We start from the raw sequence: 225,855 nt of genomic DNA on the forward strand, positions 1-225,855 counted from the left end.
ATGAGCGTGATTGACGAACCGCAGCAAGAACAGACCGCCGCCGTCCCGCAGGGCCATCCGCGCATCCTGGCGCTGGCGAATCAGAAGGGCGGCGTGGGAAAAACAACCACGGCGATCAATCTCGGCACGGCGCTCGCTGCGATCGGCGAGCGCGTCCTGATCGTCGATCTCGATCCGCAGGGCAATGCCTCGACCGGACTCGGCATCGATCGCCGCAACCGCTCCTGCTCGACCTATGACGTTCTGATCGGCGAGGCGAGCCTGCGGGAAGCGGTGGTGTCGACGGCAGTGCCGCGGCTGCATATCGCGCCCTCGACCATGGATCTCTCCGGCCTTGAGCTCGAGCTCGGCACCACGCCGGGTCGTGCGTACAAGCTGCGCGATGCGATCAGCGCGCTCAACAACAACGTCTCGCCCGACGCCGATTACACTTACGTGCTGATCGACTGTCCGCCCTCGCTCAACTTGATCACCGTGAACGCGATGGCGGCTTCCGACGCAATCCTGGTGCCGCTCCAGTGCGAGTTCTTCGCGCTCGAAGGTCTGTCGCAATTGCTGCAGACGGTGGAGCAGGTGCGCTCGACGCTCAATCCGAGCCTGTCGATCCACGGCATCGTGCTGACCATGTTCGACTCGCGCAACAATCTCTCGAACCAGGTCGTTGCCGACGTCCGGCAGTTCATGGGCGAGAAGGTCTACAAGACCATGATCCCGCGCAACGTGCGCATCTCGGAGGCGCCGTCCTACGGCAAGCCGGTGCTCGTCTACGATCTCAAATGCGTCGGCAGCGAAGCTTATCTGCGGCTCGCCACCGAAGTGATCCAGCGCGAGCGCGAGCTGCGGACGACGCATTGAAGCGGCGTTGATGCTACGAGTTACGAGTTTCGACAATTCAGTTCTGGAGTGCAGCGTGAATCCAAGGGAGCTGGCGATGGCCGACGAAGCGCGTTCGCGACTGGGCCGGGGTCTTGCGAGTCTGATCGGTGACGTCGGCGGCGAGGCTCAGCATGTCGATCGGCCGCGCGCGCAACGCAAGGTGCCGATCGAGTTCATCAAGCCCAATCCGCGCAACCCGCGCCGCACCTTTTCGGAGAGCGAGCTCAGGGAGCTCAGCGATTCGATCAGGCAGCATGGCGTGATCCAGCCGATCGTGGTGCGCCCGGTGAAGGGTGCGCAGGACCGCTTCGAGATCATCGCCGGCGAACGGCGCTGGCGCGCCTCGCAAATGGCCGGCCTGCACGAAGTGCCGATCGTCCCCGTCGACATCAGCGACAGCGATGCGCTGGAGTTCGCGATCGTCGAGAACGTGCAACGCGAAGACCTCAACCCGATGGAAGAGGCGCTTGGGTATCACGCGCTCGCCAACGAGTTCAAACGCAGCCAGGACGACATCGCCAAAGTCGTCGGCAAGAGCCGCAGCCACATCGCCAACATGATGCGGCTGACGAAGCTTCCCGCCGAGGTGCAAACCCTGATCACGACCGGCGAGCTGACCGCGGGTCATGCCCGCGCGCTGATCGGCGTGCCTGATCCGCTCGCTGCCGCCAAGCGCATCGTCGAGGAGGGCCTCAACGTCCGCCAGGCCGAGGCGTTGGCGCATGAAGAGGGCGTGCCGGAGCGCAAGCCGCAGAAGGCGCGCACGGGGGCGAAGGAAAAGGACCCTGACACGGTCGACCTCGAAAAGCGCGTCAGCGACGCGCTCGGGCTCAAGGTCACGGTGAGCCACCGCGACCCCGGCGGCTCGGTCCAGATCAACTACCGCAACCTCGATCAGCTCGACGAGGTGATGCGGCGGCTGGCGAAGGGCGCCCTGTAGCCGCTTGGTGTCGTCCTGGCGAAAGCCAGGACCTCATGCCGATCCACACGTCATTGCGAGCGCAGCGAAGCCATCCAGAATCTTTCCGCGGAGAGATTCTGGATTGCTTCGTCGCAAGGGCTCCTCGCAATGACGAGGGGACAGTGCGGGAAGCTCAGCTCCGCCGCTTCGCGTTTGCGGCGATCGCCATCAGCGTGCGCTGGGCGATGGCGGCGGCGAGGGTGGATTGCTTGCGGGTATCGAGCGCGGCGGTCGCGAGCTGCTCGATGATGACGGCGAGCCGCGCCACGCTGAAATTGCGCAATGCGGTTTCGACCGCGGGCTTCCGCGAAAAATGCAGGCGCGGATAGCCGCTGTCGAGCACCGCGGATGCGGGCGTGCCGTCGGCGATTGCGAGCGCCGATTTGTGCAGCCACGCCGCCTGACGCTGCGCCGCGGAGATGATCACGCCGGGGTAGGTGCCGGCGATCATGGCTTTGGCAAACTCGTTCTCGACGATCTCGGGCCGGCCGGCGAAGGCGCCATCGACGATCGGATCGAGTTTCAGTTCCGACGCATCGGCGACGACAGCCATCACGTCATCCAGCGTGATCTCGCCCTTGCCATGGGCATAGAGCGTGAGCTTGCGCAGCTCGTTGCGGGAGGCCTGGCGATCGCCGCCGAGGAACGACATCAGCGCCGCGCGGGCATCTTGCGCGATGCGCAAATTGGCGATGCGGAGCTCGTCTTCCATGAGCTTGGCGAGATCGCGCTCGGTATCGGGATAGCAGGCGATCGCGACGGCCGTCTTGGCGCGTTCGCAGGCCTTGCGGAGTGGCGATTCCGGACGCAGCTCGCCGGCCTCGATCACGATGCGGCAATCCCTGACGCCCATTTCCGCCAGCGTGTCGATAGCACTGGCAAAGCTGCGCGAGCCGGCGCGCACGCGGATGGCGCGGCGGCCGCCGAACAGCGGCACCGTCATGGCCTCGTCGACGAGGCGCGACGGCTCGGCGGAGAGCTCGTCGCCATCGACCTTGACCAGCGAGAAGGGATCATTGGGATCGTCGACGGACGAGGCGATCAGCGCATCCGCGCGTTCGCGGACCAGGCCGGCGTCGGGACCATAGAGCAGGATGATCGGACGGCCCGCATCGGGGCGGGCGAGAAAGGCGTCGATCTCTTTTCCGCGCAGCGCGACCATGTTGCCTGGGACTCGTCATTCCGGGCGAACCGGGGTGACGGGATGAATTAAGTGCCCGCGGTGAAGAACGAGGCGAGTCGAGTCGTGATGTTCTCGGCGATCTCGTTGGCAGCACGATCCTCGGCATCACGTACCGCGCGGTTGCGGCTGAAACGCTGATAGGAGCCGGGCATGTCGTAGGACACGCGGGAGAACGTGGTGCCTGTCATCACCGACTTGCCGCTGACGACCTCGATCAGATTGTACTGGGCGTCGAGGCCGTAGTTTTCGCTGCTGGGCAGGCCGGTGTTGGGATCGACGATCAGCGACGTCTTGCTGCTTGCGAAGCGGATCTCGAGGCGGTGGGTTGGCGGCATGCCAGTGGCGCTGCCATAGAGCTTGAAGGCCAGCGCGTTGCGGACCTCGACGCCGACCCGGGCCTCGCGTGAGGCATTGGCTTTGGCGATCGGGGGTAGATCGACCCCCATCAGCTTCTCGCGCAGACCGGGGGTGCCGTCGGTGTGCTCGGCATACATCGGGTGGAAGCAGCCGGCCGTCATGGCCGCCAGTGCGGCGACCGCCAGCAAGCGGGCTGCGATGCGGATCCTAGCCGACAACATTCACGATCCTCTTGGAGACGATAATCACCTTGCGGACGGGTTTGCCATCCAAGGCCAGTTTTACCGCATCGAGGGCCAAAACGGCAGCCTCGATTTCCGGATTCTCGGCCGCTGTTGCAACTGTGACCTCGCCCCGCTTCTTACCGTTGACCTGGACCACCAGGGTCACACTGTCTTCAACCAGCAAATCGCGTTCGATTTGGGGCCAATTGGCCTCGGAAACCAGCCCGCTATGGCCCAGAACCTGCCAACACTCCTCGGCCAAATGCGGCATCATCGGGGAGAACAGCTGGACCAGGATCTGGCTGGCCTCCCGGATCGCCCAGGCCAAATCTGGAGCCGGCTGGCCGGGACGTTGCAAGATCTCCGCAAACGCATTGGTGAATTCGCGGATATGGGCGAGGCAGACGTTGAAGTGCAGTCGCTCGATTCCGGTGGTGACCTTGTCCAGCGCGCCATGGGCAGCCTTGCGCAAGGCGGTGGCGTCCGGGCCGAAGCTGGCCGGCCGGGCCGTCGGCGCGCCCTTGCCGGGTTCCACAGAATCGTTCACCAGCCGCCACAGCCGCTGCACGAAGCGCGAGGCGCCCTGGACGCGCTCGTCGCTCCAGATCACGTCGCGCTCGGGCGGGGAGTCCGACAGCATGAACCAGCGGGCGACGTCGGCGCCATAGGTCTCGATGATGTCGTCGGGATCGACCGTGTTCTTCTTCGACTTCGACATCTTCTCGATCGGGCCGATCTGGATGTCTTCGCCTGACGTTAGCAGCGTGGCGCGGCGGCCGTTGGCGCCGGTCTCGACCTTCACCTCGACCGGCTGGACGTAGGTGCCGTCGGCCTTCTGGTAGGTCTCGTGCACTACCATGCCCTGCGTGAACATGCCCGCGAACGGCTCGTCCAGGGCGATGTGCCCGGTCGCCTTCATCGCGCGGGTGAAGAAGCGGCTGTAGAGCAGATGCAGGATCGCGTGCTCGACGCCGCCGATATACTGGTCGACCGGCAGCATCCGGTTGGCGACCTCTGGCGTCGTCGGAGCGTTCTCGTTCCAGGGATCGGTGAAACGCGCAAAGTACCAGGACGAATCGACGAAGGTGTCCATGGTGTCAGTTTCGCGGCTAGCCTTGCCGCCGCATTGCGGACAGGTGACGTGCTTCCAGGTCGGATGATGATCGAGCGCGTTGCCCGGCTTGTCGAAGGTCGCATCGTCCGGCAGTTCGACGGGCAGATCGGCATCCGGCACCGGCACGACGTCGCATTTCGGGCAATGGATGACCGGGATCGGGCAGCCCCAATAGCGCTGGCGCGAAATGCCCCAGTCGCGCAGGCGGAAATTGACCTGGCGCTCGCCGACCGGCGCGTTGCCGCGCAGCTCGCTCTCGAGACGCTTCGCCACCTCGTCCTTGGCCTGATCGATGGTCATGCCGTCAAGGAAACGCGAATTGATCATGCGGCCGTCACCGTCATAGGCGGTATCGGTGATGACGAATGATTTCGGATCCTGGCCCTCGGGGCACACCACCGGCGTGTTGCCGAGAGCGTACTTGTTGACGAAGTCGAGGTCGCGCTGGTCGTGTGCGGGACAGCCGAAAATGGCGCCGGTGCCGTATTCCATCAGCACGAAGTTGGCGACATAGACCGGCAGCTTCCAGCTCGGATCGAACGGGTGGACCGCGCGGATGCCGGTATCGAATCCCTGCTTCTCGGCGGTGTCGATGATCTCCTGCGCCGTGCCCATCCGCTTGATCTCGCCGATGAACTCGGCAAGCTTCGGATTCTTAGCCGCGGCTGCCTGCGCCAACGGATGATCGGCCGAGATCGCCATGAACTTCGCGCCGAACAGCGTGTCGGGGCGTGTCGTAAAAATCTTCAGCTCGCTCTCGCCGGCCGGCGTCGTCGTCGCGTCGAGCGCGAAGCGGATCAGCAGGCCCTCGGACCGGCCGATCCAGTTGCGCTGCATCAGCCGCACCTTGTCGGGCCAGCGGTCCAGCGTATCCAGTGCAGACAGCAGCTCCTGCGAGTACTTCGTGATCTTGAAGACCCACTGGTTCATTTCCCGTTGCTCGACAACGGCACCCGAACGCCAGCCCTTCCCGTCGATCACCTGCTCGTTGGCGAGCACGGTCATGTCGACGGGGTCCCAGTTCACCTTGCGCTTCTCGCGCTCGGCGAGGCCTTCGCGCAGGAAGTCCAGAAACATCTTCTGCTGGTGCTTGTAATAGGAGGGATCGCAGGTCGCGATCTCGCGGCTCCAGTCCAGCGACAGTCCGATCGAACGGAGCTGCTTCTTCATCGCGGCGATGTTGGCGTAGGTCCAGGCCTTCGGTGCGACCTTGCGCTCGATCGCGGCGTTCTCGGCCGGCAGGCCGAAAGCGTCCCAGCCCATCGGGTGCAGCACGTTGAAACCCTTGGCTCGCATGAAGCGGGCCAGTACGTCGCCAAGCGTGTAATTGCGGACATGGCCGATATGGATGCGCCCCGACGGGTAGGGGAACATCTCAAGCACATAGTATTTCGGCCGCGGATCGTCGTTTTTGGAGACGAAGATCGCCTGTTGGTCCCAGGCGGCTTGCCAGCGCGGTTCGGCGTCGCGGGCGTTGTAGCGTTCGGAGGTCATGGAATCGTTGGGTTTTCGTGGATCTGGCCGTCTAAAGACGGCGGACTAGGCCATAGAAGTCCTCGGGGGGTCAATGGGTTGCCGCTGGCGGCGCGGCGCCGCAAGGCTGCTCCGCAAAAATACGGAGAGTCCTGTTCGGCTCGCCGGGCCTGGTCACCGAGAGCGAGGTCGATCGCGTCCGGGCTGCGGGTTAGCCCTCAGCCCGCCATCATCATTTCCGCCGCGCCGTTGTCGATCACCGTGATGCCATGCTCGACGACGTTGTTGCGACCGCGGTGCTTGGCGGCGTAGAGCGCGGCGTCGGCGGCTTCGATCAAATCGCCCGGACGCAAGCTCTCGTTGGGCTTGGTCGCGGCAACGCCGATCGAGACGGTGACGATCATGTGGTCGGAGGTGATGTGCGGCAGGCCCAGCTTCAGCACGGCCGCACGCGCCTGTTCGCCAATTTCGACGGCGCGCGCCACGTCGGTGTTCGGCAGCAACAGGCAGAATTCCTCGCCGCCGTAGCGGGCCGCGAAGCCCATCGTGTCGGCGGCGATGCCGGACAGCGATTCGCCGAGCCTGGTCAGGCAAGAATCGCCTTCGAGATGGCCGTAGGTGTCGTTGAACAGCTTGAAATGGTCGACGTCGATCATCAACAGCGCGAGGTCGCTGCCATATTGCTGCGCGCGCATCCATTCGAAATCGAGGCGGCTCTGGAAGCCGCGGCGGTTGGCAAGCCCCGACAACATGTCGATCGAGGCCATCACCGTGAGTCGGTCATTGCTCGCCATCAGCTCGCGTTCGCGCTGGCTGAGCTGTGCGGCCATCGCGTTGAACGCGCGGGCGAGCGGCACGAACTCGGCCGGCAGGCGATTGCGCGCGGCACGCGCCGACAGATCGCCCTCGCCCAGACGCTTGGCCATGTCGGCGAGCATCCTGATCGGCTTGATCACCAGTTTCTCGGCTGCGATCAGCGCGCCGAGCAGCACGAATACGACGACGAAACCGAGCTGGAGATAGGCGGTGCGGATGTCGCGGCTCACGGCCGCGGACACCTTGTCCTCGTCGATGCTGGCGATCAGGCGGGCATTGGTTCCGGCGATGCGGATATAGCTGACCGCGCGGCGGGAGCCGTCGGCAGCGAGGAAAGAGAGTGAACCTTCGTCCTGGTCAGACCTCAGCGCCTTGTCGGCGATCGCGGACATCAGCGGCATGTTGTCGAGCGGACGGCCGATCGCACTATGCTGGTCGGCCGGTGCCGCCAGCACGGTGCCGGTGCTGTCGACCAGCACGGCCGTGATGCCGGCGCGCCCCCCCAGATTGCTCATGACCTTCGACATCCAGTCGAGGTTGACGGTGGCGAGCACGACGGCATCCGCTACGCCGCTGAAGGCGGACACCGGGTAAACCGCCATGACGGTCGGTGTCAGCACCGGGCGCGACAGGATGAAGTCGCTCAGGACGAAGCGGCCGGTTTCCTGCGCCTGCTGGAAATACGGCCGGTCACTGAGGTCCAGGCCGACATACATGTTGTTGGTGGCGCACTGGATGCGCCCGTCCTGGCCGGCGATCAGAAGCGTGCGGATCCAGGGAAGGTTCGACGGCAGGCTCGCGCGCAGCACGTCACAGCTCTTGCTGATGCCGCCGGCGGAGGCGCGGATGAAAGCTTCCGATTTCAGGATGGTCTCGACCGACGAGATCACCTCGCGCTGCGCATCGGCGCTGTGTCTTGCAACGGTGGTGAATTCGGCTGTGGCCTGTGCGATCTGCCGTGTGCGCGTGTCTTCCAGCGATCGGATGCGTTCGAACATCAAAGGCGTCACCAGAATCACCGCGAGCAACGCAAGCCGCGCCCGGATTCCGAGAACCTGCTTGAGTTTCGCTCGTTTGCGGTTGAAACTGACGTTTGACATCTTCGCTGCCCACCCCGCGGCTAAGGTAAAGCGAGGGGTTCAAAAACTCTTTCTTGAACTCGGTAAAATTAGAACTAGCTCCGCAACAACCAGCTCCGATGCGACATCATGACTGAAGCCAACGCCGCGCCGCTAACCGGCCATTCACCAAACGCGCTCGCCGCGGTCGAAGCCGAAATCGCGCGCGCCTGCAAGGATGCGCGGCGCGAGCGTGCCTCCGTGACGCTGATCGCGGTGTCGAAAACTTTCGCCGCGGATGCAATTACCCCGGTCATCGGCGCCGGGCAGCGCGTATTCGGGGAGAATCGCGTGCAGGAGGCCAAAGGCAAGTGGCCCGCGTTAACTTCTGTTTACCCCGATATCGCGCTGCATCTGATCGGCCCGCTGCAATCCAACAAGGCGAAAGAGGCAGTCGCGCTGTTCGATGCCATCCATTCGGTCGATCGCCCGAGCATTTGCCAGGCGTTAGCCAAGGAAATCGAATCCCAGAACAAGCACCCGGAATTGTTCGTGCAGATCAATATCGGTGAGGAGCCGCAGAAGGCGGGCATCGCGCCCGGCGAGGCCGATGCTTTCATCGCGAGCTGCCGCGACACCTACGGGCTGACGATCTCGGGGTTGATGTGCATCCCGCCGGTAGACGAGCCGCCGGCGGCGCATTTCGCGCTGACCGCCAAGGTCGCCGCGCGCAATGGATTGAAGAAGCTCTCGATGGGCATGAGCGCGGATTATGCGACCGCGATCATGCTCGGCGCCACCCATGTGCGCGTGGGCAGTGCGATCTTCGGGCGCCGGTGAGAGCCGTTAGCGACGGCAGAGCGCCATACGAACTCTCGATTTCGTCATTGCGAGCACAGCGAAGCAATCCAGAGTCCCTCCGCGGAAAGATTCTGGATTGCTTCGCTGCGCTCGCAATGACGGTGGTGTATGTGGGGCCTATTCAAACCCCACTGCCACCTTCCCCAGCGCGCCAAAGTCCGCGACAAACCGATCACCCGCCTGGATCGGAAGCGGCGGATGGCACGTGCCCGTGGTCACTACCTCCCCTGCCCGCAAGATGATGCCGAGGCCACGCAGCTCGTTGGCCAGCCAGGCCAGGGCAATGCGGGGATCGCCGAGCACGTTCTTGCCGTGGCCGAGATAGCGCTGGCCGCGTAGCGTGATCTGCGGCCGCTCTTCGACGAGATCCATGGCACGCCAGTTCGCATTCGTCGCTGCGCCCAGCACGAACAGATGCGCACAGGCGTTGTCGGCGATGAGCTGCGCCTCGCCGGCGCTGGCGAAATCGGCAAAGCGCGAATCGGGAATCTCGATCGCGGCATGCAAGCTGTCCACGGCGGCGAGCACCTCGTCGACAGTATATGGCGCCGCGCGCGGCGGCAGATCGCGCCCCATGCCGAAAGCGAACTCCGGTTCGCCGACGCGCATCGCGTTGCCCTTCATCGAGGCGGTGCCGCCATCGGCGATCACGGTGTCGCTCATGATCCGACCGGCCAACGGTCCCGCGACATTGATGTGCTTCTGTCCGGACTCGCTCGTTGCCGCGATCTTCCAGCCGAACAAAGTCCCGCTGAGCGCAGCCTGCACGGCGTAAGCCTCGGTGCGGTTCTGAGGCCGCAACTCTGGCTCCAGCGCGTCAAGCTTGGTGCCGTCGCGCCAATGTTTAACCAGGACCTGCGAAGCGGCGGCGATCTGATCCTTGTCGAGCATGTGTCCTCATCCGATGATGATTTTTGTTTTTGGTCCAAGCCGCCGCAGCAATTGTCGCATCGCCGCTTCGGTCATCGAGACGCAGCCTGCGGTGGGGCCGAAATTGTCGCGGGCCAGATGCAAGAACACCGCGCTGCCCCGGCCGGCGATCCGCGGCCTCGTATTGTGGTCGATTTCGATGATGAAGTCATAGAGATGGTCGGCCCGCTTGAGCCGGTCGCCGCCCTGCCCCTGGCGGAGGCGGATTCCCTGATTGTAATGACGGTCCTTGGGATCCTCGCACCAGGCGTCCTCGCCGGTGATGATCCGGGCCGGCAGGAAGGTCTGCGGGCGGCTGTGCCGGTCGCCCCGCCACCACAATCGCCTCGGACGGAAGCTGCCCCGCGGGGTGCCGCCATCGCCCTCGCGCTTGTTCGCCAGAATGCCGCCGCGTCCGAGCGCCACCGGAATCGTCAGCGCTCCGGCGGTCAGCCAGCCCCGGCGCGGCTTCCCGGCGGCAGGCTTAACGCGGATCACCGAGAGCGGCCCGGCGCTCCGGTTCATGGTGTAACTAGCTGAAGCAGCTTTATTTTTCATGTGAACGTGCGATGTCGAATTCATTACAGGACATTCATCAAAACGGCCTGCTATTCTAGGTTAGAGTGGTTCTGGCTTGTGAATCGGTAACAGCCCACTACTTCAAGACGAACAACAATAATAACGGCGACCCCTAAACTTCCCTCTCGGCTGGGTGCAGCATGGATGCGCGCCGCGCCGGACCCCAAAAGGATGACCCCCTATGGCCAATGCCCGCAAGATCCTGATCGTGGATGACGATACCGATCTGCGCGATACGTTGGTGGAGCAATTGTCGCTGCACGAAGAATTTGAAGCCTCCGCGGTCGATACCGGCGCCAAGGGCGCGAGCGCCGCGAAGGCCAATGCCCCCGATCTCGTCCTGATGGATGTTGGCCTGCCCGACACCGATGGCCGCGAAGTGGTCCGTTCCTTACGCAAGGGCGGGTTCAAGGCTCCGATCATCATGCTCACCGGGCATGACACCGATTCCGACACGATTTTGGGGCTGGAATCCGGCGCCAACGACTATGTCGCAAAACCCTTCCGCTTCGCCGTACTGCTGGCGCGCATCCGCGCCCAGCTCCGGCAGCACGAAGCCAGCGAGGACGCAGTGTTCTCGGTCGGCCCCTACTCTTTCCGGCCCGGCTCCAAGATGCTGACCGCCGCCAATGCGCGCAAGGTCCGGCTGACGGAGAAGGAAACCGCCATCCTCCGCTTCCTCTACCGGGCCGGCCAGATGCCGGTCTCGCGCGAGACCCTGCTCCAGGAGGTCTGGGGCTACAATTCCGGCGTCACCACCCACACGCTGGAAACCCACATTTACCGGCTTCGCCAGAAGATCGAGAAGGACGCCGCGAACCCGGAAATCCTGGTCACGGAAGCCGGTGGCTACAAGCTGGTGCCGTGATACGCTTCAGGGGCGTGCGAATCGTTTTAGATTGCGTGCCCTTGAGCCCCGGACCTGAATGTCAATCGACGATGATGTAGCGCTTCTCGAGCGTGTCCCGACACTGCGCCTGTTGGGAGACGCTTCGTTGCGCATGCTGGCGATCGGCTCCGAGCAGCGTGACTTCGTCCGCGGCGACGTCTTGTTCAATCTCGGCGACGATGCCGATGCCGGCTTCGTGGTCCAGCGCGGCGCCTTCCGGGTCGACGACGGCGCCGGTGCGGAGATGATCGCAAGTCCCGGTGCGTTGATCGGCGAGCTCGCGCTGATCGTGCCGATGAAGCGGCCGTCGAGCGCGATCGCGATCGAGCACGCCTCCGTCATCCGCGTCGCGCGCAGCCTGTTTCAGCGTGTGCTCGAAAGCGACCCCGCCGCCGCCGTCCGCCTGCGCGACGAATTCGCGGTGCGCTCCAGCCAGATCGCCAGCGATATATTGATGGCGGGTGCGAAGCTGACGTCGTGATGTCGTCCTGGCGAAGGCCAGGACCCGTCATCCCAAATGTTTCTGGCTTGGTGCGATTGCCGATGTCCTCGCGCAACAACGAAGATTGGTGTAATGGGCCTGGCTTTCGCCAGAGCGACATTAAACCTCGAGCGTCACCGTCACCGGCACATGATCCGACGGACGCTCCCAGCTCCGCGCATCGCGCAAAATCTTGAAATCACTCACCGCATCTTTCAGCGCGCGCGAGACCCAGATGTGGTCGAGCCTGCGGCCGCGGTCGCCGACAGTCCAATCGGCGGAGCGGTAGCTCCACCACGTGTAGACCTTTTCCGACATCGGAATGCGATCGCGCGCGACATCGACCCATTCGCCGGCGGCGAGCGCGGCTTGCAGCTTCTCGGTTTCGATGGGCGTGTGCGACACCACTTTCAGAAGCTGCTTGTGCGACCAGACGTCATTCTCATGCGGGGCAACGTTGAGATCGCCGACCAGGATGTGGCGATCCTCGCCGCGCGGATGCAACGGCTCGCACGCCTTCATCTCGTCGAGGAAGCGGAGCTTGTGATCGAATTTCTCGTTCAGCGCGGGATCGGGAATGTCGCCGCCGGCGGGCACGTAGAAATTATGCACCACCAGGGGTTTCGCGATCCCGGCCCTCTCACCGAACGACACCGAGATGTGGCGTGAATCCACCTTGTCGCAGAAGGTGCGGATGTCCTTCGACTCGAACGGAATCTTCGAGACGATGGCGACGCCGTGATAACCCTTCTGGCCGTTCAACGCGACATGCTCGTAGCCGAGCCGCTTGAAGCGCTTCAGCGGAAAAGCGTCGTCGATGCACTTGGTCTCCTGGAGACACAGCACGTCCGGCCGCGCGCTCTTGAGAAATTTTGCGACCAGATCGATGCGCAGCCGCACCGAATTGATGTTCCAGGTTGTCAGGGAAAAACGCATGAGATTGATCTAACAAACTCCATCCGTCATGGCCGGGCTTGACCCGGCCATCCACGCCTTTTTGTAGGTCCAGATTGTAGGTCCAGAACGTGGATGCCCGGGACAAGCCCGGGCATGTCGATCATCGCAGCAGCGAGTAAGTCTCAGCCCGGCGACGGGCCGTAATTGGTAAAATCGATCTTGAACATGCCGGGATCGAGCTTCTTGCTCGTATCCAGATTATAGACCGCGATCGTGGTGTCGTAGCCCTGCGGGTCGGTGACGGTCCACTGCTTCAACTGGCCGTCCTTGGCGCCGAACATCAGCAAGAGGCGACTGGTGCCGACCAGCGCCTGCTTCTCCTCGATGGTGACGCTGACGAAGACGTCGTCGGCCGAGACGTTGACGACGTTGGTGTCCTTCATCAGGTCGATGCGGTCGGACAGCAGGAAACGCAGCGGTGTCTGTGACAGCGGATAGACGTCCTGCGTCGCGAGCTTGCGGTCGCGCACCACCAGCGACGATCCGTCGGCGACGATGTCGATCGGGCTCGGCGCGTCATATTCGAAGCGCACCTTGCCCGGCTTCTGGATGTAGAAGTCGCCTTGCGTCTTGCTGCCGTCGGGGCCGACCTGGACGAAATTCCCGACCAGCGTCGACAATGACGACAAATAGGCGCTGACCTTGGCGGCCTGGGCCTTCTGGTTCGCATCGAAGGTCTGGAAGATGCTGCTCGGCACGTTGCGGCGTGGATCCGGAATCACCGGATTGGGCGGCGTCTGGGTCGCGCCGGTGACCGCGGGCCCTCCAACGGCCGGACCGCCGTCGCGGCCCTTCGGTGCAGGCTTCGGCACGGGAACGGTCTGCGCGAACGACGCCGTGATCACCATCGCGGCGGTGACGAGAATTACGCCGGCCATGCGCGCGCTCCGCGCGGCGACAATGGCAGCGAATCGAATGTCCGGATGTCTGATCAACGCGTCGTCCTGTGTGGCTGGGCGCCCTTTTAGCGTGATTTCGGCCAAAAGCAGATAACGTTTTTGCGTGAATGATGGTTTGAGGCGGCTCGCCTCACATATGGCTGTCTTCTTCCTCGACCAGGATCTCGCGCTTGCCGGCGTGGTTGGCGGGTCCGACGATGCCCTCCAGTTCCATGCGCTCCATCAGCGATGCGGCGCGGTTATAGCCGATCTGCAGGCGGCGCTGGATATAGCTGGTAGAGGCCTTACGGTCGCGTTTGACGATCGCAACAGCCTGCGAGAACAAATCGCCGCCGCCATCCGCGCCCATGGCGGACGCGTCGAACACCGCGCCGTCCTCGTCTTCGCTGGGTTCTTCGGCCGTGACGGCTTCGAGATATTCCGGCTGTCCCTGCGTCTTGAGGTGGCGCACCACCTTCTCGACTTCCTCGTCCGACGCGAAAGGTCCGTGCACGCGGCTGATGCGACCGCCCCCGGCCATGTAGAGCATGTCGCCCTGGCCGAGCAGCTGCTCGGCACCCATCTCGCCGAGAATCGTGCGGCTGTCGATCTTGGACGTCACCTGGAAGGCGATGCGGGTTGGGAAGTTCGCCTTGATGGTACCGGTGATGACGTCGACCGATGGACGCTGCGTTGCGAGGATCACGTGCAGGCCGGCGGCGCGCGCCATCTGCGCGAGGCGCTGCACCGCGCCTTCGATGTCCTTGCCGGCAACCATCATCAGGTCGGCCATTTCGTCGACGATGATGACGATGTAGGGCAGCGGGTCGAGCGAGAGCTTCTCTTCCTCGTAGATCGCCTTGCCGGTTTCCTTGTCGAAGCCGGTGTGCACCGTGCGCGTCGGCTCTTCGCCCTTGGCCTTCAATTCGAGCAAGCGCGTGTTGTAACCGTCGATGTTGCGCACACCGAGCTTGGCCATGTTCTTGTAGCGCTCTTCCATCTCGCGCACGGCCCATTTCAGCGCGACCACCGCCTTCTTCGGGTCGGTCACGACGGGCGTGAGCAGATGGGGAATGCCGTCATAGACGGAGAGTTCGAGCATCTTCGGATCGACCATGATCAGGCGGCACTGGTCCGGGCGCAGCCGATAGACCAAGCTGAGGATCATGGTGTTGATGGCGACCGACTTGCCGGAGCCGGTGGTACCGGCGATCAGCATGTGCGGCGTGCGTGCGAGGTCGATGATGACGGGATCACCGCCGATGGTCTTGCCGAGGCAGAGCGGCAGTTTCGCAACCGAATCGACAGTCTCCTTGGCGACCAGCAGCTCGCGCAGATAGACCTTTTCGCGATGCGCGTTCGGCAGCTCGATGCCGATGGCGTTGCGGCCCGGCACGACGGCGACGCGCGCCGAGAGCGCGCTCATCGAACGGGCGATGTCGTCGGAAAGTCCGATCACGCGCGACGATTTGATCCCCGGCGCCGGCTCCAGCTCGTACAGCGTGACCACGGGACCCGGATGGGCCTTCACGATCTCGCCGCGAACGCCGAAATCCTGCAGCACGCCTTCGAGCGCGCGCGAATTGGTTTCCAGCTCGGCCTTGCTGAGCGGCTGGCGATCGCCGGCCTTGGGCGCGGCCAGCACCGACACGGACGGAAGCTCGAACTTGTCGGAAGATTTCTTGGAAGCAGCCTTTGGAGCAGCCTTCTTGCGCGGCGCGCGCGCGGCGGGCTCCTCCTCCTCTTCCTCCTCGTGGTCTTCTTCGTGCTCGTCCTCGTCGTGCTCGTCTTCGGACTGCGGCGAGATCGGCGGCGCGGCGCGGCCGCCACCGAGCTTCGGCTCCTGACGGCTGAAGGCAACGGCCTTGGTCTTCGGTCCGCTCGAGACCAGCGAGCGGTAGGCCGCGCCAAGCAACCAGATCAGTCGTGCCTTCGTGCTCATCAAGGCGTGGAACAGCCAGCCCAGCGATACCGAACCGCGATCGCTCTCCTCGTCCAGGTCGAGCGGCTTGTCATCGTCCTCGATCTCAGCGAGTTCGTCGTCATGCTCGCGTGCGCCGAGGCCGCAGGCGATCAGGAAGGTCGCCGCCATCGCGGCGAACAGGATCGTGCCGAGCACGATGCGATAGATCATGCCCGGCGGTCCGAAGATCACCGCGGGCGCGCGAACCAGGGCATCGCCGACCACGCCGCCGAGGCCTGTCGGCAGCGGCCAGGCGCCGCCATGTGGCCAGCAGCTGACGAAGCCCGCCGCGATCACCGTGCAGAGAATCCAGCAGCCGAGCCGCAGCGCCTCGCGGTCGAACGGGCGATGGGTCAGCATGCGCCAGCCCCAGACCGCGACGGTCAGGACCAGCATGATCGCGCCGAGCCCGAGGATCTGCATCGCAAGGTCGGCGCCGATCGCGCCGGCATAGCCGAGAATATTGCGGATCGGCCGCGACGTTGCGTGGCTGAGGCTGGGATCCTGCACTGACCAGGTCATCAGCGCCGCCGAGGCGGCGCCCGACAATGCGATCAGGCCGAGACCGCTGAGCTCGCGCACGCGCCGCGCCAGCCCCTCGCGGATCGAGGGCGGCAGATGGCTGACCAAGGGAATGACACGTTCGATTGTCGACATGCTCATGGGCCCCGCCTAACCCAGAGTCTCGACCAGGCGGTGCAGCGCCTGCGCCGTGGTCTCGCCATCCTGCACAAGCGCAAGGCGAATGTAGCCTGCGCCGGGATTGAAGCCGTCGGGCTGGAGCCGCGCCAGATAGCTGCCGGGCACCACGCGCACGCCTGTTTCCTTGAAGAGTTTCAGGCACACAGACACATCGTCGCCGATTTCGGACGTGTTGAGCCAGACGCAGAAGCCGGCATCGGGCCGGCGATAGCCGTAACGATTGCCGATGATCTGGTCGGCGAGATCGAACTTGATGCGGTAGAGCCTGCGGTTCTCCTCGACATGCGCCTCGTCGCCGTAAGCAACGGTCGCGACATGCTGCAACGGGACCGGCACCTGCGGCGCCGCGATGTTGCGCAATTCGAGGAACATGCCGATGAGTTTTTTGTCGCCGGCGGCGAAGCCGACGCGCAGGCCCGGCAGGTTCGAGCGCTTGGACAGCGACTGGAACGCGACCACGCGGGTGAAATCAGGGCCAGCGCATTCGAGCGCGCTGCCGGGCGCTTCGCGGGTGTAGATCTCCGAATAGCACTCGTCGCTGAGGATCACGAAGCCGTAGCGGTCGGCGAGCTGCTTCAGGCGAATGAAATAATCGCGCGAGGCCACCGATCCCTGCGGGTTGGCGGGCGAGGCCAGATAGAACGCCACCGTGCGCGCCAGCGTCGCCTCGTCGATGGCGTCGAGATCGGGCAGGAAGCCGTTCTCGGCGGTGGTCGGCAGGTAGACCGGCTCGCAAGCAGCGGCGCGGGCGCCGGCGCCATAGACCGGATAGAACGGGTTCGGCATCAGGATCGCGGGCTTGCCGGGACGCGGGCCGACATAGCGCGCAGCCGCGATGGCGGCGAGGAACAGCCCCTCTCGGCTGCCATTGAGGACGAGAATCTCGCTCTCGGGATTGAGCGGTCGCGGCAGCTTGAAACGCGACGACAGCCAGGCGCCCGCGGCCAAGCGGAACGGGTCGGTGCCCTTGTTCGCGGGGTAACGGCCGAAATCGGCGATGTGCTTGGCCAGTACCGGGCCGACGAAATCAGGCACCGGATGCTGCGGCTCGCCGACGGCAAGCGAAATCAAAGGCTTGCCGGGCTGATGCGGTGCCAGCAGCTCGTTCAGCCGGACGAAGGGAGAGCGTTCGCTATCGGAGCTTCCACTGTCCTGCGGCGCACGGGATGAAGCGGTCATAGCCATTCTGGACGCCAGCACTCTTGGAACAGCCGGTCGCAGCACGGCGCCGACGGGAAGCGGTTCAGTTCACCATAGATAGGGCGAGGTTAAGACGCGATTAACCATCGGTCGCCGCCTCGGTCCAGAGCAGGAATAATGAGGCCACGGGCGGCTCTCGGAGCTGGTCATGCCATTGCGAGGGGGTGGACGTCTTGGCGATGTCATGGCCGGGCCTGTCCCGGCCACCCACGGCCTTTCCGACGGCGTCCAAGAACGTGGATGCCGGGACAAGCCCGGGCATGACGGCTTATGACGGCTTTGGCGGATAGGCGCCCTAATGCCCCGGCAGCTTCTCGAATGTCGCCATGCCCGCGGGGATCGCGTGGAAGTCCTGCTTGTCGCAGGTGTAGATCGCCATCTGCGGATGGAACTGCGCAGGTTCGTCCAGCGTGCCGACCTTCAGGATCGCCGCCGGCAGGCCGGGAACCTTGGTCACCAGATGGGTCCCGCATTGAGCGCAGAATTCGCGCGTGACGGCGCGTTCGAGGTCCTTGCGCGCGAATTGCTTGGGTTGCCCGGTGATGTAGCTGAAGCCAGCCGCCGGCATCGCGATGAAGGTGTTGGGCGCGCCGCCCGAGATGTACTGGCACTCGCGGCAATGACACTGCGCCTGCATCATCGGGTCGCCCTCGGCGACATAGCGCACTTCGCCGCAATAGCATCCGCCTTCCAAACGCATGACGACCTCCCGATTGTTGTTTCTTGTGGTCGATATTTCTGCGCGGGCGGTGTGGAATGGCAATCTTTTTCTTTCGCCTGGACGGACCAAGACAGACCTCCTGCAGCCGGTTCGTGCATCTATCTCTTGGCAAGTCCGCAGCCGTTGAATCCCCGGCCGCGCCAGCACCCGCTGCTCATGCACTCGGCTTCCAGCCGTGGACAAGCGGTTGAAGCGCAATCCGCGCGGCCACCCATACCGACGCATGCCGTGGCGCACCTGCTTCGCATGAACGAACAGCTCATGCCGCTTCCGGTCTGCCGCGGTTGCCCTGCTCCGGCCTGATCTGGCGGCAGCACGGCCGTCTTGTCCTCGCGCTTGGGCGCCCGCTTCGAATCAGGTTGGCCCGGACTTGCAGCGGGGCTCTGTGTCGTCAGCTTGGAGAGTTCCATCCGACACGGTCGGCTGGTATCGGTGCGGACGCCGGCGCCGGTGGTTCCTTTCAGCTCGAGTGCGAGCTTGTACTGATAGGGCGCGCCGGCTGTGCGGCGCAGCGGATCCTTCTCGCCAATCAGCCCGTTGACGGTGACAGTCGCGCTGCCATCCGCTTCGATCTTCCCGTCATAGATTGTGGCCCCGGGCTTGCCCTCTTCCCCGGAGAGAGTGTGCAGCACGCCATCCTTGACGCGCAGGGCATACTGGAAATAGGCCTCGGGAAATGGGGGCTTGTTCTCGCAAGTCTCCTTCGCGATCCAGGTTCCATCGAATGCGGTTACGCGCTTGGCGGTGTCTGATGGTTTCGCCAAGGTCTCGACGCGCGATTTCGCCAGATCTGCGAACGCGCAGGCCGGGAAGCGTGCGAGGTGATCCTTGAATGCCGCGAGCGTTCCCAGCGCTTCCGCGCTACGCCAATGGTCTCCGGCCTCCGCGCAGGGATCGACCTGAGGCGTCGCAGGCGACAACGCCGCCGTCTCGGGCTTGCCGTTCAGGTAGAACTCGCCGAAGAACGACAGCGACAGCTCCGGTACTTGCGAGCCTTTGGAGCGCTGGTAGACGCCGGCGCTGATCGTCTGAAATACCGTGTTGACGTTGCCCTTGTCGCCGATGTGCTCCAGGAACGCGCTGGTGTAGGGGCTGTTGCGGCCGCTGCCGTCGTCGGCGGTCCGGCCGGCCTGTGTCGCGTAGGAAATGATGGTGCCCTCGGGACTTTCCATCTTGGCAAGGCCGCGTGAGACGGTGACGCCACGGCCCTGTCCGACGTTTCGCCGCAACTCGTCGGCAAATGGATTGTCGCGGCAGGCGTCGAGCACGAGGATGCGCAGGTTCTTGGCCTGCTGCAGATCCGCCAGGATCTCGTCGGCGCGCACCAGACGGCGCAGATCGACCTCGTCGCGAACGACGGCATCGACAGGCACCAGATAGTTGACGCCGGCGAACTGGAGCGCGTGCCCACTGTAATAGAACAGGGCGACATCGGCGCCGCGGGCCTCACGCGCGAAGCGAAGAATGGTGTCCTGCATGGCGGACTGGTCGAGGTCGGTCGTGACAACAGGATCGAACCCCGATCGCTTGAGGGCCGCGCCGACATCGGCCGCATCGTTGGTCGGATTGGCGAGCGGGGGAACGTTTCGGTAAGCGCCGTTGCCAATCACCAGCGCGACGCGCTTGTCCGCGCGGGCATCGAGGCTCGACAAAGCGAGCAACAGGAAACACCAGACTAGGCAATAGGGCAGACGCATGAAATCCTGCTCCAAACGGGGAGCATGATATTCAGCAAGCTCGCAGCAATGCAATTTAACTTATGACGGCCCAGCGGCACGGGACCAAAAAGAAAGGGGCTCCAACTTGCGCTGGAGCCCCTCAACGGTCGGGACATTGCCGGGTATGTGCCCCAAACCGTAGTTGTGAGCGCGACCTCCGAGGAGGCCGCGCCCGGGAGGAGACTTACATGTTGTAGGCGCGCTCTGTGTGCTCGGTGATGTCGAGGCCTTCACGCTCGCTCTCGACATTGGCGCGGAGGCCAACGATCACATCGACGACCTTGTAGAGAATCGCCGAACCGATGCCCGACCACACCAGCGTGGTGCCGACGCCCCAGACCTGGGAGATCATCTGCGCCGCGAAGTCGTAATCGGCAACCTTCGGCGGGATCGCGGTGTAGTCGATGATGCCCGCACCACCCAGCGCCGGATTGACGAGGATGCCGGTGCCGAGGGCGCCGATGATGCCGCCGACGCAGTGCACGCCGAACACATCGAGGGAGTCGTCGTAGCCGAGCGCGTTCTTCACGACGGTGCAGAAGAACAGGCAGACCACGCCGACCACGAGGCCGAGGACGATCGCACCCATCACGCCGGAGAAGCCGGCGGCAGGCGTGACGGCCACGAGGCCCGCGACAGCGCCGGAGATGACGCCGAGCACCGACGGGTGACCCTTGATGATCCACTCCGCGAACATCCACGACAGCGCGGCGGCTGCGGTGGCGACGAAGGAGTTGGTCATGGCGAGGGCTGCGCCGCCGTTGGCTTCGAGGTTGGAGCCGGCGTTGAAGCCGAACCAGCCGACCCAGAGCAGCGAGGCGCCGATCATCGACATCGTCAGCGAGTGCGGAGCCATCAGCTCCTTGCCGTAGCCGACGCGCTTGCCGATCAGCAGGGCGCCGACGAGGCCTGCGATGCCGGCGTTGATGTGCACCACGGTGCCGCCCGCAAAGTCGATCGCGCCCTTCTTGAAGATCCAGCCTGCGTCGGCGTTGATCTCATCGAGCTTGGCCTGCGCTGCGGTCTTCGCCGCGCCATCAGCCGCAGCAGCCAGAGCCTTGGCTGCGTCCTGGATCATGTCCGGGCCGGGCCAGTACCAGACCATGTGCGCGATCGGGAAGTAGATCAGCGTGACCCAGAGCGGGACGAAGAGCGCGAGCGCCGCGAACTTCATGCGTTCGGCGAAGGCGCCGACGATGAGGGCGGGCGTGATCGCCGCGAAGGTCATCTGGAAGCACATATAGATGAGCTCCGAGATGTTGGCGTCGACCGAGAAGGTCGCGGCCTTCGAGTCGGTGGTGACGCCCATCATGAAGGCCTTGGAGAAGCCGCCGATGAAGTCGGAACCGCCGGTGAAGGTGAGGCTGTAGCCGTACACGGCCCAGATCACGGTGACGACGCAGACGGTGTAGAACACCTGCATCAGGACGGAGAGCATGTTCTTGGAACGGACGAGGCCGCCGTAGAACAGCGCGAGGCCGGGGATCGTCATCAACAGCACGAGCACTGTCGATGTCAGCATCCAGGCGTTGTCTCCCTTGTTGACCGTTGGCTCGGCGTAGGCTGCGGTCGCAGCGAACAGGCCGACTGCGAGAGCCGCCAATCCCGCGCCATAGGGACGCTTAAACGTCATTTCATTTACTCCTGATTGAATTTTGATTGAGCGCGAAATCAAAGGGCCGCAGCATCGGCCTCGCCGGTGCGGATGCGAACCGCATGGTCGAGATTGATGACGAAGATCTTGCCGTCGCCGATCTGTCCGGTTTTCGCGGCGGTCGTGATGGCGTCGATGGTCTTGTCGACCTGGTCGGAGGCGACAGCGACCTCGATCTTGATCTTGGGCAGGAAGCTCACGGCATATTCGGCGCCGCGATAGATTTCCGTATGGCCCTTCTGGCGGCCATATCCCTTGACTTCCGTCACCGTGAGACCGTGAACGCCGATGGCGGTCAGGGCGTCACGGACTTCTTCCAGCTTGAATGGCTTAATAATCGCCATAACAATTTTCATGGGTCCTATCCCCGCTTGGGCCCGGTCCGGACGTGGCCGGGCGCTTCTCGACTGGTTCGCCACGAGGGAGAAAGTTCACTACGCGGGCACAGCCAGGACCCTTAGAATCAAATGCCGTGCCAGATCGGGCGTGTTGCCTAACGGACTATGAAAACGGGTGTTTTCGCGTTTGACGCGTAGTGCCGTGCAGTGCGCCATTACGCCGCGCTCAATACCTGACCATGCCTGATTAAAATACAGGCACGACAGGCTGTCGACACATTGGTGCTCACACGTAGGGCAGCAGAAAGGTATTTCCGTAAGGCGCGCGCCTATTGCAGGGCTTGTCGTGCCGCGAAATATCGGGCCCGTCGCACTTGTGCTCACGGAATGCGCGCAACCGGCCAACCTGCTTGAGCGGGCGAGGCTTGCCGGACGGGTCCCCGGCAGGGACCGTCAGGCGGCGCTGCGTTCCGCGAAGACCCGGTCGATCAGGCCCCAGTCGACCGCCTGCTGCGCGGTCATGAAATGGTCGCGGTCCAAGGTCCGTTCCACGTCCGGTTCGGGGCGCCCGCAATGCTGGGCATAGAGCCGGATGATGCGCCGCTTGGTTTCCTGCATTTCGGTGGCGTGGATCAGGATGTCGGACGCCTGGCCCTGAAAGCCGCCGAGCGGCTGATGCACGTGAAGGCTCGCATTGGGCAGGGCGGCGCGGTGACCGGGCTCGCCGGCCATCAGCAGAAACGAGCCCATCGAGCGCGCGGTGCCCATGCACAGCGTATGCACCGGCGCCTTGATGAATTGCATGGTGTCGTACATCGCAAGGCCGCTGGTGACCACGCCGCCATAGGAATTGATGTAGAGATTGATCGGCTTGTTCGGATTCTCCGCCTCCAGAAACAGGAGCTGCGCGCAGACCAGTCCGGACATCGCATCATTGACCTCGCCATTGAGGAAGATGATGCGCTCGCGCAACAGGCGCGAATAGATGTCGAAGGATCGCTCGCCGCGGGCGGATTGTTCGACGACCATAGGGACGAGCTGAAGCATGTCGCGCATCGGCGACCTCCATTTTCTGCGGGTGATGAAGTGGTGTTGGTGTCAGGCGGCCGCGCGCATCAGGCAGCCATTGCTGTTGGCCGGCTGCGGCAGCTTCATACGGATCTCGCAGGCTTGCTGGATGATGCGAAAGCGGGTGCCGCCATCCTCGTTCGGCTCGATCCGGAAGATGACATGGCTTTCGCGAAACGGCGGTTCGGAATCGCGCAGCCGGTAGCGCACCTCCTGGCCCGGGATCGCTGATTCCGGCTCGGCGCCCGCAAGATCGCAATCCGGCAACCAGCGCTCGCGCAAAGCCGGAATGGTCACCGCGCGCCAGACCTTGGCCGGCGGCGCATCGAATTCATATTCGAGCACCAGGTCTGTTTTGAGCGCCAAGTCTGCGTCGGAGGGATCAGGCTTCACGGCGTCGCTCATTGATCCATCTCCTTCAAGAGATCGGCGAGGGCATCCATGCGTTTCGGCCAATAGGCGCGGTAGCGCGCAAGCCAGGCCCCGATCGCGGAGATTCCTTCGGGATCGACTTCGTAATTCACAAAGCGGCCCTGCCGCTGTTCGCGCACCAGGCCCGCGCCGCGCAGCACCGCGAGATGCTGCGACATCGCCGGTTGGCTGATCTCCAATCCGTCGCGCAAGGCGCTGGCATTCAGGCTTCCGCCGGCAAGCTTCTCAAAGACCTTGCGGCGGGTCGGGTCGGCCAGCGCTTTGAAGATGTCGGCTTCGATCATGGCGACACATAAGCATACGCTTATGTGTTGCGCAAGCCCAATTACTGCAGCGCCTCGCCGTGCTGCGAAATATCCAGCCCCTCGAGTTCGTGCTCGCGGGAGACCCGCAACGGCACGAACAGACCGACCAGCTTGAGCAGGACGAAGCTCATGCCTGCCGACCAGACGAAGGTGACGGCGACCCCGTAGAGCTGGATAAGAAGCTGCTGCGGATGGCCTTCGAGCAGGCCGGCGGTGCCGCCGATCGCGCTCGTTGCGAACACGCCGGCCAGCAGGGTCCCGGTCATCCCGCCGATGCCGTGGACGCCGAACACGTCGAGCGAATCGTCATAGTCGAAGCGGTGCTTCAGCCAGGTGCAGGCCCAGTAGCAGACGAGGCCTGCGATCACGCCGATGACGATGCCGTGCCAGGGCGCCACGAATCCCGAGGCCGGCGTGATGGTGCCGAGGCCGGCCACCGCGCCGGAGATCATGCCGAGCACGGACGGCTTGCGCCGCGTCGACCATTCGATCGCGCCCCAGGTCAGCGCGCCGGAGCAGGCTGCGAGATGGGTCGCGATGATCGCCATCACCGCGCGAGAATTGGCTGCGCCCGCCGAGCCGCCGTTGAAGCCGAACCAGCCGACCCACAACAGGCCGGTGCCCATCACCGCGAGCGACAGATCGAATGGCGAGAGATTTTCCGTGCCGTAGCCATGACGGCGTCCCATCACCTTCGCCGCGACGAGGCCGGCGGTGCCGGCCGACAGATGCACCACGAGGCCGCCGGCGAAATCCAGCACGCCCATTCCGGCGAGGAAGCCGCCGCCCCACACCCAATGCGCGAGTGGAATGTAGACGAAGATGAACCAGGCCACGGAAAAGAGGAGATAAGCGGAGAACCGCATCCGGTCGGCCACCGCGCCCGCGACCAGCGCCACCGTGATGATCGCAAACGTCATCTGGTACAGCATGAACAGCGCTTCCGGGATCGTCTTCGCCGCCGGGTTGACGCTGTCCATGGTCATACCGGAGAGAAACCAGCGGTCGAGCGTGCCGATCCACGGGCCGTCGCCGACGAAGCACAACGAATAGCCGAACGCGACCCAGAGAATGGAGATGATCGTCACTGCGGCGAGGCTCTGCGCCATGGTGGCGAGGACGTTCTTCTTGCGCACCATGCCGGAATAGAACAGCGCGAGCCCCGGGATCGTCATCATCAGCACCAGCGCGGTGGCGACGATCATCCAGGCGGTGTCGGCAGTGTTGATCTCGGAGCCCGCGGCACGCGCCGGCGAAGCCATGATCGACCCAAGCCCGATCGGCGCGGCGATAGCAGCCGCGCGGCGCAACAATCCCGCCATGTCGTTTCCCCCAGCTATTGATTGTGTCGCACGCCGTGGCGCCGTTGCCCGGTGCGATCCAAGAAGAGCGTTGTCGAGCGAAGCGGTTACCGGTTCGCGAAAAGAAAACGCGTCAAAGCAAAAATCTAGAGCGCGTCGCTGTCGGTCTCGCCGGTGCGAATGCGGGTCGCGTGATCGATCGGCGTGACGAAGATCTTGCCGTCGCCGATCTGGCCGGTGCGCGCGGTCGCGGTGATGACCGCGACGGCCTTCTCGGCGATATCGGAGGCAACCGCGATCTCGATCCGCAGCTTCGGCAGGAAATTCACGACATATTCGGCGCCGCGATAGATCTCGGTGTGGCCCTTTTGGCGGCCATAGCCCTTCACTTCGGTCACGGTCATGCCGTGGACGCCGATCGCCGTCAGGGCCTGACGGACCTCATCGAGCTTGAAGGGTTTGATGATCGCGACGACGAGTTTCATGGTCAGGCCTATTCCCCGGGATGCGCCGCGCCGTATGTCCCCGGCGCAGCGTCAATCTGGCATCTTTCCGGGCAAATGGCATAAAAAACTTGCAGATTGAAGCGGAAAATCGTTGGGCCATGTGAACGGCCGCCTCTGTACAGGGCAGCCGTTCATCCTCCACAATGCGTTTTTGGCATGGATGCGATGAACCCAAGCGTCGCGGCCGGTACAAAACTATGTTCGAGGGGGACGCTTCATGGCGAGTTGGTTCTACGCATCCGAGGGCAAGCAGCAGGGGCCCTATCCGGAAGGGCAATTCCGTGACCTCGTCGCCCAGGGAGACGTGCGTCCGGATACGCTGGTGTGGTCGGACGGCATGGCCGGCTGGCAGAAGGCGGCCGAAATCCCCGGCCTGATCGGCGGGGGCGGTGCGCCCCCGATGATGCCGGCTGGCGGCCCGCCGATGATGGGCTCCGGGGGCTACGGCGGCGGTGGCGCCGGAGGATCGCTGGCGGTCGATTTCGGCATCCTCGAGTTCACCTGGCGCAGCATCGTGATGCTGATCGGCATGTGCTTCATCATCCCGGTGCCGTGGGTGTTCGTCTGGTACACGAAATGGATCGTGTCCTGCGTGAAGGTCCCCGGGCGGCCCAATCTCAGCTTCACCGGCCATGCGATGGCGCTGGTGCCCTGGTATTTCGGCTTCATCGTTCTGGCGGTCGTGATCGGCTACATCGGCGTTCCCTTGCTGAGCAATTTGCTGTTCATCGCCCAGCTCGTTCTGTACTGGCTCCTGATCACATGGATGGTCGCGAATCTCGCCTCCAATGGGCAGCCGCTCGGCCTGAGCTTCACCGGCACGGTTTGGGCCTATGTCGGCTGGAGCCTGCTGTTCGCGATTTCCATCATCACCATCATCGGCTGGGCCTGGGTCGCCGCGGCTCAGATGCGCTGGTTCTGCCGCAGCATCGAAGGCACGCGGCGCGAGATCGTGTTCAACGGCAGCGGTCTCGGGATTCTCTGGCGGGGCATCGTGGCCGCATTCCTGTGCGGCTTCATCATCCCGATCCCGTGGGTCTATCGCTGGATCATGAACTGGTTCGCGTCGGAGACGGTTCTGGCTCCGCGGGGATCGCTCCGGGCCTGACCTCGAAAGGCACAAGCGCGATCGATCGTGCTTGTGCCTCTTAGGCTCTCCGTTCGCGCACCGAGCCTTCCTGCGCGACGGAGGCCACCAGCGTGCCGTCAGGCTTGAAGATCGAGCCGCGGGTCAAGCCGCGGCCGCTTCGCGCGCTCGGCGAATCCTGTGCGTAGAGCAGCCATTCGTCGGCGCGGAACGGGCGGTGAAACCACATCGCGTGGTCGAGGCTCGCGGGCATCATGCGCTTGTCGAACAGGGTGCGGCCGTAGCGCGCCATAATCGCATCGAGCAGCGAGAAGTCCGACGCATAGGCCAGCGCGCACATGTGCAGCGCCGGATCGTCCGGCAGCGTTGCCGCGGTCTTGATCCAGACATGGATGCGGCCGTCCTCGATCCTCTCACCGAAATAACGGCCGAGCTCGACCGGGCGCAGCTCGATCGGACGGTCGGATTCATAATAGCGGCGGATGAACTCCGGCATCTCCTTGAACATCGGCTGCTTCGCGACTTCCTCCGCCGTCAGCTTTTCCGGCGGCGGCACGTCGGGCATCTTGTCCTGATGATCGAACGCGCTCTCTTCCTCCGCGTGGAACGACACCATGATCGAGAAGATCGCGTTGCCATGCTGGATCGCGGTGACGCGTCGCGTCGAGTAGCTCTTGCCGTCGCGCAGGCGCTCGACCTGATAGATGATCGGGATCTGCGGATCGCCCGGCAGGATGAAATAGCAATGCAGCGAATGCGGCAGCCTGCCCTCGACGGTGCGGCACGCTGCAACCATCGCCTGTCCGATCACCTGGCCGCCGAACACCCGCTGCCAGCTGGTCTTCGGACTGTTGCCGCGGAACAGATTCACCTCGAGTTGTTCGAGGTCGAGGATCGAGATGAGGTCGATCAGGCTCTTGGACATGGATTTCAGCTTTCGCCTTGCCGCCCCGGGGTTCGCTGCTCCGGATCGACACAATGGGGGCTATCCGCCCTTGTTTCACCGCACTGTTTCGCCCACCTCAAGTCTGCTAGCAAGGCCAGGATTTAGCCGGGAATTGGGTATGTCGGTACAGGGTAGCATTGTCATCGGTGGCGGCGCGTTTGCGGGCCTGGCGCTGGCCCTGGCGCTGCGCCAGGGGCTCGGCCCCGAGATCCCCGTCATCGTCGCCGACCCCGCGCTCTCCACACGTCCGAGCCGGGACCCGCGCGCGACCGCGATCGTGGCCGCCTGCCGCCGCCTGTTCGAGGCGATCGGCGCCTGGGACGACGTCAGGGGCGAGGCGCAGCCGATCCTCGACATGATTGTCACCGATTCCAAGCTGGAAGACGCCACCCGTCCGGCGTTCCTCAACTTTGCCGGCGACGTCGCGCCGGGTGAGCCCTTCGCGCATATGGTCGAGAACCGCCGCCTCATTGATGCGCTGGTGGTGCGCGCCGAGGCCGAGGGCATCGATCTCCGCGCGACCACAGTGTCGTCTTACGACGCGCGGGCCGAAGGTATCGACGTGACGCTCGGTGATGGCAGCGTGATTGCAGCGAGCCTCCTGGTTGCGGCCGACGGTGCGAAGTCGAAACTGCGCGAGCGCGCCGGCATCGCCACCCACGGCTGGGAATATGATCAATCCGGCATCGTCGTCACTGTCGGCCATGAGCGCGATCACGAAGGCCGCGCCGAAGAGCATTTTCTGCCGGCGGGTCCGTTTGCTATCCTGCCGCTTTCGGGCAAGCGCTCCTCGCTGGTATGGACCGAGCGCCGCAGCGAAGCCGCGCGTATCGTTGCGTTGAGCGATGGGGAATTTCACGGCGAGCTCGAGCAGCGCTTCGGCCTGCATCTCGGCGAGGTGAAGGCGCTCGACAAGCCGCGCGCGTTTCCGCTGTCCTATTTCGTCGCACGCTCCTTCATTGCCCAGCGCCTCGCGCTGGTCGGCGATTCCGCCCACGTCATCCACCCAATCGCGGGCCAGGGTCTCAACATGGGGCTGAAGGACGTCGCCGCGCTGGCCGAGGTCGTGGTCGATGCCGCGCGGCTCGGCATGGATATCGGCGGCGTCGACGTGCTCGAACGTTATCAGCGCTGGCGCCGCTTCGACACCATGGCCATGGGCGTTGCCACCAACTCGCTGAACTTCCTGTTCTCCAACCAGTCCACCTTGCTGCGCACCGTCCGCGACATCGGCCTCGGCCTCGTCGATCGCGCCCCGCCGCTGAAGAATCTTTTTATCCGCCAAGCCGCGGGTTTGACCGGTGAGATACCGCGGCTGTTGAAGGGCGAGGCGCTGTAGGATTTTCGGTAGCCCGGATGGAGCGCAGCGTATTCCGGGGCCGCTGCGTCATACGAGGAACCCCGGATTTCGCTGCGCTCCATCCGGGCTACAAGTCTCTCATCGGGCCACAAGTCCCTCAATCGATCTTGCGGGCCTCTTCCGGCAGCATGATCGGGATGCCATCGCGGATCGGATAGGCGAGCTTGGCGCTGCGCGAAATCAGCTCCTGCTTTGCAGCATCGAACTCCAGCGGACCCTTGGTCAGCGGGCAGACCAGAATCTCCAGCAATTTGGGATCGACGCTGGCTTCGGGGCGTTCGGTGGGCGCGTTCATGGGGGTCTCCGACGGTCGGTTGCCTCTAGCATAAAAAATCGTAGCAGCCCATCGCGTCGCCTCAAGCGGCAACCATCCGCAGAATCTCGTCGAGCAGGCCCTCAAGCCGCGCGGCCGGCGCTGGCGGGCCCGACAGGGCGAAGCCGAGAAACGTCCAGTACAGGATTTGCGCGCGGGCTCGCGCTGTCGCCGCCTCGAACCCGCGCTTCCTCAGCAGCTCCTCGATATAGTCGAGCCTGCGCCGGTCGATGGCACGCACCGCCGTTTGTGCCGCCGCATCGAAGGCCGTCCAGTTCCGCACCGCGCGCTCGAGGTCGAGCCGCGCGCCAAAAGTCCTGCGCAGCAGCGCTTTCAGCGGCTCGTCGCTGTCCGCCTCGACATCGGCGATGATCTGCTCGGCCGCGATCTCGCGCCAGCGCTTCAAGAGAGCAGCATGGAATGCGCCGAGATCGGCGAAATGCCAATAGAAGCTGCCGCGCGAGACCCCCATGGCTTTTGCCAGCGGATCGGCCTTCAGCGCGGTGAAGCCGTCTCGCGCGAGCGCCTTCAGTCCCTGTTTGATCCAGTCGTCGGCGGTCAGCTGTTCGGCCATGTCGGGTTCCGGATGCAAACATACACTAGTGTATTGACAGCCGGCAGGCCAGCGCCTATCCCACCATACATAACTGTATGGACCATATTTGCAGGGAGCTTTGACGATGCGTGATCTCTTGCTCCAGTGCGCCGGGGTCTTGACCATTGCCGTGGCCCTCATTCATGGCATTCTCGGCGAGACCAAGGTCTTTGCCCGCGCCCGCATCGAGCCGGAGCGGCTCCGCACCCTGATCCGCCTGGTCTGGCAGGCCTCGACCGTCGCCTGGATCGGCGGCGGTGTGCTCCTGATCGCGGCGCCCTGGATGCAATCGGAGCCAGCGCGTCACTGGATCGTCGTCACCATGGCCGGTGTGTTCGGCTTCTCCGCTCTCGCCAACGCATGGGCCACAAGCGGCCGGCATTTTGGATGGATGGCGCTCACCGCCGTCGTCGTCATGGCGGTTGCTGGCTACTGAGCTTGCGCGTCGGGATCAGCCTGCTGTCAAACCGTGAGACGTAAGGCCGCAGTGTCGTCTCAAATGCGCGCTGCATACGGAGAGCGCTGAACTTTTTCGGATCGTTAGAATAACTCTAAAGCGAACTGGCCGCGAACCGCATTGACTTCATCATGTGCTTTGCTTCCTTCGGTCCCGCTTCGCCTGCCGGCGCAGCGCCCACGACAGAAGAGGAGACGTTCGTGAAGGTTATTCGTGTTGTTGCCGTTGCATTGACGATCGGGATTGGCATGGGATCGGCAGCCTTGGCCGATGGTTTCAAGGACTGCACCAAGCTCGACAAGGCGTCGTGGAAGCCGGCGAGCGACGCCGAAGCCAAGGCCAAGGCGCTCGGCTACGAGGTGCGGCGCTCCAAGATCGAAGGCTCGTGCTACGAGGTCTACGGCGTCAAGGAAGGCAAGCTTTACGAGCTGTTCTACAGCCCAGAAGATCTCAGCCTGAAGCACACGATTGCGAAGTAGACCGCGCGAAGTGTCTGCGCAATGCTACGCCTGAGGGTGGTCCTCGCTTGATCGAAGAAACGGTGCCGCACGCTCGCGGGGGGTCCGACCGGACCCCCGCGGATCGAACCGCCGCGCGGACAGTCGCGGTCTGGGACCTCCCGCTGCGGCTCTGGCACTGGGCGCTCGCGGCTTGCGTTCTGGCCGCGTGGTTCACGCCGACCGTCTATGACCGACTTCACCGCATCGTCGGTTATGCCGTACTCGGCCTTCTTGCGTTCCGTCTGGTCTGGGGTTTTTGGGGAAGCCGCTATTCGCGCTTTCGCATGGTCGGCGTCAGGCTTCGGGCCGCGCCGGGTTATCTCTGGAATCTGCGCCGCGGCATCACCGGCCGCTATATCGGTCTCAATCCAGCCGGCACGTTGATGCTGGTGGCGCTGCTGGTCTCGCTGGCGGTCTCGACGATCACGGGCGCGATGTCGGTGACCGTGACCTTTTTCGGTGTCTGGTGGGTCGAGGACACTCACCATTATTCATCCGACGCGGTCATCGTCCTGATCGTGCTGCACGTCTTGGGCGTGCTGATGATGGGGCGTCTTCAGCGCGAGAATCTGATCAGCGCGATGATCACTGGACGTAAGCGCATCCGTCATCACCTCTAGAGCACTATTGGTTCTGATTGTGTCAGAACCGAAGCTTCGGTTCGGCGCGTCTCCTCCCCCGCCAATCGGTGTCGCCTTCCTCCGCTCCAGGCCTCGCTGCCGGTTCCAGAGTGCTCTCGGTTGGCTCTACGACCGGTGGCGCGCATTGTCCTGCGCGGGCGCCCGCCAGATTTCAAATTGCACTGACCACGTTAAGCAACCAATAAGCATGCAATCAGGCGTTGCACAAAATTAACGCGAAGGCGGATTAGCACGGACACTATCGGCAATATCCACGATGGAGCGGCTGGGATGTTTCGGGTTTTCGCTTGCCTTGCCGTCGAGCACGATTGGCGGCTTGTCCTGCTCGCCGGTCTGGTCTGCTTGCTCGCGAGTAGCGTCGCGGTCAGTATCTTTCATCGTGCGATCGTGGCGCCCGCAAGAACGCGGTTGATCTGGATCGGGATTGCCGGCGCTGCCATCGGATATGGGATCTGGGCAACGCATTTCGTCGCGATGCTCGCCTACGAACCCGGCGTTACGACCGGTTACGGCATCGTACTGACGGCGCTTTCGCTTGCTACGGCAATGCTGTTGACGTCGGGCGGCTTCGGCATTGCGGCCGGCTATTCCGGCCGGTGGCGCGCCGCGGCAGGCGGTGTCGTCATTGGCGGCGGCATCGCCAGCATGCACTATCTCGGAATGTGGGCACTTGAAGTGCCGGGCCGCGTCACCTGGTCGCTGGATCTGGTGTTTGCCTCGGTCATTCTGGGCATGTGCCTCGGCTGTGCCGCCCTCGTTGTTGCAGTCAGGTACAAGAACTCCTGGGGCGCACTGTTGGCGGCAGTCCTGCTGACCCTTGCTATCGTCTCGCATCACTTCACGGCGATGGGTGCCGTGCAGATCGTTCCAGATCCGACGCGTTCAACCGACAGTCTGTCGCTTTCGCCGACTTTCCTCGCTCTCGCCATCGCCGGCGTGGCACTATCTGTACTTGGGATGAGCCTGATCGGCGTACTCGCCGACCGCCGCCTGGCAAGTAGAACCAGCAAATTCGAGGAGATCATCAGCCAGCTTTCGATCGCCCGGCAGCAGCTCGAAGGCTCGCAGAGAGAGTTGCAGGATCAGACGCTCAGGCTGGACACCGCGATCAACCACATGGTTGAGGGCCTTTGCATGTTTGACGCCAAGAAGCGGCTTGTCGTCTGCAACGAGCGCTACGCCCGACTCTATCGGCTGCCGCCGGAACTGCTGCGGACGGGGACGTCGCACACCGACATCATCAGGCATCGCATCGTGAACGGAATCCTCAAGGGCGATCTCAGCGAGGGGGCTGCCGAGCAATTCATCTCGAAGCTGGCCGCGCTGCCGTTCGATGCGGTCTCAAGCAGGATCGACGAGTTTGCCGACGGTCGGTTGATCTGCGTGACGCGGCAGCCAATGGCCGGTGGCGGATGGGTTGCCACACATCTCGATGTGACCGAGCAGCGCCGGTCTGAGGCCAAAATCACTCATATGGCGCAACATGACGCGTTGACCGATCTGCCCAACCGCGTGCTGCTCAGGGAGCGGATGGAGCATGCCATCGCAGTTACTCGCAACGGTGGCGTCGACTTGGCCGTGCTCATGCTCGACCTCGACCGCTTCAAGGAAGTCAACGACACGCTTGGACATCCGGCGGGGGATTCCCTGCTCCGCGCCGTCGCCGCGCGCCTGCGCGAATGCACCACCGAAACCGCGTTGATCGCTCGACTGGGCGGCGACGAGTTCGCAGTGATCGATTACGTCACCAATCCAGCCGTGGAGGCTGCCGGCCTGGCCGAGAGCATCGGAAGGGCGCTTTGCGAGCCCTTCGATCTCGGCGATCACCGGGTCACGGTCGGCACCAGCATCGGAATCGCCATCGCGCCGCGCGATGGCAGCGATTCCGACGTGATCATGAAGAGCGCGGATCTCGCCCTCTACTCCGCCAAAAGTGGCGGACGTGGCGCATACCGCTTCTTCGAGCCGGAACTCGACGAGCTCATGCACGCGCGACGCAACCTGGAGCACGATATGCGGGATGCCCTTGCCGATCGTCAGTTCGAGCTCCACTATCAGCCGTTCGTCAGCGCCGCTACCGGCGAGACCCGCGGCTTCGAGGCCCTGCTCCGCTGGCATCACCCACAGCGAGGACTGGTCACGCCGAGCGAATTCATCCCGCTTGCGGAGGAGACAGGCCTTATCGTGCCGCTGGGAGAATGGGTCTTGCGGACCGCCTGTGCGGAAGCCGCCAATTGGCCTGCGCATGTCAGGATCGCTATCAACCTATCTCCCGCTCAATTCAGGAGCAAGGAACTCGTTGCTGTCATTGTCGGCGCGCTGGCGAGTTCGGGAGTGGCGCCACACAGGCTCGAGCTCGAGGTCACCGAGACGGTGATCATGCACGATAGCGAGGCTGCTTTCGCGGTGCTCGGACAATTGCGCGAGCTTGGCGTGCGAGTTGCCCTGGACGATTTCGGCACCGGCTATTCGTCTCTGAGCTTTCTGCAGAGATTCCCGTTCGACAAAATCAAGATCGACCGCAGTTTCGTCAGCGAACTATCCAGCCCGAGCGCAGAGGCGCACCATCTTGCGCGGGCAGTGGTTCGTTTTGCTGTCAGCCTCGGCAAGATAACGACCGCCGAAGGCGTCGAAACGAAAGAGCAGCTGGACATCCTCCGTGAGGAAGGCTGCGTCGAAACACAAGGCTACTATTTCAGCCGGCCGATGCCTGCATCCAGCATCACCAGCATGCTGCGGCGAGGTGCCGAAGCGGCCTACCACGCTGCATGAGCATTCCTACCCTCACTGCAGCGGCGGATCGCCGCTGGTGCGCTTCTTCGCGAGGTCCATCTCGGTCACCGCGATCAAAATTTCGGCGCGGGTCTTCAGGTCGGGCGCTTCCAGCATCGCCTGCTTCTCGGCCACGCCATAGGGCGACATCATCGCCAGCGCGTTGACGAGTGCTTCGTTGGGAGCGGTCTCGACGCCCTCCCAGTCAACCTTGAGGTTGTTGGCCTTCAGAAAGTCCGCCAGCACCGTCAGCAGTGCTTCGCGATCGACCTCCTCCTCGCCCATGCGCGGCGTGAAGTCGTCGACGAAGGCAAAGAAATCCACCTTGCACTGCCGGTAGGCGGTGAGAACCTCAAGCTCCTCGACGACCTTGAAGCGCGAGACACCGGTGAGCTCGAGGATGTAGCGGCCGTCGCCGGATTCCGCGAGCTGGGTGATGCGGCCGACACAGCCGACACGGAACAGCGCCGGCTTGTCGGAATTCTTGGGCGAATGCGCGATGTCGGGCTGGATCATGCCGATCAAGCGATGGCCGTCGCGAAAGGCATCGTCGATCATCGCGAGGTAGCGCGGCTCGAAGATGTTGAGCGGCATCTGCCCGCGCGGCAGCAGCAGCGCGCCCGGCAGCGGAAACACCGGAAGGATCTCCGGAAGGTCGGCCGGCCCGCGATATTCGATGTTGATCGGCATCTGCCGGGTCCCCTGGCCTTGCCAGCGCGCGTCAGGAAAACAGGATGATCGACAAGCGCTTGCGTCCCTCGACGGTTGCATCGTCCGTGCCGCCCCAGGCCTCGAAGAACTGTACCAGCTGCTTGCGGGCGCCGTCGTCGTTCCATTTGCGGTCGCGCTTGACGATCGCGAGCAGCTGCTCGGTGGCCGCTGCCCGGTTGCCTTGCGCGTTGAGCGCGATCGCGAGGTCGAATCGGGCCTGATGATCGAGCGGGTTTGCGGCGACTTTCTGTTCCAGCTCGGCGACGGGCCCGAGCTGTTCCGCCTGCTCGGCCAGATCGATCGCGGTCTGCACGGCTTTCACAGCCGGGTCGTTGCGCTTGGATTCCGGGACCATGGCGAGCGTCTGCTTGGCCTGCTCCATCGCGCCGGAGACGGCGTAGCATTTCGCGAGCCCGGCGAGGGCCGCAATGTTGGTCGATTCGAGCTGCAACACCTCCGCGTAGATCTGGGCGGCCGCGGCGGCATCGCCCTCTGCGAGCACGGCCTCGGCTTCCTGGAGGATCTCCGCGATATTCGGCTCACCCGGCGCGGTCACGCCCTTGGTCAGCTTCTCGATGAAGGCGTTGAGCTGGCTCTCCGGGACCGCACCCATGAAGCCGTCGGCCGGCTGGCCGTTGACGAAGGCGATCACCGCCGGAATCGACTGGATGCCCATCTGGCCCGGGATCGCCGGGTGCTGGTCGATGTTCATCTTGACCAGCTTGACCTTGCCCTTGGCGGCCTTGACCGCTTTTTCCAGCAAGGGCGTGAGCTGCTTGCAGGGGCCACACCACTCCGCCCAGAAGTCGATCAGCACCGGCTGGCGCTTCGATTCCTCGATGACGTCCTTCACGAAGGTCTGGGTAGTCGTGTCCTTGATCAGATCGGCGGCAGCCGGGCCCGCTGCTCCGTTACCCTGGTCGATGATCGTCACGGGATCCCCTCGTCTGATGTCTGGAATTGGCGGGTCTTTAGCACGTCGCCAATTCATATGCTTCGCTGTTGGCCCTAAATTGGGCCGGGACGGCCGAATTTCAATCCGTGTGGGCCGATTCGCCGGTTCCGGAGCCTTTTTTGGGGCATTTGGCCGCGTTCGGGTCCATATCGGGCCTCCGATTGCGCATCTATGCCGCCGGTAGCTGTTGCATTCCCCTCCCGCTTTTGGCATACGACAGCCGTTGCCGGCGCAGTCATGCGACCGACACAGGATGCGGGTGTAGCTCAGTGGTAGAGCACGACCTTGCCAAGGTCGGGGTCGAGGGTTCGAGCCCCTTCGCCCGCTCCAATTTTCTCCCAAAGCATCCAGTGAGCCGGATGGGCACGTGGTTTTCCACGCCTCTGGCGGCCGTTTGGGTCTCGAATGACAATTCTGGTCACAGGCAGCGCGGGCCATCTCGGCGAGGGTCTTCTCCGCACGCTCCGCGGGCGCGATTCGTCTGTGCGTGGGATCGACCTGAAGCCATCGCCCTTCACCGATGCCGTGGGCTCGATCGTCGATTCCGACTTCGTCCGGGCCCAGATGGACGGCGTCACCGCGGTGATCCACACCGCGACCCTGCACAAGCCGCATGTGGCGACCCACAGCAAGCAAGACTTTGTCGACACCAACGTCACCGGCACGCTCAACCTGCTTGAAGCGGCCGTGGCCGCCGGCGTGCGCAGTTTTGTCTTCACCAGTACCACCAGCGCGTTTGGCTCGCAGCTTCGCCCCGAGGCGGGCCAAGCCGCGGTGTGGGTCACCGAGGACCTGCCGCCGATTCCGAAGAACATCTACGGCACGACCAAGCTGATGGCCGAAAATCTCTGCGAGCTGTTCTGTCGCGAGCGCGGCCTGCCTGTCGTGGTCTTGAGGACCTCGCGCTTCTTCCTGGAAGACGATGACGATCCGGCGATGCGGTCGGCTTACGCGCCGGAGAATGCGCAGGCCAACGAGCTGCTCTATCGCCGGCTGGATATCGCGGACGCGGTGAGCGCCCATCTGCTCGCCGCCGAGCGCGCGCCGGACATCGGGTTTGCCCGCTACATCCTGTCGGCCACGAGCCCGTTCGAGCAGCGCCATCTCGCCGCACTGGCGCGCGACGCGGCCGGTGTGGTGCACGAGCTCTGTCCGGATTGTGCGGAGCTCTATGCGGCGCGAGACTGGCGGCTGTTCCCCGCGATTGACCGCGTCTATGTCAACGAGCGCGCGCGGCACGAACTCGGCTGGCGGCCCGAATTCGACTTTGCGCATGTCCTGAAATGCCTTCGCGATGACCGCGATTTTCGCAGCACGCTGGCGCGCGATGTCGGGTCGAAAGGCTATCATGAGACGATTTTCGACGATGGTCCTTACCCCGTCGCCCCGTAGCCGCCACCTTTGCTAATTCGCTCGATTCGTCAGATGTCTACCCGGAGTCACCGGCAGCAAGATGGCCGGAGCCGTTCTACTTTGCATGGGGTTGTTTTCGCGTTTTTTTGTTCCAGACCTCCTGCTGCCTGCAAATTAGCCGCGCATGATCTCGATTCTGCGCTGCAGCGAGAGCGTTGTCGTCGCGGCATTCGCGATCATTGCCTTTCCGTCTCAATTTTTACTGAGCGCTATCGCAGCGCACGCGGCGCGCTTCTCACCGCTCGCAGATGTGCTAACCTTCTGCGTCTGTCCTCTCGACAGAGTCCGAACTTCGCCTCTCGATAGCAAATTAAAATAAATGTGCAGCCCTGATGGCTGCCTTAGGGGAGTGACGCGATGAAATTCCATCGATCCGTCTTTCAATCCGTCCTGGCGCTTGCAGCGGTTGCCCTTCTCGCGGGGACAAGCGTCGGTCACGCGCAGCAGCAGGACAAGAACAAGCCGCTGAAGAAATACGAATCCGGCACCAAGGAGTTCTGGACCCATCCGCCGGACGACTGGTTTCTCGGCGACGAGACCGAGGCGCAGAAGGGCCTGGCGCCGCCGTCGGGTCCGCCCACCGGCGCGTCCGACGCCGAGCTCGCCAATATCGTCAAGAAGGTCAAGCTGCCGCCGGGCTTCAAGATGGAGGTCTACGCCTCCGGCGTGCTGGCCGCGCGGCAGATGGCCTGGGGTGACAAGGGCACGCTGTTCGTCGGCTCATTCGGCCTCGGCAACGTCTATGCGATTAAGGACAACAACGGAAAGAAAGAGGTCAAGACGATCCTCAAGGGCCTGAACATGCCCACGGGTCTGGCCGTCAAGGACGGTGCCCTCTACGTCATCGCGGTCGACAAGCTGATCCGCTACGACGACATCGAAAACAAGCTCGACAATCCCGGCGAGGGCAAGGTCGTCTATGACGACATGCCGTCCTATGCCGCGCATGGCTGGAAATACATCGCGGTCGACAAGGAAGGCTGGTTCTACATTCCGTTCGGACCGCCCTTCAACATCGGCATTCCCCCGACCAGCGTGTCGCAGATCCGCCGGGTCGATCCCAAGACCGGCAATGCGGAAATCTATGCGCTCGGCGTTCGCAACTCGGTCGGGGGCGACGTCGATCCGCGCACCGGCAAGTTCTGGTTCACCGAGAATGCCCGCGACTGGATCAGCGACGATCTGCCCTCAGACAAGCTGAACATGATCAGCAAGATCGGCGAGCACTTCGGTTATCCCTACTGTCACCAGGGTGATCTGCCGGATACCAAGTTCGCGATGGGCCACAAATGCTCCGAGTTCACGCCGCCCGTGCTGAACCTCGGCGCTCACGTCGCTCCGCTGGGCATGAAGTTCTATACCGGCGACCAATTCCCGGCCGAGTACAAGAACAACATCTTGATCGCCGAGCACGGCTCCTGGAATCGTCACAAGTACCAGGGCGGCCGCATCATGCGCGTGATCGTCGGTCCCGACGGCAAGAACGCCAAGCAGGAGGTGTTCGCCTCCGGCTGGATCGAGGGCGACCAAGGCTATCTCGGCCGTCCCGACGACATCATTCTCGCCAAGGACGGCTCGATCCTGGTCGCCGACGACTGGGCCGGCGCGATCTACCGCATCAGCTACAGCAAGAAGTAGCGTAAGACGACGCGAGGCTGCGGTGCCGAGAGGGCGCCGCAGCCTTTCTCATTTCAATTTCGCACGCTGTCGTTTCCGATCGCGCACCGCTTGCGCGCAAGTCCGGAACCCTTGGCCACGAACGCGGGTTATCGAATTCTCAGATGCGTCATTGCGCATCATAGCTCGCGCTTCTTCGCCCCGGAATGACGCGTTCGATAGATCGGAATTCCAATCATGCGCCGGCAGTTCATCTCGCACGCAATCAGCGCGGTCGCGCTCCTCGCGCTCGGTTCTCTCCCCACGAGCGCCGCCGACAATGCCGCGATCAAGGAGAAGGCCGCCGTCTGCGCCGGCTGTCACGGCGAGAACGGCATCTCGCAGACCGAGAACATTCCTTCGCTCGCGGGCCAGCCCGATCAATTTCTGCAATGGCAGCTCGTGTTTTTCCGCGCCGGCTCGCGCAAGAACGACCAGATGCAACCCATCGCCGAGGAAATCACCAACGAGGACGTCCGCAATCTCGGCGCCTATTTCGCCGCGCTGACGCCGCCCACAGCGGCGGAGGACAAGGATCCGGACCTGTCGAAAAAGGGCGCCCAAGTTGCCGCCGGCCGCCGCTGCGCCTCATGTCATACGGATAGCTTTGCCGGCACCAAGGCCGTCGCGCGGCTGGCGGGCCAGCGCGAGGAATACCTGGTCAAGGCGCTGCACGACTACAAGAGCAGCCAGCGCGTCGGCGGCGGTGGCGCTGCGATGGCCGATGTCGCCTATCACATGAGCGATGAGGAAATCACCGCCGTCTCGCACTATCTCGCGTATTTCAAATAGCGGAAGCTGCGGCTACCCCACCCGCTGCTTCTCATACGCTTTCAAATGCGTGTAGGCGATGCGCAGCTTCGGCACCGGCACCTTGGCGGCATCGGCGCGAGCGATGAGGTCGCCGATGACGTGATCGGCCTCGACCGGCAGGCCCGCCTTGACGTCGCGGAACATCGAGGCCGTCATCGGTGAACCCTCGGTGGTGAGGTTGCCCTTCACGCGCTCGAAGAACGGCCCGCCCGGCGTGTAGCCCGACGCGGTGGCGATCGCGCTGGTCTCGTCCAGCATGCCGAGCAGGAAATCCCTGCCGCCGGGAGCGGCGAGAATATTGCCGACGGAGGTGCGCATCAGGCTGGTGGACGCGGCCAGCGAGGACAGGAACACCCACTTTTCCCACATGTCTTGCATGATGTTCTGGCTGGCGGTGGCCCCAGCGATGCCGCTCTTGAAGGCCTCGTCGATCGCCTTGACGCGATCCGACAGCTCGCCGTCGCGCTCGCCGTAATTGATCGACTGCATCGGCTGGAGCTGCACCACCTCGCGCTTCTCGTTGAGCGTCGCGGCGATGGCGCAGAGGCCACCGAGCACGCGCTCCTTGCCGAACTTGTCGTCGAGGATATCGAGATGCTTCATGCCGTTGAGCATCGGGATGATCGCCGTATTGGGCCCGACTGCTGCCGCGAACGACTTGATGGCGTCGTCGAGGTCGAAGGCCTTGCAGCTCAGCAGCACGACGTCGAACTTGTCCTTGAGCGCGTCGGCCTGAATGGTCGGCGGATTTTTCAAGGTCACGTCGCCGTTCGGGCTTTTGATGACGAGGCCGGCGCTCGCGAGCTCGCTGGCGCGCCGCGGCCGGACCAGGAAGGTGACGTCGCGGCCGGCCTGCAACAGCCTGCCACCAAAATAGCCGCCGATGGCGCCAGCGCCGACCACGAGGATACGCATGGGATTGTCCTTGTTGTTGGTTCTTTTTCGTCGTCTTGGCGAAAGCCAGGACCCATTACCCCGACTGCCTCTTGTCGGACAAGTCGGAGCCCCCGCCTATCGCCAAACGCGATCCGGTGGTTATGGGTCCTGGCTTTCGCCAAGATGACGTCGAGGACATTGTTCGGTTTCCCTGCTTCGAGAAAATCACTTCCCCGACACCATCTCCTCGACCTCGCGCAACTGCTCCTTGCCGAAGAACATCTCGTTGCCGACGAAGAAGGTCGGCGAGCCGAACGCGCCCCGCGCGACAGCTTCCTCGGTGTTCTTGATCAGTCTGCCCTTCACCTCCGGTTCCCCGGCGCGAGCGAACAGCTTTTGCGCGTCGAGGCCGGAGGACGCCAGCGCCTTCGCGGCGATTTCCGGATCGTCCATCTTCTTCGGCTCGCCCCACATGTGATGGAAGGCGGCTTCGACATATGCTTCGAACACGCCCTCGAGCTGCGCCGCGATCGCTGCGCGCATCAGGTTCAGCGTGTTGACGGGGAAGAACGGATTCATGACATAGGGCTGCACCTGGAAGCGCTTGACGAAGCGCTCGGTCTCGACCGCGTGGAATTCGCGCTTGTTCTTGATGCCGGCAAGCGTCTCGGCGGGGGACTTGTTGTTGGTCGATTTGAAGATGCCGCCGAGCAGGATCGGCACATATTCGAATTTGACGCCGATGCGCTGCTCGATGGCGGGGATCGCGAGATGGCTGAGATAGGCGTTCGGACTGCCGAAATCGAACAGGAATTGCGGGGCTGTGCGGGTCAAAATCATGCTCCCTGACGTCGCTTTTTTCGCATTGTGGCGCAGCGCGCGCCGCGGGTCTACCGTTTAATGACGGTCATAATCTCTTGATGATTTGGTCAGGTCAGGCGCCGGATCGTCCGCTTGCGCCACACCAGAAGGTAATAGCCCATCTGCAAAAGGAACATGGCGCAGAACACGATCGGATAGGCGGCCCACACACCCTGAAGGCCAATCGTGCGGCTCAGGATCACTGCGGATGGCAGCTCGATCGCCATAATGGCGAAGACCGCGAGCAGCATTGGCGTCAGTGCCACGCCGGCAGCGCGCATCGCGCCGGAAAATACCGTCGCCAGGCCGAACGGCACCGAGCTCCACAGTGCGATGTTGAGCAAGCTCTTCGCCAGCTCGAGCACGGTGTCATCAGTGATGAAGATGCCGAGCACGGCGCGCGGCGCGAGATAGATCAGCGCCACCAGTCCGCCCGTCAGGACGATGTTGAACGCAAGTCCGGTGCGCACGATGCCGTCGAGCCCCGCTCTGTCGCCGCGGCCGACCGCTTGGGCGCCGAGGATGGAGACTGCTATCGAAATCGACATCGCCGTGAACTGCGTGTAGCCCATCACCTGGTTGACCGCGCCATAGGCTGCGGTGGCGTTCGAGCCGAAGCCGTTGACGAGGCCGAGCAGCACCAGCTCGGCGATCGCCATCACCACCATGCCGATCGCGCTCGGCAGTCCAATGCCGAGGATCTGTCCCAGCACCACACGATTGAGCCGCAGATGGCGCAGCAGTGCAGCGTCCGGTGCCAAGGCATGTTTTCTCCGCAGCAGATAGGCCGCCAGCGCGACCAGCGTCAGCGCGTTGGCGATCGCTGCCGCCCAGGCCGGGCTGGTGATGCCGGCCGCCGGCAATCCGAACGACCCGCGGATCAGCATCGGCGTCAGGATCAAGCCGATCGCGGTCGACAAGGCCAGCGCCAGCAAAGGCGTCAGCGCGTCACCGACGCCGCGGATCATCGCCGTCATCAGCAGGAAGACGAAGCCGAGCGGCATGGTGAGCAGCATGATGCGGGCATAGGCGCTAGCCTGGTCGAGAATGTCTGCGGGCGTTGCGAGCATCATCATCAATTGCCGGCTGAAGATGCCGCCGATCAGTGCAATTGCAATCGAGAGCAGCAGGCCGATTGCGAGCGTCGTGCCGACGATGAGCTTGATCCGGCCCTGCTCGCCCGCACCATAGGCCTGGCCGATCAGCACCGTGGCGCCGGTGCTCAGCCCCATGACGAAGGCGAAAAGGAAGAACATCACCGGAAAGAACACCGAGACCGATGCAAGCGCGTCGATCCCGATCATCTGGCCGAGATAGACGTTGCTGACGGTGCCGAACAGTGATTGCAGCGCGTTGCTCAGCATCAACGGCGCGAGGAAGCGCAGAAAACTTTTCCAGAGCGGCTTGGCTGCGGACATGGATTGGCCTTTCAGGGCCTGCGAAACCGTCGCCACGCGCAATGCGCGTGGCCTGGCCGTCGATGGGGTTGTGAGAAGGCGCGCACCTAAGCGCGGTCGCTGTAGGCGAGCTTGACAATGTGGTCGCGGATGTCGGCGGGCCAATCTGCGATCAGTCCGGTGAAACGCCGCCGATCATCCGCAAACAGCGCGCGCGATGCTTCCTCGAACTGCGGCAGATTGCCGGCCATGGTCGACATGAAGTGATAGGCCGCATCGCGCGCCTGCCGCTCGCGGTCCTTGTCGCCGCTGGCACGCCGCGCCTCTTCGACAAGTTTCCGTAGTGCGACCGAGGCGCCGCCTGCTTGCGCGCTGAGCCACTCCCAGTGCCGCGGCAGCAGCGTCACCTCGCGCGCGACCACGCCGAGCTTCGGCCGGCCGCGACCGCGCGGCTCGCTCGGCGATGCGGTGTCCTCAACCGGGGGCGGCACAAGCTTCGCCAGCCGCGCCAGCACCTCCCGGTCTCCGCCGCGCAGATCGAAGTCGATCGATCTGCCCGTGGCGTCCTCGAAGATGATGATGGGCTCGTCCGGCCGCTCCGTCATCCTCTTGATGACCAGCGCGACCTCTCCTGCTGGCCCGGAGACCAGACGGCGATGCCCTTGGAAAGCGGTGAAAGTCTTCTGCATTGGAATCATTGCCATATTGGTCGCGATGGCAGCTTTAATACCCGGGTAAATTGCTAAGGTCAATATACCCGGGTTAAAATACTCGACCGGATGGCTCGACATTGCGTTCCCGGGCTGGCACGAACGCGCGGCCGATCGAACCATGCCTAGCCCCGGGGACCACGCGATGCTGACCGTTCATCACCTCAACAATTCCCGCTCGCAGCGCGTGCTGTGGCTGCTCGAAGAGTTGGGCGTGCCTTACGAGATCGTGCGCTATCAGCGCCAGCCGGACATGCGCGCGCCGAAGGAGCTCCGCGCCATCCATCCACTCGGCAAGTCGCCCGTTATCACGGACAACGGCAACACCATCGCCGAATCCGGCGCGATCATCGAATATCTCATCGCCACCTATGGCAACGGCCGGCTGGTCCCGCCGCCGAACACGCCGGAGCGGCTGCGCTTCACCTACTGGCTGCACTATGCGGAAGGCTCGGCGATGCAGCCGCTGCTGCTCAAGCTGCTGTTCACGCTGATGCCGAAGCGCGCGCCGGCGTTGCTCCGCCCGCTGGTGCGCAAGGTCTCGAACCAGGCGCTTACTGCGCTGGTCAATCCGCAGCTGAAGCAGCACATGGACTATTGGGAAGGCGAGCTCGGCAAGAGCGAGTGGTTCGCCGGCAACGAGTTCACCGCCGCCGACATTCAGATGAGCTTTCCGCTTGAGGCAGCCCAGGCGCGCGGCGGGCTGGAGCTCGGCCATCCCAACGCGATGGCGTTCCTGGAGCGCATTCATGCACGGCCGGCGTACAGCCGCGCCCTCGAAAAGGGCGGGCCGTATCAGGTCGGTCGATAGTTAGCTTTTATCAGTCCGCGTGCAGCACGCGCCCGCGCGTCTCCGGGAGCGCGAAGGCGGCGATGAAGAACAGCGCGTAAGCCACCACCGCGAAGATGGCGATCGCATTCGCAAGCGACGTCGTCGCCGATAGCGCTCCGACCAGGAACGGAAACAGCGCGCCGATGCCGCGGCCGAAATTGTAGCAAAAGCCCTGGCCCGAGCCGCGCAGTCGCGTTGGATAAAGCTCGGTCAGGAACGCGCCGACGCCGGAGAAATAGCCCGAGGCGAAAAAGCCGAGCGGGAAGCCGAGCACCCACAGGACCTCGTTGGTGAGCGGCAGCTGCGTGTAGAGCAGCACAACCGCTATCGCGCCGATCGAGAAGGTCAGAAAGAGATTGCGCCGTCCGATCCGGTCGGCGAGCCACGCGCCGGTGAGATAGCCGATGAAGGAGCCGATGATCAGCGTCGAGAGATAGCCGGTCGAGCCGACGATCGACAGATGCCGCTCCTTGGTCAAGAACTGCGGCACCCAGAAGGTGACGGCGTAATAACCGCCCTGGCAGCCCGTGGCCATCAGCGACGCCAGGATCGTGGTCTTCAGGATCGGGCCCGAGAAAATCTCCCAGAGCGCCGGGCGATTGCCGCTCGCGGCCTGCTTGGCGCGGGCCTCAGCCGCGATCTCCGGCTCGGTCACCGAGCGGCGGATGTAGAACACCAGCAGCGCGGGCAACGCGCCGATCACGAACATCCAGCGCCACGCTGTCTCCGCCGGCAAAGCCGAGAACAGGATCGCCTGCGACAGCACCGCGAGGCCCCAGCCGACGGCCCAGCCCGACTGCACCGAGCCGACTGCACGCCCGCGATATTGCGGCCGGATCGCTTCACCCATCAGCACGGCGCCCGCCGCCCACTCCCCGCCGAAGCCGAGGCCCAGCACCGCGCGTGCGATCAGGAGCTGTTCGAAATTCTGCACGACCGCGCAGACCAGCGAGAAGAACGAGAACCAGATGATGGTGATCTGGAGCGTTCTGACCCGGCCGATATGGTCGGAGAGATAGCCGCCGAGCCAGCCGCCGATCGCGGAGGCCAGCAGCGTCACGGTGCCGGCGAGCCCGGCCGACCCCGCATCGACCTTCCACAGCGCGATGATGGTGCCGATCACCAGCGGATAGATCATGAAGTCCATGCCGTCGAGCGCCCAGCCTGCGGCGCACGCCCAGAACGTCCGCCGCTCCGGCGCGTTCATGTCGCGATAGAAGGCAAGAAGGCTGGTGTCCTCGATCTCGGCGCGTTCGATGCGCTGGTTCGGATCAACGGTGGTCATGCGCGATTCCCGACAGTGTTTTCTTTGGCAGTTTCTCTGGCCTGGCGGTGGTAGCACGCGCGGGGGCGCGCGCAAGCCGGCCGCCGGCCTTCGCGCCATGCAAGTACAGAGTTACTGCCCCGCTGCTTCCGCGCCCCGGGTGCGTGGATCGGGCGCGCCGAGCGGCCCGTTGGCGGTCACCGCGATCGAATTCGCCGATGTCTGCCCCATCGGCGTGACGATGAGATGATTCATCGCCTTCAGCTCGAGCAGCACATCATCGGGAAAGCCGCTCTCGACCCGGACCTCGTCGGGCAACCATTGGTGATGCAGCCGCGGCGCGGCCACGGCAGCCGCGACGTCCATCTTGTAATCGAGGACGTTGACGATCACCTGGAGCACGGCCGAGATGATGCGGCTGCCGCCCGGCGAGCCCGTCACCAGCACCGGCTTGCCGCCCTTCAGGACGATGGTCGGCGACATCGAGGACAGCGGCCGCTTGCCCGGCCCGGGCAAATTGGCCTCGAAGCCGACGAGGCCGTAGGCATTGGAAGCGCCGACCGCTGCGGTGAAATCGTCGAGCTCGTTGTTGAGCAGCACGCCGGTGCCGTCGGCGACGAGGCCGACGCCGTAGCTGAAGTTCAGCGTATAGGTGTTGCTGACCGCGTTGCCGCTGCCGTCGACGACGGAAAAATGCGTGGTGTTGCTGCCCTCATGCGGTGAGGTCGCAGTGGAAACGAGCTGTTCCGACGGCGTGGCGCGATCCGCGGAGATGGTTGCCCGCAGCTTGGCCGCATAGTCCTTGCCGGTGAGCGTCCCGATCGGCGCGTTGACGAAGGCGGGATCGCCGAGATAGCGCGCCCGGTCCGCATAGGCGCGCTTCATGGCCTCGATCAACAGATGCAGCGAGGCCGGCGATCCCTGCTTCAGATCGGCGAGCTGAAAACCTTCGAGAATATTGAGCGTCTCCACCAGCACCACGCCGCCCGACGACGGCAGCGGCATCGACACGATGTCATAGCCGCGATAGGTGCCGCGCACCGGCGCGCGGATCACCGCTTGATAGGATTTCAAATCCGCTGGCGTCATGATGCCGCCCGCATCAGTCACGGCCTTGGCGAGTTTTTCCGCGACCGGCCCTTCATAAAAACCGCGCGGGCCCTGTACGGCGACAGTCGACAGCGTTTCGGCGAGATCGCTCTGCACCAGCCTGTCGCCTTGGCTGAGCGGCGTGCCATCAGGCCGCGAGAATATCCGGGCCGAGGAGGGCCAGCGCACCAGCCGCTTGTGCCAGCCCGGCAGCGTGTCGGCAATGTCGTCGCCGACGAGGAAGCCGTCGCGGGCGAGCACGATCGCGGGCTCGAGCAGTTGCGCCAGCGTGAACCGGCCCGAGCCACATTTTTCCAGGGCGAGCGCAAGACCCGCGACGGTGCCGGGCACGCCGACGCCGAGCGCAGAATCCCGCGACTTCGCCGCATCGGGCTTGCCGTCGGCGCCGAGGAAAATCTGCGGCGTGGTCGCAGCCGGCGCGGTCTCGCGATAATCGATCGTGATGTCTTCGTTGCGCTCGGTGGAATGAATCACCATGAAGCCGCCGCCGCCGATATTGCCGGCCCGCGGATAGGTCACGGCCATCGCAAAGCCGGTCGCGACCGCGGCATCGACGGCATTGCCGCCGCGCCGCAGGATATCGGCGCCGACCTGCGCGGAGATTTTCTCCTGCGCTACTACCATGCCGTGTTCGGCGGGAACGGCGTGCACGGTGTCGAGCGCGGGCGGCACATAGGCCCGCCGCGCATCCTGCGCGGTCGCGGTCGGAAGTCCGAACGCCAGAGTGGCAAGGAAGGCGAAAAATGTCCGCCGTGTCGAAAAAGACGACATCATCAAACTTCCGCAATGGCCATGGGCAGTTCACATGCAGCGCTGCAATGCTATACGGTTTGCCCCGACAGAGGCAAAACTGTTCGTGATGAGGATTATGGAGTGACGACGATCGCCCGGGATGCGCGGATCGCCGGCGCGCAGCGGACCTATCCGCCGCGCAGCGCCGTCGTCAGCTGGATCTTCTTCGACTGGGCCGCGCAGCCTTATTTTACGCTGATCACGACCTTCGTGTTCGCGCCCTATTTCGCCACCGGCATTGCGCCGAATCCCGCCACCGGGCAATCGTTGTGGGGCTTTGCGATGGCTGCCGCGGGCCTCGCGATTGCCTTGATGTCGCCGGTGCTGGGGGCTATCGCCGATGCGTCGGGCCGCAGGAAGCCGTGGATCGCCGGATTCGGCGCAGTGCTGGTGCTGGCATCCTGCACGCTGTGGATCGGCAAGCCCGGCGATCCCTCGATCATTCCGCCGCTGCTCACCGCGGTCGCGCTCGCCAGCGTTGGCGCGGAATTCGCCACTCTCTTCAACAATGCGATGATGCCGACGCTGGTGCCGCCGGAGCGCATCGGGCGGCTCTCCGGCACCGGCTGGGCGACGGGGTATGTCGGCGGCATCGTCAGCCTGATCATCGTGCTCGGCCTGCTCGCCGCGAACCCCGAGACCGGTCGCACGCTGCTCGGTCTCACGCCTCTGTTCGGGCTCGATCCCGTCAGTCATCAGGGCGACCGCGCCGCCGGACCGTTGACCGGGCTTTGGTTCATCGTTTTCGTGACGCCGATGTTCCTGTTCACGCCGGACTATCCGGCGAAGCGTCCGGTGCGCGAGGCGCTGCACGAGGGGCTGTCGGAGCTGAAGCAATCGATCAAGGGGCTGCCGCAGCAGAAATCGCTTGCGGCGTTTCTACTCGCCAACATGATCTACACCGACGGTCTGGTGTCGCTGTTTGCCTTCGGCGGCATCTATGCCGCGGGTACGTTCGGCTGGCACACGATCCAGATCGGCACGTTTGGCATCATGCTCGCGATCGCCGGCGCGTTTGGCGCGTGGTTTGGTGGCAAGCTGGACGATCGCTTCGGGCCGAAGCGCGTGATCGCCGGCAGCATGCTGGTCCTGCTGCTGGCGCTGGCGGCGATCCTGCTGGTCGACAAGGATTCGATCCTCTTCATCAAGGTCGCGCCGCCCGCGCCCGGCGGCGGATTGTTCGCCGCCGCGTCAGAGCGCGCTTATCTGGTGCTGGGCTGCCTGATCGGTGCGGCCGGTGGTCCGCTGCAAGCGGCCTCACGTACGCTTCTGATCCGTCTCGCACCGAAGGACCGCATCGCGCAGTATTTCGGTCTGTTCGCACTGACGGGGAAAGTGACGTCCTTCATCGGCCCGCTGCTGATCGGCGTGATCACCGCGGTGACGGCGAGCCAGAAGGCCGGCATGGCCGTGCTGGTGGTGTTCTTCGTCGCGGGTCTGGCGCTGTTGATGCGGGTGCGGGAAAATTAGCGTCGTCCCGGCCTAGTGCGCAATTGCGCACGGGGACCGGGACCCATACCGCGTGATTGCTCGTTGCCGCGACACGGCCAGTACCGCACACCAAACTACTTCCTGGGCTATGGGTCCCGACCTTCGCCGGGACGACCCGTCGAGAGTTTAGTACACGACAGATCTAGTGCCTGAAGTGCCGCGTGCCGGTGAACACCATGGCGATGCCATGCTCGTCGGCGGCCTTGATCACTTCGTCGTCGCGCATGGAGCCGCCGGGCTGCACCACGGCGGTGGCGCCGGCCTCGATGCAGGCGAGCATGCCGTCGGCGAACGGGAAGAACGCATCCGACGCCACCACCGAGCCCTTGGTGAGCGGTTCGGCGAGCTTCAGCTCGGCGGCCGCATCCTGAGCCTTGCGTGCCGCGATCCGCGCTGAATCGACCCGGCTCATCTGGCCGGCGCCGATGCCGACGGTCGCGAGATCCTTGGCGTAGATGATGGTGTTGGACTTGACGTGTTTTGCGACACGGAAAGCAAACTTCAGGTCGCGCATCTCGGCATCAGTGGGCGCGCGCTTCGTGACAACCTTGAAGGTCATGTCGTCGACGACGGCGTTGTCGCGGCTCTGCACGAGGAGACCGCCCGCCACCGTCTTGGCGGTGAGGCCCGGCGCGCGCGGGTCGGGCAGGCTGCCGGCGAGCAGAAGCCGAAGGTTCTTGCGCGCGCCGATGATGGCGATCGCTTCCTCGCTAGCGTCAGGCGCGATGATCACCTCGGTGAAGATTTTCGTGATCTCGCGCGCGGTGTCAGCATCGAGTGCGCGGTTCATCGCGATGATGCCGCCGAACGCCGAGGTGGAATCGCAGGCCAGCGCCTTGCTGTAGGCGCCGACGAGGTCGGAGCCCTCCGCGACGCCGCAGGGATTGGCATGCTTGACGATGACGCAGGCTGCGGTGCGCTTGGCGTCGAACTCGCCGATGCATTCATAGGCCGCATCCGTGTCGTTGATGTTGTTGTAGGAGAGCTCCTTGCCCTGGAGCTGCCGCGCGGTCGAGACGCCCGGCCGCTTGTCGGGCGTCGCATAGAACGCCGCGGTCTGGTGCGGATTCTCGCCATAGCGCAGTGACTGGATCAGCCGGCCGCCGAAGGCACGGAAATCGGGCGCGTCGATCTCGAGCTGGCGATTGAACCAGTTCGAGATCGCGGCGTCATAGGCGGCAGTGCGCGCGTAAGCCTTGGCGGCAAGGCGCCGGCGCAACTTCAGCGTGGTTGCACCGCTGTTGGCGGCGAGCTCATCGAGCACGGCCTGATAGTCCTGCGCCTCGACCACGACGGCGACGTCGTCATGATTCTTCGCGGCGGCGCGGATCATCGCGGGGCCGCCGATGTCGATGTTCTCGATGCAATCCTCGAAGCCCGCGCCTTTGTCGACGGTCGCCTCGAACGGATAGAGATTGACGACGAGGAGATCGATCGGCGCGATCCCATGCGCCGTCATCGCATCCGCATGGTCCTTGTTGTCGCGGATCGCGAGCAGACCGCCGTGCACCTTCGGATGCAGCGTCTTCACGCGGCCATCCATCATCTCGGGGAAGCCGGTCAGCTCGGACACGTCCTTCACCTCGAGGCCGGCCGCGGCGATCGCCTTCGCGGTGCCGCCGGTCGAGATCAGCTCGACATCGTGCGCGGCAAGCGCCTTTGCGAAGTCGATCAGGCCGGTCTTGTCGGAAACGGAGAGAAGTGCGCGGGTGACGCGGCGGGGATGGTCAGTCATGAGCAAGATCCTCTGTCTGAAGGAGTAATGCCCAGGCGCGCGGCAGCTGTGTCCCGCGCTTCCCGATGGTGCTCCATCCAAGGTCGCCAGTCGCGCGAGCGAGGGCTCGATAGCAGTTTTCGGTCGCTATCACAACGACCAGATGGTGCCGAATCGCATGCGTCTACAGCGGAAGTTCCGGCTCCCGCCGTGCATTTCTGCGGGCATTCGTGACCGCCGGCGAGGCGGTGGAGCGCACAAAACTCCAGCGGATCGAGGGCGCCTGCCGCGCGTCCTGGCGGATCACGATCTGCGCGGTGCGGCGCGGGCCGTCATTGCCGGCCAGGGATACGCTGTCCTCCAGCTCCACCTTGTCGTCGAGCGCCTCGAAGGTCCAGACGTCGCGATTCGGGAGCACCAGCATGACGCCGCGGGCGTCGGACAGCCGGCTCGCCTTCACCGCCGGGTGCAGATGGAATCGCAGCGCGAAATCGGCATCCGGACCCTTGAAGCGCCCGCCTTGCGGCGGCGACAACGTGTCCTCGCCGTCGATGCGCGCGCCGTCATTGGCGATCATCAGTACGCGGCGGTGGATCGCGCCGAATTTTGTCAGGTAACCGTCATGCGACGTCGTGAGCAGGGTGCCGTTCTGCACGATTTCGCGATAGCTCTCAACCTCGACGGGGCCGCTGGTGACCGGAGCGCCGTGCAAGAGCCGCTTCATAGCCGACATCTCCACGAACTGGCATGACGAGGTGTCGTGATAGGTCAGCGTCGAATGCGCCGCCGTGCCGCGTGCGAACGGCCGCCAATTGTCGCGGCCCGTGGCCGGCATGCCGCAATTGGTGACGATGCGGCTGATGCCGGAGGAGAGTTCGAACGACAGGCAGCCGGCATGGGCGTCGTGGCTGACGCTGGCCGCCGGCGGCGGGCCCGTGTCGATGATCAAAGTGGTCTGGCCGGCATCGAGGCGCTGGAAACCGGTATGCGGCATGTTCGACATCGGCGCGCCGTGGGTGTCGTCATAGGCAAGCAGCGTCGCGAGCAGGTCCGACGGGGTCGCGCTCATGCCGTTGAACAGCGCGAAATTGCCGTCGCCGTGGCGGAAGAAGCGCAGCATCGGCATCATGCGGTCGATCGCGTTGAGCAGCGCGGGCGGCGGCGCGATGTTGCGCGCGGCAAAGGTCTGCCGCAGCGGCAACAGGTCGATCAAGAGCTCGATCAGCGCGCCCGGGTTGCGCGAGACATGGCCGCCGTCGGGCAGGATCTGCCGCTGCAATTCATCCGAGAGCTTTTTCGAGGTGCTGCGGATGTGACTTGCCTGGTTGGCAAGGCACAACGCCGCATAGCACAGCGCGATCAGCACCTGGAGCTTCGGCACTCCGTCGGGGATGTTGACCATGGTGTAGCGCAGCAAGCGGATTTCGCGCGCCAGCGCGCGCAGATACCGACGATAGAATTTGTTGTCGGTATCGTTCAGCACCAGCGGCGCCTGCGACAGCAGGGAGATCACGCGGCGCGCCAGCACGTCGGCGCGTCGCGCGACGGGACGGCGCTTGCTGGCGGGGTTGCCGATCCAGTCCTCGATCAGCGAGCGCGCATTTGCGCGCGTCAGCGCGGTGTCGGCGGCGCGCAAATGGCGCAGCCAGCCGAAGCCGAGCAGCGCAACTTCCCAATCTTCCGACGGCGGCTCGAGATCGAAGATCGAGCGGCCGTGGCAATTGACGATCTTGCCGGCGAAGACGAAGCGGCCGGCATAGATCTCGGCGGCGCGGGTCGCATCCGCGGTGCGTAGATCATGCGGCGCGATGATCAGCCGGTCGGCGCGGCCGGGCCAAACCCGCGACAGGGCGACGGAACCGCCGCTCGCGCGCGCGAGCATGTTCCGCGCGAAGCGGTTCATCACCAGCGTCGAGATACGTCTGCGTTGAGCGACCGACACGCCTTGCCTTGATGGGGGAGAGGATTCCGACGAATCCTTATTAATCCCAAAATCGGACGGCCGACACCACCTTGAACGACGCGAATCAGTGCCGTGTTTGCAAAATCCAGTGCAAAATCAGGATTTAACGAGCCGGGCCGCGAAAAATCCGTCGAGCCCGCCGAGCTTGGGATCGGCGTTCGGCAGATGGCTGGGCAGGGTGCGCAGATCGCCCTCGGCGGTAATGATCTCGCTGAGCCCCGACACCTCGGACGCATCGATCGGAACCCGGCGAAGACCGGGCTCCGCGGTCAGCAGCGCGGCGACCGCATGCTCGCCCTCTTCAGGTTCCAGCGAACAGGTGCAATAAACTAGCGTCCCACCGGGCTTGAGTAGCGAGACCGATTTTTGCAGCAGCCGCCGCTGGAGCGCGGTCATTGCGGCGATGTCGGATTCCTGCCGGAGCCAGGATACATCGGGGTGGCGGCGGATCGTCCCGGTCGATGTGCAAGGCGCATCAATGAGGATGCCGTCGAAGCCATCGGCAGGGCCGGCCCATTCCGCGGCGTCGGCGACGACGGTCTCGGCCTGCAGCGACAACCGCGTCAGATTCTCGCGCAGCCGTGCCACCCGGGCAGGCGAGCGGTCGATGGCGGTGACGTGCGCGCCGGCCTGCGCCAGTTGCGCGGTCTTGCCGCCGGGAGCGGCGCAGAGATCGGCGATGGATTTGCCCTTGATGTCGCCGAACAGCCGGGCTGGCAACGCAGCGGCGGCGTCCTGCACCCACCATTGTCCTTCGGCGAAGCCGGGAAGCATGGTCACCGCGCCGTGCAGCACCGTGCGCACCGATCCGGTCGGTAGCACTTCGCCATGGAGCCGGCTCGCCCATTGCGCGGCGTCCGACTTCACGGTCAGATCCAGCGACGGATCATGGCTGAGCGCGAGCGCCATGTCCCTTGCGACCGTCTCGCCATAATGCGCGCTCCAGCGCGCGACCATCCAGGGCGGCAGGTCCAGCGACTGCGCGGCAACCTCGTCCACCAGCGCCTTGCCCTCGCGGGCGCAGCGGCGCAGCACGGCGTTGACGAGGCCGGCATAGCGCGCGGCGCGCCGGTCGGATTGCACGAGGCGAACGGAGAGATCGACGGCCGCGTGATCGGGCACGTCCATCCAGAGGATCTGGGCGGCGCCGATCAACAGCGCGCTCTGCGCGCGCGGCGCGTCGGAGGGAATGCCCTTGTCGAGCAGGCGGGACAGCACATGGCCGAGCGTGCCGAGCCGGCGCAGCACGGTGGCGACCAGGCGGCGCATCAGCGCGCGGTCGCGGTCGGGGAGCGTCTTCAGTCCGGGATGGGCGCCGCTGCCGTCGAGCTGCTCGTCAAGTGTGCGGTGCTTGTGCAGCACGCCGTCGACGATGTCGGCGGCAATCCGCCGCGCCGCGAGACCGGGCACTTCGGATGGAGGAGCGAAACGTTGAGAAGGCATGCGGAAACAAGGTTCTGAGCAGCGGCAGTTCGCCGTAATGGGCGCATGCCTTGAGAAGGCGATCTCTGGCACGCGAATATGCCAAATGTAAGAATCGCTTCCGGGTTTTTCAGCCCTTTCGGAGCAATTTCAGGAATGCGTTATTGGGCGTCGCGCCGCGGGCCGTCCCGCGCTAGAAAGCCGCCTATGAGTGACCAGCCTCCCGTTCCCGACCGCAAGCAGCTTACGCCGGCCGCCCAGCGCGCGCTGGCCGAGGCCGAAGCGCGCCGTCAGGCTGCGGCAGCCCGAGCCAAGAACGACGGCGAGGCGGCGCCAAAGGAGTTGCAGGGCCCAAAAGGACCCGAACCGACCCGCTATGGCGATTGGGAGCGCAAGGGCATCGCTTCCGACTTCTGAAGCTTGTCTTTTGAGGCTCGCTTGCCGGACTGCCCGACTCAGCCCTAGCGTGCGCGGATGTCGCGTTTCGATCCAAGCCATCCATATCGGCCTTCATACAGCGGCTCGCCATTTGGTCGCCGGTTCTCAGGGCTGTTGCCGTGGATGTTCGTGGTTGGAATCGTGGTGGCCGTGGTGTTCACGTCCCGGCATGGGATGAACTGGCAGTTCCCTCACGTGACCGACGGTCAATCACGAGACGCCGAGATTGTGCTCCAGCAAGGCGGCCATCCCGATCGTCGCGAGCCGGTCGATGTCGTTCGCACCATTGACGGCGACACCTTTCTCGCACGCGTTCGTCAGCGCGACGGCCGCGATCTCATCGTGCGCGTTCGCCTGCGCGGCATCGACGCACCCGAGATGAAAGCATCCTGCCAGGAGGAACTGGACAAGGCCGAAGCCGCGGCCCGCGCATTGCGCGATCTGCTCGCACAGGGTGGCGTGACGATCACCAACCTCGGTGCCGACAAATATGGTCGCGTTCTCGCCGACGTCGCGACCAAACGCACGACCAATGTCTCGGCGGCGTTGCTCGCGGGCGGTTACGCGCGGAGCTACAATGGCGGCCATCGCGACGGCTGGTGCGCGCGGAGCTGGCGCTTCTGGTGACAAAAAGCCGCGTCGAACGACGCGGCTATTGCCGTGTCGTCCTGATGCCGGCGATCAGCGCGTCACGACCACCGTCGTGCCGACCGAGACGCGGCTGTAGAGATCGGTGATGTCGTCGTTGAGCATGCGGATGCAGCCATAGGAGACGAAGCCGCCGATCGAGCCCGGCACGTTGGTGCCGTGGATCGCGTATTCACCGCCGGACAGCGTCATCGCCGCGACGCCCATCGGATTGCGGGGCGAGCCGCCCGGGATGACGTCCGGGATGCTGGGCTTGTCGCGCTTCACCTCGGCGGGCGGCGCCCAGGCCGGATTGCGGTACTTGCCGTCGATGCGGGTGGTGCCGGCCCACTGCTTGCCGGACTTGCCGACGCCGACCGGGTAGCGCACGGCGTGGCCGCTATCGAGGACGAGATAGAGCCGACGCTCGTTGGTTTTGACCACGATGGTGCCCGGCGAATAGTCAGCCAGGTTCGTCCCCACCATTTCCGGCCGCGCCTGCGCCGCCGTCAACGTTAAGACCCCAGTCACGACGGTGGCGGCCAGCGCCACAGCAATCCTCATCGACATCGATTTTCCCCTTGCCCCGAACGGACCGTCCAAGATTACGCAAAACCGGCAATCGCCGGCTCGCCAAGTCCTTGTTAGGGGACATTCTTAACCGCGCCTGTTAACCGGATGGTTTCCACGCACGGCCGCCAAGGGCCAGCCAGCAGGGGGAACAAAGGAAATGTTCGAAACAAAGTAAATGACCTGAAAACAACACTTGGCGGGAAAGATGCCCGGGCGCCGGGGCGCGGCCTGACAAGTGCGTGAGGATGTGAACGGCCGTTGTTCGGGGGAGCGCTAACGCGGGGATGCGATCTCGTGTCCCGGACGCGGCGCAGCGCGAAGCGGTGCGACGCAGAGCCGGGATCTAGAAGGCCACAGAGTCTGCCGTTGCATCGGCCCCGACTCTGCAGCGCACCGCGAAGTGCGCGCTACGCTGCGTCCGGGGCACAGGACGATGTGGCTCAGACCGCCTTTTTGTTCTGACGGTTCTTGACGAGGTCGTCGACCACGCCGGGATCGGCCAGGGTCGAGGTGTCGCCCAGGCTGCCCGGTTCGTCCTCGGCGATCTTGCGTAGGATGCGGCGCATGATCTTGCCGGATCGGGTCTTGGGCAGGCCGGGCGAGAACTGGATCTGGTCGGGCGCAGCGATCGGGCCGATCTCCTTGCGCACCCAGGTGACGAGCTCCTTGCGTAGATCCTCGGTTGGCTCGATGCCGGCCATCAGGGTCACATATGCGTAAATGCCCTGACCCTTGATGTCGTGCGGGTAACCGACCACGGCGGCTTCCGAGACCTTCTCATGCGCCACCAGCGCGCTTTCGACTTCGGCGGTACCCATGCGGTGGCCGGAGACGTTGATGACGTCGTCGACGCGGCCGGTGATCCAGTAATAACCGTCCGCATCGCGCCGGCAGCCGTCGCCGGTGAAGTACTTGCCCTTGTAGGTCGAGAAATAAGTCTGCTCGAAGCGGGCGTGGTCGCCATAGACCGTGCGCATCTGGCCCGGCCATGACCGCGTCAGGCACAGATTGCCTGATGTCTCGCCGTCCAGCACGTTGCCGTCGGCGTCGACGATCTCAGGCACCACGCCGAAGAACGGCTGCGTCGCCGAGCCCGGCTTGAGCTTCGTGGCGCCGGGCAGCGGCGTGATCAAAATGCCGCCGGTCTCGGTCTGCCACCACGTATCGACGATCGGGCAGCGGTCGTCGCCGACGACGCGGTGATACCACTCCCAGGCTTCCGGATTGATCGGCTCGCCTACCGAGCCGAGCAGGCGCAGGCTGGCGCGCGAGGTCTTCTTCACGGGCGCGTCGCCGCTCCGCATCAGCGCGCGGATCGCGGTCGGCGCGGTGTAGAAGATGTTGACCTTGTGCTTGTCGATGACGTTCCAGAATCGCGAATTATCCGGGTAATTCGGCACGCCTTCGAACATCAGCGTGGTCGCGCCGTTGGCGAGCGGTCCGTAGAGAATGTAGCTGTGGCCGGTGACCCAGCCGACGTCGGCGGTGCACCAGTAGATGTCGCCGTCGTGATAGTCGAAGACGTATTGATGCGTCATCGCGGCGAACACGAGATAGCCGGCGGAGGTGTGCAGCACGCCCTTGGGTTGGCCGGTCGAGCCCGAGGTGTAGAGGATGAACAGCGGATCCTCGGCGTGCATGTGCTCGACCGGGCACTCGGTCGTCACCATCTTGGCGGCGTCGTGGTACCAGAGGTCGCGCGAGGGATTCATTTCGACCGCGCCGCCGGTGCGCTTGACCACGACGACCCAGTCGACGCCGTCTGCCTTGGCGAGCGCCGCGTCGACATTGGCCTTCAGCGGCACCTTCTTGCCGCCGCGCAGGCCCTCATCGGCGGTGATGATCACCTTGGACTGGCAGTCGTTGATGCGCTGGGCGAGGCTGTCGGGCGAGAAGCCGGCGAACACCACGGAGTGAATCGCGCCGATCCGCGCGCAGGCCAGCATCGCGTAGGCCGCCTCCGGAATCATCGGCAGGTAGATGGTGACGCGGTCGCCCTTCTTGACGTTCCGGGTGCGCAGGATGTTGGCCATCCGGCAGACCTCGTCGTGCAGCTCCTTGTAGGTGATGTGCCGGGATTGGGAGGGATCGTCGCCTTCCCAGATGATCGCGGTCTGGTTGGCGCGATTGTGGAGATGCCGGTCGATGCAATTATGGGCGACGTTGAGAACGCCGTCCTCGAACCATTTGATGGAGATGTTGCCGGGCGCGAAGGAGACGTTCTCGATCCTGGTCGGCGCGTGCATCCAGTCGATGCGCTTGGCCTGCTCCGCCCAGAAACCGTTCGGGTCCGAGATCGAGCGGGCGTACATGTCCTTGTACTTGGCCTGGTCGACCCAGGCGCGCTTCGCCCATTCTGCGGGGACGTCGTAGATCTTCTCGGACATGTTTCCCTCCACATACGGCGAGCCGAGCACGGACCACTGGCGAGCCGACTTGATCGTTGAACCGATTATGCGTCGGGCTAACCGGACCCGACAAGGTGCACAAGCTGGACCTTCGGCGAGCAGCCTGCCATGCGGAGGATCAAGCCGTTTCGTGCGACTGTCGCAGTTTTGAAACAGGGCGACGGGCGGCTTTGGGGTCTTCACCCAGATGCTCGGAATGGGCCCGCGCAGAGCGCCATGCATTCAGCAGAGGTATTTAGAAACCGCCTCTCACTGATTCGGGACTCGCAACGCGGTTCGGAACACCCTAAATGGCCAACCCGGGTCCAACGAGACCCCTTGGAACAAAAATCAGAACAGCGGCATTGACCGACAACAGACAGGGCTAAGGCATAAGACTATGATGGATCAGCAGAATCTCGGGACGATACGGCCCGCTTCAGCCGATCCTGCAGCCATCGCGCTGGCCAAAGCCCTCGGACAATGGCCGAAACCGGCCGGTTCCGGCCGTCCCAGCCCGAAGAAAGTGTTCGACGCGGCGCCGTCGACGACGGTCGAGGCCCTCGCCAAGGAACTGGGCCTGCGGCTCGGCGACCAGAACGAGCTGACCATCCGCCGCGTCAGGCGCGGCAAGGGCTATTCGTTCGTGCGGCCTAACGGCGTCCACATCCGCGATGCCCGCACCATTCGGCGGCTGCATTCGATGGCGGTGCCGCCGGCCTATCGCGAGGTGCGCTACTCGGCCGATCCGAGCACGCATCTCCAGGCAGTGGGACGCGATGCCGCGGGCCGGCTGCAATATCGCTATCACGCCGATTGGGAGAAGGTCCGCGAGCAACGCAAGGCGCATCGCCTGGAAAAGCTCGTCGGCGCGCTGCCCAAGATCCGGCGCAAGGTCTCGGCGTTCCTGTCGGGCGACGAGCCGACCCGCGAGTTCGCGCTCTCCGCCGTCATCGAATTGATCGCGCGCACCGCGATCCGCCCCGGCAACGAATCCTATGCCCGTCTCAACGGCACCCGCGGCGCCACCACGCTGCTGAAGTCCAACGTCTCGCTGGAAGACGACAGCTTCGTGCTGACCTTCAAGGCGAAGGGCGGCAAGGCGGTGCGCAAGGAGTGCGACGCGGCCAAGCTCGTGCGCGCCATCGGGATCTTGCAGGGCGTTCCCGGCAAGCGCATGTTCCAGTATCGCGATCCCTATGGCATCGTGCGCGCGGTCAGCACCACGCAGGTGAACGCGTTTCTGCGCGAGATCGCCGGCATCAAGATCTCGCTGAAGGATTTCCGCACGCTGATGGCCTCTGCCGTCGTCGTGGAATCGCTGTCGCGGATCACGCCGGCGACCAGCCAGCGCGGCCGCAAGAAGCAGGTGCTGGAGGCGATCCGCGGCGCTGCCGACCAGCTCTCCAACACGCCGGCGATCTGCCGCAAGAGCTATGTTCACGATACCATCGTCACCGCGTTCGAGGACGGCATCCTGGAACGCTTCGCCGCGACCATGAAGGGCCAGCGCTCGCAGGCCAGGCGCGAGCAGCTTTTGCAGCAGGTGGTGGCGACCGCGGCGGTCTGACCTCGGCGTCGTTACGCCTTGTTGGAAACGCCGTTGTCGGGACCGGGATCGCCGCCCGCGGCTGCCGCCGTGAGCCGTCCCAGATAGTGCGCCCATCCCGTCGCGTGGGCGGCCGCCTGTTCCTCGGTCGGCAGCCCGCTATGGGTCATGCGCAGCAATGTGCCGCCGTCGCGTTCGATCAGGTCGATCTCGATCAGGCTTGAGCCGGGCGGCACTTCCTGGCCGCCCTCCCATCCAAACGTGTAGGCGAGCCGATGCACCGGCACGACTTCGCGGAATGCGCCGCGGGCAACGCCGCCGCGGGGGCCGATGCCTTTGAGCAGATACAGCCCGCCGGGATGTGGCTCCGTGGTCGCGTCGGAACCCATCCAGCTCAAAATCTTCTCGGGGTCGGTCAGGTAGGCGAAAACGGTGGCGCGTGGGGCCGCGATCTGGGTCTCGCGTCGCACTATGAACGGTTCGGTCATCGACGATCACCCCTGGGCTGACACTGGGACATGGCGGCGCTCGAGCGGCCCGTCAAGGATTGCCCGTGACAAAGACCGCCTGCCTTCGTCATGATCGGGCCATGCACCTCTCGCCGACACTCGCCTGGCTTGTCGATGCCGCCGCCGATAGCGCCGGCGCCGACCGCCTGCTCGCGGACCTTGGCGCACATCTGGTCGCCGATGGCGTGCCGCTTGCGGCGGGCAGCCTGACGCTGGAGGTGCCACATCCGCTGATCGCGAAACGGACCTGGTTGTGGCGCGCGGAGAACGGCCGGGTGATCGAAGCGCTCGGCTTCGCACCAGGCGGCCTCGCGCCCGACCCGCCCAACGATGCCGGCCGCCGCTGGCTGCGCGACATCGCGGAGGGTGAAGTGCACGAAGATTTGGTCGGACGGCCCGACGGGCCGTTGCTCGGCTGGATCGGGCCGCGTCCGTTCACCGCGGACGAGACCGAGCAATTGCGCCAGGCCGCGCGCTTTGCCGCCACACCCCTTGCCGTACTTGCCGCGCGTGCAACGTTGCGCGCGACGCTGGATGCCTATCTCGGCAAGCGCAGTGCGGAGCGGGTGCTGGCGGCACCCCTGCGGCGCGACCTCGGCGAGACCATACAGGCCGCGCTGCTCTATGCCGATTTGCGCAACTTCACGCTCCTGTCGGAAACCAATCCGCCTGCCGAGGTCATCGCGGCGCTCGATGCCTGGTTCGATCGCATCGCCGGCGCGGTCCACGCCTTCGGCGGCGAGGTGCTGAAATTCATCGGCGACGGTGTGCTCGCGATCTTTCCGGTGGTCAGGCCGTCACCGCGCCAAGCGTCCGATGCAGCTCTGCGTGCCGCGCGCGCAGCCGAAGCCGGGATGGTGTATCTCAACGCGGAGCGCCGTGCTCAAGGTCTGCCGCCGCTCGCGTTCGGCGCGGCGCTGCATCTCGGCGAGATGCTATGGGGCAATATCGGTGCCGCCAATCGGCTGGATTTCACCGCAATCGGTCCCGCCGTCAATCTCGCCAGCCGGCTCGAAGGATTGTGCAAGCCGCTCGGCAGAACCGTGCTGGTGTCGGGCGCGCTCGCCGCGGAAACCGACATGCCTCTGATCGCGCTCGGATCGCATTCGCTGCGGGGCATCGCCGCGCCATGCGAGATATTTGCGCTGCCGGAGAAACAAGCTCCGATGTCGTAGCCCGGATGAGCGTAGCGACATGCGGGATCGCAGCAGTAGTCCCGGATATCGCTTCGCTCATCCGGGCTACAGCACCCAAGCCTACATCCCGCCCATCTTGCAGACGAGCTTCCATTCCTCGGCCGTCACCGGCTGCACCGAAAGGCGCGAATATTTCACCAGCGCCATGTCGGCGAGTTTCTTCTCGGCCTTGATCGCGGCCATCGTCACCGGAATCTTCAACGGCTTGTCGGCCTTGATGTCGACGCAGACGAATTTCTCGGTCTTGTCGGTCGGATCGGGGTAGGCTTCCTTGATAATCTCCGCGATGCCGACGATCTCCTTGCCCTCGTTGGAATGATAGAAGAACGCCTTGTCGCCCTTCTTCATGGCGACGAGGTTCTGGCGCGCGGTGTAATTGCGCACGCCGGTCCAGGCTTCGCCCTTGGCGCCTTTCGCCACCTGCTGGTCCCAGGACCACACCGATGGTTCGGATTTCACCAGCCAGTACGCCATGTTCATTCCTCCGCCTTGAAAGGTCGCGTCATGAGCCCCGAGATCGCGGCGTCGATCGTGCTTCTGCCGGTCAGGATCGATGCGACGGCTTCCGATACTGGCATTTCGATGTTTTGCGAAGCCGCGAGCTCGATCAGTACCGGCGCGGTGAATTCGCCTTCGGCAAGCTTGCCGGCGGGCGGCTGCTCGCTGCGGCCAAGCGACAGGCCGAGCGCAAAATTGCGCGATTGTGGGCTCGAGCAGGTCAGGATCAGATCGCCGAGGCCAGACAAGCCCGTGAGTGTTTCGCTGCGTGCGCCGAGCGCGCGGCCGAGGCGTGTCAGCTCGGCAAAGGCGCGGGTGGTAAGTGCGGCCTGGGCGGAAGCGCCGAGCTTGCGCCCGACCGCGATGCCGACCGCGATCGCCAGCACGTTCTTGGCGGCGCCGCCGATCTCGACGCCGCGGACATCGGTGGAGTGATAGGGCCGGAACGTCGGCGAGCCCAGCGCCTGCACCAGGTGGCTCGCCAAGGCGTCGTCCTTTGCGGCCAGCGTCACCGCCGTCGGCAGGCCACGCGCGACATCGTCGGCAAAGCTCGGGCCCGACAGGATCGCCGGCTGCGCGTGAGGCGCGGCCTCGGCGATCACGTCGGTCATGAATTTATGGGTGCCGTGCTCGATGCCCTTGGCGCAGGCAATGATCGGCACCGGCTTTTCCAGGTGCGAGGCGAGCATGTTGACAGCACCGCGCAGATGCTGCGCGGGCACTGCGATCAGCAGCATGTCCGCGCGTGCGGCGAGGGCCAGGTCGCTCGTGACGATGATCTCCGGCGCAAGCCGCACGCCCGGCAGCCGCGGATTGTCGCGGCTCGATGCGATTCGCGTCGCGTGCTCGGAATTGCGCGCACACAGCGTCACGTTCCGTCCGGCCCGCGCCGCCACCATCGCCAGCGCCGTGCCCCAGGCGCCCGCGCCGATCACCGCGACAGATCGGAACGCTGTCATTGCTAGAATCCCGCGCGTGTCTTGCCGTATCCGGCCGGTGCCGTCGCGTTCGCATCGAGCAGCCAGCGCGCGCGAGGCTGTGCTTCCATCGTGTCGGTCATGCCGAGCGCGAGACGTTCCGCGCCGGCCCAGGCGATCATTGCACCATTGTCGGTGCAGAGCGCCGGCGGCGGCATGATCAATTGTGTTCCGGCTTTCCTCGCAACGTCATGCAGCGCGCCGCGGATCGCCTGATTGGCGGCGACACCGCCGGCCGCCACCAGCGCACGCGGTGCACCGAACTGCTCGCGGAAGAGTTTCAGGCCGACGCTCAGCCGGTCGGCGGTGGAGTCGAGCACGGCGGCCTGGAAGCTCGCGCAGAGATCGTTGACGTCCTGCGGTGTGATCTCGGCCAACCGGCTTGCTTCGTTGCGCACCGCTGTCTTCAATCCCGAGAGTGAGAAGTTGGCGTCGGGGCGTCCCTGCAGCGGCCGCGGAAACGCAAATCGCGCGGCATCGCCGTTGGCTGCCGCGCGCTCGACCTGCGGGCCGCCCGGATAGGGCAGCCCCAGCATCTTCGCCACCTTGTCGAAGGCTTCGCCGATCGCATCGTCGACGGTGGTGCCGAGCCGCACATACTGTCCGACGCCGGTGACGGCAACGATCTGGGTATGGCCGCCCGAGGCGAGAAACAGGCAATAGGGAAATTCGAGTGCGTCGGTCAGGCGCGGTGTCAGCGCATGCGCTTCCAGATGGTTCACCGCGACCAGCGGCGTGTCGTGCACCATCGCGATCGCCTTCGCGGTGGTGAGCCCGACGATGACGCCGCCGATCAGTCCCGGGCCCGCGGCGGCCGCGACACCGTCGAGCTGGGCGAAGTCGATGCCGGCCTCAGTCATGGCGCGGTCGATGATGCCGTCGAGCAGGTCGACATGGGCGCGGGCCGCGATCTCCGGTACCACGCCGCCGAAACGGGCATGCTCCTCGACCTGCGACCACACGATATTGGACAGGATCTTGCCGCTGCCGTCAGGCGCACGCTCGATCACCGCCGCGGCGGTCTCGTCGCAGGTGGTTTCGATGCCCAGTACCAGCATTGGCGAATTGTTATCCAATTTGCGCCCTTCCCGCCCCCTTGCGCTCATCCGCAAAGCAGAGTTCTGGTACGTCCGGTAGCATTCCGGGGTCGGCCAACGCAATCGTCACGCGCTGCCGTTCCTCGTGAAAGCGCCACCGCCACGTGGTTCGGGAACACAAGCGATGTCCATTCTTGTCACACGGCCGCATCCCGACAATGAGGCGACGTCGGAAAATCTGCGTGCACGGGGTCATGTGGTGCTGCTCGCGCCGGTGCTCAAGTTCGAGCCGGTCGCCTTCCATGACGAGAGTGAAACGAGCTACAGCGCCGTCATTGTCACATCGGCCAATGCGATCCGTGGCGTCGCATCGCAATTACCGGACCTTGGTCTCCTGCAGCTGCCGCTGTTCGCGGTCGGCGAGCACACGGCTGCCGCCGGGCGCGATGCCGGTTTTGCCGAGGTGATCGTCGCCGGTGGCGATGCCGCTGCCCTGCGCGACAAGGTGATGCAGAGCGCGCGCGACAAGCGGCTGAAGAAAAAGAGCACGTTGCTCTATCTCGCGGGCGCGGATCTGTCGCGCGACCTCGGCGGGGAGCTGGGCGCCGAAGGCTTCATCGTCATCACGCAGACGACCTATCGCATGGCGCCAGTCAAGCTGTTGCCGCGCGATGTCTGTGAAGGCTTTGCCGCCCATGGGATCGAGGCGGTGCTGCACTACTCCCGGCGCAGCGCGCGGGCTTTCCTGGAGGCCGCGCGGGCGGAAGGTGTCGAAATCTCGGCTCTGGCGATCCCGCAGTGCTGCCTGTCCGAGCCGGTCGCCGGCGTACTGCGCGAGGCCGGTGCCTCGCAGGTTCTGGTTGCGGCGACGCCGGACGAAAATGCCTTATTTGACACCTTGGAGCGTGCTTTGCGCACCCGTTTGGCGTAAGAGGTCGGGCCGAATCCGACGCAATCGGGTCCGTTCGTTCAGGGCAGGTAAGTGTGAGGAACCGTCACGATGGCCGACGACAAGCCTGAAGACGCAGGATTGGCTCCCGAGTCCGGCCGCGCCAAGCGCATCCCGCCCACCATCGACCTCGAGGCGACGGAAGTCTCGACTCAGCCGCAGCAGGTGACGGGCGAGCCTGAGGCTGGGGCAGCGACCGAACAGGCCGCGCATGAGCAAGCCAAATCTGAAGAGGGCAAGTCTCAAGAGGAAAAGTCTCAAGAGGTAAGGTCCGAAGAAGCTATTGCCGCGCCGCAGCCCGAACCTGCCGAAGAAGAGTCTTCCGTTGCGTCCGCGTCGGTATCGCCGTCGATTTCACCCTGGGTTATCGCTGCGTTCTCCGGCGCCGTCGCAGCCGCAATCGTGATCGCGGTCGGCTGGATGCTGGGCTGGCCTGCCGTGCAGGCGCCGCCGGCTGCTCCGCAAGTGACGGGCGCAACCGTCGAGGCGCTGAGCGGGCGCGTGGCCGCGGTCGAAGCCAAGACGGGCAAGCCGGCCGCCGATCCGGCCATGGTGGCGCGGATCGATGCGCTGGAGAAATCCGCAACGAGCCTGCGCAGCGAGATCGCCAATCTGCGCGCACAATCCGACAAGACTGCCAGCGCCCTAAACGACGCGACATCGGCGCCGCGCGCTGCCGCGCCCGATCTTGCCGCTCTCAACGACCGCCTCGCTCAGCTCGAACGTGCCAGCAAGACCGAACGTGCGGAACTCGCACAGCAAAGCGAGAAGATCGCCGACGCGAAAACGATGGACGACAAGCCGCTGCGCCATGTGGTGGCGGCGGCCCTGCTCGACGTCGCCGTTCGCCATGGCGATGCCTACGAGTCGCAGCTCGCCGCCGCGCGGTCGCTGGCAGCAAAGCCGGAGATGCTGAAGCCGCTCGACACCTTTGCGTCGTCAGGCATTCCGACGCCGGTCGCCTTGAGTCGCGAGCTCCTCAACATCGTGCCAAAATTGTCGCCGCCGGCGGAAGCTCCGGCCAGCGGCACCGGAATCGTCGAGCGCCTTCAGGCGGGGGCGTCGAAACTCGTCCGCATCGAGCGTACCGACGGGGTCGGCAACGATCGCGGCGCGATCGTCGCGCGGGTGACGGCGGCTGCGTTGCGCAACGATTTCGTCGAGGCGCGGCGCGAGTTGAAAACGCTGCCCGAGGCCGATCGTGCACCGGCGCAAGCTTGGCTCGACAAGACCGATGCCCGTGACGCCGCGCTCGCCGCGTCACGCAAATTCGCCGACGCCGCCATGGCGGATCTCGTCAAGCCTGGTCAATAAAGGTTCGCGCAACAATCAGCGCGTATAGGGATCGTCATGCTTCGCATCGTCCTCTTCCTCGTTCTGATCGCACTGGCGGCGGCCGGCGCGGCCTGGGTTGCCGATCAGCCCGGCGACCTCGTCCTGACTGCGGGCGCTTTCCGCGCCACAACGACGCTTCCCCGCTTCGTGTTCTTGCTTGGTCTCTTTGCCGCGGCAGTCGTGCTGGTCTGGAGCCTGCTGACGATGGCCTGGCGCGCTCCGGGGCGTCTGCGCCGCCGTCGTCACGAAAAGCGCCATGCTCGCGGCCGCCACGCCATCACCCACGGCCTGCTTGCGATCGGCCATGGCGACACCGCGCTTGCCCGTCGCCACGCCGATACCGCGCGGCGGCTGGCTGCAAACGATCCGCTCGCGCTTCTCTTGCATGCGCAATCGGCGCAGCTCGAGGGCAATCGCGACGAGGCCCAGCGCGTCTTCCGTGCCATGGCCGAGCGCGAGGACACGCGCCTGCTCGGCCTGCGCGGCCTGTTCATCGAGGCGCAGCGCGCCGACGATGCGGTCGGCGCCGTGATGATCGCCGAGGAAGCGATCAAGCTGTCGCCGTCCTCGACCTGGGCCTCGCATGCGGTGCTCGGCTTCCGCTGCGCGCGCGGCGACTGGAGCGGCGCGCTCGCGATCCTCGATTCGAATCTGTCCGCGGGCCTGATCGACAAGCAGGCCTATCGCCGCCAGCGCGGCGTGCTGCTCGCCGCCCGCGCGCTGGAATTGGAAACAATGGACCGCGACGTCGCGCGCGAGAGCGTGATGCAGGCGGTCAAGCTCGCGCCGACCCTGGTTCCGGCCGCAGTGCTCGCTGCAAAATTCGAGAGCGAGGCGCATCAGGTGCGCCGCGCCATGAAGCTGGTGGAAACCGCCTGGCTCGCCAATCCGCATCCTGATCTTGCGGATGCCTATGCGCATGTGAAGCTCGGCGATTCCGCGCGGCAGCGCCTGCAGCGGGTCGAGACGCTTGCGGCCAAGATTTCTGCCGACAATGCTGGCTATATCGAGGGCCAGCTGGCGATCGCGCGCGCCGCGATCGATGCGTCCGAGTTTGCCCGTGCGCGCGCGGTGCTGGCGCCTTACGTCAACGATCCCACCCAGCGCGTGGCGATGCTGATGGCCGAGATCGAGCGGACCGAGCATGGTGACGGCGGCCGGGCCCGCGCCTGGACCTTGCGCGCGGTGCGCGCCCGCCATGATCCGGCCTGGACTGCGGACGGTTATGTCAGCGACCGCTGGCGTCCGGTTTCCCCGGTCACCGGCCGTCTTGACGCCTTCCAGTGGCAAACGCCAGTCGCGAGTCTTCCTTCCGACAAAGGCGCCATGATCGAATCCTCGGCCTTCGAGGAAGCGATGCTGGCGGCTCCGCCGCCGAAGCGGGTGACGGCGGCCCCGAGCGAGAGCCCGGTGGAACCGGCTGTCATGGCGCCGGATCCGGTGCCCGCTCCGCAGGACAATTCGCCGCCCCTTGAAGCCCAGGAAATCTTAAAGGAAGCCGTCGAGGAGACCGCCAAAGAAACCGTCAAGGAAGAGCCGGTCGTCACGCCTGCCGAGCCGCTCAAACCGGCCCCTGAGATCGCCGAATCATCGTCCGCGGCGGCAACGCCGGTGTTCCGGACCCGCGCCGACCTTGGCAAGCCGGCACCAGCGCCTATTCCCGCCGTCATCCCGATCGTCCGCGCGCCTGATGATCCCGGGATCGATGACGAGGGTCCGAGCGATGAATTTACGGAACAAATCGGCACGCCCAGGGACCACGCAAAGGCCCAGGCCGGCGGCTGGCGCGGATTCTGGTCTCGCTGGGGCGGGTGAGCGGCATTTGGGAGCCGGCGCCACCTTGCCAATTCGGGCCATGCCCGATATCAGGAGCGCGCGTAACGGGACCGGCCTCGCGCGGGCCCCGGCAAGGTTCGCCGCAATAGCTCAGTTGGTAGAGCACGTCATTCGTAATGACGGGGTCGGGGGTTCGAATCCCTCTTGCGGCACCAGCGCCCCAGTGTCCGGCCCGAAGACATGGGTAACGGAACGTACCTAAGACATGGGTGACAGCCTCGCGCCGAACGGGTGTCGAGAGGTTGCAGGCGTCTGCTTCAGGTGCAGCGCGTCTCGCGCGGCGGTTATTAGCTTGCGGTCATCATCCGTCGCCATTGCATCGATCCTCGCTATCACCGCCGGGCATGCACTATCGCTGCGGATGAATTTCAAAGAACGCGTGCAGGCGCTCGGCAGGATCGGCTTTCATTGAGTACGGCCGACGGCCTGCCTTTGATACAGCTTCGTCCAATTGGGCAAACCGTGTTGCCCGCGCTTCAAGGTGATGCTTTTGACTATCTTGGTCGAGATTTGCGGGCAGAGAGATCATGGATCGAACGTTTGCAGCAAACGCTTTTCCGGCTGTCCTTTCACCGGCTCGGGCAATAACTTCTAGATCGACATGTATGTCGGCCAAGTTATAGGCGCTGATCTTTCCCCCGACGTTATCAGCAATTCTTTCGATTGTTTCTGCGCAGGTCTGCGCGATGTCGGGCCAGCCTTTGTCGAGCGCATCGAGTCCAAAGACCGCAAGATTGGCCGTCGCGTCGGACAAGTGGTGTCCCTTTGCAGGACGATCAGCAGGAAAAAATCCTCCCACCCAAGTTATGAGTGGCTTTAGGTCATCCACAACCGTCGAGATAAATTCCTCTGCACCTGAAGGTGGATGCGCGATCTGGCGCATGAGCACTTTCAGAATCGCATCGAGGGAGTCCAGCACCCATTTGGCCAATAGGGTGCCTTGAAAATCGATACTCGACAGGCGTCGGTAATGCCCGCGGACTTCTTCCGCGGCCTCAGATAGATCGGCGAAGGGATCGTTCCATGGCCGCTCTGGATCAACCTTGATCTTTGCCGCGATGCTTTCGACCAGCGCCGGGATGCTAGCTTCAAAGCCGAGTGCGTAAGCCGGGAAAACGTGTAAACGGCGTTTACCTGCGGCGTCAGCCAATATCTCGGACGGAATTAGTTCGGAAATTTGGTCTAACGTCGATTTTAGCGACCCTACTTCGAACAAGTCGTTCTCGATTTCAAAACGGACCGCGAAAAGAATGGCTTCAAACGAGCGGAACACCGAAATCTGATCCGACTTACCGTATCCATCCACAGCAATGTCAAAGAGCGCCTCGTTCGCCTCCATTGTTGTTTCCGTAGAGCCCACATCAGTCGAGCGGTTTTGAAGCACGGCTCCGAAACTGGAAATAGCACGCAATTTTGCGTCGGGCATGTTGGCCGCAAGCACCAAACGCGCCGCGCGGTGAAGGTAAAAGCAAGCACTATAGGCCAGCGGCGCTACTCTCTGCTCTGCCGCGCCGGGCGCGACAACAGACATAGCCTGCAATGTCATCCGGCCCATTGACGAGATTGAATGTTGCACAACTCGCTCGTTCTTGGCGGCAATCGCGTCCTCTATGATGTGCAGTATGCTCTCGTAGATGGGATTCAATACGTCCGATACGTCGCTCAGGTATCCAGCAAATGGAAATTTGGGATCTACATGAAGCGTTATGCTCTTCTTTCGTAGGTCTGAGTATTCGGTAGCGATAGTTTCAAGCGCGCCGAGGGTTTCGATGGTCGCATTCGAGTCGCGGCGAGCAATGAAACGGTGCGCAAATTCCTCAAGTTGCGCAATCGAGTGTTGGAGTCCTTGAGGTAAGCGCGTGCGCACAATTGTTTGTGCGTGGAGTGTCTGATCCATCTTACTCGGCGCGCCGTTAGCAACGACTTGAATTGCGACCACCTTCTCAGCAGCTCGTCCTATCCTGCGAATCTGCGCGCTGCTGACCCGTACGATTTGTCGGATGGCCGACTCTGGTGCAAGCAGGTTAAGTGTTGAAACGTAGAAGCGGCGCAGAGCATCGAATGATATTCCAAGAAGAAGGAATTGCAGCACCAGGGACATCTTCGGATCGAGCCGGACGGACCACCGCGTCCCCAGCAAGAGCGAGAGCATCGTAGTCGCCACCAAAATCAAAAAAACGCCGAGAAGAGCACGATCCTTAGCGAACTGCTGCAAAACAGAGATAGAAAATAATTCGGCGGCGCGTTGCGCAGGAATAATTGAAAGAGACAAAACTAGCGCAAGCGCAGCGCCAATTATTTGGGCGGCGGCTAAGTGCATCTCACTTGCTTTGATATCCGTGCTGTCAGCGATGGTGTAGAAGAGCACCGAGATTATCACGGACACAATTGTCGCGAGGAGCGTTGATCCTTTGGAGGCGACTTGCTGGATCGTTCGTTGCAGGCGCAGGTCTGTAGACAGTAGCGCTTTGATGTACGTCGCATGGGCGCGACGGCGGTACCCAAGGGCGACGCGGCCGAATTTGTGCCATCGCGACTCGCTAATTGGGTCGCTCAGCTTTGTGGGTGGTTCAGAGGTTCGCCCTAGCGGACTAGAGCGGGGTGCTTCCGCACGATGACCATCCCGAGCGGCAGTTGACTGCGGGCGAGACGGTGTAGACTCGCCTTCCTTCATATGTGGAAAGACCTTATACATTAGACAATTCGAAGATCAGCGAGGACGGCCAACTATAGTTGTCGTTCGCAGCGTCCACAACTATCGCACAGAGAGCTGCCGTTCCATCGCAACGGACGCGTTCGGGATCGAGCGCCACCCTGAGTGATCGTGATCACATAAACTCGCAATCGGCTCCCCTAGTGTCCAGCTCACGCCAAACACGGGGAGATTTCATATGCGCAAGATCATTTTGGTGACCGCCATGGTGCTGGTCTCTGCCTCTGCCCAGGCCGGAGGCCCGCGCAGCCTGTCGCTGTCCGCGGTGAGCGAGCCGGCTTCGGTTCAGCAAACGACGCCGGCGCTTGCCGCCGCGCCGACGCAGGTGAGCGAAGCAGCGCCTGCCGCCGAAGCTCCGAAATATCTCGATCGCCCGCCGGCGGTGTCGCTCAATGCGCCCGCGGCGGTTGCCACACCCACGACCACGACGGCCTCAGCGCCCGCGACGACGACGCAACCCGCCGCGAAGACAACGGCCAAGGCAGACAAGCCGAAGCACAAGCGCAGCTGGACCGAAGGCCGCATCATCAGCGAGCTGCATCGCCATGGCATCTACTGGTAAGATGCCCGCTCTCAAAAGGATATGGCCGGGACAAGCCCGGCCATCACGCGAGAGTTTTGAATCTGATCGGGCGCGTTACTGCGAAACCGTCTGCACCACGCTCCCGATCGGACGCGCGCTCGAGGTCGGCACCTTTAGGTCCTTCAGCAGCGCCTCGTCATATTCCGGCAGCGACTGGAGGGTCGTCTTGGCCTTCATCTGCACGATCTTGTAGCCGCCGGCCTTCAGCCGCGCGAGCAGCGCGGGCATGGCTTCGCCGGTGTGCTTCTGGAAGTCGTGCATCAGGATGATGCCCTTGCCGAGCTTGTCGAGCCTGGTCATCACGGTCTCGATGATCTTCTCCGGCGTGGCGCCCTTCCTGAAATCGAAGGAGTCGATGTCGGTCGAGAACATCGCGACGTTTCGGGTGCCGAAATAGCTCACGATCGCCGGATTGTGCTGGAGCTGCGGGAAGCGGAAGAACGGCGCCGGGTTGGTGCCGAGCGCGTATTTCACCGCGCTAATGCCCTTTTCGACCTCGTCCTTGGCCATCTGCTCGGTCATCTTCTTGCCGTTCAGATTGACGTGCGACCAGGTGTGCGTGCCGACCGTATGGCCCTGGGCCAGCACCTGGCGCAGGATCTCCGGGTGGTAGGTCGCATGCTTGCCGACCGAGAAGAACAGGCCCTTGGCGCATTCGTCCGCGAGCGCCTTCAGTACGGCGGGCGTGTTGACCGGCCAGGGGCCGTCGTCGAACGTCAGCACGACCTCCTTGTCGGTGAGGAAGTCGAACTGCTTGAAATGATCGAAGCCGAAGCCCGGACCGCCGGTGGTGTCGATCTCGACCACGCGGGAGACGCCGAGCGCGTTGGGATTGGCGCAGGTCGATTTCTGCTGAACCGGCATCGGCGCGGGTGCGGGCGCCGAGGCGGCTGCCGCCGGCTTGGCCGCAATCGCGGCCGTGATCGCGACGTCGTCCTTGGCGGCGAGCTTCGCCTGTGCCGGCAATGGATCGGCGGCACGGGCGGCAATCGTCTTGGGAGCGGCCTGGTCGGCGCGCGAGGAATAATAAAACCAACCGCCGGCGGCAATCACGACCGCCGCAACTACACTGGCCAGCATCAGGCCCAACGCATTACGCATCGCCATTCTTTCCAATTACGCAACCAAACCGGCGGAATTTCCCGCTCGACGAGCCATTAATGCGAAGGAACAGTTAACGTGACACCAACACGACAGCGGATATGGAGGAATTTCAGCGAGGTGCGCCAGCGTGACCGAGGTCACAGAGGGTGAGCCTCCCGTGACCGTCATCACAGTCGGAACTGTTTTGCTGGAGCATGGTCAATCCCATCAACAACGGCGGGCCCGCTTCCGCGGTGCCAATGGGAGCTTCAAATGACCAACTCGCTGAACATCAAGTCCTTAAGTAGCAAGATCCGCGACGTCAGCCTGGCTCTGGGCTTTGCCGCCATCCTCTCGATCGCCTCGACCGGCTCGAGCTTCGCCTTCTCGTCCGAAGCGCAGCAGCAGTGCACCGGCGACGCTTTCCGCCTGTGCTCGTCGGAAATCCCGAACATCCCGAAGATCACGGCGTGCATGATGAAGCATCGTTCGGATCTGAGCGCCGGTTGCCGTGCGGTGATGGACAAGGATCTCGCCAAGGGCGGCGCGTCACGCAAGGTCGCTGACGCCCAGGACAGTCAATAAGAGTCGATCAGTAACAGCAACGATAGCGTCGTTGCGTCGGTTAGCTCCCCTCGCGATGTGCCCCGGCGTGATGCCGGAGCGCCGCGGCGGCGCAAGCCCGTCTGCCAATAAAGCCGTTGCGGCTTCGGGATCGTCGCTCTAGCTTCGCCCGCACATCTTCCGGGTAAGAGGCATTACGCGATGACCAGATTTCTTTGCATCATTCCATTGATCCTGTTTGCATCGACTGCGTCAGCGCAGCAGCCCGGTCACGACGCCTGCGCGCGCGACGTCACGCGCTTCTGCCGTCCGGTGATGAACAATGGCGATGGCGCCGTGCTCGCCTGCCTCAAGCAGAACCGTACGCGGCTCACCAAGGGCTGCGACAAGGTGCTGACGGATCACGGGCAGTAAGACGTCGCTACGGACTCGCAAAACCTAAGTGCTGCTTCCCGCCGCAGTGGCGACCACGGGCAGCACCTCACTTGCTGCCTGGTCCGGCGTCTCCTCTTTCCAGCGCACCGAGCCGAACGGACGCTCGAGCATGCGGCGGATCCGCACCGGATCCGGGCCGATGTGGAAATCGATCGCCTCCTGATGCAGCGCGCGTTCGGACTGGGTCGAGCGGTTGCGCTGGCGCAGATAGTCGAGCCAGGTCGGGCAATGATAGCGCTCGGTCCACAATTCGGGATCGGCGATGTCGCGCGCGATCGACCAGCCATAGGCGCCGTTGCGCTGGCGAGAGAGCTGCACGTCCTGCATCACGTTGTGAAAGGCGCGGGCGTTCTCTTGGGCGACGCGGTATTCGATCTCGACCACCAGCGGCCCGCTGCGCGCCGTGAGCGACAATTTGACTTCCGGATCGGCCAGCAGATCGGCGTCTTCGTTGCGGGCGCCGACGCGCGGCATCGTGAGCCAGATTCCGAGCACCGGCGAGATCAGCATCAGGCCGGCGGCGGTCAGCAGCGCTACCTCGACGCCGGCATAGTCGGTGAGATGGCCCCAGCCCCAGGCGCCGATCGCGATGCCGCCGGAAATCGAAGCCTGAAACGCCGCGAGCGAGCGGCCGGCGACCCAGCGCGGCGCCGAGAGCTGCACGCCGATATTGAACAGCGCGATGGCGGCCATCCAGACCGCGCCGGCGAGCACCAGCGCAGCCGCGGTCAGCACCGGCTCGGTGCTCACGGCGAGAGCGGCCATCGCAAACGCCATCGAGATGGTGCAGGCGCGGATCGCGGCTTCGCCGCTCATGCGCTTGCGCAATTCGTGGATGTTGAGCGCGCCGATCACAGCGCCCATTCCGAAGGCGCCGAGCATGATGCCGTAGGTTTGCGCGCCGCCATGCAGCAGATCACGTGCGACCAGCGGCATCAACGCCATGATGGCACCGCCAATCAGGCCCATCACCAGCGTGCGCAACAGCACGATCTTGATCGGCGGCGAATTGGTGATGTAGCGGAAGCCCGATACCATGGCGCGGTTGAGCTTCTCCCGCGGCAGGCGCGAGGGTTCGGTGTTGCGCCGCCAGAGCAGCAGCACCACCAACAGCGGCAAATAGAGGATCGCGTTACACGCGAACGCCGCGACAGCACCGAGTGCGGCGACGATGACACCGCCGACCGCAGGGCCGAAGCTGCGGGCGATGTTGTAGCTGATGCCGTTCAGCGCGACGGCTGACGGCAGTGCATCGGGCGGCACCTGCTCGCTGACCGAGGACTGCCAGGCCGGACCGAACAGTGCGTTGCCGCTGCCAACCACGAAGCAGAAGGCGAGCAGCGTTTCCGGGGAAATGAAGTTGAGCCAGGCCAGGACCGTGAGTGCGGTCGCGCCAGTCAGCGCGATCATGAGCGCGATCAGGGTGACGATACGGCGGTCATACATGTCGGCGATGGCGCCCGCCGGCATCGAGATCAGCATGATCGGCAGCATCAGGGCGGTCTGTACCAGCGCCACCTTGTCCGCCGAGGCCGCCATCTGCGTCATCGCCCAGGCGGCGCCCACGCCCTGGATCAGCAGGCCGAGATTGGAGAGCAGGCTGGCGAGCCAGATGCGCCGGAACACGGTGTACCGTAGCGGCGCCATGATGCCGTCGGCGTCAATTTTCTGACGGTTCGTCTGCTCGGTCATATCCCCTTCCAAATGGGCTGGCAGAAGTGGCGTCGGCGTGGTCTTTGGGCGATTTCGGCAAGTTCAGTGATGCCCGCGAAAGTCCTTCGCTGTCCAGTGGTTAGGCCGGTATAAGCGGTGCACAGAGATGCTTTTGCCGGGGAGGAACAGATGAAGCTGTCACGACGGATGATCTTGCAAGGTGCCGGCAGCTTGCCCTTCGCAATTGCGAGCTTGCGCACGGGCGCATTGGCTCAATCCGCACCCACTGCGCCGAGCGAGGTGCCGCCAATCCTGTTCGTCCACGGCAATGGCGACTACGACGCGCTCTGGATGACGACCTTGTGGCGGATGGAATCCAACGGCATTGCGCGCGATCGCATGCATGCGATCAATTTCAACGATCCCAATGCGCGAAGTGACGACAAGGTCGAGCAGGCGGGCCGCTCCTCGACCGAGGACCAGCGCCGCGAGCTCGCCGCCGCCATAGCCGAATTGAAGCGCAGCACCGGCGCCGCCCGCGTGGCGCTGGTCGGCAGCTCGCGCGGCGGCTATGCCATCCGCAACGTCATCAAGAACGGCGGCGCCGGCGATGTCAGCCACGCCGTGCTGTGCGGCACGCCCAATCACGGCGTGTTCGCGACTGACGACCAGCCCAACAGCGAGTTCAACGGCCGCGGCGCGTTCCTGCTCGGCCTGAACGAGGGCGAGAGTGAGGTGACGCCGGGTGTTGCCTTCCTGACCTTGCGCAGCGACGGCATGGACAAATACGCGCAGGCCGATGGCCGCTTCATCGGCAAGCCCGGCACGCCGACCGGCGTCAGCGTCGAAGGTCCGGAGTTGAAGGGGGCCACCAACCTCGTGCTGGGCGCACTCGATCATCGCGAGGTGGCGTTTCACCCCCGAGCCTTCCGCGAGATCTATAAGTTCATTGCCGGCCGCGAGCCCGCGCGAATCTCGATTGTGCCGGAGCAGAGCGTCAGGCTGAGCGGCCTCGTGACGGGCACACCGGGCGGTGCGCCGACCAATCGGCCGGTGGCCGGTGCAACCGTCGATATCTTTCGGGTTGATCCTGAAACCGGTGAGCGCAAGGGCAGCGCCGTGCACAGCGCGAAGACCGGTGCCGACGGCCGCTGGGGACCGGCGCAGGTCGAACCTTCCTGGTCGCTCGAATTCGCCCTCGCAGCGCCGGATGCGCCGACGACGCACATCTACCGCTCGCCCTTCCCGCGCTCGTCCGACGTCGTTCACCTGCGCGCCGCGCGCCCGCTCGGTCCCGCGGACAAGGACGCCGGGGCCGTCGTGATCATGTCGCGTCCGCGCGGCTATTTCGGCCTGCCGCGGGACGTGGTGCTGCTCGACGGCAAGGAGCCGGCGGACGTCAAATCGGGTGTGCCCACGGATTCGACAGCAACACTGCGCCTTCCGGCCGGCGAGGTCGGGCGTAACATCGTGGCCGAATTCAACGAAGAACGAATTGTGGCACGCGCCTGGCCTGCCTCCGAGAACAGGATTGCGATTGCCGAGCTGACTTACTAGCTAACTGCCTGCGCCACCCCTCCGGGAGAGAGCCATGAACATCGCCAGCGTGCGTCGGCCCATCGTCCCTCCGACGCCGCCGCGAGCGCCCGACGACATGTCGTTCCTCGGCCGGCTTGCCGTGATCAAGCGGAATATGATCGCGACCTGGGGGCAGCGCGCCTATGAGGAAGACGTCATTGAAGGCCGCTTCTTCTTCCGCAACAGCTTCATCCTGAACCGGCCGGATGCGATCCGGCATGTCCTGCTCAGCAATTACGAGAATTATTCGCGTACTCCGGCGGGCATCCGCATGCTTCGTCCCGTGCTCGGCGACGGTCTTCTGATTGCGGAGGGCCATTCGTGGACGTTTCAGCGCCGCACCCTCGCGCCGGCGTTCACGCCGCGTGCGACAGCAAATCTCGTTCCGCACATGACGGCGGTGCTCGACGAGACCATCGCAAAGCTCGACGGGCGAACGAGCGAGCCGGTCGATCTGCGCGAGATCATGCAGCGCATGACGCTGGAGATCGCCGGCCGCACCATGTTCTCGTTCGGCATGGACCGGCATGGTCTGACCTTGCGCAACTTCGTCATGGAGTATGGAGCCCGACTCGGACGGCCGTACTTGCTCGACATGGTGCTGCCGCTGTCCTGGCCGAGTCCGATGGATTTTGCCCGCGCCCGTTTCCGCAAGCGCTGGACCGAATTCGTCGCGATGCTGATCGCCGAGCGGCGTGAGATGGGCAAGAAAGACGGCGCGCCGCCGCGCGATCTTTTCGATCTCATGGACGAGGCGCGTGACCCTGAAACCGGCAAGGGCTTTTCGGACGAACAACTGGTCGACGAAGTCGCGACTATGATCCTCGCGGGTCACGAGACCACGGCGACCGCGCTGTTCTGGGCGCTCTATCTGCTCGCGCTCGATCCCGATACGCAGGAGGAGATCGCCTCCGAGACCCGCGGCGAGCACCTCGACAGCATGGCCGACATCGATCGGCAGAAGTTCACCCGCGCCGTGATCGAGGAGACCATGCGGCTTTATCCGCCGGCCTTCCTGATCGCCCGGGCCGCGCGCGAGAAGGACAACGCGGCCGGCGTCGCCATCGGCAAGGGCGACATCATCATGATCGCACCGTGGCTGCTGCACCGGCACGAGAAGCTGTGGGATCAGCCGAACGCGTTCATTCCAAAACGCTTCATGTCCACGGAAGCGCCCGATCGATTCGCGTATCTGCCCTTTGGCGCGGGTCCGCGCGTCTGCGTCGGCGCCCCCTTCGCGCAAGCCGAATCCGTGCTGGCGCTGGCCCGGCTGATCGGTGCGTTCCGTGTCGAGCTTGCCGATACCAGCCCTGTCATTCCGCTCGGCGTCGTCACGACCCAGCCGGACCGGTCGCCGCTGTTCCGCATCACGCGTCGGTGACAGGCGTTCGCCTGGCCGACGGCGTGATCCACTCCAGATAGAGTTGCGCCATGAGCGATATCCAGGCCCAGTTTTCCGTTCTGAAGCAGACCGCCGATGCGAAAGTGGTCGACGCGATCGCGCGCCTCATCGAGGACGGCGAAGATCACGAGCTCAACCGCGTCAATGTACTCGATTTCGCGAAGCAGCACGGTCTCGATGAAGAGCACGCGATCTCGGCATTCCTGCATTCGGCGCGGCTCGGCCTGTTCGATCTGGGCTGGAATGTGCTGTGCCCGGGCTGCGGCGGCGTGTTGGGTGCGCACTCGACCCTGAAGGCGCTCAAGCCAGACAATTATCATTGTGCGCTGTGCGCCTGCGGCTACAAGGCCTCCGTCGATGATCAGGTCGAAGTCTCCTTCACCGTCAATTCACGTATCCGGCGCATTGCGGCGCATGATCCCGATACGCTTCCGGTGTGGGAGTACTTCAAGCAGGTGTTCTGGAGTTCCGGCGTCGACTTCAACAAGGAATCGTTTGCGACGCTCGCCAACGAGGTGACGCTGGACACGATGGAGCTCCCGGCCGGCGAGAAGGCGACCATGTCGCTGCAACTGCCGGACGATTTCATCATCATCTTCGAACCGGTGACGCACGCGGCGCATTTCATCGACGTGCAGGGCGAGCCCACCAAGGACCGTCAGCAGCTCGCCATCATGTACAACAGGGTGCAGGCGCCGACGGGAACCACGACCATGCGGCCGGGCCCGCTGCGGCTGTCGCTGGAGAACCAGGCCGGCGTACGCGTGCTGCCGTCGGTGTTCATCGCGGCCGAGGCGCTCCATCACCTCATCGGCAAGCGCAAGCCGTTCCTGACCGCCAAGCGGATGCTGTCGAACCAGACGTTTCGTGATGTGTTCAAGGCGGACAATCTCAGTCTCGACCAGCGGCTCCAGATCACCTCGCTGACCTTCCTGTTCACCGATCTGAAGGGATCGACCGCGCTCTATGAGCGCGTCGGCGATCTTGCCGCCTTCGACCTCGTGCGCGCGCATTTCCATGCGCTGCTCGAGATCATCTCCTCCGAGAAAGGCGCGGTGGTGAAGACCATCGGCGACGCCGTGATGGCGACCTTCGTCCGTCCCGAGCATGCGATCGCAGCGGGTTTGCGGATGCGCGCGGCGATGGACGAGCTCAACAAAAAGCGCGGTACTGCCGATCTCATCGTCAAGATCGGCATCCACGAAGGTCCGTGCCTCGCGGTGATGCTGAACGAGCGGCAGGATTATTTCGGCCAGACCGTCAACATCGCCGCCCGCGTGCAGAGCCTCTCGACCGCGCAGGAGATTCACATCACCGGCCCGGTGCTGGATGCGCCGGCGGTTGCCGAAGTCCTCAAGCAGCGCGAAATCAGGCCGATCCAGAAGCAGGCCGCACTGCGCGGCATCGCCGACAAGATGGTGGTGTACGAGATACCGTGACTGGTGTCGTCCCGGCGATGGCCGGGACCATACCGCGTGATTTCCGAAACAGGCTGGATGGTCGTTACCAAAGCCTTCGCCAAACCGCAGCCTGTGGTTATGGGTCCCGGCCTTCGCCGGGACCACATGTGCGCACTTGCCTTGCCCTACTCCAAAATCACAGACTCAGATTGCCGAAACGTAATGCGACGCGCGGAACTGACGCACGTTGCGCCGGTTGAATTTCCTACTCATATAATGCTGGTAGCGGTCGCGCTCCGCGGCTTCATCGATTTCGGTAGGACCTTATGCTCGACGGCCTGCGCCAATTCATCGCCGACATTGTTGCTCCCCATGCCCAGGACCGCGCTTTCGGTGACGGTGATTACCGGCTGGCGGCGACCGCGCTGCTGGTTCACGTGATCTCGCTGGACGGCCAGCCGACGGCTGCCGAGCAGCGCAAATTGCACAGCCTGATCGAAAGCCACTTTGGGCTCGATCGCGGCACCGCGGATCGTCTGATCGCGGATGCGACGGAGGTCGAGGGCGAGGCGGTCGACCTCTATCACTTCACCAGCATCATGATGCGCTCGCTCGACGAAGAGGGCCGCAAGCGGGTCGTCCAGATGATGTGGGAGCTGGTCTATGCCGATGGCCAGGTTACCGAGTTCGAGGATAATGTGGTCTGGCGTGCCTCCGACCTGCTCGGGATTTCGCAACGCGACCGGATCGACCTGAAGCACGCGGTCGCAGATCGTGCCGGTGGTCAGGTCAAGGACAGCGCGGTCGGCGGGTGATCACTGCCAATACCGCCAATTGGCGGTTGTGCGGACCACATGACGAAACTTTAATGTAGCCTCGGGGCTGCCCTGGTTCCGGTTTTCCCCTGTAAAAACGGGGTTTTCCTGCTTCCCCCGTTTCCCGCTCAGGTGGCTATGCGGTGGACGCCGCTTGCCTGTCGCGCACGGCCTATGCTCTCGTTCCAGCATTGCGGCGCCAAAAAAACTTCAATTCAAGAGATCTCGATCGTGACTGAGCGGGTAACGTTGATCACCGGTGCCTCGGCGGGCATCGGCACGGAGCTAGCGCGTGTGTTCGCCGCGAACGGACACCGTCTTGCGCTGACGGCGCGACGCGCGGACCGGCTCGAGGCGCTCGCAAACGAGCTCGCTGCCAAGGGTGGCAAAAAGCCGATCGTGATCGCCTGCGATCTTGAGGATGCGGATGCCGGCGAGAAGATCGCCGCCGCACTCGCTGCCGAAGGCGTCGAGCTCGATCATCTCGTCAACAATGCCGGCTTCGGCGTGTTCGGCGACGCAATTGAGCGCGACCGCGTCGAGCAGGTCGGCATAGTGGATGTCAATGTCCGGGCTCTGACGGATCTGTCGCTGCGCTTTGCCGATCAGCTGATCAGGAACAAGGGTGGCCTTCTCAACGTCGGATCGGTCGCCGGCTATCTGCCCGGCCCCGGCATGGCGGTCTATTACGCGTCCAAGGCCTATGTCATTTCCTTCACCGAGGCCTTGCGGGCGGAGCTTGCACCGCACGGCGTTCGCGTCACCGTACTTTGCCCGGGCCCGGTGCCCACCGAATTCCAGGCGCGCGCCGGCGTTGGGTCCGGACATGATACGGCCCTTCTCAATGTTCCTGCCGCTGAGGTCGCACGACAGGCCTATCGCGGCCTGATGGCCAACAAGCGGGCCGTGCTCCCCGGTCTGGGCATCAAGATTGTGCCATTCGCGCTGCGCTTCTTCCCGCGCGGCTTCATCCTGTCCGCCACCAGCCGGTTTCAGAGACAAAGACGCTAGAGGGAGCTCTCGGTCGGTCGTGGCCCGGAGCTTGCTTTCTATCGGGAGTGTGTGTGCGCAAACTCACACGAAATTAACGATCGCTTAGTTATGCTGGCGGTCAGAACCGATAGCAGTCGCAAAGACCATGTCGTTCCGGACGGACAGATTTGGTGGCGCAGATGTGGTGCCCTTCCCCAGAAGGACGCCTGATGTCGCCGCCTTCGAAACCCGGTTGCCGGTTCTGATCATCCTGCATCAGGAATCCTCGACGCCCGGCCGCGTCGGCAATGCGCTGCGCGCCCTTGGCCACCGCCTCGACATCCGCCGTCCCCGCCTCGGCGATCCGCTGCCTGAGACCCTCGACCAGCATGCCGGCGCTGTGGTCTTCGGCGGTCCGATGAGCGCCAATGATCCCGACGACTACATCCGCCGCGAGATCGACTGGATCGAAATTCCGCTCCGCGAACAGCGGCCGTTCCTCGGCATCTGCCTCGGCGCGCAGATGCTCGCGAAGCAGTTAGGAGCCCGCGTCGCGCCGCATGCCGATGCGCTGACCCAGATCGGCTACTACCCGATCCGCCCGACACCCGCGGGACACGGGCTCTGCCCGAATTGGCCGGCACGGGTCTATCACTGGCATCGCGAAGGCTTCGAGCTGCCGGTTGGCGCTGAACTGCTTGCCGAAGGCGATGATTTTCCGGTGCAGGCGTTCCGCACCGGCAACGCTTTCGGCGTGCAGTTTCATCCTGACGTGACCTACGCCATGATGCATTGCTGGACCACGCGCGGCTATGACGGTCTCAGCGCGCCCGGCGCGCGGCAGCGGCATCATCACTTCGCGGACCGTGCCGTCTACGATGCCGCGGAACGGGCCTGGCTTGATCAATTCATCGACGGCTGGCTGGCGCGTCGGCCGTTGCTGGCGCAAGCCGCCGAGTGATCGCGCCCTCCCAGGCCGTTGGCACAAGCCCTTGTCTCATCCCTTGATATGCTAGGCTCATGTCAACGAGCGCGCGCGAAACTGCGCCGGCAAACAAAGGGAGAGCACCATGGCTTACGAACACATTCTCTATGAGGTCAGCGACAAGGTCGCGACCATCACGCTCAACCGTCCCGATCGCATGAATGCGTGGACGCCGATCATGGAGCGCGACGTGCGCCATGCGATGGAAGCATCGAGCGCCGATGACAATGTCCGCGTCATCGTGATCACCGGCGCGGGCCGCGCCTTCTGCGCCGGTGCCGACATGGACGCATTGAAGGGGCTCGACCCCGATGATGTCAGGCGCGCGTCGAACCTGCCGCCCTTCGACATGAACCGGCGGCCGGACTGGCAGACGCGCCATGGCTTCTACCCGTCGATCGGAAAGCCTGTCATCGCCATGCTCAATGGCGCGACCGCCGGCATCGGCCTCGTCCACGCGCTCTATTGCGACCTGCGCTTTGCCGCCGACAACACCGTGTTCACCACCGCCTTCGCCCGGCGTGGTCTGATCGCCGAGCACGGCATCAGCTGGATGCTGCCGCGAATCGTCGGCCACGCCAACGCGATGGATCTGTTGCTCTCGGCGCGCCGCGTTTCGAGTGACGAGGCGCTGCGGATCGGGCTGGTGAACCGGCTCTGCTCGCCCGAGAAGCTGCGCGAGGAGACCTATGCCTATGCGCGCGACCTCGCCGATTTCGTCTCGCCGAGCGCGATGGCCGTGATCAAGCGGCAGCTCTACGAGGTGCCGTTCCAGACGCTGGCGGAGGCGACGATCGAAGCCAACCGGGACATGATGGTGGCGCTGAACGGCAGCGATTTCCGGGAGGGGGTCGCGAGCTTCATGGAGAAGCGGCCGCCGAGGTTTACGGGGAAGTAGGGAAGCTTAAGGGGCAGTCCGTCTTCGCCCTGCGGGCTACGCCGGACACCACGCTTCGCCCCTCGAGCTCCGCGCGGCTGCGCCACGCGTAGCCCGAAGGGCGAAGCGTGGTGGAGCCAGGCGGGATCGAACCGCCGACCTCGTCATTGCGAACGACGCGCTCTCCCAGCTGAGCTATGGCCCCTTTTGTAGGCCGCTCTGGTCAATGCGGCCGACAACCGGGCGCCATTTAAGTCCCCGCCAAGGTCAAGTCAAGGACGGGTGTAACCCGGTTTTAGCCATCCCGGCACCGACTTCCCTTGTTTGGACCGGGGGGAACCGATATCTAGCAGCAGGCGTCAATCCCGACCGCAGCCAGAATTTTCAAAAGTCAGAGTCTTCAAAAGCCATGCGTGCCGTTCTCGACATCGTCATCATCGTGCTCGACCTCTACGTCTGGCTGCTGATCGCGTCCGCGATCCTGTCCTGGCTGATCGCCTTCAACGTCGTGAACACCCGCAACCAGTTCGTTTCGGCGGTGGCGGAGTTCCTGTACCGAATCACCGAGCCGGTCCTGGCTCCGATTCGCAATTTCCTGCCCAGCCTCGGCGGCCTCGACATCTCGCCGATCATCCTGATCCTGCTCATCATGTTCATCGAGCGGGTGATCCTGTATTACATCTACCCGAACGTGATCTAAGCAAGCTGGAGCGCCCTGGGTTGCCAAAGAACCTTGTCATCAAGGAACCTTGGCGTTACGGGGCCGCAGGTATCAGCATCGCGCTGCGGGTGACGCCGCGCGGCGTCCGCGACGACATCGACGGGATCGAGCAGCTCTCCGATGGCCGCAGCGTGCTCAAGGTGCGGGTGCGCGCTATCGCAGATGGCGGCGAGGCCAACAAGGCCGTTCTGGTGCTGCTGGCGAAATCGTTGGGCGTGCCCAAGGCCAGCGTCAAACTCCTGTCGGGAGCGACCTCGCGGCTGAAGCAGATCGCGGTCGACGGCGATCCGGCGCGGCTCGGCGAAGCCCTGCGCCAGCTCGCATCAGCCAAATCGACAGACTGAGGGAACTGACATGACCGCCAAGATCATCGACGGAAAAGTCATCGCCGCAGAACTTCGCGCCCGCGTCGCCGACGAGGTCGCACGCGTCAAGCGCGAGCACAATCTGGTTCCGGGCCTTGCGGTGGTCCTGGTCGGAAGCGACCCGGCGAGCGAGGTCTATGTCCGGTCGAAACACACCCAGACCCAGGCCGCCGGCATGGCCTCGTTCGAGCACAAGCTGCCGGCCGACGTCTCGCAAGCAGATCTCCTGGCGCTGGTCGCAAAACTCAACCGCGATCCCGCCGTGCACGGTATTCTGGTGCAACTACCGCTGCCCAAGGGCCTCAATACCGAGGCGGTCGTCAATGCCATCGACCCCGCCAAGGATGTCGACGGGCTGCATCCGAACAATGCCGGCCGCCTCGCCGGCGGTTTCGAGGCGCTGTCGCCCTGCACGCCGCTCGGCTGCATCATTTTGACCAAGAGCGTGCATGCTTCGCTTGAAGGCATGAACGCCATCGTCATCGGCCGCTCCAACCTCGTCGGCCGACCGCTGGTGCAGCTGTTGCTGAACGAGAACGCCACGGTGACCATCGCGCATTCGCGCTCGCGTGACCTGCCCGGGCTCGTGAGGCGCGCAGACCTCGTCTATGCCGCCGTCGGAAAGTGCGAGATGGTGCGCGGCGACTGGCTGAAGCCGGGGGCGACCGTGATCGACGTCGGCATCAACCGGATTCCGAGGGACGACGGCAAGACGCGTCTCGTCGGCGATGTTGCCTATCAGGAAGCGCTCGCCGTGGCTGGCGCCATCACGCCGGTACCGGGCGGCGTCGGTCAGATGACAGTCGCCTGCCTGCTCGTGAACACGTTGCGCGCGGCCTGCGCGATTGCAGGGCTGCCGAAGCCGGCGGTGTAGTTCACCTCGCCCCGCAAGCGGGGCGAGGGAGCAGAGCTCAGGCCTTCTTCTTTTTCTCGCGATCGATGCCTTCGAGGATCAGCTTGTGCGCATCTTCGGGGCCGCCCCAGCGCAGGATCTTCACCCACTTGCCGGGTTCGAGATCCTTGTAGTGCTCGAAGAAGTGCTGGATCTGCTGGAGCGTGATGTCCGGCAGGTCGGAATACGACTTCACCTTGTCATAGCGCTGCGTCAGCTTCGACGACGGCACCGCAAGAATCTTCTCGTCGCCGCCGGCTTCGTCTTCCATGAACAGCACGCCGACCGGGCGCACGCTCATGACCGCGCCGGGAATGATGGCGCGGGTGTTGATGATGAGGACGTCGCAGGGATCGCCGTCGTCGGACAGCGTGTGCGGAATGAAGCCGTAGTTCCCGGGGTAACGCATCGGCGTGTAGAGGAAGCGGTCAACCACCAGCGTGCCGGCTTCCTTGTCCATCTCGTACTTGATCGGTTCGCCGCCCACGGGGACTTCGATGATGACGTTGACGTCGTGAGGGACGTTTTTCCCGATCGAGACCGCATCGATACGCATTCAAGGCTCCGTTGTTGCCGAGGTTAAATCGCACCCGGCAGCGATTTTGGCGCTGTCATACGCGGGCTTGGCCCGCTGATCCATCGCGTTTTTGTGAAATAATGAATCCGGCGATCACCGGCTCAAGGCAGCGGTATCGACGGAAGGAAAACGCTGCCGGCGGGACTTCAGCAGCTCAATTGGTCCAAGCGAAGGCAACCTTGTCGAGCGACTTCGGCCCGAAACGCTCCGAGGACCGCGCCACCATGCGGCCGCCCAAGGCGCGGTAGAACTCGGTGGCCGGATCGTTGTCCGAGAGCGCCCACACCACCATGCTCTTCAGGCCGCTCTGCATCAGGTCGCGGCGGGCCGCGGTGAACAGGCGGCGACCAAAGCCCAGGCCCTGGAATTCGGGACGCAGATAGAGCTCGTAGACCTCACCGTCGAAATGCAGGCTGCGGGCGCGGTTGCGGCCGTAATTGGCGTAGCCTGCGATCTTGTCGCCGAACACCAGCACGCTGACGCGGCTGCCCTTGCGGATCGCGCTGTCCCACCATTGCGGACCGCGGCGGTTGATCAACTTCTCCAGTTCGGCGCCGGGAATGATGCCCTGATAGGCGGAGCGCCAGGCTTCGTCATGGGTGGACGCCACCGCAGTTGCATCTGCGGCTTTGGCCGGCCGGACCTCGATCAGGGTTGTGCTCATGGACGTGATCAAACCAAGTCGCCGCGCCGGCGGCAAGACCTATCGTTAATTATCGGTTAACGTGTGGACTTTCTGCATCAGTATTTGAACCATGTTGTACCGAAAAAAGACAAGACGCCGATTCGAATGGCACCGGGGTGCTCTGCGCCGGTGCAAAACTGCTTTGCGGCAACGAATGAACGGCAATGGCAACGCAGAAAGTCTGCCGATATTGATTCGTTCCTACTAGTCTAACTGTCGCTGTTCTCGCCTCCGGCAATTCATGCGGATCCCCAACATCCTCGTGCCTTTGGCTCTGCTGGCCTTGCTGGCTGCGCCGCCGGTGTGCGCTCAGGTTTTTGGTTCGTCCGGAGCGGAGGGCGATCCGTTTCGCCGTCAGCAATGGCGCGTGCCGTCGCCGGATACCGACATCGCCGCTCATGCCCGGCTGTTTCGCCCGCCGGGTGCCGGCCCGTTCCGGCTTGCGGTGATCGCGCATGCTTCGACGCAAAATGGCTTGCGGCGCGCGCAAATGTCTCAGCCGGAATACCGCGCACTCACGGCATTCCTCATCGCGCGCGGCTTCGCCGTGCTGGTGCCCGAACGGCTCGGCCATGGTGCGACCGGTGGCCGCTATGTCGAGGACCAGGGTGGCTGCGACGAGGCGGACTACGTGCGCTCGGGCCGCGCAACGGCCGACGAAATCGCGCTCGCGCTGGACTATGTGCGAAAGCAGGATTTTATCCGCAAGGACGCCGCGATCGTGATCGGCCATTCCGCCGGCGGTTGGGGCGCGCTGGCGCTCGCGAATGCCGATCCGAAGGCGATCTCCGCCATCATCGCCATTGCGCCGGGCCGCGGCGGCCATGCCAATGACGAGCCGAACCGGATCTGCGCGCCGCATACGCTTCTCGCCGCGGCGGCTGAATTCGGCAAGGCCGCGCGCATCCCCATCACATGGCTCGTTGCCGCCAATGACAGCTACTTTGCACCGGCATTTTCGCTTGCGTTGGTCGATGCGTTTCGCGGCGGCGGTGGCAAGGTCGACTTCCGAACGACGCCGGCCGTCGGTAGCGAGAGCCACTGGATGATCGAAACCGAGGCAGGCGTCAAAGCCGCGAGTGCCGAGCTTGCGCGTGGGTTGAAGCCGGCGGCTGCCAAAAAGCCATGACGCCGTATTCCTGGTCACGCACCTGATATTGGACAATCGCTAATGCCCAAATGGCCCGACGATGACGTCATCCTGTTCGACGGCGTCTGCATCTTCTGCTCGCGCTGGGTCCGCTTCGTCGCCAAAAGGGACCCGGCGAAGCGGTTTCGCTTCACGCCGATTCAATCTGACTATGGCGCCCGGCTCGCGCGCACGTTCGGCATCGATCCCGCTGATCCCGACACCAATGCCGTGGTTCACGGCGGCGCGGTGTTCATGAAGTCGGACGCTGCGCTGACGGTGCTGTCGCAGCTCCCCGGCTGGGGCTGGGTGCGCGCGTTGTTCGCTGTGCCCAAGCCGCTACGGGACCCGCTCTACAATCTCGTCGCGCGCAACCGATACCGCATCTTCGGCAAGTATGATTCGTGCTTCGTACCGGATGCCGACTTGCGGGCGCGGGTGATCGAGTAGGACGTGGTCAGCGTTGGATTTTCTCTACAAGAGCCACAAATTCTTGCAGGTCCAAAAGGGCTCTTTGTTGAGTCGACTTGTACGTTTCGTGAAGCTTTTTTGGCAAGACAAGTTGCAACGATTTGGTGCGCATTTCGGATGTTTGATTTTCTGAAATTCCGGGCTCTAACGTCAAGAGATGCTTCGTCTTGATCCGGTTCGCTTCAGCTAACACTTGACGCCACCGATCCTTGCAGGTCGATTTTGCGCCGAGCATTACAAGGCGATTTTCTGAAAACGCTGACGAATTGTATTCCTTCGCCCCCGGGAACAGGAAATCCGGTCTATTGTTATTTTCGGTTCGCGCCCCTCTCTCGAACCTTAGCTTGCGGGCAGAAAAAATTGCAGCGAGATGATGCTCAAGAGCCGATCCGGCGCGCGACTTGCGGCGATTCTGGACGCTCAGCGAAAATTTGATGAAGCCTTCAACGTCAGCCTTCTTGCTGAGCATGAAACCGTCGGCCAGCCTTTTCGAGACAATGTGCCGCTCTAGGGTACGGAACAACCTTTCCTCAAATTCGATCCATGTCATGAGCGCGTGATCAGGATCGTCTCTAACACTCGTCTCGGGAGCATGCTTCCTAGCAAACTCAGAGAAGATGCCCGTTGCGGGGAATTCTGCACCAAATTTCTTTAGGAGCGCGTCGAGCCACTCATCCTCAGTAACGATAGCTTCGATTTCGATGAGCTCAAGAATATAGCGAGCCGTGAAAGAAAGTTCCTGACCGCGCTCTCGGCGAAAGTCTCGCTTATTGTCGTCGAAACGGTCTCCGGTTGCACGCAGACCGAATAGCCAAAAGAGTTGCTGCTCAATTGCGCTGCCCGCGGTGCAACTCATCGCAAGCAGTGGACCAGATTTTGGCTTGCAGAAAAACAGCGTGTCGCCAGCGCGCGCCTTCCGAACGACTTCTTCGGCAGCCGCCCGCAAAGAACAGCCGCCCATCGGTCGGTGCCGCCAGCACGGCGCGGTCACCGGCGTGGCCGGGCAGGGCGTGCGAGTAGGAGCCTCTCGCGAAGGGGTCGTGGGCCCAGCGCGACTCGTAGAGCGGCTTCAGCTTTCGCCTGATGTCGTTGCCGAGGAAGCCTGCGATCTCCTCGATGCTTTGGGCGGCAATGGCGCCGTCGCCCGCGTCTTCCAGTTCGCGTGCAAAGCTGCCGCCGAAAAAGCCTTCGATGCAGGGCTGGCCGAACGGGCGGATATGATAGGTGCCCATGTCAGTGCGCATCGTGGCGCCGCGCAAATTACCTTCCTTCGGGAAGGCTTCGGCATCGTCGAGCGCCAGCGTCACCTTGTCATCGACACCGAGCGGCAGGCCGGCCGCGGCGTCGACCTTGGCGGGGAGAGGTGGCGAGAAGCGGATCGCCTCATTGGCGATCAGATTGGTCGGCACGGTGACGATCACCTTGTCCGCGGTCAGCGTGCCCTGCGATGTCTCGATGCGGATGCGCTGGTCGGAATGATCGATCAGCGTGACGTTGCAGTTCAGCGCCACCGGGCATGGCGCGCCATAGGCCGCGATCAGCGCGCCGTAGCCGCGGCGGACGCGCCAGTTGAGGTCGCTGTCCTCATACGCGTCCCAGTCCAGCGTCGACATGTCCTTCAGTTCGCAGCCGTTGATGTAGGTCGAGATCGCGTCGATCATGGGATTCCAGCGATTGCCGGGCTCCACGCTGAAGCTCGCGGGGACATCCTGGCCCTTCTGGGCGGTCTCCCACAGCCGCTGATAGAAGGCGTCCATGGCGTGCATGAAATCATCGCGCTCGGCTTTCGGAAACGCGTCGCCATAGGCGCGCTCGCGCCAGGGCGGGAGGTCCTTGTTGACCTCGAAATCGAGCTGCTTTGCAATCGCGACGAAGGAGTTGTTGTCCGCCGAATGCAGCCAACCGCAGCCGACGTCGAAGGTGACTTCGGGCGAGGCCTGCACCGTCCAGGCCCGGCCACCGAGCCGGTTACGCGCCTCGAGCACGATCACGGAGAGGCCGGAGCCTGCCAGCGCATGCGCCGCGCCGAGACCGGCGGCGCCCGCACCGATGATCGCGACGTCGACGGAGGAGGGGAGGGACATAGCGGTCAATTTCATCGTCATGCCCGGGCTTGTCCCGGGCATCCACGTCATTGACACCAGTATCGAAGACGTGGATGGCCGGGACAAGCCCGGCCATGACGCATTCGTCGTGTGTCCGAGTGGCCTTAAGCCACCGCTTCCTTGGATTTTTCCGCGCGCTTGCGCTCGTTCGGGTCGAGGTGCCGCTTGCGCAGGCGGATCGACTTCGGCGTGATCTCCACCAGCTCGTCGTCCTCGATATAGGCCAGCGCCTTTTCCAGCGTCATGCGGATCGGCGGGGTCAGGCGCACCGCTTCGTCCTTCGACGTGGTTCGGATGTTGGTGAGCTGCTTGCCCTTGAGCACGTTGATCTCGAGGTCGTTGTCGCGGGTATGCTCGCCGACGATCATGCCCTTGTAGACCTTCCAGCCCGGCTCGATCATCATCGGGCCGCGATCTTCCAGCTTGAACATGGCGTAAGCCACCGCTTCGCCCTGGTCGTTGGAGATCAGCACGCCGTTGCGGCGGCCCTGGATCTCGCCCTTGTACGGCGCGTAGCCGTGGAACAGACGGTTCATGATCGCGGTGCCGCGGGTATCGGTGAGCAGCTCGCCCTGGTAGCCGATCAGGCCGCGGGTCGGCGCGTAGAACACCAGCCGCAGACGGTTGCCGCCGGACGGCTTCATCTCGATCAGCTCGGACTTGCGCTCGCTCATCTTCTGCACGACGACACCGGAATGCTCCTCGTCGACGTCGATGACGACTTCCTCGATCGGCTCGAGGGTGGCGCCGGTGGCCTCGTCCTTCTGAAATACGACACGCGGACGCGACACCGAAAGCTCGAAGCCCTCGCGGCGCATGGTCTCGATCAGGATCGCGAGCTGCAATTCGCCACGGCCTGAAACTTCCATCGCGTCCTTGTCGGAGGCTTCGACGACCCGCAGCGCAACGTTGCCCTCGGACTCGCGCAGCAGGCGGTCGCGGATCATGCGGCTGGTGACCTTGTCGCCTTCGGTGCCGGCGAGCGGCGAGTTGTTGACGATGAAGGACATCGACACGGTCGGGGGGTCGATCGGCTGCGCCACCAGCGGGGTGTCGACCGACGGATCGCAGAAGGTGTCGGCGACGGTGCCCTTGGTCAGGCCGGCGATGGCGACGATGTCGCCTGCCTCGGCTTCGTCGAGAGGAGTGCGCTCGATGCCGCGGAAGGCGAGGATCTTGGTGATGCGGCCCTGCTCGATCGTCTTGCCGTCGGCGCCCAGCACCTTCACGGCCTGGTTCGGCTTGATCGAGCCTGAGGAAATACGGCCGGTGATGATGCGGCCGAGATAGGGGTTGGCTTCCAGAATGGTGCCGATCATGCGGAACGGGCCTTCCTCGACGGTCGGCGGCGCGACATGGCGCACGATCAGGTCGAACAGCGGCTGCATGCCGGCTTCCTGCGACCCGTCCGGGCTCTCGGCCATCCAGCCTTGCTTGGCCGACCCGTAGAGGATCGGGAAGTCGAGCTGCTCCTCGCTGGCGTCGAGCGCCGCGAACAGGTCGAACACCTCGTTGATGACTTCGGTTGCCCGCGCGTCGGGACGGTCAACCTTGTTGATCACGACGATCGGCTTCAAACCGACCTTGAGCGCCTTGGAGACCACGAATTTGGTCTGCGGCAGCGGCCCCTCGGCGGCGTCGACCAGCACCAGCGCGCCGTCCACCATGTTGAGGATGCGCTCGACCTCGCCGCCGAAATCGGCGTGGCCTGGGGTATCGACGATGTTGATGCGGGTGTCCTTCCACTGCACCGAGGCCGCCTTGGCCAGAATGGTGATGCCGCGCTCGCGCTCCAGATCGTTGGAGTCCATGGCGCGCTCAGTCACCTTCTGGTTCTCGCGATAGGTGCCGGATTGCTGGAGGAGGCGGTCGACCAGGGTCGTCTTGCCGTGGTCGACGTGGGCGATGATGGCGATGTTGCGAAGATTCATGAGTGGGCTTCTTTGCGGTCGGACAATGGGTTAAGCGCGATCTCGCCGGTCAGACCGGGACCTCTTCTCGAAACAACGCTTGAAGACTGGAAACGGGGCGCTTTCCGCCCAAAAGGGAAAGCCCGGCATATCGACCGGGCACCCTACGCGTTGCGGCGCAATATAGGCAAAAACCGCCAAAAAACAATGTGTTCTTTGGCCGTTGGTTGATTGAATTTTGTCCGGGAATTCCCGGGGGTTAGGCGAAAAGCCGGGCTCAGCCGCGCCGGCCCTTGATCGCGGCCCAGATCAGGGCGACCCCGCCCAGCCCCACGACCAGGCCTACGAACACCAGCGGTGCCACGTCGGAACCCATCCGGCCGCCCTCGATCACCGACATTCCGCCGAACAGCAATGCGCAGGCACCGGGTAGCAGCATGAGGATCCCGAAGATCGCCATGATCGCGGTCAGGCAGCCGCCGCGCTTGTTCGGCGGGGCAGGAGGCGGTCCCGGAGGGGCTGGCGGCGGCGTGTCGCTGATGCTCATGCCTGCAGGACTCCTGCGGTTGACTGCGCCGCCAGTTCGGCGCGGATGCCGTCGATCTTTCCGTTTCGGTAGAACAGATTGTAGGTGTCGAACGGGATGATCGCGCCGTTCTCGGTGACGAAATGGATGCAGCTGCGCTTGACGTTGCCGACGCAGAAATTGAAGCGATCGAGAAACTGCACGATGGTGACGCGGAATACGTTCTCGTACGTGATTCCCTGCGGCACCTCGAAGCTCGGCAGGCAGCACAGCAATTCGCAGACGCGCTCGCTCGTGTTCAGCGGTCCCGAGGACAGCGAGAACAGATCGATGAATTTCTCCCTCAGCGCCGGATGCTTCTCCGGGCTTATCGTATTGGGCAACAATGCGACGAGTTGCTCCTGCGGGATCAGCGAGGTCAGCGGCAGCACTTTCTTGCCGTTGCGCAGGCCGTAACCGATCGAGATGCTTTCGGGATTGCAGGGCAGCGGGATCATGTCCTTGTCGCCGAACACGCCGGTTTCGACCACGCGCTTGCGGATCTCCGACAGCATGATGCGATCGGTGTTCTTGTCGAAATTTTCGTTGCGGCCGGCGTCCTGCACCGGCTGCAGCGTGACGCCGCGAACGCACTTCCAGGTCAGCGCGTGGCGGACGATGTCGCCGATCTCGGCATCGTTGACACCGCGCTTGATGGTCGCCACCAGCGTGGTCGATACGCCGTAATGCTCGAGATTCTCCAGCGCCTGCTGACGGATCTTGCGCAAATCCGCGCCGCGCAGATTGATCAAAGCGTCGCGTTCGAGCGAGTCGAACTGGAGATAGACCTCGAGCCCGCGCTTGTTCTCGGCGAGCCGCGCCACGAAATCCTTTTCGCGGGCGATACGCAGGCCGTTGGTGTTGATCATGACATGGCGGATCGGGCGGGCGCGCACCGCATCGAGGATCGCGAAGAAGTCGGGATGCAGCGTCGGCTCGCCGCCGGAGATCTGCACCAAATCAGGCTCGCCCTCGCTCGCGACCAGCGCGTCCAGCATTCGCTCGACCTTGGCCAGCGGCGTGAAGCTGGTCCGCGCCGGCGAGGAATCGGCAAAGCACACCGGGCAGGTCAGATTGCAATGCTCGGTGATCTCGATCAGCGCGAGGCAGGAATGCTGCTCGTGGTCGGGGCACAGGCCGCAATCATAGGGGCAGCCGAATTCGGTATGCCGTTGAAAGGCCAGCGGCCGGTCGCCCGGCTTGATGAAATCCTTGCACAGGCGCCAATACGCGGCGTCCGTCGACACGAGCGTGGACTGGACGCCATGCTCCTTGCAGCGCTTCTCGTACCAAACCTCGTTGTCGAGGATCTGGATCTTGGCCGGCACCAGCTTCAGGCAGGTCTCGCAGAGAGATTGGGTCTGGCCCCAGAAGATATAGGGACGCGACTTACGCAACGGCGCGTTCATGCATGGGTCTCGCATTGGGCGCCCTCGCCAGCATGACGACGGCGTAGAGCAGGATGGACAGCGACAGCAGGTGAAACAGCGTGAAGGGGCCGATCAGCGTGCCGTAGGGCTTGAGGAATTCCCACAGGAAGCGCTGTGCTCCATAGTAGACGAGGACGAGGTAGAAACCATGGTGATCACAAACGCGCTCCGGTTCAAGACCGCCACCACGTAGAGCAGCGCGAACACCCCCATCGCGGCGCTTTCGTAGAGCTGCACGGGATGGCGCGGGATGCCGTCGGCGAAATCATGGCCCCAGGGCCATGCCGTCGGCGTGCCGTAGGTGAAATCGTCGAGGCCCGCGAAAAAGCAGCCGAGCCGGCCGATCGCGATGCCGAGCGCCAGCGGCAGCGCAAAACGGGCGCCGGTTCGGACCGTGATCCCTGCGGACCATTTGTAGAGCTCGATCGCCAAGATGCCGCCGACCAGCGCTCCTTCCACGGAGCGCGCGATGCCGCTCTGGCCCGACAGCCACAGATTGGCGGAGCCGAACAGATAGGCGCCGAGCCCCGCGCCGAACACCAAAGCGGCGAGGTAGGACCGCTCAAAGGATTGCGCCGGAAACCGCAAGCCCTGTCGCGACAGCCCGTAGAGCGCCACGGCCGCAGTCAGCCACGCCGCGATGTCGAAGAGAGTGTGAAGGAAAGCCCCGCTCATGCGGGGACATTAGCCCAGGTTCCCCCGCGGCGGGATAGTGCGGCCGCTTCTTATCCCCGAAGAGGAGCGAGTCAGGCGGCTAGCCGGCCTGCCTCTCCTCGGTCGGATAGACGCCGCGCAGCACCTCCTCGAAGTGCATCTTCACGGCCTCGTTGCACAGGCAGGAGCGCAGGCGCAGGCCCTCGCGGTTGCGGACCAGGATCGATCCGCGTCGCGTGTCGAGCACGCCCTCCGCCTTGAACGACTGGAGCACGCGGCTGGCATAGCTGCGGCCGACGCCGAGCAGTGTCGCGAGTTGCTCGTGCGTCAGAGGCACGCTGCTCTCGTCGCCGGTCCGCTCCATAGCGGCCAGCATCCATTTGGCGGTGCGCTGCTCGATCGAGTGAATGGCGTTGCAGGCGGTGGACTGGAAGATCTGAGCCAGCATGCAGTCGGCGTAACGAGCGAAGACATGGCGCAACGAGGGCGAGCGCTGCTTGGCGGCCTCCAGCTTGCTGACGTGAATTCGCGCAAACGGCCCGCCGAATTTCACGCAGATCCGGGTATAGGCCGGCAGATAACCCTCGCTGACGATGCCGCCCACCGCGCCTTCGCGGCCGACCAGGATGGTCTCGACATCGCGGCCGTCCTCATTGGGAACGAGGAAGGTTGCAAGCGACGGTCCGCAGGGGAAGTGGACGACCTGGACGTCGTCGCCGGGGTTGTAGAGCAGCTCATTCGCTGCGGCGCTTTCGAGCATGACATGCGGCGCAAGCAGGGCGAAGTCGGCCGGGCTCAAGCGCCGCAGCAGATTGTTGGTCGGCCGGCTATCGATCTCGGTGGCGTTGCTGGTCCGCGCGTCCATCTTAAACTCCCATCCGCCTCCACATTTAGCGAGTTCCGACGAGGTCCTGTGTGCACAAGTAGACAGACCTAACAACTGTGATGTGGTGGTTTCGTTCCGGGAACCTCCGCGCCGGGTACAGGCGTCGTGACGCGGTATCCCAGTCAGAGAAACCTCATGCTCCAAGTTACGATGATGGCACCCGCTGTTTCCGATGGTTCAAACTGTCCCGCCGATGTGCTCATTGTCGAGGACGATCCGATCATCGCGATCGACTTCGAAGATCGCCTGCTCGGATTTGGCGTGAAGAGCGTCCGCACGGTAGGTTCAGTGGCGCAGGCGCTGACCGCAATCGCGGCGCACGCCCCCGAATTCGCCTTGCTCGACGTCGGTTTGAGTCGCGAGAACAGCTTTGCGGTCGCCGAACGGCTCGCGGCGCTGAAAATTCCCTTTGTGTTCGTCACCGGCTACGGCGCTGACGCGCGCATCCCGCCCGAATTCGCCGGCCAGCCGCGATTGCAGAAGCCGTGTTCGAGCGACGCGCTGGAGGGGGCGCTCCAGGTCCGCGCGGCGAACTAGCGATACGGCGTCAGGCCGGCTTCGGATCGAGCGTGGTTGACCACAGCGCGACGTCGGCGCGGTCGCGCAAGGTCACCGTCATCTGGCCGGAAGCGCCGTCGATCTTGACGTGACCGAAGAACTGCATGCCGGCGGATGGCGGCAGGTTCTGGTTGTCTTTCCCGGGCGCCTTGACGAAACGCACCTCCGGCCCAAACGTATTGTCGAGCGCGTTCGGACCGAATGTGCCCGCGTGAAGCGGGCCCGACACGAACTCCCAGAACGGCTCGAAATCCTGGAATTGCGCCTTGTTCGGATCGTAATAATGCGCGGCCGCGTAATGCACGTCCGCCGTGAGCCACACGGTGTTGCTGACCGGCGCCATCTTGATGAAACGCAGGATGTCGGCGATCTCGAACTCGCGGCCGCGCACCGGGCCGTCGCCCTGCGCAATGGCTTCCGATCCCCCCTTCGGCGTGTCTGACACGACGAGGCTGAGCGGCATGTCGGAGGCGATCACTTTCCAGGTCGCGCGAGAATTCAACAGGCCGCGCTTGAGCCAGGCGATCTGGTCCGGGCCGAGGAAATAGCTGGCCGGGTCGTAAACGGTTTCGAGGTTGGGGCCGTTCGGGCCGCGATAGCTGCGCTCGTCGAGCACGAACACGTCGAGATGGGGACCATAGGAGATCTGGCGATAGACGCGGCCGGGCTCGACGATGCTCTCGCGCATCGGATACATCTCGTGGAAGGCACGGCTTGCGCGGGCCGCAAGCAGTGCGATGTCGCGCTCCTTGTAGGTCGCCGGCAGCTCCTTCGACAGCGACCAGTTGTTGGTCACCTCATGGTCGTCCCACTGCACGAAGATCGGCACTTCGGCATTGAAGGCGCGAAGATTGTCGTCGGTGAAATTGTATTTGTGCGCGGCGCGGTACTCGTCCAGCGTCTCGGCGACCTTGGCCTTCTCGGGAATCGTGACGTTCTTCCAGATCTTGCCGTCCGCGAGCTTCACCTCGGACTGGATAGGGCCGTCGGCATAGATGGTGTCACCGGAGTGCAGGAAGAAATCCGGACGGTGCTTGCGCATCGCCGAGAAGGTGAACATGCCGCCGTCATCAGGGTTGATGCCCCAGCCTTGTCCTGCGACGTCGCCGCCCCAGACGAAGCTGACGTCGCGACGGTCGGCGGGTGCGGTGCGGAAGCGGCCGGTCACCGGCTCGCCCTCCACCGCGGTGTGCGAAAGATCGCGGAAGCGGACGCGATAAAAAATGTCCTGTCCGCCCGGCAGGTTTTCGATCAGCATCTTCGCGGTGAAGTCGCTGTCGGGCAGCGCCGCGATCGGCGGCAGCGCGCGGGCATCCCTGAACGACTCCGTCGTCGCCACCTCGACCAGCATCTGTGCGGGCCGGTCGGTGCGCGCCCAGACCACGCCGCTGTCGACGGTGACGTCGCCCGACTGCACGCCATGGGTCACCGCCGGCCGGTCGGCCGCGCGGGAGAGATGGGGCATTGCGACCGCGCCGAGCGCGCCGGCGCTGGTCGTCAGGAAACGGCGGCGGGAGAATTTGATGTTCATGAAGACGGTCTCGATATCGCGTGAGGCGATCGCCCAGGGCGGTCGCCATGGTGAAGCAGACGCTATATTGAGACAATGTGACGCGGCGATAACGCGCGAGCGCTTACGCGTTGCCAGCGGCCCGGAATTGGGCACCGGCGCGCTGCAGGTTCTGCGGCAGGCTGAACAGCACCGCCTTGCGGTCGGCAACCGCCGCATGGAACTGGTCGAGCGCGATGTTGAAGGCGGTGAGCGCACCTTCCTCGATCGCGCCGTGGTCGTAGCAGCGCAGCGTATCGCGCAGGATCTCGTCGGCCTCGGTCTGCATCTGATCGAGATCTTCGGTCGTTTCGCTCTTTCGAGCGGCGGTGATCATGTCGAGCAGCCGCTCGCGCAGATGGCTGTTGTTGTCGCGCTCGTCCTTCTTCAGATAGCCCGCAAACCAGGCGCCGATCGAGCCCATGGCCGAGAGCGCCATCAGGGTCCACCAGATGTAATCGCTGTATCTGTCGAGGAAGGTCTTTTCTTCGCCGTCGACGAAAGCGGCGGCGCCGGGATGCACGGGAATCACCGCATCCTTGTCGGTGTCGGGCGTTTCGATCTTCGCCGCCAGCGGGAATTCCGTCACCAATTGCTGGCGTACGGAGAAAAGCTGGCGCGTGAACGCCGCGATGGTGGTTTCGGACACTGCTTTGCGCGCCACGATGTGGTGCGAGAAGCTGATGGTCTTGACCTCGTCATCGGGACGATCGGGCGAGCCGCCGTAAGTGCCCGCGGGAATCTCGGCCGCTTCATAGACCGGATGGTTCTGGGCGATCGCATCCGCGGAATCGATCGCGAGAAAGGTCGGCGTGCCGAAATCCTTGGTGGAAGCGGCGATCGCCTCCGCCGTGATCTTGCTGTTGACGGGACCGGCCGCGAGATAGGCATCAGCCCTCTGCGCCTTGATCGCTTCGACGGCTTCGGTTGCCGGGTATTGCACGATCTCGACCTTGGCGGGATCGACACCGTATTGCTGCAGGATCACCTTGAGCAAATTGACGTTGGCCTGGGTGCGGCCGACCACGCCGACCCGATGTCCGGCGAGCTGCGCGATCTTGGTGATCTTCGCGCCCTTCTTCTTGCCCTTGCCGGACACGGACCATAGCGCCACGACGTTCTTGCGCAGGGTCGCAACCGCTTGCGCGTTCTTCGGTACGTCGACGTCGCCGCGCACAATGGCAAGATCGGCCTTGCCTTCCGCGAGCAGATTGGCGCTGGCGGTGGCGCCGTCGGTCTGGATCGGGCGCAACCGCACAGAACTCTTATGCTGCGCGAAGGCCTGGGTCAGTGCCTGCACGACCTTGACGTCATCGCTGTTGGCGGGGCCGACCGCGATCTTCAGCGTCACCGGCCGCATGGCAAAGTAATAGCCGCCGGCGAGCGCGCCAACGATCGCGAGCACCAGCGCGAGAGTCACGAGCGCCGTCTTCCGCGCCGATGATCGCGGCGAGGGCGGGGTGGGCGCTTCGGCCAGGTCCAATCCCCCGGTCATCGATCTCCCGAACATTCGCTTGAGGCTCAGTTTCATCTTGGCCGGCGGTTTACGCCTGCAAGTGTAGCAAATTTCTTGTCCGGCAGGGTTACATCTCCGTCATGGTTAGCGGATGGGGTCCAATCCCGTATGAACCCGGGGCGTCAGTGCGGTGTTAGGGTAAAGTTCCCCTGAAAGGACGGAGGCGAGGATGACAGAACGGCTCTCGGCGGAGGCACGCAGGCAGGCGCTGGGCGAACTACCTGGCTGGACCGAGGCTCAAGGACGCGAGGCGATCGGGAAAACCTTTGTCTTCAAGGATTTCAACGAGGCGTTCGGCTTCATGACCCGCGCGGCACTGGTCGCCGAGAAGATGGACCACCACCCCGAATGGCGCAATGTCTACAAAACGGTGGAGGTGGTGCTGTCGACCCATGACGCCGGCGGCGTCACCGCGCTCGACATCGAGCTCGCCAAGGCGATGAACGCCATCGCCAAGCTGACACCAGGCTGACGTCTTGCAGGGGAAGGCCGCGTCCCCATCTTGTGATCAGCACGGGATGCGGCGATCTGCCACCCAGGCTGGAACGGGGAGTTTGTCGAACATGGCTGCCGAACACAGCGTCGGTTTCGAGCCCGCCGACCGGCTCGCGGAAGATCGTGAGAGCGTGCGCCGCCGCTTCTGGCGCAAGCTGAAGCGTGTCGCCGCGCATCTGCCGTTCGCGGAGGATCTGCTCGCGGCCTATTACTGCGCGTTCGACCGCCAGACGCCACGCCATGTCCAGGCCTCGCTGCTCGGGGCGATCGCCTATTTCATCCTGCCGTTTGATTTCGTTCCCGACGTGATGCCGATCCTCGGCTTCACCGATGACGCCGCCGTACTCGCCACCGCGATCCGCATGGTTGCCAGCCACATCACGAACGAGCATCGCGAAGCCGCCCGCGCCGCGCTGAAGCGCGGGGTGGATGAGGTGGAGCCGGAAGCCGCGCAATAGCTGTCGCCGCATACTCCGCTGTCATTCCTCGCGATGGTGCGGAATCCAGCACGCCGCGGCCTTCCGATTGAACCATAACCGTCTCGGAATGCTGGATCGCCGCCTTCGCGGGCGATGACAGCTGTATGTGTGGATGACTGCTCGCTACTTCTTCTCCGCCTGCGCCTGGGCCTGGGCCTTTTCGGCGTCCCACGCCTGGAATTGCTTGAACAGCGTTTCCTTGTCCGCGTCGGACACTTTTGCGGCCGAGGGGCTCTGTCGCAGGAACGCCTCGAAGCGTTGCCGCGTCACCGGTTCGACGCCGTGGCGGTCGAGCCATTGCTGCGCCACCGGCAATCTGTTCCAGCCCGCCAGGGGCGCCGCGAGCGAGACCTCCTTCCACTTTGGATGGAAGGGCGGGTTCTGCAGCGTCGGGAATTTCGTGAAGAACGCGTCCACGTACAGTGCAAGCTTGCGGTAGCGCTCGGTGTTGGGCGCCCAGTTGTAGGCCGCGAGCACGGCCGGCACCGCGATGGTGTCCACGCTCTCGCCCTCCTTGACCAGGTTCGGATAGTCCTTGGCGGTCAGCGTCGCCGGCAGATAGTCGCTCTGGAGGGGCTTTGCATAATCCACGGTCGCAAGGTGGAAGCGGCCGTCATTGCCGAAGGTCGAAACGGACTTGTACGGTTTGCCGCCGACCACGATGACGGCGTCGATCTCGCCGGCCTTCAGTTTCTCCATCGCGATGCGCTGCTCGACATAAACGAATTTCGCCTTGATCCCGAGCCGCTCGAACACGGTGAGCGCGGTGACGAAGGTGCCGCCGTTGGGCAGATCGACGCTTACAGTTTTGCCTTCCAGATCCTTGAGTGTCGCGACCGATTTTGGCGCGATCACCTGCATCTCTTCGTTGTAGAGCTTCGTCACATAGGTGAATTGCTTCTTGATGTCCTTGGCAAAACCTTTGCGCTCGAGATAGTCGAGCGTATCCGCGCGGACGATTCCGAGATCGACGCCTTGCAGGAACAGGATGTCGGCAACGCTCTGCACCGAACCTCGGCCGACGATTGGCAACACACGAATCCTGTTGCCGTCGTCGAGCACGGAGGCGAGGTCGGCGCCGAATTGCACATAGGTGCCGCCGATCGTGCCGGTGATCAACGTCACGGTGTTGGCGTTCAGCGACTGCTTGGTCGAGGTCGAACCGAACTGGAAGATGGCTTTCAGGCTGTCAGAGACCTTGGCCGGATCATATTCGGTCTGCTCCGCGCGTGCCGCGAAGGCATAGATCATCATGATGGCGGCAAGCGCCATTCTCAAAGCATTACGCATGATATCCCCTAAAGAGTTCTAGTTCTGAAGCTGGGCGAGGCGTTGCCGCGCCTCCGCCGATCCAAGGCCTGCGGCCTTTTGGTACCAGTCGCGCGCGGCGGTCGCGTCGGCAGCAACGCGCCGCGCGTCGCTCGTGCCCAGCACCGCCGGGTCATAGGTTTGCGCGAGCAGAAATGCAGCCGTTGCATCCTGTGCATTGGCGGCCCGTTCGAGCAGCAGGCGCGCCGCGGCAATGTCGCCGACCGCCAACAGACCGTTCGCGCGCGCCATCAGCCCAGCCAGTGTGTCGGCATCGAGCGTCTTAGCGGGCGGTGGGGGCGCAGGCGGCGCCGCGACTGGCCCGGGCGCCTGGGCTTGCAGCGCGGTTTGATAGGCAGTCGCAATCGCTTCGCGGCTCGGAGCTGAGGCTGCGGGGAGATCCTGCGCGTCAGCGCTCGCCAGCCTTGTGTTGCTCAAGCGCGCCGGGTCCTTGTACGCGGTCTGAGGCCTGTCCGGCACGTTGGCCGACGCCATGGCCTGGTCCAGCTCGGCACCCGTCGGGCCGGCAGCGTCGGCGGCGAAGAGATTGCGGAGACTGGGCTGATACAGCGCGGCCGCAACGGCCAGCGTGGATGCGATGAGAACCGCCGCGAGAACACGCGGGACAATTCTGAGCCGGGGACCCAACGCCCGCGCCGTATATTCGCCTGACTCCGGCACACCGAGCGGATCGGACAGGAACAGTGGAATTGGATCTTCCGGTGACAGATCGAGCCGCGCGGCGCGCGCACGGATATAGGACGCGACGGCCGGATGTGATGCAGCTTGATCGGAATCGAACGATCTCGATTCCCTGGACGGGCGGTACGCCGTCGTCTCCATGGTGATGCTCCCCACTACTAACGCAACGCTGGGGCATCCCGGCTTCAGTCTTTTTGTTGTTGTCCAGAAATGCCCCGCAAACTGGAGCCGGTAAATCGCCGTCTGAATCAGCCCAAAAAACGTCGGCGGCTTGCGCGAATCGGGAGATATTTGGGTTTGATTGAGGCGAGGCGGAGGAATGCCCCGCAATTTTGTCGACAATGGTTGACGGGGATTGACCCGGCGGCGGCGCGGACACTGCCTGTCCCGCGCTCGCGGTCATTCCCCGCGAAGGCGGGAAACCAGTACGCCGCGGCTTCTCGATTCAATGACTGACGTCTCGGAGTACTGGTCGCCCGGTCAAGCCGGGCGATGACAGTTGAGCTCGTGGCGAGCGGCCGTACCGACACACGTCGTGCCGCATAGCCTCACGGATGCAGGATCACTTTGCCCATCGCCTGGCGTCCGGCGAGCACCTTGAGCGCATCCGCCGTCTGCGCCAGCGGGAAGACGCGATCGACATGCGAGGAGATCTTTCCTTCCGCTGTCCACTTCACGAGCTTCTCGAGATTGGCGCGGTTCTTTTCCGGGTTGAGCCGGGTCCAGGCGCCCCAGAACACGCCGCGGATATCGCAGCCCTTCAGCAGCGCGAGGTTCAGCGGCATCTTCGGAATGTCGCCGGCGGCGAAGCCGATCACGAGGAAGCGGCCTTCCCAGGCAATCGAGCGCAGGGCCTGCTCGGCATAGGTGCCACCAACCGGATCGAAGATGATGTCGACGCCCTTGCCGCCCGTAAGCTTTCGCAGGCCTTCCTTCAAATCTTCCTTGCCGTAATTGAGCGCGAGTTCTGCGCCGTGCGCCTTCGCGAATTCGAGCTTCTCGTCCGACGAGGCGCAGGCGATCACCTTCAGGCCCATCAGCTTGCCGAGCTCGCACGCGGCAAGTCCGGTGCCGCCGGCGGCGCCGAGCACCGCGAGCGTCTCGCCCGGCTTCGGGCTCGCGCGATCTTCCAGCGCATGCAGCGCGGTGCCGTAGATGATGATGATGCCGGCCGCGCGGTCATAATCGAGATTGTCGGGGATCTTCACGATCGATGCCGCCGGCAGCGCGATCTTTTCGCGCGCGCCGTTGTGGCCGCAGGAGGCGACGACGCGATCGCCGATCTTCAGATCAGTCACGCCGGGACCGATGCTCTCGATCACCCCAGCCACTTCGGCGGCCGGCGAGAACGGGAATGGCGGCTTGATCTGGTACTTGCCTTGAATCATCAGGATGTCGAAGAAGTTCAGCGCCGCAGCCTTGATCGCGATCACGGCTTCGCCGGGACCGGCCACCGGATCCGGCACGTCGGCCAGAACGAGATCGTCGGGCTGGCAATATTGCGAGCAGAGGATGGCTTTCATGGCGGCACCTTCTTGAGAAGTGAAGTACTGGGCGTTTCGAGTGGATTTATAGTTTGCCCGTTTCTGCCGGATTTAGGTGCGGGCGACAATCCGGTTTCTTTGTCAGTTGGAACGCAGGAGCCTATCCTCCCGTCATTGGGAGCGTAGCGAAGCCTATTTCCGCGGTACGGTTTCCCGCTGCGCGCGCAACGACGAAACAAGAAGGATTCAAACCATGTTTGAAACAGGCCTGCTCAAGGACAAGCGCATCCTCGTCACCGGCGGCGGTTCGGGCCTCGGTGCTGCAATGGCGCACCGTTTCCTCGCGCTCGGCGCCGAGCTCGTGATCTGCGGCCGCAAGCTCGATCGGCTCGAGGCGGCGGCGAGCAAGATGCGCGAAGAGAACGGCGGCAAGGTCACCACGATCGCCTGCGATATCCGAGACGGCACCGCCGTCGAGAGCATGATGGACGCGATCTGGCGCGGGGCGCCGCTCGATATTCTCGTCAACAATGCGGCTGCGACTTTCATCGCGCAGAGTGAGCATCTCTCATTCCGCGCCGCGGATGCGATTCTCGCGCCGACCCTGCATGGTGCGATGTATTGCACGCTTGCCGCCGGCAAGCGCTGGATCGACGGCAAGCATGGCGGCGTCGTGCTCTCGATCCTCTCGACCTCGACCATCACCGGTCGCGCCTTCACCGTGCCGTCGGCGATGGCGAAGTCGGCCGTGTTGGCGATGACCAAAAGTCTCGCCGTGGAATGGGGCCCGAAGGGAATCCGCACCGTCGCGATCGCGCCGGGACCGTTCCCGACCGCCGGCGCCTCGGGCCAGCTCCGCCCCGAGGGTCGCGACGAAGGGTGGGCCGCGCGCAACCCGATGGGACGAGCCGGCGAGCACCCCGAGCTTGCCGACCTCGCCAGCTTCCTAGTCTCCGACCGTGCCGGCTACATCAACGGCGAGATGGTGGTGATCGACGGTGGCGCGCATTTGCGCAGCTCCGGCGTCGAGGATTTGTTGCGCTGGACCGATGCGCAATGGGCGGAGCAACGCGCGGCGCGATCCAGGGCCTAGTCGCCGCGACCTTCGCTAACTGCCTTCCCAAATTGGACTTTCCCGGCTATCCCTGCCCCGGGGACAATGCGCGACCGGGCCATCTTCCAGTCACAATATTGAGGGAACCACTCCAGCATGTGGCGGGTGCTGATTTTAGCTTTGATGACGGGCGTGGCGGCCTGTGGAATCATCGATTCCGCGCGGGCGCAGACGGCGCAGCCTGCGCCCAAGACTGCACCGAAAGAGGCCGCGCCGAAACCGGCCGCGCCGGCGGCCAATACGACCGGAAAGACGGCTGCAAAGCCCGAGAGCAAGCCGGCGGCCCCGCACGCGGCGGTTGCCGGCGGCGCGGAGCCAACCCTGATCGGTCAGTTCGGCACCTGGGGCGCCTATTCGGCCGCGCCCAACGGCAAAAAGGTCTGCTTCGCGCTGGCCAAGCCGTCGTCGTCGAAGACCAACCCGCCGAATCGGCCGCGCGATCCTGCCTATGCCTTCGTCTCCACCCGCCCGGCGGAGAAGGTCAACAACGAAGTCTCGGTCATGATCGGCTATGCGCTGAAGCCGGGCTCTGAATCCTCGGTCGAGGTGGGCGGCGCCGCTTTCGCCATGTACTCGCAGGGCGACGGTCTCTGGATCAAGAACGCGGCCGAGGAAGAGCGGATGGTCGAGGCCATGCGCAAATCCGCCGATCTCGTGGTCAAGGGCATGTCGTCCAAGGGGACCGAGACCACCGACACCTTTTCGCTGAAGGGCCTTGCCCAGGCGCTCGACAAGATCGCGCAGGATTGCAGGCGTTAAGCCTGCGGTCGATAAGGTCGCAATCGGCCGTTCCGGTTGCTATATAGGGCGCGTTCCAGATTTTCTCCCGTCATTCCGGGGCGATGCGTAGCATCGAACTCGGAATCTCGAGGTTCCGGGTTTAGTCCTTTGGACCATCCCAGAACGACCACCTAAATCAGGCCATTCCATGCAACCGACGACCGAGCCGCACAACGCAACACTGGTGGAGAAGACTCCGCTCGAGACCTATGTGCCGCCGGCGAGGCCCTCGCTGATCGGCCTGTCGCGCACCGAGCTTGCCGATCGCCTCGGCGAGATCGGCGTTGCACCGGCGCAGCGCAAGATGCGCGTGCAGCAGCTGTGGCACTGGATGTATTTCCGTGGCGCCCAGAATTTCGAAGAGATGACGTCGGTCTCGAAGGGCATTCGTGCCGAGCTCGCGCAACATTTCACCGTCGACCGGCCCGAAGTCGTGGCCGAGCAGATCTCCAACGACGGCACCCGCAAATGGCTGCTGCGGCTGCCGAGCGGCGACAATGTCGAGCGGGCGCATGAAGTCGAGTGCGTCTACATCCCCGAAACCGATCGCGGCACGTTGTGTGTGTCCTCCCAGGTCGGCTGCACGCTGAACTGCTCGTTCTGCCACACCGGCACGCAGCGCCTGGTGCGCAATCTCACCGCCGGGGAGATCGTCGGACAGGTGATGGTGGCGCGCGATCGTCTGAATGATTGGGCCGATCGCGAAGACGGTACGCGCCGCGTCACCAACATCGTGATGATGGGCATGGGCGAGCCGCTCTACAATTTCGACGCGGTGCGCGACGCGCTGCTGATCGTCGGCGACAACGAAGGCATCGGCATCTCCCGCCGCCGCATCACGCTGTCGACCTCGGGTGTGGTCCCGAATATCGTGCGCGCGGGCGAGGAGATTGGAGTGATGCTCGCGATCTCGCTGCATGCGGTGCGCGACGAGCTGCGTAACGAGCTGGTGCCGCTCAACCGCAAATATCCGATCAAGGAATTGCTGCAGGCCTGCCGCGACTATCCCGGCGCCTCGAACGCGCGCCGCATCACCTTCGAATATGTGATGCTCAAGGGCGTCAACGATTCGCTCGACGATGCCAAGCTGCTGGTGAAGATGCTCAAGGGCATTCACGCCAAGATCAATCTGATCCCGTTCAACCCCTGGCCCGGCACCGCCTATGAGTGCTCGGACTGGGACCAGATCGAAAAATTCTCCGAATACGTCTTCAACGCCGGCTATTCCTCGCCGGTGCGCACTCCGCGCGGCCGCGACATCCTCGCCGCCTGCGGCCAGCTCAAGTCGGAGACGGAAAAGCTCTCGGCCCGTGAACGCCAGACGCTGCGGGCCATGGCGATGACGGATTGATATTGATGATGGCGACGCTCTCAACGCCCGTCATGGCCGGGCTTGACCCGGCCATCCACGTCGAGCCACGAGAGAGCAAGTCGTGGATGCCCGGGTCAAGCCCGGGCATGACGATTGTGGATGTGGCGACGCCGTCAGTCACCAATTCGTTCCCATCATGTCCCTGATCGGCCGCCTCGTCGTCATCTTCATCGGCTTCCTCGCCGCCTGTTTCGTCGGCGGCATGATCGTTGTCGTCGCGCTGTTGTTTCCGGAGTTCGCCGATCTCGGCGCCGGTCCCGTCGATCAGGGCACGATCGATATCCTGCTCGGGTTCGGCTTCATCTTCGTCTCGGGCTTTGCGCTGGTGCCGGCGGCGGTGATCGTGGCGATCACCGAGGCGCTCTACATCCGCAGCGCGCTCGCCTATGCCGTGGGCGGAGGCGTCGTGGGGCTCGCCTGCTATCTCGGCCTGGTCCCGTTTCATTCCGACACGCTGCAATTCGAAGGCATTGTGCGGCGGCATCTGGAGATCATGACCGGCGCGGGCATCGTCGCCGGCGTCGTCTACTGGCTGATCGCCGGCCGCAATGCCGGCGCTTGGCGCAATCCGCCGCCTGCGCGCCAACCGCCTCCGCCGCTGCCGTCGAATTCGCGGCCGGATGCGCGGTGACTTTCTGACTTGTCACGGGGTTTTCATCCCTTTCCCACTGGGCTAAACCGCGCGCCATGAACCGGACTGGACTCTTCATCGCCCTGGCGCTGTGGCTCGTGATCGGCGTCGTTTTCGGCCTCTATCCCGAGCTTGATCTCAAGCTCGCCGCGCTGTTCTTCGACCCTGAGACGAAAACGTTTCCGCTCAAGCTGAACGGTTGGGCCGGCTTCGCGCGCGACGCCGCGATGTGGGTCGCCTGGGCGTTCGTGCTGCCTGCGCTGATCGCGCTCGTGGTCAAGATGGTCCGGCCCGACCGCCCGCTGATGGTATCCGGTCGCGCGATCGTCTTCCTGCTGGTCACGATCATCATGTCGGCCGGCATCCTCACCAATCTCGCCTTCAAGTCCTATTGGGGCCGGCCGCGCCCGGTGGTGGTGACGCAGTTCGCCGGCGACCAGCAATTCGTGCCGTGGTGGGATCCGCGCGGGGGCTGCGCGCGCAACTGCTCGTTCTTCTCGGGCGAGGGCGCGACCGCGTTCTGGACGCTGGCGCCGGCCGCACTGGCACCGCCGGCGTGGCGACCGCTCGCTTATGCCGGAGCCGTGGTGTTCGGCCTCGTGACCAGCGGGCTGCGGATGGCCTTTGGCGGCCATTTCTTCACCGACGTGTCGATCGCCGGCCTCGTCACCTTCGTCGTGATCTGGTTTGCCTACGCGCTGATTTACCGCTGGCCGCGGACCCGGTTTTCCGACGAGGCGGTCGATGCCGCCCTGACTCGGCTGAACATGCCCGCTTACCGGCTCCGCCAGCGCCTGTTCGGACGCAAGACGGGTGCCGAGCCGTCAGTTTGAGCCATTAAAGGGGTGCCGAGCCCCGCGAAATTTGATATTCGCGCGGTCAACCCGTGAAACGACATCAGCCCTTCGAGACCGATTGGAAGCCCCATGACCACGATCCTGAAAAGCCTGCCCAAGGGGGAGAAAGTCGGCATCGCTTTTTCGGGCGGCCTCGATACCAGCGCGGCGCTGCTCTGGATGAAGCAGAAGGGCGCGCGCTGCTACGCCTATACCGCCAATCTCGGCCAGCCGGATGAGGCCGATTACAACGAGATCCCGCGCAAGGCGATGGAGTTCGGCGCGGAGAAAGCGCTGCTGGTCGATTGCCGCACGCAGCTCGTCCACGAAGGCATCGCCGCTATCCAGTCCGGCGCCTTTCATATCTCGACCGGCGGCATCACCTATTTCAACACCACGCCGCTCGGGCGCGCCGTCACCGGCACGATGCTGGTCGCGGCGATGAAGGAGGACGGCGTCAACATCTGGGGCGACGGCTCGACCTTCAAGGGCAACGACATCGAGCGCTTCTATCGCTACGGCCTCCTGACCAATCCGGGCCTGCGCATCTACAAGCCCTGGCTCGACCAGCAGTTCATTGACGAGCTCGGCGGCCGCGCCGAGATGTCGGCGTTCATGACGGCGCAGGGCTTTGCCTACAAGATGAGCGCCGAGAAGGCGTATTCGACCGACAGCAATCTGCTCGGCGCGACGCACGAGGCCAAGGATCTTGAAAGTCTCGACAGCGGCATCAAGATCGTCAACCCGATCATGGGCGTGCCGTTCTGGCGTGACGACTGCAACGTCAAGGCCGAGAAGGTTGTGGTGCGTTTCGAGGAAGGCCAGCCGGTCGCGCTGAACGGCCAGACCTTCTCTGATCCCGTCGCGCTGTTCCTCGAAGCTAACGCCATCGGCGGCCGCCACGGCCTCGGCATGAGCGACCAGATCGAGAACCGCATCATCGAGGCCAAGAGCCGCGGCATCTATGAAGCGCCCGGTATGGCGCTGCTGCACATCGCCTATGAGCGCCTCGTCACCGGCATCCACAACGAAGACACCATCGAGCAGTACCGCATCAGCGGCATGCGCCTCGGACGCCTGCTCTACCAGGGCCGCTGGTTCGATTCGCAGGCCCTGATGTTGCGCGAGACCGCGCAGCGCTGGGTCGCGCGCGCCGTCACCGGCGAGGTCTCGCTCGAGCTGCGCCGTGGCAACGACTACTCGATCCTCAACACCGAAAGCCCGAACCTCACCTATGCGCCGGAGCGGCTCAGCATGGAGAAGGTCGAGGACGCGGCGTTCACGCCGGCCGATCGCATCGGTCAGCTCACCATGCGCAACCTCGACATCAACGATACCCGCGCCAAGCTGAAGCTCTACAGCGACACGGGCCTGCTCTCGGGCAGCGAAGGCTCGCAGATCTTCCGGCTGGAGAGCGACAAGAGCTGACACGCTCCATCCGGGCTACGAAACAAAACAAAAAATGGCCGGGATTGCTCCCGGCCATTTTGCATTTGTGTGTCGCCTCAGCGCGGCGGCGCGGTGCCGGGCGGGGGCGGCGGCAGCGAGGCCTGGCCGCCGTTGAGCAACGGCGTGATGTTGCGGACGGTGACGCGCCGGTTGATCGCGCTCGGTCCTTGCGTCTGCTCCTTCAGGTACTGCTCGCCATAGCCTTGCGACGTCAGGTTTTCAGACGGCACACCGAATTGCTGGGTCAGCAATTCGGCCGCGGACTGCGCACGACGGTCCGACAATGACAAATTGTCGACGTCGTTGCCGACCGCGTCGGTGTGACCTTCGATCAGGAACACCACGCGCGGGTTGGCCTGGATCGCACGGTTGAGACCGTCCGCGATCGACTGCAGCTTCGCCGCCTGGTCCGGTGGGATGGTCCACGATCCGGTCTCGAAGTTGATCGTGTTGAGGTCGATGCTCGGCATTTGCATGCGAACATTCGGGCTGTAGCGGATCTCGTCGAGCGTGTAGCGACGGTTGATCCGCTGCACCGGCGGCGCCACCATCGTCTCGTAGATCACGTCCGGCGAGGCCTCCTGGGCGTCGACGATATAGCGATCGTAGGGCATGTTGACGACGGGCGGCGGCGCGTCGACATAGAAACCGCCGACCGACTGCGGATCGCGGTAGCTGTTGTCGATGATGACGAGCTCGCGCCCGGCCGGGTCCCTGCGGATTCGCCGCAGCAGCCGACCGTCCTGACCTACAACGGTAATGATCTCGCTGCCGTCGGGACGGATCACCACGGTGCGGGTATCGGCGCCGACAGTTTCGGTGCGGATGTCGCGGGCGCCATAGCGGAAGCGATAGAGATCGTTGCCGCGGACGTAGGTCTGCCCACCCGGATCGCGGATGATGATGCGGTCCGGCTCGGTGTAGACGGTGCGGCCGCCTTCGACCGACTCGCGGCGCTGGTTGCGGTAGTCGGCGATGGTGGCGCCGATCACGGCACCGGCGACGACACCTGCACCGATCGCGAGCGGCGTCAGGTCACGCTGCGGCGGACGCGGCGGTGGCGGCAGGGGCGTGGTCGTCGTGGGCGCGGCGCGGAACGCCGGCGCAACCGTGGGCGCCGCGTATTGCGCCCTGTTGGGCGGCGGGGTCGCAGCCGCCGAGCCCGGCACGGTGCTCGGTGCAGCGGCGCCGGCGGGGGGAGCCGGCGGCCGGGGCGGGGCGCCTGCCTGCGGCTGGGTCGGCGGAGCTCCGGCAGCGGGTGCACCAGCAGGAGGCGCACCACCCTGGCGTCCAGGGGGCGGTGTCACGGCGCCACCGGGGGCCGGCGTCGTTGTCGGAGCCGGAGTTGCACTAGGCGCAGGAGGCGAACCTGGACGGCCGGGCGGCGGCGTCGGAGTGCCACCGGGAGTCGGCGTGGCCGTCGGCGCGGGCGTGGCGCCTGGAGCAGGTGACCCTGCAGCCGGGGGCGCACCAGGACGTCCGCCGGGAGGCGGCGTACCGGGGCGGCCAGTCGGCGGCGTGCCCGGCGTGCTGCCTGGAGCCGGCGTCGCGGTCGGCGCAGGAGTCGTCGGTGACGGTGTGGCTGCAGGTGCAGCCGGAGCACCCGGTCGCGCGGTCGGAGCGGCCGGCGCAGGCGACGGTGTTGCCGTGGGCGCCGGCGCTGGGCGTCCCTGCGGAGTTGCTGCCGCAGGCGGCGTCGGTGCGTGCTGCGGAGCCGCGGCGGACGGCGGTGCTGGCGGCGGGGGAGCCGGGCGCGCGGAAGGCGGTGCCGGAGGCGGCGGTGTCGGCGCGTGCTGTTGCGGAGCCGCAGCCGGGGGCGGCGCAGGTTGCTTCGGGGCGGCGGGCGGCGGTGGGGGCGGCGGCGGTGCCGGACGGGCCACAGGTGGCGGCGGCGGCGGCGGCGGTGCCGGACGGGCCGCAGGTGGTGGCGGGGGCGGTGGCGGCGCTGCTGGGCGCGGCGGTGCCGCAGCCGGCGGAGGCGCTGCCGGCGGATGGGGAGGTGCAGCTGCGGGCGGCGGTGCGGCCGGGCGCGCGGGCGCCGCAGGCGGCGCGGCCGCTGGTGGTCCCTTCGGCGGCTGCTTCGGTTTTCCGTCAGGGCCGGTCTCTTGTGGCTGCGCCTGCGCGACGACAAGCGGCGGCGCGCCTTGTGCATGCGATGCGGAGCTTGCGAATTGCATCGCGGTCAGAGCCGTGGTGGCAAGCAGCACGAAACGAAGGTTGGTCATGTGGTGAACTTCCCCGGAAGGTTCTTTGACGAAGTGTTCGGATGAACAGCTACGCGTTAGGCCGGATTGTGGCGGACGAAGCGGACGCGGCCCGATTTATTTCTGCACGCAAATCACCTCACTATGGTGACGTTCATTGCGCATTCAGACGCAGGTTGCAATTGCCTCGGATCTGATGCGTCGCCTCATGCGCGATCCCGCGGCGGACTTGCATCCGTCGCGGGATTCGGCGTGAGCGGTCCGTTCGGTCCGCGTGATGGAATCTCTTCAGGCATGCGGCCCGGCAATTCGTCGGGCGGCGCTGGCGAGCCGGGCTCGCGCACCGGCGGTGCGATTTCAGGCTGCGGATTGCTCGGCGGAATCCCCGGCGGCGGTTCGGTGGGCGTACCGGGCGTCGACGGCGGTATCTCGGGCGGCTCGATCGGCATTACATAGAGACCTTGCGGTTGTCGCCGAGATCGGGGCGCGTGTTCGTCACCGCCGCGGCCGCCATCTTCACATAGGAAATCACGGTGCCGGGCGAGTCCCAGAACTCGGCATCGTCAGGCGTGACCTTGAGCACGCGGATGTTCGGATCTTCCGCAGAGTCCCACCACGCCTTGGCCGGCGTCGAGAACAGCTCCTTGATCTTGGCACGGTCATTGGAGATCATTGCGGTGCCCGTCAGCGACACGTATTTCTGGCTGCCGGCATCTGCGAACGACAGGTTGATGGACGGATTGCGCGCGATCTCCTCGTCCTTGTGACGCCGCGCGTCGGTGAGGAAATAAATCGTGTTCGCGTTGCGGTCGAGATAGGCGCTCATCGGCCGCGCGCGGAGCTTGTCGCCATCGCGCGTCACCAGCATCGCGAATCCGATCGTCTTCATCAGATCCCATACGCGGTCGACGTCGCGGGCATTGTCGTTGGCCATGTCGTGCTCCTTCTTGCAAGGGACGACAACGGCGCGCGCGGAACGAGGTTCCGGCCGAAGGATGGAACTTATCTATTCCGGCGCGTGGCAAACCGCCTCGATGTTGTGTCCATCAGGGTCGAGCACGAAGGCGCCGTAATAGGTCGGATGGTAATGCGCCCGGATGCCCGGCGGCCCGTTGTCGCGCCCGCCCGCTGCAATCGCCGCCTTGTAGAACGCGTCCACCGTGGCGCGGTCCTTCGCCAGAATCGCGACATGCACCGGCTTGTTCAGCGCGCCCTCGCCGCCGATCCAGAAATCCGGCTTGCCGTCGGCGCCGAAGCCGGCGGCTGGATCGTGTCCGGTCTGCTCCTGCGTGACCTCCATGATCAGGCTGTAGCCGAGCGGCGCCAATGCCTTGGCGTAGAACGCCTTGGCGCGCTCATAGTCGGAGACCGGGAAGCCCATATGGTCGATCATTCGTAACATCCGTTGTTCGTCGTCAGCGCGACAGGAACGTATTGCTCCGCGTCTTGCGCGCAACCACGAAACCGCGCGCGACCATGTCGGCGATACAATCGTCCCGCCATTCCTTTTGCGACAAATGCTCGATTACCACCGCGCGCGGCCATAGCAATTGCGGCGCGTCGCGGAAGAAGCCGATCAAAACGCGATCCTCGAAGCCCTCGACGTCGATCTTCAGCGCGTCCACCTTGGTGACGCCGGCCTCGCCGAGAATGCGCGTCAACCGCAGCGAGGGCACCTTGATCGCCTCGGCGCTGGCCGTGCCGGTGACGACATGCGTGGCACCGAGATTGTCGCCGCCGCTCTCGATCATCAGCTCGCCGTCGCTGTCGCCGGCGGCCGCCTGCACCAGGCGCACCTGCGTCGCTTTCGACGCGGCCTGGTTGAACGACAGCCGTCCAAACGTCATCGGATGCGGCTCGATGGCGATCACTTTGCCTGATGGCCCGACCTGTCGCGCCATCACCAGCGCGAAGGTGCCGACATTGGCGCCGACGTCGACGAACACGCCGCCCTCCGGGGTGTGCTGGCGCAGGAAGTCGAGCTCGTCGAGATTGTAATCGGGATTGAACAGCGCGCCGCGCTCGGTGGCGCTGCCCTGGTGATAGAAGCGGAACGATGCGCCCTGGTATTGCACGTCGATGGGACCACCGCGCAGCAGGTTCACCAATCGCGACAGCCAGGGCCGGAACGCGCCGCGCTTCAGCCCCGATTGTGTCGCGAGGCGAATGATCGCGGCCTGCGCCGCGTTCGGCGCAAACGCGCCGAACGGCGCGGACGAAGGGGCATTATCGGTCGCCAAGTCAAAGTCCTCGTTGCAAGCGGCGCATGCATAGCCGGTTTTGCCGGGGACTCCAACGCTCGATCCGGGCAACAATCTCTGGGTCGTCCCGGCCTTCGCCGGGACGACGAAGAAAAGAGACCGCCCCTCACGCCGCCTTTTTCGGCGCCTTGCGCTGGCGCAGGAAGCGGCCGAGCAGCTTGCGCTTGCCCTTGCGCGGGATCAGGTCGATATCGCTGACGAGTTTTGCGCCGCCCTTGCGGCGCTCCAGCACGATCTTGCGGCTGTGGAAGGCTTCCAGCTCGACACGATGCGCGACGCTGACGATGGTGGCCTTCGGCAGTTCGTCGGTGATCATCTTCATCATCTTGTCCTGGCTCTTCTCGTCGAGCGCCGAGGTCGCCTCGTCGAGCACGACGATATCCGGGTTGTGCAGCAACAACCGCGCGAAGGCGAGGCGCTGCTTCTCGCCGCCGGACAGCGTCTGGTCCCAGGGTGCTTCTTCCTCGATCTTCTCCTTGAGATGGTCGAGGCCGACCTTGTGCAGGGCCTCGCCGATCTCCTCGACCGTCCAGTCGTCTTCCGCGCCGGGATAGGCGACGGCACGACGCAAGGAGCCCGACGGCACGTAGGGTCGCTGTGGCAGCATGAACAGCCGCCGGTCGGGATGGAAATTGACGCTGCCGCCACCCCATGGCCAGAGCCCGGCGATGGCGCGCACCAGCGTGCTCTTGCCGGTGCCGGATTCGCCGGCCACCAGCAGCCGCTCGCCACGCTCGATCACCACCTCGGTCTCGCCGACCACGGCGGTGCCGTCATCGAGCGTGACGGAGAGATCCTTCAGCTCCAGCATGGCGTCATTGCTGGTCTCGCCGCGCTTGATGCGGCCGAAGCCGTCGCCCAGCTCGGCGCGCTCGAGGCCGTCGAGCGACATCATCAGCGAGGCGATGCGGCGAGCGCAGGCATTCCAGTCGGCGAGCCGCGGATAATTGTCGACCAACCAGCCGAACGCGCTCTGCACGATGGTGAAGGCGGAAGCCGCCTGCATCACCTGACCCAGCGTCATGCTGCCGTCGAGGAATTTCGGCGCGCACAGCAGAAGCGGCACGACCGGCGCAACGAGGCTCGATCCCTGCGACACCAGCGTGGTGCGCATGTGCTGACCCGCGAGCCGCGCCCATTGCCGCAGCACGTTGGTGAAATTGCGGTCGATGCCGTCGCGCTCCTCCTCCTCGCCGCCGAGCAGCGCGATGCTCTCGCCGTTCTCGCGCACGCGCGTCAGCGTGTAGCGGAAATCGGCCTCAGCCTGGTTCTTGTCCTCGGAGACCTGCACGAATTGGCGGCCGATCACCAGGATCGAGCCCGATGCGATTCCCGCATAGAGCATCGCGGCGATCACCAGGAAGCCGGGAATGGTCACCGACGATCCCGCAAGGGTGACGGTGAGCGCGCCGCCGATCGTCCAGAGCACGACGATGAAGGTCACGGCCGACAGCAGCGCGGACGTCACGCCGGCGAGAAAATCCACCGGAGAATCGGTCGCGACGCGCAGATCCTCCGCGATCCGGTATTCCGGATTCTTGTGGTCGCCGCTGACGAGATTGAGCTGGTAATAGCGGCCGTTGCCAAGCCAGCGCGTCAGCACGCTTGCCGTCAGCCACGCCCGCCAGCGCCGCTGGATGCCCATGCGCGCGAACACTTGTGCCACGCCGAGCACGATGCTGCCGATCGCGAGCGGGAAGAATACCGCGGTGAGATGGAAGACGGTGGACGCCTCGCGCTTCTCGATCGCGTCGAAGATCGCCCGATTCCAGACATTGATGCCGTATTGGAAGCCGACGGTGAGGACGATCAGCAGGCCGAGGCCGACGGAGTAGAGCCACGCAAGCCGGTCGCCGTTGCCGCCCCAGAAGCCGCGCGCGCTGATCCAGAAGCGGGTGAGGAGATAGTCCTTGCGGGCCTGCTCGGCCTCTTCAGGCGACAGCTCCGGGTCGGGCTCGACCAGCTCGGGCGGCGGCGGAGCCACTTCCCCGCCGGTCTCGCCGATGATTTCGACGATGGGCGGCTTCTTGCCCGATTCGCGTTTTCTGACCGGCTTTTGCATGGCCGGATAACGCAAGCTAAATCAAAAGGTTCCCGTAGGTTCCGGGCGTCAGCTCACTCGGCGGCGCCGTCGCGCACCCGGCGCCGCGCGACCCGGTGCAGCACGCGCGATAGCTGATCGATCGCGTAGGGCTTCTGCACGAGCTCGAAATCGACCTTGCCGTCCTGGGACAGCGCCTCGCTGTAGCCGGTGGTCAGCACGACCGGCACGCCGATGCCGCGGTCGCGGACCGCCTGCGCGAGATCGAGCCCGGTCATGCCGGGCATCACGATGTCCGAGAAAACGACATCGAAGCGATCGGCATCCATGACCAGCTCGGCGAGTGCATCGGTTGCGTTGTCGATCAGCGTGACGCTGTAGCCGAGCTCGGTGAGGCCGTCGGCCGCGAAATTGGCGAGTTCGATATTGTCCTCGACCAGCAGCACCGACATGCCGCTGCCGGCCACGGCCGGGGCCGTATTCGGTGCCTGCCGCTGCGGCAGCAAATCCGGCGCCACGCGCGGCAGGTAGAGCGAGAAGGTGCTGCCGTGGCCGACCTCGCTGGTGACTGTCACCTCGCCGCCGGACTGCCGGGCGAAGCCGAACACCTGCGATAGGCCGAGACCGGTGCCGTGGCCGATCTGCTTGGTGGTGAAGAACGGTTCGAAGATGCGCTCGAGCCGCGTAGCCGGAATGCCGATGCCGGTGTCGCTGACGGCAATGCCGACGAAACCGTGTTTGCCAGCAAGGTCACGGCCGCCTGAAAGATCAGGGTTGCCCGAGACGGGAGCCCGCGTGTCCGCAATGGTCGCCGCGGCCTCGACGTTGAAGACGATCCTGCCCTTGCCGTGCATGGCATCGCGCGCATTGGTCGCCATGTTGATCAACGCCGTCTCGAACTGGCTTGCATCGGCATTGACGAGGCAGGGCTCGGCCGGCAGCCGCATCGCGATTTCGATCGCGGGTCCGAGCAGCGTCGCGAGCATGTCGTGCAGCGACTGCAACCGCGCGCCGACGTCGAACACCTCCGGCTTCAAGGTCTGGCGGCGCGCGAAGGCGAGCAGCTGCGATGTCAGCTTGGCTGCGCGCCCGACCGCGTCTGCGATGGCCGTGATGTAGCGCTGGCGCCGCTCCTCGCTCAGCTGCGGCCGGTTCAGCAGGTCAACGGAGGCGCGAATCACGGTCAGGAGGTTGTTGAAGTCGTGCGCGACGCCGCCGGTGAGCTGGCCGAGCGCCTCAAGGCGCTGGCTGTGCTTGAGCGCCTCCTCGGCTTCGCGCCGCGCGGCGGCCTCGGCCTGGAGATGCTGGGTGCGCCGGAACGCGAACGCCAGCAGCAGAAACAGCAGCGCGGTGGCGGGAATGCCGAACACCAGATGCTGGCCCATGGTGGCGAACCAGCGCGCGCGGATCGCCGAGGTCTCCAACCCCGCGCTGACATAGATCGGGTATTCGGCGATGCGTCGGTAGCCGATGCGGCGCTCGACCTCGTCCCATGGCCAGGCAATGGTGATGAGGCCATGCTCGGGGTGAGCTGCGATGCTGCGGCCGACCGGCCCGTTAGGATCGAGCCTGAGGTCGCGATCCAGCCGCGGAAGATGCGCCAGCACCACGCCGTCGGTGCGTCCCATGGCGAGGAAGCTGCCAGGGTCGGAGCCGATCCGGGCATAAAAGCTCTCGAAATATTCCGGGAGGACAGAGGCCTGGATCACGCCGATGAAGCTGCCGTCGTCGGAGCCGCGGCGGCGGCTGACCCCGAAGAAGCGCGCGCCCTGATAGGGCTGGCGCGGCGTCAGGGGAACACCGATGTAGCTGCCGATGGTCTGGTCGACATGGGCGGCAAAGTAGTCGCGGTCCGCAAAGCTCTGCGCCGGCGGCGGCGAGGCCAGGCTGTTGACCAGCGACTTTCCGTCCGCATCGAAGATCCATGCCGATTTGAGCTGCGGCAGCGAATCGGAGAGTTGCTTCAGGCGGCGGTGCAGGGCCGGCTCGCGCGAGCGGATGATGTCGTCGGGCATGCCGCGCACCACCTCGTTGATCTCGGCGAGGCTGCGGTCGATGGTCTCGAACACCTTGAGCGCATGCTCATGCGCGACATCGAGGGTGCGCTCGATCTCGCGGTCGGCGATATCTTTCGTCGAGGTGTAGGAGATCGAGGCGGCGATCGCGAACAGCGCAATCGGCAGCGCCAGGGACGCAGCCATCATCCACTGCAGCAATCTCAGCGAATTGCGTTGTGCGCCCTGCACGGTCGCTCCGGTCCCACGCCGGAGAGCTTACTTGAATTTCGCGCCGGGAAGGAAGCGGCTTGTGGCGGGAACCAGAGGTTGCAACCCGCCTGCTTGCGCGCGCAGGGGTGCAGGCAAAATCTACTCGAACACCTGCCCGTCGTAGAATGCCCCGGCCGTTCCGGCCGGGGATCGCAGCATGAATGACGCCTAGATCTGGCGCTCGACCATCTTGAGCTTGAGCTCGGCGATGGCTTCCGCCGGGTTGAGGCCCTTCGGGCAGGCCTTGGCGCAGTTCATGATGGTGTGGCAGCGATAGAGGCGGAACGGGTCCTCGAGATTGTCGAGCCGCTCGCCGGTCGCCTCATCCCGCGAATCCGATACCCAGCGGTTGGCCTGGAGCAGCGCGGCGGGACCGAGGTAGCGCTCGCTGTTCCACCAATAGCTCGGGCAAGAGGTCGAGCAGCAGGCGCAGAGGATGCATTCATAGAGGCCGTCGAGCTTCTCGCGGTCTTCGTGGCTCTGCTTCCATTCCTTCTGCGGCGTCGGCGAGGTCGTCTTTAGCCACGGCTCGACCGAAGCGTATTGTGCATAGAAATTGGTGAGGTCGGGGATGAGGTCCTTCACGACAGGCTGGTGCGGCAGCGGATTGATCTTCACCGCGCCGTCCTTCACGTCGTGCATCGAGCGGGTACAGGCCAGGGTGTTCTGGCCGTCGATGTTCATCGCGCAGGAGCCGCAGACGCCTTCGCGGCAGGAGCGGCGGAAGGTCAGCGACGGGTCGATGTTGTTCTTGATCCAGATCAGGCCGTCCAGCACCATCGGCCCGCAATCATGGGTGTCGACGTAATAGGTGTCGACGCTGGGAGTCTTGCCGTCGTCCGGATTCCAGCGATAGACGCGGAATTCACGGACCTCAGTCGCGCCCGCGGGCTTCGGCCAGGTCTTGCCGCCTGATATCTTGGAGTTCTTCGGAAGTGCGAATTCAACCATTTCGATAAAGCTTTCGCTGTTCGCTCAGTACACGCGCGCCGTTTAGTAAACGCGAGCTTTGGGCGGGATGTACTGGACGTCGTTGGTCATGGTGTAGTCGTGAACGGGGCGGTACTCGATCTTGACCTTGCCGGAATCTTCCAGCCAGGCCAGCGTGTGCTTCATCCAGTTCTTGTCGTCGCGCTCGGAGAAGTCCTCGCGGGCATGCGCGCCACGGCTCTCGGTGCGGTTGGCGGCCGAGTTCATCGTCACCACCGCCTGCGAGATCAGATTGTCGAATTCGAGCGTCTCGATCAGGTCGGAATTCCACACCAGCGAGCGGTCGGATACGGCGATGTCGATGATGCCGCTATGGACCTTCTCGATCAGGTTCTGGCCTTCGCTCAGGATGTCGCCGGTGCGGAACACCGCGCAATTGTTCTGCATCACGTGCTGCATGCCTTCGCGCAGCTTCGCGGTCGGCGTGCCGCCGGAGGCGTAGCGGTAGTGGTCGAGCCGGCCGAGCGCCAGGTCGGACGAATTCGCCGGCAATTCCGGCTGGCTGGCGTTCGGCGTGAGCTTCTCGGCGAGGCGCAGCGCCGCGGCGCGTCCGAACACGACGAGGTCGATCAGCGAGTTGGAGCCGAGGCGGTTGGCGCCGTGCACGGAGACGCAGGCGGCCTCGCCGATCGCCATCAGGCCGGGGATGATGGCGTTGTCGTCGCCGTCCTTCTTGGTCAGGACTTCGCCGTGATAGTTCGTCGGGATGCCGCCCATGTTGTAATGCACGGTCGGCACAATTGGGATCGGCTCGCGCGTCACGTCGACATTGGCGAAGATCTTTGCGGATTCCGAGATGCCCGGCAGGCGTTCGGCCAGCACCGCGGGATCGAGATGGTCGAGATGAAGGAAGATGTGGTCCTTCTTCTTGCCGACACCGCGACCTTCGCGAATCTCGATGGTCATCGCGCGCGAGACGACGTCACGCGAGGCCAGATCCTTGGCGGAGGGCGCATAGCGCTCCATGAAGCGCTCGCCCTCGGAGTTGACGAGATAGCCGCCTTCGCCGCGCGCGCCTTCGGTGACGAGACAGCCCGAACCGTAGATGCCGGTCGGGTGGAACTGCACGAACTCCATGTCCTGCATCGGCAGACCGGCGCGCAGCACCATGCCGCCGCCGTCGCCGGTGCAGGTGTGCGCCGAGGTGCAGGATGCATAGGCGCGGCCATAGCCGCCGGTGGCGAGGATCACGGTCTGGGCGCGGAAGCGGTGCAGCGTGCCGTCATCGAGCTTGAGCGCGATAACGCCGCGGCAGGTGCCCTGGTCGTCCATGATCAGGTCGATGGCAAAGAACTCGATGAAGAACTCGGCCGCGTGACGCAGCGACTGGCCGTACATCGTGTGCAGCATGGCGTGGCCGGTGCGGTCGGCGGCGGCGCAGGTGCGCTGCGCCTGGCCCTTGCCGTAGTCCATGGTCATGCCGCCGAACGGGCGCTGGTAGATCTTGCCGTCTTCGGTGCGCGAGAACGGCACGCCCCAATGCTCGAGCTCGTAGACCGCCTCGGGCGCGTTGCGCACCATGTATTCGATCGCGTCCTGGTCGCCCAGCCAGTCCGACCCCTTCACGGTGTCGTACATGTGCCAGCGCCAGTCGTCCTTGTGCATGTTGCCGAGGGACGCCGAGATGCCGCCCTGCGCCGCGACGGTGTGCGAGCGGGTCGGAAACACTTTGGTGATGCAGGCGGTACGAAGACCGGCTTCGCTGCAGCCGACCACGGCGCGCAGGCCTGCGCCGCCGGCGCCGACCACGACGACATCATAGGTGTGATCTTCGATCGGATAGGCTTTGCCGTTGGTGGCGGGAGCGCCGTTGCCCTTGCCATTGGTCTCTGTGGCCATGGGTTTAGACTCCGGAGGAAAGTTTCAGGATCGCGTAGGTCGAGGCGAGCGCCACGGCGAACGAGAAGAAGTTGTTGAGCATGATCGAGATGAGCTTCAGCTTCTCGTTATGGATGTAGTCCTCGATCACGACCTGCATGCCGATCTTCATGTGCCAGGCGCTGGCGAAGATGAAGAGCAGCAGGATCACCGCGATCGGCAGCGAGCCGAGAATCTGTGCGGCGCCGGCCTGGTTGCGGCCGAGCAGCATCATCACGATCACGATCACGGGGATCATCAGCAGCGTCATGGCGACGCCGGTGATGCGCTGGCGCCAGAAATCGGAGGTGCCCGAATGCGCCGCGCCGAGATTGCGCACGCGGCCGAGCGGGGTGCGCATGGAGGAGCCCTTCGGGGCGCCGTGGGATTCGTCGAAACTCATCGTCCGCCTCCGATCGCGTAGGCGATGATCCAAATGAGGACCGTGAGCACGATGCCGCCGATCAGGGCGCCCCAGGTCAACGCTTCGCGCTCATTGGCCTTGAAGCCGTAGCCGAGGTCCCAGACGAAATGCCGGATGCCGCTGAGCATGTGGTGCATCAGCGCCCAGGTGTAGCCGAACACGATCAGGCGGCCGATGATGCTGCCGGTGAAGGCTTGGACGTGGCTATAGGCGGCGGGGCCGGAGGCCGCCGCAATCAGCCACCAGGCCAGCAGCAGCGTTCCGGCGTAGAGGGCAATTCCGGTGGCGCGATGGACGATGGAAAGCGCCATCGTCAGGGTCCAGCGGTAGGTCTGAATGTGCGGCGAAAGCGGTCGTTCGATCCGTGCGGTCATGGGCTTCAATTGCTTTATTGCGGCCCAGCATGGGGCGCGCGGGGATCGCGAAAGGTCGGCTCTATTTACGGAGTCGATTTCACCTGCGCAATCACCAAATCGCCATAAACCGAACTTGAGTTCAGCTCTAGGCCCTTGATGTAACAAGGCCAATCGGAGACTTGGTATACCAGAGGGGTGGCGCACCGGCTAAAGATAGAATATAAATTCACCTCTTGTAATGAGACCCGAGACGCATTGAAATTACTATTGGAACGGCTCCAAGCCGCTGCGGGCCGGCCAGGGTTCGAGCCAGTCAGTTCATGACGTTCGAACCGGTAGGGATGGTCGGCAAGCAATCTCCAAGTTCCGCGAAGCGCGCCGATTTTTCGCGAGACGGGCGGATATGCGCAGTCCGCATCCCACCCCGGACCGGAGATGCGGCGGTCGACCCGACAAATCAGATCGCCTAGAGCATTGCGGGCAGCCGTTTCCGAGCGATGCATCGGAGAAGTTGCGACCCATCGCCGGGGCAGGTCAGGGGTGATTGCAGGACTTGATATCAAGGAGATCGCCGAACTCGCGCTGCTGCTGATCGCAACCGGCGCGCTCTCCGGATTTTTGGCCGGCGTGTTCGGCATCGGCGGCGGCGCGATTCTGGTGCCGGTGTTCTACGAGTGCTTCCGCATCGCCGGTGTGCCGCTCGAGGTGCGCATGCCGCTCTGCATCGGCACTTCGCTCGCTGTCATCATTCCGACCTCGATCCGTTCGTTCCAGGCGCACTACAGGCGCGGCGCCGTCGATCTTGCGATCCTCCGGGTCTGGTGGCTGCCGATCCTGATCGGCGTCGTCGCCGGCAGCGTGGTCGCGCGTTACGCGCCGGAGCGACTGTTCAAGATCGTGTTCGTCGCCGTCGCTTGGTCGGCCGCGGTACGGCTGATCTTCGCGCGCGAGAGCTGGAAGCTCGGCGATGATCTGCCGAAGGGCCCCTTGATGCGGATCTACGGCTTCTGCGTCGGCATTTTGTCGACGTTGATGGGCATCGGCGGTGGCCTGTTCTCGAACCTGCTGATGACGTTCTACGGCCGCCCGATCCACCAGGCAGTGGCGACATCGTCGGCGCTCGCGGTCTTGATCTCGATCCCCGGCGCGCTCGGCTACATCTATGCCGGTTGGCCTGCGGCGGTGAGCTACCCGGCCGTTGCAGCCCTGCAGGTCCCGTTCGCGCTCGGTTACGTCTCGCTGATCGGCGCGGTCCTGGTGATGCCAATGAGCCTTGTGACGGCACCGCTCGGTGTGAAGGCTGCGCATGCAATGTCGAAGCGGACGCTGGAAGTCGCGTTCGGGTGCTATCTGTTCATCGTCGGCAGCAGGTTTGTGATGAGCCTGGTGGGTGGGCACTAATTGACGGACCGGTCCTTCAATCTCACTTCGCTGTGGCCCCACATTTGAAGATTGCCTTGCGCCTCCAGGAGGTCGGCCTCAACCAACGCCTGAATGCGGGCCGCAAAGACCTCAAAATCGACGGGAGCCGCTAGCGCTTCTTCCTTTTCGACCCTCTCAACCGCGCAGTACAGGACCATTGCGAACTTCTGCCATCGCGACTTCATGACAGAGAAAATGACGCGATCCAAATCGGTCTCCAGCACAGAGGACGGAAGTGAAACGTCTTCCCACCGGAGTGTGCTGTCGATGGTGGCAGGCCGTCCCGGCGGTTCAAGATCCGGAAATCGCTTGTAGATCAATCGCAGAAGCTTGAATTGCAAATGGAAAACCGCCGTTACGAGCGGATCTGCAAACAGCTTTCGGCCGTCATCGCCAACATCGACGATCGCGGCCTCCGCTCGCCGGAATGCTGCGGCGGCATCGAGCAGGTGCTTGTGTATCTTCTTAGCTTGCTCTCGGTTCATGTCCCCCCAGCCCGGAGCAGTTGCGCCCCTATTTCTTCGCGTAAAGATCCTTGTACGTATCCCGCAGCACGTTCTTCTGCACCTTGCCCATGGTGTTGCGCGGCAGCTCGTCGACCACGAAGACCCGCTTGGGCATCTTGAACTTGGCCAGCCGGCCGTCGAGCGCCTTCAGCACCGCGGCCTCGGTCACATCGGCGCCCTTGTTGCAGACCAGCACCGCCGTGACGCCCTCGCCGAAATCAGCGTGGGGCACGCCGATCACGGCGGATTCGATCACGCCGGGCATGGCGTCGATCTCGCTCTCGATTTCCTTCGGGTAGACATTGAAGCCGCCGGAGATCACGAGATCCTTGCCGCGGCCGAGAATATGGACGTAACCCTTGGCGTCGATCTTGCCGAGGTCGCCGGTGATGAAGAAGCCGTCGTCGCGGAATTCCGCCTTGGTCTTCTCCGGCATGCGCCAATAGCCCTTGAACACGTTCGGGCCCTTGACCTCGATCATGCCGATTTCGTCACGGGGCAGCTCCTTGCCGGTCTCGGGATCGGTGACGCGTACGGACACGCCGGGGAGCGGAAAGCCGACCGCGCCGGGCACGCGCTCGCCGTCATAGGGATTCGACGTGTTCATGTTGGTCTCGGTCATGCCGTAGCGCTCGAGCACCGCGTGCCCCGTGCGCGCCGACCATTCGCGATGGGTTTCGGCGAGCAGCGGCGCCGAGCCCGAGACGAACAGCCGCATGTGCTTTGTGGTTTCGCGCGACAGCGCAGCGTTCTGGAGCAGACGGGTATAGAACGTCGGCACGCCCATCAGCACCGTGGCACGCGCCATCAGCTTGATGATCAGATCCGGGTCGAGCTTCGGCAGGAAGATCATCGATGCCCGCGCAAACAGCGTCACGTTGGTCGCCACGAACAGGCCGTGGGTGTGGTAGATCGGCAGTGCGTGGATCAGCACGTCCTTGTCGGTGAAGCGCCAGAAGCCGACGAGCGAGAGCGAGTTCGACGCCAGATTGTCGTGGGTCAACATCGCGCCCTTGGAGCGGCCGGTGGTGCCGGACGTGTAGAGGATCGCGGCGAGATCGTCGTTTGCGCGCGCCACCGTGGTGAATTCGCTGCTCGTCTTGTCGGCGGCGTCCGTCAGCGAGCCCTTGCCGTCAGGCCCGAGCGTCTCGACTTTGGCCTTCACCTTGGCGGCGATGGGGGCGAGGCCCTCCGCCTTGGCGGGATCGCAGACCACCAGCGAGGGCTCGGCATCGCCGATGAAGTAGTCGAGCTCGTTGAGCGTATAGGCGGTGTTGAGCGGCAGATAGACTGCGCCGGCCCGCACCGTGGCCAAATACAGCACGATGTTGGTCACGGACTTCTCGACCTGCACCGCAACGCGGTCGCCGGGCTTCACGCCGCGCGCGACCAGCACATTGGCCATCTGTCCGGCCCGGGCGATCAGATCACCATAGCTGATGCGGACCCCGTCATGCGTCTCGATCGCGAGGCGCTTCGGATCGTCGAGGCCGTCGAACAGGCGGGAAAACAGATTGGCGTTGGCAGCTTGGTTCATGCAAGATTTCCTCGACCGCAAGGCTTGACCGCAACGATCGTCAGAGGCCGGTCAAAACCGAGGGCTGGATTAGCAAAAACCGCCCCGATGAAGCAACGGAGACAGTTTGCATGACCAAAAACGGGAAACGCGTGGCCTGGGTGACAGGCGGGGGCAGCGGGATCGGGGAGGCCGGCGCCGAGGCGCTGGCGGCCGACGGCTGGACGGTGGTGGTTTCGGGCCGGCGCAAGGACGCCCTGGATACCGTGGTCGCGAAGATCGCCCAGACGGGCGGGGCCGCCGAGGCCATCGCGCTGGACGTGTCGGTCGCCGCCGCGGCCCAGAAGGCGGCTGATTAAATCGTTGCGAAGCACGGCCGGATCGACCTGCTGGTGAACAATGCCGGCATCAATGTCCCTAAGCGGAGCTGGAAGGACATGGAACTGGAGGGCTGGGACCAGCTGGTCCAGGTCAATCTCAACGGCGTGCTCTATTGCATGCGCGCGGTGCTGCCGACGATGCGCAAGCAGCAGGACGGCTCCATCATCAACGTCTCGTCCTGGGCCGGCCGCCACGTCTCGAAAATGCCGGGCCCGGCCTACACCACGACCAAGCATGCGGTGCTGGCGCTGACGCATTCCTTCAACATGGACGAATGCGTCAACGGCTTGCGCGCCTGCTGCCTGATGCCGGGCGAGGTGGCGACCCCGATCCTGAAGCTGCGCCCGGTGGTACCGAGCGAGGAGGAGCAGGCCAGGATGCTGCAATCCGAAGATCTCGGCCGCACCATCGCGTTCATCGCGAGCATGCCGGCGCGGGTGTGCATCAATGAACTGCTGATCAGCCCGACGCATAATCGCGGGTTTATCCAGACGCCGCACAACAGGGATTGAGCGGCAGGTAGATCGTCGAGGCGCGTCATTGCGAGCGAAGCGAAGCAATCCAGCGGTGCATCCGCGGTGGCAGCCTGGATCGCTTCGTCGCTTCGCTCCTCGCAATGACGCCCCCCACGGAGAACCACGCACTTAGTTTCACCCATCACAAAGAAGTTTTGTTCGAAACCGCTTCGCAAACGCTCCCGTAGTTCGAGCCAACGACGGCGCTGCTGCTTCACACTCGCAGGTCGCAGCCACTGTTGTTGCCCAACTCGAACGCCGGCAATCGCCGGTCACAATCCAATCGGGAGACCCTCCATGTCGAAGCGTATTGCCTATCTCACCGCTGCGGCCTTCAGCGCGCTGGCCATCACCGCGACCGTCGTCGCGCCCGCCCGCGCCGAGGAAAAGACCGTCATGGTCGGCGGCGCCGCGATGTTCCCGTCCAAGAACATCGTCCAGAACGCCGTCAACTCGAAGGACCACACCACGCTGGTGGCGGCGGTGAAGGCGGCCGGCCTGGTGCCGACGCTGGAAGGCAAGGGTCCGTTCACGGTGTTCGCGCCGACCAACGCCGCCTTCGGCAAGCTGCCGGCCGGCACCGTCGACACTCTGGTGAAGCCCGAGAACAAGGCGACGCTGACCAAGATCCTCACCTACCATGTCGTGCCCGGCAAGCTCGAGGCGTCCGACCTCACCGACGGCAAGAAGATGAAGACCGCCGAAGGCGAGGAGCTGACGGTGAAGAAGCAGGACGGCAAGGTCTGGATCCTCGACGCCAAGGGCGGTACCTCGATGGTGACGATCTCCAATGTCAACCAGTCGAACGGTGTAATCCATGTGGTCGACACCGTGCTGATGCCGGCGACGTAAACACCGCGCCGTCCGGCTTCATCCCCGAACCGGATGCGACGAAATGGCGAGCCGGGGGTACCCGGCTCGCTTTATTGTGACCACGATAGCCAGCCGACATGGATTCGATGCCGAACAGGGCGTAACGAAAGCGGAAGCATCGGCGTATAATTGCTGTCAGACGATGTTCAGGACGGAACCGCCATGTCGAGCCTCACAGTCACCGACGAGCAGGTCAGCGCCACCCCGGCCAAAGTGATCCAGCCGGCCTGGGTCCGGGTCATGCACTGGATCAACGCTTTCGCCATGATCCTGATGATCCTGTCGGGTTGGCAGATCTACAACGCCTCGCCGCTGTTCGGTTTCAGCTTTCCGCGCGAGTACACGCTCGGCGGCTGGCTCGGTGGCGGCCTGCTCTGGCACTTTGCGGCGATGTGGCTGTTGATGATCAACGGCCTTGCCTATCTCGTCACCGGCCTTGCCACCGGCCGCTTCCGGAAAAAACTGCTGCCGATCACCCCATCCGGCGTGCTCCACGACGTCAGGGCTGCGCTGACCTTCAAGCTCGGCCATGCCGATCTCTCCGTCTACAATTACGTCCAGCGCGTGCTCTATGCCGGCATCATATTGATCGGCGTGATCATCGTGCTGTCGGGGCTGGGAATGTGGAAACCGGTGCAACTGCACTGGCTCGTGTCCCTGTTCGGCGACTATCCGACCGCGCGCTACATCCATTTCTTCTGCATGGCCGCGATCTGCGCCTTCCTGGTCATTCATGTTTTACTCGCGCTGCTGGTGCCGAAGAGCCTGCGCGCGATGATCATCGGCCGTTGAGTGGAGAGAGAGTCATGGCGAAGCGCTCATTCCTGATCCCGGGCGTCGACAAGCGGCTGCTGATCAAGGATTCCATCAAGACGATGCCAGAGGTCAGCCGCCGCCGCTTCATCGCGGGCGGCGCAAGCCTCGGGGCGCTGACGCTGCTCACCGGCTGCGACGTGATCGACTCGTCCTCCGCGGAGGAGATGCTGAAGTCGGTTTCGAAATTCAACGATGCCGTGCAGGATTTCATCTTCAATCCCGACGCGCTGGCGCCGACGTTTCCCGAGAGCGCGATCACAAAGCCGTTTCCGTTCAACGCCTATTACGATCTCGACGACGCGCCCGATGTCGACGGTGCCGACTGGAAGCTCGAAGTCCGCGGTCTCGTCGAGAACAAGAAGTCGTGGACGCTTCCCGAGCTGTACAAGCTGCCGCAGGCTACGCAGATCACCCGTCACATCTGCGTCGAGGGCTGGAGCGCGATCGGCAGCTGGACCGGTACACCCATGCGCGACTTCCTTAAGCTGATCGGCGCCGACATCCGCGCAAAGTATGTCTGGTTCCAGTGCGCCGACAAGGACGGCTACAATTCTCCGCTCGACATGCGCACCGCGCTGCATCCGCAGACCCAGATGACGTTCAAATATGCGGGCGAAATCCTGCCGCGCGCCTACGGCTTCCCGATGAAGATCCGCGTGCCGACCAAGCTCGGCTTCAAGAACCCGAAATACGTGGTGTCGATGGAAGTCACCAACGACTACAAGGGCGGCTATTGGGAAGACCAGGGGTACAATTCGTTCAGCGGAAGCTAGCTGTTGTCGTCCCGGCGAAGGCCGGGGCCCATACCGCGAGGTCTATCGATTTTCGCTAGATGCCAATCCCGAACGACCAGTCTTCCCCAAAATGCTCCCTGTGGTTATGGGTCCCGGCCTTCGCCGGGACGACACTTGTTATGAGGCCGGCTCCACTTTCCGCTGGCACAGCGCGGCAACCGCGCCCAGCGCCAGCAGCGCCGCCGACACATTCAGCGCGTAACTCAAGCTCCCCAGCGCGTCCGTGATCGCGCCGACCACGATCGGGCCCAGCGTCTGGCCGACGCCGAACGAGATCGTCATCGCCGCGATCGCGGTCGGCCACACCTCGGGCGGATAGTTGAAGCGCACGAAGGCGGTGGTCGAGCCGACTACGGCGAAGAAGGCGACGCCGAACACGATCGCCGAGACCGCGAGCCATGCCGGCGAATGCCCGAGCATCGGCAGGGCGGCGCCGAGCGCGTTGGTGCCGAGGATGATGGCGGTGGCAAGACCACCGCGATCGAGCGCGAGCACGCGGCGCCAGGCCCACGGCGTGACGAAGGCGCTCAAGCCAATCAGGCTCCAGAACGCGGCCTGCGCTGCGGCCCCGCCGCCGCCGTCGCGCACATAGGCGATCATGAAGGTCATGTAGGCGATGTAACCCGCGCCAAACAGGAAGTAGCCGGCGAGGTAGATCAGCACCGGAAAAATGGCGAAGGCGCCGTGGCCGCCTTGCGAGAAACGCACGCCGCTCTCGATGCGGACCAGGAACAGCGGCACGGTCATGACGACAGACAGCAGCGTCATCGCCCACCACACGATCCACCACGAGCCCGGCCCGAAATATTGCAGCGTGAACGGGGCGATCAGGCCCGAGGCGAGAATGCCGATGCCGGGTCCGGCATAGAACAGGCTCAGCAGGAAATTGGCCCGCTCCGGGCGCGACTGCGCAATGGAAGCGGCCAGCGCGCCGCCGGCGACGAAACCGGCCGCGGCGCCAACGCCCAGCACGAGACGGGCCAGGCTCAGCGCAACGAAGTTCCCGGTCAGCGCGCAAGTCGCAAGCGCGGCGACGCAGGCCAGGGTTCCGCCACGGATCGCGGCCGACCAGCCGACCCGTTCGATCAACCGGGATGCCACAAGCGCGCCCGCGAGGTAGCCGACGGCGTTGATGGTGTTCATGAAACCGGCCGCCGAGTAGGACCAGCCGAGGTCCTCCCGCATGTCGGGCAGCACCAGCGAATAGGCGAAGCGGCCGATACCCAGCCCAACCGTCGCAGCCAGCGACAGGGTCAGGATCAGCCGCGCGGGATGGGCGTCGGGCGGGGGACGTTCAGGGGCGTGCAAATGGGTACTCCGGCATGCGCAGTGTGGCAGGCCCTGCCCGCGTTGCACAGAACCGAAGCGGCAATGGTGTCTTGCCAAGCACGCAACGCCGCTCTAGCACTCCGGCCGAAATCGACCTCAGAGGAAACGACCATGGCGACCCACAAACTGCTGCTGCTTCCCGGCGACGGTATCGGCCCCGAGGTGATGGGCGAGGTGAAGCGGCTGATCGACTGGCTCAGTTCGGCGGGGATCGCCAAGTTCGAGACCGACACCGGCCTCGTTGGCGGTTCGGCCTATGACGCACACAAGGTGTCGATCTCGGAAGGCGACATGGCCAAGGCCAAGGAGGCCGACGCCATCATCTTCGGTGCGGTCGGCGGTCCCAAATGGGACGCGGTGCCCTACGAGGTGCGCCCCGAAGCCGGCCTACTGCGCCTGCGCAAGGATCTCGGTCTGTTCGCCAACCTCCGTCCCGCGGTCTGCTACCCGGCGCTGGCGGAGGCCTCCAGCCTGAAGCGCGAGGCGGTCGAGGGCCTCGACATCATGATCGTGCGCGAACTCACCGGCGGCGTCTATTTCGGCGAGCCCAAGACCATCACCGATCTCGGCAACGGCCAGAAGCGCGCCATCGATACCCAGGTCTACGACACCTATGAGATCGAGCGCATCGGCCGCGTCGCCTTCGAGCTTGCGAAGAAGCGCAAGAACAAGGTGACGTCGATGGAGAAGCGCAACGTCATGAAGTCGGGCGTGCTCTGGAATGAGGTCATGACCCAGGTCCACAAGCGCGAATATCCCGACGTCACGCTCGAGCATCAGCTCGCCGATTCCGGCGGCATGATGCTGGTGAAATGGCCGAAGCAGTTCGACGTCATCGTCACCGACAATCTGTTCGGCGACATGCTGTCCGACATTGCTGCGATGTTGACGGGATCGCTCGGCATGCTGCCCTCGGCCTCGCTCGGCGAGGTCGACGTCAAGAGCAAGAAGCGCAAGGCGCTGTACGAGCCCGTGCACGGCTCGGCGCCTGATATCGCAGGCCAGGGCCTCGCCAATCCGATCGCGATGATCTCGTCCTTCGGCATGGCGCTGCGCTACTCCTTCGACATGGGCGCGCTCGCCGACAAGGTCGACGCCGCGATCGCCGCGGTGCTGGCCAGCGGCCTGCGCACCGCCGACATCAAGTCGGAAGGCACCACTGCCGCCTCGACCACGCAGATGGGCGAAGCGATCTTGAAGGAATTGCAGAAGCTGCACGCTTAGAGCCGTAGCCCGGATGGAGCGAAGCGAAATCCGGCGTTCTTCCCGCGTGTCGAAAATCCCGGATTGCGCTTCGCTCCATCCGGGCTACACGACAAACAAAAATGGCCGGGCGCGAGCCCGGCCATTTGATTCGGTCGATATGTCCGCCTCAGTACAGCGGGAAATTCTGCGGATAGCCGCCAACATCCTGCGGCGTGCTCAGCGGCTGGCGATCGATCGGGCGGTTGAGATTTTCGCGCGCGAAGGTCGGATAGCCTACCGCCGGCGGGAAGGCGTAGTCGGAGAACTTGCGGTCGCCCGGATTGACCTCGGTGCCGCCGTCGAGCCAGGAGCGCTTGCTCACATAGATGCGGGTGCGGCCCTGCTGATAGCTCGAATTGGGGCCGCTCGGGCCGTAATAGTGACGGCCGCTGTCATAGCGCTGCTTCTTGGTGTCGGCCGAGGCGGGTGTCGCGAAGGCTGAGGACATGGCAATCACGGCGCCGGCCGTAAGCCACATCGCCAGTTTGTTCGCGGCAGAGAAATTCGAGCTCATCACGTCCCCTTCAGGCGGCAAGCCGCCAATCAATTTCACGCTCATACTAACCCGGCCGGGGCGGCTGCAACTAGGTCTATTGGGTCACACCAGCGCTGAATAATCGTGCGCGCCGGCAAAAGTTGCATGGATACAGCCACTTGAGCTTGATGCCGATCAGAGCGCGCCGCGCAACTGCGCATTGGCGGCGCCGAGCAGCCAGTCCGACGCGCCCGGGGGCGCGCAGGGGCGGCGCTTCAGCTCCGCATGGGCGAACAATTCGGCCAGCTTCGGCTCGTTGCCCGAGGTCAGCAGCGTTAGCCGGTTCAGCGTGCAGGCGATCGCGGCGCGCCGCGCAGGCAGGCTGTCGCCCTGGCAGGAGAATCCGGAGATCTGGAGCGCCGGCTCCTCGCTGCGCTTGAGGTAGCCGAGGCAGGCCCGCGCGCCCTCCGCCGGACCGGTCGGCTGGAATAGGGCGACGGGGCCGAATTTCGTGTCGATCAGGCCGGCTTGCTCCAGCGGGGTCGCGGTGCCCAGTCCCATCCGGACGGCCAGATCCATTGTTGCTGGACGCGTCACGTCGAATTCGCCGCCTTCCCGGTAAATCTCGAGCTCGGCCACGGTCCTGTCTGCCTCGCTGGCCCAGCGCATCACGTCCCTGCGGCCGCCTTCGGGATGCCTGAAGATCGCGTAAGAAGCTGTTTTTTCTGACGAATCGAGCCGGCTAAGGGCGAAGGCCGGAGGCGACCGGTCGGCCACGCTCCAATCGGGCTTCAGCGCCGGATCATCGTCGCGCAAGTTGGGCAGCTGGCCGAGTGCGGCAAGGCCGAGGATGGCAAACAGTACCAAAATCCCCACATAGGCGAACAGGCGCGCCAGCGTGCCGACGACCTCGTCGGCGAAGGCTGCAAGCGCCAGATGGATCTGGGTGGGGTTTGCGGCCGTGCTGGCCTCGGGCGAGTGCATCCACGTCCCTAAGGCATGGTCCAACGTTGTCTTGAGGCCGGTTCTCGCATAGAAGCGCTGCTCTTCCTGTTTAAGCCTCAGCTTCAGGAAAGAGCTTTTTCGTCGGAGAGTGAACGATGGGTTACAAAGTCGCAGTCGTCGGCGCGACCGGCAATGTCGGACGGGAAATGCTCAACATCCTCGACGAGCGCAAATTCCCTGCGGACGAGGTGGTGGCCCTGGCGTCACGCCGCAGCATGGGCGTCGAGGTCTCCTACGGCGACCGCACGCTGAAGGTCAAAGCGCTGGAGCATTACGACTTCTCCGACGTCGACATCTGCCTGATGTCGGCCGGCGGAGAGGTGTCGAAGGAATGGTCGCCGAAGATCGGCGCCGCCGGCACGGTCGTGATCGACAATTCCTCGGCCTGGCGCATGGACCCGGACGTGCCGTTGATCGTGCCGGAAGTGAATGCGGACGCGACTGCGGGCTTCAAGAAGAAGAACATCATCGCCAACCCGAACTGCTCGACCGCGCAGCTCGTGGTCGCGCTCAAGCCCCTGCACGACAAGGCGACGATCAAGCGCGTCGTGGTCTCGACCTATCAATCGGTGTCGGGCGCCGGCAAGGACGCGATGGACGAACTGTTCTCGCAGACCAAGGCCGTCTACACCAACCAGGAGCTGATCAATAACAAGTTTCCGGCGCGCATCGCCTTCAACGTCATCCCCCAGATCGACGTCTTCATGGAGGACGGCTACACCAAGGAAGAGTGGAAGATGATGGCGGAGACCAAGAAGATTCTTGATCCCAAGATCAAGCTCTCCGCGACCTGCGTGCGCGTGCCAGTTTTCGTCGGCCATTCCGAGGCCGTCAACATCGAGTTCGAGAACCCGATCAGCGCGGACGAAGCACGCGACATCCTGCGCAAGGCGCCGGGTTGTCTCGTCATCGACAAGCATGAGCCCGGCGGCTACGCCACGCCGTATGAAGCCGCCGGCGAGGACGCCACCTATATCAGCCGTATCCGCGAGGACGCGACGGTGGAGAACGGTCTCGTGCTGTGGTGCGTCTCGGATAATCTACGCAAGGGCGCCGCGCTCAACGCGATCCAGATCGCGGAAGTCCTGATCAACCGCAAGCTGATCAGCGCGAAGAAGAAGGCGGCGTAAGCCGTGCTGCCGTAGGGTGGGCAAAGACGCGAAGCGCCGTGCCCACCATCTTTCCACAATTGCTAGAAAAGTGGTGAGCACGCTTCGCTTTGCCCACCCCACAAGAGCTGCGGACCTACGCCATCTCGCGCGCGTTCCTGAATTCCTTCGCCGCCTTGTCCAGCACGAACAGTGATCCCTCCGCGACGCCGAAATAGGCGCCGTGGGTCTGCATCTGGCCGCTCTCGACCGCCTTCTGCACGAACGGGAAGGTCATCAGGTTTTCCAGGCTGCGGAACACCGCGGCCTTCTCGATGCGCTCGACGAATTGCGCCATGGTCTCGTGGTCGCGCTGCTCCACCACTTCGCCCGGCTTGATGAACATCTGCATCCATTTGCCGATGAAGTCGCCCGGCGTGAGCGGCTCGATCTTGTCGACGAAGGCGCGGATGCCGCCGCACTGGGCGTGCCCGAGCACCACGATGTGCTTCACCTTCAGCACCGTCACGGCATATTCCAGCGCCGCCGAGACGCCATGCGCGTTGCCGTCGGGCTGATACACCGGCACCAGATTGGCGATGTTGCGGACGACGAAGAGTTCGCCCGGCCCGACGTCGAAGATCACTTCGGGCGAGACGCGGCTGTCGCAGCAGCCGATCACCATCACTTCAGGGAACTGCCCCTTCACCGACAGCTCGCGGTAGCGGGTCTGCTCGGTCGGCAGCCGCTGGGTGGCGAAGGCCTTGTAGCCTTCCAGCAAATGCTCTGGGAATGTGGTCATGGCCTATGCCTAATCATATACCGCTGGGACGAACAAGCCTTTCGAATAGGCAGGCCAGATGCTATCGGCTTCGGTCGGAATGAGATGAGGAAACCGGAAGGAACGCTTGCATGACCCGCCCGCGCCGCAGCCATCTGTTCATGCCCGGCTCCAACCCCCGCGCGCTGGAAAAGGCGCGCAATCTCGCCGCCGACGGCCTGATCCTCGACCTGGAAGACTCCGTCGCGCCCGATGCCAAGGCAGTGGCACGCGATGGCATCGCGGCCGCGATCGCGGCCAAAGGGTTCGGCAAGCGCGAGATCCTGATCCGGACCAACGGCCTCGACACGCCCTGGTGGGCCGACGATGTCGCGATGGCGGCGAATGCCTCGCCCGACGGCATCCTGGTTCCAAAGGTTTCACGCGTGGAGGAGCTCGACACGATCGGCCGCCGTCTCGCCGAACTCGGCGCGGCGCCGACCGTAAAGGTCTGGGCCATGATCGAGACCGCGCGCGCGGTACTGCATGCCGAAGAACTCGCTGCCGCCGGGCGCGATCCAGCGCGGCGCCTGTCAGGCTTCGTGTTCGGGCCCAACGACATCTCGCGCGAGACGCGCATCAAGATGCTGCCGGGCCGCGCGGCGATGATCCCGATGATCTCCCATTGCATCCTGGCGACGCGCGCCCATGGCCTCGAAATCCTCGACGGCCCCTATAGCGACATCGCCAACTCCGATGGTTTCGCCACCGAATGCGCGCAAGGCCGCGATCTCGGTTTCGACGGCAAGACGCTGATTCACCCCTCGCAGATCGAAGCCTGCAACGCGATCTTCACCCCGCCGGAGGAGGAAGTCGCGCGCGCGCGAAAGATCATCGCCGCGTTCGAGCTGCCGGAGAACGTCTCGCGCGGCGCGATCCGTCTCGACGGCGCCATGGTGGAGCGGCTGCACGCCGACATGGCGCGGCGCACGATCGAGATCGCGGACGCGATTGCGGCGATGGGGAAGGGCTGAGGGCAGGCGGTTGCGCTCAAGCCGAACGAACATTGACGCGGTTACCGGTATGCTCGGGGAGCCGCGGTTCTCTGAACGACCACGATCCCGGCTTTTCCCGTTGCGGTGGTGAAAGACAATGCTACCCTCACGCTCGATATTGATCCGGGCAAGCATTTGATGCGCATTTTTTTCCTAGCAGTCCTTCTCGTTACGTCATTTCCATTCGCCACGCCGGCGCTTGCGCAGCAGGTTCGGGTTGCGCTCGTCATCGGTAACGGCGCCTATGAGAAGGTAGCCGAGTTGCCGAACCCGACGCGCGATGCGGCCGACATCGGCCGCGCGCTGGAGCGGCTCGACTTCAAAGTCACCCAGGTCAAGAACGCGACTGCGCAAGAGATGAGGAAGTCTGTCGTCGAGTTCGGCCGCTCTGCGGAGGGAGCAGACCTTGCGGTCGTTTTCTATGCCGGACACGGCATGGAGGTCAGCGGCGAGAACTGGCTGATTCCGGTCGGCGCAGAGCTGCGCAGCGATACCGACATCGAAAGCGAGGCCATCAGCCTGCGCTCGGTGAGCCTTCAGGTTTCGAAGGCACGAAAGTTGGGCCTTGTGATACTGGACGCATGCCGCAACAATCCTTTTGCCGCAAAGATGAGACGCTCGCTGAGCACCCGGGCCGTGGCTCGCGGACTCGCTCCGACGGAGCCATCCGATAACGTTCTGATTGCGTACGCCGCCCGGGACGGTACTACGGCAAGCGACGGGGATGGCCGGAACAGCCCATTCACGGCATCGCTCCTTCGCCACATTGAAACGCCGGGGCTGGAGATATCGTTTCTGTTTCGTCGTGTTCGTGACGACGTGATGGCGGCCACCAGACGCGAGCAGCAGCCTTTCGTATACGGCTCTTTGTCGAAGGAAGAGATTTACCTGAGAGCTCCGGTGGCGAGCGCTCAAGCGCCAGTCGCGTCGGCTCCCGCGCCTGCAGATGCCGCGGAGGACGAGAAGTTTTGGCTGGCTATCCAGACGTCCACGGTGGCAGGCCTCTACGAGGAGTTTCTGACCAGGTACCCCCGCAGCAGCCACGCCGCAGAAGCGCGCCAGCGGGTGAAGAATTTCAAGGCCAACGAAGTTGCGGTGCTCTCATCCCCAGCTGCCCCTCCGAAACCGGACGCAAAAACCGTCGTCCGAAATCTATTTGCGCCCGAAGATAACCAGAAAGTTGCAGCCATCGCGGCAGCTCAGCAACTCAAACTGCCAAGCTACGCTATATCGCCTGATCAGAATGATCCGCTCAATGCTAACTCCAGATTTGTCGGCGTGTGGTCCAACAAACGTGGATGGACGAATGGCAAAGGACGGTATGCCATGCTGATCGTTACGGAAGTCTCTGCCACCGGGTTAGCCAAGGGACACTACCTCTGGGGACCGCCGACAAAGGCATCGTGGGTGAAGGATGAGGCGGGGTACCGGTCGTTTGCCGAATACATTGTGAACGACAAATTTTCCATCAGCGGAACACCCGTCACCGTCAGGATGGACAAGAACGTCCTTACGCTGTCGTCCGTCAACAAGGAAAATCCAACTGAGAAGGCGAACATAGAGCTCCGCCCTGTCTGGAAGCTCGTGCCAGCGCCGGAGGATGCTTCAAGCAAGCGCGAGAAAACCTCGCAGCCTCGTGCCGCCAAAAAGGAAAGCGCGGCCGAACCGAGCCCGTCAGGCAATGTCAGTGGGACGAGCATGGAAGAGCGCTATCGTGCTTGCAGAAAACTCGTCAAAGGATTTGCCCGGCGCGAGGCTTGTGCCCGTACGGGCGTGATCTAGCACCGGCGGGACATCCTGCCGCTAAACTAATCCTTTGATAAGGGCAACGCCTTAGCGATGCGCGTGATCCGCACGGTCGAGCGACTCCAGTGTCGAGGCATTGGCGCAGAAGCCGTGATAGTTCTCCGCGGCGGTGCCGTCGGCCAGCTCGCGATCGCACTGGCCCTTGTGGCTGCAAAGCGCGCACACCCGCTCCATGTCGCGCAGCAGCAGCGGATGCGCGCGGCCGAGCCCTTCGGCACTGATGCCGAGCTGCTCCAGCATCTTCGGCAGCTCGTCGGCGGCGTGCTTGCCGTGACGGACCAGATCTTCCAGATCGTCAGGCGCGATCCGCAGGTCTTGCGCGATCCGGTCGAAATCGGCGCGGTCGAGCTGCCGGATCTCGTTCAGCTCGCGGCGATGCTTCAGCCAGCTTGCAAAGGACTCGATGAGGTCCTGGACAATGGGATAAGGCCTGGTTGCGGTGCTCATGCGAAGCTCCATTCGAACGACGGAATTGGAGCGAGATTAGGCACAATGGTGCAGGTGCGCGTTGCGCTGGATCAAATACAGCTCTCGTGTCCCGGACGCGCTGCAGCGTGAAGCGCTGCTCGCAGAGCCGGAGCCATCTCGCCGCATCGCTGGGCCCCGGCTCAGCAACGCACCGCTTCGCGCTGCGCTGCGTCCGGGCGCGAGAGCGCCGCACAGCGGAGAAAATTATGCGAACCGCTCCGCCGCCCACGCATACAGGCTGCCCGGGATCGGCTTCTCACCGCCGCGGCCCTTGGGCGAGATATGCAGGCCGATGATGTCGCGGTCGGTGACGAGGCCGAGATAGCTCGAGGGATCGAAGAACAGTTTTGGCTCGGCATGCACGGCGTAGAACGATTGCTTCGGCAAGGCGCAGTGCAGCTCGCCGGTGCGGCGCGCGAGCGCGGTGAGTGCCGCCGGCCCGAAGATCGCGACGCGGATGTCGGAGAGGCGGTTCGAGCCGCCGCGCAGGCGGCGCATCGCAAACGTGACGCGATGGCGCAGCGACAGCCAGTTCGGCGTCAGCTCCTCCTGCTCCATCAGCTCTTCGAAAGCGGCAACGATGCCGTGTTCAGGTGGAAGGTAAATCACGGAGTTGCCGAGCTGGCGCGGCCGCTCCCACGCGAAATAGGGCTTTGCCGGATCGATCTCGACGGGCCTGAGCAGCAGCACGTCGGCGTCGAGCCAGAGGCCGAGGTCCTTCGCCATCAGCTTCATGCGGAAGAAGTCGCTGAACTGAAGCGTGGTCCAGTCGCGCCAGCTGCCGTCCGGCTGCGGCGGTCGCAATCGTTCGGAGAACGCATGTGGCAGGATAGCTTCGGCATCGGCATTCTCGACGCCTGCGGGCAGGCCGGGAATGGTGTCAAAACTGTAGACCGTGACCTTGTGGCCGGCAGCCAGCTGCGAGCGCAGACAGGTCTGGCGCAAGGCGTCCATCGGGCCGTGCCAGAAGGTGACGATGTCGGGCAGCATGCGCGGAGCTTAGAGCATGATCCGGAAAAGTGTGCAGCGGTTTTCCGACAAGATCATGCTCGAAAGATACGGGATAATCAGAACAAAGAAAAAGCTCCGGCGCTTGTAGCACCGGGGCTTGAACAAAAACTTGAGATCAGGCCCAGGCGCGTTCGCGCTTTAGCTTGTCCTCATAGGTGTCGATCGAGGCCTTCTTCTCCATCGTCAGGCCGATGTCGTCGAGGCCGTTGATCAGGCAGTGCTTGCGGAACGGGTCGATCTCGAACTTGACCTTGCCGCCGTCGGGACCGCGGATCTCCTGGTTCGGCAGGTCGATCGTCAGCGTCGCGTTGGCGCCGCGCTCGGCGTCGTCGAACAGCTTGTCGAGGTCTTCCTGGGCCACGCGGATCGGCAGAATGCCGTTCTTGAAGCAGTTGTTGTAGAAGATGTCGCCGAACGAGGTCGAGATCACGCAGCGGATGCCGAAGTCGAGCAGCGCCCAGGGCGCGTGCTCGCGGCTCGAGCCGCAGCCGAAATTGTCGCCGGCGACCAGCACCTTCGCGTTGCGATAGGCGGGCTGGTTGAGGACGAAATCGGGGTTCTCGCTGCCGTCGTCCTTGTAGCGCTGCTCGGAGAAGAGCCCCTTGCCAAGGCCGGTGCGCTTGATGGTCTTGAGGTACTGCTTCGGAATGATCATGTCGGTGTCGACATTGATGATCTTCAGCGGCGCCGCGACGCCTTCCAGCGTGGTGAACTTGTCCATGGTTGCGCTTTCCCGGGATGGTCTAGGGAACCGGTATTTATCGCGATCGGGGCGGAAATCCTAGGCCGAATTCGGCAGATCTCGTCTGCCTAACCGGGCTCTCTGCTCAACCCGGCTCTTGAGCCTCGATCGCGGACATATCGTCGTCCGACAGGCCGAAATGATGGCCAATCTCGTGGATCAGGACGTGGCGAACGATATGGCCGAGGCTTTCGTCGTGCTCGGCCCAGTAATCCAGGATCGGCCGGCGGTAGAGCCAGACCATGTTGGGCAGCCGCGCCACGTCGGCAAAACTCTGCTGCGGCAGGCCGACGCCCTGGAACAGGCCGAGCAGGTCGAACTCGCTCTCGCATGCCATCTCGTCCAGGACTTCCTCGGTGGGGAAGTCGTCGACGCGGATGATCACGCCCTCGCACAGCCTACGAAACTCCGCCGGCAGGCGTTCGAACACTTCATGCGCCATCGCTTCCATCTCGGCCAGCGAGGGCGCTTTCAATTCCGTCCACATGGGCTTCTCATAGCGTGGGTTTCGCGGCGATGCATCCGGCTTTATAAGCGCGGCGAGGTTGACGAGCGCCGTCAAAACGGGGAGCTTAGGCCTCGAAGTGGACGTTCAGGTGGGCAGAAAAATGCGAGCGAAAACAGCGCTGACGCTACTGTGCATGGGGTTGTTTTCGCAGTTTTGCGTTGGCGCGGAGGCCCAGACCGCGGCTCCCGGGATCAGGCTGGCCCAAGCGGCCTCGCGAGACGATCTGCCGCCGCCGCGCAAGCGGACCCCGGCGCGCCTGCGCGTCACGCCCTATTACAGTCCGGATGGCGTCTATCCCCGCTACAATCCCGGTCCCGATGCGGTCCGCGAGTGCAACGCCACCTATGTGCAGGAATATCGCCCGAGCGGCACGGTGATCGTGCCGCATATGAGCTGCTACTGGCGCCGGGGCTGATACGAGCGCGATGCCGTCGCGCGCCGATGAAGCGCCATGTTGCAGGCAGAGGCCGTCATGATGAGATGGATCGCGTTGGCCGTCGCTGCCGGACTTGCCGCAGGCCTGCCTCACGCTTTTGCAGCGCATAGGGTGACGAAGCTGCCGGATGCCTCGGCAGGGCGCGCGGCGTTCGACGGAGGGCGACATGTGCGGCCCGACATCATGCATTACGCTCCGCGTCCTGATCCGCATTATTACGCGCGGCCGGTCTTCTACCGCCCCTATCCCTATGCCGTGCCGGCGCCATTCGTGTTCGGCTATGGACCGTGGCGGTGATGCACTAGCCTGCAGGCGCTTCCGCGGAATGCCGTTCATTCATGATGGGTTCACGTCGCTGTCCGTAATTTAATCTCGGGAGCGACCGCCAATGAACACGGATGACGCGAGCCGGGAGCGAGCGTCGCAACTCCGCTGTCCAGATTCAGGGAGAAGTCGATGCTGAGGATATTGGGTCTCAAGGCAAGCCGGATGCGCTTGCTCGGAATTGCGGCCGCCGCGACGCTGATGTTGTCGGCCGGCACGACGCGCCGCGCTGAAGCGATGACACCAGTCAATCCGACCGCGTTGCCTGCGGCGAAGGCCGCAAGTGACGACATGATCCAGGTTCGCCACGGCGGCGGCGGTGGTGGTGGACATGGCGGCGGCTTTCATGGCGGCGGCGGTTTCCACGGTGGAGGCGGCTTCCACGGTGGCGGAGGACATATCGGTGGCTTCCGCGGCGGTGGTTTCCACGCTGGTGGCTTCCGGGCCGCACCCGCCTTTCATGGCGGCGGCTATCGTTACGGCGGAGTTCGCCACTATGGCGGAGGCGGATTCCATCGCTACGGCATCTATCGTCCCGCCTATTACGGCCATCGCCATTTCCACCGGCGCTACTATGGCGGCTACTATCCCTATTACAGCCATCCGCGCCGCTGCCGGGTCATCTGGACCTATTACGGCCCGCGCCGCGTCTGCCGCTGGCATCGCTGGCACCATCCGTATCGCTATTGGTAAGCACGACCGAAATGAAAAGGGCGCCTCGACGGCGCCCTTGTTCATCCGGTGGCCTAAAGCCAATCCTTCAGTTTCCACGTCGCCGACGTCCAGCGCGTGAGGTTCTCCAGCTTCCATTGCTTGAACATCGCCGGCGGCCAGCGGCTGAGCTTCGAGGCCTCCTCGACCTCGGGCTTGGCGACCATGCGCAGCGGTGCCGCGCGCCGCCGGTGCTGGGGCGTCGCCGCGCTGATCAGATCGACATATTCAGGCTTGCTGGCCATGAGCTGGTGTCCTCGCGAAACGCTCGCGAGGACACAGTGTCGGCGCTGCCGATTAACGGCGGTTTGCCGCAATCACTCAAATTGCAGGGAGCAGCTTACCGCCACTCCCTGATGTCGACGAAGTGACCCGCGATCGCAGCGGCTGCGGCCATCGCCGGCGACACCAGATGGGTGCGGCCCTTGAAGCCCTGGCGGCCCTCGAAGTTGCGGTTCGAGGTCGAGGCGCAGCGCTCTTCCGGAGCCAGCTTGTCGGGGTTCATCGCGAGGCACATCGAGCAACCGGGCTCGCGCCATTCGAAGCCGGCCTTGATGAAGATCTTGTCCAGACCTTCAGCCTCGGCCTGCTCCTTCACGAGGCCGGAGCCCGGCACGACCATGGCGTTGACGCCGCCTGCGACCTGCTTGCCTTCCGCGATCTTGGCGGCGGCGCGCAGATCCTCGATCCGGCCGTTGGTGCAGGAGCCGATGAAGATGCGGTCGAGCTTGATGTCGGTGATCTTCGTCCCCGCGGTCAGGCCCATGTATTTCAGCGCGCGGTGCTTCGACAGGCGCTTGGCCTCGTCCGCGATCTTGTCGGGATCGGGCACGCTGCCGGTGACCGAGATCACGTCTTCAGGGCTCGTGCCCCAGGTCACGATCGGCGGCAGCTTCGCGGCATCGAGCCGCAGCTCGTGGTCGAAATGCGCGCCCTCGTCCGAGCGCAGCTTCTCCCAGTAACGCATCGCCGCGTCCCAGTCGGCGCCCTTCGGTGCCTTCGGGCGGCCGCGCAGGAAGTCGAACGCCTTCTGGTCCGGCGCGACCAGTCCGGCGCGTGCACCGCCTTCGATCGACATGTTGCAGACCGTCATGCGGCCTTCCATGCTGAGCGCACGGATCGCGTCGCCGGCGTATTCGAGCACGTAGCCGGTACCGCCCGCGGTGCCGATCTCGCCGATGATGGCGAGGATGATGTCCTTGCCCGTCACGCCATCCGGCAATTTGCCGTCGACAGTGACGCGCATGTTCTTCGCCTTCTTCTGGATCAGCGTCTGCGTCGCCAGCACATGTTCGACTTCCGACGTGCCGATGCCGTGCGCGAGCGCGCCGAACGCACCATGCGTCGAGGTGTGGCTGTCACCGCAGACGATGGTGGTGCCGGGCAGCGTAAAGCCCTGCTCGGGGCCGATGACATGGACGACGCCCTGACGCTTGTCGAACTCGTCGTAATATTCGATGCCGAATTCCCGGGCGTTGTCGGCCAGTGCCTTGATCTGCTCGATGCTTTCAGGGTCGGGGTTCGGCTTGGTGCGGTCGGTGGTCGGCACGTTGTGGTCGACGACGGCCAGCGTCTTCTCCGGCGCGCGCACCTTGCGTCCGGTGGCGCGCAAGCCTTCGAACGCCTGCGGTGAAGTGACCTCGTGCACCAGATGGCGATCGATATAGAGCAGGCAGGTGCCGTCCTCGGCTTCGTGCACCAGATGGTCGTTCCAGATCTTGTCGTACAATGTGGTCGGCTTGGACATGAGCGTCAGCTCCAGGAATGTTGTGTAGAGCGGGTTGCGCGGATAGCGCGCGGGCAACAAAATCGTCAGCGCAGCTTTTAGGCTGCGCGCGTAAGCTCTGACGTTGCCGAGGTCGCGAAGCGTCCGAAGAACCGGCCAGGCAGCCGCGAGCGATCGTCGATGACGACGCGCTTGACGGGCGAGAGGCTGGTCAAATCTGGAAACATTCCAAGAATATATAGCAGGCCGAACCGGAATCGCGAGGGCTTTGACGCGCACGGCTGACGCAACAAAAAAGCGCGGGGTTGGCCCCGCGCTTTTGGAAACTCGCCTGTAAGCGGAGCTTACTCGTTGACGGCAGCCGGACGGTCCTGCTTCTTCTCGACGATGCGGGCCGACTTGCCGCGAAGGTTGCGGAGATAATAGAGCTTGGCGCGACGCACCTTGCCGCGGCGCACCACCTTGATCGAGTCGATCATCGGCGACATCACCGGGAACACGCGCTCCACGCCTTCGCCGTACGAAATCTTGCGCACCGTGAAGCTCTCGTTGAGACCGCCGCCGGAACGGCCGATGCAAACGCCTTCATAGGCCTGCACGCGGGTGCGGTCGCCTTCGACGACCTTCACGTTGACGATCACGGTATCGCCGGGGCCGAATTCCGGAATCTCCTTGTTGGCGGAGAGCTTGTCGAATTGCTCTTTTTCGAGCTGTTGGATCAGGTTCATGGGTAAATCTCCATCGGCGCGCCCAGCCTTGGAAAACGGGGGCTGCGCGAAATTCGTTTATCCAGCCATTGCGGATGTGGCCGCTGCTATAAGGCAAGCCGGAGCGTTTGTCACCCGTCTGTCTTGTTTTTTGGCGTTTTTTGGCGTCCGCCCCGATTCGGGACTTTGCTCGGGATCCGGGCCCACAAATCCGGTCGCCGGGCCGCGGTCAGGGCCTCGGATTCCTCCCGCCGCCAGCTGGCGACCTTGGCATGGTCACCGGAGGTCAGGATCTCCGGAATCGGGGTTCCCTCGAACCGCTGCGGCCGGGTGTATTGGGGGTATTCGAGCAGGCCGTCCGAGAAGCTTTCCTCGGTTCCCGAGGCCTCCTTGCCCATCACGCCCGGAAGCAGCCGAACACAGGCGTCGATCAGGGCCAAGGCCGCGATTTCGCCGCCGGAGAGGACGTAATCCCCAATCGAGACCTCCTCCAGGCCCCGCCCGTCGATCACGCGCTGGTCCACCCCCTCGAACCGCCCGCAGACGATCAGAGGACCCGGGCCCTTGGCGAGTTCGAGAACCCGGGCCTGGGTCAATGGCCGACCCCTCGGGCTCATCAGCAGTTTCGGCCGGTCCGGCCCGATCCCGGCGGCATCGATCGCGGCCGCCAGAACATCGGCCCGAAGCACCATGCCCGGTCCGCCGCCGGCCGGGGTGTCATCGACACTGCGGTGGCGGTCGGTGGCCGAGGCCCGGATGTCCCGCGCCTCCAGCTCCCAGAGCCCGCCAGCCAGCGCCCGGCCGGCCAGGCTCACGCCCAGCGGCCCCGGAAACATCTCCGGAAACAGCGTCAGCACCGTCGCGCGCCAGGGTGAGGGGTTGGTCATCGGATCTCAGTTATTGTCGTCCCGGACAAGCGGAGCGCAGATCCGGGACCCAGAACCACCGCACTTCGTTTGGCGACGGCTGGCGCGATCAGCTTAGCTAAAAATTCTGGCACTGTGGTTATGGGTCTCGGCCTTCGCCGGGACGACCCGGGGAGGGATCCTCGCCCGCGATCTCCTGCGGCAGCGCGATCACGACGCGGCCGCCGGCGATGTCGACCTCCGGCACCACCGCATCGGTGAACGGCAGCAGCATCGTGGTGCCTGTGGGCGGCGCAATCTCGATGATGTCACCGGCGCCGAAATTGTGGATCGCGAGCACGCGGCCGAGCGCATCGCCGGCCATGGTGACGGCGGCGAGCCCGATCAGATCGGTGTGGTAATATTCGCCCTCGTCCGTCGCGGGCAGCTTTTCGCGCGCGACGTAGAGCTCGATGCCGTTGAGGCGCTCGGCCTCATCGCGAGTCGTGACGCCCTTGAACGTTGCAACCAGATGATCCTTGGCCGCGCGCGCCGTTGCGACCTCGAACTGGCGCTTGCCGTCCTTGGACGAAAGCAGACCGTAGCTCCGCACGGCAAACGGATCTTCCGTGAAGGTCCACAGTTTGACCGCGCCGCGCACACCATGCGCGGCGCCGATCCGCGCGACGCAGACCAGCGCCGGCATGATCTGGCCTTAACCCTTCGCGGCGGCTTCGGCCTGCGCCTTGCGCTCCTTGCGCGGCACGGCCTTCTCGGGGTTGTTGCGCACTTCGCGCTTCTTGACGCCGGCGGCGTCGAGGAAGCGCGATACACGGTCCGACGGCTGCGCGCCCTTGGCGAGCCAGGCCTTCACCTTGTCCATGTCGAGCTTCAGCCGGGTCTCGTTGTCCTTCGGCAGCAGCGGGTTGAAATAGCCGAGACGCTCGATGAAGCGGCCATCGCGCGGAAAGCGCGAATCGGCGACGACGACGTGATAGACGGGACGCTTCTTGGTGCCAGCGCGGGCGAGACGGATAACGACGGACATCTAAGTTCTCCTTCAAAGTACGTTTTGTTCGGTTGATTGGTATTCCGCGTTGCGCGAGACCGCTGCGATCTCCCGCGACGAATTCCTCATTTCTTCTTGCCAGGGAAACCGCCGAGACCCGGCAGCATCGGCTTGCCGCTCAGCCCGGTCAGGCCCGGAACGTTCGGCAGACCCTGGCGCAGCCCGGCAGGTAGATCCTTCGGCAGGCTGGGCAGACCCTGTCCGCCGCCACCCTGCATCTTCTCCTGCAGCGCCTTCATCTCTTCCGGCGAAGGCGGCTTCATGCCGCCGCCAAAGCCCATCGCCTGCGCTATGCCCGCGAGCGGACCGCGCTTGCCGGAGCCCATGGCCTTCATCATATCGGCCATGTTCCGGTGCATCTTGAGCAGCTTGTTGACCTGCTCGACGCTCTGGCCGGAACCTGCGGCGATGCGCTTCTTGCGGCTGGCCTTGAGCAAATCGGGATGACGGCGCTCGTCGCGCGTCATCGAATCAATCACCGCGACCTGGCGCTTCAAAATCTTGTCGTCGATGCCGGCGGCCGCGATCTGGTTCTTCATCTTGGCGATGCCGGGCATCATGCCCATCAGGCCGCTGATGCCGCCCATATTGGCCATCTGCAACAGCTGCTCGCGCATGTCGTTGAGGTCGAACTGACCCTTGCGCATGCGCTCGGCGGTGCGCGCGGCCTTTTCGGCATCGATGTTGGCGGCAGCGCGTTCGACCAGCGAGACCACGTCGCCCATGCCGAGGATGCGGCCGGCGATACGATCAGGATGGAAATCCTCCAGCGCATCGGTCTTTTCGCCGGTGCCGAGCAGCTTGATCGGCTTGCCGGTGACCGCGCGCATCGACAGCGCGGCGCCGCCGCGGCCGTCGCCGTCCACGCGCGTCAGCACGATACCGGTGAGGCCGACGCGCTCGTCGAAGGCGCGAGCGAGATTGACGGCGTCCTGGCCGGTGAGGCTGTCCGCCACCAGCAGCACTTCATGCGGATTGGCGGCGGCTTTGATCGCTGCCGCTTCCGCCATCATCTCTTCGTCGAGCGTGGTACGGCCGGCAGTGTCGAGCAGCACGACGTCGTAGCCGCCGAGCTTGCCGGCCTCGAGCGCGCGCTTCGCGATCTGCGCCGGCTGCTGGCCGGCGACGATCGGCAGCGTCGGAATGTCGAGATCGCGGCCCAGGACGGCCAGCTGCTCCATCGCCGCGGGACGGTAGATGTCGAGCGACGCCATCAGCACCTTGCGCTTGTCGCGCTGGACCATGCGACGGGCGAGCTTTGCGGTGGTGGTGGTCTTGCCGGAGCCTTGCAGACCGACCATCATGATCGGCACCGGCGGCACGGAATTGATGTCGATGGTCTGGCTTTCGGCGCCGAGCGTGTTGATCAGCTCGTCATGGACGATCTTGACCACCATCTGGCCTGGCGTCACCGACTTGACGACGGTGGCGCCGATCGCCTGCTCGCGGACCCGCTCGGTGAAGCTGCGCACCACCTCTAACGCGACGTCGGCTTCCAGCAGTGCGCGGCGCACTTCGCGCATCGCGGCGTCGACGTCCTTTTCGGTCAGCGCACCGCGCCCCGTCAGACGATCGAGAATGCCGCCAAGCCGTTCCGACAGATTGTCGAACAATGCCGTTGTCCTTTTTTCACCTCTCCCCGCAAGCGCGGGGCGAGGGAGCAGAAATCCAAACACCTTCACGCCCGAGGGCGCATCGCGCTGTCGGGCGTTGGCCTCTGGCCTCTGGGACCAGTCGGCGGGTCGAAAAGAAAGCCTTTCCGAGAAGTGCCGGGGTTAAACGCCGCTGACGCCCGAAAGTCAAGGAAAGTTAGGGTGGCCGGGGCTGCTTTGGAAGGCAAAGCCTTGAAAAGATGAACTTTCCGGCGGCGGGTTCCTTTTCCGCAGACCCCGCCCATATAGCGGTGATGTCCTCCCCCTCCGACCATCTTTGAAGCCAGTTCCGTGCCGATCACCCGCCGCCGCCTTTTCGGACTGCTCGCCGGTGCCGGCGCATTGGTCGGCGTGCCCTCCCTTTGGATGTCCCGCATGAAAACCTATGACGGCCCGGTCTCCGACCATTTCGACGGCCTGAACTTCTTCGATCCGGACGGCGTGCCGCCGAAATCGCTTCGTGAGGTCCTGCGCTGGCAATTCGGCGGCAAGCGGCAGCGCGCGACTTGGCCGGATTGGGCGCCGAGCCCCCCTGCCGACGCCCCGCCCGACCGCGTCCACGGCGACAAGGTGCGGCTCTCTTTCGTCGGCCACGCCAGCTGGCTGATCCAGACCGGCGGCCTCAATATTCTCGTCGATCCCGTCTGGTCGACGCGGGTCTCGCCCGTCAGCTTCGCCGGGCCGAAACGGCACAACGATCCCGGCATTGCGTTCGACAAGCTGCCGAAGATCGATGTCGTGCTGGTCTCGCACGGCCATTACGATCATCTCGACATGGCGACGCTGTCGCGGCTCGCCAAGAATTTTGCGCCGCGTGTGGTGACCCCGCTCGGCAATGACGTCACGATGCGCAGCACCGATGCGACGATCAAGGTGGAAGCGTTCGACTGGCATGATCGCGTCGAGCTCGGCGGCGGTATCGCCGTGACCCTGGTGCCGACCCGGCACTGGTCGGCGCGCGGCATGTTCGATCGCAACAAGGCGCTGTGGGCGAGTTTCGTGCTGGAGACGCCTGCGGGGAAAATCTACGTCGTCTGCGATTCCGGCTACGGCGATGGCGGGCATTTCCGCCGCGTCGCCGAGAGGCACGGGCCGCTCCGCCTGGCGATCCTCCCGATCGGCGCCTATGAGCCGCGCTGGTTCATGCACGACCAGCACATGAACCCGGAAGACGCGGTGAAGGCGCTCGCGGATTGCGGCGCGCAAGCCGCACTCGGGCATCACCACGGCACGTTTCAGCTGACCGATGAAGCAATCGATGCGCCGGCGAAAGCGCTGGTCGAGGCGCTCGATGCCGCGAAGGTTCCGCAGGAAAGATTTGTGGCGATGAAGCCGGGGCAGGTGGTGGAGATCTAGCTTCGCCGTCGCTTCGAACCCGCTGTCGTCCCGGCCTAGTGCGCAATTGCGGCCGGGACGACAATGGAGTCTGTAGCGGCAGCTGCCCCTACTGCTCTTTCGCCTTGATCGCCCAGCTCACATTCACCGTCACCGCTAGCGTTTCCTCGCCCGGCGCGACCGCGGCCTGCGGTACGGCCATGGGAGCTGCGGCCATGCGTCCCTTGAACAGCGGCATCGGGGCGCCGCCTTCGGAGACGCTGAGCGGTGCACCCAGCGTGACGCCGGTCGCCTTGGCGTAGATCTCCGCTTTGCGGCGGGCGTCTGCGACAGCTTTCTCGCGGGCATCGTCGAGCAGTTTCGAGGCCTGCGTAACCTCGAAGGAGATGTTGCCGATATCATTGGCGCCGGCGCCGACCAGCGTGTCGATGATGGCGGCGACCTTGGTCACGTCGCGGATCTTCACGGTGACGCGGTTTGAGGCGCGGAAGCCGACCACGGGCGAGGCGCCGGTGGATTTGTTCTGGCCGTATTGCGGCTGCAGCGACAGCCGCGAGGTCTGGTAGTCCTTCTCGTCAATGCCTGCGCCCTTCAGCGCCAGCAGCACCTTGCCCATCGCGGCGTTGTTGGCGTCGGAGGCTTCCTTCGCAGACTTGGCGTCGTTGGCGACGCCGGCGTCGATCTGCGCCAGATCAGGCGCGGCGGAGATCGTGGCTTCGCCGCTCACCGAAATCGCGGACGGAAAATCGTCGGCGAGCGCAGGCGTTGCCAGCATCGTGGCGGCAAAGGACGCAACAAGGGAGGTCAAAAGGATGGCAGGCTTTTTCATCGGTTTCACTTCAGCGGCACGAAAACATTGATCACGAGCTTGTCCTCCGCCGTCTTCAGGGGATCGGTGAGGTATTCCTCGATGAAGGTGTCCTTGGCTTCCAGCTTCTTGTCGTCGAGATGATTGGTGATCGCCTCATAGGTGTTGTCCATGTTGTCGTAGGAGCCGCGATGAACGAATTTCAGCGCCTTGCCCTCCGGCGATTTGCCGACGCTCATGTCCTTGGGCAGGTTCTTCGGGTCCTGCTCGACCGGGATCTCGGCTAGGAAGGTGAAGCCGGTGTCGTCGGTCGAGGTGTAGACGATCATCGAATTGCCGGCGTGCTTGATGCCCTGCTTGTCCAGCAGCGTGTTCAGCGCCTTGAAGGCGTCAATCAGCGTGTCGAAGGCCGAGTCCCAATTGGCAGTGCCCTTGACCATCAAAACCTTCTTGGACTCGAGCGTGGTCTCCTGGCCGAAAGGATCGGCCGTCTGCACGGGAGCCGGCGTCGCGGCGGCAGCCGGGGGCGGAGTGGCCGGGCTGGGTGACGCACTGGCGGCTGGCGAGGGCGAGGTTGCAGGGGACGTTGCAGGGCTTGGCGTGGCGCTGGCCGCCGGCGAGGGCGTGGCGACGGGGGCAGCGCTCGCGGCCGGGGCGGGCGAAGCCGACGGGGCCGGCGAGGGGCTCGCTGATGCGGCCGGTGCCGGGCTCGGCGTTTGGGCCAGCGTGGCGGACAGACTAAACGACAAGGCCGCTGCCGGGATCAGCGCGGCCAAAACGAGACGACGAAACCTGAACATTTTTATTCTCCCCAATAGCTTATCCGCCAAGGCCTTACGTCCCCGAAGCCTTAGCCCGGCCGCATGTCCCGGATCGCGCGAATTGCGCCGTTCTAACACGCGAGCGCCGAATTCGTCCCATGACAGATGCGTCATGGCAGCGTCCTGGCTCTTGTCGGCAAATCACTGGCCAAGAGGGCCAAGGATCGCCATATAAGGCAGGCGAAATTCGGGAATTTTCATGAGCGCGCTGGCCAACCACGCATTTGCCAAGATGAACGGCATCGGCAACGAGATCGTCGTTGTCGACATGCGCGATTCCACCTCAAAGGTCACCCCGGACGATGCCCGCGCGGTGGCATCGCCGCGAGGCGGCGTGCCCTACGACCAACTCATGGTGCTGCAGAAGCCGCGCTTCGACGGCACCGAAGCGTTCATCAGCATCTACAACAGAGACGGCTCCGAGGCCGGCGCCTGCGGCAACGGCATGCGCTGCGTCGTGCGGCGCATCTTCGAAAAGACCGGCCAGAGCACGGCAACGTTCGAGACGGCCGCGGGCCTGCTCAATGCCTGGCAGGGTCCGGCGCCGGATCTTTATACGGTGGACATGGGCGCGCCGAAGTTCGGCTGGCAGGACATTCCGCTCGACCAGGAATTTCGTGACACCCGCTACATCGAATTGCAGATCGGCCCGATCGACAATCCGATCCTGCATTCGCCCTCGGTGGTCAGCATGGGCAATCCGCATGCGATCTTCTGGGTCGATGACGTCAACGCCTACGACCTCGAGCGTTTCGGTCCGCTGCTGGAGAACCATCCGATCTTCCCGGAGCGCGCCAACATCACGCTAGCCCATATCGTCGATCCCCAGCACATCACGATCCGCACCTGGGAGCGCGGCGCCGGCCTAACCAGGGCCTGCGGCTCGGCCGCATGTGCCACGGCGGTCGCGGCGGCGCGGCTGAAGCGCGCCGAGCGCAATGTCGAGATCACGCTGCCCGGCGGCAAGCTCGGGATCGAATGGCGCGAGCGCGACGATCACGTGCTGATGACGGGCACGGCGAGCTTCGAATATGAAGGCCGTTTCGATCCGGCGCTGTTCGCGCCGGTCGGGTGATGAGCGTCGACATCGTCACCTTCGGATGCCGCCTCAATGCTTTCGAGGCCGAGGTGATCCGCCGCGAGGCCGAGGGCGCGGGCCTTTCAGATGCCATCGTCATCAACAGCTGCGCCGTCACCAACGAAGCGGTGGCGCAGGCGAGGCAGTCGATCCGCAAATTGAAGCGCGAGCGGCCGGGAGCGCGCATCGTCGTCACCGGTTGCGCGGCGCAGACGCAAAGCGGCATGTTCGCCGAGATGGCCGAGGTCGATCGCGTCGTCGGCAATGACGACAAGATGCGGTCGTCTGCGTGGCGCGAGGCGCGTACGGCGTTCGATCTCGGTACGAGCGAAAAAATCGCCGTCAGCGACATCATGGCGGTGAAGGAGATGGCGCCGCATCTCATCGACGGCTTTGCGAGCGGGCTGCCCCGCGTGTTCGTGCAGGTGCAGAACGGCTGCGACCATCGCTGCACCTTTTGCATCATTCCGTTCGGGCGCGGCAATTCGCGCTCGGTGCCGATGGGCGCCGTGGTCGATCAGGTCCGGGCATTGGCCGAGCGCGGCCATGCCGAGATCGTGCTGACGGGCGTCGACCTCACCAGCTACGGCACTGACCTGCCGGGCACGCCCAAGCTCGGCATGCTGACGAAGCAGATTTTGCGGCATGTGCCGGAGCTGAGGCGCCTGCGCATCTCCTCTATCGATTCGATCGAGGCGGACAGCGATCTGTTGGATGCAATTGCTGAGGATTCGCGGCTGATGCCGCATCTGCACCTGTCGCTGCAGTCCGGCGACGACATGATCTTGAAGCGCATGAAGCGGCGGCATACGCGCGGCGACGCCATCGCGTTCTGCGACCAGGTCCGCCGGCTGCGCCCGGATATCGCGCTGGGGGCCGACATCATCGCGGGCTTTCCGACCGAGACCGAGGAGATGTTCTCGCGCTCGCTCGATCTGGTCGAGCAATGCGGCCTGACGTTCCTCCACGTCTTCCCCTATTCGCCGCGTCCCGGCACGCCGGCCGCGCGGATGCCACAGGTGGCGGGCGGTGCAATCAAGGAGCGTGCGAAGCGGCTGCGCTCGGCCGGTGAGACCGCGCTCCTGCAGCGGCTGCAAGCCGAGATAGGCGCCACGCGTGAGGTGCTGATCGAGAGCGACGGTCAGGGACGGACGGAGCATTATCTGCCGGTGGCGATTGCGGGCGAGCGTGTGGGGAGTGTGGTGTCGCTGCGGATTGCCGGTCGCGATGGCGCGCGGCTGACGGTGTGATGCTTCCTTCCCTTCTCCCCTTGTGGGAGAAGGTGGCGCGAAGCGCCGGATGAGGGGTTGCTTCCGCGTACTCAACTCAATGTGGACTCGCGGAGAGAGACCCCTCACCCGTCTCGCCGCTGCGCGGCGAGCCACCCTCTCCCACAAGGGGAGAGGGAAAAACTACAACGCCCGCACCTGCCAGAAGCGCAGCGTCCGCCGCGCATTCTCCGGGGTCATGCGCGCGTAATGGCTTTGAGCCCTTGCGATATCGGCCGGCTTCATCGCGCCGCTCGCAAAGCGGCTTTCGAGCACGGCGGCGGTGGTTTCCCAGCTGAGCTGCGCTGCCTTGCACGGCACCAGCAGGCCGTCCTCGCGCAGGCTTTGCATCAGCGGGCGGATGACTTCGACAGTCGATCCCGACAATGCCGCCAATGCGGCCACCGCTTCTTCATAATGGCGCTGTGTTGCGAAGCCGAGCAGCGTCGCTTCGCTGAGCTGGCCGGTCGCCCTGAGACCTGCGACGGCGCGCTTGGCGCCTTCGAAATCGCGGACACCCGACATCTCGCGCTCGACACCGACGGTGACTGCGGCGATCGCGCTCTGGATCTCCTCGAACAGATGCGGCGGCGCGCGCGACAACAGGCGGGTCCGCACGGCCTCGCTCGCCGAGCGCAGCAATTGACGGCGCAGGTCTGACGGCAAATCGACGCGGACGCCGACGCTGACAGCGAGCTCGGGATCGGCCTCCGCCTGTCCGACGATGACGGCAAATCCGCTTCCGGAGACGCGCGCGCCGGGATTGGCGGCGAGCCGCCGGCTGACGCTGGGATAACGTCGCGCCAGCAATGCATCGGTGACGATCTCCTTCAGCCACCAGCGTCCGGCGACCGCGAGCAGATGCGGCTCGCCCTTGGATGATGCGATCTGCACCAGCGCGCCGTCGTCGAGGCGCGCGGATTCCTGCAGCACGGGACCAGCGATGCGGATTTCGTCATTGTTGGCGAGGCGGCGAATGACCGATGGCGGCGCCTGCGCGATCGGCGCGAGCTGCGCGCTGATCTCGGCGAGCGCTACGCGCGCGCCCATGTCGGCGATGGCGCGGAGCTCGATGGTGCCGATCAGGCGATCGAGCACGTCGTCAAACAGTGCGATCTGCTCGTCGTCGAAACTGCCGGCGGAGGACAGGAACAGGTCGGTGACGCGGCGGGCTGTTGCCAGGCCCTTTTCCGCCGAGCCAGTCCGAAGCGCGGACTCGACCTCGTCGATGATCGATAACTCGGCCGTGGACATGACGCGCAGCTCGTCCTGAGCAGATTGACGGAAGCTTGTTCTAAGCAACCGCTATCATTAGAGACGAGCACTGAACGTTTCGTAAACTATAGGGGGCGCTGCGCGGCCTCCTCACCATGAGGGGCGAGCAGTCGGGCTACTCCCCGTTCCACCCGCAGGCGCGGAGCCGCTCGTGCATGTGGGGCGGGGCAGGCGCCACCACGCGGACCGGCTCCTTGTTGCGGGAGATCGGTACCACGATCTCGCGGGAATGCAGGTGCAGCTTCGGCTCGCCGAAGCGCGGGCCGTTGCCGTAAATGTTGTCGCCGAAGATCGGCCAGCCGGTCGCCGACGAATGCACCCGCAATTGATGGGTCCGCCCGGTCACCGGTTCCATGGCGAGCCAGGTCAGGCCATCGCCCCGGCCCATCACCTTCCAGTTGGTGATGGCCTTCTGGCCCTCGGGATCGGGCTTCTGCCACCAGCCTCGCTCGGCGTTCAGCCGTCCGAGCGGCATGTCGATGGTGCCTTCGTCCTCGGTGGGGCCGCTCTCGACGATGGTCCAGTAGGTCTTGCCGATCTTGCCATGCTTGAACAGCAGGCCGAGCGACGCCGTCGCCTTGCGATGGCGGCCGAGCACGAGGCAACCCGAGGTGTCCTTGTCCAGCCGGTGGGCCAGCACCGGCGGCCGCGGCAGGCCGAAACGAAGCGCCTCGAAGGAGGTTTCCAGATTGGCACCGCCCTTGGGTCCGCGATGCACCGGCAGGCCGGCCGGCTTGTCGATGACCAGCATCAATCCGTCGCGATGGAGCACGCGCGCCAGGATTTCGTCGGCCGTCAATTCGGGAACATCGAGCAATTGCAGGACTTTCGGTCAAGACTTTCGTTTGCGAGCCGGAACGGCTAACACACCGCCACCATGAACGATACCACCCCCGAGACCCCCAAGCTGAGCTGGTGGCGCCGCCTGTCCGACGGGCTGAAGCGCACCTCGTCCTCGCTCGGGACCGCGGTCGCCGACCTCGTCACCAAGCGCAAGCTCGACCGCGCCATGCTCGACGATATCGAGGACGTGCTGCTGCGCGCCGACCTCGGCACCTCGGTCGCGGTGCGGATCGCGGATGCGGTTGGCACGGGACGCTACGACAAGGCGATCTCGGCGGACGAGGTCAAGGACGTCGTCGCGACCGAGGTCGAGAAGGTGCTGGCGGCGGTGGCGAAGCCGCTCGAGATCGACGCCGGCAAGAAGCCGTTCGTCATCCTCGTGGTCGGCGTCAACGGCTCCGGCAAGACCACCACCATCGGAAAACTCTCGCAAAAATTCGCGTCCGAAGGCCGCAAGGTGATGCTGGCCGCCGGCGACACCTTTCGCGCGGCGGCGATCGAACAGCTCAAGGTCTGGGGCGAGCGCACCAGGACGCCCGTCATATCAGGCGCGCAAGGCTCGGATTCGGCGAGCCTCGCCTTCAACGCGCTGACGGCGGCGAAGGAGCAGGCCGTCGACCTGCTCCTGATCGACACCGCCGGGCGGCTTCAGAACAAGGCCGAGCTGATGAACGAGCTCGAAAAGGTCGTGCGCGTCATCCGCAAGGTGGACGCGACTGCACCGCATGCGGTGCTGCTTGTGCTGGACGCCACTGTCGGCCAGAACGCGCTGTCGCAGGTCGAGGCCTTCCATCGCACCGCAGGGGTCACCGGTCTCGTGATGACGAAGCTCGACGGCACCGCCCGCGGCGGCATTCTGGTGGCGCTCGCGGAGAAATTCAAACTGCCGGTGCATTTCATCGGCGTCGGCGAAGGCGTCGACGATCTCGCGCCGTTCACCGCGCGTGATTTCGCCCGCGCCATTGCCGGAATCGAAAGCTGAAGAATGGACAAGACCCAGCCGCATCCGCTGTTCAAGCTTGCGACCGAGCTCGGCCCGCTGCTCGTGTTCTTCTTCGTCAATGCGAAGTTCAATCTGTTCGCAGCGACCGGCGCCTTCATGGTCGCGATCGTCGCGGCGATGATCGCCTCCTATGTGGTGACGCGCCACATTCCGATCATGGCGATCGTGACGGGCGTCATCGTGCTGGTGTTCGGCACGCTGACCTTGGTGCTCCACGACGAGACCTTCATCAAGCTCAAGCCGACCATCATCTACGCTTTGTTCGCCGCGATCCTCGGCGGCGGCCTGTTGTTCGGCCGCTCCTTCATCGCCGTCATGTTCGACCAGATGTTCAATTTGACGCCGCAGGGCTGGCGCATCCTGACGCTGCGCTGGGCGCTGTTCTTCGCCGGCATGGCGGTGTTGAACGAGATCGTCTGGCGCACCCAGAGCACCGACTTCTGGGTCAACTTCAAGGTGTTCGGCGTCACGCCGATCACCATGATCTTCGCCATCGCCCAGATGCCGCTGACCAAGCGCTATCACCTCGAGCCGGCGTCGCTGGAAGCGAGCGAGGCCGAGGCGGGCGATGTGAGGAAGGGTTGAGCTCTCAACTCATCATTGCCGGTTGCGGCCACACACTCAACTGTCATCGCCGGGGCGATCCAGTATTCCAGAGACGGTTGTGAGATACGGAGAGGCCGCGGCGTACTGGATGCCCCGGTCAAGCCGGGGCATGACAGCGGTGTTTGGGGTTGGGTCCTTCGCTCACACTGACGACAGAGCTAGCTCCCCGCCGCCTTCAACGCGTTCTCCATCTGCGGCAACAGCACCGTCCGCAAATTCTCCGGCGTGATCGGTCCCACCAGCTTGTAGACGATGGTGCCTTCGCGACCGACGACAAAGGTCTCCGGCACGCCATAGACACCCCATTCGATCGAGGCGCGGCCGTTGGCATCGACGCCGACGTGGCCGAACGGGTTGCCGTAGCGCCCCAGGAAGCGCCGCGCATTGTCGGCGGCATCCTTGTAGTTGATACCGACGAGCTGGAAGCGCTTGTCTTTTGCCAATTCGGTCAGCAGCGGCGCCTCGTCGTGGCACGGCACGCACCAGGACGCCCAGACATTGACGAGGCTGACCTTGCCCTTGAACGCGGCGGGATCGAGGCCGGGGATCTGCACATTGTCAGCCTGCAATCCCTCGAGCGGCGGCAGCGTGGTTTGCGGCGCGGGGCGTCCGATCAGCGCAGACGGAATTCGCGAGGGATCGCCGCTGCCGAGCCGGAACCAGAACAGCAGCGCCAAGCCGATGAAGGCGATCAGCGGCAGCGCCATCAGGAAGGTGCGGCGCTGCGGCGGAGCGGACGTCGATTGCTCGCTCATGATTGATCTCTCATGCTCGATCTCTCATGGCCGATCCGTCGCGCTACGGCCGGAGCGGCGGGTCACGCCGCTGCGCTCGAGCTCGCGCAGGCGCTGTGTCTGGCTACGATGATCGAGCACGATCCAGCCGATCAGGATCACGACCACAAGGGCGGCCGCGGCATAGGATGTCACGATGAAAGACGCATAGGGACCGAGCGACATGATCATGCAGCCCCAGCTTCTTTTGACGTGCTGCCTTCACGCGAGCCGGTGCCGACTTCTGCAAACGCCACACGGCTCGCCTGCATCATCTGCAGGGACCGCACGCGCCGTCGCAAAATCTCGTTGCGCATCGCAGCCAGATGCAGCGTGACGAACAGCAGGGTAAACGCGACCGCCATCACCAGCAACGGAATCAGGAATGATCTGTCGAGCGACGAGCCGCCCATCCGCATCACCGAGGCCGGCTGGTGCAGCGTGTTCCACCAGTCGACCGAGAACTTGATGATGGGCAGGTTGATGGCGCCGACTAGGGTCAGCACGGCGGCGGCGCGCGCCGCGCGGGAGGGCTCGTCGACCGCGCGCCACAGCGCCATCAGGCCGAGATACATCAGGAACAGGATCAGCACCGAGGTCAGCCGCGCGTCCCATTCCCAATAGGTGCCCCACATCGGCCGGCCCCACAGCGAGCCCGTGAGCAGCGCAAGGAAGGTGAAGCTGGCGCCGATCGGGGCGGCCGCTTTGGCGGCGACGTCGGCAAGCGGATGCCGCCACACCAGCGTGCCGAGCGAGGCAATGCTCATCACGCCCCATACGAACATCGACAGCCAGGCATTAGGCACGTGGATGAACATGATCTTTACCGTCGCGCCCTGCTGATAGTCGTCGGGTGCGGTGGCAGACTGATAGAGCCCGATCGCGAGCAGGATGATGGTCGCGGCCGCAAGCCATGGCAGCAGCCGCGCCGTCAGCGCGAGGAACCGTGTGGGGTTGGCGAGGTCGATCAGCGTCATGGTATCCTGATAATCACCGGTAAGCGCTCACGCAATCAGCACGAAAGTCCGCAGCGAAAGTTGATCGGGGTCAAGGTCAGTCCAGCCCATCTCAATCCAGCCCATGCTTCAGGCTCGCCGCAGCCGCGAAGGGGCCGATCACGAGACTGACCAGCGACAGCGCGCACAGGATCGAGAACGGCGCGCCGAACGTCATGGGTCCGACGATCGCCGCCTGCGAGGCTGCGACGCCGAAGATCAGCACCGGTATCGACAGCGGCAGCACCAGGACAGCTATCAGCAAGCCGCCACGATGCAGCGTCACCGCCAGCGCCGCACCGACCATCCCGGTAAATGTCAGCGCCGGGGTGCCGGCGAGCAGTGTCAGCGCCACAGCACCGGTTGCGACCATGTCGAGGTTGAGCAGCAGGCCGAGCACGGGGGTTGCGACGATCAGCGGCAGGCCGGCGGCCAGCCAATGCGCCAGCGCTTTCGACGCGCAGGCGAGTTCCAGCGGGGTCCGGCTCATCGTGATCAGGTCGAGCGAGCCGTCCTCGTGGTCGGCCATGAACAGCCGGTCCAGGGTCAGCAGGCTCGCCAGCAGCGCCCCCAGCCACAGGATGGCGGGTCCGAGCCGCGACAGCAGTGCCAGGTCCGGCCCCACAGCAAACGGCATCAGCACCACCACCGTCAGAAAGAACAGCACGCCAATCAACGCCCCGCCCCCGACGCGGAGCGCGATCCGGATATCCCGGCGGATGAGGGCAGACAGGGCGGTCATGCCACTGCTCCCAGAGGTGAGGAGGCAGCGTCGGCCGGTTGCGCCGGGCGAGCTGCGCTCCCTCCCCCCTTGTGGGGGAGGGCGGGGGAGGGGGGTAGCCCCGAGGAAGATGGTTCTTGGGTGCGGGCTGCTAGCAACGGAGCGCCCGCCTGCCGAACGCGAGAACCGAGAGAGTGCGCCGTGTGGCACCCCCCTCCCTGACCCTCCCCCACAAGGGGGGAGGGAACGGAGAGGGCGGAGTTCGGCCGCTTGGAAACCTGAGGGTCGACCCGAATCACGCCGCACCCCCGATCCGCAGCTCCCGCGAATCGATCCCGAGCGGGGCATGGGTGGCGGCGACGATCAGGCCGCCGCGCGCCAAGTGCCCGCGCATCAATCCGGAAAACATGTCCTGTCCCGCGACATCGAGCGCCGTGGTCGGCTCGTCCAACAGCCAGACGGGGCGGCGGACGGTGAGCAGGCGGGCCAGCGACAGCCGGCGGCGCTGGCCGGCGGACAGGAAGGCGGCGGGCAGATCGGCGGCATGGTCGAGCCCGACGGTGGCGAGTCCCTTGCCGGTGTCGAAACGCTCGCCGCCGAGAAAATCGGCCCAGAACGTCAGATTCTCCGCCACGCTCAGGGCTGGCTTCAGGGCGTCGCGATGACCCAGATAGTGGCATTGCTCCGGCAACGTCAGCTCGGCGTCACCCCCGTCCAGCGCGATCGTGCCGCTCGCCGGAATGAGCAGGCCCGCGATCAGCCTCAGCAGCGAGGTCTTGCCCGATCCGTTGCGGCCGACGACCGCCACGGCTTCGCCGGAGCCGGCCTCGAAATCGAGCGCGGAAAACACCTCGCGCCCGCCCCGCACGCAACTGACCCCGCGTCCGGAAAGCTGCATCTTGCCTCGTATCGATCCGCTCAAAGCCAGGCCTCAGGAAAACTTGGGGTAGCGTATGGGAATTTTTGGCTCGCGGATTGCCGCGGCACGATTGTGGCTGTGGCGGCGCGGTTAGAAAGCTTCTATAAGCCCGGAACTACTTGATGCGGCAACTCAACCTGCCCCTGCAAGTGACTCAGCCTGCCTACGCTGACGGTGTTAAAATACCCTGCCGGGTATAACTGACAATTGGGATTTCCTACATGACCTCGCTCGACAGCTTCAAATGCAAAAAGACCCTCAAGGTCGGCGCCAAGACCTATGTCTATTACAGCCTGCCCACGGCCGGGAAGAATGGTCTGAAGGGAATTTCGAAACTCCCCTACTCGATGAAGGTTTTGCTCGAGAACCTGCTCCGCAACGAGGACGGCCGCTCGGTCAAGAAGGAAGACATCGTCGCGGTGTCGAAGTGGCTGCGCAAGAAGTCGCTGGAGCATGAGATCGCCTTCCGCCCGGCGCGCGTGCTGATGCAGGACTTCACCGGCGTGCCCGCCGTGGTCGATCTCGCCGCGATGCGCAACGCGATGCAGAAGCTCGGGGGCGACGCCGAGAAGATCAATCCGCTGGTGCCGGTCGATCTCGTCATCGACCACTCCGTGATCGTGAACTTCTTCGGGGACAACAAGGCCTTCGGCAAGAACGTCACCGAGGAATACAAGCAGAACCAGGAGCGCTACGAGTTCCTGAAATGGGGCCAGAAGGCGTTCTCGAACTTCTCCGTCGTGCCGCCCGGCACCGGCATCTGCCACCAGGTCAATCTCGAATATCTCTCCCAGACGGTGTGGACCAAGAAGGAGAAGATGACGGTCGGCAAGAAGACCGGCACCTTCGAGGTCGCGTATCCCGACTCGCTGGTTGGCACCGATTCCCACACCACCATGGTCAACGGCCTTGCCGTGCTCGGCTGGGGTGTCGGCGGCATCGAGGCGGAAGCCTGCATGCTCGGCCAGCCGCTGTCGATGCTGCTGCCCAACGTCGTCGGCTTCAAGCTGAAGGGCGCGATGAAGGAAGGCGTCACCGCGACCGACCTGGTGCTGACGGTGACGCAGATGCTGCGCAAGCTCGGCGTCGTCGGCAAGTTCGTGGAGTTCTTCGGCCCCGGCCTCGACCATCTCTCGGTCGCAGACAAGGCAACCATCGCCAACATGGCGCCCGAATATGGCGCGACCTGCGGCTTCTTCCCGGTCGATGCCGCCGCACTGGATTATCTCAAGACCTCCGGCCGCGCCTCGGCGCGCGTCGCGCTGGTGCAGGCCTATGCGAAGGCGCAAGGGCTGTTCCGTACCGCCAAGTCGCCCGATCCGGTGTTCACGGAAACGCTGACGCTCGACCTCGGTGATGTCGTGCCCTCGATGGCCGGCCCGAAGCGCCCCGAAGGCCGCATTGCGCTGCCGTCCGTGGCCGAGGGCTTTTCGCTCGCGCTCGCCAGCGAATACAAGAAGGCCGAGGAGCCGGGGAAGCGCTTCGCCGTCGACGGCAAGAACTTCGACATCGGCCATGGCGACGTCGTGATCGCCGCGATCACCTCCTGCACCAACACCTCGAACCCGAGCGTGCTGATCGGCGCCGGTCTTCTGGCGCGCAACGCCGCCGCGAAGGGCCTCAAGGCAAAGCCGTGGGTGAAGACCTCGCTCGCCCCGGGCAGCCAGGTGGTGGCGGCCTATCTTGCCGATTCCGGTCTCCAGGCCGATCTCGACAAGGTCGGCTTCAACCTGGTCGGTTTCGGCTGCACCACCTGCATCGGTAATTCAGGTCCGCTGCCCGAGGAGATCTCGAAGTCGATCAACGACAACGGCATCGTCGCGGCTGCGGTGCTCTCCGGCAATCGCAACTTCGAAGGCCGCGTCTCACCGGACGTGCAGGCGAACTATCTGGCTTCGCCGCCGCTCGTGGTCGCCCACGCGCTCGCGGGCACCGTCACCAAGAACCTCGCCGTCGAGCCGCTCGGTGAAGGCAAGGACGGCAAGCCGGTCTACCTCAAGGACATCTGGCCGACGACCAAGGAGATCAACGCCTTCATGAAGAAGTTCGTGACCGCGTCGATCTTCAAGAAGAAGTATGCCGACGTGTTCAAGGGCGACACCAACTGGCGCAAGATCAAGACGGTCGAGAGCGAAACCTATCGCTGGAACATGAGTTCGACCTATGTGCAGAACCCGCCCTATTTCGAAGGCATGAAGAAGGAGCCGGAGCCGGTCACCGACATCGTCGAGGCCCGCATCCTCGCCATGTTCGGCGACAAGATCACCACCGACCACATCTCGCCGGCCGGTTCGATCAAGCTCACCTCGCCCGCCGGCAAATATCTCAGCGAGCACCAGGTGCGTCCGGCCGACTTCAACCAGTACGGCACGCGGCGCGGCAACCACGAAGTCATGATGCGCGGCACCTTCGCCAATATCCGCATCAAGAACTTCATGCTGAAGGGCGCCGACGGCAATATTCCGGAAGGCGGTCTCACCAAGCACTGGCCCGACGGCGAGCAGATGTCGATCTACGACGCCGCGATGAAGTACCAGCAGGAGCAGGTGCCGCTGGTGGTGTTCGCCGGCGCCGAATACGGCAACGGCTCCTCGCGCGACTGGGCCGCGAAGGGCACCCGTCTGCTCGGCGTGCGCGCCGTGATCTGCCAGAGCTTCGAGCGCATCCACCGCTCCAATTTGGTCGGTATGGGCGTGCTGCCGCTGACCTTCGAGGACGGCACCTCCTGGTCGTCGCTCGGTCTGAAGGGCGACGAGAAGGTCACGCTGCGCGGCCTCGTTGGCGACCTCAAGCCGCGCCAGAAGCTGACCGCGGAGATCGTCTCCGGCGACGGTTCGCTGCAGCGCGTTTCGCTGCTCTGCCGCATCGATACGCTGGACGAACTCGAATACTACCGCAACGGCGGCATCCTGCACTACGTGCTACGCAAGCTCGCGGCGTAAGCGCGGATTTGTGAACGGTGGCTCACTGCGAAGTGAGTAGTAGGTTACACGAAGGCGGCCTATCACAAGGCCGCCTTCACGCGTTTGCGGCAGGCTTCAGATGGGCCCGCCCGGCACAGAACCTCCCCTTGTACGGTTCTTGGACGGACAACAAATGTGTGAGGCCCGTAAGATTACGGTGACCATCCGGCGGTAAGATTTCCCTCTCACGAGCAATGGTGTGCGGCGTTCGACATGACAACAATGACGGCTTCTCATCTGGTTTCACGCTGGTCCGGTGCCCTCTGGTCGGGAGCTCTTGGTCTCTGTGCAATCGTCGCCGTCATCCGCCCTGCCGAGGCTGATCCCCGCGCCGTTGTCGAGTTGTTTACCTCGCAGGGCTGCTCCTCCTGCCCGCCGGCCGACAAGATCATCGGCGACCTCGCCCGCGATCCCTCGATCATCGCGCTGAGCATGCCGATCGACTATTGGGACTATCTCGGCTGGAAGGACACATTGGCCGATTCGCGCTTCTCTGCACGGCAGCGTGCGTATTCGCGCATGCGCGGCGACCGCGAAGTCTACACGCCGCAGGTCGTGGTCAACGGCTCCACGCATGTCGTCGGCAGCGACCGCACCGGCATCGAAAGCGCCATCGGCAAAACCGAGACGGGCACTGGTGTGATGAGCGTGCCGGTGACGATGTCGCTCGCGGGCAAGCAGATCAACGTCTCGGTGGCCGCGAGCAAGGAGCCGACGGCGTCCCACGGCGAGGTCTGGATCTGCTCGATTGCGAGGTCGGTGCCGATCGCGATCAGTCGCGGCGAAAATCGCGGACAGCAAGTGATCTATCACAACGTGGTGCGCAACCTGCTGAAGGTCGGCGACTGGACCGGCCGCCCGGAAAGCTGGACGGTGCCGATCGAGAACCTCACGCGTGACGGCGTCGACGGTGCCGTGGTCTATGTCCAGGACGGCAGCCGGGAGAGACCGGGCCCGATGCTGGGCGCGGCGTACACGTCGCTGCACTGACGCGCACTTCGAATCGTCCGACTCAAGCACACTCTCAATCCTCATGGTGAGGAGGCGCGTCAGCGCCGTCTCGAACCATGCAGGCCCTGCTGAGGCAGCTCGGCCTCGATCCTTCGAGACGCCGCTTCGCGGCTCCTCAGGATGAGGGGAAAGGGTTTTTGCTGAGATGCTGAGATATCCGTCGAGGCAGAAACATCCCGACCCAAACAATTCGACTCAAACAAAAAAGGACCAACTCGCGTTGGCCCTCCTTGTCGTGCGAACAGACCCGATCCTGACGGCCCCGGGGGGCTGGGGGCTGAGGAATCCGGAACCGAAAGGACCGGGTCAACGCACATAGGTCTTTTCGCAACGCAGGGCGGCAGTCGCTTGGCGGAAAAGCGGCGACACTATGATTCCTGCTAACGATCCCGTGACGGTTTGCCGCGACAGAGTTCCACCGCTGCGTGTGGGCGGATTGGCTCCGATTCCAAGGTCCTTCCAAGGGCCCTTGCGGTGGGGAACAGTTGGCGCAATCATGCAACCGTCATGATCCGCGGTCGAGGGACGGTCTTCGCGGACGCGGTCATGCTGATGCGACAGGAGGCGGCCTATGAGTCTGTCGGAGGATACCGATCCGAGCGAACAGCGTGCGGCGGCGCGCCCCGCCGCTTCGAATGCGCAACTGAGCCGCGTGACGTTCAACCGGCTCGAGCTGCACCGTATTCTCAATCTCTACGGCCGGATGGTTGCCGAAGGCGAGTGGCGCGACTATGCCATCGACTTCCTCAGGGATCGCGCTGTGTTCTCGGTCTTTCGCCGCGCCTCGGAAGTGCCGATCTATCGTATCGAGAAGGATCCGCGCCTCGCGCGCAAGCAGGGCATGTACAGCGTGATCTCGGCGACGGGCTTGATCCTGCGCCGCGGCCACGAACTGGAGCGCGTGCTCCTGGTGATCGATCGCAAATTGGCGGTGGTGTAGCAGGGATCCAGTAGCCCGGATGAGCGTAGCGACATCCGGGTCTTTGCTTGCAGCGTTCCCGGGTATCGCTTCGCTCACCCGGGCTACGGGCCTTACTTCCCCGGCACGCTCTTGGCGCCCTCGCCGAGGCTCCGCTGCATCATTACCGTGTCCAGCCAGCGGCCGAATTTCAGCCCGACGCTGGGATGCGTGCCGATCATTTTGAAGCCGGCCCTGGTGTGCACGCCGATCGAGCCGGCATTGGTGGAATCCCCAATTACCGCGATCATCTGACGGAAGCCGCGTGCCTCGCATTCGACGATCAGCCGCTCCAGCAGGAGCGCCCCGATGCCGCGGCGGTGGAAGGATGGATCGAGATAGATCGAGTTCTCGACCGTGAAGCGGTAGGCCGGGCGGGGCCGGTAGGCACCGGCATAGGCGTAGCCGGCGACGCGCCCGTCGAGGATGGCGACGAAATAGGGGTAGCCGCCGTCGATCAGCGTGCGGTAGCGGCGCGTCATCTCGGCAAGGTCGGGCGGCTCCAGCTCGAACGTCGCGGTGCCCTCGCGGACAGCCTGCCGATAGATGGCCGTGATGGCGGGGAGGTCGGCCTCGGTGGTGGGCCTGATATCGGGTGCGGACATGCCGCAAGATTAGAGCCTTCCCGGGGCGGCTGGAAGAGGCAACCGTGCTTCCTCATACTCCGTCCTTGCGAGGAGCCCTTGCGACGAAGCAATCCAGAAATGCACCAGCGGAGGGACTCTGGATTGCTTCGCTGCGCTCGCAATGACGGTGGGTGTTGAGAGGCTCGCCCCAAACAAAAACCCCGGCCTCTCGGCCGGGGGTTGCTGGCGTCCACTCTGGGCTGGCGCTTAGTCGCGCTGGCCGAGGAGCTGCAGGAGCAGCGTGAACAAGTTGATGAAGTTCAGGTACAGCGACAGCGCGCCGGTGATGGCCGCACGCTCTGCGATGTCACCGCCGGCCGAAGCGTAACCGTAGATGTAGTCGTTCTTCAGCCGCTGGGTATCCCAGGCGGTGAGGCCCGCGAACACCAGCACGCCGACCACCGACACGACGAACTGCAGCACCGAGCTCGCCAGGAACAGGTTCACCAGGCTCGCGATGACGATGCCGATCAGGCCCATGAACAGGAACGAACCCATTCCGCTCATGTCACGCTTGGTGGTGTAACCGTAGAGGCTGAGCGCGCCGAAAGTCGCCGCGGTGATGAAGAACACCCGGACGATCGAGGTGTGCGTGAACACCAGGAAGATCGAGGACAGCGAGACGCCCATCAGTGCCGCGAACACCCAGAACAGGATCTGGGCGGTCGAAGGAGCGAGCCGGTTGATGCCTGCCGAGATCACGAACACCATGGCGAGCGGCGCGAGCATGAACAGCCACTTCAGGGGGCTGACGAACATCGCGTAGCCGAACGGCGTCAGGAACAGCTTGCCGACCCGCACGGCTTCCGGGGTCGGAACGTCCGTCACGGCGGCCATGTAGACGCCGAGGGCGGCAAGGCCGGTGATGGCCAGGCCGATGCTCATGTAGTTGTAGATGCGCAGCATGTAGGCGCGCAGGCCGGCATCGACCGTCGCGGCGTCAACACGCCCGGCGGCCCTGCCGAAAGGAGAAGCGTAATTGCGGTCTAGGTCCGACATGGTCGAATTCCCGTTGGTTGGTCCGGTCCGGCATGAGGGTCGCCATGCCGCCGGTTCGTCAAATTCTATCTCGGATACCGATGTCTGCCGACTAAATTTTGGCTAACAATCGGGGCTCCGAACCCATTCGATATGTGGGAAACTAACACATTCGCTGCAACCGTCCACGCGCGGCTGAATGTCGCCCTTACCTGCAATCCAGACGAGCGGACGTGGTTAATCGCTGGAATCGTGCGATTTCGCTCCCGTGCCGCCGCCCGCTACCATTTGTCACAAATTCCGCAACACCGTGGCGGGCTTTTTGTTCAACGCCAGCAGGGTGCCGGCGAGCCCGAGGCCGACCGTGACGACGAAGGCAGCCGCGACCACGCCGGCTGCGCTGCCGCCCTGCCAGACGAAAGTGAGGGTCATCAGCCGGGTCACGATCATCCAGGCCGCGACGCTGCCGGCGAAAACGCCGAAGACCGCGGTGGCAAGCCCGATCAGGAGGTATTCGAGCGCATAGGCGCCGAGCAGCCGCAGCCGGGTCGCGCCCAGGGTCTTGAGGATCACCGCATCGTAGACCCGGTGGCGATGGCCGGCGGCGAGCGCGCCGCCGAGCACCAGGATCGCCGAGATCAGGGTCACCGCGCTGGCGCCGCGGATCGCCAGCGCCAGGTTGGTCACGACCGAGCCGACCGTCTCCATCACCTCGCGCACGCGCACGCTCGTCACCATCGGATAGGCGTCAGCGACCTCCTTGATGATCTTGCCGTCGCCGGCCGCATCGCCGCCGGCTTCCGTCAGCGTCGCGATGTGGGTGTGCGGCGCGCCCTTGAATGCGTTCGGCGAGAACACGAGGACGAAATTGATGCCGAGGCCCTGCCAGTCGATGCTGCGCAGATTGCTGATCTTCGCGGGGATGTCGCGGCCGAGGATATTGACCACGACCTCGTCGCCGACCTTGAGGCCGAGTCCGTCCGCGATCTTCTTCTCCATCGAAACCAGCGGCGGGCCGGAATAATCGGCGCTCCACCACTCGCCCTCGACCACCTTGGAGCCCTTCGGCAGCTCGGCGGTATAGGTCAGGCCGCGGTCGCTCTGCAGCACCCACTCGGAATCGGTGCTGGGCTTGAGCTCCTCGGCGCGGACACCACGGGCTCCGACGATCCGTCCGCGCAGCATCGGCACGTCGTCGACTTTCGCGCCAGGGGCGATCTGGCGCAGGTATGTGTCGAACTGCTCGGCCTGCGTGCTCGGAATGTCGATGAAGAAGAACGATGGCGCGTGCTCGGGCAGCGCCGCCAGGAACTGCCGGCGCAGATTGCCGTCGATCTGGGTGATGGTGACGAGCACGGCGAGCCCGAGCCCGAGCGACAGCACGACCGAGGGCGTCAGCGCGCCCGGCCGGTGGATGTTGGCAATCGCAAGTCGCAGCATCGGCCATCGCGTGCGCGGCAGCCGCCGTGCGATCGTCATCAGCAGGGCGGCAATGCCGCGGAGCAGCGCGAACACGACCACGGAGGAGGCCACGAACACCGCGGCGATGCGCTTGTCGAAGGACAGCCCGATCACGACCGCGATGAGCAGCGCGATCACGACGGCCATGAAGACGAGATAGCTCCAGCGTGGCCGATGCCATTCGGAGCTGATGGTGTCGCGGAACAGCGCCGCCACCGGCACGTCGTGCACTCGCCCGAGCGGCCACAGGCCGAAGGCAAGCGCCGTGAGCAGCCCGTAGACGAACGACAGCGCGAGCTCGTCGGCATGCACCGCCGGCACCACCGGCAGGGGCAGCAGCTTGCCGAATAGGCCGACGATCGCGAACGGCATGGCGGCGCCTAGTGCGAGGCCGATCACTGAGCCGATCGCGGCGAGCAGGAGAACCTGGGCGAGATAGATGCCGAACACGTCGCGCCCGGTGGCGCCGACGGCCTTGAAGGCCGCGATCACCTCGAGCTTGTGGTCGATATGGGCCTTGACGGCATTGGCAACGCCGACGCCGCCGACCAGCAGCGCGGCGAGGCCGACCAGCGTCAGGAACTGCGTGAAGCGGTTGATGTTGCGCTCGAGCTGCGGCGAGGCATTGGAGCGGCTGCGGACCTCCCAGCCGGCCTGCGGCGCGGCGTTGCGGGCGTCCGCGATGAAGGCGTCGGTGGCGCGCTCGTTGTTGGCGATCTCCGGCAGCTTCACACGATAGACCCAGCGCACCAGGCTGCCGGGTTGGACGAGCCCTGTCGCGCGCAGGCCCGCTTCGCTGATCAGGAAGCGCGGGCCGAAGCCGATGCCGCCTGCGAGCTTGTCGGGCTCGGCTTCGACGGCGCTGCGGATCTGGAACGTCGCAGCCCCGACGGTGACGCGATCGCCGGTCTTGAGCGACAGCCGCGCCAGCAGTGTCGGATCGGCGGCCGCGCCGAACGCGCCGTCGCGCTCCGCGAGCAACTCGGACATCGGCAGCGGCGGCGCCAGCGTCAGCTGGCCCAGCATCGGATAGGTGTCGTCGACCGCCTTCATCTCGACCAGGGCCAGCTTGCCCTCGGCCGAGCGCGCCATGCCGCGCAGTGTGGCGGCGCTCGAGACGGTGCCGCGCGAACGCAGGAAGGCGACTTCCTCCGGCTTCGCCTCGCGCTGAAACAGGACGAACGACACGTCGCCGCCGAGCAGCGTACGGCCTTCGCGGGCGAGGCCGTCGCTCAGGCTCGCCGAGACCGAGCCGACGCCAGCGATGGCCATCACGCCGAGCGCGATGCAGGCAATGAAGACGTAGAAGCCGCGCAGGCCGCCGCGCAATTCGCGCAGCGCGTAACGCAGCGACAGCGCGACGCCGTTGGGCTTCGCAAACGGTGCGGCAGCAGCACTCATGCCGGCGCCGACTGCGTGTCGATGCGCCCCGAACGGAGGCGGATCACGCGATCGCAGCGCTGCGCGAGCGAAGAATCGTGCGTGACCAGCACCAGCGTCATGCCGCGCTCGGCATGCTTGCTGAACAGGAGGTCGACGATCTGTTGTCCCGTGGCTTCGTCGAGATTGCCGGTCGGCTCGTCGGCGACGAGGATCGCTGGATCGGGTGCCAGTGCGCGGGCCAGCGCCACGCGCTGCTGCTCGCCGCCGGAGAGTTGGGTCGGATAATGATGCAGACGGTCGCCGAGCCCGACCGATTGCAGCTCCTGCGCCGCGCGCTTTGCGGCGTCGGGATTGCCCGCAAGCTCGAGCGGCACCGCGACATTCTCCAGCGCGGTCATGGTCGGGATCAAATGGAAGGACTGGAAGACGATGCCGACCTGGCGGCCGCGGAAGCGGGCCAGTGCGTCCTCGTCGAGGGCATTGAAAGGCGTGCCGTTGACCACCACCTCTCCGCTATCAGGACGCTCCAGCCCCGCCATCACCATCAGCAGCGTGGATTTGCCCGAACCTGACGGGCCGATCAGGCCGATCGTCTCGCTCCGGCCCACGCGCAAGCTGATATCCTTGAGGATGTGAACGCGTGCCGCGCCCGTACCCAATGACAGATTGACGTTGGAGATGGCGATGGTGTCGGCCGAACTGTCGGCGAGCGAAGAGGAAGAGATGCGAGTGTCCATGGTCCGGTCATATGGCAACTCCGCCCGCGCGGTCGAGAGGCGTTACGGATTGTTCATGCACATAGCCGTGTTGATGTTCGCTTTGATGACCGTCGCAAATCCGGCATGGGCTGAGGCGGCGAAACCGATCAAGCTGGTGGTTCTCGGCGATTCCCTGAGCGCGGGTCTTGGCCTCCCGGCCCAGGAAGCGTTCCCCACAAAGCTTCAAAAAGCTTTACAAGACAAAGGCATAGAGGTCGGCATGACCAATGCCGGGGTATCCGGCGACACCTCCTCGGGGGGCCGTGACCGGCTCGACTGGTCGGTCCCTGACGGAACCGACGGTGTGATCATCGAGCTCGGCGCCAATGATGCGTTGCGCGGCATCGATCCCGATTTGACCCGCACCGCGCTGACCGAGATCGTCCAGCGCCTCAAGGCGCGCAAGATCGCGGTGATGCTGTGCGGCATGCTGGCGCCGCCGAATTACGGCGCGGATTATGCTGCGCGCTTCAATTCGATTTATCCGGATCTGGCGAAAAAATTCGGCGTGCCGCTCTATCCGTTTTTTCTCGATGGTGTCGCGGCCGATGCCAAGCTCAACCAGGCCGACGGCATTCATCCGACCGCGGCCGGCGTCGATATCATCGTCAAGAATATCTTGCCTACGGTTGAGGCATTCCTTGGCACCATCGCTGAGCAACGGCGTTGAAAACCAGGCAGCGCTAACCGTAATTCCCAGGGTTTTACCGGAGTAAGGCGCGCGATGCTTCGCAGGGTCACACAACTGCGATAGGAATTAGGGTACCGGTGATTCGTCGCCGGCTCTAAAATTTGGATATGATCTTGCCCTGGGATCATGCCCAAGCATCGGGAGTGCGAAACGATGCCGCGTTTGTTCACTGGTCTGGAAATTCCGGCCGAGATTGGCCAGTCGCTTTCCAATTTGCGGGGCGGCCTTCCCGGCGCCCGCTGGATCGATCCCGAAAATTACCATGTCACCCTGCGCTTCATCGGCAATATCGATGGCATGTCCGCCAACGAAATCGCCTCGATGCTGTTTCGCGTCGACCGTAAGCCGTTCGAGGTGAAGGTGCAGGGTTTGCAGAGTTTCGGCGGACGCAAGCCGCGCGCGGTGGTCGCCACCATCGTGCCGAGCAAGCCGCTGATGGAATTGCAGGCCGAGCTCGAGCGCCTGATGCAGCGGATCGGCCTCGACCCGGAAGGCCGCAAGTTCATCCCGCATGTCACGCTGGCCCGGCTGCACGACGCCACCGACCGTGACGTCGCCGATTATCTCTCGCTGCGTGGCTATTTTCCCAGCAAGGCATTCACGGCCGAACGTTTTGTTTTGTTCTCGTCCCGCGCCTCAACCGGCGGCGGCCCGTATGTGGTCGAGGACGCCTACGAGCTGTGTGAGTAGCGAAGCTCTCGTGCCCCGGACGCTGCGCAGCGCGAAGCGGTGCGCTGCAGAGCCGGGGCCCATTACGCGGCGATAGACGAACGGTCCTGTACGAAACAGTCGGTCCCGGCTCTGCGCAGCGTCACTGCGTGCCGCAGCGCGTCCGGGACACGGAATGCATGGCGCCCCGCCCCAATTCACGGCTTGCAATTTCCGCTCATCTCTGGCGGTAAAGAGCATGCTCTCGACCCCCAGTTCCTCATTCCGCGAGGCCTATCAGGCCCAGATCGCGTCCGGCGCGATCGAGCCCGACGCTGCGCAGGCTGAAATCGCCGACGCCTATGCCGCGCTCGACCAGCGGCTCGCCGATTACAAGCCGCCGCGCAAGCAGGGCCTGCTCAGCCGCCTGTTCAGCAGCGACAAGGACGAGGCGCCGCACGGGCTCTACGTCCATGGCGAGGTCGGCCGCGGCAAGACCATGCTGATGGATCTGTTCTTCCAGCACTCGACAGTCGAGCACAAGAGGCGCGCCCATTTCCACGAATTCATGGCCGAGGTGCACGAGCGCATCTACGATTATCGCCAGGGCATCGCGCGCGGCGAGATTGGCGACGGCGACGTCATCGCGCTGACCGCGCATGCGATTTTCGAGGAGAGCTGGCTGCTCTGTTTCGACGAATTCCACGTCACCGACATCGCGGACGCGATGATCTTGGGCCGCCTGTTCGCAAAGCTGCTGGAGCTCGGCACCGTGGTGGTCGCGACCTCCAACGTCGCGCCTGACGACCTCTACAAGGGCGGCCTGAACCGTTCGCTGTTTCTGCCCTTCATCAGGCAGATCACCGACCACATGGACGTGCTGCGGCTCGACGCGCGCACCGACTTCCGGCTGGAAAAACTTCAGGGCGTACCGATGTGGCTGACGCCGGCAGACACCGAGGCGGACGCCGCGCTCGACCGCGCCTGGTCGAAGATGTCAGGCGGCGCCAAATGCAAGTCGCGCGATATTTCGATCAAGGGCCGCATCCTGCACGTGCCGTGCTCGGCCCACGGCGTGGCGCGCTTCACGTTCGCCGATCTCTGCGACAAGCCGCTCGGGGCATCCGACTATCTCAGGCTGGCGCACGACTATCACACCATCCTGGTCGACCATATTCCAGTGATGGATTTCTCCCAGCGCAACGCCGCCAAGCGTTTCATTACGTTGATCGACACGCTGTATGACAATGCCGTGAAGCTGATGGCCTCCGCCGATGCCAACCCGATCTCGCTCTATCTTGCCAATGAGGGCAACGAGGCCAACGAGTTCAAGCGCACCGCGTCGCGCCTGATCGAAATGAGCTCGGAATCCTATCTGGCGCTGCCTCACGGCCGCAAGGATTCCACCGCCAGCGGCTCGACCAAGGGCTTGGTCGAGACTTAAGTCCTATTTGCCAGCGCTGTCATTCCGGACTCGGCGCTTCCCCAAGCCCCGGAATGACAAGGTTGCGCTTGAATACGCGGCAAGCCCGACAATTGGGCAACCCGTGACTTGAACGGGGGAGGCGAAAGGGATAACCACCCGTCTCAGTTTTCCCCTCCTTACGTGTCTAAAGGACAGGCTCACATGGCGCGCGACAAGATTGCTTTGATTGGCTCCGGTCAGATCGGCGGAACGCTGGCTCATCTCATCGGCCTGAAAGAGCTGGGCGACGTGGTGATGTTCGACATCGCCGAGGGCGTGCCGCAGGGCAAGGCGCTCGACATCGCGCAGTCCTCGCCGGTCGACGGCTTTGACGCGCACTACACCGGCGCGAACTCCTACGAGGCGCTCGACAACGCAAAGGTCTGCATCGTCACCGCCGGCGTGCCGCGCAAGCCCGGCATGAGCCGCGACGACCTCCTCTCCATCAACCTCAAGGTCATGGAACAGGTCGGCGCCGGCATCAAGAAGTACGCTCCCGACGCCTTCGTCATCTGCATCACCAACCCGCTCGACGCGATGGTCTGGGCCCTGCAGAAGGCCAGCGGCCTGCCGCACAAGAAGGTCGTCGGCATGGCCGGCGTGCTGGATTCGTCGCGCTTCCGCTACTTCCTGGCCGACGAGTTCAACGTTTCGGTCGAAGACGTCACCGCCTTCGTGCTGGGCGGCCATGGCGACACCATGGTGCCGCTGGTAAAATACTCCACCGTCGCCGGCATCCCGTTGCCCGATCTCGTCAAGATGGGCTGGACCTCGCAGGCGCGCCTCGACGAGATCGTCGACCGCACCCGCAACGGCGGCGCCGAGATCGTCAATCTGCTCAAGACCGGCTCGGCCTTCTATGCTCCGGCGGCTTCCGCGATCGCGATGGCCGAGAGCTATCTGCGTGACAAGAAGCGCGTGCTGGCCTCGGCCGCCTACCTGAACGGCGAATACGGCGTGAAGGACATGTATGTCGGCGTGCCCGTCGTGATCGGCTCCAAGGGCGTCGAGCGCGTCGTCGAGATCGAGCTCGTCGGCAAGGACCGCGAAGCCTTCGACAAGTCGGTCGGCGCAGTGCAGGGTCTGGTTGACGCCTGCAAGAAGATCGCGCCCGATCTTCTGGGCCGCTAAACCCAACATTCCCCGCCGAAGATCGAAAAACCGGTCTTCGGCGGTTTCACTTCCGGGCCCCCGCTGCAACTCTTGTAGAGGACGGGGCGGGCTCCGGATCGGCAGTCCAGAGATCGATGTCAGAGAATCCGGGTTGCAGTTCCTGTGGTATATGGTATGCCAGCCACAAGACTGAGGTGGGCCTACGAGGTCACCGCCCGCGGGTTCAGGGAGCGACTAAATGAATATCCATGAATATCAGGCCAAAGCGCTGCTGAACGAGTTCGGTGTCGCGATCTCGAAGGGCGTTCCGGTCCTGAAGGCAACCGATGCGGACGCGGCGGCAAAGGCACTCCCGGGCCCGGTCTGGGTCGTGAAGAGCCAGATCCACGCCGGCGGCCGCGGCAAGGGCAAGTTCAAGGAAGCGTCGGCCGGCGACAAGGGCGGCGTCCGCATCGCCAAGTCGGCCGCGGAAGTTTCCGAATTCGCCAAGCAGATGCTCGGCGCAACGCTCGTCACCATCCAGACCGGACCCGCCGGCAAGCAGGTCAACCGCCTCTACATCGAGGACGGCTCAGACATCGACAAGGAATTCTACCTCTCGATCCTGGTCGACCGCGAGACCTCCCGCGTCTCCTTCGTGGTGTCGACTGAGGGCGGCGTCAACATCGAGGACGTCGCGCACAACACGCCTGAGAAGATCGTGACCTTCTCGATCGATCCCGCGACCGGCATCATGGGCCATCACGGCCGCACCGTCGCGAACGCGCTGAAACTCTCCGGCGATCTCGCCAAGCAGGCCGAGAAGCTCACCGCGCAGCTCTACGCGGCCTTCGTCGCGAAGGACATGTCGATGCTGGAGATCAACCCGCTCGTCGTGACCAAGCAGGGCCAGCTCCGCGTGCTCGACGCCAAGGTGTCGTTCGACGACAACGCCCTGTTTCGTCACCCCGAGGTGCTCGCGCTGCGCGACGAGACCGAGGAAGACGCCAAGGAAATCGAGGCGTCCAAATACGACCTCAACTACGTCACCCTCGACGGCAATATCGGCTGCATGGTCAACGGCGCCGGTCTCGCGATGGCGACGATGGACATCATCAAGCTCTACGGCATGGCGCCGGCGAACTTCCTCGACGTCGGCGGCAGCGCCAGCAAGGAAAAGGTCGCGGCCGCCTTCAAGATCATCACCGCGGATCCCAACGTGAAGGGCATCCTGGTCAACATCTTCGGTGGCATCATGAAGTGCGACGTGATCGCCGAGGGCGTCACGGCCGCCGTGCGTGAAGTCGGCCTCAGCGTGCCGCTGGTGGTTCGCCTCGAAGGCACCAATGTCGAGCTGGGCAAAAAGATCATTCGTGAATCCGGCCTGAACGTGGTGCCGGCCGACAATCTCGACGACGCCGCGCAGAAGATCGTGAAGGCCGTCAAGGGAGGCTGAGGCCATGACTCAGGACCATCTCGCTGCATCATCCCCGCTGCCGGAGCACGCGCGTCTTGCCGCGTTCGCCGGTGAATGGAATGGCGAAGAGGTGGTCTTTCCGTCGCGCTGGACGGAGGGTGGAACGGCGACTTCTCGCGTCGTGGCCCACATGGATCTCAATGGCTTCTATCTGATCCAGGACTCGGTCCAGACCCGCGACGGCAAGCAGAGCTTCGCCACCCACGGCATCTTCACCTTCGACCGCGAAGACCGGACCTACAAATTGTTCTGGTACGACTCGCTCGGCTACACGCCGCCTTCGCCCGCCTCCGGCGGGTGGGTCGGCAAGACCCTGACGCTGGTGCGCGGCTCGCTCCGCGGCAATGCGCGCCACGTCTATGAAATCATCGACGACGATTCCTATTCGTTGAAGATCCAGTTCTCGCCGGACGCAGAAGGCTGGGCCGACGTGCTCACCGGCGTCTACCGCCGCATCCACTGACCTCTCACTCGTTAGTTTCGCGAAAGCAGACCTCATGTCCATCCTGATCGACAAGAACACCAAGGTCATCTGCCAGGGCTTTACCGGCAAGAACGGCACCTTCCATTCGGAGGCCGCGATTGCCTATGGCACCAAGATGGTCGGCGGCACCTCGCCCGGCAAAGGCGGCGCGACGCATCTGGGGCTGCCGGTGTTCGACACCGTGCGCGAGGCGCGTGAGAAGACCGGTGCCGATGCATCGGTGATCTATGTGCCGCCGCCGGGCGCGGCCGATGCGATCTGCGAAGCCATCGACGCCGAGATCCCGCTGATCGTCTGCATCACGGAAGGTATCCCGGTCATCGACATGGTCAGGGTGAAGCGTTCGCTGGCCGGCTCCAAGTCGCGCCTGATCGGGCCGAACTGCCCGGGCGTCATGACCGCCGGCGAGTGCAAGATCGGCATCATGCCAGCCAACATCTTCAAGACCGGCAGCGTCGGCATCGTCTCCCGCTCCGGCACGCTGACCTACGAAGCCGTGTTCCAGACCACCCAGGAAGGCCTCGGCCAGACCACCGCGGTCGGCATCGGCGGCGACCCGGTCAAGGGAACCGAGTTTATCGACGTGCTGGAAATGCTGCTCGGCGACCCCAAGACCGAGTCGATCATCATGATCGGCGAGATCGGCGGTTCCGCCGAGGAGGACGCCGCCCAGTTCCTCAAGGACGAGGCCAAGCGCGGCCGCAAGAAGCCGATGGTCGGTTTCATCGCCGGTGTCACGGCCCCTCCCGGCCGTCGCATGGGCCACGCCGGTGCGATCATTTCGGGCGGCAAGGGCGACGCCGGTTCCAAGACCGACGCGATGAAATCGGCTGGAATTACAGTGTCGCCATCTCCCGCGCGCCTCGGCCACACGCTTGCCGAAAAATTGAAATCTTGATTCACACCTTCGTAATTTTCCGGGCGAAGTTTCGCAGCAAATAGGGTAAATGGTGCCTGTCGCGCTGGTCCTCTGCCGGGGAGCCCAGCGCCAGCGCCGTTTGTTATGCGCGAACCGAAATCGCCAGGAACTCAAGTATGTCTCGCCAAGACGCGAACGCAGCCTTTGCCCTCTCCTCCTTTTTGCAGGGCACCAACGCCACCTACATCGACGAAATCTACGCCCGCTACGAGAAGGACCCGTCCTCGGTGGATGCCGAGTGGCAGGACTTCTTCAAGAGCCTCAACGACCAGCCGGGTGACATCAGCAAGAACGCCCAAGGCCCGTCCTGGGAGCGCGCCAACTGGCCGCTGACCCCGCAGGATGATCTGACCTCCGCGCTCGACGGCAATTGGGCGGAAGTCGAGAAGACGGTCGGAGCCAAGATCGCTGCCAAGGCGCAGGCCAAGGGTGGCGATAAGAGCGGCGGCCTCTCCTCCGCCGACCTTCTCCAGGCCACCCGCGACTCGGTCCGGGCCCTGATGCTGATCCGGTCCTACCGCATGCGCGGTCACTTCCACGCCAAGCTCGATCCGCTCGGCATCGAAGCCCAGCGCAATCGCGAAGAGCTCGACCCGCGGACCTACGGCTTCAGCGAAGCCGATTTCGACCGCAAGATCTTCCTCGACCATGTGCTCGGTCTCGAATACGCCAGCTTGCGCGAAATCACCGCGATCTGCGAGCGCACCTACTGCCAGACGCTCGGCGTCGAGTTCATGCACATCACCAACGCGGCGCAGAAGGCGTGGATCCAGGAGCGGATCGAGGGGCCGGACAAGGAAATCTCGTTCACCCGCGAAGGTCGCCGTGCCATCCTGATGAAGTTGGTCGAAGCCGAAGGTTTCGAGAAATTCTGCGACACCAAGTTCACCGGCACCAAGCGCTTCGGCCTGGACGGTGCTGAATCGCTGATCCCCGCGCTCGAGCAGATCATCAAGCGCGGCGGCAATCTCGGCGTGAAGGAGGTCGTGCTGGGCATGCCGCACCGCGGCCGCCTCAACGTCCTGACCCAGGTGATGGGCAAGCCGCATCGCGCGCTGTTCCACGAGTTCAAGGGCGGTTCGGCCAATCCTGATGCGGTCGAAGGCTCGGGCGACGTCAAATATCACCTCGGCGCGTCTTCGGATCGCGAGTTCGACGGCAACCGCATCCATCTGTCGCTGACCGCCAACCCCTCGCATCTGGAGATCGTCGATCCCGTGGTGCTCGGAAAAGTCCGCGCCAAGCAGGATCAGCACGGCGATCCGCCGGATATGCGCATCTCGGTGATGCCGCTGCTGATGCACGGTGACGCCGCGTTCGCCGGCCAGGGCGTGGTCGCGGAATGTTTCGGCCTGTCGGACCTGAAGGGCTACCGCACCGGCGGCTCCGTGCACTTCATCGTCAACAACCAGATCGGCTTCACCACCTATCCGCGTTATTCCCGTTCGTCGCCTTACCCGTCCGACGTGGCGAAGATGATCGACGCGCCGATCTTCCACGTCAACGGCGACGATCCGGAAGCCGTCGTGTTCGCGGCCAAGGTTGCGACCGAGTTCCGGCAGAAATTCCACAAGCCCGTCGTCATCGACATGTTCTGCTACCGCAGGCATGGCCATAACGAGGGCGACGAGCCGGCTTTCACCCAGCCGGTGATGTACAAGAAGATCGCGGCCCATCCGTCGACGCTCGAACTCTACGCCCGCCGCCTCATCAGCGAAGGCGTGTTGACCGAGGGCGAGGTCGAGAAGGCCAAGGCCGACTGGCGCGCGCGGCTCGATGCCGAACTCGAAGCCGGCTCCGGCTACAAGCCCAACAAGGCCGATTGGCTCGACGGCAAATGGGCCGGCTTCAAGATCGCCGATCAGGAAGAAGATGCGCGGCGTGGCGTCACCGGCGTCGACATCGCCGCCCTGAAGGACATCGGTCGCAAGATCACCAAGGTGCCGGACGGTTTCCGCGTCCACCGCACGATCCAGCGCTTCCTAGAAAACCGCGCCAAGGCGATCGACGGCGGCACGGGCATCGACTGGGCGACCGGCGAAGCGCTGGCGTTCTGCACGCTGCTCAACGAGAACCACCATGTCCGCCTGTCCGGACAGGATTCGGAGCGCGGCACTTTCTCGCAGCGCCACTCGGTCCTGATCGACCAGGAAGACGAGAGCCGCTACACGCCGTTCAACCATCTCGGTCACGAGCAGGGCCATTACGAGGTCATCAACTCGCTGCTGTCGGAAGAAGCCGTGCTCGGCTTCGAATACGGCTATTCGCTCGCCGAGCCGAACACGCTCACCCTGTGGGAAGCGCAGTTCGGCGACTTCGCCAACGGCGCGCAGGTCGTGTTCGACCAGTTCATCTCCTCGGGTGAGCGCAAATGGCTGCGCATGTCCGGCCTCGTCTGCCTCCTGCCGCACGGCTATGAAGGCCAGGGACCGGAGCACTCCTCGGCGCGTCTGGAGCGCTATCTGCAGATGTGCGCGGAAGACAACATGCAGGTGGTCTATCCGACCACGCCGGCGAACTACTTCCACGTGCTGCGCCGGCAGCTTCATCGCGAGATCCGCAAGCCGCTGATCGTGATGACGCCGAAGTCCCTGCTGCGTCACAAGCGGGCGGTGTCGCGTCTCGAGGAGCTCGCGAAGGGAACGACCTTCCACCGCATCCTCTATGACGACGCCCAGATGCTGCCGAGCGAAGCGATCAAGCTCGTTCCCGACGAGAAGATCCGCCGCATCGTGCTCTGCTCGGGCAAGGTCTATTACGACCTCTACGAGGAGCGCGAGAAGCGCGGCATGGACGACATCTATCTGATGCGCGTCGAGCAGCTCTATCCGGTGCCGCTCAAGGCGCTGGTGGCCGAACTGTCGCGCTTCAAGAAGGCCGAAGTGGTGTGGTGCCAGGAAGAGCCGCGCAACATGGGTGCCTGGCACTTCATCGAGCCCTATCTGGAGTGGGTGCTGAACCAGGTGAACGGTGCGAGCCGGCGTCCGCGTTATGTCGGCCGCGCCGCCTCCGCTGCGACCGCCACGGGTCTGATGTCGAAGCATCAGGCGCAGCTGAAGGCGTTCCTGGACGAAGCATTGAGCTGAGAAGTTTTTACACCTCGTCATGCCCCGCCTTGTGCGCAATTGCGCACCGGGGCGGGGGATCCAGTATTCCGCGCCGCCCGTCTCTATCACGACTGTCACGGCGTACTGGATCGCCCGCATCCGCGGGCGCTGACATCTGCACCTATGTCCGCATTGGCGATCTCCTTAAGGAAAAGACCATGACTGAAATTCGTGTGCCGACCCTCGGCGAATCCGTCACCGAGGCCACCATCGGCCGCTGGTTCAAGAAGGCCGGCGATCCCGTCGCCGTCGACGAGCCCTTGGTGGAGCTCGAGACCGACAAGGTCACCATCGAAGTCCCGGCGCCCTCAGCCGGCACGCTGAGCGAGATCATCGCCGCCGATGGTGCCACCGTCGCCGTCGGCGCGCTGCTCGGCCAGATTACCGAAGGCGCCGCCGGCGCTGCCAAGCCGGCAGCTGCGCCCGCGAAGCCCGCGGCTGCCGCTCCTGCGGCCGCTGCTGCTCCCGCCGCGGCGAAGGCGCCACCGGCCGATGCGCCGCTCGCTCCCTCCGTGCGAAAGCTCTCGGCCGAGACCGGCGTCGATGCCTCGACCGTTCCCGGCTCCGGCAAGGACGGGCGCGTCACCAAGGGCGACATGCTCGCCGCGATCGAGCGTGCGGCCTCGGCGCCGACCCCCGTCAACCAGCCGGCCGCAGCGGTTCAGGTCCGCGCACCGTCGCCGGCCGATGACGCCGCCCGCGAAGAGCGCGTCAAGATGACCCGGCTGCGCCAGACCATCGCGCGCCGCCTCAAGGACGTGCAGAACACCGCCGCGATGCTCACGACCTTCAACGAGGTCGACATGACCAACGTCATGGCGCTGCGTGCCCACTACAAGGATGCGTTCGAGAAGAAGCATGGCTCGAAGCTCGGCTTCATGGGCTTCTTCACCAAGGCCGTCGTCCAGGGGCTGAAGGACATCCCGGCCGTCAACGCCGAGATCGACGGCACCGATCTGATCTACAAGAACTACTATCACATCGGCGTCGCCGTCGGCACCGACAAGGGCCTCGTCGTGCCCGTGGTGCGCGACTGCGACAACAAGTCGATCGCCGACATCGAGAAGGGCATCGCCGATTTCGGCCGCCGCGCCCGCGACGGCCAGCTCAAGATCGACGAGATGCAGGGCGGCACCTTCACCATCACCAATGGCGGCATCTACGGCTCGCTGATGTCGACCCCGATCCTGAACGCGCCGCAGTCCGGCATCCTCGGCATGCACAAGATCCAGGAGCGGCCGATGGTCGTCGGCGGCAAGATCGAGGTCCGCCCGATGATGTATCTGGCGCTGTCCTACGATCACCGCGTCATCGACGGCAAGGAAGCCGTGACCTTCCTTGTCCGCGTCAAGGAGAGCCTGGAAGATCCGGCGCGCCTGGTGCTCGATCTCTGATCGCTGATGCTCTGCGAGCGCCGTCGCCTTTCGCGACGGCGCGTGTCGAACTATGGAGGCGCGCGTGACGGATAAAGTCGTTGTCATCACCGGCGGCAGCCGCGGCATCGGCCGTGCGACCGCAATTGCCGCCGCGGCACGCGGCTTCCGGATCGTTGTCGGCTATGCCAGCAACAAGACGGCCGCCGATGAGGTGGTCGCCGAGATCGCGGCCAGCAACGGCAAGGCCATCGCGGTGAAATGCGACGTCGCCGAGGAAAGCGACATCCTGGCGCTGTTCAAGGCCGCGGACGCGTTCGGCACGCTCGGCGCGCTCGTCAACAATGGCGGTATTGTCGGGACCAGCGGCGTGCGCGTCGACGAGATGTCGGCCGAGCGCATCCAGCGTGTGATGGCGGTCAACGTCACCGGCTCCATCCTCTGCGCGCGCGAAGCCGTGAAGCGGATGTCGACCAGGCATGGCGGCCAGGGCGGCGTCATCGTCAATCTGTCGTCGGTTGCGGCCAAGCTCGGCGCGCCGAACACCTATGTCGACTATGCCGCGTCCAAGGGCGCGATCGATTCCTTCACCATCGGCCTCGGCTATGAGGTTGCCGGCGAGGGCATTCGCGTCGCGGGCATCCGCCCCGGCCTGATCGACACCGAAATCCACGCTGCCGGCGGTGAGCCCGACCGCGCCCATCGCTTGGCCCATATGGTGCCGATGAAGCGCGTCGGTACGGCCGATGAAGTCGCCAATGCCATCGTCTGGCTGATGTCGGACGATGCCTCCTACGTTACCTCAGCCATTCTCGATGTGTCCGGCGGACGCTGACGCGCCGCGCGGACGCTGACACATCCTTCAACGCTAAACTTACGGGACTTTCTCTCATGGCTACCTACGATCTCGTCGTCATCGGCACCGGACCGGGCGGTTATGTCTGCGCGGTGCGTGCAGCGCAGCTCGGCATGAAAGTCGCCGTGGTGGAAAAGAACGCGACGCTCGGCGGCACCTGCCTCAATGTCGGCTGCATGCCGTCGAAGGCGCTGCTGCATGCCTCCGAAATGTTCGAGGAGGCCGGGCATTCCTTCGCCAAGATGGGCGTCAGCGTCTCCGCGCCGAAGCTCGATTTGCCTGCGATGATGAACTTCAAGCAGCAGGGCATCGACGGCAACGTCAAGGGCGTCGAGTTCCTGATGAAGAAGAACAAGATCGACGTGCTCAAGGGCGCCGGCAAGATTCTCGGCACCGGCAAGGTCGAGATCTCCGCCGACGGCAAGTCGCAGGTCGTCGAAACCAAGAGCATCGTGATCGCCACCGGCTCGGACATCGCGCGGCTCAAGGGCATCGAGATCGACGAGACCCGCATCGTGTCGTCGACCGGTGCGCTGTCGCTGGACAAGGTCCCCGGCAAGTTGCTGATCGTCGGCGCCGGCGTGATCGGCCTCGAGCTCGGCTCGGTCTGGCACCGTCTCGGCGCCGAAGTGGTCGTCGTCGAATTCCTCGACCGCATCCTGCCCGGCATGGACGGCGAGATCGCCAAGCAATTCCAGCGCATCCTGGAGAAGCAGGGCTTTGCCTTCAAGCTCAGTGCCAAGGTCACGGGCGTGGACACCTCCGGCAAGACGCTGAAGGCGACGATCGAGCCCGCCGCGGGGGGCGCTGCCGAGACGCTGGAGGCCGACGTCGTTCTCGTCTGTATCGGCCGTGTGCCGTACACGGAGGGGCTCGGCCTGAAGGAAGCCGGTGTTGCACTCGACAATCGCGGCCGCGTGCAGATCGACCCGCATTTCGCCACCAGCGTGAAGGGCGTCTATGCCATCGGCGACGTCGTCGCGGGCCCGATGCTCGCGCACAAGGCCGAGGATGAAGGCGTCGCGGTTGCCGAGATCATCGCCGGGCAGGCCGGCCACGTGAACTACGATGTTATCCCAGGCGTCGTGTATACCACGCCGGAAGTATCCTCCGTCGGCAAGACCGAGGAGGAGCTGAAGCAGGCGGGCGTGGCTTATACGGTCGGAAAGTTTCCCTTTACCGCCAACGGGCGCTCCAAGGTCAACCAGACCACCGACGGCTTTGTGAAGATTCTCGCAGATGCGAAGACCGATCGCGTCCTCGGCGTGCACATTATCGGCCGCGAAGCCGGCGAAATGATCCATGAGGCAGCCGTTCTCATGGAGTTTGGCGGCAGCGCGGAGGATCTCGCGCGCACGTGCCACGCGCACCCGACGCGCTCCGAGGCCATCAAGGAAGCCGCGCTTGCAGTCGGCAAGCGGGCCATCCATATGTAGGTCGCGCCCAGCGCCGAATCGGGCGGGAAACACATGCTACGCCGCCTGCTTCAACCGGTCTGGGTCCTGCTTGCGATCATCTTCCTGATCGAAGCCTGGCTGTGGGACCATCTCGAACCGATCGTCGCGCGGGTTGTCGCAATCGTCCCGCTTGCGCGGTTCAAGCAATGGCTGTCGGACCGCGTCGATGCGCTGTCGCCAGCGATGACGCTGATCGTGTTCGCTGTACCGATCGTCCCGCTGTTTCCGCTCAAGCTGGTTGGCCTGTGGCTGCTCACGCACGAATACTGGACCAGCGCGGTCTTCACCATCGTGTTCGCAAAGCTGCTCGGGGTCGGCGTCACCGCCTTCGTGTTCGACGTGACGCGCGACAAGCTGATGGAGATGGCGTGGTTCGAGCGGCTCTATGATCTGGTGCTGAAGCTGCGTGCCAAGGCCGCCGAGCTGGTCGATCCGGTCAAGCGACGCATCAAGGAGCTGATCGCCGGCAACGGCGAAGGCTGGTCCTCCCGCACGCTCCGCCTGATCCAGCGCTTTCGCAAGAGCGTGCACGAAGCGCGGTGAAGCCTCACCGCAGACTCGCTGTCATCGCCCGGCTTGACCGGGCGATCCAGTATTCCAGAGACGGCAATGGCTACGGAGAAGCCGCGGCGTACTGGATGCCCCGGTCAAGCCGGGGCATGACAGCGCGCATGTCGCTGCGCTCATGCGGGCTACGAGCCTCAATGCAGATGCAGCAGATGCGGCGACCATGCGCCGAGCATGGTCATCCCAAGTCCGGCAAGCGACAGCAGGCCCGCGATCCAGGCGAGCGGCAGCATGCCGGTGATGATGGTGGCTGAGGCCAGCACGATGCCGATCTGGAAGGCGGCGGACGCCAGCTCGAAGTGATGATATTTCGCAGTCGCCTCGTCGCGCTCATGCTCGGCGTGCTTGGCCTTTTCGGCCAGCTGCTCGGTGCCTTCGCCGGTCTCCGGCTCGGAGCGGTAGCGCTGCGCGGTCTTCTGCCAGTCCTCGATCTGCTTCTGCACGGCCACCTTGTTGGCCTCGTCGCTCGCCGCGCCGAGGATGAGCTTGCCCTGGTCGGCCATGGTCTGCACCACGGTGCGGCGGATGCTCTTGGCCTGGAAGAACGCCCAGAGGTTGGAGGCCTCGACGTTCTTGCTGATCGATTCGGTCTGGGCGCCCTTGCCGAGCGTCTCGGAGATCGCCAGGAACAGCGCCAGAACCGCGATCAGGAGCGCGATCTTCTTGTTCGAGCCGGACGCGTGTTCGGCGTGCTCGGCATGCTCCATGCTTTCATGTGCGCTCATAAATCCCTCCTGCCTGTTTACCAACGATTGACCGAACTGCGCGACGGGCGCAAGTGGCAAGCCGCGATGGCCGTTGCAATTAAGGGTTTCGCGTCGGGGCTGATCTAGTCCTGTCCCATGACCACAGCGGAATTCATCGCAGCCTGCGTCTGGCCTTCCATCCTCGCATCCGCGCTTGCGCTGCTGAAGGCCCGCAACACCGCGGCCTTTCCGTTCGTCGGCAAGATTGTCCTCGCGCTTGGCCTGACCTACATCGGCCTGTTGCGGTTTTATGACAAGAGCTCGATCATCGCAGTCAACGACGTCCATGTCGGCCTCGTTGTTCTGGGCCTGATTATCGTCGGCTCGCAGCTGCGACAACCTCCGCTGTACGGCTCATGGCGTGACCAGGCGAAGGCGTTCGCCTCGATGATCCTGATCGTGCTGCTCGGCAGCGGTCTTGCATGGTATGCCGGACGAATGCTGTTTCTCGATCACCTGACGTCCCGCCTTGTGATCGAAGGCCGTGTCGATCGTGCGTGGAGGTCAGGTAGCCGCCGCAAAGCGGACTATCTCGTTCGCATCGCGGGCCAACCGGTGAAGGTCACGGCGCCGCTGTACGAGCGGCTGGAGACGTTCAGGCCGATGGTCCGCGTCGAGGTCGGGCGCGGCTCGAACTACGTCTACGATATCGAGTATCTCGCCAACTGAGCCGCTATCGGCGCGGATGCGCGCTGGCATAGACTTCCAGCAGCCGCTCGGCATCGATGCCGGTATAGATCTGCGTGGTCGAGAGCGAGGCATGGCCGAGCAATTCCTGGATCGCGCGCAAATCGCCGCCGCGTGACAACAGGTGCGTGGCGAAGGAATGCCGGAGCGCGTGCGGCGTGGCGCTGTCGGGCAGGCCGAGCGCGCCGCGCAGCCGCTCCATCGCGAGCTGGATGATGCGCGGGCTCAAGGGCCCGCCGCGTGCGCCGACGAAGATCGGCCCCTCCGCCGGCAGCGGATACGGGCACATGGAAACGTATTCTTGCACCAGTGCGAGCACGTTCTGGAGCACCGGCACCATGCGGGTCTTGTTGCCTTTGCCCGTCACGATCAGCACGTCGCCTTCACCGGGACGCGGGACCTCGCGGCGCGTCAGCCCCAGCGCTTCGGAGATGCGCAGGCCTGAGCCGTAGAGGAGAGCCATCACGGCGGCGTCGCGCGCAAGAATCCAGGTCTCGCGGTCCTCGCCGGCGCGCTCGTCGGCGTCCGCAAGACGTTTGGCCGACGCCATCGGCAGCGGCTTGGGCAGGCTCTTTGCGACTTTCGGCGCGCGGATCGCCGAGAGCGCCCCGACCTTGCCCTTGCCTTCGCGCTCGAGAAAGCGGCCGAACGAGCGCAGGCCCGCGAGCGCGCGCATCAGGCTGCGGCCGGCAATATCGTCGGCGCGGCGCATCGCCATGAAGGCTCTGATATCGGTGGCCTCCAGCGCGGCGAAACGCTTTAGCGTCACTCGCTCGCCCCAATGGCCGCAGAGGAAAATCAGGCACTGCCGCAAATCGCGGGCATAGGCTTCCAGCGTCTTCGGCGACAGCCGCCGCTCCGCGCCGAGATGCGACAGCCAGCGCGTCATCTCCCGCGCGATGTCAGGATCGGCGCTGGCGAGCTCGATTTGTGGGGCGGCCGCTTTGCTCATGCGCTCTGGACGTGGTGATTCCACTCAGTATATCGCATCACACTCGTTTATCGTTCGCTAAGGCCGCCTCAGGGCGCTAGCCTTGAAGCCCCCGGGTTCCGATTCCCCCTCCATGGATCACACGTCGCGCAGCAACGCCGTCTCCGCCAACGCGACCCGCATGGTCGACGTGCTGGTGCCGGTCGCGCTCGACCAGACCTATTCCTACAAGGTGCCGCGCGGAATGGAGCTGAAGGCGGGCGATATTATTGGCGTGCCGCTCGGCCCGCGCGAGGTGCTCGCCGTGGTCTGGGCCGAAAACGCCAATCCTGATCCGCGCCTGCACAACCGCCTCAAGGAGGTCAGCGAAAAGCTCGACATCCCGCCGTTGAAGCCCGAGCTGCGTGCGGTCGTGGACTGGATCGCCAATTACACGTTGAGCCCGCGCGGCATGGTGCTGCGCATGTGCCTGCGGATGGGCGAAAACCTCGGCCCCGAGCGGGTGCGCGCCGGCGTGCGCCTGGTCGGCGATCCGCCAAAACGTCTGACGCCGGCGCGGCAGCGCCTGATCGAGGTGCTGTCGGACCGGCTGCTGCACGGCAAGTCCGAGGCGGCCAGAGAGGCCGGGGTTTCGGCCGGCGTGATCGACGGCCTCGTCGACGAAGGAACGCTCTCGGTCGAGCCGATGCCCCCGCCTCCGCCGCCGCCGGCCCCAGATCCGGATTTCAGCCGGCCGGATTTTTCGCCGCTTCAGCGCGCCGGGGTCGATGCCATGCGCGCACTCGCCGCCAACGGCAGCTTTCACGTCGCGCTGCTCGACGGTGTCACCGGCTCGGGCAAGACCGAGGTTTACTTCGAAGCCGTCGCCGAGGCGATCCGCCGCGGAAAACAGTCGCTCATCCTGATGCCGGAGATCGCGCTCACCGGCCAGTTCCTCGATCGCTTCGCGCAGCGCTTTGGCGTGCGCCCTCTGGAATGGCATTCCGAGCTGACGCCGCGCACCCGCGCGCGCAATTGGGCGGCGATCTCCGAGGGCAGCGCGCCGGTTGTGGTCGGCGCGCGCTCGGCGCTCTTTCTGCCCTACGCCAATCTCGGCCTCATCGTGGTCGATGAAGAGCACGACCAAGCCTACAAGCAGGACGAGGGCGTGCATTATCACGCCCGTGACATGGCGGTGGTGCGCGCGCATATCGCAAAGGTTCCGATCGTGCTGGCGTCGGCGACGCCGTCGGTCGAATCCGAGGTCAATGCGCGCAAGAACCGCTATCAGCGCATCGCTCTGCCGTCGCGCTTCGGCGGCCAGCACATGCCACATATCGAGGCCATTGACATGCGCCGCGAGCCGCCGGCGCGCGGCCGCTTCATCTCGCCGCGGCTGGCGTCCGAGATCAGGACCGCGATCGAGCGGCGCGAGCAGGCGCTACTGTTCCTCAATCGCCGCGGTTATGCGCCGTTGACGCTGTGCCGCGCCTGCGGCCATCGCTTCGCCTGCACCATCTGCGATGCCTGGCTGGTCGATCACCGCTTCCGCCAGCGCCTCGTCTGTCACCATTGCGGCTTCTCGATGCCGCGCCCGCAAACCTGTCCGCATTGCGCGGCGGAGGAATCGCTGGTCGCGGTCGGGCCCGGCGTCGAGCGCTTGCAGGAGGAGGCGGCGGCGCTGTTCCCGGAGGCCCGCACCATGGTGCTGTCGAGCGATCTCATCACCTCGATCGAGACGATGCGCTCCGAGCTGAACGACATCGCGGAGGGCCGCGTCGACGTCATCATCGGCACCCAGCTCGTCGCCAAGGGCCACAATTTTCCGCGGCTCAATCTGGTGGGCGTGGTCGATGCGGATCTCGGCCTGTCCAATGGCGATCCGCGCGCCTCCGAGCGCACCTGGCAGTTGCTCAACCAGGTGATCGGCCGCGCCGGGCGCGAGCAGGGCCGTGGCATCGGTTATCTCCAGACCCACCAGCCCGATCATCCCGTGATGAAGGCGCTGATCGCCTGCGACCGCGAAGCGTTCTACGATAGCGAGATCGATTTGCGCGAACGCACGCTCTATCCGCCGTTCGGGCGGCTCGCGAGCCTGATCATTTCCGCCGGCGACCGGCCGAGCGCCGAAGGCTTTGGCCGCCACCTCGTTGCGCTCGCGCCGCGCGACGAACGCGTTGTGGTGCTGGGCCCGGCGGAAGCCCCGCTCGCGGTCATCAAGGGCCGCTACCGCTTCCGCATCCTGGTGAAATCGGCGCGCGGCTTCGACCTGTCGGATTATCTGCGCAACTGGCTTGCCGCATGCCCGAAGCCGAAGGGCAATCAAAAGCTCGAAGTCGACGTCGATCCGCAGAGCTTTTTGTAAGGAGCTGCAAAACTCCCCGTCATTGCGAGCGCAGCGACTTGTCCGCCGAAGCTTTAGCGAAGGCGGAAGCAATCCAGAATCCCTCCACGGAGGCAGTCTGGATTGCTTCGTCTCTCCGCTCCTCGCAATAACGGCGGAAGAACAAACAAAAAGCCCGCCGTCCCCCAAGACGGCGAGCTTGTTTCAGGCGTCGCGCTTTAGGAGACGACTTCGGCAGTGACGCGGCCGACGCCGGCGCCGGTGAGGCCGATGGCACGGGCAGCGCCCGTGGAGAGGTCGAGGACACGGCCGCGGATGAACGGGCCACGGTCGTTGATGGTGACGATGACGCTCGAGCCGCCATGGGTGACACGCAGCTTGGTGCCGAACGGCAGTGAACGGTGCGCCGCGGTCATGGCGTTCTGGTTGAAGCGCTGGCCGGAGGCGGTCCTGCTGCCGGACTCGTTCCCGTAAAAGGAAGCCATGCCGGAGAAGGAACGTCCGGTGCCCTGCGACGGCGTCATCGATGCATTGGCGTTACGCCAATCGGAGGTCGTGTTGGCATCGGTCTGGGCGTGGTGGCGGTGATGATGGTGGGAATAGCGATGGTGATGGCGGGATTTGGCGGAAGCTTCGGTGGCAGTTCCCCCGATGAGAAGAGTTGCGGCAACAAAGGCGATCGCCTTACGCGGCCGGGTCACTGAGCCCAGCGTCTTCAAACAAAGCATATATTGGTCCCTAAGCTAGTATTGCCACATATGTGGCAAGTGGAGCCCCCGTAAGTTTGCGAGCGGGATCGCGTTTCGATTCCTAATGAGGCGTGAATTGGGCAGTAAATCCGTTCTGTGTCGCTGTGTAATATCTTGTTACCGGCAGGGATATTCGGCCGACATTCCGTAATATTGGAATTTAGCAGTTTGTTAACCTCTATATTACTCGCGAATACTGTAAAACGAAGTCATCGCTTTCCGCATTTAGAATTCAGAAAGTATTCGGCGAGTGGAGCCGGGAGGGCTGGAATCACGCCTCAGCGATCCGTGTTCATGGCGGCTATGCGCTGAGGGCAGGAACCAATCGCCGGCCTCGGCTCAGGGTTGGGCTTAAGCGCTGTGGCAATTCCGCGGCATGGCAAGGTCGTCGTCGCGTCGTCGTGGAGTGCGACGAACTGGCGACAGAACGTCATGCCTTTAATTTGGCGTCATGTTGCACGTGCGCGCCTGCTATGTTAGCAAAGCCGCGATTTTAACGAGCCCGGCACTTCCGTGCGGGGTCGAAAATCGAAGTCCCGCTTGAATTCCAAGGGCTTGGATCGCTAGGCGCCGCTTCGTGGCGACGGTTTTTCCCTTGCGAGTTTGACAGCAAAAAGAGCACGTCTGTGGCTGCAGAAGATACGTCCGTTTCCGGTGTGTCGGGCCGTTATGCAACGGCCTTGTTTGAACTGGCCCGCGACCAGAAAGTGGTCGACGAGGTCAAAGCCGATCTCGAAAAATTCGAGGGCATGCTGAACGAAAGCGCCGATCTGAAGCGCCTCGTCCGCAGCCCCGTGTTCGCGGCCGATGCCCAGTCCAGAGCCCTCTCGGCCGTGCTGGACAAGGCCGGCATCGCCGGCATCTCCGCCAATTTCCTGAAAGTGCTGACCGCCAACCGCCGCCTGTTCGCGGTGGCTGACGTCATCCGCGCCTATCGCGCCCTGGTCGCCAAGTTCAAGGGCGAGGCGACGGCCGACGTCACCGTGGCGGAGGCGCTCTCGGACAAGAATCTCGACGCCCTCAAGGTTGCCCTGAAGTCGGTGACCGGCAAGGACGTCGCGCTCAACGTGAAGGTCGATCCCTCGATCATCGGTGGCCTCGTGGTCAAGCTTGGCAGCCGAATGATCGATAGCTCGCTTCGCACCAAACTCAATTCGATCAAGCACGCGATGAAAGAGGCAGGCTGATGGACATCCGCGCCGCGGAAATTTCCGCGATCCTCAAGGACCAGATCAAGAATTTCGGCCAGGAAGCTGAAGTCTCCGAAGTCGGACAGGTGCTGTCCGTCGGCGACGGTATCGCTCGCGTTTTCGGTCTGGATAACGTCCAGGCCGGTGAAATGGTCGAATTCGAGAACGGCACCCGCGGCATGGCGCTGAACCTCGAAACCGACAACGTCGGTATCGTTATTTTCGGCGCTGACCGCGAGATCAAGGAAGGTCAGACCGTCAAGCGCACCCGCGCCATCGTGGACGCGCCGGTCGGCAAGGGCCTGCTCGGCCGCGTCGTCGACGCGCTCGGCAACCCCATCGACGGCAAGGGCCCGATCCAGGCCGACAAGCGCATGCGCGTCGACGTCAAGGCGCCCGGCATCATTCCGCGCAAGTCGGTGAACGAGCCGATGGCGACCGGCCTCAAGGCGATCGATGCCCTGATCCCGATCGGCCGCGGCCAGCGCGAGCTGATCATCGGCGACCGTCAGACCGGCAAGACCGCGATCGCGCTCGACACCATCCTCAACCAGAAGCCGCTCAACGCGCAGCCGGACGAGAACATCAAGCTGTATTGCGTCTACGTCGCGATCGGCCAGAAGCGCTCGACGGTTGCCCAGTTCGTGAAGGTGCTGGAAGAGCAGGGCGCGCTCGAATATTCGATCATCGTCGCCGCCACCGCGTCGGATCCGGCACCGATGCAGTACATCGCGCCGTTCACCGGCTGCACCATGGGCGAGTACTTCCGCGACAACGGCATGCACGCCGTCATCATCTATGACGATTTGTCCAAGCAGGCCGTCGCCTACCGCCAGATGTCGCTCCTGCTGCGCCGCCCGCCGGGCCGCGAAGCCTATCCGGGCGACGTATTCTATCTGCATTCCCGCCTGCTCGAGCGCGCGGCGAAGCTGAACAAGGACCAGGGTTCGGGCTCGCTGACGGCGCTGCCGGTCATCGAAACCCAGGCCAACGACGTGTCGGCCTACATTCCGACCAACGTCATCTCGATCACCGACGGCCAGATCTTCCTGGAAACCGACCTGTTCTTCCAGGGCATTCGCCCCGCGGTGAACGTCGGTCTGTCGGTGTCGCGCGTCGGCTCCTCGGCACAGACGAAGGCCACCAAGAAGGTCGCCGGCAAGATCAAGGGCGAGCTCGCGCAGTACCGCGAAATGGCGGCGTTCGCGCAGTTCGGCTCCGACCTCGACGCCTCGACCCAGCGCCTGCTCAATCGCGGCTCGCGTCTGACCGAGCTCCTGAAGCAGCCGCAGTTCGCGCCGCTGAAGATGGAAGAGCAGGTCTGCGTGATCTGGGCCGGCACCAACGGCTATCTCGACCCGCTGCCGGTCAACAAGGTGCGCGCGTTCGAGGACGGTCTGTTGTCGCTGCTGCGCGGCAAGAACGTCGAGATCCTCAACGCGATCCGCGACAGCCGCGATCTCTCCGACGACACCGCCGCCAAGCTGAAGTCGGTGGTCGAAGGTTTCGCCAAGAGCTTCGCATAAGAGAACGGTCGCAAGGCCGGGCTTCTTGTCCCGGCCTTCCGTGCCTCACTGCATGGAAACGAAGACGTGGATGCCCGGGACACGCCCGGGCATGACGACTGGGATAGGCTAGCGGCTTGATCCAAGGGGTCGAACCGCCGGGGTGAACGAAGAATGGCGTCACTTAAAGACATGCGCGTCCGCATCGCCTCCACCAAGGCGACGCAGAAGATCACCAAGGCCATGCAGATGGTCGCGGCGTCCCGGTTGCGCCGCGCCCAGCAAGCGGCCGAGGCGGCGCGGCCCTATGCCGACAAGATGAGCGCGGTGATCTCCAACATCGCCAGCGCTGCCGCCGGTTCGCCCGGCGCCCCGGTGCTGCTGGCCGGCACCGGCAAGGATCAGGTTCACCTACTGCTGGTCTGCACCGGCGAGCGTGGTCTGTCCGGCGCGTTCAACTCCTCGATCGTGCGCCTCGCGCGCGAGCGCGCCCAGGCGCTGTTGGCGCAGGGCAAGGAAGTCAAATTCTTCTGCGTCGGCCGCAAGGGCTACGAGCAGCTCCGCCGCCTGTACGACAAGCAGATCGTCGAGCATCTCGACCTGCGCGGCGTTCGTCAGCTCGGCTTCGTCAACGCGGACGACATCGCCAAGAAGGTGCTGGCCCGCTTCGATAACGGCGAATTCGACGTCTGCACGCTGTTCTACGCGCAGTTCAAGTCGGTGATCGCCCAGGTCCCGACCGCGCAGCAGATCATTCCGCTGACCGTGGAAGAAAAGGCGGCGACCGCGCCGTCGACGTCCTACGACTATGAGCCGGAGGAAGACGAACTCCTCTCCGGCCTGTTGCCGCGGAACATCGCGGTGCAGATTTTCCGTGCGCTGCTGGAAAACAACGCCTCGTTCTATGGCGCGCAGATGAGCTCCATGGACAACGCCACCCGCAACGCCGGCGAAATGATCCGCAAGCAAACCCAGATCTACAACCGAACCCGTCAAGCCCAGATCACCAAGGAGCTGATCGAGATCATCTCCGGCGCCGAGGCGGTCTGACGCACGAACCAAACGACGGTCGTTCAAGTAAAGAATTTCGAAGGAGAGCTTCATGGCTACAGCAGCTACCCAGGTCGGTCGCGTCACCCAGGTCATGGGCGCCGTCGTCGACGTTCAGTTCGAAGGCCATCTGCCGGCCATTCTGAATTCGTTGGAAACCAGGAACGGCAACATCCGCCTCGTGCTGGAAGTTGCACAGCATCTCGGTGAGTCCACCGTGCGCACGATCGCGATGGACGTGACCGAAGGTCTGGTCCGCGGCCAGGAAGTGACCGACACCGGTCAGCCGATCTCGGTTCCGGTGGGTGCAGGCACGCTCGGGCGCATCATGAACGTGATCGGCGAGCCGATCGACGAAGCCGGTCCGATCCAGTCCGAAGGCATGCGCGCCATCCACCAGGAAGCGCCGAGCTACACCGACCAGTCGACCGAAGCTGAAATTCTCGTCACCGGCATCAAGGTCGTCGACTTGCTCGCGCCCTACGCCAAGGGCGGCAAGATCGGCCTGTTCGGCGGCGCCGGCGTCGGCAAGACCGTGCTGATTCAGGAGCTGATCAACAACGTCGCGAAGGCGCACGGTGGTTACTCCGTGTTCGCCGGCGTCGGCGAGCGTACCCGCGAGGGCAACGACCTCTATCACGAGTTCATCGAGTCCAAGGTCAACGCCGATCCGCATAATCCGGATCCGAGCGTCAAGTCGAAGTGCGCGCTGGTGTTCGGCCAGATGAACGAGCCGCCCGGCGCTCGCGCCCGCGTCGGCCTCACCGGTCTGACCGTCGCCGAGCACTTCCGCGACCAGGGCCAGGACGTGCTGTTCTTCGTCGACAACATCTTCCGCTTCACCCAAGCCGGCTCTGAAGTGTCGGCGCTGCTCGGTCGTATCCCGAGCGCCGTGGGTTACCAGCCGACGCTCGCCACCGACATGGGCGCGCTGCAGGAGCGCATCACCACCACGCAGAAGGGTTCGATCACCTCGGTGCAGGCCATTTACGTTCCGGCCGACGACTTGACCGACCCGGCGCCCGCGACCTCGTTCGCGCATTTGGACGCCACCACGGTGTTGAACCGCGCGATCTCGGAAAAGGGCATCTATCCGGCGGTGGACCCGCTCGACTCGACCTCGCGCATGCTCTCGCCGCTCGTCGTCGGCCAGGAGCACTACGACACCGCGCGTCAGGTCCAGCAGGTGCTGCAGCGCTACAAGTCGCTGCAGGACATCATCGCCATTCTCGGCATGGACGAGCTTTCGGAAGAGGACAAGCTGACGGTGGCCCGCGCCCGCAAGATTGAGCGCTTCCTGTCGCAGCCGTTCCACGTCGCCGAAATCTTCACCGGCTCGCCCGGCAAGTTCGTCGACCTCGCGGACACCATCAAGGGCTTCCGCGGCCTCTGCGAAGGCAAGTACGACCACCTGCCGGAAGCCGCCTTCTACATGGTCGGCACCATCGAAGAGGCGATCGAGAAGGGCAAGAAGCTGGCGGCCGAGGCGGCCTAAGCTGCGAAGGGCGAGCAGGGAGTAGCGAATAGTCGCGCCGCTCCCGCTCCATTCGCAATTCGCTACTCACCATTCGCAGGTTTCCAATGGCCACCTTCCACTTCGATCTCGTCTCGCCGGAAAAGCTCGCCTTCTCGGGCGAGGTCGACCAGGTCGATATCCCCGGCGTCGAAGGTGACTTCGGCGTGCTGGCGGGACACGCGCCGGTCGTGGCCGCGATCCGGCCCGGCATTCTCACCGTGACCACCGGCGGCAAGCACGAGAAGATCATCGTGCTCGGCGGTATCGCCGAAGTCTCCGAGAAGGGCCTGACCGTACTCGCCGACGTCGCGACCTCGCTGGCCGAGCTCGACCGCGCGCAGTTCGCCGCGACCATCTCGGAGATGGAAGAGGGCTTGAAGGAGCACGAAGGCAACGAGCTCGATCAAGCCATCGCCCGGCTCGACCACTTCAAGAGCATCCAGCAGCAGCTCAGCAGCACGGCGATGCACTAAGCCCCGGTGCACTGCGCCGGGGCCCGAACTGAAAATTCCTGAATAAGTTCAGCGCTCGTCACGGGAGTGGCGGGCGCTGAAACTTTGTTGCACGGCGCCGCCGATAGCGCCATTCTGCGCCCGCGAACTTTGTTCCGGGGGCCGACCGCAGATGAAACGCAAGATCGCAGCGATTTTCGCGGCCGATATTGCCGGTTACTCGCGACTGGTTGCGGAAGACGAAGAGGAGACGCTGCGGCGTCTCGCCGCCTATCGCGAGGTCGTCGATGATTTCATTGCCAGGGCGGGCGGACGCATCTTCAACACCGCGGGCGATGCCGTGCTTGCGGAATTTCCAAGCGCAGTCGATGCGGTGCGCTGCGCGATCGACATTCAGGAATCCCTGCGAACCCGCAACATGGCCTATCCGCCGAGCCGGCAGATGTCGTTCCGCATCGGTATCACCATCGGTGACGTGGTCGAGCGCGACGGCGATCTGCTCGGTGACGGCGTCAATATCGCCGCCCGGCTCGAGGGCCTCGCCGAGGTCGGGGGCATCTGCGTCTCCCGCGCCGTGCACGAGCAGGTCGCCAACAAGCTGTCGGTGCAGTTCGCCGATATCGGCGCGCAGGAGGTCAAGAACATCCCGACGCCGGTGCACGCCTACATGGTGGCGATGCGGCGCGGGGACGGTAGCTACGCGACGCCGCAGATCAAGAAGGTGACGAAGGCTGAGGCCGCGCCGAACTGGATGTGGCCGCTGGTGGTCGGTGTCGTCTCCGTCGTCGCCATCGGCGTCGGCGGCTTCCTCTATTTCACCAAGCTCGAGACGACCAGGGCGCCGGCGGTTGCAGTGACCGCGCCAAGCCCAGCATCAAGTCCGATGCCCAACGCGGCTGCGGCAGCAGCGCCAAGCCCGTCATCCACCATGGCGGCGAAAGCGCCGATGCCCATGCCGGCACCATCGGCTTCACCGATGGCCGGCAAGTTTCCTGCCGACAGCGTCCCCTTCATCAACGAGCGCATCCGCAACTACCTGGCCGGCGACTATTCCGCTGCCGGCGACTACAAGGCGTTCGCACTCAATGTCGGCGGGTTCACCGGCGCGTCGTTGAATCAGCCGAACGAGGAAGCCGCGCGCAACGCCGCACTCGATCAGTGCCAGAAGCGCGCCGATGCCGCGCAGTCGCCGCGGCGTTGCGAGCTCTATGCAGTCGGCAACAATGTGGTCTACACGCACGGCAAACCGCCGATGCCGCCGCAACCGTTCGTCCGGCATGATGCCATGACCGAGCGCGCCTTCGCCTCGAAAGACTTTCCGATGGTGCGCGATCCCGCCAAGGTCCGGCTCGAGAACATGTTCGTGCCCGCGGCAAAATCCCGCGCGGTCGCGCTCGGCCCCGGCGGCCAATATTTCATGGTGATGGGCGCATCGTCCACCGACGATGCCGCGCGGCGTTCACTGGAATCGTGCGGTGCGATCGCCGGCGTCGCCTGCCTGGTCGTTGCGGTCGACGAGAATTTCGTCGTGCCGATCCCGACCCTGCTCCGGATCACCGGCTTCTTCCATGCGGCGTCGAACGCCTCGATCATCGCAGATGCGCGCGACGAGGTCGTGCGCAAGCTCGCCGACGGCATGGGCTGGAACGCCGTCGCGGTCGGCACCGCGGGCCGGCCGGGCCTCGGCCTCAAGGCCGCGGACGAGCAGACCGCCGTCAATTCCGCGCTCGCCGACTGCGCCAAGCGCGACAGCGACTGCCACCTCATCGCAATCGGCCCGTTCACGGTGGGACCGATCAACTAGGCTCACGCAAATTTCCGGGCAAAGTTCTCTAATGATTTCAACCCCGTTCTACTGTGCATGGGGTTGTTTTTCGCGTTTTTAGTTCGCGAACGGCGCAAACTGCTGCGCCACTGCGCTGTAGACGTGGCGGCGGAACGGCACCACGACATCGGGGACGCGGTCGAGCCGCTCCCAGCGCCAGGCGTCGAACTCGGCGGGCTGCCCGTTGCGCGGCGTCAGCGGATCGATCTCGTCATCCTTGCCGGTGAAGCGTAACGCGAACCATTTCTGGCGCTGGCCGCGGAATTTCGCCAGTCGATGTGTCTGCGGCCCGTCATATGGCGGGAATTCGTAAGTCAACCAGTCGGTCTCGCCGAGATAGGATGCGCTCTTGACGCTGGTCTCTTCCCAGAGCTCGCGCAGCGCGGCATCGCGCAAATCCTCGCCCTCGTCGACGCCGCCCTGCGGCATCTGCCAGTCCAGACCCGGCAGGATGATCTCGGGTCCGTCGCCCTTGAAGCGGTGCCCGATCAGCACGCGGCCATCGGCATTGAACAGCGCGATTCCGACATTGGGACGGTAGGGTTTTTCAGTGCTCACGCGTGGATCTCTCGTCGTCATTTCAGGCTGTGCATTAGAGCGTTTTCGAGCGAAGTGGATACCGGTTCGCGTCAAGAAAACGCGTCAAAATAAAAAACTAGAGCCCCGTCCCGATTCTATCGGAACGGAACTGGCTCTAGCATCAACCTGGAATGGCGACTTGAACTAATCCTGCGCCAGCGCGGAAAATTCCTTCACCACGCGCTCGTAGACCGGGCGCTTGAACGGGACGATCAGCCCGGTCAGGTTCTTCATCGGCTCCCAGCGCCAGCTCACGAACTCGGCCTTGTGACCGCCGCCGGGCTTTTCGACGTTGATCTCGCTATCCTTGCCGGTGAAGCGGACCGCGAACCATTTCTGGCGCTGACCGCGGTAGCGGCCCTTCCAGGTGCGCCCGGCGACCGTGCGCGGAATGTCGTAAGTGAGCCAGTCCGGAACTTCGCCGAGCCGCTCAACCGAACGCACGCTGGTCTCCTCATAGAGCTCGCGCTTGGCGGCCTCCCAATTGTCCTCGCCGGGATCGACGCCGCCCTGCGGCATCTGCCAGACATGGGTGTCGTCGACATGCTCGATGCCGCCAGCGCGGCGGCCGATGAACACCAGTCCGTCCTTGTTGAGCAACATCACGCCGACGCAGGTCCGGTAGGGCAGATCCTCGTAACGCGCCATTCCGCCAGACCTCTCGCATGCTGTCGGTAAGGCTTAAGCAGGCCCCGCGGGCCTGTACCATACCAATCCGTTGATTTAGCTGGATTTTGATTTCAGCATCGCGGTTGTCAATGGCACCAAAAGGATACCTCGGTCGCCCAATGTCTTGGTCCAGGCGCCGATGCGCTCGATCGAGACCGGGAGGGCGGAGGCGGTGCCCACGGCCACGCCGCGCTCGCGCGCCGCCGCTTCGAGCTTGGTCAGGGCGCGGTCGATCTCGGCCGGGGTCGGCACCGCGTCAATCGCGATATCGCCCTTGCCGAACGGCATCGCCTGGCTGCCGGCCGCTTGCGGCGCGATGCTGCGCGGCGAGGAGCCGTCGTCGAAGAAGCCGAGCCCGCGCTTGGCCGCCTCGCGGATGATCGGCTGCATCGCCGGCTCCGTCGCGATGAAGCGGGCGCCCATGAAATTGGTGAGGCCGGCATAGCCCTGCATCCGGCTCAAATGCCAGTACAGGCGGTCCATGTTCTGGTCGGCACTCAGCGAGGTCAGCAGCGTCTGCGGTCCCGGATCGTTGTCGGGGAAGTCATAGGGCTCCATCGGGATCTGGAGGAAGATCTCGTGGCGCTGGGCGCGGGCGCGCTCGGCGAGTTTTCCTGGATCGGACCCATAGGGCGTGAAGGCCAGCGTCACCGCCGCTGGCAACCGCATGATGGCATCGGTGGTCTTGGCGGCGCCGACGCCGAGGCCGCCGATCAGGATCGCGACCACCGGCATCTTGGCGGCCTTGGCGCGGTCGGCATCCGCCGCATAGACGTTGAACGGCTTCAGATCCCCGGAAACCGCGGGGATCATGCCATAGCGCGATTTCTCAAGAAGTTTTGGGTCGATCCCGGCCATGACGGGCGGCGGTGCGGAGGCCGCCGCCGTCTCGCTTTTGCCGGCGGCATCGCCGCCGATCACCACGTCGTGGCGCATGCCGGTGGAACCGTCGATCATGGTGACGGTCTTCTGCTCGCCCGCCTGCTTCGGTGCGTCCTTGGTCTCTTGCTTGCTTTCCTGCTTGCTGTCCTGGCCATGGCCGGCCGCGGCCGGCTTGTCGTCGCCAGCCTTGTCTGCGGCATTGGGTTCGCGGATCGCGAGCCGTGTCATTGGCTCGCCGCCGAGCGGATCCTTGTTGAAGATGGCGAAGCCGGCAAAGGTGACCAGGAACAGTCCGAGCAGGACCGCGAGCAGCTGCATGGCCGTGAACGGCAGCCGCAGCCGACGTTTCCGGCGCGGCTTGTCCCGTCCGAGCGGGGCGCTCAGATCATCGGCCGTTTCAGTCATGCGCGATCCCGAATCACTCAGCAATGACGATACCACGCCGGGGTCAAGCGGCGGCAGGCCGGGATAGGCCGGGGGATATCAGGAGTTCCAAGCAAAAAGGGCGGCTCCGGGAGCCGCCCTTTTCGTCAGATCGCGATGCGCCGACCTAGTTCGCCGCTTTGGGCTTGTCGGTCGTGGCCTTGTCGCCGCCCGGCGTGGGCGCCGCGGACGCGCTGTTCTTGATGCCGTGGAGCAGATCGTCGGCGAGCTTGAGCGCCTTGTCGTCCTTGGCGTCCGGCGGAACGTAGGACTGCGAGCCGGTCTTCTCGTCGCCGTCGTTCTTGAGATGGCCGCGCAGCGAAGCTTCGCCCTTGGTGTCGGTACGCGACTTCAGCTCGTCCGGCACGTCCTGCAGCACTTCGATGTCGGGCACGATGCCCTTGGCCTGGATCGACTTGCCCGACGGCGTGTAATAGCGCGCCGTGGTCAGACGCAGCGCGCCGTTGCCGGAGCCGAGCGGAATGATGGTCTGCACCGAGCCCTTGCCGAACGAGCGTGTGCCGACGATGGTCGCACGCTTGTGGTCCTGCAGCGCGCCGGCGACGATCTCCGACGCCGAAGCCGAGCCGCCGTTGACCAGCACGATGACCGGCTTGCCCTTGGTGAGGTCGCCCGTATGCGCGGTACGGCGCTGGGTCTCCTCGGCATTGCGGCCGCGGGTCGAGACGATCTCGCCCTTCTCCAGGAAGGAGTCGGAGACGGTGACCGCTTCCTCGAGCAGGCCGCCCGGGTTGTTGCGGAGGTCGATGACGTAGCCCTTCAGCTTGTCGCCGATCTGATTCGAGAGGTTGGCGACCTCGCGCTTCAGGCCTTCGGTGGTTTGCTCGTTGAAGGTGGTGATGCGGATATAGGCGATGTCGTCGGCCTCGACGCGGGCGCGCACCGAACGGACGCGGATGTTGTCGCGCACCAGCGTGACGTCGATCGGATTGTCCTGGCCCTTGCGGATGATCTTCAGCTTGATCTTGGTGTTGACCGGGCCGCGCATCTTCTCGACCGCCTGGTTCAGGGTCAGGCCCTGCACCGCCTCGTCGTCGAGATTGGTGATGATGTCGTTGGCCATGACACCGGCGCGCGAGGCCGGGGTGTCGTCGATCGGCGAGACCACCTTGATCAGGCCGTCTTCCATCGTGACTTCGATGCCGAGGCCGCCGAACTCACCGCGGGTCTGCACCTGCATGTCGCGGAAGCTCTTGGCGTCCATGTAGCTCGAATGCGGATCGAGACCGGTAAGCATGCCGCTGATCGCGGATTCGATCAGCTTGGTGTCGTCGGGCTTCTCGACATAGTCCGAGCGCACGCGCTCGAACACGTCGCCGAACAAATTGAGCTGGCGATAGGTGTCCGCAGTGGCGGCTCGCGCGCTGGAGCCCATGAAGACCGCGCGCGGTTGCGTCACGAACAGCGTCAGCGCCGCACCGGTGGCCGCGCTGAGGAGGATAACTGAAGTCTTGCGCATCATCCGCGAACCTTCTCGCCTTCATTTGCGGCCCACCATGGGCCTGGATCGATTGGAGTGCCGTCTTTGCGGAACTCGACATAGAGCACAGGTTGACTCGCGTTCGTGGCGAGAATGGAGGCGACTTGAGAGGTCGACCCCATGGTCGCGACAGGCTCCCCCGTGAGCACGAATTGTCCGATGTTGACCGAAATGCGCTCCATCCCGGCGATCAGCACATGATACCCGCCCCCGGCATTGAGGATCAAGAGTTGTCCATAGCTGCGGAACGGGCCGGCATAGACCACCCAGCCATCACACGGCGTCGTGACCTGGGAGCCGGGCCGCGTCGCCAGCGAAATGCCCTTCTGGACCCCGCCGAGCCCGTCCGAACCGCCGAAATCCCTGATCTTGTTACCGTTAACCGGCAGAGGCAGGAGGCCCTTGGCCGCGGCGAAGGCCATCGCAGGGGTGGTGCGGGAACGATCCTTGAATGTGCCGGGGCCGGTCTTGGCGCTGGCGGCCGCGTTTGCAGCCGCCTTGGCCTCGGCCTGCTTGGCGGCCTCAGCTGCTTTCTCGGCCGCCTTGGCGGCGCTTTGCAGATCCTGCTCCATCTTGGCGATCAGCCCCTGGAGATCGCCGACCTGTCTTGAGAGCGCAACGGCGCGCGCGTTCTCGGCGTCGAGGTCCTTTTCGCGCGACGCCTGCTGACGCTGCCGTTCGTCGACCAGAGCCGCGAGCCGGGTCTGGTCGTTGCGCACCTTGTCGCGGTCGGAGGCAAGCTGGTCGCGCTCGGTCGCGATGGTCTTGCGCAAGGCCACGAGCTCGCCGAGCTCGCCCGCGATCTTCTCGGCACGGCCGCGCAACTCCGGCACCACGGCACCGAGCAGCATCGCCGTGCGCAGCGATTGCAGGGCATCCTCGGGCCGTACCAGAAGTGCCGGCGGCGTCCGCCTTCCGGCGCGCTGCAAGGCCGCCAGCACCTCGACGATGTCGGCGCGGCGTGAATCGAGCGAGCTGCGCATCGCCTGTTCGCGGCCGTTCAGCGATCGCAGCCGCGCTTCGGCCTCGTCGATCTTGGTCTCGACGGTGCGCACATTGGCGGCGGTGTCGATCAACTGTTGATTGAGCTGGGTGCGGTCCTGGCCGAGCGAGGTGATCTCGGCCTTGAGCTTGGCCTGCGCTTCCTCAGCGCTCTTCTTGCTGGCGCGCGCGGCTTCGAGCTCCTGCTCGCGCTGCTTGATCGCATCGGGCGCTACGGCCGCAGTCTGCGGTGCAGGCGTCTGAGCTTGCGCGAGGCTTGCGCCGGCAACGCCGGCGATCAGCAGCAGGTTGAAAATCGGCGCTCGCATCGCTTTAAGCAAAGGTGCTCGTTGTGGCGCGGATCACGCGCGGTGATAGGGGTGGCCCGCCAGAATGGTGGCGGCCCGATAAAGCTGTTCCAGAAGCATGACGCGGACCATTTGATGCGGCCAGGTCGCAGAGCCGAACGCGATCACGAGCTTGGCCTTACGGCGCAATTCGGGCGAAAGTCCGTCCGCCCCTCCGATCATGAAGATAGTATGACCGGCACCCTCGTCGCGCCAGCGCCCGAGATGCCGTGCGAATACGGTCGAATCCAGATTCTGGCCGCGCTCGTCCAGCGCCACCAGCACCGACTTTTCGGGAATATGGGCGGAGATCGCCGCGGCCTCTTCGGCCATCCGCGTCGCCGTATCGCGCGCGCGGCTTTCGGGCAATTCGTGGATGGCGAGCTCGCGGAATCCGAGCTTGCGGCCGGCCTCGTCGAACCGCTCGAAATAGCGCTCGGCAAGCTCCCGTTCGGGGCCCTGCTTCAGCCGGCCCACCGCAATGACGGCTATGCGCATGATATGTTCAGGGTCGCGTTTTCTGGACCGCGCGCGATCTGCGCGCGCACGACGCTAGCATGCGCGTCAGCCGATTCGAAATCGGCCAGCAGCCTCTCAGATCGCCTTCGCCGCCCCTGGGCCCTGCGTGTACAATCTCTCGAGACTGTAGAACTCGCGGACCTCGGGTCTGAACACGTGCACGATCACATCGCCGGAATCGATCAGCACCCAGTCGCAATTGGGCAAGCCCTCGACGTGGATGTTCTTGATGCCGTTTTCCTTGAGGCCTTTGGCGACGTTCTCCGCGATCGCGCCGACGTGCCGGTTCACCCGGCCGGTGGTGACGATCATGTAGTCGGAGTAGGCCGATTTGCCGCGAAGGTCGATGGTCACAGTCTCTTCCGCCTTCATGTCGTCGAGGCGGGAGAGGATCAGGCTCAGCGTCTTGTCGGCGTCGGGTTGCGCCTTCAAGGCCGCAGCTTTGGTCGATGTTTTACGCGTCGGCTTGGCAACCTTGGGTAAAACAGACTTCGGTGAAGCCGTCTTGGGTGAGGCTGTCTTGGACAATACAGATGTGGTCAGGGACCATTCCTTTCACTGTATCGCGAACGCCGAATCCGGCGCCCACTGGTTACACTACATCATGTGGGGTTAAGGGTTTCAATATGCCAGAGAGCCCGAAGACCGCATGGCGTTCGCACAATCTGACTCACTTCGTACCTTTCCAGCTTCCGTCCGGGTTCCGTAAGCCGGTCGACGAGAGATTCAGCTTCATTCCGGTCAGGAACACCCAGGCTGGCGCGGGCCGGTCCGCGAGCAAGGCGGCCTCATTCTCCGGCATCCGATAGCGCCTGAGCGCCTGGGCGGCGGGAGAGGCGAGGGCGCGAAAACTCTGCGGCGGACGGTCGATGACCGCGATCGGCACCTGGTCGGCGATGCGCCGCCAGTGCTGCCAACGATGGAATTGAGCGAGGTTGTCGGCGCCCATGATCCAGACAAAGCGCAAGCCCGAGAGGCGGCGGCGCAAGGTGTTGATCGTATCGATGGTATAGCGCGTGCGAATGACGGATTCGAGACAGCTCACCTCGATCCTGGGATCGTCGGCCATTTCGCGCGCCGCCTGCATGCGCGCGCCGAGCTCATGCAGCGCGCCGTTCTCCTTCAGCGGATTGCCTGGCGTCACCAGCCACCACACGCGATCGAGCTGGAGTCGTTTCAGCGCGAACTGGCTGATCGCGCGATGGGCCTGGTGCGGCGGGTTGAACGAGCCGCCGAGCAGGCCGATGCGCATGCCCGAGGTATGGGTCGGTATGGCCTGCGCGAAGAAACGTGGCGCGACGAAATTGTTGCTCAATGCCCCGCGCCCTGCGTCGTCTACGGCCGCGTCTGCCCGGTGCCGTGAACGCGATATTTGAAGCTCGTCAGCTGCTCGGCGCCAACCGGGCCGCGGGCGTGGAATCTGCCGGTGGCAATGCCGATCTCGGCACCGAAGCCGAACTCGCCGCCGTCGGCGAACTGCGTCGAGGCGTTGTGCAGCACGATCGCGGAATCGACCTCGCTCAGGAATTTTTTCGCAGCGGTCTCGTCGGCGCTCACGATCGCATCGGTATGGTGCGAACCGTGATTTTGGATATGCGCGATCGCGCCGTCGACGCCGTTCACCACCTTCGCTGCGATGATCGCATCGAGATATTCGGTGTCCCAATCGTCCGCGCTCGCGGGTTTGACGCGCGCATCGATCTTTTGCACGGCGTCGTCGCCACGCACTTCGCAGCCGGCCTCGATTAGCATCTCAACCAGCGGCTTGAGGTTTTTACCGGCTGCGGCGCGATCGACCAGCAGCGTCTCGGCGGCGCCGCAGACGCCGGTGCGGCGCATCTTGGCGTTGAGCACGATCGATTTCGCCATGGCGAGGTCGGCGCTGCCGTCGACGTAAATGTGGTTGACGCCTTCGAGATGCGCGAACACCGGCACGCGCGCTTCCTGCTCGACGCGCGCGACGAGGCTCTTGCCTCCGCGCGGCACGATCACGTCGATGGCGCCATTCAATCCCGACAGCATCTGGCCTACCGCCGCGCGGTCGCGCGTCGGCACCAGCGTGATGGCAGCCTCGGGAAGGCCCGCTTCGCGCAGGCCCTGCACCAGGCAGTCATGGATCGCGCGGCAGGAGCGGAAACTGTCGGAGCCGCCGCGGAGGATCACGGCATTGCCCGACTTCAGGCACAGCACACCGGCGTCCGCCGCAACGTTCGGCCGGCTCTCGAAGATCACGCCGACGACGCCGAGCGGCACGCGCACGCGCTCGATGGTCATGCCGTTCGGCCGTTGCCAGCTCTCGGTGACGATGCCGACGGGATCGGCAATGCCGCGCACGATGCCGATGCCCTCGGCCATGCCCTCCACCCGCGCCGGCGTCAGCGTCAGGCGGTCGATGAAGGACGAGGTGGCGTTGCCGGAGGCGCGGGCCTCGGTGACGTCCTCGGCATTGGCGGCGAGGATCGCGGCGGCATTGTTGCGGATCGCCCGCGCCATGGCCTCGAGCGCCCGGTTCTTCTGCTCCGGCGGCGCCAGCGCCAGCACGCGCGCGGCAGCGCGGGCACGGGTACCGAGATCGGTCATCAGCGCCTGAAGATCGGCATTGCCGTCGACGGCTTTGAGGGGGGCGGCCATGGGAGTTTCAACCTTCTGCTAAGGCAGTGTCCTAGCACGGAAATCCCGCTTTTGCGAAGGGTCGGCAGGGTATGGCAGGGCTTCACGTGCCGGACGGCAGCTCGATCAATGGCCCAGCTCCGGCGTCATGGCCGGGCTTGACCGGCCATCCACGCCTCGGCCGGCGCCTACTCGGATGCCCTAGCGGCTACCCGCCCACCACCAGATCATCCCGGTGGATCATCTCGGACCGCCCGCTGATGCCGAGGATGGCCATGACATCCGGGGAGGAGCGGCCCTTGATCCGCTCGGCATCGTCGGCGTCGTAGGCGATCAGGCCGCGGCCGACCTCGCTGGTGTCGGGGCCGCGCACGATCACGGCGTCGCCGCGGGCGAACTGGCCCTCGACCTTGATCACGCCGGCCGGCAGCAGGCTGGCGCCGGCGCGCAGGGCCGCGACCGCGCCGGCGTCGATCGTCAGCGTACCCTTCGGCTCAAGCGAGCCCGCGATCCAGCGTTTTCGCGAGGTGATGGGATTGGCCGGCGTCAGGAACCAGGTGCAGCGGCCGCCATCGGCGATCGCCTGCAACGGATGCTCGATCTTGCCCGAGGCGATCAGCATATGCGTGCCGCCGGTGGTCGCGATCTTGGCAGCTTCGACCTTGGTGCGCATGCCGCCGCGCGACAGCTCGGACTCGGCGTCGCCTGCCACAGCCTCGATCTCGGAGGAGATGCTGTCGACGACGGGAATGAGCCTGGCGTTCGGGTTGTTCTTCGGCGGGGCGTCGTAGAGCCCGTCGATGTCGGACAGCAGCACCAGCAGGTCGGCGCTGGCCATGGTGGCGACGCGCGCGGCGAGGCGGTCGTTGTCGCCGTAGCGGATCTCGTTGGTGGCGACCGTGTCGTTCTCGTTGATCACGGGGATCGCGCGCCACTCCAGCAGCTTGCCGATAGTGGAGCGCGCGTTGAGATAGCGGCGGCGCTCCTCGGTGTCCTGCAGCGTCACCAGGATCTGGCCGGCGCCGATGCCGTGGGCGCCAAGCACCTCCGACCAGATGCGGGCGAGCGCGATCTGACCGACGGCGGCGGCTGCCTGACTCTCCTCCAGCTTCAGCGGGCCGCGCGGCAATTTCAGGCGGCTGCGGCCGAGCGCGATCGAGCCGGAGGAGACGACGAGCACGTCACGCCCCTCGCGATGCAGCTTGGCCATGTCGTCGGCGAGCGCGGCAAGCCAGGACGCGCGCACCTCGCCCTTGTCGGAATCGACCAGCAGCGCGGAGCCGACCTTGACGACGATGCGGCGGAATTGACTGAGTTCGGGGCTGGCCATGTGTGCAAGTGCTGGCGCGTGTGACGGATTGCTCTGCATCGGACACGGCGGAGCGAGAGCGGCGCCGATGAGGCCCTGCTTTTGCAGCAGGACGATGGCCCGCGCAAGGCGCCGGCATGCTAAAGGATGAACGCCGGGTTGCCCCGGGCGGCCGTCCGGCTCTCATGCTGCCAACCATAACGGTGGAGGAAACCCATGGATCGCCGCAAATTCATGGTCCGGTGTCTGAGCCTGCCGCTGCTGGCGCAGGTGGGAGCGACGCGCGCACAGGCTGGGCTCACCAAGATCATCTTCCCGTTCGCGGCCGGCGCGGGCGGCGACACGCTGTGCCGGCTGATCGCGCAGGAGATGGCGCCGGCACTGCAGCGGACCATCGTGGTCGAGAACCGCACCGGCGGTGACGGCCTGATCGGCATCAAGGCGGTGAAGGGGGGAAGCCCCGACGGCAGCATGGTGCTGGTGACGACCGGACCCACGATGTACCTGCTGCCGATGGTCGAGACGATTCCGAGCTTCGATGCTGCAAAGGATTTCGTCCCGGTCTCGCTGCTGGCGCGCTTTGAATTTGCGCTGGTGATCAGCCCGGCGGTCGACGCTGTGGATTTCAAGTCGTTCGCGGCCTGGCTGAAGGCACATCCGGACAGGACCTCGTTCGGCGTACCCAGCAGCGGCACCATTCCGCATTTCATGGGCTCGAAGCTGGAGAAGGACCTCGGCATTCCCTTGAGCCGCGTGCCCTATCGCGGCAGCGCAGCTATCCTCAACGACCTCGTCGGCGGCCATGTTCCGTTCGGGATCACCACGCTGGCCGACGCGCTTGCGCAGCATCGCGCCAAGGGCGTGAAGATCATCGCGGTGAGCAGCGCGGAACGTTCGCCCTTTGCCTCAGAGGTGCCGACCTTGAAAGAGAGCGGCATCGATCTCGTCGCCGACGCCTGGTACGGCATGTGGCTTCCCGCCGGCAGCTCGCCGGAATTCGCAAGCAAGCTCGGCGCGGCCGCAAGCGCCGCGCTCGCCAAGCCCGAGGTGAAGGAGAAGCTCACCGCGATCGGTCTGATCCCGGTGGGCAGCAGCGCGGAAGGTCTGACCAAGGAGCTCGCCGCCAACACCGCGTTCTGGCAGCCGGTCGTGAAGGCGACGGGGTACAAGATCGAGAATTAGTTTCTGTTTGCGCTCCGCTCTCCGCCGTCATGGCCGGGCTTGTCCCGGCCATCCACGTGCACCGCCACCTAACGCAAGACGTGGATGCCCGGGTCAAGCCCGGGCATGACGAGCTGAGAGAGGCTCTTTCCGCTCACTCACAGCTTCGCGCGCTGCGCGATCCCGTCCTTGATCGACGCCAGCTCCGCTTCGTCCCAAACACCGATCAAAATCCCGCCCTTCACCTGGAGCTGGTTGTCGGCATAGGCGGCGATTTTCTCGCGCGGCGTCGTGATGTGGTCGTTGGGATGCAGCGCCCAGTCGAACAGCTCGGCCTGCAGTCGAGCGATGACGCCGGCGCACTCGGGATCGTCGCCGCGATCCAGAAACTCTTCCGGATCGGTTTCGAGGTCGTACAGCATCGGGAGGAAGCCTGAGGCGTGGATGTATTTCCAGCGGCCGTCGAACACCATGAACAGGCGACAGCGTTCGATCGGCTGATTCAGCTTCAGCCGCACGTCCTGCATGACATAGTCGTATTCGGAGAACGCCACCTTGCGCCAATCCGGCGGACTCTCGCCGCGCAGCAGCGGCAGCAGCGAGCGTCCCTCGAGGATATGGCCCGGCACCTTGCCGCCGAAATAGTCGACGAAGGTCGGCGCGAGATCGATGGCTTCGACCAGCGCATCGTTGCGCGTGCCACGCGTCGCATCCGCCTCCTTCGAGGGATCGATGATGATGAGCGGGATCTTCGCCGACTGCTCGTGGAACAGATCCTTCTCGCCCATCCAGTGATCGCCGAGATAGTCGCCGTGATCGGAGGTGAACACGATCATGGTGGTGTCCAGCAGGTCGCGCTCCTCCAGGAACTTCATCAGCACGCCCATCTGGGCGTCGATCTGGGTGATCAGGCCCATATAGGTCGGGATCACCTTCTCGCGGGCATCGTCGCGCGCCATGTTGCGGGAGTAGCGCATGTCCATATAGGCGCCGAACACCGGATGCGGGTTCTGCCGCTCGCGCTCGGAGCGGATCACCGGGATCATGTCCGATGTCGAATACATGCTGGCGTAGGGTTCGGGCGCGATGTAGGGCCAGTGCGGCTTGATGTAGGACAGATGCAGGCACCACGGCCTGCCGTCGGTCTCGGCCTCGCCGATGAAATCCATGGCGCGTCGCGTCATGTAGGGCGTCTCGGAATGCTCGTCCGGCACGCGCGCGGCCTTGTCGGCATGCACGAGCAGCCAGCCGTTCTGGAGCGAGCCGTCCTCGGCCGCGCCTGAATTGGCCCAATGCTCCCAGGGATTGGGCGCATCAAAGCCCTGCTGGCGCAGATATTCGTCGTATTTCGGACGCGGCCGCCCCGTGGGATGCAGGCCGTCGTCACGCTCATAGGGCTCAAACCCGCATTCGGCGACGTGCACGCCGATCATCGATTCCGGCGGGATGCCGAGCGCCTTCATGCCTTCGAGATCGGGCGCCATGTGGGTCTTGCCGACCAGCACGTAGCGCACGCCGAGCTTCTTGAGGTGATCGCCGAGGGTGGGCTCGCCGACCCGCAACGGCCAGCCGTTCCAGTGCGAGCCGTGCGAGCGCATGTAGCGCCCGGTGTAGAACGACATCCGCGAGGGGCCGCAGATCGGCGACTGCACATAGGCCTTGCTGAAGAGCACGCCGCGCTTCGCCATGGCGTCGATGTTCGGTGTCTTCAGCGTGGGATGGCCGGTGCAGCCGAGATAGTCATAGCGAAGCTGGTCGCACATGATCCAGAGAACGTTCTTCGCGCGCGCCATGCGTGATCCCTGCCGTTTCTTGATTGTGGGATGCTGCGCTATCGAGGGCGCGAAGACAAGCTATCAGCGATGCACGCGTCTGCGGCCGTACACTCCAGCGTCGTCCCGGCCTTCGCCGGGACGACGAAAAATCAAACCGACCACGGCTCCGCTTCGGCCGCGCTCTTCGCTTTCGCAGACACCGGGCTCTCGCCGATCACATCCGCAAGAGAGCGCAACGCTTCCTGCACGCCGTCACCGGTGACGGCGGAGAGCAGCAGCGGCGTCTTCTTGGCGGCGCGCTTCAGCCGCTCCTTCTGCTTCTTCAACTCGTCCGGCTCGATCGCGTCGATCTTGTTCAGCGCGACGATCTCGATCTTGTCGGTGAGCTGCCCGGCATAGGCGTCCAGCTCCGTTCGCACCGTCTTGTAGGCCTTGCCGGCGTGCTCGCAGGTCGCATCGATGAGATGCAGCAGCACGCGGCAGCGCTCGACATGGGCGAGGAAGCGGTCGCCGAGACCGACGCCTTCATGCGCGCCTTCGATCAGGCCGGGGATGTCCGCCAACACGAATTCGCGGCCGTCGGCATTCACGACGCCGAGCTGCGGATGCAGCGTGGTGAAGGGATAGTCGGCGATCTTCGGCTTGGCCGCGCTGACCTTGGCAAGGAAGGTCGATTTGCCGGCATTGGGCAGGCCGACGAGGCCGGCATCCGCGATCAGCTTCAACCGCAGCCAGATCCAGCGCTCCTCCCCGGGCTGGCCGGGATTGGCATTGCGCGGCGCGCGATTGGTCGAGGTCTTGAAATGCGCGTTGCCGAAGCCGCCATTGCCGCCCTCGGCCAGCACGAACTTTTCGCCGACAGTGGTGAAATCGTGGATCATGGTCTCGCGATCTTCATCGAAGATCTGCGTGCCGATGGGGACCTTCAGCACGATCGACTTGCCATTGGCGCCGTGGCGGTCCGAGCCCGAGCCGTTCTCGCCCTTCTGGGCCTTGAAGTGCTGCTGGTAGCGATAGTCGATCAGCGTGTTCAGCCCGTCGGCGACCTCGATGATGACATTGCCGCCGCGGCCACCATTGCCGCCGGAGGGGCCGCCGAATTCAATGAATTTTTCGCGGCGGAACGCCACGCAGCCGTTTCCGCCGTCGCCGGAGCGGATATAGACCTTTGCTTCGTCTAGGAATTTCATGGGCCATAGGTAGGCCAGCCGGTCCCGCGCGGCAACCCGGATGGACCCGCAAATCGGCCGAAACCCGGCGATTTGTGGCCTTGCTTAACCAGCTGGCCGGCGCCGGATCAGGAATTTCTGCGTGCCCTCCAGCACCAGCTCCTTGCGCTGGTTGAACACGGTGCTTTTGAGCGTCACCACGCCGGTCGAGCGTCCCGGCACCAGCTCGGTGACCTCGAGCGCGGGATAGATTGTGTCGTCGGCGAAGACAGGTTTGAGGAACCGGCTGGATTGCTCGAGGAAGCCGACCAGGGAGTCCTCGACCATGAACGGAAACAGGCCGGCGCCGGGCGCGGTGTGGATCAGCGTCTGGAAACCGTGGGCGAGCAGATGCGGCATGCCGCGGCTGCGGCAATACTCCACGTCGTAATGCACCGGATGCGTGTCGCCGCTCGCGGTCTGGAACGCCGCGAACACCGCCGTCGTCTGCGTGCGGCTCGGCAGCACGAAGCGCTCGCCGACCACGAAATCCTCAAACCAGCGTTGCGCGGGGATCATGCGATGCCGGGCCGGGTCGAAGTCGGTCATGGCTAAGCTCTTTCCTGGCTCTCTTGTGAGACACCTGTCGCTACCGCGACGCGGAGAGTGCGACAATCCGTTCAATTCGTCCAACGCGGGCTTGTCGTGACGGCCTGCGTCATTACAACGGCGCTCGATGCCCCTGTTCAAGAATCTATCGGCCTATGACGAACGCTCGGCGCGCCTTGCCGGGATTGCGCTCATGGTGCTGTCGATCTTCATGTTCTCGTTTGGCGATGCCATGGGCAAGTTCCTGGTCGGGACTTATTCGGTGGGGCAGCTGCTGTTCCTGCGCGCCTGCGCGGCGCTGCTGCTGCTGTCGCCGTTGGTCTGGCGGCAGCGTCACCAGTTCCTGCATCTGGAGCGGCCGGGTCTCCAGCTCTTTCGCGTCGTGCTGTCGACGCTGGAAGTGGCGGCCTTCTTCCTTGCGACGGTCTACCTGCCGCTCGCCGACGTCATCACCTATTATCTCGCCGGGCCCATTTTCGTCACCGCGATGTCGGCGATCTTTCTCGGCGAGAAGGTCGGCTGGCGGCGCTGGACGGCGATCCTGATCGGCTTCTGCGGCGTCCTGATCGCGCTGCGGCCCTCGGCACAGACGGTGAGCCTGCCGGCGCTGATCGCGCTTGGCGGCAGTCTTTCTTTCGCAACGCTGATGTTGATCACGCGCAGCCTGCGCAAGACGCCCGATATCGTGATGGCGTCGTCGCAATTCGTCGGCACGTTCTTGCTGGGCGCTGTGCTGTCGGCGTTCCACTGGGTGCCGCCGACATCGGGCAGCCTCGTGATCTTCGCGCTGGCGGGATGCGTCTCGGTCACGGCGCTGTTCTGCGTCAACCGCTCGCTCAAGCTCGCGCCGGCCAGCGTCGTCGTGCCCTATCAATATTCGATGATCGTCTGGGCGGTGATCTTCGGCTTCGTCGTGTTCGGCGACGTGCCCGAAATCGCCACCATCGTCGGCGCCGCCATCATCATCGCCGCCGGGTTCTATATTTATCTGCGTGAGCGCGATCTCGGACGCAGGGACGCGGATGTGAATCCGCCAGCGTGATTACAGCGGAATAAATTCGAGCGTCGTCCTGGCTTTCACCAGGACGACAGTTTGAGCCGCCTCCGCCCTACCTCACCCTTCGCGCGCTGCTCCAGCTCTTCAGCGACGCCCACACGCCGCGCGAGAGACGGAAGCAGTCGACGGGCGTGGACGAGCCCAGCGCCAGGAAGCGATGCAGCTGGACGCCGCTCCACTGGAAGCCGCACTTCTCCAGCACGTTGCGCGAGGCCGGGTTGGTGACGCGCGCGCCTGCATAGAGATGATCGTCCTCGAACTCCTCGAAGAAGAAGTCGATCGCGCCGCGTGCGGCCTCGGTGGCAAAGCCCCGGCCCCAATGCTCGACGCCGAGCCAATAGCCGAGCTCGGCGTTGTCGGGCGTCGAGCGGTCGATGCCGACCATGCCGATGGGGCCGCTGTCATGCTCGATCAGGAACACCGCCTCGCTGCCGGGCAGGGCGCTGGCGCGGATGAAGGCGATGGCGTCGTCCTGCGAATAGGGATGCGGGAGGCGCCTTGTGTTTTCGGCGACGCGACGGTCGTTGGCGAGGAGGGCGATGGTCCTGACATCGGCGAGGGTCGGCCGCCGCAAGGTCAGCCGCTCGGTGGCGACGACGCTGGGTCTCGCCTCCCGCAAGGTCACGCTCGAAAAATCCTGCAACATGTCCGGCTCCGTCGAAGTCACTAAAGTGAAAAGTGAGCACGCAAACGAAAGGGGAGGCCGGTTTCCCGCCTCCCCTGGAGCCTTCGATCTGTGATCTCAAGGACTCCGCCGGTTCGGTCTGGGACCCGGCGGACTCCAAATTTGATCCACCGTCTATTCAGCCGCCTCTGCGAGCGGGAGCACCGAGATGAAGGTGCGGCCGTTGGCTTTGGCCTGGAACGTTACGCGGCCCTCGATCTTGGCGAACAAGGTGTGGTCCGTGCCCATGCCGACATTAAGGCCGGGATGCCAGGTGGTGCCGCGCTGACGCGCAATGATGTTGCCGGGAATCACAACTTCCCCGCCGAACGCCTTGATACCGAGGCGCTTGCCCTTGGAATCGCGACCGTTGCGCGATGAACCGCCTGCTTTTTTGTGAGCCATGGCTCGTCTCCGAAATTCTACGTATTTCTAGATCAATTCCTTGACGGAATCATTTCACAATTTCTCACGCATCACTTCGTGACGGCGCGTGATCAAATTATGCGGCGGCCTCTTCGGTCGTGGTCTCTGGCTTGGCGACCTTCTCCCGCTTCGGACGCGGCCCCTTGGTGGGCTTGGCGCCGTCCGTCAGGATCTCCGAGATGCGCAGCACGGTGATCTCGTCGCGATAGCCGCGCTTGCGGCGCGAATTCTTGCGGCGGCGCTTCTTGAAAGCGATGACCTTGGGACCGCGCTTGTGGTCGAGCACCTCGACCGCAACGGACGCGCCGGCGACCGTGGGCAGACCCAGGATCGGCGTGTCGCCGCCGACCAGGAGAACTTCATTGAGCTGCACGATCGAGCCGACTTCGCCTTCGATCTTGCCTACTTCCAGGACATCATCCGGAACGACGCGGTACTGCCGGCCGCCGGTTTTGATGACTGCGAACATCGTTGTTTTCCTTCGTGTTCATTCCCGGCCTCGCGACATATTGTCGGGGCCGGCTTTTTGTCAGTCGTTATGGGTTTATGCGAGTTTTGTGCGGGCGGGAGTTATCCCTTTGAAAACCCACGTAAAAACAAGCGGCGCGAGAAACGCCCCGCGCCGGTTGCGGGATTTATAGCCGCTGATCCCCCGGAGTCAAGGAAAAGCCGGCGAAAACGGCCGGATTTGAAGCATTTGGGCCCGATCCGGCCCGCAGGCGAATTTCGGACCGCGCCGCAACCAACAGGTTCCCCCGCCGTTGTCCCGGCGAATTCAGTCACACGGGCAAGGGGCTTACCATGGCAACAGACGAGCTGGTCAAGACGACGACGGGCATCGCTCATCACGGCGCGGAGCGGCTGCCGTCGGTGGATATCGACAGCTTCAACATCGAGATGAAGGACGAGGATGGCTTCATCGGCGACCGCGCCAGCAAGGGCGCGTTCCGCGAGATCCTCGAGCGCTGGCGCAAGCCGCTGCGCAAGTCCGGCGAGGACCCGTTCGGCAAGGAGCCGTCGGACGAGATCAGCAAGAAGACGCTGGACGCCATCCTGGTCGGCGACGACACCGAGGCCTGGGCGGTGGTGCATAGCGCCATCGAGGACTTCGCCCAGGAGCTCGCTTACGTCACCCGCCGCTTCCTCAAGTCCAAGGCCTGGGCCAAGACCGAGCGCATCGTGGTCGGCGGCGGTTTTCGCGATTCCCGGCTCGGCGAGCTCGCGATCGCGCGCACCGAGATTATCCTCATCGCCGAGGGCTTCAAGATCGACATGCTGCCGATCCGCCATCATCCCGACGAGGCCGGCCTGATCGGCGCGCTGCATTTGGCGCCGTCGTGGATCTTCGAGGCCCATGACAGCATCCTCGCCGTCGATATCGGCGGCACCAACATCCGCTGCGGCCTGGTTGAGACCAGCTGGAAAAAGGCAAAAGACCTGTCGAAAGCCAAGGTCGTGAAGTCCGAGCTGTGGCGTCATGCCGACGACGAGCCGACGCGCGAAGGCGCGGTGAAGCGGCTGACGAAGATGCTGAAGGGGCTGATCACCGAGGCCGAGAAGGAAGGCTACAAGCTGGCGCCGTTCATCGGCATCGCCTGTCCCGGCGTGATCAACGCGGACGGCTCCATCGAGAAAGGCGCACAGAACCTGCCGGGCAATTGGGAGAGCAGCAAGTTCAACCTGCCGGCGAGCCTGCTCGAGGGCATTCCGCAGATCGGCGAGCACGACACCGCGATCCTGATGCACAATGACGGCGTGGTTCAGGGCCTCTCCGAGGTGCCGTTCATGCAGGACGTCGATCGCTGGGGCGTGCTCACCATCGGCACCGGCCTCGGCAATGCCCGCTTCACCAACCGCCGCAAGGACAACGGCAAGGACAAAGACAAAGACCGCGATTCTACGGAGAACGGGAAGAAAAAGGCCAAGTCCGACAAGGAGTAACCTTGACTGGTTAGGTTAAGGACCGGATTGCGTTGCGGTGCACCGCCCGCACGCTACGGTCGAAACCGTCGCCTCACCTGGCCGGCGAAGCCGCCCTTCCCAGCCAGTATTTCAATGAGCGGCACCGGGACCGCCAGTGTTTACCGCGTCTGGCGGTCCCACCCCGCCTTTTGCGGGTACCAGTGATTCGGCACCGACGTGCCGCATCGGGCTCGCGCCGGGTCAGTGGCGAACGGCTCAGGCCCATTCCCGCGCAAACCGCCGCCGAAATCCGCGATCGCCCCCGATCATCACCGTGACATCGTGGGTCCAGCCGGAAAACCGGCCCGATTTTCGCCCTCGCAAGCCTTGTCTGGCCCGCCATCCTCGCCTATTAACGCCCGAACCACAGGGGCCATGCTCCTTACTTGGCGCCTTCAGGAGAGGTGGCAGAGTGGTCGAATGCACCGCACTCGAAATGCGGCATAGGTGCAAGCCTATCGGGGGTTCGAATCCCTCCCTCTCCGCCAACATCATCCGCCACAATAAAACGGCTTTCCAGAAAGCTCGGCAGATCAGTCTGATCTTGCCGGCTCTCGCTCCGCCAGCACCGTCCGCGCCGTCGCCACGAACGCCTGCGCGGCCGGCGACAGCGTCCGACCCTGGCGCTGCAGCAGCGACACCGGGCGGGTGATGGCAGGGCGTATCAGCGGCTTTGCGATCAGAGTTGGAAATTGATCGGCCGGCAGCATCGTCGCAGGAAGGATAGCAAGGCCGAGGCCCTGCGCCGTCATGGCGAGCGCGGTGTTGATCAGCGTCACTTCATAGGTCGGGTTGAGGTGCTTGCCCTGGCTCCCCAGCGCCTGATCGATCTGCATGCGTATCCGCGTCTCGCGCCGCATCGCGATCGTCGGCATCTGATCCAATTCGTCCCATGTCAGTGAGCGCCGTGCCGCGAAGTCGGGGGTGCGCCGGCCGATGGCGCTCAGGCGGCCGCGGGTCAGCGTCTCGATCGTCAGCTCCGCGAATTCTCCCTCGACGCTGCCGATCGCGAACTCCGCATCCGTCGCGATCAGACGTGGAACGAGATCGTCGGCGGCGACGTCGCGCATGTCGATTTCGATGTCGGGATAGCCTGCCCGGAATTTTGCCAGCACCGAGGGCAGCAGTGCCGATGCGGTACCGGCTGAGGCGAGAAACGCGACTCGGCCGGCGCGCGCCTGCGCGAGGTCACGCATGCGCCGCGACAGGCCCAGCGCATCGCCCAGCATCCGTTCGGCGGCATGAACTGCCTCGTCAGCGGCCCGCGTCGGCTGCACCGAACGAGTGGAGCGATCGAACAGTTTGACGCCGAGCTGCGCTTCGAGCTGTTGGATCAACAGGCTCGCCGCCGATTGCGTGATCCCCAGCTCGCGCGCAGCCCGCGTGATGCTGCGCGTACGGTACACGCCGGTGAAGGCCTGCAATTGCCGTAAGGTGACGTTCATAGGCAAAGCTCATGAATTGATGAGTTCTTTCCGGCTTATCACATAAGCGAGCATGCAATAAAATGCATGCCGTGGTCGGTGAAGCGGCGATCGCCAAGGGATTGGAAACGAACATGAGGACACAGGTGCTGGTGGTGGGCGCCGGGCCCGTCGGATTGACCGCGGCGATGGATCTGGCTTCCCGTGGGATCGACGTCGTGGTCGCGGAGATCCGCCATGCCGGCGATCCGCCCAGCGTCAAATGCAATCACGTCTCGGCGCGTTCGATGGAGATCTTCCGCCGGCTCGGCGTCGCCGCAAAGCTGCGCGACGCAGGCCTGCCCGCAGATTTCCCGAACGACTGCTCCTACCGGACCACGGCGACCGGCATCGAGCTGTGCCGCATCGACATTCCCTCGCGCGCACGCCGCTACAGCGCCACCGGCGGCCCCGACACCTGGTGGCCGACGCCGGAGCCGCCGCACCGGATCAACCAAGTCTATCTCGAGCCGATCCTGTTCAGCCATGCCGCCGCTCAGTCGCGCATCACCATTCTGGCGCGCACGGAAATCACGGACATCGAGCAGAATGACGACCATGTGGTCGCATTGGCGCGCGACCTCGACAGCGGAAGCTCGCTCCGCATCGAGGCTTCCTTTGTGATCGGTTGCGATGGCAGCCGTTCCCTGGTTCGCAGATCGATCGGCGCCAACCTGTCCGGCACGCCGGTGATCCAGCGCGTGCAATCGACCTTCATCGAAGCGCCGCAGCTCAAGGAGCTGATGGGCGCGCACAAGCCGGCCTGGATGGTGCTCTCGCTCAACCCGCGACGCTCAGGCACGACGGTGGCGATCGACGGTCAGGACCGCTGGCTGATCCATAATCACCTGAAGCCAGACGAGCCCGAATTTGATTCGGTCGATCGGGACTGGGCGATCCGCGCCATTCTCGGCGTCGACGAGCGCTTCGAATACCGCGTCCTCAGCAAGGAGGACTGGGTCGGCCGCCGGCTTGTCGCCGATCGCTTCCGCGACCGCAGAGCCTTCATCTGCGGCGACGCCGCGCATCTGTGGATGCCGTATGCGGGCTACGGCATGAATGCGGGGATTGCGGACGCCGTCGACCTGTGCTGGCAGGTGGCGGCGCATCTGAACGGGTGGGCGCCGGCTTCGATCCTGGATGCCTACGAGGCGGAGCGTCAGCCCATCACCGAACAGGTGTCGCGCTTTGCCATGGACCATGCGATGAAGATGATGGCGCAGCGTGGTGGAGTCTCCGCGGAGATCGAGGACGACACGCCGCGCGGCCACGCCGCGCGCGCAGCGCTGGCCAGGGCGGCCTACGATCTCAACGTGCAGCAATATTGCTGTGCCGGATTGAACTTCGGCTACTATTACGATGCCTCGCCGATCATCGCCTATGACGGCGAGACGCCGCCCGCTTACGCGATGGGCAGCTTCACCCCCTCCACCGTGCCGGGCGCTCGCGCGCCGCACCTGTTTCTGCGGGACGGGCGATCGCTCTACGATGCCTTCGGCGTCGGCTACACTTTGCTGCGGTTCGATCCGGCGATCGATGTAGCGCCATTGAAGTCTGCCGCAGAGCAGCGCGGCATTCCGCTCGCGCTGCTCGACATTGCGCCGGACGAAGCGAACGGCGCGTATGCCGAGAAGCTGGTGCTGGCGCGGCCCGATCAGCACATCGCCTGGCGCGGGCAGGCCGCGCCAGCGGACCCACAAGGCTTGCTGACGCGCATCACCGGCGCTTCGGCGTAAGGCGATTTGAAGCGGACGGTCTCGCGGCGAAGTCCGCCGGCAGGTGATTTACAAAGTCGTGGTTCACAAAACAAAAAAAGACTCGCACCAGGAGGGAAACGTGTTTCACGTTGCAAGCCGCCGCATTTTGGCCGTGCTGACGGCCGCGAGTTTCGCCGTGCTGCCGCTGGAGGCGGTCCGAGCGGTCTATCCCGAGCAATTGATCAAGATCATCGTGACCTTTCCGCCCGGCGGCAGCGCCGATACCGTCATCCGCGCGCTCGAACCGCTGGTCACTGCCGAGCTCAAACAGGGTCTCGTGATCGAGAACCGCGCGGGTGCTGGAGGCAACATCGGCATGGCCGCGGTCGCGCAGGGCAAGCCTGACGGCTATACGCTCGGCATTGCGCCGGCAGGCAGCCTGACGGTCAATCCGCATCTCAATTCGTCGATGCCGTTCGATCCGAAGGATCTTGCGCCGATCACCCTGCTCGCGAAAATTCCCTTCGTGCTGGTTGCGTCAGCGAACGTGCCGGCGCATACGGTCGCGGAATCGATCGCGCTCGCCAAGGCCAAGCCGGGCGCGTTGTCGATCGGGCATGGCGGCAATTCGACCGCCATGCACTTGACCGCGGCACTGTTCACGCAGAAGACCGGGATCGCCATGGAGCTGGTCCCCTATCGCGGGACCGCGCCGGCGACGGTCGATGTTCTCGCAGGCCATGTCCCCTTCGCGGTACTGGATATCCCCGCATCGAGGCAACTGATCCTCGAAGGTAAGCTCAACGCCATCGGTGTGTCGTCTGCGCAGCGTCTGTCGTCCTTGCCTGATGTGCCGACACTCGCCGAGGGCGGTATTGCGGGTTTCGAATCCGTTGGCTGGTTCGGGCTGGTTGCTCCGGCCGGCACGCCAGCCGATATCGTCGGCCGGTTGAACGAAGCCTTCGGAAAGGCCCTGAAGGATCCATCGGTGGTCGAGAAGATCCGGACGCTTGGCGCAGAGCCTGCACCGACCTCGCCGGAGGAGTTCAGCCGCTTCATCCAAAGCGAAAGCTCGAAATGGGGCAAGCTGATCAGTGAAGCGGGCATCAAGGCGAATTAAGTGTCCCACGCAGCCCTGCTGCTCGTCGGCAATCATCCCCGGCTCGCCTTCAGCGCCCGCCGCATCACGATCGCGGTCTAGAAACACGATTCCGCCCCGGCGTAAGTCATTGATCTTGCAGCTCCGGCTACTGTGCATGGGGTTGTTTTCGCGCTTTTTGTTGTTGGGCCTTGGGAGGCTTACAGGTAATCGTCGCGACACCGGCTGGCCTCGCCAGTTCGGATCACCACCGACAAGGCGAGATGGGCATGCACTCTTCCGGCAGCGGCTTGGGCAACGGGCTTCTTGGCGTCATCATCTTCAGCGCATCGCTGCCGGCGACCCGCGTGGCGGTCGGCGGGTTTTCCGCGCTGTTCCTGACCTCGGCGCGCGCGGTCATCGCGGCGCTGATCGGTGTGGCCGTGCTCGGCCTGCTCCGTCAGGCGCGGCCGCAGCGCAAGGATCTCGTCTCGCTCGCGATCGTCGCCATCGGCGTCGTGGTCGGCTTTCCCTTGCTGACGGCGCTTGCGCTCCAGCACATCACCTCGGCGCATTCGATCGTCTTCATCGGGCTCTTGCCGCTGTCGACCGCGATCTTCGGCGTGCTGCGCGGCGGCGAGCGGCCGCAGCCGATGTTCTGGCTCTTTGCAATTCTGGGCAGCGCCACTGTCGCCGGCTTTGCGCTGTCCAACGACGGCACCGCATCGCTCACCGGCGATCTCCTGATGGTCGCGGCGATCGTGCTGTGCGGGCTCGGCTATGCCGAAGGCGCCGCGCTGTCGCGCCGGCTCGGCGGCTGGCAGGTGATCTCCTGGGCGCTGCTGCTGTCGCTGCCGCTGATGGTGCCGGTCGCGATTCTAACCTGGCCGTCGACATGGAGCGGCGTCGGTGTGGCCGCCTGGATCGGGCTCGCCTACGTCTCGGTCTTCAGCATGTTCGTCGGTTTCATCTTCTGGTACCGCGGGCTTGCGATCGGCGGCATCGCCCGCGTCGGCCAGTTGCAGCAGCTCCAGCCGTTCTTCGGCCTTGCGCTTGCAGGCCTGCTCCTGCACGAACCTGTGGCCTGGAGCATGATCGTCGCGACCGCGCTGGTGGTCGCCTGCGTCTTCTTCGCACGGCGGTTTGCCTGAGGCCGAATTGATGCGGCCTTACCTCTTGCCCGGTTGCGGCTTTTCAATCCCCGGCAGCTGTGCGATTCCCTCGGCAAGAAAATCGACCAGCAGCCGTACCCGCGCGATGCCGGACCGCTCCGGCACGATCAGCATGTTGAGCGGAACGGACGGCGGCGCGTAGTCTTCAAGCACGCGCTCGAGTTGGCCGGAGGCAAGCAGGTCGTCGACGAGCCAAAGATGCGCCGGCGCAATGCCACGACCGGCCGCGAGCGCCTCGCGTGCGGCAAGCCCGTGATCCACCCGCAGCCGCCCTGCGAAGGGGACCACATGACGGCCGCCGCGGCGCCCGTGCAGCACGAGCACGTCGCTGCCGGCGATGTTCGACATCCTGACACCCTCGTGGCTGGCGAGGTCTTGCGGGCGCGCGGGCCTGCCGCGCGACGCCAGATAGTCCGGTGCGGCCACAAGCACCCGCCGCGACTGACCAAGCAGCCTGAGCTTCATCGAGCTGTCGGGGAGCGGCCCCAGACGCAAAGCGATATCGACACCTTCCCGCACGAGGTCGATCCGCTCGTCGGTCAGGCTGAGATCCACCGCCACGTCCGGATAGCGGTCCTGGAACGCGAAAACCAGACGGCTGACGTGGAGCACGCCGAAGGCGGCGGTGCAGGAGACGCGCACCGTTCCGGCAGGCGCGCCGCGCGTGCTGCGCGCCTCGTCGCCGGCGAGTTCGACCAGGCGCAGGATCTGCACGCAGTCGGCGTAATAGCGGCGCCCCTCCTCGGTCATCGTCACGCTGCGCGTGGTCCGCGTGAGCAGCGGCACGCCGACGGCCTGCTCCAGTTCCCGAAGGTGCCGCGTCACTGTCGATTGGCCGAGACCAAGCTCGCGCGCGACCGCGGACAGGCTTCCGCGCTCGGCGACCCGCACGAAGCTGCGCATGCGTTCGAGCGTCACGTCCGATTTATCCATATTTCGGCATGATCCTATCCATCGGCGACAACTACCGGATTGCAGTCGGAGGCGCTACCTGCTGCTCGCAATCGTCAACCAAGGTGCTGATCATGAAAGTGTTGATCCTCTTCGCTCACCCCGAGCCGCGCTCCCTCAATGGCTCGCTCCGCGACGTTGCCGTCAGAGAACTCGAGGCTGAGGGACACGAGGTGCGGGTGTCAGACCTTTACGCGCAGGGATGGACATCCGAGGTCGGCCGCGCCGATTTTCCGCTGCTGCCGCCGGACGGGCGGCTGGCGCCGGCCGCCGCCTCCAAGCAGGCGTTCGAGTCGGGTACACTCACCGCGGACGTCAAGGCCGAGATCGAGAAGCTGCTGTGGGCGGACGTCCTGATCCTGCAATTCCCGCTATGGTGGTTCAGCATGCCGGCCATCCTCAAGGGCTGGGTCGACCGCGTGTTCGCCTACGGTTTCGCCTATGGCGTCGGCGAGCACAGCGACAAGCGGTGGGGCGACCGTTACGGCGAAGGCAGGCTGGCGGGCAAACGCGCGATGCTGATCGTGACCGCCGGCGGCTGGCAGGAGCATTATTCGGCGCGCGGGATCAACGGGCCGATCGACGACCTGCTGTTCCCGATCAATCACGGCATCCTCTATTATCCCGGCTATGACGTGCTTCCGCCGTTCGTCGTCTACAAGGCCGACAAACTGGACGAAGCGGGTTTCCAAGCGACTGCCGAACGTTTGCGCGAGAGGATGCGAACGCTTGCGACGACATCCCCGATTCCCTACCGGCGCCAGAATGGCGGCGATTACCTGATTCCGAGCATGCGGCTCCGCGCAGGACTCGAGCATTCCGGCGCGACCAGCTTCGCGCTTCACGTCGAACAGGTCGAGGCACGCAGCCCAATGGGTGAAACGAGCTCCGTGCACTCGACGGCTGAGGGGTGCGCGGCAACAGCGTAATCCGCCGCTCGCGCAAGGACTCACCCCATCACCGTCCGCGTCAGCGTGCTCCGCGCAAACTTCTTCAGCGGCATCGGCTTGCCGAACAGAAAACCCTGCACGAGGTCGAAGCCGAGCTCGTTGGCGGCGACGAGGTCGGCGCGGCTCTCGACGCCCTCGGCGATGGCGCGCACGCCATAGCCATGCGAAAGCTCGACGATGTGGCGGCACACCGTGCGCTTGAGGCGATCAGTGCCGCTGCCGGTGACGAAGTGCCGGTCGGCCTTCAGCTTGATGAAGGGAATTTTTCCAAGGTCCATCAGCGACGGCCAGTTGGCGCCGAGATTGTCGACCGACAGGCCGATATTGTGCAGACGCAGTTCGCGGGCGACCTCGGCCAGGAGATCGAGATCGCGGATCGCCTCCTCGCTGTCGATTTCGATCGTCAGCCCGCCGAACGCCGGATGCGTCGGCATGCGCCGGCAGAGATCACGCACGGCTTGCGGCTCCTTCAGATAGGACGCCGGCAAATTGATCGCGAGATCGACCGGGCTCTGCTGCTCCAGTAGATAGTGCCAGTCCTGCATGGCGCGCTCGATCACGAATTCGGAGAGGTCGCGCATATTCGGGTCGTGCTCTTCGGGGATGAAATAGGCGGGCGGCACCACGCCCCAGGTCGGATGCCGCATCCGCACCAGCGCCTCGGCGCTATTGCGAATCAGCGTGCGCGCGTCGATCTTGGGTTGGTACCAGAGCTCGAGCCAGCCGGCGTGCAGGGCCTCGCCGACGTGCACGGCGGGGCTCGGCGCCGGCTCCTCGGGCAACAGCATCGCGACACGGTCGCGCAGCGTCTCCGCGGCAAACGGCGTCGTCAGCGGCGGCAGCATCTTGAGGCCGTATTCCTCGCCGACCTGCTGCACGGCCCTGACGATGATCGACTCGCGGGCGCCCACAGTCAGAACCCTGCCGTCGAAGGCCTCGCGCACCAGCGTCTCCAAAAATTTGCCGGGCTCGATGCCGTCGGCGGCGATGCCGAGCAGGATCAGGTCGGGCAATTCGCTTGTCAGCACGCTCTGCAGCTCCTCGGCACTGGCGCATTCGGTGGTGACGAAGCCGAGATCCTCCAGCACTTCCGCGAGAAACGCGCGAAGATGGCGCTTGCCGTCGGCCACGCAGGCGCGCGGCTTCACCTTTCGCCGTCCGAAGGTTTTCGGCCTTCGTTCGGCGAGTTCTACAATTTCGTCGTTCATCGCAAGCACTCCCGTTCCGTGCCGGTGTGTTAGCGACGTGAGCAGTTTCAAATATGGAAGGCTTCAGTCGATTGTCGAATTATCTGAGTAACGTTAAAGCGCCCATCACGTCTAAAATTATCTGGATCTCGGTCGGGAAGTTTTTACGTCTACCCGCGCGCCGGGCGCAGGGTTGCGACAATCACTGGAGATCTCGCGACGTGCAGTGCGGCTGCATGTACGCGCGCTGTCCTGCAATTGGACCAAGCCACGCGCGCCTCGCCCAATTGAATAATGGAGCGCCTCAATTGCGCGCGACGCGCGCATTTTTCCCGGTTCGCTCGTGACGGTTCTGCGACAATGCGTCGGTGCGCGCTGGCGCCAATGTGAAGCACATCACAAGCGGATTGCTGCACGTGCGCTATTGCTCTGGGCAGCCGGTGGTGGGCTGTCGAGGATCGCAGCAATGACGTCGCGGCGAATAATGTATTGGTGGTTCAGGTTCGTGCTGTCAGGGCGATTTCTCGATCGTTTCCTGTGCCTGCCGCGCGCGCATTAGCGCGGGATCAGGTTTGGCCGATCAGCTTGCGCAACGCGGCCGCGCCGTCCTCAATCGCATCGCGTCCCTTCCAGGCCAGATAGGACAGCTTGCCACCGAGCGTGTCGTGGCTGCGCAGCCGGCGCGAACCGAGAATGTGGCCGACATTGGAGGGGAAGCGGCTCACCTCGGCGGACACCAGCGCCGCGATCGCGTCCATCAATTGCTGGAGCCGAATGCCCCATTCGCAATGCTCGATGCCGTCGATCCGCACCTTGAGCGCATATTCGGTCTCGTAGATCTCGGCGAGCAGGTCGCGCGCAATCAGCACCCGGTTGTGCCGGAGCGCGATGCGCAAGGCGAGGCGCCTGTCGTCGAGCTGGTCGAGCACCATGTGAACGACGCAGGCATAGGGCGCGGCGGCGACATCGGCGGCGCCCTTGCTCGCTGCGGCCTTGGTGGCAAGACGCACCAATTGCCAGAACGTCTTCAGCCGCCTCGCCACCAGCG

213 protein-coding genes, 4 tRNA genes, 2 pseudogenes and 1 riboswitch (1 of these 220 only partly in view) are annotated in these 225,855 nt (G+C 64.4%); of the genes and pseudogenes, 97 read left to right on the forward strand and 122 right to left on the reverse strand.

The window, feature by feature from the left end; translation table 11 throughout:
• Positions 1-855 (forward strand): ParA family protein, encoded by an 855-nt coding sequence (locus tag IVB19_RS00005; protein WP_018459645.1) that lies wholly within the window; start codon positions 1-3, stop codon positions 853-855.
• A gap of 76 nt (positions 856-931) precedes the next feature.
• On the forward strand, positions 932-1,816 hold the full coding sequence (locus IVB19_RS00010; protein WP_018459646.1) for a ParB/RepB/Spo0J family partition protein: 885 nt from the start codon (positions 932-934) through the stop codon (positions 1,814-1,816).
• Positions 1,817-1,970: 154 nt separating this feature from the next.
• On the opposite strand, the gene holA is transcribed toward IVB19_RS00010, so the two are convergent.
• The 4 genes from holA to IVB19_RS00030 form a co-directional block, all read right to left on the reverse strand.
• A complete protein-coding gene (gene holA, locus IVB19_RS00015; protein ID WP_018459647.1) occupies positions 1,971-2,999 on the reverse strand; it encodes a DNA polymerase III subunit delta in 1,029 nt (342 codons plus the stop codon).
• 47 nt (positions 3,000-3,046) lie between these two features.
• Complete coding sequence (lptE, locus tag IVB19_RS00020) at positions 3,047-3,598, reverse strand: LPS assembly lipoprotein LptE (RefSeq protein ID WP_018459648.1); 552 nt, start codon at positions 3,596-3,598, stop codon at positions 3,047-3,049.
• Positions 3,585-6,209 carry a leucine--tRNA ligase gene (gene leuS / locus IVB19_RS00025; RefSeq protein WP_247820859.1) on the reverse strand — a complete coding sequence of 875 codons (2,625 nt, stop codon included), beginning with the start codon at positions 6,207-6,209 and terminating at the stop codon, positions 3,585-3,587. Before leuS ends, lptE begins: the two co-directional genes overlap by 14 nt.
• A gap of 197 nt (positions 6,210-6,406) precedes the next feature.
• Positions 6,407-8,104, reverse strand: coding sequence for a diguanylate cyclase domain-containing protein (locus IVB19_RS00030; protein ID WP_018459650.1), 1,698 nt, complete (start codon positions 8,102-8,104; stop codon positions 6,407-6,409).
• 108 nt (positions 8,105-8,212) lie between these two features.
• Between IVB19_RS00030 and IVB19_RS00035 the strand changes: the two genes are divergently transcribed.
• Positions 8,213-8,902 carry a YggS family pyridoxal phosphate-dependent enzyme gene (locus tag IVB19_RS00035; protein WP_018459651.1) on the forward strand — a complete coding sequence of 230 codons (690 nt, stop codon included), beginning with the start codon at positions 8,213-8,215 and terminating at the stop codon, positions 8,900-8,902.
• Between the two features lie 138 nt (positions 8,903-9,040).
• On the opposite strand, the gene IVB19_RS00040 is transcribed toward IVB19_RS00035, so the two are convergent.
• Together IVB19_RS00040 and IVB19_RS00045 are read right to left on the reverse strand one after the other, a co-directional pair.
• Positions 9,041-9,814 (reverse strand): 2-keto-4-pentenoate hydratase, encoded by a 774-nt coding sequence (locus tag IVB19_RS00040; protein WP_247820860.1) that lies wholly within the window; start codon positions 9,812-9,814, stop codon positions 9,041-9,043.
• A 6-nt stretch (positions 9,815-9,820) separates the two neighbouring features.
• Positions 9,821-10,390 carry a L,D-transpeptidase family protein gene (locus IVB19_RS00045; RefSeq protein ID WP_026233855.1) on the reverse strand — a complete coding sequence of 190 codons (570 nt, stop codon included), beginning with the start codon at positions 10,388-10,390 and terminating at the stop codon, positions 9,821-9,823.
• A gap of 202 nt (positions 10,391-10,592) precedes the next feature.
• On the opposite strand from IVB19_RS00045, the gene IVB19_RS00050 reads away from it, so the two are divergent.
• Positions 10,593-11,279: a response regulator transcription factor gene (locus tag IVB19_RS00050; RefSeq protein ID WP_007598630.1), complete on the forward strand. Its 687-nt coding sequence runs from the start codon at positions 10,593-10,595 to the stop codon at positions 11,277-11,279.
• Between the two features lie 58 nt (positions 11,280-11,337).
• A complete protein-coding gene (locus IVB19_RS00055) occupies positions 11,338-11,781 on the forward strand; it encodes a cyclic nucleotide-binding domain-containing protein (RefSeq protein ID WP_007598631.1) in 444 nt (147 codons plus the stop codon).
• 120 nt (positions 11,782-11,901) lie between these two features.
• Here IVB19_RS00055 and xth read toward each other — a convergent pair whose 3' ends face one another.
• From xth to IVB19_RS00120, 13 genes are all read right to left on the reverse strand, one after another.
• Positions 11,902-12,717, reverse strand: coding sequence for an exodeoxyribonuclease III (gene xth, locus IVB19_RS00060; RefSeq protein ID WP_018459654.1), 816 nt, complete (start codon positions 12,715-12,717; stop codon positions 11,902-11,904).
• A gap of 143 nt (positions 12,718-12,860) precedes the next feature.
• On the reverse strand, positions 12,861-13,616 hold the full coding sequence (locus IVB19_RS00065; RefSeq protein WP_018459655.1) for an outer membrane lipoprotein carrier protein LolA: 756 nt from the start codon (positions 13,614-13,616) through the stop codon (positions 12,861-12,863).
• Between the two features lie 151 nt (positions 13,617-13,767).
• Entirely contained in the window at positions 13,768-16,242 is a 2,475-nt protein-coding gene (locus IVB19_RS00070; protein ID WP_026233856.1) for a DNA translocase FtsK, read from the reverse strand.
• A gap of 9 nt (positions 16,243-16,251) precedes the next feature.
• Positions 16,252-17,466, reverse strand: coding sequence for an aminotransferase class I/II-fold pyridoxal phosphate-dependent enzyme (locus IVB19_RS00075; protein WP_247488080.1), 1,215 nt, complete (start codon positions 17,464-17,466; stop codon positions 16,252-16,254).
• Between the two features lie 310 nt (positions 17,467-17,776).
• A complete protein-coding gene (locus IVB19_RS00080) occupies positions 17,777-18,181 on the reverse strand; it encodes a GFA family protein (protein WP_018459659.1) in 405 nt (134 codons plus the stop codon).
• A gap of 119 nt (positions 18,182-18,300) precedes the next feature.
• A complete protein-coding gene (locus tag IVB19_RS00085) occupies positions 18,301-19,899 on the reverse strand; it encodes a caspase family protein (RefSeq protein WP_039801002.1) in 1,599 nt (532 codons plus the stop codon).
• A gap of 205 nt (positions 19,900-20,104) precedes the next feature.
• Positions 20,105-21,553 carry an ammonium transporter gene (locus IVB19_RS00090; protein WP_018459661.1) on the reverse strand — a complete coding sequence of 483 codons (1,449 nt, stop codon included), beginning with the start codon at positions 21,551-21,553 and terminating at the stop codon, positions 20,105-20,107.
• A 38-nt stretch (positions 21,554-21,591) separates the two neighbouring features.
• Positions 21,592-21,930: a P-II family nitrogen regulator gene (locus tag IVB19_RS00095; protein ID WP_007598642.1), complete on the reverse strand. Its 339-nt coding sequence runs from the start codon at positions 21,928-21,930 to the stop codon at positions 21,592-21,594.
• A gap of 435 nt (positions 21,931-22,365) precedes the next feature.
• Positions 22,366-22,968, reverse strand: coding sequence for an ATP-dependent Clp protease proteolytic subunit (locus IVB19_RS00100; RefSeq protein WP_018459663.1), 603 nt, complete (start codon positions 22,966-22,968; stop codon positions 22,366-22,368).
• Positions 22,969-23,010: 42 nt separating this feature from the next.
• Positions 23,011-23,385 carry an SRPBCC family protein gene (locus IVB19_RS00105; RefSeq protein ID WP_018459664.1) on the reverse strand — a complete coding sequence of 125 codons (375 nt, stop codon included), beginning with the start codon at positions 23,383-23,385 and terminating at the stop codon, positions 23,011-23,013.
• Entirely contained in the window at positions 23,382-23,696 is a 315-nt protein-coding gene (locus IVB19_RS00110; RefSeq protein WP_018459665.1) for an ArsR/SmtB family transcription factor, read from the reverse strand. Before IVB19_RS00110 ends, IVB19_RS00105 begins: the two co-directional genes overlap by 4 nt.
• A 41-nt stretch (positions 23,697-23,737) precedes the next feature.
• Positions 23,738-25,039: an ammonium transporter gene (locus IVB19_RS00115; protein WP_018459666.1), complete on the reverse strand. Its 1,302-nt coding sequence runs from the start codon at positions 25,037-25,039 to the stop codon at positions 23,738-23,740.
• A 125-nt stretch (positions 25,040-25,164) separates the two neighbouring features.
• Positions 25,165-25,503, reverse strand: coding sequence for a P-II family nitrogen regulator (locus tag IVB19_RS00120; protein ID WP_007598647.1), 339 nt, complete (start codon positions 25,501-25,503; stop codon positions 25,165-25,167).
• Between the two features lie 238 nt (positions 25,504-25,741).
• Between IVB19_RS00120 and IVB19_RS00125 the strand changes: the two genes are divergently transcribed.
• The gene (locus IVB19_RS00125) at positions 25,742-26,632 is read left to right on the forward strand and encodes a DUF4339 domain-containing protein (RefSeq protein WP_247820862.1); all 891 of its coding nucleotides are present in this window, start codon (positions 25,742-25,744) and stop codon (positions 26,630-26,632) included.
• A gap of 40 nt (positions 26,633-26,672) precedes the next feature.
• Here the strand turns inward: IVB19_RS00125 and tesB are convergent, their stop codons facing one another.
• Positions 26,673-27,536, reverse strand: coding sequence for an acyl-CoA thioesterase II (gene tesB / locus IVB19_RS00130; protein WP_018459668.1), 864 nt, complete (start codon positions 27,534-27,536; stop codon positions 26,673-26,675).
• A gap of 139 nt (positions 27,537-27,675) precedes the next feature.
• On the opposite strand from tesB, the gene IVB19_RS00135 reads away from it, so the two are divergent.
• A complete protein-coding gene (locus IVB19_RS00135; protein ID WP_018459669.1) occupies positions 27,676-28,896 on the forward strand; it encodes a ubiquinone biosynthesis hydroxylase in 1,221 nt (406 codons plus the stop codon).
• Between the two features lie 118 nt (positions 28,897-29,014).
• Here the strand turns inward: IVB19_RS00135 and IVB19_RS00140 are convergent, their stop codons facing one another.
• Both IVB19_RS00140 and IVB19_RS00145 read right to left on the reverse strand, forming a co-directional pair.
• Positions 29,015-29,212: a Trm112 family protein gene (locus tag IVB19_RS00140; RefSeq protein ID WP_018459670.1), complete on the reverse strand. Its 198-nt coding sequence runs from the start codon at positions 29,210-29,212 to the stop codon at positions 29,015-29,017.
• Between the two features lie 61 nt (positions 29,213-29,273).
• A complete protein-coding gene (locus IVB19_RS00145) occupies positions 29,274-29,804 on the reverse strand; it encodes a TetR/AcrR family transcriptional regulator (protein WP_247295815.1) in 531 nt (176 codons plus the stop codon).
• 106 nt (positions 29,805-29,910) lie between these two features.
• Between IVB19_RS00145 and IVB19_RS00150 the strand changes: the two genes are divergently transcribed.
• The 3 genes from IVB19_RS00150 to IVB19_RS00160 all read left to right on the forward strand — a co-directional run bounded on the left by IVB19_RS00150 (position 29,911) and on the right by IVB19_RS00160 (position 31,402).
• Positions 29,911-30,261: a hypothetical protein gene (locus IVB19_RS00150; protein ID WP_018459672.1), complete on the forward strand. Its 351-nt coding sequence runs from the start codon at positions 29,911-29,913 to the stop codon at positions 30,259-30,261.
• A gap of 221 nt (positions 30,262-30,482) precedes the next feature.
• Entirely contained in the window at positions 30,483-30,761 is a 279-nt protein-coding gene (locus tag IVB19_RS00155) for a PepSY domain-containing protein (RefSeq protein WP_007598654.1), read from the forward strand.
• A 47-nt stretch (positions 30,762-30,808) separates the two neighbouring features.
• On the forward strand, positions 30,809-31,402 hold the full coding sequence (locus tag IVB19_RS00160) for a cytochrome b/b6 domain-containing protein (RefSeq protein ID WP_018459674.1): 594 nt from the start codon (positions 30,809-30,811) through the stop codon (positions 31,400-31,402).
• Positions 31,403-31,633: 231 nt separating this feature from the next.
• Here IVB19_RS00160 and IVB19_RS00165 read toward each other — a convergent pair whose 3' ends face one another.
• A complete protein-coding gene (locus IVB19_RS00165; protein WP_231191005.1) occupies positions 31,634-31,801 on the reverse strand; it encodes a hypothetical protein in 168 nt (55 codons plus the stop codon).
• Positions 31,802-31,810: 9 nt separating this feature from the next.
• Here IVB19_RS00165 and IVB19_RS00170 point away from each other — a divergent pair, with 9 nt between their 5' ends.
• Positions 31,811-34,195 carry an EAL domain-containing protein gene (locus tag IVB19_RS00170; RefSeq protein WP_231190990.1) on the forward strand — a complete coding sequence of 795 codons (2,385 nt, stop codon included), beginning with the start codon at positions 31,811-31,813 and terminating at the stop codon, positions 34,193-34,195.
• 12 nt (positions 34,196-34,207) lie between these two features.
• Here IVB19_RS00170 and IVB19_RS00175 read toward each other — a convergent pair whose 3' ends face one another.
• Positions 34,208-34,885, reverse strand: coding sequence for an LON peptidase substrate-binding domain-containing protein (locus IVB19_RS00175; RefSeq protein ID WP_018459676.1), 678 nt, complete (start codon positions 34,883-34,885; stop codon positions 34,208-34,210).
• Positions 34,886-34,916: 31 nt separating this feature from the next.
• Positions 34,917-35,840, reverse strand: a complete 924-nt coding sequence (gene trxA / locus IVB19_RS00180) for a thioredoxin (RefSeq protein WP_007598659.1) — start codon at positions 35,838-35,840, stop codon at positions 34,917-34,919.
• A gap of 276 nt (positions 35,841-36,116) precedes the next feature.
• On the opposite strand from trxA, the gene IVB19_RS00185 reads away from it, so the two are divergent.
• From IVB19_RS00185 to IVB19_RS00200, 4 genes are all read left to right on the forward strand, one after another.
• Positions 36,117-36,191 (forward strand) — tRNA-Gly (locus tag IVB19_RS00185).
• Positions 36,192-36,266: 75 nt separating this feature from the next.
• Entirely contained in the window at positions 36,267-37,253 is a 987-nt protein-coding gene (locus IVB19_RS00190) for an NAD-dependent epimerase/dehydratase family protein (RefSeq protein WP_018459677.1), read from the forward strand.
• A gap of 378 nt (positions 37,254-37,631) precedes the next feature.
• Positions 37,632-38,912, forward strand: a complete 1,281-nt coding sequence (locus tag IVB19_RS00195) for a PQQ-dependent sugar dehydrogenase (protein WP_085349220.1) — start codon at positions 37,632-37,634, stop codon at positions 38,910-38,912.
• Between the two features lie 216 nt (positions 38,913-39,128).
• On the forward strand, positions 39,129-39,722 hold the full coding sequence (locus IVB19_RS00200) for a c-type cytochrome (protein WP_018459679.1): 594 nt from the start codon (positions 39,129-39,131) through the stop codon (positions 39,720-39,722).
• Between the two features lie 12 nt (positions 39,723-39,734).
• On the opposite strand, the gene panE is transcribed toward IVB19_RS00200, so the two are convergent.
• From panE to IVB19_RS00220, 4 genes are all read right to left on the reverse strand, one after another.
• Positions 39,735-40,658, reverse strand: coding sequence for a 2-dehydropantoate 2-reductase (gene panE / locus IVB19_RS00205; protein WP_018459680.1), 924 nt, complete (start codon positions 40,656-40,658; stop codon positions 39,735-39,737).
• A 186-nt stretch (positions 40,659-40,844) separates the two neighbouring features.
• On the reverse strand, positions 40,845-41,459 hold the full coding sequence (locus tag IVB19_RS00210; RefSeq protein ID WP_018459681.1) for a 2-hydroxychromene-2-carboxylate isomerase: 615 nt from the start codon (positions 41,457-41,459) through the stop codon (positions 40,845-40,847).
• 89 nt (positions 41,460-41,548) lie between these two features.
• Entirely contained in the window at positions 41,549-42,898 is a 1,350-nt protein-coding gene (locus IVB19_RS00215; protein ID WP_026233859.1) for an MATE family efflux transporter, read from the reverse strand.
• Between the two features lie 86 nt (positions 42,899-42,984).
• Positions 42,985-43,581, reverse strand: a complete 597-nt coding sequence (locus IVB19_RS00220; protein WP_018459683.1) for a DUF2239 family protein — start codon at positions 43,579-43,581, stop codon at positions 42,985-42,987.
• Between the two features lie 151 nt (positions 43,582-43,732).
• Between IVB19_RS00220 and IVB19_RS00225 the strand changes: the two genes are divergently transcribed.
• Positions 43,733-44,398 (forward strand): glutathione S-transferase family protein, encoded by a 666-nt coding sequence (locus IVB19_RS00225; protein ID WP_018459684.1) that lies wholly within the window; start codon positions 43,733-43,735, stop codon positions 44,396-44,398.
• Between the two features lie 10 nt (positions 44,399-44,408).
• Here the strand turns inward: IVB19_RS00225 and IVB19_RS00230 are convergent, their stop codons facing one another.
• Both IVB19_RS00230 and ggt read right to left on the reverse strand, forming a co-directional pair.
• The gene (locus IVB19_RS00230; RefSeq protein WP_018459685.1) at positions 44,409-45,704 is read right to left on the reverse strand and encodes an MFS transporter; all 1,296 of its coding nucleotides are present in this window, start codon (positions 45,702-45,704) and stop codon (positions 44,409-44,411) included.
• A 111-nt stretch (positions 45,705-45,815) separates the two neighbouring features.
• On the reverse strand, positions 45,816-47,567 hold the full coding sequence (gene ggt, locus IVB19_RS00235) for a gamma-glutamyltransferase (protein ID WP_247820863.1): 1,752 nt from the start codon (positions 47,565-47,567) through the stop codon (positions 45,816-45,818).
• A 99-nt stretch (positions 47,568-47,666) separates the two neighbouring features.
• Here ggt and IVB19_RS00240 point away from each other — a divergent pair, with 99 nt between their 5' ends.
• Positions 47,667-49,055, forward strand: coding sequence for an MFS transporter (locus IVB19_RS00240; protein WP_018459687.1), 1,389 nt, complete (start codon positions 47,667-47,669; stop codon positions 49,053-49,055).
• 163 nt (positions 49,056-49,218) lie between these two features.
• Here the strand turns inward: IVB19_RS00240 and purH are convergent, their stop codons facing one another.
• From purH to IVB19_RS00255, 3 genes are all read right to left on the reverse strand, one after another.
• On the reverse strand, positions 49,219-50,811 hold the full coding sequence (gene purH / locus IVB19_RS00245) for a bifunctional phosphoribosylaminoimidazolecarboxamide formyltransferase/IMP cyclohydrolase (RefSeq protein ID WP_018459688.1): 1,593 nt from the start codon (positions 50,809-50,811) through the stop codon (positions 49,219-49,221).
• A 22-nt stretch (positions 50,812-50,833) separates the two neighbouring features.
• Positions 50,834-50,915, reverse strand: a riboswitch (ZMP/ZTP riboswitch).
• Between the two features lie 59 nt (positions 50,916-50,974).
• Positions 50,975-52,693 carry a heparinase II/III family protein gene (locus tag IVB19_RS00250; RefSeq protein WP_026233860.1) on the reverse strand — a complete coding sequence of 573 codons (1,719 nt, stop codon included), beginning with the start codon at positions 52,691-52,693 and terminating at the stop codon, positions 50,975-50,977.
• Between the two features lie 156 nt (positions 52,694-52,849).
• Positions 52,850-54,196: an RsmB/NOP family class I SAM-dependent RNA methyltransferase gene (locus IVB19_RS00255; protein WP_026233861.1), complete on the reverse strand. Its 1,347-nt coding sequence runs from the start codon at positions 54,194-54,196 to the stop codon at positions 52,850-52,852.
• 186 nt (positions 54,197-54,382) lie between these two features.
• Between IVB19_RS00255 and IVB19_RS00260 the strand changes: the two genes are divergently transcribed.
• Both IVB19_RS00260 and IVB19_RS00265 read left to right on the forward strand, forming a co-directional pair.
• Positions 54,383-54,592, forward strand: a complete 210-nt coding sequence (locus IVB19_RS00260; protein ID WP_018459691.1) for a DUF1674 domain-containing protein — start codon at positions 54,383-54,385, stop codon at positions 54,590-54,592.
• 57 nt (positions 54,593-54,649) lie between these two features.
• Entirely contained in the window at positions 54,650-55,240 is a 591-nt protein-coding gene (locus tag IVB19_RS00265; protein ID WP_026233862.1) for a thermonuclease family protein, read from the forward strand.
• A 54-nt stretch (positions 55,241-55,294) separates the two neighbouring features.
• Here the strand turns inward: IVB19_RS00265 and IVB19_RS00270 are convergent, their stop codons facing one another.
• Positions 55,295-55,810 carry a L,D-transpeptidase gene (locus IVB19_RS00270; RefSeq protein ID WP_018459693.1) on the reverse strand — a complete coding sequence of 172 codons (516 nt, stop codon included), beginning with the start codon at positions 55,808-55,810 and terminating at the stop codon, positions 55,295-55,297.
• A 443-nt stretch (positions 55,811-56,253) separates the two neighbouring features.
• Positions 56,254-58,200, reverse strand: a complete 1,947-nt coding sequence (acs, locus tag IVB19_RS00275) for an acetate--CoA ligase (protein WP_247295805.1) — start codon at positions 58,198-58,200, stop codon at positions 56,254-56,256.
• A 400-nt stretch (positions 58,201-58,600) separates the two neighbouring features.
• On the opposite strand from acs, the gene IVB19_RS00280 reads away from it, so the two are divergent.
• Positions 58,601-59,770 (forward strand): DNA topoisomerase IB, encoded by a 1,170-nt coding sequence (locus IVB19_RS00280; protein WP_018459695.1) that lies wholly within the window; start codon positions 58,601-58,603, stop codon positions 59,768-59,770.
• Between the two features lie 11 nt (positions 59,771-59,781).
• On the opposite strand, the gene IVB19_RS00285 is transcribed toward IVB19_RS00280, so the two are convergent.
• Positions 59,782-60,237 carry an SRPBCC family protein gene (locus tag IVB19_RS00285; RefSeq protein ID WP_018459696.1) on the reverse strand — a complete coding sequence of 152 codons (456 nt, stop codon included), beginning with the start codon at positions 60,235-60,237 and terminating at the stop codon, positions 59,782-59,784.
• A 101-nt stretch (positions 60,238-60,338) separates the two neighbouring features.
• Between IVB19_RS00285 and IVB19_RS00290 the strand changes: the two genes are divergently transcribed.
• Positions 60,339-61,433: an adenylate/guanylate cyclase domain-containing protein gene (locus tag IVB19_RS00290; RefSeq protein WP_018459697.1), complete on the forward strand. Its 1,095-nt coding sequence runs from the start codon at positions 60,339-60,341 to the stop codon at positions 61,431-61,433.
• Positions 61,434-61,514: 81 nt separating this feature from the next.
• Here the strand turns inward: IVB19_RS00290 and IVB19_RS00295 are convergent, their stop codons facing one another.
• Genes IVB19_RS00295 through tsaD form a run of 3 tightly spaced genes read right to left on the reverse strand, consistent with a single transcriptional unit; the run spans position 61,515 to position 63,987 of the window.
• On the reverse strand, positions 61,515-61,928 hold the full coding sequence (locus IVB19_RS00295) for an EVE domain-containing protein (protein WP_026233864.1): 414 nt from the start codon (positions 61,926-61,928) through the stop codon (positions 61,515-61,517).
• Between the two features lie 2 nt (positions 61,929-61,930).
• Positions 61,931-62,911, reverse strand: a complete 981-nt coding sequence (locus IVB19_RS00300; RefSeq protein WP_018459699.1) for an NAD(P)H-dependent glycerol-3-phosphate dehydrogenase — start codon at positions 62,909-62,911, stop codon at positions 61,931-61,933.
• A 2-nt stretch (positions 62,912-62,913) separates the two neighbouring features.
• The gene (gene tsaD / locus IVB19_RS00305) at positions 62,914-63,987 is read right to left on the reverse strand and encodes a tRNA (adenosine(37)-N6)-threonylcarbamoyltransferase complex transferase subunit TsaD (RefSeq protein WP_018459700.1); all 1,074 of its coding nucleotides are present in this window, start codon (positions 63,985-63,987) and stop codon (positions 62,914-62,916) included.
• A gap of 163 nt (positions 63,988-64,150) precedes the next feature.
• Between tsaD and IVB19_RS00310 the strand changes: the two genes are divergently transcribed.
• The 4 genes from IVB19_RS00310 to IVB19_RS00325 all read left to right on the forward strand — a co-directional run bounded on the left by IVB19_RS00310 (position 64,151) and on the right by IVB19_RS00325 (position 68,241).
• Complete coding sequence (locus IVB19_RS00310; RefSeq protein ID WP_018459701.1) at positions 64,151-64,897, forward strand: uroporphyrinogen-III synthase; 747 nt, start codon at positions 64,151-64,153, stop codon at positions 64,895-64,897.
• Positions 64,898-64,966: 69 nt separating this feature from the next.
• Positions 64,967-66,229 (forward strand): COG4223 family protein, encoded by a 1,263-nt coding sequence (locus tag IVB19_RS00315; RefSeq protein WP_018459702.1) that lies wholly within the window; start codon positions 64,967-64,969, stop codon positions 66,227-66,229.
• Positions 66,230-66,265: 36 nt separating this feature from the next.
• Positions 66,266-68,065, forward strand: coding sequence for a heme biosynthesis HemY N-terminal domain-containing protein (locus IVB19_RS00320; protein WP_018459703.1), 1,800 nt, complete (start codon positions 66,266-66,268; stop codon positions 68,063-68,065).
• 100 nt (positions 68,066-68,165) lie between these two features.
• Positions 68,166-68,241, forward strand: a tRNA-Thr gene (locus tag IVB19_RS00325).
• Positions 68,242-68,435: 194 nt separating this feature from the next.
• On the opposite strand, the gene IVB19_RS00330 is transcribed toward IVB19_RS00325, so the two are convergent.
• Positions 68,436-70,454 carry a hypothetical protein gene (locus IVB19_RS00330; protein ID WP_157643122.1) on the reverse strand — a complete coding sequence of 673 codons (2,019 nt, stop codon included), beginning with the start codon at positions 70,452-70,454 and terminating at the stop codon, positions 68,436-68,438.
• Positions 70,455-70,977: 523 nt separating this feature from the next.
• On the opposite strand from IVB19_RS00330, the gene IVB19_RS00335 reads away from it, so the two are divergent.
• Positions 70,978-71,361, forward strand: coding sequence for a hypothetical protein (locus tag IVB19_RS00335; protein WP_018459732.1), 384 nt, complete (start codon positions 70,978-70,980; stop codon positions 71,359-71,361).
• Positions 71,362-71,436: 75 nt separating this feature from the next.
• Here the strand turns inward: IVB19_RS00335 and IVB19_RS00340 are convergent, their stop codons facing one another.
• Positions 71,437-72,483 carry a polysaccharide deacetylase family protein gene (locus IVB19_RS00340; RefSeq protein WP_247295801.1) on the reverse strand — a complete coding sequence of 349 codons (1,047 nt, stop codon included), beginning with the start codon at positions 72,481-72,483 and terminating at the stop codon, positions 71,437-71,439.
• Positions 72,484-72,738: 255 nt separating this feature from the next.
• Between IVB19_RS00340 and IVB19_RS00345 the strand changes: the two genes are divergently transcribed.
• On the forward strand, positions 72,739-73,050 hold the full coding sequence (locus tag IVB19_RS00345) for a hypothetical protein (protein ID WP_018459734.1): 312 nt from the start codon (positions 72,739-72,741) through the stop codon (positions 73,048-73,050).
• Positions 73,051-73,230: 180 nt separating this feature from the next.
• Positions 73,231-73,443: a hypothetical protein gene (locus tag IVB19_RS00350; protein ID WP_018459735.1), complete on the forward strand. Its 213-nt coding sequence runs from the start codon at positions 73,231-73,233 to the stop codon at positions 73,441-73,443.
• Between the two features lie 24 nt (positions 73,444-73,467).
• Here IVB19_RS00350 and IVB19_RS00355 read toward each other — a convergent pair whose 3' ends face one another.
• A complete protein-coding gene (locus IVB19_RS00355; RefSeq protein ID WP_018459736.1) occupies positions 73,468-75,156 on the reverse strand; it encodes an MFS transporter in 1,689 nt (562 codons plus the stop codon).
• Between the two features lie 150 nt (positions 75,157-75,306).
• On the opposite strand from IVB19_RS00355, the gene IVB19_RS00360 reads away from it, so the two are divergent.
• The 7 genes from IVB19_RS00360 (at position 75,307) to IVB19_RS00390 (ending at position 83,167) form a co-directional block, all read left to right on the forward strand.
• A complete protein-coding gene (locus IVB19_RS00360; RefSeq protein ID WP_018459737.1) occupies positions 75,307-76,674 on the forward strand; it encodes a twin-arginine translocation pathway signal in 1,368 nt (455 codons plus the stop codon).
• A 34-nt stretch (positions 76,675-76,708) separates the two neighbouring features.
• Positions 76,709-78,076 (forward strand): cytochrome P450, encoded by a 1,368-nt coding sequence (locus tag IVB19_RS00365; protein WP_018459738.1) that lies wholly within the window; start codon positions 76,709-76,711, stop codon positions 78,074-78,076.
• 50 nt (positions 78,077-78,126) lie between these two features.
• Positions 78,127-79,536, forward strand: coding sequence for an adenylate/guanylate cyclase domain-containing protein (locus tag IVB19_RS00370; protein WP_247820864.1), 1,410 nt, complete (start codon positions 78,127-78,129; stop codon positions 79,534-79,536).
• Between the two features lie 287 nt (positions 79,537-79,823).
• Positions 79,824-80,312: a tellurite resistance TerB family protein gene (locus IVB19_RS00375; RefSeq protein WP_085359631.1), complete on the forward strand. Its 489-nt coding sequence runs from the start codon at positions 79,824-79,826 to the stop codon at positions 80,310-80,312.
• A gap of 231 nt (positions 80,313-80,543) precedes the next feature.
• The gene (locus tag IVB19_RS00380; RefSeq protein WP_026233870.1) at positions 80,544-81,323 is read left to right on the forward strand and encodes an SDR family NAD(P)-dependent oxidoreductase; all 780 of its coding nucleotides are present in this window, start codon (positions 80,544-80,546) and stop codon (positions 81,321-81,323) included.
• 127 nt (positions 81,324-81,450) lie between these two features.
• A complete protein-coding gene (locus tag IVB19_RS00385) occupies positions 81,451-82,245 on the forward strand; it encodes a glutamine amidotransferase (protein ID WP_026233871.1) in 795 nt (264 codons plus the stop codon).
• A 109-nt stretch (positions 82,246-82,354) separates the two neighbouring features.
• Positions 82,355-83,167 (forward strand): enoyl-CoA hydratase, encoded by an 813-nt coding sequence (locus IVB19_RS00390; RefSeq protein WP_018459743.1) that lies wholly within the window; start codon positions 82,355-82,357, stop codon positions 83,165-83,167.
• A 108-nt stretch (positions 83,168-83,275) separates the two neighbouring features.
• Here the strand turns inward: IVB19_RS00390 and IVB19_RS00395 are convergent.
• Positions 83,276-83,351, reverse strand: a tRNA-Ala gene (locus IVB19_RS00395).
• A 204-nt stretch (positions 83,352-83,555) separates the two neighbouring features.
• Between IVB19_RS00395 and IVB19_RS00400 the strand changes: the two genes are divergently transcribed.
• Genes IVB19_RS00400 through folD form a run of 3 tightly spaced genes read left to right on the forward strand, consistent with a single transcriptional unit; the run spans position 83,556 to position 85,106 of the window.
• The gene (locus IVB19_RS00400) at positions 83,556-83,846 is read left to right on the forward strand and encodes a YggT family protein (RefSeq protein ID WP_007598721.1); all 291 of its coding nucleotides are present in this window, start codon (positions 83,556-83,558) and stop codon (positions 83,844-83,846) included.
• Between the two features lie 20 nt (positions 83,847-83,866).
• A complete protein-coding gene (locus tag IVB19_RS00405; RefSeq protein WP_018459744.1) occupies positions 83,867-84,211 on the forward strand; it encodes a DUF167 domain-containing protein in 345 nt (114 codons plus the stop codon).
• Between the two features lie 10 nt (positions 84,212-84,221).
• Entirely contained in the window at positions 84,222-85,106 is an 885-nt protein-coding gene (folD, locus tag IVB19_RS00410; RefSeq protein ID WP_018459745.1) for a bifunctional methylenetetrahydrofolate dehydrogenase/methenyltetrahydrofolate cyclohydrolase FolD, read from the forward strand.
• Between the two features lie 37 nt (positions 85,107-85,143).
• Here the strand turns inward: folD and ppa are convergent, their stop codons facing one another.
• Both ppa and IVB19_RS00420 read right to left on the reverse strand, forming a co-directional pair.
• A complete protein-coding gene (ppa, locus tag IVB19_RS00415) occupies positions 85,144-85,680 on the reverse strand; it encodes an inorganic diphosphatase (RefSeq protein WP_007604168.1) in 537 nt (178 codons plus the stop codon).
• Between the two features lie 175 nt (positions 85,681-85,855).
• Positions 85,856-86,365: a GNAT family N-acetyltransferase gene (locus IVB19_RS00420; RefSeq protein WP_007598725.1), complete on the reverse strand. Its 510-nt coding sequence runs from the start codon at positions 86,363-86,365 to the stop codon at positions 85,856-85,858.
• 262 nt (positions 86,366-86,627) lie between these two features.
• Here IVB19_RS00420 and IVB19_RS00425 point away from each other — a divergent pair, with 262 nt between their 5' ends.
• Both IVB19_RS00425 and IVB19_RS00430 read left to right on the forward strand, forming a co-directional pair.
• Positions 86,628-87,515 carry a dienelactone hydrolase family protein gene (locus tag IVB19_RS00425; RefSeq protein WP_247820865.1) on the forward strand — a complete coding sequence of 296 codons (888 nt, stop codon included), beginning with the start codon at positions 86,628-86,630 and terminating at the stop codon, positions 87,513-87,515.
• 42 nt (positions 87,516-87,557) lie between these two features.
• Positions 87,558-87,965 (forward strand): thiol-disulfide oxidoreductase DCC family protein, encoded by a 408-nt coding sequence (locus tag IVB19_RS00430; RefSeq protein ID WP_018459748.1) that lies wholly within the window; start codon positions 87,558-87,560, stop codon positions 87,963-87,965.
• Between the two features lie 7 nt (positions 87,966-87,972).
• Here IVB19_RS00430 and IVB19_RS00435 read toward each other — a convergent pair whose 3' ends face one another.
• From IVB19_RS00435 to IVB19_RS00465, 7 genes and pseudogenes are all read right to left on the reverse strand, one after another.
• Positions 87,973-88,842: a type II restriction endonuclease gene (locus IVB19_RS00435; RefSeq protein WP_247370613.1), complete on the reverse strand. Its 870-nt coding sequence runs from the start codon at positions 88,840-88,842 to the stop codon at positions 87,973-87,975.
• Positions 88,814-90,070, reverse strand: a complete 1,257-nt coding sequence (locus tag IVB19_RS00440) for a flavin monoamine oxidase family protein (protein ID WP_247821742.1) — start codon at positions 90,068-90,070, stop codon at positions 88,814-88,816. Before IVB19_RS00440 ends, IVB19_RS00435 begins: the two co-directional genes overlap by 29 nt.
• Before the next feature lie 125 nt (positions 90,071-90,195).
• On the reverse strand, positions 90,196-92,022 hold the full coding sequence (gene typA / locus IVB19_RS00445) for a translational GTPase TypA (protein WP_018459751.1): 1,827 nt from the start codon (positions 92,020-92,022) through the stop codon (positions 90,196-90,198).
• A gap of 256 nt (positions 92,023-92,278) precedes the next feature.
• Positions 92,279-92,548 (reverse strand): hypothetical protein, encoded by a 270-nt coding sequence (locus IVB19_RS00450; RefSeq protein ID WP_018459752.1) that lies wholly within the window; start codon positions 92,546-92,548, stop codon positions 92,279-92,281.
• The gene (locus IVB19_RS00455; RefSeq protein WP_018459753.1) at positions 92,545-93,975 is read right to left on the reverse strand and encodes a radical SAM protein; all 1,431 of its coding nucleotides are present in this window, start codon (positions 93,973-93,975) and stop codon (positions 92,545-92,547) included. The genes IVB19_RS00450 and IVB19_RS00455 overlap by 4 nt, the downstream gene beginning before the upstream one ends.
• Positions 93,956-94,671 (reverse strand): annotated as a pseudogene (locus tag IVB19_RS00460) (prolipoprotein diacylglyceryl transferase). The gene IVB19_RS00455 and the pseudogene IVB19_RS00460 overlap by 20 nt, the downstream one beginning before the upstream one ends.
• A 79-nt stretch (positions 94,672-94,750) precedes the next feature.
• Positions 94,751-95,515: a Crp/Fnr family transcriptional regulator gene (locus IVB19_RS00465; RefSeq protein ID WP_018459755.1), complete on the reverse strand. Its 765-nt coding sequence runs from the start codon at positions 95,513-95,515 to the stop codon at positions 94,751-94,753.
• Between the two features lie 156 nt (positions 95,516-95,671).
• Between IVB19_RS00465 and IVB19_RS00470 the strand changes: the two genes are divergently transcribed.
• Entirely contained in the window at positions 95,672-96,073 is a 402-nt protein-coding gene (locus IVB19_RS00470; RefSeq protein ID WP_247820867.1) for a response regulator, read from the forward strand.
• Between the two features lie 10 nt (positions 96,074-96,083).
• On the opposite strand, the gene IVB19_RS00475 is transcribed toward IVB19_RS00470, so the two are convergent.
• Both IVB19_RS00475 and IVB19_RS00480 read right to left on the reverse strand, forming a co-directional pair.
• The gene (locus IVB19_RS00475) at positions 96,084-97,625 is read right to left on the reverse strand and encodes an alkaline phosphatase D family protein (protein ID WP_018459757.1); all 1,542 of its coding nucleotides are present in this window, start codon (positions 97,623-97,625) and stop codon (positions 96,084-96,086) included.
• 103 nt (positions 97,626-97,728) lie between these two features.
• On the reverse strand, positions 97,729-99,174 hold the full coding sequence (locus IVB19_RS00480) for a TAXI family TRAP transporter solute-binding subunit (RefSeq protein WP_018459758.1): 1,446 nt from the start codon (positions 99,172-99,174) through the stop codon (positions 97,729-97,731).
• 154 nt (positions 99,175-99,328) lie between these two features.
• Between IVB19_RS00480 and IVB19_RS00485 the strand changes: the two genes are divergently transcribed.
• Positions 99,329-99,631 (forward strand): 4a-hydroxytetrahydrobiopterin dehydratase, encoded by a 303-nt coding sequence (locus tag IVB19_RS00485; RefSeq protein WP_018459759.1) that lies wholly within the window; start codon positions 99,329-99,331, stop codon positions 99,629-99,631.
• Between the two features lie 91 nt (positions 99,632-99,722).
• Positions 99,723-100,112 (forward strand): YkvA family protein, encoded by a 390-nt coding sequence (locus IVB19_RS00490; RefSeq protein ID WP_018459760.1) that lies wholly within the window; start codon positions 99,723-99,725, stop codon positions 100,110-100,112.
• A gap of 144 nt (positions 100,113-100,256) precedes the next feature.
• Here the strand turns inward: IVB19_RS00490 and IVB19_RS00495 are convergent, their stop codons facing one another.
• The 3 genes from IVB19_RS00495 to IVB19_RS00505 all read right to left on the reverse strand — a co-directional run bounded on the left by IVB19_RS00495 (position 100,257) and on the right by IVB19_RS00505 (position 103,666).
• On the reverse strand, positions 100,257-101,423 hold the full coding sequence (locus tag IVB19_RS00495) for a TAXI family TRAP transporter solute-binding subunit (protein ID WP_247338184.1): 1,167 nt from the start codon (positions 101,421-101,423) through the stop codon (positions 100,257-100,259).
• Positions 101,424-101,441: 18 nt separating this feature from the next.
• A complete protein-coding gene (locus IVB19_RS00500) occupies positions 101,442-102,284 on the reverse strand; it encodes a hypothetical protein (RefSeq protein ID WP_247368305.1) in 843 nt (280 codons plus the stop codon).
• Between the two features lie 407 nt (positions 102,285-102,691).
• Positions 102,692-103,666 carry an NADPH:quinone oxidoreductase family protein gene (locus IVB19_RS00505; RefSeq protein ID WP_018459762.1) on the reverse strand — a complete coding sequence of 325 codons (975 nt, stop codon included), beginning with the start codon at positions 103,664-103,666 and terminating at the stop codon, positions 102,692-102,694.
• Positions 103,667-103,880: 214 nt separating this feature from the next.
• Here IVB19_RS00505 and IVB19_RS00510 point away from each other — a divergent pair, with 214 nt between their 5' ends.
• The 6 genes from IVB19_RS00510 to argG all read left to right on the forward strand — a co-directional run bounded on the left by IVB19_RS00510 (position 103,881) and on the right by argG (position 109,788).
• A complete protein-coding gene (locus tag IVB19_RS00510; RefSeq protein ID WP_018459763.1) occupies positions 103,881-104,720 on the forward strand; it encodes an SDR family oxidoreductase in 840 nt (279 codons plus the stop codon).
• 117 nt (positions 104,721-104,837) lie between these two features.
• Positions 104,838-105,500, forward strand: a complete 663-nt coding sequence (locus IVB19_RS00515; RefSeq protein ID WP_018459765.1) for an invasion associated locus B family protein — start codon at positions 104,838-104,840, stop codon at positions 105,498-105,500.
• Between the two features lie 169 nt (positions 105,501-105,669).
• Positions 105,670-106,872, forward strand: coding sequence for a dual-specificity RNA methyltransferase RlmN (gene rlmN / locus IVB19_RS00520; protein ID WP_018459766.1), 1,203 nt, complete (start codon positions 105,670-105,672; stop codon positions 106,870-106,872).
• Positions 106,873-107,029: 157 nt separating this feature from the next.
• Positions 107,030-107,524, forward strand: coding sequence for a hypothetical protein (locus IVB19_RS00525; protein ID WP_018459767.1), 495 nt, complete (start codon positions 107,030-107,032; stop codon positions 107,522-107,524).
• Between the two features lie 56 nt (positions 107,525-107,580).
• Positions 107,581-108,357 (forward strand): phosphatase PAP2 family protein, encoded by a 777-nt coding sequence (locus tag IVB19_RS00530; protein WP_018459768.1) that lies wholly within the window; start codon positions 107,581-107,583, stop codon positions 108,355-108,357.
• Positions 108,358-108,450: 93 nt separating this feature from the next.
• Complete coding sequence (argG, locus tag IVB19_RS00535; RefSeq protein WP_018459769.1) at positions 108,451-109,788, forward strand: argininosuccinate synthase; 1,338 nt, start codon at positions 108,451-108,453, stop codon at positions 109,786-109,788.
• A gap of 77 nt (positions 109,789-109,865) precedes the next feature.
• Here argG and IVB19_RS00540 read toward each other — a convergent pair whose 3' ends face one another.
• The 11 genes from IVB19_RS00540 to sdhC all read right to left on the reverse strand — a co-directional run bounded on the left by IVB19_RS00540 (position 109,866) and on the right by sdhC (position 122,227).
• Positions 109,866-112,034, reverse strand: a complete 2,169-nt coding sequence (locus IVB19_RS00540; protein WP_247820868.1) for an OmpA family protein — start codon at positions 112,032-112,034, stop codon at positions 109,866-109,868.
• Between the two features lie 185 nt (positions 112,035-112,219).
• Entirely contained in the window at positions 112,220-112,462 is a 243-nt protein-coding gene (locus IVB19_RS00545) for a hypothetical protein (RefSeq protein WP_018459772.1), read from the reverse strand.
• On the reverse strand, positions 112,462-112,947 hold the full coding sequence (locus IVB19_RS00550) for a pyridoxamine 5'-phosphate oxidase family protein (protein WP_018459773.1): 486 nt from the start codon (positions 112,945-112,947) through the stop codon (positions 112,462-112,464). Before IVB19_RS00550 ends, IVB19_RS00545 begins: the two co-directional genes overlap by 1 nt.
• Positions 112,948-113,019: 72 nt before the next feature.
• Positions 113,020-113,406 carry a VOC family protein gene (locus IVB19_RS00555; RefSeq protein WP_007598770.1) on the reverse strand — a complete coding sequence of 129 codons (387 nt, stop codon included), beginning with the start codon at positions 113,404-113,406 and terminating at the stop codon, positions 113,020-113,022.
• Between the two features lie 22 nt (positions 113,407-113,428).
• Entirely contained in the window at positions 113,429-114,253 is an 825-nt protein-coding gene (locus IVB19_RS00560) for an FkbM family methyltransferase (RefSeq protein ID WP_018459774.1), read from the reverse strand.
• A 127-nt stretch (positions 114,254-114,380) separates the two neighbouring features.
• A complete protein-coding gene (locus tag IVB19_RS00565) occupies positions 114,381-116,336 on the reverse strand; it encodes an ABC transporter ATP-binding protein/permease (RefSeq protein ID WP_026233875.1) in 1,956 nt (651 codons plus the stop codon).
• 53 nt (positions 116,337-116,389) lie between these two features.
• A complete protein-coding gene (locus tag IVB19_RS00570; RefSeq protein ID WP_247295784.1) occupies positions 116,390-118,561 on the reverse strand; it encodes a hybrid sensor histidine kinase/response regulator family protein in 2,172 nt (723 codons plus the stop codon).
• Between the two features lie 189 nt (positions 118,562-118,750).
• Entirely contained in the window at positions 118,751-119,533 is a 783-nt protein-coding gene (gene sdhB, locus IVB19_RS00575; RefSeq protein WP_018459776.1) for a succinate dehydrogenase iron-sulfur subunit, read from the reverse strand.
• Positions 119,534-119,575: 42 nt separating this feature from the next.
• Entirely contained in the window at positions 119,576-121,411 is a 1,836-nt protein-coding gene (sdhA, locus tag IVB19_RS00580; RefSeq protein WP_018459777.1) for a succinate dehydrogenase flavoprotein subunit, read from the reverse strand.
• 4 nt (positions 121,412-121,415) lie between these two features.
• Positions 121,416-121,832: a succinate dehydrogenase, hydrophobic membrane anchor protein gene (gene sdhD / locus IVB19_RS00585; protein WP_007598776.1), complete on the reverse strand. Its 417-nt coding sequence runs from the start codon at positions 121,830-121,832 to the stop codon at positions 121,416-121,418.
• The gene (sdhC, locus tag IVB19_RS00590; protein WP_018459778.1) at positions 121,829-122,227 is read right to left on the reverse strand and encodes a succinate dehydrogenase, cytochrome b556 subunit; all 399 of its coding nucleotides are present in this window, start codon (positions 122,225-122,227) and stop codon (positions 121,829-121,831) included. Before sdhC ends, sdhD begins: the two co-directional genes overlap by 4 nt.
• A gap of 522 nt (positions 122,228-122,749) precedes the next feature.
• On the opposite strand from sdhC, the gene IVB19_RS00595 reads away from it, so the two are divergent.
• Positions 122,750-123,610 carry a sulfite exporter TauE/SafE family protein gene (locus tag IVB19_RS00595; protein ID WP_018459779.1) on the forward strand — a complete coding sequence of 287 codons (861 nt, stop codon included), beginning with the start codon at positions 122,750-122,752 and terminating at the stop codon, positions 123,608-123,610.
• Here the strand turns inward: IVB19_RS00595 and IVB19_RS00600 are convergent.
• Both IVB19_RS00600 and IVB19_RS00605 read right to left on the reverse strand, forming a co-directional pair.
• Positions 123,607-124,116, reverse strand: a complete 510-nt coding sequence (locus IVB19_RS00600) for a hypothetical protein (protein WP_204512880.1) — start codon at positions 124,114-124,116, stop codon at positions 123,607-123,609. The genes IVB19_RS00595 and IVB19_RS00600 overlap by 4 nt on opposite strands.
• 28 nt (positions 124,117-124,144) lie before the next feature.
• On the reverse strand, positions 124,145-125,674 hold the full coding sequence (locus IVB19_RS00605) for a malonate--CoA ligase (RefSeq protein ID WP_018459781.1): 1,530 nt from the start codon (positions 125,672-125,674) through the stop codon (positions 124,145-124,147).
• A 110-nt stretch (positions 125,675-125,784) separates the two neighbouring features.
• Between IVB19_RS00605 and IVB19_RS00610 the strand changes: the two are divergent.
• From IVB19_RS00610 to IVB19_RS00625, 4 genes and pseudogenes are all read left to right on the forward strand, one after another.
• Positions 125,785-126,546 (forward strand): annotated as a pseudogene (locus IVB19_RS00610) (SDR family oxidoreductase).
• Positions 126,547-126,846: 300 nt separating this feature from the next.
• A complete protein-coding gene (locus IVB19_RS00615) occupies positions 126,847-127,401 on the forward strand; it encodes a fasciclin domain-containing protein (RefSeq protein ID WP_018459783.1) in 555 nt (184 codons plus the stop codon).
• Positions 127,402-127,584: 183 nt separating this feature from the next.
• On the forward strand, positions 127,585-128,214 hold the full coding sequence (locus IVB19_RS00620) for a cytochrome b/b6 domain-containing protein (protein ID WP_018459784.1): 630 nt from the start codon (positions 127,585-127,587) through the stop codon (positions 128,212-128,214).
• 14 nt (positions 128,215-128,228) lie between these two features.
• Positions 128,229-129,011 carry a molybdopterin-dependent oxidoreductase gene (locus IVB19_RS00625; RefSeq protein WP_247820869.1) on the forward strand — a complete coding sequence of 261 codons (783 nt, stop codon included), beginning with the start codon at positions 128,229-128,231 and terminating at the stop codon, positions 129,009-129,011.
• Positions 129,012-129,149: 138 nt separating this feature from the next.
• Here IVB19_RS00625 and IVB19_RS00630 read toward each other — a convergent pair whose 3' ends face one another.
• Complete coding sequence (locus IVB19_RS00630) at positions 129,150-130,340, reverse strand: YbfB/YjiJ family MFS transporter (RefSeq protein WP_018459786.1); 1,191 nt, start codon at positions 130,338-130,340, stop codon at positions 129,150-129,152.
• Between the two features lie 132 nt (positions 130,341-130,472).
• Between IVB19_RS00630 and leuB the strand changes: the two genes are divergently transcribed.
• Complete coding sequence (gene leuB / locus IVB19_RS00635) at positions 130,473-131,585, forward strand: 3-isopropylmalate dehydrogenase (protein ID WP_018459787.1); 1,113 nt, start codon at positions 130,473-130,475, stop codon at positions 131,583-131,585.
• Positions 131,586-131,733: 148 nt separating this feature from the next.
• Here the strand turns inward: leuB and IVB19_RS00640 are convergent, their stop codons facing one another.
• Positions 131,734-132,120 carry a hypothetical protein gene (locus IVB19_RS00640; RefSeq protein WP_018459788.1) on the reverse strand — a complete coding sequence of 129 codons (387 nt, stop codon included), beginning with the start codon at positions 132,118-132,120 and terminating at the stop codon, positions 131,734-131,736.
• A gap of 156 nt (positions 132,121-132,276) precedes the next feature.
• A complete protein-coding gene (locus IVB19_RS00645; RefSeq protein ID WP_018459789.1) occupies positions 132,277-133,065 on the reverse strand; it encodes a hypothetical protein in 789 nt (262 codons plus the stop codon).
• Positions 133,066-133,181: 116 nt separating this feature from the next.
• Between IVB19_RS00645 and IVB19_RS00650 the strand changes: the two genes are divergently transcribed.
• Positions 133,182-134,216, forward strand: a complete 1,035-nt coding sequence (locus tag IVB19_RS00650; protein ID WP_018459790.1) for an aspartate-semialdehyde dehydrogenase — start codon at positions 133,182-133,184, stop codon at positions 134,214-134,216.
• 115 nt (positions 134,217-134,331) lie between these two features.
• Here IVB19_RS00650 and IVB19_RS00655 read toward each other — a convergent pair whose 3' ends face one another.
• Complete coding sequence (locus IVB19_RS00655) at positions 134,332-134,976, reverse strand: carbonic anhydrase (RefSeq protein WP_018459791.1); 645 nt, start codon at positions 134,974-134,976, stop codon at positions 134,332-134,334.
• A gap of 110 nt (positions 134,977-135,086) precedes the next feature.
• Here IVB19_RS00655 and IVB19_RS00660 point away from each other — a divergent pair, with 110 nt between their 5' ends.
• Positions 135,087-135,968, forward strand: coding sequence for an HpcH/HpaI aldolase/citrate lyase family protein (locus IVB19_RS00660; protein ID WP_018459792.1), 882 nt, complete (start codon positions 135,087-135,089; stop codon positions 135,966-135,968).
• A gap of 108 nt (positions 135,969-136,076) precedes the next feature.
• Positions 136,077-137,771 (forward strand): caspase family protein, encoded by a 1,695-nt coding sequence (locus IVB19_RS00665; RefSeq protein WP_247295776.1) that lies wholly within the window; start codon positions 136,077-136,079, stop codon positions 137,769-137,771.
• Positions 137,772-137,822: 51 nt separating this feature from the next.
• On the opposite strand, the gene IVB19_RS00670 is transcribed toward IVB19_RS00665, so the two are convergent.
• The 4 genes from IVB19_RS00670 to IVB19_RS00685 form a co-directional block, all read right to left on the reverse strand.
• Complete coding sequence (locus tag IVB19_RS00670) at positions 137,823-138,242, reverse strand: hypothetical protein (protein WP_026233876.1); 420 nt, start codon at positions 138,240-138,242, stop codon at positions 137,823-137,825.
• A 225-nt stretch (positions 138,243-138,467) separates the two neighbouring features.
• Positions 138,468-139,253, reverse strand: coding sequence for a glycosyltransferase family 32 protein (locus IVB19_RS00675; protein WP_018459794.1), 786 nt, complete (start codon positions 139,251-139,253; stop codon positions 138,468-138,470).
• 136 nt (positions 139,254-139,389) lie between these two features.
• Positions 139,390-139,995 (reverse strand): 3-isopropylmalate dehydratase small subunit, encoded by a 606-nt coding sequence (gene leuD / locus IVB19_RS00680; protein WP_018459795.1) that lies wholly within the window; start codon positions 139,993-139,995, stop codon positions 139,390-139,392.
• 106 nt (positions 139,996-140,101) lie between these two features.
• A complete protein-coding gene (locus IVB19_RS00685) occupies positions 140,102-140,503 on the reverse strand; it encodes a metallopeptidase family protein (RefSeq protein WP_026233877.1) in 402 nt (133 codons plus the stop codon).
• A 154-nt stretch (positions 140,504-140,657) separates the two neighbouring features.
• Between IVB19_RS00685 and IVB19_RS00690 the strand changes: the two genes are divergently transcribed.
• From IVB19_RS00690 to IVB19_RS00700, 3 genes are all read left to right on the forward strand, one after another.
• Positions 140,658-140,939 carry a hypothetical protein gene (locus IVB19_RS00690; RefSeq protein WP_018459797.1) on the forward strand — a complete coding sequence of 94 codons (282 nt, stop codon included), beginning with the start codon at positions 140,658-140,660 and terminating at the stop codon, positions 140,937-140,939.
• 57 nt (positions 140,940-140,996) lie between these two features.
• Positions 140,997-141,257, forward strand: coding sequence for a hypothetical protein (locus tag IVB19_RS00695; protein ID WP_026233878.1), 261 nt, complete (start codon positions 140,997-140,999; stop codon positions 141,255-141,257).
• Positions 141,258-141,416: 159 nt separating this feature from the next.
• Positions 141,417-141,977: a hypothetical protein gene (locus IVB19_RS00700; RefSeq protein WP_026233879.1), complete on the forward strand. Its 561-nt coding sequence runs from the start codon at positions 141,417-141,419 to the stop codon at positions 141,975-141,977.
• Between the two features lie 53 nt (positions 141,978-142,030).
• Here the strand turns inward: IVB19_RS00700 and IVB19_RS00705 are convergent, their stop codons facing one another.
• From IVB19_RS00705 to ffh, 7 genes are all read right to left on the reverse strand, one after another.
• Positions 142,031-142,240: a hypothetical protein gene (locus tag IVB19_RS00705; RefSeq protein WP_018459800.1), complete on the reverse strand. Its 210-nt coding sequence runs from the start codon at positions 142,238-142,240 to the stop codon at positions 142,031-142,033.
• A gap of 95 nt (positions 142,241-142,335) precedes the next feature.
• A complete protein-coding gene (leuC, locus tag IVB19_RS00710; RefSeq protein WP_026233880.1) occupies positions 142,336-143,742 on the reverse strand; it encodes a 3-isopropylmalate dehydratase large subunit in 1,407 nt (468 codons plus the stop codon).
• 323 nt (positions 143,743-144,065) lie between these two features.
• Positions 144,066-144,449 (reverse strand): 50S ribosomal protein L19, encoded by a 384-nt coding sequence (rplS, locus tag IVB19_RS00715; RefSeq protein WP_018459803.1) that lies wholly within the window; start codon positions 144,447-144,449, stop codon positions 144,066-144,068.
• Positions 144,450-144,559: 110 nt separating this feature from the next.
• Positions 144,560-145,315, reverse strand: a complete 756-nt coding sequence (gene trmD, locus IVB19_RS00720) for a tRNA (guanosine(37)-N1)-methyltransferase TrmD (protein WP_018459804.1) — start codon at positions 145,313-145,315, stop codon at positions 144,560-144,562.
• A gap of 118 nt (positions 145,316-145,433) precedes the next feature.
• The gene (rimM, locus tag IVB19_RS00725; RefSeq protein WP_018459805.1) at positions 145,434-145,979 is read right to left on the reverse strand and encodes a ribosome maturation factor RimM; all 546 of its coding nucleotides are present in this window, start codon (positions 145,977-145,979) and stop codon (positions 145,434-145,436) included.
• A gap of 9 nt (positions 145,980-145,988) precedes the next feature.
• Positions 145,989-146,321 (reverse strand): 30S ribosomal protein S16, encoded by a 333-nt coding sequence (gene rpsP, locus IVB19_RS00730; protein WP_007598827.1) that lies wholly within the window; start codon positions 146,319-146,321, stop codon positions 145,989-145,991.
• Between the two features lie 86 nt (positions 146,322-146,407).
• On the reverse strand, positions 146,408-147,955 hold the full coding sequence (gene ffh, locus IVB19_RS00735; RefSeq protein ID WP_018459806.1) for a signal recognition particle protein: 1,548 nt from the start codon (positions 147,953-147,955) through the stop codon (positions 146,408-146,410).
• Between the two features lie 330 nt (positions 147,956-148,285).
• Here ffh and IVB19_RS00740 point away from each other — a divergent pair, with 330 nt between their 5' ends.
• Complete coding sequence (locus IVB19_RS00740) at positions 148,286-149,350, forward strand: MBL fold metallo-hydrolase (protein WP_247820870.1); 1,065 nt, start codon at positions 148,286-148,288, stop codon at positions 149,348-149,350.
• An 88-nt stretch (positions 149,351-149,438) separates the two neighbouring features.
• Here IVB19_RS00740 and IVB19_RS00745 read toward each other — a convergent pair whose 3' ends face one another.
• Entirely contained in the window at positions 149,439-150,158 is a 720-nt protein-coding gene (locus tag IVB19_RS00745) for an SIMPL domain-containing protein (protein WP_018459808.1), read from the reverse strand.
• 5 nt (positions 150,159-150,163) lie between these two features.
• On the reverse strand, positions 150,164-150,937 hold the full coding sequence (locus tag IVB19_RS00750) for a GyrI-like domain-containing protein (protein WP_026233881.1): 774 nt from the start codon (positions 150,935-150,937) through the stop codon (positions 150,164-150,166).
• A 220-nt stretch (positions 150,938-151,157) separates the two neighbouring features.
• On the opposite strand from IVB19_RS00750, the gene dapF reads away from it, so the two are divergent.
• On the forward strand, positions 151,158-152,033 hold the full coding sequence (dapF, locus tag IVB19_RS00755; RefSeq protein WP_247475289.1) for a diaminopimelate epimerase: 876 nt from the start codon (positions 151,158-151,160) through the stop codon (positions 152,031-152,033).
• Entirely contained in the window at positions 152,033-153,286 is a 1,254-nt protein-coding gene (gene mtaB, locus IVB19_RS00760) for a tRNA (N(6)-L-threonylcarbamoyladenosine(37)-C(2))-methylthiotransferase MtaB (protein WP_018459811.1), read from the forward strand. Before dapF ends, mtaB begins: the two co-directional genes overlap by 1 nt.
• 162 nt (positions 153,287-153,448) lie before the next feature.
• On the opposite strand, the gene IVB19_RS00765 is transcribed toward mtaB, so the two are convergent.
• Together IVB19_RS00765 and IVB19_RS00770 are read right to left on the reverse strand one after the other, a co-directional pair.
• The gene (locus IVB19_RS00765; protein WP_247820872.1) at positions 153,449-154,558 is read right to left on the reverse strand and encodes a DUF2336 domain-containing protein; all 1,110 of its coding nucleotides are present in this window, start codon (positions 154,556-154,558) and stop codon (positions 153,449-153,451) included.
• 136 nt (positions 154,559-154,694) lie between these two features.
• Positions 154,695-155,396, reverse strand: a complete 702-nt coding sequence (locus IVB19_RS00770) for an RluA family pseudouridine synthase (RefSeq protein ID WP_026233882.1) — start codon at positions 155,394-155,396, stop codon at positions 154,695-154,697.
• A gap of 60 nt (positions 155,397-155,456) precedes the next feature.
• Here IVB19_RS00770 and ftsY point away from each other — a divergent pair, with 60 nt between their 5' ends.
• Together ftsY and IVB19_RS00780 are read left to right on the forward strand one after the other, a co-directional pair.
• The gene (ftsY, locus tag IVB19_RS00775) at positions 155,457-156,404 is read left to right on the forward strand and encodes a signal recognition particle-docking protein FtsY (RefSeq protein WP_018459814.1); all 948 of its coding nucleotides are present in this window, start codon (positions 155,457-155,459) and stop codon (positions 156,402-156,404) included.
• 3 nt (positions 156,405-156,407) lie between these two features.
• Positions 156,408-157,010 (forward strand): septation protein A, encoded by a 603-nt coding sequence (locus IVB19_RS00780; protein WP_007598838.1) that lies wholly within the window; start codon positions 156,408-156,410, stop codon positions 157,008-157,010.
• 179 nt (positions 157,011-157,189) lie between these two features.
• Here the strand turns inward: IVB19_RS00780 and IVB19_RS00785 are convergent, their stop codons facing one another.
• The 5 genes from IVB19_RS00785 to ccmA form a co-directional block, all read right to left on the reverse strand.
• Complete coding sequence (locus IVB19_RS00785) at positions 157,190-157,786, reverse strand: DsbE family thiol:disulfide interchange protein (RefSeq protein ID WP_247489943.1); 597 nt, start codon at positions 157,784-157,786, stop codon at positions 157,190-157,192.
• A 24-nt stretch (positions 157,787-157,810) separates the two neighbouring features.
• Complete coding sequence (gene ccmD, locus IVB19_RS00790) at positions 157,811-157,996, reverse strand: heme exporter protein CcmD (RefSeq protein WP_018459816.1); 186 nt, start codon at positions 157,994-157,996, stop codon at positions 157,811-157,813.
• Positions 157,993-158,781, reverse strand: a complete 789-nt coding sequence (locus IVB19_RS00795) for a heme ABC transporter permease (protein ID WP_018459817.1) — start codon at positions 158,779-158,781, stop codon at positions 157,993-157,995. The genes ccmD and IVB19_RS00795 overlap by 4 nt, the downstream gene beginning before the upstream one ends.
• 91 nt (positions 158,782-158,872) lie before the next feature.
• Positions 158,873-159,541, reverse strand: a complete 669-nt coding sequence (ccmB, locus tag IVB19_RS00800; protein WP_018459818.1) for a heme exporter protein CcmB — start codon at positions 159,539-159,541, stop codon at positions 158,873-158,875.
• A gap of 274 nt (positions 159,542-159,815) precedes the next feature.
• The gene (gene ccmA / locus IVB19_RS00805; RefSeq protein WP_026233883.1) at positions 159,816-160,418 is read right to left on the reverse strand and encodes a heme ABC exporter ATP-binding protein CcmA; all 603 of its coding nucleotides are present in this window, start codon (positions 160,416-160,418) and stop codon (positions 159,816-159,818) included.
• 242 nt (positions 160,419-160,660) lie between these two features.
• Between ccmA and acnA the strand changes: the two genes are divergently transcribed.
• From acnA to IVB19_RS00820, 3 genes are all read left to right on the forward strand, one after another.
• Positions 160,661-163,381, forward strand: a complete 2,721-nt coding sequence (gene acnA / locus IVB19_RS00810; protein ID WP_247820874.1) for an aconitate hydratase AcnA — start codon at positions 160,661-160,663, stop codon at positions 163,379-163,381.
• A gap of 234 nt (positions 163,382-163,615) precedes the next feature.
• Positions 163,616-164,392 carry a DUF1223 domain-containing protein gene (locus IVB19_RS00815; RefSeq protein ID WP_026233884.1) on the forward strand — a complete coding sequence of 259 codons (777 nt, stop codon included), beginning with the start codon at positions 163,616-163,618 and terminating at the stop codon, positions 164,390-164,392.
• A 592-nt stretch (positions 164,393-164,984) separates the two neighbouring features.
• Positions 164,985-165,353: a DUF2794 domain-containing protein gene (locus IVB19_RS00820; RefSeq protein WP_018459822.1), complete on the forward strand. Its 369-nt coding sequence runs from the start codon at positions 164,985-164,987 to the stop codon at positions 165,351-165,353.
• A gap of 92 nt (positions 165,354-165,445) precedes the next feature.
• Here the strand turns inward: IVB19_RS00820 and IVB19_RS00825 are convergent, their stop codons facing one another.
• The 4 genes from IVB19_RS00825 to IVB19_RS00840 form a co-directional block, all read right to left on the reverse strand.
• A complete protein-coding gene (locus IVB19_RS00825; RefSeq protein WP_018459823.1) occupies positions 165,446-165,976 on the reverse strand; it encodes a GNAT family N-acetyltransferase in 531 nt (176 codons plus the stop codon).
• A 228-nt stretch (positions 165,977-166,204) separates the two neighbouring features.
• The gene (locus IVB19_RS00830; protein WP_007598855.1) at positions 166,205-166,996 is read right to left on the reverse strand and encodes a Bax inhibitor-1/YccA family protein; all 792 of its coding nucleotides are present in this window, start codon (positions 166,994-166,996) and stop codon (positions 166,205-166,207) included.
• Positions 166,997-167,266: 270 nt separating this feature from the next.
• Positions 167,267-169,837 (reverse strand): ABC transporter permease, encoded by a 2,571-nt coding sequence (locus tag IVB19_RS00835; RefSeq protein ID WP_247820876.1) that lies wholly within the window; start codon positions 169,835-169,837, stop codon positions 167,267-167,269.
• Positions 169,834-170,556, reverse strand: a complete 723-nt coding sequence (locus tag IVB19_RS00840) for an ABC transporter ATP-binding protein (protein WP_018459825.1) — start codon at positions 170,554-170,556, stop codon at positions 169,834-169,836. The genes IVB19_RS00835 and IVB19_RS00840 overlap by 4 nt, the downstream gene beginning before the upstream one ends.
• Before the next feature lie 55 nt (positions 170,557-170,611).
• Here IVB19_RS00840 and IVB19_RS00845 point away from each other — a divergent pair, with 55 nt between their 5' ends.
• The 12 genes from IVB19_RS00845 to IVB19_RS00900 all read left to right on the forward strand — a co-directional run bounded on the left by IVB19_RS00845 (position 170,612) and on the right by IVB19_RS00900 (position 184,689).
• On the forward strand, positions 170,612-171,247 hold the full coding sequence (locus IVB19_RS00845; RefSeq protein ID WP_026233885.1) for an arylesterase: 636 nt from the start codon (positions 170,612-170,614) through the stop codon (positions 171,245-171,247).
• A gap of 174 nt (positions 171,248-171,421) precedes the next feature.
• Entirely contained in the window at positions 171,422-171,958 is a 537-nt protein-coding gene (thpR, locus tag IVB19_RS00850; protein WP_007598862.1) for an RNA 2',3'-cyclic phosphodiesterase, read from the forward strand.
• 217 nt (positions 171,959-172,175) lie between these two features.
• Positions 172,176-173,360 carry a cell division protein ZapE gene (zapE, locus tag IVB19_RS00855; RefSeq protein WP_085348694.1) on the forward strand — a complete coding sequence of 395 codons (1,185 nt, stop codon included), beginning with the start codon at positions 172,176-172,178 and terminating at the stop codon, positions 173,358-173,360.
• 183 nt (positions 173,361-173,543) lie between these two features.
• Positions 173,544-174,512 (forward strand): malate dehydrogenase, encoded by a 969-nt coding sequence (gene mdh, locus IVB19_RS00860; RefSeq protein ID WP_007598869.1) that lies wholly within the window; start codon positions 173,544-173,546, stop codon positions 174,510-174,512.
• 220 nt (positions 174,513-174,732) lie between these two features.
• The gene (gene sucC, locus IVB19_RS00865; RefSeq protein WP_018459829.1) at positions 174,733-175,929 is read left to right on the forward strand and encodes an ADP-forming succinate--CoA ligase subunit beta; all 1,197 of its coding nucleotides are present in this window, start codon (positions 174,733-174,735) and stop codon (positions 175,927-175,929) included.
• 4 nt (positions 175,930-175,933) lie between these two features.
• A complete protein-coding gene (locus IVB19_RS00870; protein ID WP_007604324.1) occupies positions 175,934-176,413 on the forward strand; it encodes a DUF1579 family protein in 480 nt (159 codons plus the stop codon).
• Positions 176,414-176,447: 34 nt separating this feature from the next.
• A complete protein-coding gene (gene sucD / locus IVB19_RS00875) occupies positions 176,448-177,332 on the forward strand; it encodes a succinate--CoA ligase subunit alpha (protein WP_018459831.1) in 885 nt (294 codons plus the stop codon).
• 137 nt (positions 177,333-177,469) lie between these two features.
• Entirely contained in the window at positions 177,470-180,439 is a 2,970-nt protein-coding gene (locus IVB19_RS00880) for a 2-oxoglutarate dehydrogenase E1 component (RefSeq protein WP_018459832.1), read from the forward strand.
• 179 nt (positions 180,440-180,618) lie between these two features.
• The gene (gene odhB, locus IVB19_RS00885; RefSeq protein ID WP_026233886.1) at positions 180,619-181,854 is read left to right on the forward strand and encodes a 2-oxoglutarate dehydrogenase complex dihydrolipoyllysine-residue succinyltransferase; all 1,236 of its coding nucleotides are present in this window, start codon (positions 180,619-180,621) and stop codon (positions 181,852-181,854) included.
• Positions 181,855-181,906: 52 nt separating this feature from the next.
• Complete coding sequence (locus IVB19_RS00890) at positions 181,907-182,668, forward strand: SDR family oxidoreductase (RefSeq protein ID WP_018459834.1); 762 nt, start codon at positions 181,907-181,909, stop codon at positions 182,666-182,668.
• Between the two features lie 56 nt (positions 182,669-182,724).
• Positions 182,725-184,125 (forward strand): dihydrolipoyl dehydrogenase, encoded by a 1,401-nt coding sequence (gene lpdA / locus IVB19_RS00895; RefSeq protein ID WP_018459835.1) that lies wholly within the window; start codon positions 182,725-182,727, stop codon positions 184,123-184,125.
• Between the two features lie 33 nt (positions 184,126-184,158).
• Complete coding sequence (locus IVB19_RS00900) at positions 184,159-184,689, forward strand: hypothetical protein (protein WP_018459836.1); 531 nt, start codon at positions 184,159-184,161, stop codon at positions 184,687-184,689.
• Between the two features lie 158 nt (positions 184,690-184,847).
• Here IVB19_RS00900 and IVB19_RS00905 read toward each other — a convergent pair whose 3' ends face one another.
• A complete protein-coding gene (locus IVB19_RS00905) occupies positions 184,848-185,438 on the reverse strand; it encodes a DUF4337 domain-containing protein (protein ID WP_026233888.1) in 591 nt (196 codons plus the stop codon).
• 117 nt (positions 185,439-185,555) lie between these two features.
• Between IVB19_RS00905 and IVB19_RS00910 the strand changes: the two genes are divergently transcribed.
• Positions 185,556-186,128: a hypothetical protein gene (locus IVB19_RS00910; protein WP_018459838.1), complete on the forward strand. Its 573-nt coding sequence runs from the start codon at positions 185,556-185,558 to the stop codon at positions 186,126-186,128.
• Between the two features lie 4 nt (positions 186,129-186,132).
• Here the strand turns inward: IVB19_RS00910 and IVB19_RS00915 are convergent, their stop codons facing one another.
• Positions 186,133-187,098, reverse strand: a complete 966-nt coding sequence (locus IVB19_RS00915; protein ID WP_018459839.1) for a tyrosine recombinase XerC — start codon at positions 187,096-187,098, stop codon at positions 186,133-186,135.
• Positions 187,099-187,210: 112 nt separating this feature from the next.
• On the opposite strand from IVB19_RS00915, the gene IVB19_RS00920 reads away from it, so the two are divergent.
• Positions 187,211-189,421, forward strand: coding sequence for a primosomal protein N' (locus IVB19_RS00920; RefSeq protein WP_018459840.1), 2,211 nt, complete (start codon positions 187,211-187,213; stop codon positions 189,419-189,421).
• Positions 189,422-189,618: 197 nt separating this feature from the next.
• On the opposite strand, the gene IVB19_RS00925 is transcribed toward IVB19_RS00920, so the two are convergent.
• Positions 189,619-190,128 (reverse strand): septal ring lytic transglycosylase RlpA family protein, encoded by a 510-nt coding sequence (locus IVB19_RS00925; protein WP_026233889.1) that lies wholly within the window; start codon positions 190,126-190,128, stop codon positions 189,619-189,621.
• Positions 190,129-190,775: 647 nt separating this feature from the next.
• Here IVB19_RS00925 and IVB19_RS00930 point away from each other — a divergent pair.
• The 6 genes from IVB19_RS00930 to IVB19_RS00955 all read left to right on the forward strand — a co-directional run bounded on the left by IVB19_RS00930 (position 190,776) and on the right by IVB19_RS00955 (position 197,666).
• On the forward strand, positions 190,776-191,336 hold the full coding sequence (locus tag IVB19_RS00930) for a F0F1 ATP synthase subunit delta (RefSeq protein WP_027566412.1): 561 nt from the start codon (positions 190,776-190,778) through the stop codon (positions 191,334-191,336).
• Entirely contained in the window at positions 191,336-192,865 is a 1,530-nt protein-coding gene (atpA, locus tag IVB19_RS00935) for a F0F1 ATP synthase subunit alpha (protein WP_018459843.1), read from the forward strand. Before IVB19_RS00930 ends, atpA begins: the two co-directional genes overlap by 1 nt.
• A 153-nt stretch (positions 192,866-193,018) precedes the next feature.
• Entirely contained in the window at positions 193,019-193,894 is an 876-nt protein-coding gene (locus IVB19_RS00940; protein WP_026233891.1) for a F0F1 ATP synthase subunit gamma, read from the forward strand.
• Between the two features lie 52 nt (positions 193,895-193,946).
• Entirely contained in the window at positions 193,947-195,389 is a 1,443-nt protein-coding gene (atpD, locus tag IVB19_RS00945) for a F0F1 ATP synthase subunit beta (protein ID WP_007598896.1), read from the forward strand.
• 86 nt (positions 195,390-195,475) lie between these two features.
• Positions 195,476-195,883: a F0F1 ATP synthase subunit epsilon gene (locus tag IVB19_RS00950; protein ID WP_018459845.1), complete on the forward strand. Its 408-nt coding sequence runs from the start codon at positions 195,476-195,478 to the stop codon at positions 195,881-195,883.
• A 151-nt stretch (positions 195,884-196,034) separates the two neighbouring features.
• Positions 196,035-197,666, forward strand: a complete 1,632-nt coding sequence (locus tag IVB19_RS00955) for an adenylate/guanylate cyclase domain-containing protein (protein ID WP_018459846.1) — start codon at positions 196,035-196,037, stop codon at positions 197,664-197,666.
• Between the two features lie 78 nt (positions 197,667-197,744).
• Here IVB19_RS00955 and IVB19_RS00960 read toward each other — a convergent pair whose 3' ends face one another.
• The 10 genes from IVB19_RS00960 to proB form a co-directional block, all read right to left on the reverse strand.
• Positions 197,745-198,245, reverse strand: coding sequence for an RNA pyrophosphohydrolase (locus IVB19_RS00960; protein ID WP_018459847.1), 501 nt, complete (start codon positions 198,243-198,245; stop codon positions 197,745-197,747).
• 165 nt (positions 198,246-198,410) lie between these two features.
• Entirely contained in the window at positions 198,411-198,914 is a 504-nt protein-coding gene (locus IVB19_RS00965; RefSeq protein WP_018459848.1) for an RNA pyrophosphohydrolase, read from the reverse strand.
• 75 nt (positions 198,915-198,989) lie between these two features.
• Positions 198,990-200,222 carry a divergent polysaccharide deacetylase family protein gene (locus IVB19_RS00970; RefSeq protein WP_018459849.1) on the reverse strand — a complete coding sequence of 411 codons (1,233 nt, stop codon included), beginning with the start codon at positions 200,220-200,222 and terminating at the stop codon, positions 198,990-198,992.
• Positions 200,223-200,367: 145 nt separating this feature from the next.
• Positions 200,368-201,723 (reverse strand): S41 family peptidase, encoded by a 1,356-nt coding sequence (locus IVB19_RS00975; protein WP_018459850.1) that lies wholly within the window; start codon positions 201,721-201,723, stop codon positions 200,368-200,370.
• The gene (locus tag IVB19_RS00980; RefSeq protein WP_018459851.1) at positions 201,720-203,051 is read right to left on the reverse strand and encodes a murein hydrolase activator EnvC family protein; all 1,332 of its coding nucleotides are present in this window, start codon (positions 203,049-203,051) and stop codon (positions 201,720-201,722) included. Before IVB19_RS00980 ends, IVB19_RS00975 begins: the two co-directional genes overlap by 4 nt.
• A gap of 33 nt (positions 203,052-203,084) precedes the next feature.
• Positions 203,085-203,567 carry a 23S rRNA (pseudouridine(1915)-N(3))-methyltransferase RlmH gene (gene rlmH / locus IVB19_RS00985; protein ID WP_018459852.1) on the reverse strand — a complete coding sequence of 161 codons (483 nt, stop codon included), beginning with the start codon at positions 203,565-203,567 and terminating at the stop codon, positions 203,085-203,087.
• Positions 203,568-203,663: 96 nt separating this feature from the next.
• Positions 203,664-204,020: a ribosome silencing factor gene (gene rsfS, locus IVB19_RS00990; protein WP_007598906.1), complete on the reverse strand. Its 357-nt coding sequence runs from the start codon at positions 204,018-204,020 to the stop codon at positions 203,664-203,666.
• A 238-nt stretch (positions 204,021-204,258) separates the two neighbouring features.
• Positions 204,259-204,903, reverse strand: a complete 645-nt coding sequence (locus IVB19_RS00995) for a nicotinate-nucleotide adenylyltransferase (protein ID WP_026233892.1) — start codon at positions 204,901-204,903, stop codon at positions 204,259-204,261.
• Between the two features lie 20 nt (positions 204,904-204,923).
• Positions 204,924-206,219, reverse strand: a complete 1,296-nt coding sequence (locus IVB19_RS01000; protein ID WP_018459855.1) for a glutamate-5-semialdehyde dehydrogenase — start codon at positions 206,217-206,219, stop codon at positions 204,924-204,926.
• 187 nt (positions 206,220-206,406) lie between these two features.
• Positions 206,407-207,528, reverse strand: a complete 1,122-nt coding sequence (gene proB / locus IVB19_RS01005; RefSeq protein ID WP_018459856.1) for a glutamate 5-kinase — start codon at positions 207,526-207,528, stop codon at positions 206,407-206,409.
• A gap of 195 nt (positions 207,529-207,723) precedes the next feature.
• Here proB and IVB19_RS01010 point away from each other — a divergent pair, with 195 nt between their 5' ends.
• Positions 207,724-208,689: a Bug family tripartite tricarboxylate transporter substrate binding protein gene (locus IVB19_RS01010; protein ID WP_018459857.1), complete on the forward strand. Its 966-nt coding sequence runs from the start codon at positions 207,724-207,726 to the stop codon at positions 208,687-208,689.
• 137 nt (positions 208,690-208,826) lie between these two features.
• Here IVB19_RS01010 and IVB19_RS01015 read toward each other — a convergent pair whose 3' ends face one another.
• The 3 genes from IVB19_RS01015 to IVB19_RS01025 form a co-directional block, all read right to left on the reverse strand.
• Positions 208,827-210,461 carry an alkaline phosphatase family protein gene (locus IVB19_RS01015; protein ID WP_018459858.1) on the reverse strand — a complete coding sequence of 545 codons (1,635 nt, stop codon included), beginning with the start codon at positions 210,459-210,461 and terminating at the stop codon, positions 208,827-208,829.
• Positions 210,462-210,592: 131 nt separating this feature from the next.
• A complete protein-coding gene (obgE, locus tag IVB19_RS01020) occupies positions 210,593-211,633 on the reverse strand; it encodes a GTPase ObgE (protein ID WP_018459859.1) in 1,041 nt (346 codons plus the stop codon).
• A gap of 84 nt (positions 211,634-211,717) precedes the next feature.
• Positions 211,718-212,200: a MaoC family dehydratase gene (locus IVB19_RS01025; RefSeq protein WP_018459860.1), complete on the reverse strand. Its 483-nt coding sequence runs from the start codon at positions 212,198-212,200 to the stop codon at positions 211,718-211,720.
• Positions 212,201-212,327: 127 nt separating this feature from the next.
• Here IVB19_RS01025 and IVB19_RS01030 point away from each other — a divergent pair, with 127 nt between their 5' ends.
• Positions 212,328-213,242 (forward strand): DMT family transporter, encoded by a 915-nt coding sequence (locus tag IVB19_RS01030; RefSeq protein ID WP_018459861.1) that lies wholly within the window; start codon positions 212,328-212,330, stop codon positions 213,240-213,242.
• A gap of 67 nt (positions 213,243-213,309) precedes the next feature.
• On the opposite strand, the gene IVB19_RS01035 is transcribed toward IVB19_RS01030, so the two are convergent.
• The 3 genes from IVB19_RS01035 to rplU form a co-directional block, all read right to left on the reverse strand.
• On the reverse strand, positions 213,310-213,903 hold the full coding sequence (locus IVB19_RS01035) for a GNAT family N-acetyltransferase (protein WP_247820878.1): 594 nt from the start codon (positions 213,901-213,903) through the stop codon (positions 213,310-213,312).
• Between the two features lie 153 nt (positions 213,904-214,056).
• On the reverse strand, positions 214,057-214,326 hold the full coding sequence (rpmA, locus tag IVB19_RS01040) for a 50S ribosomal protein L27 (RefSeq protein WP_018459863.1): 270 nt from the start codon (positions 214,324-214,326) through the stop codon (positions 214,057-214,059).
• Positions 214,327-214,423: 97 nt separating this feature from the next.
• Positions 214,424-214,816, reverse strand: a complete 393-nt coding sequence (gene rplU / locus IVB19_RS01045) for a 50S ribosomal protein L21 (protein ID WP_007604396.1) — start codon at positions 214,814-214,816, stop codon at positions 214,424-214,426.
• Between the two features lie 332 nt (positions 214,817-215,148).
• On the opposite strand from rplU, the gene IVB19_RS01050 reads away from it, so the two are divergent.
• Together IVB19_RS01050 and IVB19_RS01055 are read left to right on the forward strand one after the other, a co-directional pair.
• Positions 215,149-216,288, forward strand: coding sequence for an ROK family protein (locus tag IVB19_RS01050; RefSeq protein WP_018459864.1), 1,140 nt, complete (start codon positions 215,149-215,151; stop codon positions 216,286-216,288).
• Positions 216,289-216,707: 419 nt separating this feature from the next.
• Positions 216,708-216,797: transfer RNA gene (locus tag IVB19_RS01055), tRNA-Ser, on the forward strand.
• A 45-nt stretch (positions 216,798-216,842) separates the two neighbouring features.
• Here the strand turns inward: IVB19_RS01055 and IVB19_RS01060 are convergent.
• Entirely contained in the window at positions 216,843-217,754 is a 912-nt protein-coding gene (locus IVB19_RS01060; RefSeq protein ID WP_018459865.1) for a LysR family transcriptional regulator, read from the reverse strand.
• Positions 217,755-217,867: 113 nt separating this feature from the next.
• On the opposite strand from IVB19_RS01060, the gene IVB19_RS01065 reads away from it, so the two are divergent.
• The 3 genes from IVB19_RS01065 (at position 217,868) to IVB19_RS01075 (ending at position 221,698) form a co-directional block, all read left to right on the forward strand.
• A complete protein-coding gene (locus tag IVB19_RS01065) occupies positions 217,868-219,508 on the forward strand; it encodes an FAD-dependent oxidoreductase (protein WP_247820879.1) in 1,641 nt (546 codons plus the stop codon).
• A gap of 100 nt (positions 219,509-219,608) precedes the next feature.
• The gene (locus tag IVB19_RS01070; protein WP_247820881.1) at positions 219,609-220,589 is read left to right on the forward strand and encodes a Bug family tripartite tricarboxylate transporter substrate binding protein; all 981 of its coding nucleotides are present in this window, start codon (positions 219,609-219,611) and stop codon (positions 220,587-220,589) included.
• Between the two features lie 248 nt (positions 220,590-220,837).
• Entirely contained in the window at positions 220,838-221,698 is an 861-nt protein-coding gene (locus IVB19_RS01075; RefSeq protein ID WP_247820882.1) for a DMT family transporter, read from the forward strand.
• An 18-nt stretch (positions 221,699-221,716) separates the two neighbouring features.
• Here IVB19_RS01075 and IVB19_RS01080 read toward each other — a convergent pair whose 3' ends face one another.
• Positions 221,717-222,652: a LysR family transcriptional regulator gene (locus IVB19_RS01080; RefSeq protein ID WP_018459869.1), complete on the reverse strand. Its 936-nt coding sequence runs from the start codon at positions 222,650-222,652 to the stop codon at positions 221,717-221,719.
• A gap of 92 nt (positions 222,653-222,744) precedes the next feature.
• Here IVB19_RS01080 and IVB19_RS01085 point away from each other — a divergent pair, with 92 nt between their 5' ends.
• Positions 222,745-223,599, forward strand: coding sequence for an NAD(P)H-dependent oxidoreductase (locus IVB19_RS01085; RefSeq protein WP_039801040.1), 855 nt, complete (start codon positions 222,745-222,747; stop codon positions 223,597-223,599).
• A gap of 20 nt (positions 223,600-223,619) precedes the next feature.
• Here the strand turns inward: IVB19_RS01085 and IVB19_RS01090 are convergent, their stop codons facing one another.
• Complete coding sequence (locus IVB19_RS01090) at positions 223,620-224,828, reverse strand: EAL domain-containing response regulator (RefSeq protein ID WP_026233896.1); 1,209 nt, start codon at positions 224,826-224,828, stop codon at positions 223,620-223,622.
• A gap of 545 nt (positions 224,829-225,373) precedes the next feature.
• Positions 225,374-225,855 carry the final stretch of a hypothetical protein gene (locus tag IVB19_RS01095; protein ID WP_247820883.1) on the reverse strand. Its footprint extends 682 nt past the window's final position, so only the last 482 of its 1,164 coding nucleotides appear in the window; the start codon falls outside the window, past its right edge; its stop codon occupies positions 225,374-225,376.

Origin of the sequence: Bradyrhizobium sp. 187, assembly GCF_023101005.1 — a bacterium.
Classification (GTDB): Bacteria; Pseudomonadota; Alphaproteobacteria; order Rhizobiales; family Xanthobacteraceae; genus Bradyrhizobium; species Bradyrhizobium canariense_D.

Bases quoted from the DNA above. Each gene is read 5' to 3' on its own strand.
- IVB19_RS00975 (WP_018459850.1), bottom strand. From the start codon at position 201,723: ATGATGCGCAAGACTTCAGTTATCCTCCTCAGCGCGGCCACCGGTGCG.
- IVB19_RS00955 (WP_018459846.1), top strand. From the start codon at position 196,035: ATGAAACGCAAGATCGCAGCGATTTTCGCGGCCGATATTGCCGGTTAC.
- IVB19_RS00420 (WP_007598725.1), bottom strand. From the start codon at position 86,365: ATGAGCACAACCCTGATCGAGGTCCGGCCGGCCAAAGCCGCAGATGCA.
- IVB19_RS01085 (WP_039801040.1), top strand. From the start codon at position 222,745: ATGAAAGTGTTGATCCTCTTCGCTCACCCCGAGCCGCGCTCCCTCAAT.
- holA (WP_018459647.1), bottom strand. From the start codon at position 2,999: ATGGTCGCGCTGCGCGGAAAAGAGATCGACGCCTTTCTCGCCCGCCCC.
- IVB19_RS00470 (WP_247820867.1), top strand. From the start codon at position 95,672: ATGCTCCAAGTTACGATGATGGCACCCGCTGTTTCCGATGGTTCAAAC.
- IVB19_RS00920 (WP_018459840.1), top strand. From the start codon at position 187,211: ATGGATCACACGTCGCGCAGCAACGCCGTCTCCGCCAACGCGACCCGC.
- IVB19_RS00700 (WP_026233879.1), top strand. From the start codon at position 141,417: ATGCTGAGGATATTGGGTCTCAAGGCAAGCCGGATGCGCTTGCTCGGA.
- ccmB (WP_018459818.1), bottom strand. From the start codon at position 159,541: ATGACCGCCCTGTCTGCCCTCATCCGCCGGGATATCCGGATCGCGCTC.
- IVB19_RS00825 (WP_018459823.1), bottom strand. From the start codon at position 165,976: ATGTCCGCACCCGATATCAGGCCCACCACCGAGGCCGACCTCCCCGCC.
- IVB19_RS00195 (WP_085349220.1), top strand. From the start codon at position 37,632: ATGAAATTCCATCGATCCGTCTTTCAATCCGTCCTGGCGCTTGCAGCG.
- rlmH (WP_018459852.1), bottom strand. From the start codon at position 203,567: ATGCGCATAGCCGTCATTGCGGTGGGCCGGCTGAAGCAGGGCCCCGAA.
- atpA (WP_018459843.1), top strand. From the start codon at position 191,336: ATGGACATCCGCGCCGCGGAAATTTCCGCGATCCTCAAGGACCAGATC.
- IVB19_RS00965 (WP_018459848.1), bottom strand. From the start codon at position 198,914: ATGGCGCGTTACGAGGATCTGCCCTACCGGACCTGCGTCGGCGTGATG.
- IVB19_RS00110 (WP_018459665.1), bottom strand. From the start codon at position 23,696: ATGATCGAAGCCGACATCTTCAAAGCGCTGGCCGACCCGACCCGCCGC.
- IVB19_RS00675 (WP_018459794.1), bottom strand. From the start codon at position 139,253: ATGCTGCCCGACATCGTCACCTTCTGGCACGGCCCGATGGACGCCTTG.
- IVB19_RS00265 (WP_026233862.1), top strand. From the start codon at position 54,650: ATGTCGCGTTTCGATCCAAGCCATCCATATCGGCCTTCATACAGCGGC.
- IVB19_RS00515 (WP_018459765.1), top strand. From the start codon at position 104,838: ATGTGGCGGGTGCTGATTTTAGCTTTGATGACGGGCGTGGCGGCCTGT.
- IVB19_RS00065 (WP_018459655.1), bottom strand. From the start codon at position 13,616: ATGGCCGGCGTAATTCTCGTCACCGCCGCGATGGTGATCACGGCGTCG.
- IVB19_RS00385 (WP_026233871.1), top strand. From the start codon at position 81,451: ATGTCGTTCCGGACGGACAGATTTGGTGGCGCAGATGTGGTGCCCTTC.
- IVB19_RS00765 (WP_247820872.1), bottom strand. From the start codon at position 154,558: ATGTCCACGGCCGAGTTATCGATCATCGACGAGGTCGAGTCCGCGCTT.
- odhB (WP_026233886.1), top strand. From the start codon at position 180,619: ATGACTGAAATTCGTGTGCCGACCCTCGGCGAATCCGTCACCGAGGCC.
- IVB19_RS00750 (WP_026233881.1), bottom strand. From the start codon at position 150,937: ATGTTCAGGTTTCGTCGTCTCGTTTTGGCCGCGCTGATCCCGGCAGCG.
- IVB19_RS00390 (WP_018459743.1), top strand. From the start codon at position 82,355: ATGGCTTACGAACACATTCTCTATGAGGTCAGCGACAAGGTCGCGACC.
- IVB19_RS00880 (WP_018459832.1), top strand. From the start codon at position 177,470: ATGTCTCGCCAAGACGCGAACGCAGCCTTTGCCCTCTCCTCCTTTTTG.
- IVB19_RS01090 (WP_026233896.1), bottom strand. From the start codon at position 224,828: ATGAACGACGAAATTGTAGAACTCGCCGAACGAAGGCCGAAAACCTTC.
- IVB19_RS00870 (WP_007604324.1), top strand. From the start codon at position 175,934: ATGACTCAGGACCATCTCGCTGCATCATCCCCGCTGCCGGAGCACGCG.
- IVB19_RS00335 (WP_018459732.1), top strand. From the start codon at position 70,978: ATGCGCAAGATCATTTTGGTGACCGCCATGGTGCTGGTCTCTGCCTCT.
- IVB19_RS00905 (WP_026233888.1), bottom strand. From the start codon at position 185,438: ATGAGCGCACATGAAAGCATGGAGCATGCCGAGCACGCCGAACACGCG.
- IVB19_RS00250 (WP_026233860.1), bottom strand. From the start codon at position 52,693: ATGAACCGCTTCGCGCGGAACATGCTCGCGCGCGCGAGCGGCGGTTCC.
- IVB19_RS00215 (WP_026233859.1), bottom strand. From the start codon at position 42,898: ATGTCCGCAGCCAAGCCGCTCTGGAAAAGTTTTCTGCGCTTCCTCGCG.
- IVB19_RS00435 (WP_247370613.1), bottom strand. From the start codon at position 88,842: ATGAGTTGCACCGCGGGCAGCGCAATTGAGCAGCAACTCTTTTGGCTA.
- IVB19_RS00030 (WP_018459650.1), bottom strand. From the start codon at position 8,104: ATGTCAAACGTCAGTTTCAACCGCAAACGAGCGAAACTCAAGCAGGTT.
- IVB19_RS00230 (WP_018459685.1), bottom strand. From the start codon at position 45,704: ATGACCACCGTTGATCCGAACCAGCGCATCGAACGCGCCGAGATCGAG.
- atpD (WP_007598896.1), top strand. From the start codon at position 193,947: ATGGCTACAGCAGCTACCCAGGTCGGTCGCGTCACCCAGGTCATGGGC.
- IVB19_RS00545 (WP_018459772.1), bottom strand. From the start codon at position 112,462: ATGCCGATCGAGCCGCCCGAGATACCGCCGTCGACGCCCGGTACGCCC.
- IVB19_RS00255 (WP_026233861.1), bottom strand. From the start codon at position 54,196: ATGCCTTCTCAACGTTTCGCTCCTCCATCCGAAGTGCCCGGTCTCGCG.
- ftsY (WP_018459814.1), top strand. From the start codon at position 155,457: ATGAACGATACCACCCCCGAGACCCCCAAGCTGAGCTGGTGGCGCCGC.
- trmD (WP_018459804.1), bottom strand. From the start codon at position 145,315: ATGACCAACCCCTCACCCTGGCGCGCGACGGTGCTGACGCTGTTTCCG.
- IVB19_RS00670 (WP_026233876.1), bottom strand. From the start codon at position 138,242: ATGAGCACCGCAACCAGGCCTTATCCCATTGTCCAGGACCTCATCGAG.
- IVB19_RS00355 (WP_018459736.1), bottom strand. From the start codon at position 75,156: ATGACCGAGCAGACGAACCGTCAGAAAATTGACGCCGACGGCATCATG.
- IVB19_RS00120 (WP_007598647.1), bottom strand. From the start codon at position 25,503: ATGAAACTCGTCGTCGCGATCATCAAACCCTTCAAGCTCGATGAGGTC.
- IVB19_RS00540 (WP_247820868.1), bottom strand. From the start codon at position 112,034: ATGACCAACCTTCGTTTCGTGCTGCTTGCCACCACGGCTCTGACCGCG.
- IVB19_RS01065 (WP_247820879.1), top strand. From the start codon at position 217,868: ATGAGGACACAGGTGCTGGTGGTGGGCGCCGGGCCCGTCGGATTGACC.
- obgE (WP_018459859.1), bottom strand. From the start codon at position 211,633: ATGAAATTCCTAGACGAAGCAAAGGTCTATATCCGCTCCGGCGACGGC.
- IVB19_RS00135 (WP_018459669.1), top strand. From the start codon at position 27,676: ATGTCGGTACAGGGTAGCATTGTCATCGGTGGCGGCGCGTTTGCGGGC.
- ppa (WP_007604168.1), bottom strand. From the start codon at position 85,680: ATGCGTATCGATGCGGTCTCGATCGGGAAAAACGTCCCTCACGACGTC.
- IVB19_RS00150 (WP_018459672.1), top strand. From the start codon at position 29,911: ATGCGTGATCTCTTGCTCCAGTGCGCCGGGGTCTTGACCATTGCCGTG.
- IVB19_RS00360 (WP_018459737.1), top strand. From the start codon at position 75,307: ATGAAGCTGTCACGACGGATGATCTTGCAAGGTGCCGGCAGCTTGCCC.
- IVB19_RS00125 (WP_247820862.1), top strand. From the start codon at position 25,742: ATGGCGAGTTGGTTCTACGCATCCGAGGGCAAGCAGCAGGGGCCCTAT.
- rplS (WP_018459803.1), bottom strand. From the start codon at position 144,449: ATGAACCTGATCCAACAGCTCGAAAAAGAGCAATTCGACAAGCTCTCC.
- IVB19_RS00695 (WP_026233878.1), top strand. From the start codon at position 140,997: ATGATGAGATGGATCGCGTTGGCCGTCGCTGCCGGACTTGCCGCAGGC.
- IVB19_RS00040 (WP_247820860.1), bottom strand. From the start codon at position 9,814: ATGCTCGACAAGGATCAGATCGCCGCCGCTTCGCAGGTCCTGGTTAAA.
- IVB19_RS00055 (WP_007598631.1), top strand. From the start codon at position 11,338: ATGTCAATCGACGATGATGTAGCGCTTCTCGAGCGTGTCCCGACACTG.
- IVB19_RS00830 (WP_007598855.1), bottom strand. From the start codon at position 166,996: ATGTCGGACCTAGACCGCAATTACGCTTCTCCTTTCGGCAGGGCCGCC.
- IVB19_RS00140 (WP_018459670.1), bottom strand. From the start codon at position 29,212: ATGAACGCGCCCACCGAACGCCCCGAAGCCAGCGTCGATCCCAAATTG.
- IVB19_RS00820 (WP_018459822.1), top strand. From the start codon at position 164,985: ATGAGTCTGTCGGAGGATACCGATCCGAGCGAACAGCGTGCGGCGGCG.
- acs (WP_247295805.1), bottom strand. From the start codon at position 58,200: ATGTCCGAGAAGATCTACGACGTCCCCGCAGAATGGGCGAAGCGCGCC.
- IVB19_RS00145 (WP_247295815.1), bottom strand. From the start codon at position 29,804: ATGGCCGAACAGCTGACCGCCGACGACTGGATCAAACAGGGACTGAAG.
- zapE (WP_085348694.1), top strand. From the start codon at position 172,176: ATGCTCTCGACCCCCAGTTCCTCATTCCGCGAGGCCTATCAGGCCCAG.
- IVB19_RS01035 (WP_247820878.1), bottom strand. From the start codon at position 213,903: ATGTTGCAGGATTTTTCGAGCGTGACCTTGCGGGAGGCGAGACCCAGC.
- IVB19_RS00290 (WP_018459697.1), top strand. From the start codon at position 60,339: ATGCACCTCTCGCCGACACTCGCCTGGCTTGTCGATGCCGCCGCCGAT.
- IVB19_RS01075 (WP_247820882.1), top strand. From the start codon at position 220,838: ATGCACTCTTCCGGCAGCGGCTTGGGCAACGGGCTTCTTGGCGTCATC.
- IVB19_RS00565 (WP_026233875.1), bottom strand. From the start codon at position 116,336: ATGCAAAAGCCGGTCAGAAAACGCGAATCGGGCAAGAAGCCGCCCATC.
- IVB19_RS00115 (WP_018459666.1), bottom strand. From the start codon at position 25,039: ATGGCGGGATTGTTGCGCCGCGCGGCTGCTATCGCCGCGCCGATCGGG.
- argG (WP_018459769.1), top strand. From the start codon at position 108,451: ATGACCACGATCCTGAAAAGCCTGCCCAAGGGGGAGAAAGTCGGCATC.
- IVB19_RS00925 (WP_026233889.1), bottom strand. From the start codon at position 190,128: ATGCTTTGTTTGAAGACGCTGGGCTCAGTGACCCGGCCGCGTAAGGCG.
- IVB19_RS00835 (WP_247820876.1), bottom strand. From the start codon at position 169,837: ATGAGTGCTGCTGCCGCACCGTTTGCGAAGCCCAACGGCGTCGCGCTG.
- IVB19_RS00495 (WP_247338184.1), bottom strand. From the start codon at position 101,423: ATGCGTAATGCTTTGAGAATGGCGCTTGCCGCCATCATGATGATCTAT.
- purH (WP_018459688.1), bottom strand. From the start codon at position 50,811: ATGACTGACCATCCCCGCCGCGTCACCCGCGCACTTCTCTCCGTTTCC.
- IVB19_RS00105 (WP_018459664.1), bottom strand. From the start codon at position 23,385: ATGAGCGACGCCGTGAAGCCTGATCCCTCCGACGCAGACTTGGCGCTC.
- IVB19_RS00655 (WP_018459791.1), bottom strand. From the start codon at position 134,976: ATGACCACATTCCCAGAGCATTTGCTGGAAGGCTACAAGGCCTTCGCC.
- IVB19_RS00310 (WP_018459701.1), top strand. From the start codon at position 64,151: ATGTCCATTCTTGTCACACGGCCGCATCCCGACAATGAGGCGACGTCG.
- leuB (WP_018459787.1), top strand. From the start codon at position 130,473: ATGGCGACCCACAAACTGCTGCTGCTTCCCGGCGACGGTATCGGCCCC.
- panE (WP_018459680.1), bottom strand. From the start codon at position 40,658: ATGCGTATCCTCGTGGTCGGCGCTGGCGCCATCGGCGGCTATTTTGGT.
- IVB19_RS00980 (WP_018459851.1), bottom strand. From the start codon at position 203,051: ATGCGAGCGCCGATTTTCAACCTGCTGCTGATCGCCGGCGTTGCCGGC.
- typA (WP_018459751.1), bottom strand. From the start codon at position 92,022: ATGAATCTTCGCAACATCGCCATCATCGCCCACGTCGACCACGGCAAG.
- IVB19_RS00780 (WP_007598838.1), top strand. From the start codon at position 156,408: ATGGACAAGACCCAGCCGCATCCGCTGTTCAAGCTTGCGACCGAGCTC.
- IVB19_RS00270 (WP_018459693.1), bottom strand. From the start codon at position 55,810: ATGTCGATGAGGATTGCTGTGGCGCTGGCCGCCACCGTCGTGACTGGG.
- IVB19_RS00485 (WP_018459759.1), top strand. From the start codon at position 99,329: ATGACAGAACGGCTCTCGGCGGAGGCACGCAGGCAGGCGCTGGGCGAA.
- IVB19_RS00480 (WP_018459758.1), bottom strand. From the start codon at position 99,174: ATGAAACTGAGCCTCAAGCGAATGTTCGGGAGATCGATGACCGGGGGA.
- IVB19_RS00200 (WP_018459679.1), top strand. From the start codon at position 39,129: ATGCGCCGGCAGTTCATCTCGCACGCAATCAGCGCGGTCGCGCTCCTC.
- IVB19_RS00620 (WP_018459784.1), top strand. From the start codon at position 127,585: ATGTCGAGCCTCACAGTCACCGACGAGCAGGTCAGCGCCACCCCGGCC.
- IVB19_RS00045 (WP_026233855.1), bottom strand. From the start codon at position 10,390: ATGAAAAATAAAGCTGCTTCAGCTAGTTACACCATGAACCGGAGCGCC.
- mdh (WP_007598869.1), top strand. From the start codon at position 173,544: ATGGCGCGCGACAAGATTGCTTTGATTGGCTCCGGTCAGATCGGCGGA.
- IVB19_RS01030 (WP_018459861.1), top strand. From the start codon at position 212,328: ATGCCCCTGTTCAAGAATCTATCGGCCTATGACGAACGCTCGGCGCGC.
- IVB19_RS00070 (WP_026233856.1), bottom strand. From the start codon at position 16,242: ATGAGCATGTCGACAATCGAACGTGTCATTCCCTTGGTCAGCCATCTG.
- rlmN (WP_018459766.1), top strand. From the start codon at position 105,670: ATGCAACCGACGACCGAGCCGCACAACGCAACACTGGTGGAGAAGACT.
- IVB19_RS00005 (WP_018459645.1), top strand. From the start codon at position 1: ATGAGCGTGATTGACGAACCGCAGCAAGAACAGACCGCCGCCGTCCCG.
- IVB19_RS00090 (WP_018459661.1), bottom strand. From the start codon at position 21,553: ATGACGTTTAAGCGTCCCTATGGCGCGGGATTGGCGGCTCTCGCAGTC.
- IVB19_RS00450 (WP_018459752.1), bottom strand. From the start codon at position 92,548: ATGAGCATCAGCGACACGCCGCCGCCAGCCCCTCCGGGACCGCCTCCT.
- folD (WP_018459745.1), top strand. From the start codon at position 84,222: ATGACCGCCAAGATCATCGACGGAAAAGTCATCGCCGCAGAACTTCGC.
- IVB19_RS00745 (WP_018459808.1), bottom strand. From the start codon at position 150,158: ATGAAAAAGCCTGCCATCCTTTTGACCTCCCTTGTTGCGTCCTTTGCC.
- leuC (WP_026233880.1), bottom strand. From the start codon at position 143,742: ATGTCCAAGCCGACCACATTGTACGACAAGATCTGGAACGACCATCTG.
- IVB19_RS00365 (WP_018459738.1), top strand. From the start codon at position 76,709: ATGAACATCGCCAGCGTGCGTCGGCCCATCGTCCCTCCGACGCCGCCG.
- IVB19_RS00505 (WP_018459762.1), bottom strand. From the start codon at position 103,666: ATGAAAGCCATCCTCTGCTCGCAATATTGCCAGCCCGACGATCTCGTT.
- IVB19_RS00685 (WP_026233877.1), bottom strand. From the start codon at position 140,503: ATGTGGACGGAATTGAAAGCGCCCTCGCTGGCCGAGATGGAAGCGATG.
- rimM (WP_018459805.1), bottom strand. From the start codon at position 145,979: ATGCCGGCGCTGGTCTGCGTCGCGCGGATCGGCGCCGCGCATGGTGTG.
- IVB19_RS00525 (WP_018459767.1), top strand. From the start codon at position 107,030: ATGTCCCTGATCGGCCGCCTCGTCGTCATCTTCATCGGCTTCCTCGCC.
- sdhC (WP_018459778.1), bottom strand. From the start codon at position 122,227: ATGACCGCACGGATCGAACGACCGCTTTCGCCGCACATTCAGACCTAC.
- IVB19_RS00285 (WP_018459696.1), bottom strand. From the start codon at position 60,237: ATGACCGAACCGTTCATAGTGCGACGCGAGACCCAGATCGCGGCCCCA.
- IVB19_RS00400 (WP_007598721.1), top strand. From the start codon at position 83,556: ATGCGTGCCGTTCTCGACATCGTCATCATCGTGCTCGACCTCTACGTC.
- IVB19_RS00225 (WP_018459684.1), top strand. From the start codon at position 43,733: ATGCTGACCGTTCATCACCTCAACAATTCCCGCTCGCAGCGCGTGCTG.
- ccmA (WP_026233883.1), bottom strand. From the start codon at position 160,418: ATGCAGCTTTCCGGACGCGGGGTCAGTTGCGTGCGGGGCGGGCGCGAG.
- IVB19_RS01010 (WP_018459857.1), top strand. From the start codon at position 207,724: ATGGATCGCCGCAAATTCATGGTCCGGTGTCTGAGCCTGCCGCTGCTG.
- IVB19_RS00075 (WP_247488080.1), bottom strand. From the start codon at position 17,466: ATGGCTATGACCGCTTCATCCCGTGCGCCGCAGGACAGTGGAAGCTCC.
- dapF (WP_247475289.1), top strand. From the start codon at position 151,158: ATGAGCGCGCTGGCCAACCACGCATTTGCCAAGATGAACGGCATCGGC.
- IVB19_RS00510 (WP_018459763.1), top strand. From the start codon at position 103,881: ATGTTTGAAACAGGCCTGCTCAAGGACAAGCGCATCCTCGTCACCGGC.
- IVB19_RS00795 (WP_018459817.1), bottom strand. From the start codon at position 158,781: ATGACGCTGATCGACCTCGCCAACCCCACACGGTTCCTCGCGCTGACG.
- IVB19_RS00500 (WP_247368305.1), bottom strand. From the start codon at position 102,284: ATGGAGACGACGGCGTACCGCCCGTCCAGGGAATCGAGATCGTTCGAT.
- IVB19_RS00375 (WP_085359631.1), top strand. From the start codon at position 79,824: ATGCTCGACGGCCTGCGCCAATTCATCGCCGACATTGTTGCTCCCCAT.
- sdhB (WP_018459776.1), bottom strand. From the start codon at position 119,533: ATGGTTGAATTCGCACTTCCGAAGAACTCCAAGATATCAGGCGGCAAG.
- IVB19_RS00705 (WP_018459800.1), bottom strand. From the start codon at position 142,240: ATGGCCAGCAAGCCTGAATATGTCGATCTGATCAGCGCGGCGACGCCC.
- IVB19_RS00210 (WP_018459681.1), bottom strand. From the start codon at position 41,459: ATGATTTTGACCCGCACAGCCCCGCAATTCCTGTTCGATTTCGGCAGT.
- thpR (WP_007598862.1), top strand. From the start codon at position 171,422: ATGCCGCGTTTGTTCACTGGTCTGGAAATTCCGGCCGAGATTGGCCAG.
- IVB19_RS01025 (WP_018459860.1), bottom strand. From the start codon at position 212,200: ATGACCGACTTCGACCCGGCCCGGCATCGCATGATCCCCGCGCAACGC.
- IVB19_RS00660 (WP_018459792.1), top strand. From the start codon at position 135,087: ATGACCCGCCCGCGCCGCAGCCATCTGTTCATGCCCGGCTCCAACCCC.
- leuD (WP_018459795.1), bottom strand. From the start codon at position 139,995: ATGGACAAGTTCACCACGCTGGAAGGCGTCGCGGCGCCGCTGAAGATC.
- IVB19_RS00640 (WP_018459788.1), bottom strand. From the start codon at position 132,120: ATGAGCTCGAATTTCTCTGCCGCGAACAAACTGGCGATGTGGCTTACG.
- IVB19_RS00915 (WP_018459839.1), bottom strand. From the start codon at position 187,098: ATGAGCAAAGCGGCCGCCCCACAAATCGAGCTCGCCAGCGCCGATCCT.
- IVB19_RS00625 (WP_247820869.1), top strand. From the start codon at position 128,229: ATGGCGAAGCGCTCATTCCTGATCCCGGGCGTCGACAAGCGGCTGCTG.
- IVB19_RS00190 (WP_018459677.1), top strand. From the start codon at position 36,267: ATGACAATTCTGGTCACAGGCAGCGCGGGCCATCTCGGCGAGGGTCTT.
- ggt (WP_247820863.1), bottom strand. From the start codon at position 47,567: ATGATGTCGTCTTTTTCGACACGGCGGACATTTTTCGCCTTCCTTGCC.
- IVB19_RS00085 (WP_039801002.1), bottom strand. From the start codon at position 19,899: ATGCGTCTGCCCTATTGCCTAGTCTGGTGTTTCCTGTTGCTCGCTTTG.
- IVB19_RS00690 (WP_018459797.1), top strand. From the start codon at position 140,658: ATGGGGTTGTTTTCGCAGTTTTGCGTTGGCGCGGAGGCCCAGACCGCG.
- lpdA (WP_018459835.1), top strand. From the start codon at position 182,725: ATGGCTACCTACGATCTCGTCGTCATCGGCACCGGACCGGGCGGTTAT.
- sdhA (WP_018459777.1), bottom strand. From the start codon at position 121,411: ATGGCCACAGAGACCAATGGCAAGGGCAACGGCGCTCCCGCCACCAAC.
- IVB19_RS00100 (WP_018459663.1), bottom strand. From the start codon at position 22,968: ATGCGCGACATGCTTCAGCTCGTCCCTATGGTCGTCGAACAATCCGCC.
- IVB19_RS00555 (WP_007598770.1), bottom strand. From the start codon at position 113,406: ATGATCGACCATATGGGCTTCCCGGTCTCCGACTATGAGCGCGCCAAG.
- sucD (WP_018459831.1), top strand. From the start codon at position 176,448: ATGTCCATCCTGATCGACAAGAACACCAAGGTCATCTGCCAGGGCTTT.
- IVB19_RS00295 (WP_026233864.1), bottom strand. From the start codon at position 61,928: ATGGCGTACTGGCTGGTGAAATCCGAACCATCGGTGTGGTCCTGGGAC.
- IVB19_RS00970 (WP_018459849.1), bottom strand. From the start codon at position 200,222: ATGACTGAAACGGCCGATGATCTGAGCGCCCCGCTCGGACGGGACAAG.
- rplU (WP_007604396.1), bottom strand. From the start codon at position 214,816: ATGTTCGCAGTCATCAAAACCGGCGGCCGGCAGTACCGCGTCGTTCCG.
- IVB19_RS01015 (WP_018459858.1), bottom strand. From the start codon at position 210,461: ATGGCGCGCGCGAAGAACGTTCTCTGGATCATGTGCGACCAGCTTCGC.
- IVB19_RS00080 (WP_018459659.1), bottom strand. From the start codon at position 18,181: ATGCGTTTGGAAGGCGGATGCTATTGCGGCGAAGTGCGCTATGTCGCC.
- IVB19_RS00340 (WP_247295801.1), bottom strand. From the start codon at position 72,483: ATGCGTAATGCGTTGGGCCTGATGCTGGCCAGTGTAGTTGCGGCGGTC.
- rpmA (WP_018459863.1), bottom strand. From the start codon at position 214,326: ATGGCTCACAAAAAAGCAGGCGGTTCATCGCGCAACGGTCGCGATTCC.
- leuS (WP_247820859.1), bottom strand. From the start codon at position 6,209: ATGACCTCCGAACGCTACAACGCCCGCGACGCCGAACCGCGCTGGCAA.
- IVB19_RS00455 (WP_018459753.1), bottom strand. From the start codon at position 93,975: ATGAACGCGCCGTTGCGTAAGTCGCGTCCCTATATCTTCTGGGGCCAG.
- IVB19_RS00430 (WP_018459748.1), top strand. From the start codon at position 87,558: ATGCCCAAATGGCCCGACGATGACGTCATCCTGTTCGACGGCGTCTGC.
- IVB19_RS00815 (WP_026233884.1), top strand. From the start codon at position 163,616: ATGACAACAATGACGGCTTCTCATCTGGTTTCACGCTGGTCCGGTGCC.
- IVB19_RS00280 (WP_018459695.1), top strand. From the start codon at position 58,601: ATGATGGATCAGCAGAATCTCGGGACGATACGGCCCGCTTCAGCCGAT.
- IVB19_RS00940 (WP_026233891.1), top strand. From the start codon at position 193,019: ATGGCGTCACTTAAAGACATGCGCGTCCGCATCGCCTCCACCAAGGCG.
- IVB19_RS00615 (WP_018459783.1), top strand. From the start codon at position 126,847: ATGTCGAAGCGTATTGCCTATCTCACCGCTGCGGCCTTCAGCGCGCTG.
- lptE (WP_018459648.1), bottom strand. From the start codon at position 3,598: ATGTTGTCGGCTAGGATCCGCATCGCAGCCCGCTTGCTGGCGGTCGCC.
- proB (WP_018459856.1), bottom strand. From the start codon at position 207,528: ATGGCCAGCCCCGAACTCAGTCAATTCCGCCGCATCGTCGTCAAGGTC.
- IVB19_RS00910 (WP_018459838.1), top strand. From the start codon at position 185,556: ATGACCACAGCGGAATTCATCGCAGCCTGCGTCTGGCCTTCCATCCTC.
- rpsP (WP_007598827.1), bottom strand. From the start codon at position 146,321: ATGTCCGTCGTTATCCGTCTCGCCCGCGCTGGCACCAAGAAGCGTCCC.
- IVB19_RS00050 (WP_007598630.1), top strand. From the start codon at position 10,593: ATGGCCAATGCCCGCAAGATCCTGATCGTGGATGACGATACCGATCTG.
- xth (WP_018459654.1), bottom strand. From the start codon at position 12,717: ATGCGTTTTTCCCTGACAACCTGGAACATCAATTCGGTGCGGCTGCGC.
- IVB19_RS00165 (WP_231191005.1), bottom strand. From the start codon at position 31,801: ATGAAAGATACTGACCGCGACGCTACTCGCGAGCAAGCAGACCAGACC.
- IVB19_RS00840 (WP_018459825.1), bottom strand. From the start codon at position 170,556: ATGGACACTCGCATCTCTTCCTCTTCGCTCGCCGACAGTTCGGCCGAC.
- IVB19_RS00600 (WP_204512880.1), bottom strand. From the start codon at position 124,116: ATGAACCGAGAGCAAGCTAAGAAGATACACAAGCACCTGCTCGATGCC.
- IVB19_RS00370 (WP_247820864.1), top strand. From the start codon at position 78,127: ATGAGCGATATCCAGGCCCAGTTTTCCGTTCTGAAGCAGACCGCCGAT.
- IVB19_RS00345 (WP_018459734.1), top strand. From the start codon at position 72,739: ATGACCAACTCGCTGAACATCAAGTCCTTAAGTAGCAAGATCCGCGAC.
- mtaB (WP_018459811.1), top strand. From the start codon at position 152,033: ATGAGCGTCGACATCGTCACCTTCGGATGCCGCCTCAATGCTTTCGAG.
- IVB19_RS00220 (WP_018459683.1), bottom strand. From the start codon at position 43,581: ATGGCAATGATTCCAATGCAGAAGACTTTCACCGCTTTCCAAGGGCAT.
- IVB19_RS01000 (WP_018459855.1), bottom strand. From the start codon at position 206,219: ATGGCCGCCCCCCTCAAAGCCGTCGACGGCAATGCCGATCTTCAGGCG.
- IVB19_RS00465 (WP_018459755.1), bottom strand. From the start codon at position 95,515: ATGGACGCGCGGACCAGCAACGCCACCGAGATCGATAGCCGGCCGACC.
- acnA (WP_247820874.1), top strand. From the start codon at position 160,661: ATGACCTCGCTCGACAGCTTCAAATGCAAAAAGACCCTCAAGGTCGGC.
- IVB19_RS01050 (WP_018459864.1), top strand. From the start codon at position 215,149: ATGGCAACAGACGAGCTGGTCAAGACGACGACGGGCATCGCTCATCAC.
- IVB19_RS00490 (WP_018459760.1), top strand. From the start codon at position 99,723: ATGGCTGCCGAACACAGCGTCGGTTTCGAGCCCGCCGACCGGCTCGCG.
- IVB19_RS00550 (WP_018459773.1), bottom strand. From the start codon at position 112,947: ATGGCCAACGACAATGCCCGCGACGTCGACCGCGTATGGGATCTGATG.
- IVB19_RS00035 (WP_018459651.1), top strand. From the start codon at position 8,213: ATGACTGAAGCCAACGCCGCGCCGCTAACCGGCCATTCACCAAACGCG.
- IVB19_RS00650 (WP_018459790.1), top strand. From the start codon at position 133,182: ATGGGTTACAAAGTCGCAGTCGTCGGCGCGACCGGCAATGTCGGACGG.
- IVB19_RS00785 (WP_247489943.1), bottom strand. From the start codon at position 157,786: ATGAGCGAGCAATCGACGTCCGCTCCGCCGCAGCGCCGCACCTTCCTG.
- IVB19_RS00605 (WP_018459781.1), bottom strand. From the start codon at position 125,674: ATGAACCAAGCTGCCAACGCCAATCTGTTTTCCCGCCTGTTCGACGGC.
- IVB19_RS00530 (WP_018459768.1), top strand. From the start codon at position 107,581: ATGAACCGGACTGGACTCTTCATCGCCCTGGCGCTGTGGCTCGTGATC.
- IVB19_RS00890 (WP_018459834.1), top strand. From the start codon at position 181,907: ATGGAGGCGCGCGTGACGGATAAAGTCGTTGTCATCACCGGCGGCAGC.
- IVB19_RS00950 (WP_018459845.1), top strand. From the start codon at position 195,476: ATGGCCACCTTCCACTTCGATCTCGTCTCGCCGGAAAAGCTCGCCTTC.
- tsaD (WP_018459700.1), bottom strand. From the start codon at position 63,987: ATGCTGGTACTGGGCATCGAAACCACCTGCGACGAGACCGCCGCGGCG.
- IVB19_RS00175 (WP_018459676.1), bottom strand. From the start codon at position 34,885: ATGCCGATCAACATCGAATATCGCGGGCCGGCCGACCTTCCGGAGATC.
- sdhD (WP_007598776.1), bottom strand. From the start codon at position 121,832: ATGAGTTTCGACGAATCCCACGGCGCCCCGAAGGGCTCCTCCATGCGC.
- IVB19_RS00320 (WP_018459703.1), top strand. From the start codon at position 66,266: ATGCTTCGCATCGTCCTCTTCCTCGTTCTGATCGCACTGGCGGCGGCC.
- IVB19_RS01060 (WP_018459865.1), bottom strand. From the start codon at position 217,754: ATGAACGTCACCTTACGGCAATTGCAGGCCTTCACCGGCGTGTACCGT.
- IVB19_RS00440 (WP_247821742.1), bottom strand. From the start codon at position 90,070: ATGTCCCTCCCCTCCTCCGTCGACGTCGCGATCATCGGTGCGGGCGCC.
- IVB19_RS00260 (WP_018459691.1), top strand. From the start codon at position 54,383: ATGAGTGACCAGCCTCCCGTTCCCGACCGCAAGCAGCTTACGCCGGCC.
- IVB19_RS01080 (WP_018459869.1), bottom strand. From the start codon at position 222,652: ATGGATAAATCGGACGTGACGCTCGAACGCATGCGCAGCTTCGTGCGG.
- IVB19_RS00095 (WP_007598642.1), bottom strand. From the start codon at position 21,930: ATGAAAATTGTTATGGCGATTATTAAGCCATTCAAGCTGGAAGAAGTC.
- IVB19_RS00645 (WP_018459789.1), bottom strand. From the start codon at position 133,065: ATGCACTCGCCCGAGGCCAGCACGGCCGCAAACCCCACCCAGATCCAT.
- sucC (WP_018459829.1), top strand. From the start codon at position 174,733: ATGAATATCCATGAATATCAGGCCAAAGCGCTGCTGAACGAGTTCGGT.
- tesB (WP_018459668.1), bottom strand. From the start codon at position 27,536: ATGTCCAAGAGCCTGATCGACCTCATCTCGATCCTCGACCTCGAACAA.
- IVB19_RS00315 (WP_018459702.1), top strand. From the start codon at position 64,967: ATGGCCGACGACAAGCCTGAAGACGCAGGATTGGCTCCCGAGTCCGGC.
- IVB19_RS00475 (WP_018459757.1), bottom strand. From the start codon at position 97,625: ATGAACATCAAATTCTCCCGCCGCCGTTTCCTGACGACCAGCGCCGGC.
- IVB19_RS00300 (WP_018459699.1), bottom strand. From the start codon at position 62,911: ATGACAGCGTTCCGATCTGTCGCGGTGATCGGCGCGGGCGCCTGGGGC.
- ccmD (WP_018459816.1), bottom strand. From the start codon at position 157,996: ATGATCATGTCGCTCGGTCCCTATGCGTCTTTCATCGTGACATCCTAT.
- IVB19_RS00845 (WP_026233885.1), top strand. From the start codon at position 170,612: ATGCACATAGCCGTGTTGATGTTCGCTTTGATGACCGTCGCAAATCCG.
- IVB19_RS00900 (WP_018459836.1), top strand. From the start codon at position 184,159: ATGCTACGCCGCCTGCTTCAACCGGTCTGGGTCCTGCTTGCGATCATC.
- IVB19_RS00010 (WP_018459646.1), top strand. From the start codon at position 932: ATGGCCGACGAAGCGCGTTCGCGACTGGGCCGGGGTCTTGCGAGTCTG.
- IVB19_RS00350 (WP_018459735.1), top strand. From the start codon at position 73,231: ATGACCAGATTTCTTTGCATCATTCCATTGATCCTGTTTGCATCGACT.
- IVB19_RS00425 (WP_247820865.1), top strand. From the start codon at position 86,628: ATGCGGATCCCCAACATCCTCGTGCCTTTGGCTCTGCTGGCCTTGCTG.